At 60.7% G+C, this 213,702-nt stretch carries 218 protein-coding genes, 1 tRNA gene and 1 pseudogene (1 of these 220 cut by a window edge); 94 read left to right on the forward strand and 126 right to left on the reverse strand.

What is annotated here, in order from left to right:
* Both yidD and ACROHD_RS01785 read left to right on the forward strand, forming a co-directional pair.
* A protein-coding gene (yidD, locus tag ACROHD_RS01780; protein WP_432675565.1) for a membrane protein insertion efficiency factor YidD crosses the window boundary here: on the forward strand, positions 1 to 36 show its final stretch. 234 nt of this gene lie to the left of the window's left edge; only the last 36 of its 270 coding nucleotides appear in the window; the start codon falls outside the window, past its left edge; it ends in the stop codon at positions 34 to 36.
* A 310-nt stretch (positions 37 to 346) separates the two neighbouring features.
* Positions 347 to 574 (forward strand): hypothetical protein, encoded by a 228-nt coding sequence (locus ACROHD_RS01785; RefSeq protein WP_432675566.1) that lies wholly within the window; start codon positions 347 to 349, stop codon positions 572 to 574.
* Between the two features lie 34 nt (positions 575 to 608).
* Here the strand turns inward: ACROHD_RS01785 and ACROHD_RS01790 are convergent, their stop codons facing one another.
* On the reverse strand, positions 609 to 1,505 hold the full coding sequence (locus ACROHD_RS01790; RefSeq protein WP_432675567.1) for an alpha/beta hydrolase: 897 nt from the start codon (positions 1,503 to 1,505) through the stop codon (positions 609 to 611).
* Positions 1,506 to 1,640: 135 nt separating this feature from the next.
* On the opposite strand from ACROHD_RS01790, the gene ttcA reads away from it, so the two are divergent.
* The 8 genes from ttcA to ACROHD_RS01830 all read left to right on the forward strand — a co-directional run bounded on the left by ttcA (position 1,641) and on the right by ACROHD_RS01830 (position 9,563).
* Positions 1,641 to 2,492 (forward strand): tRNA 2-thiocytidine(32) synthetase TtcA, encoded by an 852-nt coding sequence (gene ttcA / locus ACROHD_RS01795; protein WP_432675568.1) that lies wholly within the window; start codon positions 1,641 to 1,643, stop codon positions 2,490 to 2,492.
* A gap of 141 nt (positions 2,493 to 2,633) precedes the next feature.
* Positions 2,634 to 4,127, forward strand: a complete 1,494-nt coding sequence (locus ACROHD_RS01800; protein ID WP_432675569.1) for a putative bifunctional diguanylate cyclase/phosphodiesterase — start codon at positions 2,634 to 2,636, stop codon at positions 4,125 to 4,127.
* A gap of 120 nt (positions 4,128 to 4,247) precedes the next feature.
* Complete coding sequence (gene yidC / locus ACROHD_RS01805) at positions 4,248 to 6,074, forward strand: membrane protein insertase YidC (RefSeq protein ID WP_432675570.1); 1,827 nt, start codon at positions 4,248 to 4,250, stop codon at positions 6,072 to 6,074.
* The gene (locus ACROHD_RS01810; protein WP_432675571.1) at positions 6,074 to 6,811 is read left to right on the forward strand and encodes an MOSC domain-containing protein; all 738 of its coding nucleotides are present in this window, start codon (positions 6,074 to 6,076) and stop codon (positions 6,809 to 6,811) included. Before yidC ends, ACROHD_RS01810 begins: the two co-directional genes overlap by 1 nt.
* Before the next feature lie 2 nt (positions 6,812 to 6,813).
* Complete coding sequence (yihA, locus tag ACROHD_RS01815; protein ID WP_432675572.1) at positions 6,814 to 7,464, forward strand: ribosome biogenesis GTP-binding protein YihA/YsxC; 651 nt, start codon at positions 6,814 to 6,816, stop codon at positions 7,462 to 7,464.
* 57 nt (positions 7,465 to 7,521) lie between these two features.
* Entirely contained in the window at positions 7,522 to 8,388 is an 867-nt protein-coding gene (gene argB / locus ACROHD_RS01820; RefSeq protein WP_432675573.1) for an acetylglutamate kinase, read from the forward strand.
* A gap of 39 nt (positions 8,389 to 8,427) precedes the next feature.
* On the forward strand, positions 8,428 to 9,066 hold the full coding sequence (locus ACROHD_RS01825; RefSeq protein ID WP_432675574.1) for a ferredoxin: 639 nt from the start codon (positions 8,428 to 8,430) through the stop codon (positions 9,064 to 9,066).
* A complete protein-coding gene (locus tag ACROHD_RS01830; protein WP_432675575.1) occupies positions 9,063 to 9,563 on the forward strand; it encodes a SixA phosphatase family protein in 501 nt (166 codons plus the stop codon). Before ACROHD_RS01825 ends, ACROHD_RS01830 begins: the two co-directional genes overlap by 4 nt.
* Before the next feature lie 57 nt (positions 9,564 to 9,620).
* On the opposite strand, the gene ACROHD_RS01835 is transcribed toward ACROHD_RS01830, so the two are convergent.
* The 20 genes from ACROHD_RS01835 to ACROHD_RS01930 form a co-directional block, all read right to left on the reverse strand.
* Positions 9,621 to 10,424 carry an amino acid ABC transporter ATP-binding protein gene (locus ACROHD_RS01835; protein ID WP_432675576.1) on the reverse strand — a complete coding sequence of 268 codons (804 nt, stop codon included), beginning with the start codon at positions 10,422 to 10,424 and terminating at the stop codon, positions 9,621 to 9,623.
* A 12-nt stretch (positions 10,425 to 10,436) separates the two neighbouring features.
* Complete coding sequence (locus ACROHD_RS01840) at positions 10,437 to 11,738, reverse strand: amino acid ABC transporter permease (protein WP_432675577.1); 1,302 nt, start codon at positions 11,736 to 11,738, stop codon at positions 10,437 to 10,439.
* 1 nt (position 11,739) lies between these two features.
* Positions 11,740 to 12,984, reverse strand: a complete 1,245-nt coding sequence (locus tag ACROHD_RS01845) for an amino acid ABC transporter permease (protein WP_432675578.1) — start codon at positions 12,982 to 12,984, stop codon at positions 11,740 to 11,742.
* 149 nt (positions 12,985 to 13,133) lie between these two features.
* Entirely contained in the window at positions 13,134 to 14,150 is a 1,017-nt protein-coding gene (locus ACROHD_RS01850) for an amino acid ABC transporter substrate-binding protein (RefSeq protein ID WP_432675579.1), read from the reverse strand.
* Positions 14,151 to 14,386: 236 nt separating this feature from the next.
* The gene (locus ACROHD_RS01855; protein ID WP_432675580.1) at positions 14,387 to 15,100 is read right to left on the reverse strand and encodes an ATP12 family chaperone protein; all 714 of its coding nucleotides are present in this window, start codon (positions 15,098 to 15,100) and stop codon (positions 14,387 to 14,389) included.
* A 3-nt stretch (positions 15,101 to 15,103) separates the two neighbouring features.
* A complete protein-coding gene (locus ACROHD_RS01860; protein ID WP_432675581.1) occupies positions 15,104 to 15,775 on the reverse strand; it encodes an HAD-IA family hydrolase in 672 nt (223 codons plus the stop codon).
* Positions 15,772 to 16,818 (reverse strand): RluA family pseudouridine synthase, encoded by a 1,047-nt coding sequence (locus ACROHD_RS01865; RefSeq protein ID WP_432675582.1) that lies wholly within the window; start codon positions 16,816 to 16,818, stop codon positions 15,772 to 15,774. The genes ACROHD_RS01860 and ACROHD_RS01865 overlap by 4 nt, the downstream gene beginning before the upstream one ends.
* Entirely contained in the window at positions 16,815 to 17,195 is a 381-nt protein-coding gene (gene crcB, locus ACROHD_RS01870; RefSeq protein WP_432675583.1) for a fluoride efflux transporter CrcB, read from the reverse strand. Before crcB ends, ACROHD_RS01865 begins: the two co-directional genes overlap by 4 nt.
* A 31-nt stretch (positions 17,196 to 17,226) precedes the next feature.
* Positions 17,227 to 18,543 carry a replication-associated recombination protein A gene (locus tag ACROHD_RS01875; RefSeq protein ID WP_432675584.1) on the reverse strand — a complete coding sequence of 439 codons (1,317 nt, stop codon included), beginning with the start codon at positions 18,541 to 18,543 and terminating at the stop codon, positions 17,227 to 17,229.
* Between the two features lie 59 nt (positions 18,544 to 18,602).
* Complete coding sequence (locus ACROHD_RS01880) at positions 18,603 to 19,190, reverse strand: acyl-homoserine-lactone synthase (protein WP_432675585.1); 588 nt, start codon at positions 19,188 to 19,190, stop codon at positions 18,603 to 18,605.
* A 60-nt stretch (positions 19,191 to 19,250) separates the two neighbouring features.
* A complete protein-coding gene (locus ACROHD_RS01885; protein WP_432675586.1) occupies positions 19,251 to 19,862 on the reverse strand; it encodes an autoinducer binding domain-containing protein in 612 nt (203 codons plus the stop codon).
* Between the two features lie 335 nt (positions 19,863 to 20,197).
* Positions 20,198 to 20,617, reverse strand: coding sequence for a 50S ribosomal protein L17 (rplQ, locus tag ACROHD_RS01890; RefSeq protein WP_432675587.1), 420 nt, complete (start codon positions 20,615 to 20,617; stop codon positions 20,198 to 20,200).
* A gap of 138 nt (positions 20,618 to 20,755) precedes the next feature.
* The gene (locus ACROHD_RS01895) at positions 20,756 to 21,772 is read right to left on the reverse strand and encodes a DNA-directed RNA polymerase subunit alpha (protein ID WP_432675588.1); all 1,017 of its coding nucleotides are present in this window, start codon (positions 21,770 to 21,772) and stop codon (positions 20,756 to 20,758) included.
* Between the two features lie 115 nt (positions 21,773 to 21,887).
* Positions 21,888 to 22,277 (reverse strand): 30S ribosomal protein S11, encoded by a 390-nt coding sequence (gene rpsK / locus ACROHD_RS01900; protein WP_284481501.1) that lies wholly within the window; start codon positions 22,275 to 22,277, stop codon positions 21,888 to 21,890.
* A 15-nt stretch (positions 22,278 to 22,292) separates the two neighbouring features.
* On the reverse strand, positions 22,293 to 22,661 hold the full coding sequence (gene rpsM, locus ACROHD_RS01905; RefSeq protein WP_127562021.1) for a 30S ribosomal protein S13: 369 nt from the start codon (positions 22,659 to 22,661) through the stop codon (positions 22,293 to 22,295).
* A gap of 236 nt (positions 22,662 to 22,897) precedes the next feature.
* Positions 22,898 to 23,245 (reverse strand): hypothetical protein, encoded by a 348-nt coding sequence (locus ACROHD_RS01910; protein ID WP_432675589.1) that lies wholly within the window; start codon positions 23,243 to 23,245, stop codon positions 22,898 to 22,900.
* An 11-nt stretch (positions 23,246 to 23,256) separates the two neighbouring features.
* Entirely contained in the window at positions 23,257 to 23,895 is a 639-nt protein-coding gene (locus tag ACROHD_RS01915; protein ID WP_432675591.1) for an adenylate kinase, read from the reverse strand.
* Positions 23,892 to 25,262 (reverse strand): preprotein translocase subunit SecY, encoded by a 1,371-nt coding sequence (secY, locus tag ACROHD_RS01920; RefSeq protein ID WP_432675592.1) that lies wholly within the window; start codon positions 25,260 to 25,262, stop codon positions 23,892 to 23,894. The genes ACROHD_RS01915 and secY overlap by 4 nt, the downstream gene beginning before the upstream one ends.
* A 128-nt stretch (positions 25,263 to 25,390) precedes the next feature.
* Positions 25,391 to 25,864: a 50S ribosomal protein L15 gene (gene rplO / locus ACROHD_RS01925; protein WP_432675594.1), complete on the reverse strand. Its 474-nt coding sequence runs from the start codon at positions 25,862 to 25,864 to the stop codon at positions 25,391 to 25,393.
* A 412-nt stretch (positions 25,865 to 26,276) separates the two neighbouring features.
* Entirely contained in the window at positions 26,277 to 27,668 is a 1,392-nt protein-coding gene (locus ACROHD_RS01930; RefSeq protein ID WP_432675595.1) for an MATE family efflux transporter, read from the reverse strand.
* A gap of 159 nt (positions 27,669 to 27,827) precedes the next feature.
* On the opposite strand from ACROHD_RS01930, the gene ACROHD_RS01935 reads away from it, so the two are divergent.
* From ACROHD_RS01935 to ACROHD_RS01945, 3 genes are all read left to right on the forward strand, one after another.
* Entirely contained in the window at positions 27,828 to 28,193 is a 366-nt protein-coding gene (locus tag ACROHD_RS01935; protein ID WP_432675596.1) for a mannan-binding lectin, read from the forward strand.
* A gap of 168 nt (positions 28,194 to 28,361) precedes the next feature.
* Positions 28,362 to 28,742, forward strand: a complete 381-nt coding sequence (locus ACROHD_RS01940) for a hypothetical protein (RefSeq protein WP_432675597.1) — start codon at positions 28,362 to 28,364, stop codon at positions 28,740 to 28,742.
* A gap of 111 nt (positions 28,743 to 28,853) precedes the next feature.
* A complete protein-coding gene (locus ACROHD_RS01945) occupies positions 28,854 to 29,339 on the forward strand; it encodes a GFA family protein (RefSeq protein ID WP_432675598.1) in 486 nt (161 codons plus the stop codon).
* 2 nt (positions 29,340 to 29,341) lie between these two features.
* On the opposite strand, the gene gltX is transcribed toward ACROHD_RS01945, so the two are convergent.
* Both gltX and ACROHD_RS01955 read right to left on the reverse strand, forming a co-directional pair.
* Positions 29,342 to 30,664, reverse strand: a complete 1,323-nt coding sequence (gene gltX, locus ACROHD_RS01950) for a glutamate--tRNA ligase (RefSeq protein WP_432675599.1) — start codon at positions 30,662 to 30,664, stop codon at positions 29,342 to 29,344.
* A 74-nt stretch (positions 30,665 to 30,738) separates the two neighbouring features.
* Positions 30,739 to 32,001, reverse strand: coding sequence for a SulP family inorganic anion transporter (locus tag ACROHD_RS01955; protein WP_432675600.1), 1,263 nt, complete (start codon positions 31,999 to 32,001; stop codon positions 30,739 to 30,741).
* Between the two features lie 143 nt (positions 32,002 to 32,144).
* Here ACROHD_RS01955 and ACROHD_RS01960 point away from each other — a divergent pair, with 143 nt between their 5' ends.
* Positions 32,145 to 33,062, forward strand: coding sequence for an MBL fold metallo-hydrolase (locus ACROHD_RS01960; RefSeq protein WP_432675602.1), 918 nt, complete (start codon positions 32,145 to 32,147; stop codon positions 33,060 to 33,062).
* On the opposite strand, the gene ACROHD_RS01965 is transcribed toward ACROHD_RS01960, so the two are convergent.
* Complete coding sequence (locus ACROHD_RS01965) at positions 33,059 to 33,604, reverse strand: amino acid synthesis family protein (protein ID WP_432675603.1); 546 nt, start codon at positions 33,602 to 33,604, stop codon at positions 33,059 to 33,061. The two genes, ACROHD_RS01960 and ACROHD_RS01965, sit on opposite strands and share 4 nt — an antisense overlap.
* 101 nt (positions 33,605 to 33,705) lie before the next feature.
* On the opposite strand from ACROHD_RS01965, the gene ACROHD_RS01970 reads away from it, so the two are divergent.
* Together ACROHD_RS01970 and ACROHD_RS01975 are read left to right on the forward strand one after the other, a co-directional pair.
* Positions 33,706 to 34,113, forward strand: coding sequence for a metallopeptidase family protein (locus tag ACROHD_RS01970; RefSeq protein WP_432675604.1), 408 nt, complete (start codon positions 33,706 to 33,708; stop codon positions 34,111 to 34,113).
* A gap of 37 nt (positions 34,114 to 34,150) precedes the next feature.
* On the forward strand, positions 34,151 to 34,756 hold the full coding sequence (locus tag ACROHD_RS01975) for a hypothetical protein (protein WP_432675605.1): 606 nt from the start codon (positions 34,151 to 34,153) through the stop codon (positions 34,754 to 34,756).
* On the opposite strand, the gene ACROHD_RS01980 is transcribed toward ACROHD_RS01975, so the two are convergent.
* Together ACROHD_RS01980 and ACROHD_RS01985 are read right to left on the reverse strand one after the other, a co-directional pair.
* Positions 34,753 to 35,187 carry a DUF1801 domain-containing protein gene (locus ACROHD_RS01980; protein ID WP_432675606.1) on the reverse strand — a complete coding sequence of 145 codons (435 nt, stop codon included), beginning with the start codon at positions 35,185 to 35,187 and terminating at the stop codon, positions 34,753 to 34,755. The genes ACROHD_RS01975 and ACROHD_RS01980 overlap by 4 nt on opposite strands.
* A 53-nt stretch (positions 35,188 to 35,240) precedes the next feature.
* On the reverse strand, positions 35,241 to 35,621 hold the full coding sequence (locus ACROHD_RS01985) for a VOC family protein (RefSeq protein ID WP_432675607.1): 381 nt from the start codon (positions 35,619 to 35,621) through the stop codon (positions 35,241 to 35,243).
* Positions 35,622 to 35,702: 81 nt separating this feature from the next.
* On the opposite strand from ACROHD_RS01985, the gene soxR reads away from it, so the two are divergent.
* Complete coding sequence (gene soxR / locus ACROHD_RS01990) at positions 35,703 to 36,149, forward strand: redox-sensitive transcriptional activator SoxR (protein WP_432675608.1); 447 nt, start codon at positions 35,703 to 35,705, stop codon at positions 36,147 to 36,149.
* Here soxR and ACROHD_RS01995 read toward each other — a convergent pair.
* Together ACROHD_RS01995 and ACROHD_RS02000 are read right to left on the reverse strand one after the other, a co-directional pair.
* Positions 36,146 to 36,697 carry a 2OG-Fe(II) oxygenase gene (locus ACROHD_RS01995; RefSeq protein ID WP_432675609.1) on the reverse strand — a complete coding sequence of 184 codons (552 nt, stop codon included), beginning with the start codon at positions 36,695 to 36,697 and terminating at the stop codon, positions 36,146 to 36,148. The genes soxR and ACROHD_RS01995 overlap by 4 nt on opposite strands.
* 164 nt (positions 36,698 to 36,861) lie before the next feature.
* Complete coding sequence (locus ACROHD_RS02000) at positions 36,862 to 38,520, reverse strand: NAD+ synthase (protein WP_432675610.1); 1,659 nt, start codon at positions 38,518 to 38,520, stop codon at positions 36,862 to 36,864.
* A 189-nt stretch (positions 38,521 to 38,709) separates the two neighbouring features.
* Here ACROHD_RS02000 and ACROHD_RS02005 point away from each other — a divergent pair, with 189 nt between their 5' ends.
* Both ACROHD_RS02005 and ACROHD_RS02010 read left to right on the forward strand, forming a co-directional pair.
* Positions 38,710 to 40,200, forward strand: a complete 1,491-nt coding sequence (locus ACROHD_RS02005) for an MORN repeat-containing protein (RefSeq protein WP_432675820.1) — start codon at positions 38,710 to 38,712, stop codon at positions 40,198 to 40,200.
* Between the two features lie 116 nt (positions 40,201 to 40,316).
* On the forward strand, positions 40,317 to 40,778 hold the full coding sequence (locus tag ACROHD_RS02010) for a GFA family protein (protein ID WP_432675611.1): 462 nt from the start codon (positions 40,317 to 40,319) through the stop codon (positions 40,776 to 40,778).
* A gap of 32 nt (positions 40,779 to 40,810) precedes the next feature.
* Here ACROHD_RS02010 and ACROHD_RS02015 read toward each other — a convergent pair whose 3' ends face one another.
* Positions 40,811 to 42,340, reverse strand: coding sequence for a cryptochrome/photolyase family protein (locus ACROHD_RS02015; protein ID WP_432675612.1), 1,530 nt, complete (start codon positions 42,338 to 42,340; stop codon positions 40,811 to 40,813).
* Positions 42,337 to 43,005: an SDR family NAD(P)-dependent oxidoreductase gene (locus ACROHD_RS02020; RefSeq protein ID WP_432675613.1), complete on the reverse strand. Its 669-nt coding sequence runs from the start codon at positions 43,003 to 43,005 to the stop codon at positions 42,337 to 42,339. Before ACROHD_RS02020 ends, ACROHD_RS02015 begins: the two co-directional genes overlap by 4 nt.
* 82 nt (positions 43,006 to 43,087) lie before the next feature.
* Between ACROHD_RS02020 and ACROHD_RS02025 the strand changes: the two genes are divergently transcribed.
* Entirely contained in the window at positions 43,088 to 43,882 is a 795-nt protein-coding gene (locus ACROHD_RS02025; protein ID WP_432675614.1) for a glutathione S-transferase family protein, read from the forward strand.
* Positions 43,883 to 44,002: 120 nt separating this feature from the next.
* Here ACROHD_RS02025 and ACROHD_RS02030 read toward each other — a convergent pair whose 3' ends face one another.
* The gene (locus ACROHD_RS02030; RefSeq protein ID WP_432675615.1) at positions 44,003 to 45,952 is read right to left on the reverse strand and encodes a BTAD domain-containing putative transcriptional regulator; all 1,950 of its coding nucleotides are present in this window, start codon (positions 45,950 to 45,952) and stop codon (positions 44,003 to 44,005) included.
* A gap of 167 nt (positions 45,953 to 46,119) precedes the next feature.
* Between ACROHD_RS02030 and ACROHD_RS02035 the strand changes: the two genes are divergently transcribed.
* From ACROHD_RS02035 to ACROHD_RS02045, 3 genes are all read left to right on the forward strand, one after another.
* A complete protein-coding gene (locus tag ACROHD_RS02035) occupies positions 46,120 to 46,953 on the forward strand; it encodes a class I SAM-dependent methyltransferase (RefSeq protein WP_432675616.1) in 834 nt (277 codons plus the stop codon).
* A 68-nt stretch (positions 46,954 to 47,021) separates the two neighbouring features.
* Positions 47,022 to 47,942 (forward strand): SDR family NAD(P)-dependent oxidoreductase, encoded by a 921-nt coding sequence (locus ACROHD_RS02040; RefSeq protein ID WP_432675617.1) that lies wholly within the window; start codon positions 47,022 to 47,024, stop codon positions 47,940 to 47,942.
* Between the two features lie 367 nt (positions 47,943 to 48,309).
* Positions 48,310 to 49,881 carry a 2-isopropylmalate synthase gene (locus tag ACROHD_RS02045; RefSeq protein ID WP_432675618.1) on the forward strand — a complete coding sequence of 524 codons (1,572 nt, stop codon included), beginning with the start codon at positions 48,310 to 48,312 and terminating at the stop codon, positions 49,879 to 49,881.
* Between the two features lie 37 nt (positions 49,882 to 49,918).
* Here ACROHD_RS02045 and ACROHD_RS02050 read toward each other — a convergent pair whose 3' ends face one another.
* Positions 49,919 to 50,980: an Ldh family oxidoreductase gene (locus ACROHD_RS02050; protein ID WP_432675619.1), complete on the reverse strand. Its 1,062-nt coding sequence runs from the start codon at positions 50,978 to 50,980 to the stop codon at positions 49,919 to 49,921.
* A gap of 76 nt (positions 50,981 to 51,056) precedes the next feature.
* Complete coding sequence (locus ACROHD_RS02055) at positions 51,057 to 52,067, reverse strand: acyltransferase family protein (protein ID WP_432675620.1); 1,011 nt, start codon at positions 52,065 to 52,067, stop codon at positions 51,057 to 51,059.
* A 291-nt stretch (positions 52,068 to 52,358) separates the two neighbouring features.
* On the opposite strand from ACROHD_RS02055, the gene ACROHD_RS02060 reads away from it, so the two are divergent.
* Genes ACROHD_RS02060 through ACROHD_RS02085 form a run of 6 tightly spaced genes read left to right on the forward strand, consistent with a single transcriptional unit; the run spans position 52,359 to position 58,908 of the window.
* On the forward strand, positions 52,359 to 53,399 hold the full coding sequence (locus tag ACROHD_RS02060; RefSeq protein WP_432675621.1) for a rod shape-determining protein: 1,041 nt from the start codon (positions 52,359 to 52,361) through the stop codon (positions 53,397 to 53,399).
* 37 nt (positions 53,400 to 53,436) lie between these two features.
* Positions 53,437 to 54,360, forward strand: a complete 924-nt coding sequence (gene mreC, locus ACROHD_RS02065; protein WP_432675623.1) for a rod shape-determining protein MreC — start codon at positions 53,437 to 53,439, stop codon at positions 54,358 to 54,360.
* Positions 54,353 to 54,886 (forward strand): rod shape-determining protein MreD, encoded by a 534-nt coding sequence (locus ACROHD_RS02070; RefSeq protein ID WP_432675624.1) that lies wholly within the window; start codon positions 54,353 to 54,355, stop codon positions 54,884 to 54,886. Before mreC ends, ACROHD_RS02070 begins: the two co-directional genes overlap by 8 nt.
* The gene (gene mrdA, locus ACROHD_RS02075) at positions 54,883 to 56,829 is read left to right on the forward strand and encodes a penicillin-binding protein 2 (RefSeq protein WP_432675625.1); all 1,947 of its coding nucleotides are present in this window, start codon (positions 54,883 to 54,885) and stop codon (positions 56,827 to 56,829) included. Before ACROHD_RS02070 ends, mrdA begins: the two co-directional genes overlap by 4 nt.
* Complete coding sequence (rodA, locus tag ACROHD_RS02080; protein WP_432675626.1) at positions 56,826 to 57,965, forward strand: rod shape-determining protein RodA; 1,140 nt, start codon at positions 56,826 to 56,828, stop codon at positions 57,963 to 57,965. The genes mrdA and rodA overlap by 4 nt, the downstream gene beginning before the upstream one ends.
* A 10-nt stretch (positions 57,966 to 57,975) precedes the next feature.
* Positions 57,976 to 58,908 carry a 2-hydroxyacid dehydrogenase gene (locus ACROHD_RS02085; protein ID WP_432675627.1) on the forward strand — a complete coding sequence of 311 codons (933 nt, stop codon included), beginning with the start codon at positions 57,976 to 57,978 and terminating at the stop codon, positions 58,906 to 58,908.
* 18 nt (positions 58,909 to 58,926) lie between these two features.
* On the opposite strand, the gene ACROHD_RS02090 is transcribed toward ACROHD_RS02085, so the two are convergent.
* On the reverse strand, positions 58,927 to 59,715 hold the full coding sequence (locus ACROHD_RS02090) for an SseB family protein (RefSeq protein WP_432675628.1): 789 nt from the start codon (positions 59,713 to 59,715) through the stop codon (positions 58,927 to 58,929).
* Positions 59,712 to 60,305: a uracil-DNA glycosylase family protein gene (locus ACROHD_RS02095; RefSeq protein ID WP_432675629.1), complete on the reverse strand. Its 594-nt coding sequence runs from the start codon at positions 60,303 to 60,305 to the stop codon at positions 59,712 to 59,714. The genes ACROHD_RS02090 and ACROHD_RS02095 overlap by 4 nt, the downstream gene beginning before the upstream one ends.
* Positions 60,306 to 60,540: 235 nt before the next feature.
* Between ACROHD_RS02095 and ACROHD_RS02100 the strand changes: the two genes are divergently transcribed.
* The 9 genes from ACROHD_RS02100 (at position 60,541) to ACROHD_RS02140 (ending at position 69,702) form a co-directional block, all read left to right on the forward strand.
* Positions 60,541 to 60,879: an ArsR/SmtB family transcription factor gene (locus ACROHD_RS02100; RefSeq protein WP_432675630.1), complete on the forward strand. Its 339-nt coding sequence runs from the start codon at positions 60,541 to 60,543 to the stop codon at positions 60,877 to 60,879.
* The gene (locus tag ACROHD_RS02105; RefSeq protein ID WP_432675631.1) at positions 60,872 to 61,903 is read left to right on the forward strand and encodes a permease; all 1,032 of its coding nucleotides are present in this window, start codon (positions 60,872 to 60,874) and stop codon (positions 61,901 to 61,903) included. Before ACROHD_RS02100 ends, ACROHD_RS02105 begins: the two co-directional genes overlap by 8 nt.
* Before the next feature lie 61 nt (positions 61,904 to 61,964).
* Positions 61,965 to 63,227, forward strand: coding sequence for a Na+/H+ antiporter NhaA (locus ACROHD_RS02110; RefSeq protein ID WP_432675632.1), 1,263 nt, complete (start codon positions 61,965 to 61,967; stop codon positions 63,225 to 63,227).
* A 219-nt stretch (positions 63,228 to 63,446) separates the two neighbouring features.
* Positions 63,447 to 64,106, forward strand: coding sequence for an ABC transporter ATP-binding protein (locus tag ACROHD_RS02115; protein WP_432675633.1), 660 nt, complete (start codon positions 63,447 to 63,449; stop codon positions 64,104 to 64,106).
* Positions 64,084 to 65,751 carry a KpsE/RkpR family capsule polysaccharide export protein gene (locus ACROHD_RS02120; RefSeq protein WP_432675634.1) on the forward strand — a complete coding sequence of 556 codons (1,668 nt, stop codon included), beginning with the start codon at positions 64,084 to 64,086 and terminating at the stop codon, positions 65,749 to 65,751. Before ACROHD_RS02115 ends, ACROHD_RS02120 begins: the two co-directional genes overlap by 23 nt.
* Positions 65,752 to 65,754: 3 nt before the next feature.
* A complete protein-coding gene (gene kdsA, locus ACROHD_RS02125; protein WP_432675635.1) occupies positions 65,755 to 66,588 on the forward strand; it encodes a 3-deoxy-8-phosphooctulonate synthase in 834 nt (277 codons plus the stop codon).
* A 16-nt stretch (positions 66,589 to 66,604) separates the two neighbouring features.
* The gene (locus ACROHD_RS02130; RefSeq protein ID WP_432675637.1) at positions 66,605 to 68,101 is read left to right on the forward strand and encodes a phosphomannomutase/phosphoglucomutase; all 1,497 of its coding nucleotides are present in this window, start codon (positions 66,605 to 66,607) and stop codon (positions 68,099 to 68,101) included.
* Positions 68,102 to 68,230: 129 nt separating this feature from the next.
* Positions 68,231 to 69,553 (forward strand): mechanosensitive ion channel domain-containing protein, encoded by a 1,323-nt coding sequence (locus ACROHD_RS02135; protein ID WP_432675639.1) that lies wholly within the window; start codon positions 68,231 to 68,233, stop codon positions 69,551 to 69,553.
* Positions 69,554 to 69,627: 74 nt separating this feature from the next.
* Positions 69,628 to 69,702 (forward strand) — tRNA-Gln (locus ACROHD_RS02140).
* Positions 69,703 to 69,884: 182 nt separating this feature from the next.
* Here ACROHD_RS02140 and ACROHD_RS02145 read toward each other — a convergent pair.
* From ACROHD_RS02145 to ACROHD_RS02210, 14 genes are all read right to left on the reverse strand, one after another.
* On the reverse strand, positions 69,885 to 71,513 hold the full coding sequence (locus ACROHD_RS02145) for a recombinase family protein (protein ID WP_432675640.1): 1,629 nt from the start codon (positions 71,511 to 71,513) through the stop codon (positions 69,885 to 69,887).
* Positions 71,513 to 71,890, reverse strand: a complete 378-nt coding sequence (locus ACROHD_RS02150) for a DUF2924 domain-containing protein (protein WP_432675642.1) — start codon at positions 71,888 to 71,890, stop codon at positions 71,513 to 71,515. Before ACROHD_RS02150 ends, ACROHD_RS02145 begins: the two co-directional genes overlap by 1 nt.
* A gap of 32 nt (positions 71,891 to 71,922) precedes the next feature.
* Positions 71,923 to 72,186 carry a DUF3489 domain-containing protein gene (locus ACROHD_RS02155; protein ID WP_432675644.1) on the reverse strand — a complete coding sequence of 88 codons (264 nt, stop codon included), beginning with the start codon at positions 72,184 to 72,186 and terminating at the stop codon, positions 71,923 to 71,925.
* Positions 72,187 to 72,770: 584 nt separating this feature from the next.
* Positions 72,771 to 73,952 (reverse strand): OsmC family protein, encoded by a 1,182-nt coding sequence (locus ACROHD_RS02160; RefSeq protein WP_432675646.1) that lies wholly within the window; start codon positions 73,950 to 73,952, stop codon positions 72,771 to 72,773.
* An 88-nt stretch (positions 73,953 to 74,040) separates the two neighbouring features.
* A complete protein-coding gene (locus ACROHD_RS02165; protein ID WP_432675647.1) occupies positions 74,041 to 75,021 on the reverse strand; it encodes a TAXI family TRAP transporter solute-binding subunit in 981 nt (326 codons plus the stop codon).
* A gap of 17 nt (positions 75,022 to 75,038) precedes the next feature.
* On the reverse strand, positions 75,039 to 77,132 hold the full coding sequence (locus tag ACROHD_RS02170) for a TRAP transporter permease (RefSeq protein ID WP_432675648.1): 2,094 nt from the start codon (positions 77,130 to 77,132) through the stop codon (positions 75,039 to 75,041).
* Positions 77,129 to 78,796, reverse strand: coding sequence for a sulfatase-like hydrolase/transferase (locus tag ACROHD_RS02175; RefSeq protein WP_432675649.1), 1,668 nt, complete (start codon positions 78,794 to 78,796; stop codon positions 77,129 to 77,131). The genes ACROHD_RS02170 and ACROHD_RS02175 overlap by 4 nt, the downstream gene beginning before the upstream one ends.
* Before the next feature lie 4 nt (positions 78,797 to 78,800).
* Positions 78,801 to 79,280 carry a cupin domain-containing protein gene (locus tag ACROHD_RS02180; RefSeq protein WP_432675651.1) on the reverse strand — a complete coding sequence of 160 codons (480 nt, stop codon included), beginning with the start codon at positions 79,278 to 79,280 and terminating at the stop codon, positions 78,801 to 78,803.
* 3 nt (positions 79,281 to 79,283) lie between these two features.
* Positions 79,284 to 80,039 (reverse strand): SDR family NAD(P)-dependent oxidoreductase, encoded by a 756-nt coding sequence (locus ACROHD_RS02185; protein ID WP_432675653.1) that lies wholly within the window; start codon positions 80,037 to 80,039, stop codon positions 79,284 to 79,286.
* A 15-nt stretch (positions 80,040 to 80,054) separates the two neighbouring features.
* Complete coding sequence (locus ACROHD_RS02190) at positions 80,055 to 80,876, reverse strand: glutathione S-transferase family protein (RefSeq protein WP_432675655.1); 822 nt, start codon at positions 80,874 to 80,876, stop codon at positions 80,055 to 80,057.
* The gene (locus ACROHD_RS02195; protein ID WP_432675657.1) at positions 80,873 to 82,312 is read right to left on the reverse strand and encodes an aldehyde dehydrogenase family protein; all 1,440 of its coding nucleotides are present in this window, start codon (positions 82,310 to 82,312) and stop codon (positions 80,873 to 80,875) included. The genes ACROHD_RS02190 and ACROHD_RS02195 overlap by 4 nt, the downstream gene beginning before the upstream one ends.
* Positions 82,313 to 82,332: 20 nt before the next feature.
* The gene (locus ACROHD_RS02200) at positions 82,333 to 83,694 is read right to left on the reverse strand and encodes a TRAP transporter large permease (protein ID WP_432675658.1); all 1,362 of its coding nucleotides are present in this window, start codon (positions 83,692 to 83,694) and stop codon (positions 82,333 to 82,335) included.
* The gene (locus tag ACROHD_RS02205) at positions 83,694 to 84,221 is read right to left on the reverse strand and encodes a TRAP transporter small permease (protein WP_432675660.1); all 528 of its coding nucleotides are present in this window, start codon (positions 84,219 to 84,221) and stop codon (positions 83,694 to 83,696) included. Before ACROHD_RS02205 ends, ACROHD_RS02200 begins: the two co-directional genes overlap by 1 nt.
* 48 nt (positions 84,222 to 84,269) lie before the next feature.
* A complete protein-coding gene (locus ACROHD_RS02210) occupies positions 84,270 to 85,280 on the reverse strand; it encodes a TRAP transporter substrate-binding protein (protein WP_432675662.1) in 1,011 nt (336 codons plus the stop codon).
* 205 nt (positions 85,281 to 85,485) lie between these two features.
* On the opposite strand from ACROHD_RS02210, the gene ACROHD_RS02215 reads away from it, so the two are divergent.
* The 3 genes from ACROHD_RS02215 to ACROHD_RS02225 are packed head-to-tail and all read left to right on the forward strand — an operon-like array spanning position 85,486 to position 88,077.
* Positions 85,486 to 86,262, forward strand: a complete 777-nt coding sequence (locus ACROHD_RS02215) for a GntR family transcriptional regulator (protein ID WP_432675664.1) — start codon at positions 85,486 to 85,488, stop codon at positions 86,260 to 86,262.
* 7 nt (positions 86,263 to 86,269) lie between these two features.
* Positions 86,270 to 86,782 (forward strand): redoxin domain-containing protein, encoded by a 513-nt coding sequence (locus tag ACROHD_RS02220; RefSeq protein WP_432675666.1) that lies wholly within the window; start codon positions 86,270 to 86,272, stop codon positions 86,780 to 86,782.
* A gap of 26 nt (positions 86,783 to 86,808) precedes the next feature.
* On the forward strand, positions 86,809 to 88,077 hold the full coding sequence (locus tag ACROHD_RS02225; RefSeq protein ID WP_432675668.1) for an alkyl sulfatase dimerization domain-containing protein: 1,269 nt from the start codon (positions 86,809 to 86,811) through the stop codon (positions 88,075 to 88,077).
* A 583-nt stretch (positions 88,078 to 88,660) separates the two neighbouring features.
* On the opposite strand, the gene ACROHD_RS02230 is transcribed toward ACROHD_RS02225, so the two are convergent.
* Entirely contained in the window at positions 88,661 to 89,200 is a 540-nt protein-coding gene (locus ACROHD_RS02230) for a YecA/YgfB family protein (protein WP_432675670.1), read from the reverse strand.
* Between the two features lie 139 nt (positions 89,201 to 89,339).
* On the opposite strand from ACROHD_RS02230, the gene ACROHD_RS02235 reads away from it, so the two are divergent.
* Positions 89,340 to 90,020: a DUF6639 family protein gene (locus ACROHD_RS02235; RefSeq protein ID WP_432675671.1), complete on the forward strand. Its 681-nt coding sequence runs from the start codon at positions 89,340 to 89,342 to the stop codon at positions 90,018 to 90,020.
* Positions 90,021 to 90,575: 555 nt separating this feature from the next.
* On the opposite strand, the gene ACROHD_RS02240 is transcribed toward ACROHD_RS02235, so the two are convergent.
* Positions 90,576 to 91,847: a ribulose-bisphosphate carboxylase large subunit family protein gene (locus ACROHD_RS02240; RefSeq protein ID WP_432675672.1), complete on the reverse strand. Its 1,272-nt coding sequence runs from the start codon at positions 91,845 to 91,847 to the stop codon at positions 90,576 to 90,578.
* Complete coding sequence (locus ACROHD_RS02245; protein ID WP_432675674.1) at positions 91,844 to 93,223, reverse strand: four-carbon acid sugar kinase family protein; 1,380 nt, start codon at positions 93,221 to 93,223, stop codon at positions 91,844 to 91,846. Before ACROHD_RS02245 ends, ACROHD_RS02240 begins: the two co-directional genes overlap by 4 nt.
* 116 nt (positions 93,224 to 93,339) lie before the next feature.
* On the opposite strand from ACROHD_RS02245, the gene ACROHD_RS02250 reads away from it, so the two are divergent.
* The 7 genes from ACROHD_RS02250 to ACROHD_RS02280 all read left to right on the forward strand — a co-directional run bounded on the left by ACROHD_RS02250 (position 93,340) and on the right by ACROHD_RS02280 (position 101,192).
* On the forward strand, positions 93,340 to 94,170 hold the full coding sequence (locus ACROHD_RS02250) for a phosphogluconate dehydrogenase C-terminal domain-containing protein (RefSeq protein WP_432675675.1): 831 nt from the start codon (positions 93,340 to 93,342) through the stop codon (positions 94,168 to 94,170).
* Positions 94,171 to 94,224: 54 nt separating this feature from the next.
* Entirely contained in the window at positions 94,225 to 95,202 is a 978-nt protein-coding gene (locus tag ACROHD_RS02255) for a TRAP transporter substrate-binding protein (RefSeq protein WP_432675676.1), read from the forward strand.
* A 79-nt stretch (positions 95,203 to 95,281) separates the two neighbouring features.
* Positions 95,282 to 95,779 carry a TRAP transporter small permease gene (locus tag ACROHD_RS02260; protein WP_432675678.1) on the forward strand — a complete coding sequence of 166 codons (498 nt, stop codon included), beginning with the start codon at positions 95,282 to 95,284 and terminating at the stop codon, positions 95,777 to 95,779.
* Complete coding sequence (locus ACROHD_RS02265) at positions 95,776 to 97,050, forward strand: TRAP transporter large permease (protein ID WP_432675681.1); 1,275 nt, start codon at positions 95,776 to 95,778, stop codon at positions 97,048 to 97,050. The genes ACROHD_RS02260 and ACROHD_RS02265 overlap by 4 nt, the downstream gene beginning before the upstream one ends.
* A gap of 77 nt (positions 97,051 to 97,127) precedes the next feature.
* Positions 97,128 to 97,853, forward strand: coding sequence for a transcriptional regulator NanR (gene nanR, locus ACROHD_RS02270; RefSeq protein WP_432675683.1), 726 nt, complete (start codon positions 97,128 to 97,130; stop codon positions 97,851 to 97,853).
* 925 nt (positions 97,854 to 98,778) lie between these two features.
* The gene (locus tag ACROHD_RS02275) at positions 98,779 to 99,936 is read left to right on the forward strand and encodes an alpha/beta hydrolase (protein WP_432675685.1); all 1,158 of its coding nucleotides are present in this window, start codon (positions 98,779 to 98,781) and stop codon (positions 99,934 to 99,936) included.
* Between the two features lie 380 nt (positions 99,937 to 100,316).
* Positions 100,317 to 101,192 (forward strand): lysophospholipid acyltransferase family protein, encoded by an 876-nt coding sequence (locus ACROHD_RS02280; RefSeq protein WP_432675687.1) that lies wholly within the window; start codon positions 100,317 to 100,319, stop codon positions 101,190 to 101,192.
* Positions 101,193 to 101,891: 699 nt separating this feature from the next.
* On the opposite strand, the gene ACROHD_RS02285 is transcribed toward ACROHD_RS02280, so the two are convergent.
* A complete protein-coding gene (locus ACROHD_RS02285; RefSeq protein WP_432675688.1) occupies positions 101,892 to 102,620 on the reverse strand; it encodes a Crp/Fnr family transcriptional regulator in 729 nt (242 codons plus the stop codon).
* A 141-nt stretch (positions 102,621 to 102,761) separates the two neighbouring features.
* Between ACROHD_RS02285 and ACROHD_RS02290 the strand changes: the two genes are divergently transcribed.
* Both ACROHD_RS02290 and ACROHD_RS02295 read left to right on the forward strand, forming a co-directional pair.
* A complete protein-coding gene (locus ACROHD_RS02290; RefSeq protein ID WP_432675690.1) occupies positions 102,762 to 103,271 on the forward strand; it encodes a FecR domain-containing protein in 510 nt (169 codons plus the stop codon).
* Positions 103,268 to 105,076 (forward strand): CHASE2 domain-containing protein, encoded by a 1,809-nt coding sequence (locus ACROHD_RS02295; RefSeq protein ID WP_432675692.1) that lies wholly within the window; start codon positions 103,268 to 103,270, stop codon positions 105,074 to 105,076. Before ACROHD_RS02290 ends, ACROHD_RS02295 begins: the two co-directional genes overlap by 4 nt.
* Positions 105,077 to 105,134: 58 nt before the next feature.
* On the opposite strand, the gene ACROHD_RS02300 is transcribed toward ACROHD_RS02295, so the two are convergent.
* Positions 105,135 to 105,650 (reverse strand): hypothetical protein, encoded by a 516-nt coding sequence (locus ACROHD_RS02300; RefSeq protein ID WP_432675694.1) that lies wholly within the window; start codon positions 105,648 to 105,650, stop codon positions 105,135 to 105,137.
* Between the two features lie 217 nt (positions 105,651 to 105,867).
* Here ACROHD_RS02300 and ACROHD_RS02305 point away from each other — a divergent pair, with 217 nt between their 5' ends.
* Positions 105,868 to 107,106: an NAD(P)/FAD-dependent oxidoreductase gene (locus ACROHD_RS02305; RefSeq protein ID WP_432675696.1), complete on the forward strand. Its 1,239-nt coding sequence runs from the start codon at positions 105,868 to 105,870 to the stop codon at positions 107,104 to 107,106.
* On the opposite strand, the gene ACROHD_RS02310 is transcribed toward ACROHD_RS02305, so the two are convergent.
* Complete coding sequence (locus tag ACROHD_RS02310; RefSeq protein WP_432675698.1) at positions 107,103 to 107,969, reverse strand: hypothetical protein; 867 nt, start codon at positions 107,967 to 107,969, stop codon at positions 107,103 to 107,105. The genes ACROHD_RS02305 and ACROHD_RS02310 overlap by 4 nt on opposite strands.
* Before the next feature lie 115 nt (positions 107,970 to 108,084).
* Here ACROHD_RS02310 and ACROHD_RS02315 point away from each other — a divergent pair, with 115 nt between their 5' ends.
* Positions 108,085 to 108,642, forward strand: coding sequence for a hypothetical protein (locus tag ACROHD_RS02315; RefSeq protein WP_432675699.1), 558 nt, complete (start codon positions 108,085 to 108,087; stop codon positions 108,640 to 108,642).
* 92 nt (positions 108,643 to 108,734) lie between these two features.
* Here ACROHD_RS02315 and ACROHD_RS02320 read toward each other — a convergent pair whose 3' ends face one another.
* The 9 genes from ACROHD_RS02320 to ACROHD_RS02360 form a co-directional block, all read right to left on the reverse strand.
* Complete coding sequence (locus tag ACROHD_RS02320; RefSeq protein ID WP_432675700.1) at positions 108,735 to 109,148, reverse strand: enoyl-CoA hydratase-related protein; 414 nt, start codon at positions 109,146 to 109,148, stop codon at positions 108,735 to 108,737.
* Between the two features lie 91 nt (positions 109,149 to 109,239).
* Positions 109,240 to 110,427 (reverse strand): mannonate dehydratase, encoded by a 1,188-nt coding sequence (gene uxuA, locus ACROHD_RS02325; protein ID WP_432675702.1) that lies wholly within the window; start codon positions 110,425 to 110,427, stop codon positions 109,240 to 109,242.
* A gap of 7 nt (positions 110,428 to 110,434) precedes the next feature.
* Positions 110,435 to 111,514, reverse strand: coding sequence for an ABC transporter ATP-binding protein (locus ACROHD_RS02330; protein WP_432675703.1), 1,080 nt, complete (start codon positions 111,512 to 111,514; stop codon positions 110,435 to 110,437).
* 32 nt (positions 111,515 to 111,546) lie between these two features.
* Positions 111,547 to 112,599 (reverse strand): carbohydrate ABC transporter permease, encoded by a 1,053-nt coding sequence (locus ACROHD_RS02335; RefSeq protein WP_432675704.1) that lies wholly within the window; start codon positions 112,597 to 112,599, stop codon positions 111,547 to 111,549.
* Entirely contained in the window at positions 112,592 to 113,560 is a 969-nt protein-coding gene (locus ACROHD_RS02340) for a carbohydrate ABC transporter permease (protein WP_432675705.1), read from the reverse strand. Before ACROHD_RS02340 ends, ACROHD_RS02335 begins: the two co-directional genes overlap by 8 nt.
* A gap of 58 nt (positions 113,561 to 113,618) precedes the next feature.
* Positions 113,619 to 114,890, reverse strand: coding sequence for an ABC transporter substrate-binding protein (locus ACROHD_RS02345; protein ID WP_432675706.1), 1,272 nt, complete (start codon positions 114,888 to 114,890; stop codon positions 113,619 to 113,621).
* Between the two features lie 35 nt (positions 114,891 to 114,925).
* Positions 114,926 to 115,993, reverse strand: a complete 1,068-nt coding sequence (locus tag ACROHD_RS02350) for a Gfo/Idh/MocA family protein (protein ID WP_432675707.1) — start codon at positions 115,991 to 115,993, stop codon at positions 114,926 to 114,928.
* Positions 115,990 to 117,000: a Gfo/Idh/MocA family protein gene (locus tag ACROHD_RS02355; protein WP_432675708.1), complete on the reverse strand. Its 1,011-nt coding sequence runs from the start codon at positions 116,998 to 117,000 to the stop codon at positions 115,990 to 115,992. The genes ACROHD_RS02350 and ACROHD_RS02355 overlap by 4 nt, the downstream gene beginning before the upstream one ends.
* Positions 116,997 to 118,058, reverse strand: a complete 1,062-nt coding sequence (locus ACROHD_RS02360) for a Gfo/Idh/MocA family protein (RefSeq protein ID WP_432675709.1) — start codon at positions 118,056 to 118,058, stop codon at positions 116,997 to 116,999. Before ACROHD_RS02360 ends, ACROHD_RS02355 begins: the two co-directional genes overlap by 4 nt.
* Before the next feature lie 93 nt (positions 118,059 to 118,151).
* On the opposite strand from ACROHD_RS02360, the gene ACROHD_RS02365 reads away from it, so the two are divergent.
* Complete coding sequence (locus ACROHD_RS02365; RefSeq protein WP_432675710.1) at positions 118,152 to 118,880, forward strand: GntR family transcriptional regulator; 729 nt, start codon at positions 118,152 to 118,154, stop codon at positions 118,878 to 118,880.
* A 5-nt stretch (positions 118,881 to 118,885) separates the two neighbouring features.
* Here the strand turns inward: ACROHD_RS02365 and ACROHD_RS02370 are convergent, their stop codons facing one another.
* Genes ACROHD_RS02370 through ACROHD_RS02385 form a run of 4 tightly spaced genes read right to left on the reverse strand, consistent with a single transcriptional unit; the run spans position 118,886 to position 122,350 of the window.
* Positions 118,886 to 119,797, reverse strand: coding sequence for a dienelactone hydrolase family protein (locus ACROHD_RS02370; protein WP_432675711.1), 912 nt, complete (start codon positions 119,795 to 119,797; stop codon positions 118,886 to 118,888).
* Complete coding sequence (locus ACROHD_RS02375; RefSeq protein WP_432675712.1) at positions 119,794 to 120,306, reverse strand: flavin reductase family protein; 513 nt, start codon at positions 120,304 to 120,306, stop codon at positions 119,794 to 119,796. Before ACROHD_RS02375 ends, ACROHD_RS02370 begins: the two co-directional genes overlap by 4 nt.
* Positions 120,303 to 121,199 carry an aldo/keto reductase gene (locus ACROHD_RS02380; RefSeq protein WP_432675713.1) on the reverse strand — a complete coding sequence of 299 codons (897 nt, stop codon included), beginning with the start codon at positions 121,197 to 121,199 and terminating at the stop codon, positions 120,303 to 120,305. Before ACROHD_RS02380 ends, ACROHD_RS02375 begins: the two co-directional genes overlap by 4 nt.
* Positions 121,196 to 122,350 carry an LLM class flavin-dependent oxidoreductase gene (locus tag ACROHD_RS02385; RefSeq protein WP_432675714.1) on the reverse strand — a complete coding sequence of 385 codons (1,155 nt, stop codon included), beginning with the start codon at positions 122,348 to 122,350 and terminating at the stop codon, positions 121,196 to 121,198. The genes ACROHD_RS02380 and ACROHD_RS02385 overlap by 4 nt, the downstream gene beginning before the upstream one ends.
* A gap of 94 nt (positions 122,351 to 122,444) precedes the next feature.
* Between ACROHD_RS02385 and ACROHD_RS02390 the strand changes: the two genes are divergently transcribed.
* Positions 122,445 to 123,155 carry a GntR family transcriptional regulator gene (locus ACROHD_RS02390; protein WP_432675716.1) on the forward strand — a complete coding sequence of 237 codons (711 nt, stop codon included), beginning with the start codon at positions 122,445 to 122,447 and terminating at the stop codon, positions 123,153 to 123,155.
* 7 nt (positions 123,156 to 123,162) lie between these two features.
* The gene (locus ACROHD_RS02395; RefSeq protein WP_432675717.1) at positions 123,163 to 124,254 is read left to right on the forward strand and encodes a Gfo/Idh/MocA family protein; all 1,092 of its coding nucleotides are present in this window, start codon (positions 123,163 to 123,165) and stop codon (positions 124,252 to 124,254) included.
* Between the two features lie 2 nt (positions 124,255 to 124,256).
* Here ACROHD_RS02395 and ACROHD_RS02400 read toward each other — a convergent pair whose 3' ends face one another.
* Genes ACROHD_RS02400 through ACROHD_RS02410 form a run of 3 tightly spaced genes read right to left on the reverse strand, consistent with a single transcriptional unit; the run spans position 124,257 to position 126,552 of the window.
* Positions 124,257 to 124,979: a lysophospholipid acyltransferase family protein gene (locus tag ACROHD_RS02400; RefSeq protein WP_432675718.1), complete on the reverse strand. Its 723-nt coding sequence runs from the start codon at positions 124,977 to 124,979 to the stop codon at positions 124,257 to 124,259.
* A complete protein-coding gene (locus tag ACROHD_RS02405; protein WP_432675719.1) occupies positions 124,976 to 125,878 on the reverse strand; it encodes a cell division protein FtsX in 903 nt (300 codons plus the stop codon). The genes ACROHD_RS02400 and ACROHD_RS02405 overlap by 4 nt, the downstream gene beginning before the upstream one ends.
* On the reverse strand, positions 125,875 to 126,552 hold the full coding sequence (locus ACROHD_RS02410) for a cell division ATP-binding protein FtsE (RefSeq protein WP_432675720.1): 678 nt from the start codon (positions 126,550 to 126,552) through the stop codon (positions 125,875 to 125,877). The genes ACROHD_RS02405 and ACROHD_RS02410 overlap by 4 nt, the downstream gene beginning before the upstream one ends.
* Positions 126,553 to 126,700: 148 nt before the next feature.
* Here ACROHD_RS02410 and ACROHD_RS02415 point away from each other — a divergent pair, with 148 nt between their 5' ends.
* Complete coding sequence (locus ACROHD_RS02415) at positions 126,701 to 127,444, forward strand: zinc-ribbon domain-containing protein (protein WP_432675722.1); 744 nt, start codon at positions 126,701 to 126,703, stop codon at positions 127,442 to 127,444.
* A gap of 6 nt (positions 127,445 to 127,450) precedes the next feature.
* On the opposite strand, the gene ACROHD_RS02420 is transcribed toward ACROHD_RS02415, so the two are convergent.
* Together ACROHD_RS02420 and lysA are read right to left on the reverse strand one after the other, a co-directional pair.
* Positions 127,451 to 129,982 (reverse strand): DUF4175 domain-containing protein, encoded by a 2,532-nt coding sequence (locus ACROHD_RS02420; RefSeq protein WP_432675723.1) that lies wholly within the window; start codon positions 129,980 to 129,982, stop codon positions 127,451 to 127,453.
* Between the two features lie 43 nt (positions 129,983 to 130,025).
* Positions 130,026 to 131,291, reverse strand: a complete 1,266-nt coding sequence (gene lysA / locus ACROHD_RS02425; protein WP_432675724.1) for a diaminopimelate decarboxylase — start codon at positions 131,289 to 131,291, stop codon at positions 130,026 to 130,028.
* Between the two features lie 134 nt (positions 131,292 to 131,425).
* Between lysA and ACROHD_RS02430 the strand changes: the two genes are divergently transcribed.
* On the forward strand, positions 131,426 to 132,403 hold the full coding sequence (locus ACROHD_RS02430; protein WP_432675725.1) for a quinone oxidoreductase family protein: 978 nt from the start codon (positions 131,426 to 131,428) through the stop codon (positions 132,401 to 132,403).
* A gap of 133 nt (positions 132,404 to 132,536) precedes the next feature.
* Here ACROHD_RS02430 and ACROHD_RS02435 read toward each other — a convergent pair whose 3' ends face one another.
* Positions 132,537 to 132,842: a DUF2834 domain-containing protein gene (locus ACROHD_RS02435; protein WP_432675726.1), complete on the reverse strand. Its 306-nt coding sequence runs from the start codon at positions 132,840 to 132,842 to the stop codon at positions 132,537 to 132,539.
* A gap of 179 nt (positions 132,843 to 133,021) precedes the next feature.
* On the opposite strand from ACROHD_RS02435, the gene ACROHD_RS02440 reads away from it, so the two are divergent.
* Complete coding sequence (locus tag ACROHD_RS02440) at positions 133,022 to 134,671, forward strand: electron transfer flavoprotein-ubiquinone oxidoreductase (protein ID WP_432675727.1); 1,650 nt, start codon at positions 133,022 to 133,024, stop codon at positions 134,669 to 134,671.
* A gap of 55 nt (positions 134,672 to 134,726) precedes the next feature.
* The gene (locus ACROHD_RS02445; protein WP_432675728.1) at positions 134,727 to 135,749 is read left to right on the forward strand and encodes a helix-turn-helix domain-containing protein; all 1,023 of its coding nucleotides are present in this window, start codon (positions 134,727 to 134,729) and stop codon (positions 135,747 to 135,749) included.
* On the opposite strand, the gene ACROHD_RS02450 is transcribed toward ACROHD_RS02445, so the two are convergent.
* Positions 135,725 to 136,267 carry a hypothetical protein gene (locus ACROHD_RS02450; protein WP_432675729.1) on the reverse strand — a complete coding sequence of 181 codons (543 nt, stop codon included), beginning with the start codon at positions 136,265 to 136,267 and terminating at the stop codon, positions 135,725 to 135,727. The two genes, ACROHD_RS02445 and ACROHD_RS02450, sit on opposite strands and share 25 nt — an antisense overlap.
* A gap of 255 nt (positions 136,268 to 136,522) precedes the next feature.
* Here ACROHD_RS02450 and ACROHD_RS02455 point away from each other — a divergent pair, with 255 nt between their 5' ends.
* A complete protein-coding gene (locus tag ACROHD_RS02455; protein ID WP_432675730.1) occupies positions 136,523 to 138,217 on the forward strand; it encodes a tetratricopeptide repeat protein in 1,695 nt (564 codons plus the stop codon).
* The gene (locus ACROHD_RS02460) at positions 138,214 to 139,044 is read left to right on the forward strand and encodes a 4-(cytidine 5'-diphospho)-2-C-methyl-D-erythritol kinase (protein ID WP_432675731.1); all 831 of its coding nucleotides are present in this window, start codon (positions 138,214 to 138,216) and stop codon (positions 139,042 to 139,044) included. The genes ACROHD_RS02455 and ACROHD_RS02460 overlap by 4 nt, the downstream gene beginning before the upstream one ends.
* A gap of 7 nt (positions 139,045 to 139,051) precedes the next feature.
* On the opposite strand, the gene ACROHD_RS02465 is transcribed toward ACROHD_RS02460, so the two are convergent.
* Positions 139,052 to 140,053 carry a polyprenyl synthetase family protein gene (locus ACROHD_RS02465; RefSeq protein ID WP_432675732.1) on the reverse strand — a complete coding sequence of 334 codons (1,002 nt, stop codon included), beginning with the start codon at positions 140,051 to 140,053 and terminating at the stop codon, positions 139,052 to 139,054.
* Positions 140,054 to 140,107: 54 nt separating this feature from the next.
* Here ACROHD_RS02465 and ACROHD_RS02470 point away from each other — a divergent pair, with 54 nt between their 5' ends.
* The 3 genes from ACROHD_RS02470 to ACROHD_RS02480 all read left to right on the forward strand — a co-directional run bounded on the left by ACROHD_RS02470 (position 140,108) and on the right by ACROHD_RS02480 (position 141,357).
* Entirely contained in the window at positions 140,108 to 140,326 is a 219-nt protein-coding gene (locus ACROHD_RS02470; RefSeq protein ID WP_432675733.1) for a putative signal transducing protein, read from the forward strand.
* Complete coding sequence (locus ACROHD_RS02475) at positions 140,327 to 141,079, forward strand: tRNA1(Val) (adenine(37)-N6)-methyltransferase (protein WP_432675734.1); 753 nt, start codon at positions 140,327 to 140,329, stop codon at positions 141,077 to 141,079. It begins immediately after the preceding gene.
* Positions 141,080 to 141,192: 113 nt separating this feature from the next.
* Positions 141,193 to 141,357, forward strand: a complete 165-nt coding sequence (locus ACROHD_RS02480; protein WP_432675735.1) for a YdcH family protein — start codon at positions 141,193 to 141,195, stop codon at positions 141,355 to 141,357.
* A 25-nt stretch (positions 141,358 to 141,382) separates the two neighbouring features.
* On the opposite strand, the gene ACROHD_RS02485 is transcribed toward ACROHD_RS02480, so the two are convergent.
* The 4 genes from ACROHD_RS02485 to ACROHD_RS02500 all read right to left on the reverse strand — a co-directional run bounded on the left by ACROHD_RS02485 (position 141,383) and on the right by ACROHD_RS02500 (position 145,673).
* Complete coding sequence (locus tag ACROHD_RS02485; protein ID WP_432675736.1) at positions 141,383 to 142,327, reverse strand: transcriptional regulator GcvA; 945 nt, start codon at positions 142,325 to 142,327, stop codon at positions 141,383 to 141,385.
* Between the two features lie 270 nt (positions 142,328 to 142,597).
* Complete coding sequence (gene phbB / locus ACROHD_RS02490) at positions 142,598 to 143,323, reverse strand: acetoacetyl-CoA reductase (protein ID WP_420396046.1); 726 nt, start codon at positions 143,321 to 143,323, stop codon at positions 142,598 to 142,600.
* 163 nt (positions 143,324 to 143,486) lie between these two features.
* Positions 143,487 to 144,662: an acetyl-CoA C-acetyltransferase gene (locus ACROHD_RS02495; RefSeq protein ID WP_432675737.1), complete on the reverse strand. Its 1,176-nt coding sequence runs from the start codon at positions 144,660 to 144,662 to the stop codon at positions 143,487 to 143,489.
* A 168-nt stretch (positions 144,663 to 144,830) separates the two neighbouring features.
* Entirely contained in the window at positions 144,831 to 145,673 is an 843-nt protein-coding gene (locus ACROHD_RS02500) for an EAL domain-containing protein (RefSeq protein ID WP_432675739.1), read from the reverse strand.
* A gap of 93 nt (positions 145,674 to 145,766) precedes the next feature.
* On the opposite strand from ACROHD_RS02500, the gene ACROHD_RS02505 reads away from it, so the two are divergent.
* Positions 145,767 to 146,387, forward strand: coding sequence for a DNA-3-methyladenine glycosylase I (locus tag ACROHD_RS02505; RefSeq protein ID WP_432675740.1), 621 nt, complete (start codon positions 145,767 to 145,769; stop codon positions 146,385 to 146,387).
* Between the two features lie 84 nt (positions 146,388 to 146,471).
* Here ACROHD_RS02505 and ACROHD_RS02510 read toward each other — a convergent pair whose 3' ends face one another.
* Positions 146,472 to 147,032: a TlpA family protein disulfide reductase gene (locus ACROHD_RS02510; RefSeq protein ID WP_432675741.1), complete on the reverse strand. Its 561-nt coding sequence runs from the start codon at positions 147,030 to 147,032 to the stop codon at positions 146,472 to 146,474.
* Between the two features lie 28 nt (positions 147,033 to 147,060).
* Between ACROHD_RS02510 and argH the strand changes: the two genes are divergently transcribed.
* Together argH and ACROHD_RS02520 are read left to right on the forward strand one after the other, a co-directional pair.
* A complete protein-coding gene (argH, locus tag ACROHD_RS02515) occupies positions 147,061 to 148,452 on the forward strand; it encodes an argininosuccinate lyase (protein ID WP_432675742.1) in 1,392 nt (463 codons plus the stop codon).
* Positions 148,449 to 148,598, forward strand: coding sequence for an argininosuccinate lyase (locus ACROHD_RS02520; RefSeq protein WP_432675743.1), 150 nt, complete (start codon positions 148,449 to 148,451; stop codon positions 148,596 to 148,598). The genes argH and ACROHD_RS02520 overlap by 4 nt, the downstream gene beginning before the upstream one ends.
* A 3-nt stretch (positions 148,599 to 148,601) precedes the next feature.
* On the opposite strand, the gene ACROHD_RS02525 is transcribed toward ACROHD_RS02520, so the two are convergent.
* Positions 148,602 to 149,408, reverse strand: coding sequence for an META domain-containing protein (locus ACROHD_RS02525; protein ID WP_432675744.1), 807 nt, complete (start codon positions 149,406 to 149,408; stop codon positions 148,602 to 148,604).
* A 220-nt stretch (positions 149,409 to 149,628) separates the two neighbouring features.
* On the opposite strand from ACROHD_RS02525, the gene greA reads away from it, so the two are divergent.
* Together greA and ACROHD_RS02535 are read left to right on the forward strand one after the other, a co-directional pair.
* A complete protein-coding gene (gene greA, locus ACROHD_RS02530; protein ID WP_432675745.1) occupies positions 149,629 to 150,099 on the forward strand; it encodes a transcription elongation factor GreA in 471 nt (156 codons plus the stop codon).
* A 36-nt stretch (positions 150,100 to 150,135) separates the two neighbouring features.
* Positions 150,136 to 151,164, forward strand: coding sequence for a hypothetical protein (locus ACROHD_RS02535; protein WP_432675746.1), 1,029 nt, complete (start codon positions 150,136 to 150,138; stop codon positions 151,162 to 151,164).
* On the opposite strand, the gene ACROHD_RS02540 is transcribed toward ACROHD_RS02535, so the two are convergent.
* Complete coding sequence (locus tag ACROHD_RS02540; protein WP_432675747.1) at positions 151,161 to 152,009, reverse strand: molybdopterin guanine dinucleotide synthesis; 849 nt, start codon at positions 152,007 to 152,009, stop codon at positions 151,161 to 151,163. The genes ACROHD_RS02535 and ACROHD_RS02540 overlap by 4 nt on opposite strands.
* Positions 152,006 to 152,608 (reverse strand): molybdenum cofactor guanylyltransferase MobA, encoded by a 603-nt coding sequence (gene mobA / locus ACROHD_RS02545; protein ID WP_432675748.1) that lies wholly within the window; start codon positions 152,606 to 152,608, stop codon positions 152,006 to 152,008. Before mobA ends, ACROHD_RS02540 begins: the two co-directional genes overlap by 4 nt.
* A gap of 112 nt (positions 152,609 to 152,720) precedes the next feature.
* On the opposite strand from mobA, the gene ACROHD_RS02550 reads away from it, so the two are divergent.
* Both ACROHD_RS02550 and ACROHD_RS02555 read left to right on the forward strand, forming a co-directional pair.
* Complete coding sequence (locus ACROHD_RS02550) at positions 152,721 to 153,416, forward strand: AzlC family ABC transporter permease (protein WP_432675749.1); 696 nt, start codon at positions 152,721 to 152,723, stop codon at positions 153,414 to 153,416.
* Positions 153,413 to 153,745, forward strand: a complete 333-nt coding sequence (locus ACROHD_RS02555) for an AzlD domain-containing protein (RefSeq protein ID WP_432675750.1) — start codon at positions 153,413 to 153,415, stop codon at positions 153,743 to 153,745. The genes ACROHD_RS02550 and ACROHD_RS02555 overlap by 4 nt, the downstream gene beginning before the upstream one ends.
* Here the strand turns inward: ACROHD_RS02555 and mscL are convergent.
* Complete coding sequence (gene mscL, locus ACROHD_RS02560; protein ID WP_432675751.1) at positions 153,742 to 154,182, reverse strand: large conductance mechanosensitive channel protein MscL; 441 nt, start codon at positions 154,180 to 154,182, stop codon at positions 153,742 to 153,744. The genes ACROHD_RS02555 and mscL overlap by 4 nt on opposite strands.
* Before the next feature lie 119 nt (positions 154,183 to 154,301).
* On the opposite strand from mscL, the pseudogene ACROHD_RS02565 reads away from it, so the two are divergent.
* Positions 154,302 to 155,000: pseudogene (locus tag ACROHD_RS02565) on the forward strand (glutathione S-transferase family protein).
* Here ACROHD_RS02565 and ACROHD_RS02570 read toward each other — a convergent pair.
* The gene (locus ACROHD_RS02570; protein WP_432675752.1) at positions 155,001 to 155,648 is read right to left on the reverse strand and encodes a pyridoxamine 5'-phosphate oxidase family protein; all 648 of its coding nucleotides are present in this window, start codon (positions 155,646 to 155,648) and stop codon (positions 155,001 to 155,003) included. It abuts the pseudogene before it with no gap.
* An 86-nt stretch (positions 155,649 to 155,734) separates the two neighbouring features.
* Between ACROHD_RS02570 and pdxR the strand changes: the two genes are divergently transcribed.
* Positions 155,735 to 157,162, forward strand: a complete 1,428-nt coding sequence (gene pdxR, locus ACROHD_RS02575; RefSeq protein ID WP_432675753.1) for a MocR-like pyridoxine biosynthesis transcription factor PdxR — start codon at positions 155,735 to 155,737, stop codon at positions 157,160 to 157,162.
* Here the strand turns inward: pdxR and ACROHD_RS02580 are convergent.
* Positions 157,132 to 157,584 (reverse strand): YtoQ family protein, encoded by a 453-nt coding sequence (locus tag ACROHD_RS02580; RefSeq protein WP_432675754.1) that lies wholly within the window; start codon positions 157,582 to 157,584, stop codon positions 157,132 to 157,134. The two genes, pdxR and ACROHD_RS02580, sit on opposite strands and share 31 nt — an antisense overlap.
* Positions 157,585 to 157,701: 117 nt before the next feature.
* Positions 157,702 to 160,122, reverse strand: coding sequence for a phenylalanine--tRNA ligase subunit beta (gene pheT, locus ACROHD_RS02585; protein ID WP_432675755.1), 2,421 nt, complete (start codon positions 160,120 to 160,122; stop codon positions 157,702 to 157,704).
* A 148-nt stretch (positions 160,123 to 160,270) separates the two neighbouring features.
* Here pheT and ACROHD_RS02590 point away from each other — a divergent pair, with 148 nt between their 5' ends.
* Positions 160,271 to 160,906, forward strand: coding sequence for an META domain-containing protein (locus ACROHD_RS02590; protein WP_432675756.1), 636 nt, complete (start codon positions 160,271 to 160,273; stop codon positions 160,904 to 160,906).
* Here the strand turns inward: ACROHD_RS02590 and ACROHD_RS02595 are convergent.
* The 4 genes from ACROHD_RS02595 to ACROHD_RS02610 all read right to left on the reverse strand — a co-directional run bounded on the left by ACROHD_RS02595 (position 160,903) and on the right by ACROHD_RS02610 (position 164,937).
* Complete coding sequence (locus tag ACROHD_RS02595) at positions 160,903 to 161,655, reverse strand: type 1 glutamine amidotransferase (RefSeq protein ID WP_432675758.1); 753 nt, start codon at positions 161,653 to 161,655, stop codon at positions 160,903 to 160,905. The two genes, ACROHD_RS02590 and ACROHD_RS02595, sit on opposite strands and share 4 nt — an antisense overlap.
* A 6-nt stretch (positions 161,656 to 161,661) precedes the next feature.
* Positions 161,662 to 162,063, reverse strand: coding sequence for a hypothetical protein (locus ACROHD_RS02600; protein WP_432675759.1), 402 nt, complete (start codon positions 162,061 to 162,063; stop codon positions 161,662 to 161,664).
* 451 nt (positions 162,064 to 162,514) lie between these two features.
* Entirely contained in the window at positions 162,515 to 163,579 is a 1,065-nt protein-coding gene (gene pheS, locus ACROHD_RS02605; protein ID WP_432675760.1) for a phenylalanine--tRNA ligase subunit alpha, read from the reverse strand.
* 71 nt (positions 163,580 to 163,650) lie between these two features.
* Positions 163,651 to 164,937 carry an MFS transporter gene (locus tag ACROHD_RS02610; protein WP_432675761.1) on the reverse strand — a complete coding sequence of 429 codons (1,287 nt, stop codon included), beginning with the start codon at positions 164,935 to 164,937 and terminating at the stop codon, positions 163,651 to 163,653.
* A 201-nt stretch (positions 164,938 to 165,138) separates the two neighbouring features.
* Between ACROHD_RS02610 and ACROHD_RS02615 the strand changes: the two genes are divergently transcribed.
* The 3 genes from ACROHD_RS02615 to ACROHD_RS02625 all read left to right on the forward strand — a co-directional run bounded on the left by ACROHD_RS02615 (position 165,139) and on the right by ACROHD_RS02625 (position 166,896).
* Positions 165,139 to 165,777 carry a hypothetical protein gene (locus ACROHD_RS02615; RefSeq protein ID WP_432675762.1) on the forward strand — a complete coding sequence of 213 codons (639 nt, stop codon included), beginning with the start codon at positions 165,139 to 165,141 and terminating at the stop codon, positions 165,775 to 165,777.
* Positions 165,774 to 166,094, forward strand: a complete 321-nt coding sequence (locus tag ACROHD_RS02620; RefSeq protein WP_432675763.1) for a DnaJ family domain-containing protein — start codon at positions 165,774 to 165,776, stop codon at positions 166,092 to 166,094. The genes ACROHD_RS02615 and ACROHD_RS02620 overlap by 4 nt, the downstream gene beginning before the upstream one ends.
* 382 nt (positions 166,095 to 166,476) lie before the next feature.
* On the forward strand, positions 166,477 to 166,896 hold the full coding sequence (locus tag ACROHD_RS02625; RefSeq protein WP_432675764.1) for a hypothetical protein: 420 nt from the start codon (positions 166,477 to 166,479) through the stop codon (positions 166,894 to 166,896).
* A 146-nt stretch (positions 166,897 to 167,042) separates the two neighbouring features.
* On the opposite strand, the gene ACROHD_RS02630 is transcribed toward ACROHD_RS02625, so the two are convergent.
* Positions 167,043 to 167,180 (reverse strand): hypothetical protein, encoded by a 138-nt coding sequence (locus ACROHD_RS02630; RefSeq protein WP_432675765.1) that lies wholly within the window; start codon positions 167,178 to 167,180, stop codon positions 167,043 to 167,045.
* Between the two features lie 182 nt (positions 167,181 to 167,362).
* On the reverse strand, positions 167,363 to 168,070 hold the full coding sequence (locus ACROHD_RS02635) for a hypothetical protein (protein WP_432675766.1): 708 nt from the start codon (positions 168,068 to 168,070) through the stop codon (positions 167,363 to 167,365).
* 172 nt (positions 168,071 to 168,242) lie between these two features.
* Here ACROHD_RS02635 and ACROHD_RS02640 point away from each other — a divergent pair, with 172 nt between their 5' ends.
* Positions 168,243 to 168,782: a GNAT family N-acetyltransferase gene (locus tag ACROHD_RS02640; RefSeq protein WP_432675767.1), complete on the forward strand. Its 540-nt coding sequence runs from the start codon at positions 168,243 to 168,245 to the stop codon at positions 168,780 to 168,782.
* 6 nt (positions 168,783 to 168,788) lie between these two features.
* Here the strand turns inward: ACROHD_RS02640 and ACROHD_RS02645 are convergent, their stop codons facing one another.
* The 6 genes from ACROHD_RS02645 to pyk all read right to left on the reverse strand — a co-directional run bounded on the left by ACROHD_RS02645 (position 168,789) and on the right by pyk (position 173,037).
* On the reverse strand, positions 168,789 to 169,808 hold the full coding sequence (locus tag ACROHD_RS02645; RefSeq protein ID WP_432675768.1) for an NAD-dependent epimerase/dehydratase family protein: 1,020 nt from the start codon (positions 169,806 to 169,808) through the stop codon (positions 168,789 to 168,791).
* A 126-nt stretch (positions 169,809 to 169,934) separates the two neighbouring features.
* Positions 169,935 to 170,297 (reverse strand): 50S ribosomal protein L20, encoded by a 363-nt coding sequence (rplT, locus tag ACROHD_RS02650; RefSeq protein WP_432675769.1) that lies wholly within the window; start codon positions 170,295 to 170,297, stop codon positions 169,935 to 169,937.
* A 13-nt stretch (positions 170,298 to 170,310) separates the two neighbouring features.
* A complete protein-coding gene (gene rpmI, locus ACROHD_RS02655) occupies positions 170,311 to 170,511 on the reverse strand; it encodes a 50S ribosomal protein L35 (protein ID WP_071689548.1) in 201 nt (66 codons plus the stop codon).
* A 120-nt stretch (positions 170,512 to 170,631) separates the two neighbouring features.
* Complete coding sequence (locus ACROHD_RS02660) at positions 170,632 to 171,246, reverse strand: hypothetical protein (RefSeq protein ID WP_432675770.1); 615 nt, start codon at positions 171,244 to 171,246, stop codon at positions 170,632 to 170,634.
* Between the two features lie 118 nt (positions 171,247 to 171,364).
* Positions 171,365 to 171,595, reverse strand: coding sequence for a hypothetical protein (locus ACROHD_RS02665; protein WP_432675772.1), 231 nt, complete (start codon positions 171,593 to 171,595; stop codon positions 171,365 to 171,367).
* Positions 171,592 to 173,037 carry a pyruvate kinase gene (gene pyk / locus ACROHD_RS02670; protein ID WP_432675773.1) on the reverse strand — a complete coding sequence of 482 codons (1,446 nt, stop codon included), beginning with the start codon at positions 173,035 to 173,037 and terminating at the stop codon, positions 171,592 to 171,594. Before pyk ends, ACROHD_RS02665 begins: the two co-directional genes overlap by 4 nt.
* Before the next feature lie 144 nt (positions 173,038 to 173,181).
* On the opposite strand from pyk, the gene ACROHD_RS02675 reads away from it, so the two are divergent.
* The 3 genes from ACROHD_RS02675 to ACROHD_RS02685 are packed head-to-tail and all read left to right on the forward strand — an operon-like array spanning position 173,182 to position 174,593.
* The gene (locus ACROHD_RS02675; protein WP_432675774.1) at positions 173,182 to 173,919 is read left to right on the forward strand and encodes an N-formylglutamate amidohydrolase; all 738 of its coding nucleotides are present in this window, start codon (positions 173,182 to 173,184) and stop codon (positions 173,917 to 173,919) included.
* A gap of 12 nt (positions 173,920 to 173,931) precedes the next feature.
* Positions 173,932 to 174,264, forward strand: coding sequence for a 5-carboxymethyl-2-hydroxymuconate Delta-isomerase (locus ACROHD_RS02680; RefSeq protein ID WP_432675775.1), 333 nt, complete (start codon positions 173,932 to 173,934; stop codon positions 174,262 to 174,264).
* 14 nt (positions 174,265 to 174,278) lie between these two features.
* The gene (locus ACROHD_RS02685; RefSeq protein ID WP_432675777.1) at positions 174,279 to 174,593 is read left to right on the forward strand and encodes a DUF1244 domain-containing protein; all 315 of its coding nucleotides are present in this window, start codon (positions 174,279 to 174,281) and stop codon (positions 174,591 to 174,593) included.
* A gap of 3 nt (positions 174,594 to 174,596) precedes the next feature.
* Here the strand turns inward: ACROHD_RS02685 and ACROHD_RS02690 are convergent, their stop codons facing one another.
* Positions 174,597 to 175,286, reverse strand: a complete 690-nt coding sequence (locus ACROHD_RS02690) for a DUF4336 domain-containing protein (RefSeq protein WP_432675778.1) — start codon at positions 175,284 to 175,286, stop codon at positions 174,597 to 174,599.
* A 139-nt stretch (positions 175,287 to 175,425) separates the two neighbouring features.
* Between ACROHD_RS02690 and ACROHD_RS02695 the strand changes: the two genes are divergently transcribed.
* Positions 175,426 to 175,872 (forward strand): rhodanese-like domain-containing protein, encoded by a 447-nt coding sequence (locus ACROHD_RS02695; protein ID WP_432675779.1) that lies wholly within the window; start codon positions 175,426 to 175,428, stop codon positions 175,870 to 175,872.
* A gap of 78 nt (positions 175,873 to 175,950) precedes the next feature.
* Here the strand turns inward: ACROHD_RS02695 and yaaA are convergent, their stop codons facing one another.
* The 6 genes from yaaA to ACROHD_RS02725 form a co-directional block, all read right to left on the reverse strand.
* Positions 175,951 to 176,718, reverse strand: a complete 768-nt coding sequence (gene yaaA / locus ACROHD_RS02700; RefSeq protein ID WP_432675780.1) for a peroxide stress protein YaaA — start codon at positions 176,716 to 176,718, stop codon at positions 175,951 to 175,953.
* On the reverse strand, positions 176,712 to 178,766 hold the full coding sequence (recQ, locus tag ACROHD_RS02705) for a DNA helicase RecQ (RefSeq protein ID WP_432675781.1): 2,055 nt from the start codon (positions 178,764 to 178,766) through the stop codon (positions 176,712 to 176,714). The genes yaaA and recQ overlap by 7 nt, the downstream gene beginning before the upstream one ends.
* Positions 178,767 to 178,849: 83 nt before the next feature.
* The gene (locus ACROHD_RS02710; protein WP_432675782.1) at positions 178,850 to 179,095 is read right to left on the reverse strand and encodes a hypothetical protein; all 246 of its coding nucleotides are present in this window, start codon (positions 179,093 to 179,095) and stop codon (positions 178,850 to 178,852) included.
* Positions 179,096 to 179,184: 89 nt separating this feature from the next.
* Positions 179,185 to 179,847, reverse strand: a complete 663-nt coding sequence (locus ACROHD_RS02715) for an HAD family hydrolase (protein WP_432675783.1) — start codon at positions 179,845 to 179,847, stop codon at positions 179,185 to 179,187.
* Positions 179,844 to 180,416: a 16S rRNA (guanine(966)-N(2))-methyltransferase RsmD gene (gene rsmD, locus ACROHD_RS02720; RefSeq protein ID WP_432675784.1), complete on the reverse strand. Its 573-nt coding sequence runs from the start codon at positions 180,414 to 180,416 to the stop codon at positions 179,844 to 179,846. Before rsmD ends, ACROHD_RS02715 begins: the two co-directional genes overlap by 4 nt.
* Positions 180,413 to 181,618: an NAD(P)/FAD-dependent oxidoreductase gene (locus ACROHD_RS02725; protein WP_432675785.1), complete on the reverse strand. Its 1,206-nt coding sequence runs from the start codon at positions 181,616 to 181,618 to the stop codon at positions 180,413 to 180,415. The genes rsmD and ACROHD_RS02725 overlap by 4 nt, the downstream gene beginning before the upstream one ends.
* Positions 181,619 to 181,698: 80 nt before the next feature.
* On the opposite strand from ACROHD_RS02725, the gene ACROHD_RS02730 reads away from it, so the two are divergent.
* Positions 181,699 to 182,187 (forward strand): peroxiredoxin, encoded by a 489-nt coding sequence (locus tag ACROHD_RS02730; protein WP_432675786.1) that lies wholly within the window; start codon positions 181,699 to 181,701, stop codon positions 182,185 to 182,187.
* Positions 182,188 to 182,275: 88 nt separating this feature from the next.
* On the opposite strand, the gene ACROHD_RS02735 is transcribed toward ACROHD_RS02730, so the two are convergent.
* From ACROHD_RS02735 to ACROHD_RS02765, 7 genes are all read right to left on the reverse strand, one after another.
* The gene (locus ACROHD_RS02735; RefSeq protein ID WP_432675787.1) at positions 182,276 to 182,680 is read right to left on the reverse strand and encodes a c-type cytochrome; all 405 of its coding nucleotides are present in this window, start codon (positions 182,678 to 182,680) and stop codon (positions 182,276 to 182,278) included.
* 227 nt (positions 182,681 to 182,907) lie between these two features.
* Positions 182,908 to 183,204, reverse strand: coding sequence for a 4a-hydroxytetrahydrobiopterin dehydratase (locus tag ACROHD_RS02740; RefSeq protein WP_432675788.1), 297 nt, complete (start codon positions 183,202 to 183,204; stop codon positions 182,908 to 182,910).
* Positions 183,201 to 184,391, reverse strand: a complete 1,191-nt coding sequence (locus tag ACROHD_RS02745) for a GNAT family N-acetyltransferase (RefSeq protein WP_432675789.1) — start codon at positions 184,389 to 184,391, stop codon at positions 183,201 to 183,203. Before ACROHD_RS02745 ends, ACROHD_RS02740 begins: the two co-directional genes overlap by 4 nt.
* Before the next feature lie 148 nt (positions 184,392 to 184,539).
* Entirely contained in the window at positions 184,540 to 185,292 is a 753-nt protein-coding gene (locus ACROHD_RS02750) for a glycerophosphodiester phosphodiesterase family protein (protein ID WP_432675790.1), read from the reverse strand.
* Positions 185,289 to 185,750, reverse strand: coding sequence for a RidA family protein (locus ACROHD_RS02755; RefSeq protein ID WP_432675791.1), 462 nt, complete (start codon positions 185,748 to 185,750; stop codon positions 185,289 to 185,291). The genes ACROHD_RS02750 and ACROHD_RS02755 overlap by 4 nt, the downstream gene beginning before the upstream one ends.
* 286 nt (positions 185,751 to 186,036) lie before the next feature.
* On the reverse strand, positions 186,037 to 187,347 hold the full coding sequence (locus tag ACROHD_RS02760; protein ID WP_432675793.1) for an HlyD family type I secretion periplasmic adaptor subunit: 1,311 nt from the start codon (positions 187,345 to 187,347) through the stop codon (positions 186,037 to 186,039).
* Complete coding sequence (locus tag ACROHD_RS02765; protein WP_432675794.1) at positions 187,347 to 189,008, reverse strand: type I secretion system permease/ATPase; 1,662 nt, start codon at positions 189,006 to 189,008, stop codon at positions 187,347 to 187,349. Before ACROHD_RS02765 ends, ACROHD_RS02760 begins: the two co-directional genes overlap by 1 nt.
* A 330-nt stretch (positions 189,009 to 189,338) precedes the next feature.
* On the opposite strand from ACROHD_RS02765, the gene ACROHD_RS02770 reads away from it, so the two are divergent.
* Together ACROHD_RS02770 and ACROHD_RS02775 are read left to right on the forward strand one after the other, a co-directional pair.
* Entirely contained in the window at positions 189,339 to 190,079 is a 741-nt protein-coding gene (locus tag ACROHD_RS02770) for an MlaA family lipoprotein (protein WP_432675795.1), read from the forward strand.
* A 61-nt stretch (positions 190,080 to 190,140) separates the two neighbouring features.
* Positions 190,141 to 190,680: an MlaC/ttg2D family ABC transporter substrate-binding protein gene (locus ACROHD_RS02775; RefSeq protein WP_432675796.1), complete on the forward strand. Its 540-nt coding sequence runs from the start codon at positions 190,141 to 190,143 to the stop codon at positions 190,678 to 190,680.
* Positions 190,681 to 190,722: 42 nt separating this feature from the next.
* Here the strand turns inward: ACROHD_RS02775 and ACROHD_RS02780 are convergent, their stop codons facing one another.
* Entirely contained in the window at positions 190,723 to 192,903 is a 2,181-nt protein-coding gene (locus tag ACROHD_RS02780) for a transglycosylase domain-containing protein (protein ID WP_432675798.1), read from the reverse strand.
* A 246-nt stretch (positions 192,904 to 193,149) separates the two neighbouring features.
* On the opposite strand from ACROHD_RS02780, the gene ACROHD_RS02785 reads away from it, so the two are divergent.
* Both ACROHD_RS02785 and ACROHD_RS02790 read left to right on the forward strand, forming a co-directional pair.
* Positions 193,150 to 193,488, forward strand: coding sequence for a P-II family nitrogen regulator (locus ACROHD_RS02785; protein WP_432675799.1), 339 nt, complete (start codon positions 193,150 to 193,152; stop codon positions 193,486 to 193,488).
* Positions 193,489 to 193,516: 28 nt separating this feature from the next.
* Complete coding sequence (locus ACROHD_RS02790; RefSeq protein WP_432675800.1) at positions 193,517 to 194,842, forward strand: ammonium transporter; 1,326 nt, start codon at positions 193,517 to 193,519, stop codon at positions 194,840 to 194,842.
* 163 nt (positions 194,843 to 195,005) lie between these two features.
* On the opposite strand, the gene trxA is transcribed toward ACROHD_RS02790, so the two are convergent.
* The 8 genes from trxA to regB all read right to left on the reverse strand — a co-directional run bounded on the left by trxA (position 195,006) and on the right by regB (position 207,258).
* On the reverse strand, positions 195,006 to 195,326 hold the full coding sequence (trxA, locus tag ACROHD_RS02795) for a thioredoxin (protein WP_071689443.1): 321 nt from the start codon (positions 195,324 to 195,326) through the stop codon (positions 195,006 to 195,008).
* A 389-nt stretch (positions 195,327 to 195,715) separates the two neighbouring features.
* On the reverse strand, positions 195,716 to 199,102 hold the full coding sequence (addA, locus tag ACROHD_RS02800; protein WP_432675801.1) for a double-strand break repair helicase AddA: 3,387 nt from the start codon (positions 199,100 to 199,102) through the stop codon (positions 195,716 to 195,718).
* A complete protein-coding gene (addB, locus tag ACROHD_RS02805) occupies positions 199,099 to 202,053 on the reverse strand; it encodes a double-strand break repair protein AddB (RefSeq protein WP_432675802.1) in 2,955 nt (984 codons plus the stop codon). The genes addA and addB overlap by 4 nt, the downstream gene beginning before the upstream one ends.
* The gene (locus tag ACROHD_RS02810; protein WP_432675803.1) at positions 202,046 to 202,732 is read right to left on the reverse strand and encodes a nucleotidyltransferase family protein; all 687 of its coding nucleotides are present in this window, start codon (positions 202,730 to 202,732) and stop codon (positions 202,046 to 202,048) included. The genes addB and ACROHD_RS02810 overlap by 8 nt, the downstream gene beginning before the upstream one ends.
* Positions 202,729 to 203,652 (reverse strand): aminoglycoside phosphotransferase family protein, encoded by a 924-nt coding sequence (locus tag ACROHD_RS02815; RefSeq protein ID WP_432675804.1) that lies wholly within the window; start codon positions 203,650 to 203,652, stop codon positions 202,729 to 202,731. The genes ACROHD_RS02810 and ACROHD_RS02815 overlap by 4 nt, the downstream gene beginning before the upstream one ends.
* Positions 203,649 to 204,152: a tRNA (adenosine(37)-N6)-threonylcarbamoyltransferase complex ATPase subunit type 1 TsaE gene (gene tsaE, locus ACROHD_RS02820; protein WP_432675805.1), complete on the reverse strand. Its 504-nt coding sequence runs from the start codon at positions 204,150 to 204,152 to the stop codon at positions 203,649 to 203,651. The genes ACROHD_RS02815 and tsaE overlap by 4 nt, the downstream gene beginning before the upstream one ends.
* Positions 204,153 to 204,201: 49 nt before the next feature.
* On the reverse strand, positions 204,202 to 205,785 hold the full coding sequence (locus tag ACROHD_RS02825; RefSeq protein WP_432675806.1) for a PAS-domain containing protein: 1,584 nt from the start codon (positions 205,783 to 205,785) through the stop codon (positions 204,202 to 204,204).
* 57 nt (positions 205,786 to 205,842) lie between these two features.
* The gene (gene regB, locus ACROHD_RS02830; protein WP_432675807.1) at positions 205,843 to 207,258 is read right to left on the reverse strand and encodes a sensor histidine kinase RegB; all 1,416 of its coding nucleotides are present in this window, start codon (positions 207,256 to 207,258) and stop codon (positions 205,843 to 205,845) included.
* 100 nt (positions 207,259 to 207,358) lie between these two features.
* On the opposite strand from regB, the gene ACROHD_RS02835 reads away from it, so the two are divergent.
* The 3 genes from ACROHD_RS02835 to ACROHD_RS02845 all read left to right on the forward strand — a co-directional run bounded on the left by ACROHD_RS02835 (position 207,359) and on the right by ACROHD_RS02845 (position 209,113).
* Positions 207,359 to 207,994: an SCO family protein gene (locus tag ACROHD_RS02835; protein WP_432675808.1), complete on the forward strand. Its 636-nt coding sequence runs from the start codon at positions 207,359 to 207,361 to the stop codon at positions 207,992 to 207,994.
* Positions 207,995 to 208,062: 68 nt separating this feature from the next.
* Positions 208,063 to 208,620 (forward strand): ActR/PrrA/RegA family redox response regulator transcription factor, encoded by a 558-nt coding sequence (locus tag ACROHD_RS02840; protein WP_432675809.1) that lies wholly within the window; start codon positions 208,063 to 208,065, stop codon positions 208,618 to 208,620.
* Between the two features lie 4 nt (positions 208,621 to 208,624).
* Complete coding sequence (locus ACROHD_RS02845; RefSeq protein WP_432675810.1) at positions 208,625 to 209,113, forward strand: hypothetical protein; 489 nt, start codon at positions 208,625 to 208,627, stop codon at positions 209,111 to 209,113.
* Here the strand turns inward: ACROHD_RS02845 and ACROHD_RS02850 are convergent.
* Positions 209,110 to 210,000, reverse strand: a complete 891-nt coding sequence (locus tag ACROHD_RS02850) for a LysR family transcriptional regulator (RefSeq protein ID WP_432675811.1) — start codon at positions 209,998 to 210,000, stop codon at positions 209,110 to 209,112. The genes ACROHD_RS02845 and ACROHD_RS02850 overlap by 4 nt on opposite strands.
* A 121-nt stretch (positions 210,001 to 210,121) precedes the next feature.
* Here ACROHD_RS02850 and ACROHD_RS02855 point away from each other — a divergent pair, with 121 nt between their 5' ends.
* Positions 210,122 to 210,265 (forward strand): hypothetical protein, encoded by a 144-nt coding sequence (locus ACROHD_RS02855; RefSeq protein ID WP_432675812.1) that lies wholly within the window; start codon positions 210,122 to 210,124, stop codon positions 210,263 to 210,265.
* Positions 210,266 to 210,320: 55 nt separating this feature from the next.
* Here ACROHD_RS02855 and ACROHD_RS02860 read toward each other — a convergent pair whose 3' ends face one another.
* Entirely contained in the window at positions 210,321 to 210,812 is a 492-nt protein-coding gene (locus tag ACROHD_RS02860; protein ID WP_432675813.1) for a GNAT family N-acetyltransferase, read from the reverse strand.
* On the reverse strand, positions 210,809 to 211,405 hold the full coding sequence (locus ACROHD_RS02865) for an HD domain-containing protein (RefSeq protein WP_432675814.1): 597 nt from the start codon (positions 211,403 to 211,405) through the stop codon (positions 210,809 to 210,811). The genes ACROHD_RS02860 and ACROHD_RS02865 overlap by 4 nt, the downstream gene beginning before the upstream one ends.
* 190 nt (positions 211,406 to 211,595) lie before the next feature.
* Here ACROHD_RS02865 and ACROHD_RS02870 point away from each other — a divergent pair, with 190 nt between their 5' ends.
* Together ACROHD_RS02870 and ahcY are read left to right on the forward strand one after the other, a co-directional pair.
* Complete coding sequence (locus ACROHD_RS02870) at positions 211,596 to 211,748, forward strand: hypothetical protein (protein WP_306044686.1); 153 nt, start codon at positions 211,596 to 211,598, stop codon at positions 211,746 to 211,748.
* A 138-nt stretch (positions 211,749 to 211,886) separates the two neighbouring features.
* Entirely contained in the window at positions 211,887 to 213,278 is a 1,392-nt protein-coding gene (ahcY, locus tag ACROHD_RS02875) for an adenosylhomocysteinase (RefSeq protein WP_432675815.1), read from the forward strand.
* The last annotated feature ends 424 nt before the right edge of the window (positions 213,279 to 213,702 follow it).

The following is a 213,702-nucleotide window of genomic DNA, read 5'->3' on the forward strand; positions in this document are numbered from 1 at the left end:
GACCGTGACGAGTCACAAGACGTGGCCAATCGGTAACAACCGTAGATTGTCTGCTTTTCCGCTATAGCGTGATGCACGCTACTAGTGCTACTCGCCCGATATCGGGTTCCACCGTCCAACATGGGAGGGCGTCATATGATTTGTCTATCTGCACGGCGCCGTGGCGAACCCGATTCCCGGTCTGGCACCGGCGTAGCAGGGGCATAGGCCGCAAGGCCGCACCCTTCGGTCCCTAGGGACCAGCTTTCCAACATGACCTGACCGATTTGTCTCGGGCGGCATTCCGCCTTTCCGTGGCCCATTTCCAACCCAATCAGAGGCCCCTGTTCCATCAGGGGGACATATCATGACCAGACTCGAAAACCGTCTTTTGGCGGCTGAAATCCAGGCCCTTTTGGCTGAAATGATTGCCGATGCGGGGGCGTGGCGCGTGCTGAAGGCCGCAGCCAAGCAGGCGCTGAGGTCCAAGGCGCGGCCCGCGAACGGGCTCATCTCGCTCAACAATCACATGCGGCGTGACATAGGGATGGCACCTTACCACCCTCCCCCATCCGCGACACAGCTCAGGTGGTGAGCTTTCGGGGTCCGGTCCATCCGGGCCCCAACCCTCAGCCGATCAGCGCCTGATTGCCCGCGTTCGTTGGGGCACGCGTTGGCATGGTCGCCGCAGGGTGGCCTGCCAGAACCAGCGCCGCATCGCGGTAGAACTGCGCATCCAGAAAATACCAGTTGTGCGAGATCGAGGCCGTGTTCGGCCAGTCCTGCTTATGCGCGATATAATAGTGCTGCGCGTATACGTCCGCATGGCCTGATGGCACACCGTCCGGCATCCCCTCGAACCCCAGCCTTTGCGCCTGAAACAGCCTGTACCATTGGGAAAGGCTCAGCACTTCATCGGCACGACTGTAGTAGTTGGTGATCCGGCCCGCATGAGCATAGAGCGCAGCAGATTTCTTGGCACCGACCTTCATAGACTTCGCCGCAATGTCGGCAGCAACCAGCAAAACCTGCCCGACCGAGATATCGACCGTCCCGGCCTTGCCCAGCTCCACCACCCGGTGAAAGGCATGGCGCGTCACCAATGAACCCATGGAATGAGCCATGATGTCGATTGTGATCCCCGGCATCGCCTTGCGCAGTACGGCTATGCCATCCAGCACCAGTTGCGGCGCGACTAAATGTGCGTCTGCCCGATCCTTGCGATAGTCAAAGACCGCGCCATTGGTCGGCCAATCAAAGCTGACCGCAACGCCATTGAACCCGTGCTGCGCCAGCCCGTCCGCGATCAGTTCATGGCGGGCAAAGGTCTCATGCTGTTCCAGGTTGAAGCCATGGACGTGCATCAGCACACCGTTCCCGCCCGCCGCCGCCAGCACCTCGGCCAGCCATGTGTCCACCGGCAGGATCTGCACCGCATAGCCCGCACCGGCCTTCTCAACCCTCAGATACCGCGTTACACCGGGGTTCTTGGTGAAGGCTCCGTCCACGAAACTGCGTGTGGTCATGGCGTAAATCATAGCGCGTCCTCGAATGGCAAACTGGTCAATCCGGTCATCATGCGCCCGAATCGCCGGAATCCCAAAATCATTGCCTGTGCCGGGCATTCCGCGTAGATGCGGACCCGCAACCGGAGGCCCCCGATGCTAGACGAATCCGACGATATCCATCCGCTGTTTAACGGCGCCCCGAACACGACCGAGTTCAAGAAGCTGCGAAAGCGGATCATCCGTGAAACCCGCGACGCCATTGACCGCTATGGCATGATCGAACGCGGCACCCGCTGGCTGGTGTGCCTGTCGGGCGGCAAAGACAGCTATACGCTGCTCGCCGCTCTGACCGAGCTGAAATGGCGCGGGCTGCTTCCGGTCGACATTCTGGCCTGCAATCTGGATCAGGGTCAGCCGGGCTTTCCCGCGACGGTGCTGCCAGAGTTCCTGTCGAAGATGGGGGTAGAGCACCGGATCGAGTACCAGGACACCTATTCCATCGTCATGAACAAGGTGCCCGCAGGACGCACCTATTGCGCGCTGTGTTCCCGTTTGCGGCGCGGCAACCTGTATCGAATCGCCCGCGAAGAGGGCTGCTCCGCCGTGGTTCTGGGCCATCACCGCGACGATATTCTGGAAACATTTTTCCTAAACCTGTTCCATGGCGGCAAACTGGCGACGATGCCGCCAAAACTGCTGAATGACGAGGGCGACCTGTTTGTTTACCGCCCCCTTGCCCATGTGGCCGAAGCCGATTGTGAGAAATTCGCGACCGCGATGAACTATCCCATTATTCCCTGTGATCTATGCGGATCGCAGGACGGGCTGCAAAGGCAGCAGATCAAGAAACTGTTGGATGAATGGGAAAGCCGCAGCCCCGGACGGCGCGGCAAGATGTTTTCGGCCCTGATGAATGCGCGGCCCTCGCATCTGCTGGACCCTGCGCTCTTTGACTTCGCGGGGCTGATGCGTTCGGAACAAGTCGACACAAATCCGAAGGACTGAGACGGAGACATTAACAGCCTGTCAGGCAGTTTGGCTTAGCGGTTCCAGGACCGTTGCCCGATTTGCCAGGATTAAGAGGCTGCCATGCATGTCCCGATGTTTCCCAGGTTGGATTCCCTTGCCCAAAACATACGAAGGGGCTTGTCGAGGATCGAGGTGCTGGCCGTTTTCCCCGCGCTGGCGCTGCTGGCCTTCTGGATGGGCGCGCCAGAGGTCATCTTTGCCACCTCCTTTCTTCTGCCCGGCCTTCTGGCATTGCAGGCCATGCGACCGCAGGGAAAAGGCGTGGGGGACGGGGCCCCGCTGGATGGAAAAACTGGCCTGCCAATGCGCCAGAGCTTTCTGGCCGTCTTGGACACAACGCTGTCAGAGGCCGGGCTGAAAGGCCACTCCACCGCCTGCCTGGTGGCCGAGATCGACGATTTCCCAGATATGGCGGCCCGATGGGGCGGCGAAGCCAGTGACCATATCCTGCGCCGGACTGCTAATCGGGTGCTGACCACAGTGCGCAGGGGCGACGTGGTTGCCTGCATCGGCGAAGGGCGGTTCGCGATCACCCTGCATCCGGTCGCGTCCGTGAAACTGGATATCGTGATGTCGCTGGTGGATCGGCTGCAAAGGGCGCTTTCAGAACCCATCGCCATTGCAGCGGCGTCTGCCCATCCTACCGTGTCCGTCGGCTTCGCGACCCCGGCCCAGACCGATTTTGCAGGCGCTGAACATCTTCTCGACGCAGCCCTTACCGCCCTGATCGAGGCGCGACGGCACGGGCCCGGCGGTGTCAGGGGTTATTCCGACCGAATCAAATCCTGCTCACAACTGCGCCACGGACTGGCGGAGGAAGTGGAAGAAGCGCTAACCAATGGCGACATCCGGCCCTGGTTCCAGCCACAAGTCTGCGCCGATACCGGCGCGGTCACAGGGTTCGAGGCGCTCGCCCGCTGGCACCATCCCGAGGCAGGCATTTTGACACCGGCCGACTTTCTGCCCGCGGTTGCAGACGCTGGCTGCATGGGGCGGCTTGGTGAATCCATCCTGGCGCAGTCCCTTCGTGCAATCCAGGAATGGGACATGGCAGGCTGTTCGGTGCCGTCGGTTGCCGTGAATTTCTCTGCCGAGGAACTGCGCGACCCAACCCTTGCCGACCGCCTGAAATGGGAAGTGGACCGGTTCGACCTGCGCCCAAAGCGGCTGATGGTTGAGATCCTCGAAACCGTGGCCGCCCAGTCGGAAGATGACGTGATCTTGCGCAATATCGAGCAGATGGGCGCACATGGGTTCAATCTGGACCTCGATGATTTCGGCACTGGTCAAAGCTCCATCGCCAATATCCGCCGCTTCCGCGTCAACCGCATCAAGATCGACCGCAGTTTCGTGACCAAGCTGGACCAGGACTCGACCCAGCGCGCTGTCGTGGCCGGCATTCTGGCGCTGGCGGAACGGCTGAACGTGTCAACCGTGGCCGAGGGTGTTGAAACACCGGGCGAACGCAGCGTTGTGGCGCAATTGGGATGCGATCATCTGCAAGGATATATTATCGCCCGCCCGATGCCGTTCTCGGACACGGTGAGCTGGATGCATACCTACACCGCCGGGCTGGCCAAAACGCCCAGAATTGGCCGCCGCGCCGGGTAATCCACCCAAATGGCGGGGCCAAACCGCGCGGCAGGCCAATAGAACCGGGAAAACCGCTTGACCTTTCCAGCCTCAGTCTGTTGAACCTCCGTGACTTCAACCAAGGCTGGACACGCGGGTATGGACGACCAAAACCAGAACAAGAACCTTATTCTTGCCATGGCGCTCAGCATGGGCGTCATCCTGATTTGGTCGATCATGTTCCCGCCAGAGGAACCTGCTGTCGATCCGGCAGCGAATGATCCGGCAGTTGTGACTGTCGTCGACGAAAACGGCAACGAGGTCGCCCTTGCACCGCCCGCGGCGGGGACAACCGACGCGGCAGGCATCGACGCCGCCCCGCAAGAACTTGTTGAAACGCCGCGGATCGAGATCGACACGCCCTCGCTTTATGGCAGCATTGCCCTGACCGGCGGCCGTCTCGATGACCTGCTGCTGCGCAACTATCGCGAGACGCTGGACGAAACATCTGACAACGTTCGCCTGCTATCCCCTGTGGGTGAAGCCGGTGCCTACTACGCCCTCTACGGCTGGACCCCGGGCGGATCGCTCGACTACGATCAGGTGCCCGGGTCGAACACGCCGTGGGAACTGGAAGAAGGCCAGTCGCTCACCGTTGAAACCCCTGTGACACTGCGGTGGGACAATGGAAGCGGCCTGATCTTCCGCCGCACGATCTCGGTTGATGAGGATTATCTGTTCACCGTGACGCAAACGGTGGAGAACACCGGCGATAGCGATGTGCGCCTTGCCCCTTACGGCATTGTCGCCCGCCACGGCCTGCCCGAGGATCTGCAAAACTTCTTCATCCTTCATGAAGGCGTCGTGCAGAATTCCGATGGCACCCTGAATGAGCTGGACTATGACGGCATGGCCGACATGGAATTCGTCCAGCGCGAAGGTGCCCAAGCCGAAGTAACGGAAGTGACCGAGTCCGGCTGGATCGGTTTTACAGACAAATACTGGATGACCACCCTGGTTCCTGGGTCGGGCCAGCCCTTCACGGCTGTGTCGCGCTACGTTCCCGGCTCCGAGATCTACCAGACCGAGGCGCGCCTGCCCGCCGTAACTGTTGCCCCCGGCGAAACCGCGGAGTCCACCACGCGGCTGTTCGCGGGCGCCAAGGAATGGGAAACCATCCGCCGCTATGAAAATGAGGAAGGCATCGACGGGTTCCTCGACTCGATCGACTGGGGCTGGTTCTATTTCCTGACCAAGCCGATCTTCTGGCTGCTGCACAACCTGCATGTGCTGATTGGAAATATGGGCCTCGCAATCATCGCGCTGACCATCCTGATCAAAGCGATCCTCTTCCCGCTGGCCTACCGGTCCTATGTGTCGATGGCGAAGATGAAAGAGCTTCAGCCGGAGATGGAGAAGCTCAAAGAACGCGCTGGTGATGATCGCGAAGCGCTTCAGAAAGGGATGATGGAGCTCTATAAGAAGAATAAGGTGAACCCCGCCTCGGGCTGTTTGCCAATCCTTCTGCAAATCCCCATCTTCTTCTCGCTCTACAAGGTGATCTTCGTCACGCTGGAACTGCGCCACGCGCCGTTCTTCGGGTGGCTGAATGACCTGTCCGCGCCTGACAGCTCTACGATTTACAACCTTTTCGGTTTGTTCCCCTGGGCCGGGCCGGAACCGGGCAGCATCCTGGCGCTGATCTTCATCGGCATCCTACCGATCCTTCTTGGTATCTCGATGTGGCTGCAGCAAAAGCTAAACCCGGCGCCCACCGATCCAACACAGCAAATGATCTTTGCCTGGATGCCCTGGGTCTTCATGTTCATGCTTGGCAGCTTCGCGAGCGGGCTGATCGTTTACTGGATCACCAACAATACGATCACGTTCACCCAGCAATACATCATCATGCGCAGCCACGGGCATCGGCCTGACGTCTTCGGCAATATTCGCAACAGCTTCAATCGCAAAAAGAAATCAGAATAATGACCGCAAAGGTTGAGGCGCTCTGGCGTCATCCGATCAAAAGCCATGGGCGCGAAGCCCTGACCCATGCCCGCCTGACCGCGGGCATGTGTTTTCCGTGGGACAGGGTCTGGGCCGTCGCCCATGACGCCGCGAAGACCGACGGGACGGCCTGGGCATCCTGCGTGAATTTCTCGATCGGTGCGAAGCTGCCCGGACTGATGGCCATTGAGGCGCAGCTGGACGAGACGACCGAGACCGTCACCCTCACGCATCCAGACCTGCCGGACCTAACGTTCCGCCCCGATGACGAACCAGAGGCGCTGATCACCTGGACCAAGCCACTGATGGACCCCAAGCGCGCTCAGTCGCAGCGGATCATCCGGGTGCCGGGGCGTGGTATGACCGACACGGATTTCCCTTCGGTTAGCATCGGCAACATGTCCTCTCACCGGGTAGTGGAACAGAAGCTGGGTCAAAGCCTCTCACCACGCCGCTGGCGCGCGAATATCTGGGTGGATGGTTGGGCGCCGTGGGAAGAGTTTGATCTGATCGGCAAAACCCTCCGCATTGGCAGCACCGAGATTGCGATCCGCGAACCCGTGGTGCGCTGCATGGCCACCACCACGAATCCCGATACCGGCAAGCGCGACGCCGATACACTGAGCGTGCTGAACGAGGACCGCGAATTCTGCGTCTACGGAGAGGTTGTGACCTCAGGCGATATCGCACTTGGTGACATGGCAGAGGTAGTCTGACAATGGAAATCCGCTTCCCACTTGCCCCAAAACCCGAAACGGATGAGGCCGAAAAAGGCCGCCTTCTGTTCGCTACCGGCTCAGAATTCCTTAAAGGTGTCGTTGCCATGGACGGGATGCCGCCCGGTGACAAGGTCGAAGTGTGCTTCGCGGGTCGTTCCAACGTGGGCAAGTCGACGCTGATCAACGCTGTTACGGGCCGCAAAGCGCTGGCGCGCGCGTCCAACACGCCGGGGCGCACGCAGGAAATTAACTTCTTCACCATTGCAGACAGCCACTATCTGGTGGACCTGCCGGGCTATGGATTCGCCAATGCGCCGGTGAAAGTGGTCGAGAAATGGCAGCGGCTGCTTAAGGCCTATCTGTCCGGCCGTGCCAATCTGCGCCGCGCTTTCGTGCTTATTGACAGCCGCCACGGGGTGAAGGTGGTCGATGAAGAGATCATGGATCTGCTCGACAAATCCGCCGTGCCTTTCCAGGTGGTGCTGACCAAGGTTGATAAGATCAAGCAGACGGATATGCCGGGCTTGCTGGATCAGGTGCGGGGCGCGCTGGCCAAACATCCTGCCGCCTACCCCGAGATCGTTGCGACCTCGTCCGAGAAGGGCGTTGGCATTCCCACCTTACGCGCCATTATCGCCGGCATCATCTGAAGCCCTTGAGCGCCGCGCGCCCGGGGGCTAACAAGATGTGACCAGAGGGCCAGAGCAATGAAGAAACAAGTGACCATGACCACCCGCGACTACGCCGCCACCGCCCGCACCCTTTCCGAGGCGCTGCCCTATATGCAGCGCTACAATGATGCGGTCGTGGTCATCAAATTCGGCGGCCATGCCATGGGCGACGAAGAGGCGATGGCCAGCTTTGCACGCGACATGGTCCTGCTGCGCCAGGTCGGCATGAACCCGGTGATCGTCCATGGCGGCGGCCCGATGATCAACGAGATGCTGGCCAAGCTTGGCGTGAAGTCCGAGTTCGTCAAAGGCAAGCGTGTGACCGATGCGGCCACGGTGGACGTGGTCGAAATGGTGCTGTCGGGCATGGTCAACAAGCGCATCGTGCAGGCGATCAACGCACAGGGCGGCCGCGCCGTGGGCCTTTCGGGCAAAGATGCAAACCTGATGATCTGCGATCCGTCCGACCCGGAACTGGGCTTTGTCGGTGACCCGGCTGAGGTTGACCCGGCGGTTCTGCTGAACCTGTTCGAGGATGACATGATCCCGGTCGTGGCCCCCCTTGGCGCGGGCCGCGCGGGTGAGACCTACAATATCAATGGTGACACGGCCGCAGGCGCGATTGCGGCGGCGCTGAAGGCTGACCGACTGCTGCTGCTGACTGATGTGGCCGGGGTCAAGAACGCAGCGGGCGAAGTGCTGACCCAGCTTTCCGCGACCGAGGTCGAACAGATGACCGCCGATGGCGTCATCGCGGGCGGCATGATCCCCAAGACCGAGACCGCCGTGAACGCAGTGCGGGGCGGCGTGCGGGCCTGCACCATCGTCGATGGCCGCGTCAACAATGCGGTGCTGCTGGAGCTGTTCACCGCGCACGGCGCGGGCAGCATGATCCGCGCCTGACGCTTGCCAAGTCACGCGCGGTTCAGCACAGTCTCGGGCATGGACCTCGCCGCGATTCAGGCGCTTGCCGCCCCGCATTTCCTAGACATTTTCGGCGCGTTCCACGCGACGCCAGAGGATGGCTGCGCCCCCGGCACCATGGTGTTGCTATCGCCTTTGGAACCTGGCTTCTGGGCCCATTTTCAGAACCAGCCCGAATTCCATGACCCAGACCCGATTGACCGTTGGTCTACCCGCGTCATCGGCGCGCTCGCAGACAATCTCGGTGGCACCGCATATTTCCCGTTCGGTGGCCCGCCCTACGCCCCGTTCATCCGGTGGGCGGAACGCACAGGCCGGGCCTGGCGCTCGCCCGTTGGTATGCTGGTGCATGACACCGCCGGCATGATGATCTCGATCCGGGGCGCGATACTGCTGCCTGAGTTGCTGAACCTGCCCCCTACGGCGTCGGAAGGCCCGTGCTCCGGCTGCGAACAACCCTGCCTGACAGCCTGCCCGGTCGGAGCGCTTGGCGAACGCCCCTATGACGTTCCCGCTTGTCATGACCATCTGAACAGCGTCCAGGGTTCAGATTGCTTGACTGGCGGCTGTCTGGTTCGGCGCGTATGCCCCGTTAGCCAGGGTTTTGGCCGCGATCCGGATCAAACTGCCCACCACATGAGACATTTTCACAAATGAGCCTGACCCTGATTGTCACCCGCCATGCGAAATCCGATTGGAACGATCCTCTGCTGGATGACCATGACCGCCCGCTCAATAATCGCGGCAAACGCGATGCGCCTCGCATTGGCGCCTGGTTGAAGCAGCGGGGATATGTACCCGACAAGGTCACGACCTCGACAGCACGACGGGCCCAAGAGACCTGGGAAGCCATAGCCCCTGCCATTGGCGGCAAACCCAAATTCAGCACGGCAGAGAAGCTTTACCATGCGTCTCCGGAAACGCTGTTGGCCTATACGCGCGGCTCATATGCGTTCACTCATATGATCATCGGGCATAATCCAGGAATTGCCGAGTTCGCCGAACGGCTGCTGTTCAGCAAACCCAACCATCCCCGCTTCGCCGATTTCCCGACCTGCGCCACTTTGGTGATCGATTGCGATGAATCCGATTGGCGGGATGTACAATGGGGCACAGGCCGGGTGCTGGACTTCGTCACGCCTCACGACCTCTGACACAAAAAGAAAAGGCCCCCGAATGGGGGCCTCTCCAATTCTGAGAAATGTGCTGGCTCAGTGGCCAAGGATCTGGCTGAGGAACAGCTTGGTCCGGTCTGACTTCGGATTGGTGAAGAACTCTTCCGGTTCGTTCTGTTCCACGATCTGACCCGCATCCATAAAGATCACCCGGTTGGCGACCTGACGCGCAAAGCCCATCTCGTGGGTCACGCAAAGCATGGTCATGCCTTCCTCGGCCAGCTCGATCATGGTGTCGAGCACTTCCTTGATCATCTCAGGGTCAAGTGCCGAAGTGGGTTCGTCAAACAGCATGATGCGCGGGCGCATGCACAGCGAACGCGCGATGGCCACACGCTGCTGCTGACCGCCGGACAACTGGCCGGGATACTTGTCGGCCTGTTCGGGGATCTTCACCTTTTCCAGGAAATGCATCGCCGTTTCTTCGGCTTCCTTCTTGGGCGTCTTGCGCACCCAGATCGGGGCCAGCGTGCAGTTTTCCAGAATGGTCAGGTGCGGGAACAGGTTGAAGTGCTGGAAGCACATGCCAACCTCGGACCGGATCTTGTCGATGTTCTTCAGGTCGTTCGACAGTTCCGTTCCGTCCACCACGATCTTGCCCTGCTGGTGTTCTTCCAGCGCGTTGATGCAGCGGATCAGGGTGGATTTACCGGACCCCGAGGGGCCACAGATCACGATCCGCTCACCACGATACACCGTCAGGTCGATGTCACGCAGCACGTGGAAGGTGCCGTACCATTTGTTCATGCCCTCGATCGAGATCGCAACCTCGTCCGAGACCTTCATATGAGACCGGTCGATTTCGCGGTCCTGGATGGAAGCAGTTTGAGCGTCAGTCATTTGGACGTCTCCTTAGCGATGCCCGGTGTTGAGCTTGCGCTCAAGCCACATGGAGTAGCGGGACATGGAAAAACAGAAGATGAAGAAGCACAGGCCGATGAAGATGAACAGTTCCCAGTAGATACCGTTCCAGGCCGAGTCCGCGCGAATTGCGTTGGACAGGCCAATCGGGTCCAGAAGGCCGATGAACACCACCAGCGTGGTATCCTTGAAGAGGCCAATGAACGTGGACACGATCCCGGGGATGGAAATCTTCAGGGCTTGCGGCAGGATGATCAGCTGCATGGATTGCCAATAGTCCAACCCAAGGCTGTCTGCCCCTTCGTACTGGCCGCGTGGCAGGGCCGCGAGACCCCCACGAACCACCTCAGCAATATAGGCCGAGGAGAAGAGCGTCACCATGATGATCACCCTCAACATCAGGTCGAAGTTGGTTCCCGGCGGCAGGAAGTAGTTCAGCAGCAGCGATGCCGTGAACAGCCACACGATCAGGGGAACGCCCCGGATGACCTCGATGAAGAAGACCGAGCACTTGTTGATGATGAACAGGTCAGACTGCCGGCCAAGCGCCAGCAGGATACCAAGCGGCAGCGACATGACGATCCCTGCAACCCCGATCACGATGGCCAGCATGAAGCCACCAAACCGGTCAGAGGCAACCTGCTCGATTCCGATTGGCAGGGCAGAACTGAGCGCCCCACTGATCGTTCCAGCAAAAAGCAGCCAGTAGAGAAGCGGTACGACAATAGCGCCGATGGTTGCGCCAAGGGCACCCAGAGAAGCCGCCCCATAGGTCAGCACGGCCCAGCCAATGACGAAGCCTGCGGCCGTAACAAGCGGGCCCCAAATCGTCCCACCCCACAGAAGCCAGTAGGCCGCGAAGGGCATGATAGCCGTCACGATCAGCAGCTTGCGCGGTGCCTTGTCGAACAGGATGGGTGCAATCGCCACTCCGAACAGGATCAACGCCAGGATCGGCCGCCAGTACAGTTCGGACGGGTAGAAGCCGAATAGCAGCTGGTGCCAGCGGTCTGTGATCACCGCCCAACAGGCGACATCATAGCCGATACCACTGGCATCCCGGATTTCCCGGCACTCAGACAGCGAGTCCGCTTGCCAGATACCGCCCAAGGCCCATGGCATGGTGTGGGCCAGAACCCAATAGACGACATAAAGCGACACGAGCGTCAGGATCGAGTTCAACCAGCCCGAAAACAGGTTCTCCCGTATCCACTTCACCGCGCCTTTTTCGCCTAGTGGCGGATCTTTGGGGTCCAGCATCTGGGTGCGGACAAATGAAGGTGTCTTTGTCATATCACCGCTCCTTCAGCTTGACGGAGTTGTTGTAGATGTTCATCGCGCCTGAGATGACCAGCGAGGTCACCAGGTAGAACAGACCCAAAAGCAACATGCCCTCCAGCTCTCGGCCGGTCTGGTTGATCGTGATCCCCCCGAGGGTGGAGCGAACATCCATGTAGCCCACGGCGATGGCGAGCGAGCTGTTCTTGGTCAAGTTCAGATATTGCGAGATGAGCGGCGGAATGATCACCCGCATGGCCTGCGGAAGGATCACCAAGTTCATCGTCCGGTTCGGACGCAGGCCCAGGGCAAACGCTGCCTCGGTCTGGCCCTTGCTGACGGCCATGATGCCCGCCCGCACAATCTCGGCGATGAAGGCACCGGTATAAAGCGACAGCGCGAACCACAAAGCAATCAGCGAATTGCGCAGATGCGTACCGCCCGCAAAGTTAAAGCCGCGCAGTTCAGGATAGTTCAGATGCGCGCCCATCAGGATCAAAGCCGCAATCAGGGGCACGAAGAAGACCCCTAGATTGATATACCAGGTGGTTGGGCGAACCCCTGTCGCCTCCTGCTTGGCGGTGGCCGAGGCGTTGATCTTGCGGATGGCGACGATGCTGCCAATGACAAGTGCAATGATCACCAGCCAGTTCATCAGGCTGCCGGATTCCGCGCCGCCGATGACGTTGTTGAACTGAACCGAGGGGATGTAGATCCCGCGGTTCGTCACAGCGACACTGTCAAACACAATCATGGACGCTTCGGGTTCATCGCCGCGGAAATCACGCGGCTGAGGCGTGGCCTCGGTCATGACCGCGAAGATCAGGATGATCCAAAGCAGCAGCGGGATGTTGCGGAAGCCTTCCACGTAAACCGTCATCAGGCGTCCGACGATCCAGTTTTTGGACAGGCGCAGAACACCGGCGATGACGCCGAGGATCGTGGCCAGGATGCAGCCCAGGAAGGCGACAAGAAGCGTATTCAGAATGCCAACCAAAGCAGCCCGGCCATGGGTGGAGTCATTCGAGTATTCAATCAGGCGCTGGTTGATATCGTATCCGGCGCGAGAGCTGAGGAAGCTGAAGTTGAAGTCTTTCCCAAGCTCGCTCAGGTTCCGAACGATGTTCGTTCCAAGGAAGAACAGGCCGGCGATGATAAGGGCAAAGGCGACGACCTGAATGGTGATAGACCGATATCTGGTGTCGTAGATGAGTTGGCTAAGTCGGAAGGACTCGGCCGGTGGGTTTGTTGCTGTTGACATGTGTGGCAACCCCGACTGTCGCTGGAGGAGCGACCCACGACCCCCCAATCATCTGGCAAGCAGATGGTCCGGTCGCATGGTCAGTACTTGATGAGGCGCAATTGGAAGAAGGGCGCGGCAATGCCGCGCCCCCCAATTCCAGCTATTCCTTAGCGGAACGGCGGCGAGTAGAGCAGACCACCGTCGGTCCACTGCGCGTTCAGACCACGCGCCAGGCCGATCGGGGTGTTCTCACCGATGTTGCCTTCGAACAGTTCGCCGTAGTTACCGACGGAGGAAATCGCGTTTGCCGCCCAGTCAGAGGACAGGCCGAGCATACCGCCCAGGTCGCCTTCGGAGCCGAGCAGACGGTTGATTTCCGGGTTCTCGGTGCCGGCAGCCAGTTCAGCCACGTTTGCCGAGGTCACGCCAAGTTCTTCAGCTGCGATCAGAGCGTTCAGCGTCCAGCGGACGATATCGCCCCATTCGTTGTCGCCATGGCGAACGAGCGGGCCGAGCGGCTCTTTCGAGATGATTTCCGGCAGAACCACGTGTGCCGACGGATCTTCGAAGGTGGCGCGGGTAGCGGCCAGGCCGGATGCGTCGGTGGTGTACACGTCACAGGCGCCAGCAAGGTACTGCTGCTGTGCTTCTGCGTTGGTTTCGATCGGAACCGGCTCGTAGCTCATGTTGTTCGAGGCGAAGAAGTCCGCCAGGTTAAGCTCGGTGGTGGTGCCGGTCTGGATGCAGACGGTTGCGCCGTCCAGTTCCATGGCCGAGGAGACACCCAGTTCACGGGGAACCATGAAGCCCTGACCGTCATAGTAGTTGATGCCCACGAATTCGAAACGCAGGTCAACGTCACGGCTGAAGGTCCAGGTGGTGTTCCGAGCCAGCATGTCGATTTCGCCAGAGGCCAGCGCGGTGAAGCGGGTCTGACCGGTGGTGGGCACGAAGTTCACAGCAGTGGAGTCGCCGAGAACTGCCGCGGCGACAGCGCGGCAAACGCCAACGTCGAAGCCTTCCCATTCACCGTTTGCATCGGGCGCCGCAAAGCCAACGAGGCCAGTGGTCACGCCGCAGTTCAGTGCACCGCGTGCGCGGACTTCGTCCAGCGTCTGCGCGGACACAGCACCAGCTGCGAGACCTGCCACGGCAAGCGTGCCGAGAAGAACGGATTTATTCATGTTTACCTCTTCCTGATGGTTCACCCTTTTGGGCGACTTGTTCGGCCGTTACGACCTTTGAATTGGGAGGGGCAAACACCTATGGTACGTGCCCCCGCCCTTTAATTGGGCAAATCTGGGTGATGAGGTCAAGGGTGCGGTTCGGTGAAACACACTGTTCCAAGGCTTACCTAGGGTAAATTTCTTTGGCTGCACACATGCTGCGCAACAGCATTATAACTATGCCCAGTGAAACATCACGATCCTTGCGCAAGACGCAGAAAATTGGCGGCATGTCGAAAGGCGGCGCGCTTGGTTTCGGCCATTTCGGTGGCCTCCTCATCTTCGCCCCATTGCGAAATCTGCCAATCCTCGTCGATTCGACTCAGATGCCAGGCGTCATCGGGATCCATTTTCCCATTCGCGACATACAAACCCAGCACAAGCGACCCCGATAGCGAAATCAGGTCGTGTAATGCGGTCAGGGAAAAGGGCCTGTACCCGGCCACGGTGCGGGCATAGATGCCCAGACTTTCGGCAGGCTGATCGGCTGGCAGGATGCCCGTCACGACGATCAAGGGCGCGTTATAGGTCTTTTCGGCCCAGTCCAGAACCGGGTTCCACCCCTTGTTTTGTTGCTCTGCCAGCTCTCTCGGCGCTTCGGCGCGGTGGCACAGCAAATCGGTTTCCGCATAGGCCGACAGCATTGCTGCGACTTCTGAATGCTGAACCGATACCTTGTCGATCGCCGCATTCGCAGACCGCGTCACCGGCATTGACAACGGATCAATGACGCCCTCTTGCGCATCCCATTCGATGGCGACGGCCTCTGCCATCTCGCGGGTCGGCAGGATCATCGGAGCTTTCAGCGGCGTGCGCACCGGGCGACCATCCAGCAGAACCTGCCAACCGTCTTGGGCCTCTGCCACGCTTGTTTCTTTCCAGAACCGTTTCGCCTTCCACTCGCTCATCGTTTAGTCCCAAATGTCGTCCAAAACAGATTCCAACTGCGCGAATTGCGTCAGCACCGTTACCGCCCCGGCTTGCATCAGGTTTTCTGCCGGGTGATAGCCCCAGTTCACCCCAATTGCTGGAATTCTGGCATTTCGGCCCATCTCCATGTCGAAAACCGTGTCCCCGAGAATCACCGCATGTATAGTATCTACCCCGGTTTCGGACAGGCAACTCAGGATCATCGAGGGGTTTGGTTTCGACGGATGGTCGTCAGCCACCTGCACAGTCTGAAACAGCGGTCGAACACCATGCAGGTCCATCAGGTGATCCATGCCGCGCCGCGACTTGCCGGTCGCGATGCCAAGCAGCAGATCGTCGCGCGCCGCCAGCATCCCCAACATGTCGCGCGCGCCGGGATAAAAGGGTGACAGGGCCGCACCATTTTCAATGCGCAGTCGCATGAACCCATCCTTGTAGCCTTCGACCACAGCCGCCTGCGTCGCGGCATCGGCATCCGGCATCAATCGATCGATTGCAACCGGCAAAGACAGGCCAACGATGGATAGCGTCTTCTCGCGGGTCGGCGGGGTCAGGCCAAGCCCTTCGAACGCGCCGTTCATGGCCGCCACTATATGGGCCTGGCTGTCGATCAGCGTGCCGTCGACATCGAAGATGACCAGTTTCAGGGTCATTTCACCCTTTCGAACGGGTCTTCGGCAGCAAGGCTTTCATCCCATCCAAAGGTTTCCCAGCTTTGCGCCATATGCTCGGGCAAAGGGGCCGTGATGGTGATCTCTTTGCGGGTCACCGGGTGCTCGAACCGCATCATCCGCGCGTGCAGGTGCAGCTTCTTCGAGATGATGCCACCCAATTGAGCGCCCCAGCCATCCCCCAGGTTTTCCTGCCCAGAGCCGCCGTATTTACCATCCCCGATGATCGGGTGCCCGATCTCGGCCATATGTGCGCGCAGCTGATGGGTGCGGCCCGTAATCGGTTCCATCGCAACCCAGGCCGCGCGCGACGCAACGCGGTAAAGCGTGGCATAGAGTGTATGGGCGCGTTTGGCGTCGGGATTCTGGTCCATGTCACGCGGATGGATGGCGATCATCTTTTCGCCCTCCCCCTTACGTCCATGGCCGGGCGCTTTCATCAGGCCAAAGCGGATCTCGCCCAGATACGGCGTTGGCACACCGGCCACCAGCGCCCAATAGATCTTGCGCGTCTCACGGTGACGGATCGCGGTGGTCAAGGCCTTCGCGGCCTCTCGCGTGCGGGCCAGCAGCAGAACGCCCGAGGTATCCTTGTCCAGCCGGTGCACCAGCCGCGGCTTGTCCTCGAATCCGAATTTCAACGCCTCGGCCAACCCGTCCACATGGCGGGTCTGTTTGCTACCGCCTTGAGTGGGCAGACCCGGCGGCTTGTTCAGCGCGATGATATGGTCGTCGCGGTAGATCACCGCGCCCTGAATCATCTTCGCATCCCCATCGGACACATGTTCGCGCCTGGTGAACGGTTGCGGCGCTGCCTCATCGGGCAGCGGCGGGATGCGCACGGTTTGCCCAACTTCCAGACGAGTTGCCGGTTTCACGCGGCCACCGTTGACGCGGATTTCGCCCTTGCGGCACAGCTTCTCGATCTGCACTTGCCCGATATGGGGAAACTGCCGCCGGAACCAGCGATCCAGCCGCTGGTCGCCCTCATCGGGCCCAACATTTAAGGTTTGAACGCCACTCATAGGAATATCCCCCGCGCCAGCCACAGGCCCAGAAGCAGCCCGAAAATTGAACACACAACTGAGGCGACGACATACAAAACTGCCCCGCTCATGTCGCCGCGTTCATAAAGCGTCACCGCCTCTAGCGAGAAGGCCGAGAACGTTGTGAACCCACCCAGAACGCCCGTCATCACGAAGGGCGACAGATGCGTCAGCCCACGATGTGCCGCGGCCACTACGAAGACCCCCATCAGGAATGACCCCACGATATTCACCGTGATCACGCCGAGAGGGAAGGACCCGTGCCCAATCAGGCGGACGATTCCGATCCCGGTCGCATAGCGCGCCGAGGCCCCGATGGCGCCGCCGAGAGCGACCTGAAGAAGCGTTGTAAACATGGGCGGGGTTTGTGGCTTTGCGCGGGTCTTGTCAACCGCCCTGCCGCTTGGCGCGCAGCTTTGCAAAATAGGCCACACGCTTGGCCAGATCGCGTTCGAACCCGCGTTCGACCGGTTTGTAGAATTCCGTCCGCGCCATGGTGTCCGGGAAGTAATCCTGCCCCGAAAACCCGTCCTCGGCATCGTGATCATAGGCATATCCGTCGCCATAGCCCTGATCTTTCATCAACCCGGTTGGCGCGTTCAGGATATGCTTGGGCGGCGGAGCAGAGCCGGTTTTCGCCGCCGATTTCCGCGCAGCCTTGTAGGCCACGTAGATCGCATTCGATTTCGGTGCCAAAGCCAGATAGGCCACCGCCTGCGCCAGAGCCAATTCGCCCTCGGGGCTGCCAAGCCGCTCATAGGTCTGCCACGCATCGAGGCACAAACGCTGCGCCTGCGGGTCGGCAAGGCCAATGTCTTCCACGGCCATCCGGGTGATGCGCCGCGCCAGAAAACGCGGGTCTTCGCCGCCCTCCAGCATCCGCGCAAACCAGTATAGCGCCGCATCCGGGTCGGACCCGCGGACCGATTTGTGCAAGGCCGAGATCAGGTTGTAATGGGCGTCGCCCGACTTGTCGTACTGCGCGGCGCGGCGGCTGAGCCTCTGTCCAAGCGCCTTGGGATCCAGGGGTGCGTCCACTTTCCATGCCGCCACCTGTTCCACCAGGTTCAGCATCGCGCGCCCGTCACCATCCGCCATGTCTCGCAAAGATGCGCGGGCCTCGTCCGTCAGAGGCAAGGTTTTTCCCAGTTCCGCTTCTGCACGGGCAATGAGCTGATCCAGATCTTCCTCGGTCAGACGCTCCAGCACCAACACCTGGGACCGGCTGAGAACAGCGGCATTCAGTTCAAATGAGGGGTTTTCCGTGGTCGCACCAACCAGCAGAATCGTGCCATCCTCCATGTGTGGCAGAAAGCCATCCTGTTGGGCTTTGTTGAAGCGGTGGATCTCATCCACAAACAGCAGCGTTCCGCCGCCATTGGCACGGCGCAGCTTGGCAGCCTCGAACACCTTTCGCAGATCCGGTACGCCCGTAAAAATCGCGCTGATCTGCACAAAGCTCAAATCGGTTTCCTGCGCCAGAAGGCGCGCAATGGTTGTCTTGCCCACACCGGGCGGCCCCCAGAAAATGAGTGACCCGAGCGACCCTGCATCCAGCATCACCCGAAGGCTGCCATCGGGGCCAAGCAAGTGGCCCTGCCCGATCACCTCGGACAAGGCACGGGGGCGCAGCCGGTCGGCCAGGGGCCTTGGTCCGGCTGCGTTGGTGTCGGAGGATGGGGCACGTTCGAATAAATCGGCCATGCCCGCACCCTATGTCTGGATACGGTTGGGGAAAAGCCATTCCGGCATACGTCATCCGATCAATGCATCTTCGTGGCCATGCTGATCGAAACAGCGACGCTTTTCTCTCCGTCAAAATCCAGTTCACGGCCAGCCGGAACACAGTCGAGCCCGACACGGCGCGCAAGACGGGGGGAATTCGCGGGGATGATTCCGATCAGCTCGGATGCCCCCAGATCCCGCGCCGAACTGACCATTTCAGCGATCAGCTGCATCTGAACCCGAAAACGCAGTTTCGCCGGAACTTCGCGACTGACAAAAACGCGGCTCGATTCCCAGATATGGCTGGCAACGGGGGCTTTGCGATCAAGCAGGTCCGCCGGTATGGAATCCAAAAGCCCGCGCTGCGCATCACGAATCATGTAGGTGTAGATCCCGCAGCGATGCGTTGTTGGTGTCAGCCGAACGCCGGCCATGACATGGCCGTCTTCATGGACCGTGACCCAACGGCTGGCCGGAGTGTCGTATTGGTCGAACTCCATGCCATTTGCTTTTGGCAGATCCCAGCGGTTCTGGACAATGAACGTCTGGTGACGCGCACGGAGCATGTTCGCGAACAGCTCACCATGGTTGTGCATGTTCTCGAAAGACAGTGTAGTGACTTGCATTGAGGTGCCTCCTGGTTGGCGGTTGGTAAAACCTGAACCGCGAGGCAACTGCCTTTGCTGTCATAGTAATCGGAATTCCCGCGCTTTCTTGAGTGCTTCGGCCGTGGTTCGCGCACCCAAGCGAACGCGGGCGGACGACAGGCGCGCCTTCAGCGCGCTCTCGGAAATACCCAGCTTGGCAGCCGCTGCGGTATGTCTGTCTCCATCGGCGATCAGGCGAAGCGCCTCGATCTGCGCCTTGGTAAGTTCGGTGGGTGGGTCAGCGGCCTCGTGAAGCGCGCGGGATACCACTGCAATCGCGTCAAGCTCGTCATCCGTGAATTCACGGTCCGAACGCGCGCACCCGATAATGGACCGCGAGGTTATCGGCCCGCATGACACCACGGCACCATAAAGCAGGCCATGGCGTTTGGCCTTCTGCATGATGCTAAATGGGTCCGGCAGACGGATCTCGCTCCATCTTGTCTGTCCGCTGATACCGATCCCCCAAAACACCAGCGGGTCCCGTAAAGCATAGGCATTGTCCTGATACTCCTGCTGCCAGTCCGGCGGGTAGGTGCTTTTCATGATCAATGGCGACGCAAAACGGATATGCAGCCCCACGGTATACCCCATTGGGGCAAGGGCTTTCAGCTGATCCAGCAAGGATATGAGTACTCTACTATTGGACATGTCTTTTTCGACAGGTTGTCGGAATTCGGGTGCTCCGTAAAGTCATAATATGTCGATTGGTGTTGTGTGTCGAATGGCTGAAAAGATAAATCCGCATATTTTTGCGCGGATCATGGGTCTTCCGGGGTCTGTTCGTCGCGATATTCTTGAATTCATGGGTCAAACCCCTGTTTGTGAACGCGAATTGGAACGCCTTGTCGCTGTCGCTGCGGATTCTAATAGAATCGAAATATCGAAAGCGTCTTAACGGATCTTAAAATTGCAGCAGGCCATACGAAAAAACCCCGCCAGGATCGGCGGGGTTTCGTAATTTCGATCAGGCCAGTTAGCCAGAATCAATCTGCGGCGGATTCTTCGGCCTCGACGCGGGCGCGATCGCCTGCGCCTTTGGCGTCAACATCGCGGTCCACAAACTCGATGATTGCCATCGGGGCCATGTCCCCGTAGCGGAAGCCGGCTTTCAGAACGCGGACATAGCCGCCCTGGCGTTCTGCGTAGCGGGGGCCGAGCACTTCGAACAGCTTCGCGACATAGGCGTCCTGCTTCAGCTGAGCAGCGGCCTGACGGCGGGCGTGCAGATCACCGCGCTTACCAAGCGTGATCAGCTTTTCGATGATCGGGCGCAGTTCCTTGGCCTTGGGCAGAGTGGTCTTGATCTGCTCATGCTCAATGAGCGAGCCAGCCATGTTGGCGAACATCGCCTTGCGGTGTTCGTGGGTGCGGTTGAGGCGGCGGTAGCCACGTGCGTGACGCATGATTAGGTCTCCTAGACTTTGTGCTTTGTCCGGGGCCGGTGCGTGCCGGTCCCTCCTTGGTGGGGCAGGATTGCCCAGATGTTCCCCGCCAGCGCGGGCATTGCCGGGGGCGCGGGTTTCACGCCCCCGAAGAAGACATCAGAAGTTGTCTTCGAATTTCTTGGCCAGGTCTTCGATATTGTCGGGCGGCCAGTCGATGATATCCATTCCCAGGTGCAGGCCCATTCCGGACAGCACTTCCTTGATCTCGTTCAAGGACTTGCGGCCGAAGTTCGGGGTGCGCAGCATCTCGGCTTCGGTCTTCTGGATCAGGTCGCCGATATAGACGATGTTGTCGTTCTTCAGGCAGTTTGCCGACCGGACCGAGAGCTCCAGCTCGTCGACCTTCTTCAGCAGCAGCGGGTTGAACTCCAGATCGTCCTCGTCGTCCTGGCGGCCAGCGGCCTCGGGCTCATCGAAGTTGACGAAGATCGACAGCTGGTCCTGCAGGATGCGGGCGGCATAGGCCACGGCGTCATCCGGGGTCACGGACCCGTCGGTTTCTAGCTTCAGCGTCAGCTTGTCGTAGTCGAGAACCTGACCTTCGCGGGTCGGCTGCACGTCATAGGACACTTTCTTGACCGGCGAATAGATCGCGTCGATCGAGATCAGACCGATGGGTGCGTCCTCGGGGCGGTTCTTCTCCGCCGCGACATAGCCCTTACCGGTATTCACGGTCAGTTCCATGAACAGGTCGGCGCCTTCGTCGAGGTGGCAGATCACGTGATCGCGGTTCAGGATCTCGATACCAGCGGATTCCGAGATATCACCAGCGGTGACAACCTTGGGGCCCTTGGCCGAGATGGACACGCGCTTGGGGCCTTCCACATCCATACGGATGGAAACGCCCTTCAGGTTCAGCACCACGTCGGTCACGTCTTCACGAACGCCCGCGATCGAGGAGAACTCGTGCAGAACGTTGTCGATCTGGACAGACGTAATCGCCGCGCCTTGCAGCGACGACATCAGAACGCGCCGCAGCGCGTTTCCAAGCGTCAGACCAAAACCACGTTCCAGCGGCTCGGCGATGACCGTGGCCTGACGGGCCGGGTCGTTGCCGGGATTGACCACCAGTTGCGTGGGCTTGATCAGCTCTTGCCAATTCTTGTGGATCATGTGTCGCCTCCATTCCTGTTCGCGGGCGGATCCCTTGCCCGGAACGCTCGAGGATCAAAATGACAAACCTGCGGGCCGTGTGGATATCACACGGCCCGCAGGCATGTAGACATAGTCAGACGCGGCGGCGCTTCGGCGGACGGCAGCCGTTATGCGCGATCGGGGTCACATCACGAATAGAGGTGATGTTGAAACCGACGGCAGCCAGAGCGCGAAGCGCGCTCTCACGGCCGGAACCGGGGCCCTGGACTTCCACTTCCAGCGTCTTGACGCCGTGTTCCTGTGCCTTACGGCCCGCATCTTCTGCGGCCATCTGCGCGGCATAGGGGGTGGATTTACGGGAACCCTTGAAGCCCATTGTGCCAGCAGACGACCACGAAATGGCGTTGCCCTGCACGTCAGAGATCAGGATCTTGGTGTTGTTGAAGGAGCTGTTCACATGCGCCACACCTGCGGCGATGTTCTTGCGTTCCTTACGCTTCATGCGGGTCTTGTCACGAGCCATTGTACGAACCTCCCCTTACTTCTTCTTACCGGCGATGGCCTTTGCGGGGCCTTTGCGGGTACGGGCGTTGGTGTGGGTACGCTGGCCGCGAACGGGCAGGTTACGGCGATGACGCAGACCGCGATAGCAGCCCAGGTCCATCAGACGCTTGATGTTCATCTGCGTTTCACGGCGCAGGTCGCCTTCAACGGTGAAGTTGGCGTCGATATGCTCGCGTATGGCCAGAACTTCTGCATCCGACAGCTCGTTTACGCGACGGGTTTCGTCGATGTTCACAGCTTCACAGATGGATTTCGCAGAGGAGGGACCAATTCCGGTGATGTAGGTCAGCGCGATCGGAACGCGCTTGGCGGTGGGGATGTTTACCCCGGCAATACGTGCCACGTAGTCTTCCTTCTTCGTCGCGGTTCCGTAGCTCCAGAACCTTTTTTCACAACCGAAAGCCCGAGGCGGTCAGCCTGCGGGCCATCGAACAATCCAGTGCGCGTGCGATGCCGGAGTGATTCCGGCAAATCTCGCGATTCCCTTGTAGGAAGCCTGCTGTTAGGCGGAATTCCCCACGGGGTCAAGGGCGTTCAGATTTTGTCAAGAACTTTCTGGAAATCCAGATCGGCAGGCCGCTACGCGTCGCACAGATCAAGTACAGAAAGCGCTTCTCCGCCACGCATCACAGCCACCTGATCCGGCTGCTCGGGGTCAAGGTGAAACTCCGTTTCCTCATCAACACCCTGCCAGCGGCAATATCCCATTTCGGCCCCAGTGTCCGGCACGTCCATTTCCGGCAGATCCAGGTGGAATACACAGTGGCTGGACCGGGCGTTGTCGGGCTGTTCCAGGGCCTCGAACGCTTCGATCAGCATGTCCTCAAGGTCCCACTGGGAATAGCTGGCTCGGCAATCGTCCTGCGCCAGCGCCGTTCCCGGCACGGTCAACAGCGCCACGGTCAGGATCTGCACCATGGCCCGCACGCGCATCGCCCTTACAGAATCGCGCGGATCGCGCCTGCGACCTCGTCGATCTCACCCAGGCCATCCACCACGGACAGATCACCTTTGGCATAGTAGTAGCCAATCAGCGGCGAGGTCTTCTTGTAATATTCCATCAGGCGCTGCTTGAGGCTGTCCTCATTGTCATCTGCCCGGCGCTTGAACTCGGTGCCGCCACAGTTGACGCATTTGCCATCGGCCGGGATCGGCTTGGTGATGTCGTTGTAGACCTCACCGCAATCACCACAGGTGGAACGCGCCGTGATCCGCGACACAAGCGCATCGTCATCAACACGCATCTCGATGACCGCATCAAGGCCCTGCCCGGTTTTCGCCAGCAGCTCACCCAAGGCATCCGCCTGCGCCAATGTGCGCGGGAACCCGTCGAAGATGAACCCATCAGCTTCGACCGTGTTCAACTGCTCTTCGATCAGCCCAATCACGATTTCATCGGTGACCAGCTCTCCTCGGGCCATCACTTCCGCAACCCGCTTGCCCATCTCGGTTCCCGAGCTTTGGGCGGCGCGCAGCATGTCACCGGTAGACAGCTGGACCATGTTGCGCTCATCCACCAGGATCCGCGCTTGTGTGCCTTTGCCGGCCCCCGGGGGCCCGAGTAGAATAAGGTTCATCGCCGAGCCGGTCCTTTCCGTTTCGCGCGGCCACCTCCGGACTTGCGTCCACGCAGCTGCGATTTCTCGATCAGCCCTTCATACTGATGCGCCAGCAGATGCGACTGCACTTGTTGCACCGTATCCATGCCCACCGACACGATAATCAGGATCGAGGTGCCGCCGAAATAGGCCGTGATCGACAGCTGAGTACGGACGACCTCGGGCAGCAACACCACCAGTGCCAGATAGCCAGAGCCCAGAACCAGAATGCGGTTGACCACATATTCCAGATACTCGGCCGTTTTCGGGCCAGGGCGGATGCCGGGGACAAAGCCGTTCTGGTTCTTGAGATTGTCAGCAACGTCATCCACCTTGAACGACACGTTCAGCGTGTAGAAATAGGTGAAGAAGACGATCATCGCCGCGAAGAACAACAGGTAAAGCGGCTGGCCGGGGCCGAACATCGCCATGATCCAGGTCATCACCGGCCCAGCGTTCTGGCCCGAGAATGTGGAAATCGTGGTCGGCAGCAGCAGCAGCGACGACGCGAAGATCGCCGGGATCACGCCTGCCGGGTTTACCTTGATTGGCAGGTGAGACGAGCCGCCATCATACACCTTCATCCCCACCTGACGGCGCGGATACTGGATATGGATCTTGCGCAAAGATCGCTCCATGAACACGACAAAGGTCAGCGTGCCCAAAAGCATTGCGATAACGCCCAGAATGGTCAGAGTCTGCAAGTCGCCCGACCGGCCAAGGGTAAAGAACTGCGCCAGCGCGCCGGGGATTTCAGCGATGATGCCAACGAAAATGATCAGCGAGATACCGTTGCCGATGCCGCGCTGCGTGATCTGCTCACCCAGCCACATCAGGAACATGGTGCCGCCAACAAGGGTGATCACGCAGGACGCGCGGAAGAACCAACCCGGATCAGTCACCAGTTCGCCGGCTTCCAGGCTGACAGCAAGCCCATAGGCCTGCACAGTTGCCAGCAAGACTGTACCATAGCGCGTATACTGGTTGATCTTCTTGCGACCTTGCTCGCCTTCCTTCTTCAGCTGCTCCAGCGCCGGAACCATGGCGGTCATCAGCTGCACGATGATCGAGGCCGAGATGTAGGGCATAATGCCCAGCGTAAAGACGCCCATCCTTCCAAGAGCACCGCCGGTGAACAGGTCAATCATGTCGCCGACACCGCCAGCCGCCTGCTCGAAGAAATCGCGCAATGCGCTGCCGTCGATTCCAGGAACCGGAATATAGGTGCCGATCCGGTAGATGATCAGAAGGCCGATCGTGAACAGGATACGCTGGCGCAGCTCGGTGGCTTTGCCAAAGGTACGCCAGCTCAGGTTCGCGGCCATTTGCTCTGCAGCAGATGCCATAGGGTCTCTCTCATGCACAGCGCCGCGGGATCGGGGTCGACCACGCGGCGCGGGAAGAACTTGCCAAAGATGTAAGCGGTTAGGTTACCGCTCACAAGCGTTGATCGGGCTTTTGCCCGAAGGCCGAGTTATTCCGCCGCAGCCGCAGCCGCCACGGTCAGGCTGCCACCAGCCTTTTCGACGGCCTCGATGGCGGATTTCGACGCGCCGGTCACAGCGAGGTTCAGCGCGGCGGTCACGTCGCCCTTGGCCAGAACCCGGATACCGTCCAGCTTGCGGCGCACCAGGCCGGATGCAACCAGCGTATCCTCGGTGATCGCAGCCGATGCGTCGATCTTGCCTTCGTCAACGAATTTCTGGATCAGGCCCAGGTTAACAACAGCATATGCCTTGCGGTTCGGCTTGTTGAAGCCGCGCTTGGGCAGACGCTGATACAGCGGCATCTGGCCGCCTTCGTAGCCATTGATGGCCACACCCGAACGGGATTTCTGACCCTTGATACCACGGCCAGCGGTCTTGCCTTTGCCCGAACCGGGGCCACGGCCAATGCGCTTGGCTTTCTTGGTTGCGCCGGGATTGTCGCGCAGTTCATGCAGTTTCATGTCGCTTCTCCTTCGCCGGAACTGACCCCCGAAGCGATCACGGGGCCAAACACGGCATTTCTTGATTTTGAGACTCGGACCCGCACGGGGCCACCGGGGGCGTATAGACTCGCACACAGTCGCTGGCAAGCCCCCGCCGGTCCCCTGGCTGACCCCCCGGCCATCCCCTGCTGCCATGGGCCTCCCTCCCCGTTCATCCTGGTCGAAATGCCGTCGCCAGAGGCATCAAGCCATCTCAGCCACTGCAAAGCTCAGATCGGGTGCGCCACCCCTCTCCGGCGTACCGTGGCAACGCGGACCGACGAGGCCTCCGGCGCAAGCCGGGGGTTGAGAAGGGCCGCCCACGGGTCGACGACGCAGTCGGCGAAACCACCGTTTCATATGCTCGGAGGGTTCGGGGGTGTTTTTGCCCCTACCGGCGAAAGTTGAACAGCTGAGTGAGCCGGGTCTGACGCTGAAACGGGTGTGGCTCCGACGGTGGATCACGGCGCGCAATGACCCGCATTGCCAACCATCCCGACCACAGCCCGAAGATCACGCCGCCAACCGCCTGCCCGATCAGAACCCCTGCTGCGCCGAACCAGGCGGCAAACAGCATAACGAAGGGAATCGTGCCCAATGTATGACGGCCCCAATTGGTCCAGGTCGAATAGTAGGGATGACCGAGGTTGTTGAAGCTGGCATTCGAGACGAAGATCATCCCATTGAAAAACCATGCCAAAGCCAGCGGCCCACAGAACAGGTAGACAAGGTCTCTGGACGTGCCTTGCAGTTCGAACAGGGCTCCGATCGGTTCGCGCAGCAGGTACAGCAGCACCGAAACCACAATCACCACCAGCGCCGTGAACAAAAGCCCATCCAGATAGGCCCGTTTCACACGATCATGGTTCCGGGCTCCGAAATTCTGACCGATAATCGGCCCGACCGCGCCGGACAGGGCAAAGATGGTGCCAAAGGCAACCGGGATCAGGCGACCGACAATGGCCATGCCTGCCACTGCCTCCTCGCCAAACTCTGCCATCGCCCGCGTCACATAAGCTTGCCCGACAGGCGTCGCCAATTGGGTCAGGATCGCCGGCAGGGCAAGCGCGAATATCGGGTTGAAGTCATTCAGGAATTCGTCTCGCGTCGGGCGTGCGAAGCCACCATAATGGCGTAAGATCGGATAGAGCGCGGCAGCCGCAATCGACACACGCGCAGCGACGCTGGCAAGCGCGGCCCCGGTCAGTTCAAGGTCCAGACCAAAGATCAGGATCGGATCCAGAACCGCATTCACCAGCCCGCCGATGATCGTCGCATACATCGCCCGCCGCGCCGCGCCATGGGCCCGCAAAATCGCGCCACCCACCATGCCGATCAACAGCAGGGGAAGGCTTGGGATAATGATTTGCAGATAACCAACGGCGAGATCGTGGGTTTCTCCACTCGCTCCGATCATCGTCACGAGAAACCCGAGATTGAACCACACAATCGCAGCGAAAACGGCCCCGAAAGCGAACCCGTAGCTCAGGGCCGTCGTCGCTTTCATCCGCGCACCGGTTTCATCACCGCCGCCAAGCGCCCGCGCCACAAGCGCGCCCGCCGCGATGGACATGCCGATGCCGAAGGACGATGTGAAAAACAGGATCGCGCCCGCGTAGCCCACGGCTGCGGCCAGCTCTGCCTTACCCAACATCGAGATGAAAATCATGTCGACGAAATCGACAAGGAAGACTGCCATCAACCCAAGCGAGGCCGTCAGAGACATCACCGAAATATGTCGGAAGAGGTTTCCTTCCAGAAAGACCGCGTTTGATTGTGCCATTTGTTCTCCCTGCCACAGCCGCCTCGCTGCGACCACTCCTTATTTCTGCACATAGCTGACTCAAAACCGATCGATTGGGGGATTCACCCTAGAGGTTTGATGGGCGCCGTGTGGCAAAACGATGTCAGACAAACACACCAACACAACGGAGACAAAACAATGACCATCCTTCGCACTGCCGCCATCGCCCTGACCCTCGTCGCCACCTCTGCCGCCCTGCCCGCCTTTGCCGAAAATATCGAGGCTGGCCCGATCTGGAACCAGGGCCACGCCAACCAGGTCTGCCCCGCCGTCGCCCAGGCCCATGGGGGTGAATGGACCGGTCACTGGTGGACCACCGTCCCAAATGAAATGTCGGTCTGCCAGATCCAAATGCCCGCCCGCACCGTCGAAGCTGGCCCGATCTGGAACCAGGATCATGCCGAGCAGGTCTGCCCCGCCATCGCCCATTCTCACGGTGCTGAATGGACCGGCCACTGGTGGACCACCGTCTGGAACGAAATGTCCGTCTGCCAGATCCGCTAATCCCCTTATTCACACCAAAGCATTTTTATGACGCACGCGCCCCGGTCACCCTGCCGGGGCGTTATTCTTTTGCGATTTCGATGACAGATGGGGGATCGACCCCAGGGTTATTCCGCAGTTTGGTGGGCAAAGTGATTTCAGCAAAACACATAAGCCAGGAGAAACCCAATGTTCCGCACCACCCTGACCACCGCCTTTGTCGCCTTAACCTTGACCGCAACCGCAGCCACCGCCGAAACGCGTCGTGAGAACATCGAGGCATTGAATGAAGTCGAGGCGCTCCTCATCTGCAACATGGTGGCCGATCAGGAAGGCGCCACGGGACGTGGCAGCGTGCGTATCGTGGACTATTTCACCTATGAATGCAGCTATACCGTGCCCGCGCAGCGGGTCATCACCGTCGAGGTCATGCCATTGCTGCACGTGGCCCAGGCCCGCCCCGTCTGCCGCGATGCCGCCCGTGACCGCAACGGCACATGGACCGGCGACTGGAACGGCAACGGAGCGTTTGCCCCCGGCACCTGCACCATCCGCGTGCCTGCAAACTAATCCCCGCGCAAGCAGGCCGATACGATAACGCCAAACGCCGCGCCCCTTGCATCACGGTTTTTCGACGCGCACAATTCGTGCGAGCCTTAACCTTTTGCAGCGGGGGATATCATGAGTATTTCCAAAGGCGGCTGTTTGTGCGGGAACGTCAGATACGAAGTGAACGGCCCACCCGATTGGGTAACTGTTTGCTTTTGCAAGTTTTGCCAACGCGCCACCGGCGGCCCGCAAATGACCGAGCCGATCCACCATATCAGCGCGTTTGAGGTGACACGAGGCACACCCAAGGTCTACACGCATATTTCGGGCGGAAGCGGAAAAGAGGTTTACATCCATTTCTGCGCAGATTGCGGAACAAAAACGCATCTGACCTTTGAACGCTGGCCCGATCGGCTTGGCGTTTATGCGGGCACGTTTGACGATCCAGGCTGGTTCGATATGACGCCGGAAAACACCAAGTTCATCTTTGTTGGCGAAGCCGCAAGGGGAACAATGGTTCCAGCCGGGTTCAAAACCTTCTCCGAACATGCAGCCACAGCGGATGGCATCCCGATGGATCCCGAGATTCTATCCGAGGTGCTGCATATCCGAAGATAGGATCAGAGCGCGGGCTTTTTCTGCAGAAGCTGCATCACGTCGGCCATTTCCGGCCCCCGCTCCAGCCCTGTCACCGCCTTGCGAAGCGGCATGAAGAGGCCCTTGCCCTTACGGCCCGTGGCCTCTTTGACTGCGTCGGTCCAGCTTTTCCACGTTTCCGCGGAATAAGGCGGTTCCGGCAGCATGGCGAAAGCGTCGGCCACGAAGTCCCGGTCTTCATCTGCCACCAGTGGCGTCGCACCGTCACGGAACAGGTGCCACCAGCCCGCGATATCGTGGCGAGTGGTGATATTGGCGCGGGCGACGTTCCAGAAGGTTTCTGCCAGATCATCAGGCACACCGATCTCGGCCACCTGTTCAGCTACTGCGGACAGGGGCTGAGTATGCAGGAAGCGGGCAGTCAGCGGGTAGAGGTCTTCGACATCAAACTTGGTGGGGGCGGACCCGAAATGGGACAGGTCAAAGCCGTCGGCCAGCTGGTCCAGCGTTTCGCACAGCTCAATCGGCTGCGACGATCCAAGCCGCGCCATGTGGGACAGAAGCGCCATCGCTTCCACCCCGTTTTCGCGCAGATCCTTCAGCGCCAGCGTGCCAAGACGTTTCGACAGCGCCTCGCCCTGCGGGCCGGTCAGCAACGAATGGTGGGCAAAGGACGGCGCGGAAAACCCTAGGGCTTCCATGATCTGGATCTGCGTCGCGGTGTTGGTCACATGGTCAGAGCCGCGCACCACATGGGTTACGCCCATATCTGTATCGTCCACCACTGAGGCGATGGTATAGAGCACCTGCCCGTCCTGCCGGATCAGCACCGGGTCAGAGACAGATGCCGCATCTATCGAGAGATCACCGAGAATACCGTCAGCCCACTCAATCCGTTCCTGATTGAGCTTGAAGCGCCAGACGCCCTGTCCTCGTTCCGCCCGCAATGCGGCTTTCTCGTCATCCGACAGCTTCAGCGCAGCACGGTCATAGACCGGTGGCTGGCCCATGTTGAGCTGCTTCTTGCGCTTGAGGTCAAGCTCCGTGGGCGTTTCCCACGCCTCATAGAACCGCCCTTTCTCGCGCAGCTCATCGGCAGCGGCGGCGTAGCGGTCCAGCCGGTCGGATTGTCTTTCGATCCGGTCCCAGGTCAGCCCCAGCCATTCCAGGTCGCGTTGGATCTGGTCCGCATATTCCTGCTTGGACCGCTCCGGGTCGGTATCGTCGAGGCGCAGGATGAACTGCCCCCCGGCCTTCTTGGCAATCAGGAAGTTGAACAGCGCGGTGCGCAGGTTCCCGACATGCAAGTATCCGGTGGGGGACGGGGCGAAACGGGTAACGGTCATGGATCTCGGACTCCTTCGGATCGGCTCGATCCTGTTTCACAGACGCGCCCATTTGTCCATGGGGCGGCGGGGGATCAGTGTTTTGGTGGGTTCCAATCGGCAGGGGGCACGTTGCGTCGGCGCAGGCGCAGAGCCAGCCCCACGGCGACGCCAACCCCGATGGCCACCGCAACATCGGCCAAAACCGTCAGGACCAGCGTCAGCAGCAGCAACAGCAGATCCGCCCGGGGCAATGCCAGATGCGCGCGCCAGTGCTGTGGCTCGCTCATGTTCCAGGCGGTTAGCAACAACAGCCCGGCAAGGGCGGGCATGGCAAGATACCCTGCCAGAGGTGCCGCAACGAGCATCACCAGAAGGATGGTCAGCGCATGGACCAACCCCGCCACAGGGGTCTTGCCCCCGGCCCGAACATTTGTCGCCGTGCGCGCGATGGCCCCTGTCGCGGGAAGTCCGCCAAACAGCGCCGATCCGATATTGGCCGCGCCTTGTGCCAGCACCTCGGCGTTGGATCTGTGGCGGCCGCCGATCATACGATCGGCCACCATGGCGGACAAAAGCGACTCCACCCCGGCAAGGAACGCGATGATGATGGCTGAGGGCAGCAATTCCACGATCCGGGCATAGGTGATCTCCGGCAAGCGCGGCGCGGGCAGGGTTGAGGGCAGATCCCCAAAGCGGGACCGAATGGTATCGACAGGCAGATCAAACAGCACCACAAGGCCGGACGTGAACGCCACCGCCACGATCAGGCCGGGCAGGCGCGGGAACATCCGGCGCAGTGCCCAGATCAGCAGCATGGTCAGCGCGCCGATACCTAGCGAGGCGGCGTTGAAGCTGCCGCGCGCGTCCCACAACACGCCCAGTTTCTCAAAGAACTCTGCCGGAACATCGGCGATGGACAGGCCCAGAAAGTCCTTTAGCTGGCTTGTTGCGATGATCACTGCAATGCCAATGGTGAACCCGTTGATCACCGGCTCGGGTATGTAGGAGATCAGACTGCCCGCCCGCAGCGCCCCGGCCACCAGCAAGATCACCCCCGCCATAAGCGTCGCCAGCACCAGCCCGTCATGGCCATGCGCGGCGATCACCCCATAGACCACGACGATAAACGCCCCTGTCGGCCCCCCGATCTGCACCCGGCTGCCACCAAGCAGCGATATCAGAAAGCCGCCGACAATCGCAGTGATCAGCCCGGTTGCCGGATCGGCGCCCGACGCGATGGCGATGGCAAGGCTAAGGGGCAATGCCACCATCGCCACGGTTATGCCCGCCGCCAGATCGCCGAGAAACAGCGGCCTGCTATAGCTCTTCATCGTGGTGATCAGCTTTGGCGTCATGGCGCAAGTATTCAGTGCCTTGGCCCGGTGACAAGCGGACAAATTCCCGCCCGCACCACGCCTATCAACTTTGTGTGACGATGCGGCCAGGGGCGGAAAGAACGCTATCCTTTCTTCCACATCGCCAATCTGCGGAGGATCCTATGTCGACCTTGCAACGCCGCTCTTTGCTGCAACTTTCGCTTGCCGCGCCGTTCATCAGCCTGTCAGCCGGGGCGGTTCGGGCCGAGGCCCCCGCAATGGGTGCGTCCTTTGCCCGTCACCGCCGGTTCACGCTTGGCAGGTTTGAGGTGACGACCCTGCTGGCAGGCACCACCCCGCGGGACGACCCGCATGGGCTCTTCGGCACCAATGTCAGCGCCGAGGAATTTGCCGAGGTCAGCGCCGCGAATTTCCTATCGGCCGAGGTGGCCCAGTTTTTCTTTACCCCAGTCGTGGTCAATACCGGAAGGGAGCTGATCCTGTTCGACACCGGTCTGAACCCCGACGCGATCACCAATGCCCTGGCAGCCGCAGGTTACACCCCGGACCAGGTGGATATCGTAGTGATCACCCACATGCATGGCGATCATATCGGCGGATTGTCGGATGCCGGAACACCAACGTTCCCTAACGCGCGCTATGTGACGGGTCAGACAGAGTTCGACCATTGGGACATGTCCGGCAATGATGGGTTTGAAAACAAGGTGCGCCCGCTGGCCGACAACATGACCTTCCTCGAGTCAGGTCAGGATGTCGTCAGCGGCATCACCTCTGTCGCCGCGTATGGCCATACGCCGGGCCACATGGTGTACCATATCGAAAGCGACGGCGCGCGGCTTATGCTGTTCGCGGATCTGGCCAATCACCCGGTCTGGTCACTGGCCAACCCCGATTGGGAGTTCCGCTTTGACATGGACAAGGCCGCTGCTGCCGCAAGCCGCCGCCGGGTGTTGGACATGATCGCCGCTGACCGTATCCCAGCCGTGGGCTATCATATGCCCTTCCCGGCGCTTGGCTTCGTCGAGGCCAACGGCGACGGGTTCCGGTGGGTGCCCGAACAGGGTCAGTTCATGGGCTAATCGGTGATCGGGCCGTCGCCGACCCGCGGGTGTACGCGCGGCCCGTCCGATACACCCATGACCAGCACGATCTCATCGGGGCGCGGGGCATCTGCCATGCCTACCGTCATTGTGTCGAAATGGGCGAAGGACCACGCTTCGTCCTTGTGGCCTAGCGGCAAGTCAATCTGCGCGCCAAGCGCGGCCACCTTGGCATTCGACGGGATCAACGCGTTGCCGCCCCCCACGGCGGCGCGCATAGGTTTGCCGAGCTTGGGATGGATCATCGCGGCGCCGTGCTCCATCTCTCCAGCCACACCGACAATCGCGGCCTTGCCATAGCTGATCGGATCACCCGGCAATTGCGCCACGGCTTCTGCCAACAAGGTCTCGCCAAGCGTGCCGCCGAGGTCAAAAAGTTCCGACAGATCGGCCCCATGCTGGCCCGTGTAGGGGTTGCTGACCACCGCAAGAACCGCCACCCGTGTGATCGGCTCGCAGGGTTTGCCCGAGGCGTCGGACCGAATGACCTCTCGGATAAAAACCGTCTTTCTGAATGGCATGATCGCGCCTCGCTCTGAATCTGCCATGAGTCTAGACAGAAACCGGCCAATCCGTCACCAATTCCCTTCTCAAACCGCCGCTGCCAACACATCTGGAGCATATGACCGATTGGACCGACCTGACCCCGCCCGATCTGGCTACGTTCGAGCAACTCGCCGAACGCGCTCTGCTGGCCTTGCCGGAACCCTATCAGCAAGCGGCGAAGCAGGTTGTGCTGCGGATCGAGGATTTCGCCAGCGACGACATGCTGGACACATTGGAGATTGAAAGCCCGTTCGAGCTGACAGGGCTTTATGAAGGTATTCCGCTGACCGAGAAATCAGTGATGGATCAGCCGATGGGGCCGGATGTGATCTGGCTCTTTCGTCGCGCGATCCTGGAGGAATGGGCGGATCGGGGGGATATCCCGCTTGGCCATCTGATCGGACATGTCTTGGTGCATGAACTGGCCCATCACTTTGGCTGGTCCGACGCGGATATCGCCGAAATCGACCCGTGGTGGGAATGACGCTTGACCCGCATGGCGCGACACGCAAGCTGGCCTCATGCGATTTTTGTTAATGTATCTTTTCCTGATGAGCGGCGCGGCTTTTGCCGATGCTTGCACAAACTCCCCCAGGCCGTTCTGGTCCACCGCCTGCGGCGATCCCCTAAGCCGCGCCGTAACGTTGGAAATGGAGGCGTTGATAAGTGCTGTAAGGGACAACCCTTTGCAGCATCCGGGCACATGGGCAGCCCACGGAATGCGCGCCGAGATGGTCTATCAGCAATTGAACGCCTGCCAGGCCGAGGCTGACCCGCACGCCTGCCTTCTGTCCGTCGCGGCCGGATTTATCGCCGAACTGCGTAGCAGCCCGCAACTGCCTGCTGACTATTCTGGCCTGTCCCGCGCGCCGGTTGATCTGCTGTGCCCCGCCTACGCCCGGCCCTTTCAATTGACACGGTTGGATACGGACCCAGCCCTGATCTGGGCCGTTCCAGGAAACACCCTGCTGACTCACGATCCAGCGGTGCGTGACGTGTTCTACGGGGGGAACGGTGCGGATGGCCCGATCGAGCTGGGAATCACACCGTCGGGGCAAGTGATGCTGACCGGCCTGACAGGCCACCCGATGCCATGCATGATCAGGGATGAGGACATTTTGCGCTAGGTGGGTTGAACCGGCCAATGCGTTGCCAGATCCTTTAACCCGGCGCGGATCAACTCCTCCAACACACCCATGTCGATATCGGCCAGCTTGTTCACATAGAGGCAGGATTTCCCGATCTTATACTTGCCAAGCTGTGACAGGATTGGCCCGAAATCCGCGTATCCCGGCATGATGTAGATCGACAGGTTGGCCTTGCGCGGGCTGAAGCCGGTTGCAAGGAAATCCCCCTCTCGCCCGCTGGCATATCGATAGTGATACTGCCCGTAGCCAATGATTGTCGGCCCCCACATCTTCGGCTGAAACCCGGTCACGCGGCGAAACAGATGATCCAGGGCCTCAGCATCGGCACGGCGAATGGGGTGTTCGACCGCAGCAATAAAACCCGCAGGATCGACGGGCGTCATACAGGTCTTGTTCTGCGCGGTTGTCATGGGCGGGCCTCCTGCCGAGGGAGAGTAACAGCAATCGGCCCGCCAGCGAAGGGTCAGGCGTAGCTGACCACCTCGATCTCGATATCGTCGGGACCATCGAAATAGAACCGCCGGCCCGGTTCGTAATCGGCGTGATTGTGCGGATGGAACCCTGCCTCTTTGACCTTCGCCTCGATCGCATCGAGATCTTCGACCACAACGCCGATATGGTTCAGCCCGCCGGGGGTGCGATAGCGATCGGGCGCTTTCATCTGCCCACCCTGCGAATAGGCCACTACATAGCTGTCATCGTTGCCCACATGGATGGAATGCCCACCCCCCTTCGCGTCGCCCTGCCAGCGGATGCGCCAACCGAAGAGCTCAATCAAAAGGTCCGCCATCTTCTGCGGGTCACTGACGGTCACGTTCACATGTTCCAGAAAAGCTGCGGTCATTGTTCATCTCCTTCACGCTTGATTCGCTTTCTGGTTCTATGGTGTAATTCCTAAAGCTTACTTTAGCTCAAGAGGTTTTTCATGCGCCGCCCCGGGGATATGCTTCCTATTGGTCGAATTGCCGAAAGAACCGGCATGGCCGTGTCCGCCATCCGTTATTACGAAACTGAAGGGCTGGTGCATCCGATCCGCACTGCGGCAGGGCAACGCCAGTTCCGACGATCGGATATCCGGCGGCTCAGCTTCGTGAAGATCGCGCAGGAGCTGGGGTTTTCGTTAAACGAGATCCGCGAAGAAATGGCGAAGCTGCCAGAAGGGCGCACGCCGACCAAAGCCGATTGGGAAAAAATCAGCCGCCGGTTTCGCGAGGTGCTGGACGAACGCATCGACCGGCTACAACGCACGCGTGACAAATTGGATGGCTGTATCGGCTGTGGGTGCCTGAGCTTGAAAAGCTGTGCGCTGTACAATCCCGATGACGAAAAGGGCGCGCGCGGGGCCGGCCCGCGCAATATTATCGACGCTTAGCGGAAGGCCGGACCATGGCACCAGATGGTGAGCGAACGGCGCTCTCCATCGGTCACTGGCGTGACCCGGTGCAACACGAAAGAGGGAAAGATCGTTGCGGCCCCTTGCGCGGTATCTGCGGTAACGGTGCCTGCGCCTGGCATCAGTTCAAGCTGTCCACCGGAGTAGGCTGAAGGCACTGAAAGCTGCACAACCATGGTCAGCTTGCGGCGAGACGCCAGCCGCCCGTCCCCGATATCGGAATGCCAGTCGAAATGCCCCTGCCGGTCGGCGCCATAGCGGGCGACCTGTGCGGATTCGGAGAAATCGGTCAGGTCATAGCCATAGACCTGCCGATTGGCTTCGCGCACCAGCGCAATGATCTTGTCCATTACCCAATTGCTCCCCTCGACCTCATCCAGCCAGACCAGATCGGCCCGGCGCAGGTTGTGGTCGGTGGCGTTGCGCGTCAGGCCTGCATCTGTGGCGGGTGCAGTCTCCGCGAGGGTGGTGATATGGGCACATTCTTCAGACGAGAAGGCTGCCGCTACGGTGTGGATCTGGATCATGGGAAGGGGGCGTCCGACATGTGATCCCCGCAGGTGCCCGATTACACGTGACCCGTCGCGCCGGAATGCGACCGGAGGGACGGATTGCGACGGGTTTTCGTCACCCGTTCGGCACGTCGACCCGCGCGCAGCGGCGCCCAATGAGTTTTGTCAGATGACAGGGCTTAACTCGGGTCCCGCCACCGGTTCACGATCGGATAGCGGCGGTCGAGCCAGAAGGCGCGTTCGGTCAGCCGTGCGCCGGGGGCGGACTGGAAGCGCTTGTATTCCGAGATGTAGATCAGGCTTTCCACCTTCTTCACGGTCTCGCGGTCATAGCCCATGGCGACCACATCGGCGACGGAAGCCTCCTTGTCGATCAGCATTTCGAGGATCACATCCAGCACCTCATAGGGCGGCAGGCTATCCTCGTCCTTCTGATCCTCGCGCAACTCGGCAGTGGGTGGCTTGTCGATGACGCGGGGCGGGATGACCTCTCCCGCGGGGGCCATCATCCAGGGGCGGTGGTTCAGGTTCCGCCAGCGGCAGGTTTCGAACACGCGGGTTTTGTACATGTCCTTGATCGGGTTATAGCCACCCGCCATGTCGCCATAGATCGTGGCATAGCCCACGGCGACCTCGGACTTGTTGCCAGTGGTCAGCAGCATTTCCCCAAACTTGTTGGACAGCGCCATCAGGATCACACCGCGCAGGCGGGACTGGATGTTTTCCTCAGTGAGGTCCGGGTCTTTTCCCGCGAAGAGCGGCGCCAGGGCCTCTGTCATCGCGGCGCGGGGACCAGAGATGGGGACCGTGTCGAGCCGCGTGCCAAGCGCCTTGGCCACGGCGGCGGCATCATCGAGCGATTCCTGCGACGTGTATTCAGAGGGCATCATTACGCAACGGACATTGTCAGGCCCCAAAGCATCGGCGGCAATCGTCGCGACAATGGCGGAATCGATGCCGCCGGACAGCCCAAGCAGAACCTTCTTGAACCCGGTCTTGCCCAGATAATCGCGCACCGATTCGACCATGCAGCGGTAATCGGCCTCCCATTCATCGGGGAGATGCGCCTTCTCACCCTCAACCGCGCGCCAGCCATCAGCGGTGCGTTCAAAGTCCACATGGGTGAGCGTTTCATCCATGAAAGGCATCTGCATCGCCAGCGCCCCGCCGGGGTTCAGCACAAAGCTTGCCCCGTCAAAAATCTGGTCATCCTGTGCCCCGGTGAGGTTCAGATAGGCCAGCGGTAAGCCGGTTTCGATCACGCGGGCCACGGTCACGGCCTGACGGATGTTCATCTTGCCGCGATGATAGGGCGAGCCATTTGGCGAAATCAGGATCTCGGCGCCGGTTTCCTCCAATGTCTCACAGACATCCTCGAACCAGCAGTCCTCACAAATGGGGAAGCCGATGCGCACCGGACCCACCTGGACCGGGCCCTGCATCCCGCCCGCATGATAATAGCGTTTTTCATCGAAAACATTGTAGTTTGGCAGGTGATGTTTCAGCACCGTCGCCTGCACCTTGCCGCCCTGAAGGATGAAATAGGCGTTGAAGGGTTTGTCACCGCCGGGCCACGGCCCCCCGATTCCGATAGCCGGGCCATCGGCGCAATCGGCCGCCAGTTTTTCCACCACTCGCGCCACATCAGCGGCGAAGGCGGGTTTGCGCACTAGATCCTGCAACTGGTAGCCGGTCACGAACATCTCCGGGAAGGCAACCAGATCCGCGCCTGCAGCTTTCGCCTCGGCCCAGGCTTCGCGGGCCCTTGTCGCATTGGCCTCCAGCGCGCCGACTGTGGCGTTCAACTGCGCAAGCGTTACTCGGAAAGTGTCGGACATGGGGCCTCGCCTCGGGTCGTTACCAGACCGCCTTTTAGCAGATCACCGCGCGCCGCCAAGCCACCCGGGTCAAAAGACATTGCGAGGTTAATCCCCCTCCACTAGGTTTACCTGCGACACGGGCAACGAAAACCTCAAAGGGGGCATCTGGTGAGCCAAGCAGGTAAAGGCTTCCTACACCGCGTTTTCATGGCAGGCAGCACCGCGCTGTTGCTGTCCGGTGCCGCTTGGGCGCAGGACAGCGGTGAGGTCGAGATCCACATGTACGAAGGTGGCGGGATCTACGAAGGGACGTTCCGCAATGGGGTCCAGCACGGGACCGGCACCTATCGTTTGCCCAATGGCTACGAATATACCGGAGAATGGGTCGATGGCGAGATTCGCGGTCAGGGCCGTGCGGTCTTCCCCGATGGCTCGATCTACGAAGGCGCTTTTGCCGAGGGGCGGCCGCAGGGTTTCGGCTCGATCACCTTCGCCGATGGATCAACCTATGAAGGCGAATGGTCCGAGGGCCGCATCAACGGTCAGGGCGTCGCGCTCTATGCCAATGGCGTGCGCTATGAGGGCGGCTTCCGCAATGCGCTACACCACGGCACCGGTACGATGGATAGCCCCAATGGCTATCGCTATGAAGGCCAGTGGGTGAACGGTCTGAAACAGGGCGCAGGTCGCATCACCTACCCTGACGGCGCCGTCTATGAAGGCAATTTTGAGAATGGCCAGCGTCAGGGACAGGGCCGCTTGGAGATGCCCGATGGCGTGATCTACGAAGGCCAGTGGCAAGCCGGACAGATCAACGGCACCGGTACGCTGACCCAACCCAATGGCGACGTCTACGAAGGCCAGCTTGTGAATGGTCAGCGGCAAGGACAAGGCGTGGTGCGCTACGCCAATGGCGACCGCTACGAAGGCGCGTTCGCCAATGATCGCCGCCATGGGCAGGGCGAGTTCCGGGGCGCTGATGGCTATCTCTATGTCGGTCAGTGGATCGACGGGCGGATCGAAGGCATCGGCACGGTCACTTATCCCGATGGCTCCGTCTATCAGGGGGCCTTCCGCAATGATCTGGCGCATGGGCGCGGGGTAATCACCTATGCGGACGAATCAACCTATGACGGCGAATGGGTCGAAGGCGTGATTCAAGGCTTCGGCATTGCGCGCTATGCCAATGGGCTGGTGTATGAGGGCCAGTTCCTGAACGCCCGTCAGCACGGCCAGGGCGTCATGACCTATACCGATGGCTACCGCTACGAAGGCGCTTGGCAGGACGGGCTGCGCCACGGGCAGGGCATTGCCACCTATGCCGACGGCACAGTCTACGAGGGCGGCTTTGTCGCTGGCCAGCGCGAAGGCGAAGGCACCCTGACAATGCCTGATGGATTTACCTATGTCGGTGAATGGCAGGGCGGAGAGATCAACGGAACCGGCCGTGCCACCTATGCCAATGGCGATGTCTATCAGGGCCGCTTCGTAAACGGCACACGGCAGGGTGCGGGCACCATGACTTACGCCGCCACCGAAGATCAGGAAGCGCGCGTTGTTCAGGGCATGTGGGAAGAAGGTCGGCTCGTGGTCGACGCGGATACGGATGCAGACGGGACAGATGAGGAAGCATCGGCTTCCGATGACGCAACCCCAGTGCCCCCGACCGAGGCAACCGGCGATGGTGACAGTCAATAAGAGTGACACCACAAAAGCCGTGCGCATTCTAAGAAGGGCGCATCGGCAAGCCTGCCCCCAGTGAATCGGGGATTTGGAGGATCTGTGCTATGGTTCCCTAAACGGGAGGAAAACCAATGCACGAAGGCAAATGTGCTTGTGGTGCTGTGACCTACAGCATGAAAACCGATCCGATGTTCGTCCATTGCTGCCATTGCAGTGAATGCCAGAAGCAAACGGGATCTGCGTTCGTCTTGAACGCAATCATTGAAACGGATCGTGTTGAATACAGTGGCCCGATAAAGGAAATGACTTTGCCGACCCCAAGCGGAAAGGGTCAGGTCATCAGCCGATGCGAGAATTGCGGTGTCGCCGTTTTCAGTAGCTACCTGATCCGCCAAGGCAAGCTGCTCTACATCCGCGTCGGGACATTGAACCACCCGGAGAATTGCCCGCCGGATGTCCACATATTCACGTCGAGCAAACTGCCGTGGCTAAAGATTGAAACGGACATCCCGGTATTTGAGGAGTTCTACGTATTCAAGGATGTCTGGCCTGCCAAGGCGTATGCACGCCTACAAGCCCTGTTCGGAGACTGACCGCGACCCGGCCTGATCTGTCTTGCCCCGGCCTAAACCGGGTCCCCTGCATTCAGCCGGGCTAGTACGTGATCGGCATCGTCCAGCACCACCGTGCGGCGATCTTCGGGCATCTTGTCCCAGGTCCGGTACATCTGGGCCATGCGCGGATTGCTGGCAAAGCGGTCCCTGTGGCGAACCAGAAAGTGCCAGTAGAGCAGGTTGAACGGACAGGCATCCGGACCGGTCTTTACTTTTACGCCATAGGCGCAGGTTTTGCAGTAGTCCGACATCTTCGAGATGTAATTCCCGGAGGACACATAAGGCTTGGACCCCACTACGCCGCCATCGGCAAACTGGCTCATTCCGAGGGTATTCGGGGCCTCGACCCATTCATAGGCATCGGCATAGACGGCCAGATACCACTCGTGGACCTGGGCGGGATCAACCCCTGCCAGCAAAGCGAAATTGCCTGTCACCATCAATCGCTGGATGTGGTGAGCATAGGCCTCTCGCCTGGTGACGCCGACCGCCTCCTTCATGCAGCGCATCTGCGTTTCGCCACCCCAGTAGACCGGCGGCAACTTGCGGCTGTGGCCAAGCACGTTGCGTGCGCAATAGTCAGGCCCTTCACGGAAATAGACCCCACGCACAAATTCGCGCCAACCGATGATCTGGCGGATGAACCCCTCAACCGCATTGAGCGGCGCGCGCCCCGCGCGATAGGCCGCCTCGGCGCGGCGACAGACCTCCAGCGGATCCAGAAGCCCGGCATTGATGTAGACCGACAGCACCGAGTGAAACAGGAAGTCCTGCCCCGACACCATCGCATCCTGATAATCGCCAAAGCGCGGCAGAGCCTGGTCAATAAAGTCATCAAGCGCATGGTTGGCCTGATCTGGGTCGGTGGCAAACCAGAACGGGCGCAGATCTCCGAAGTTCTGGCCGAAACGCTGTTCGACCAGGGCCAGCACCTCCTCCGTCACTGGGTCAGGGTCGAACCGCGACGGCATCGGCCCCGCCAGCCCCTTGGGCGGCCCCTTGCGGTTGTCATGATCGAAATTCCACTGCCCGCCTTCGGGCTGGTCCCCGTCCATCAGAAGGCCCGTCTTGCGACGCATCTCTCGATAGAAGAACTCCATCCGCAACGCCTTGCGGCCCTTGGCCCATGTCTCGAATTCCGAATGTGCGCAAAGGAACCGGTCATCTTCCAGCAGGTGCACGGTCAGAGGATGATCCCGCAGCGCCTCAATCAGCCGCCATTCGCCGGGTTCCGTGGCGATCACCTCGGACGCCCCGAACTCCTCCGCCCGCCGCAGCAGCTCCCCCCCGATGGAGCCGGCATTTTCCGGATCATCCAGCCGTGTATAGGCCACGCGCCAGCCCTCATCCTGCAACCGTCCGGCGAATTTGCGCATCGCCGCAAACAGGAACGCGATTTTCTTGGGGTGGTGCGGGACATATCCCGCCTCATCGGCCACTTCAGCCATCACCACCACATCGCGTGTTTTGTCAGCCTTGCGCAGCGCCGCCACGGTCGGTGTCAACTGATCTCCAAGGACAAGCACAAGACGCGGGGTCACCACGGCACCGCCTTGCCTGCCCAATCGAAGAACTGGCCCGTATCCTCCGGCGACAGGCTGTCCATTACGCCGACAAGGTTCTGCGCTGCCTCGTCGGGTGACACCGATCCATGTCGGGCAAGGTAAGGCCCGGTCAGTCCGGTCTGCACCGTGCCGGGATGCAACGACACCAGAATGGCTTGTTTCCGAAGCCGCCCGTACTCGATGGCCGAAGTTCGCAGAATCTGGTTCACCGCCGCTTTGGCCGCGCGGTAGCTGATCCAGCCGCCAAGCCGGTTGTCACCGATGGACCCCACCCGTGCCGACAGAACAGCCACCACGGACCGGCGGTCGCGCGGCACCAGCGGCAGGACGTGCTTCAACACAAGCGCCGGGCCAATGGCATTCAGAGCGAACTGCGCGGCCATGGCGTCAGGGTCCAGCGCGCGGATGGTCTTTTCAGGCGCGGCATCTCCGATCTGAAGTGCGCCCGTTGCCACCACGATCCGATCGAACGTGCCGTCCAGCCCGCCAAGGACCCGCGCAACGCTGTCCTCATCGGTCAGATCCAGCCCGTTTGCACTCCGCGACAGGCGCACAACGTCACCCCGTGCCGCCAGCGCGTCGGCTAGTGCCGCGCCAATCCCGCCCGACGCCCCAATAATGAGTGTTCTGTGCTGTGTCATGATCATGCAACTAATGCGCTCACGGCTCTGGTCAAACACGCATCAGTTTCGCATTCTGGCCTGGACGCAACAGGACCGAGACATGACGAAACCCATTATTTACCATATTCCCGTCTGCCCCTTTTCGCAGCGCATCGAGATCTTGCTGGAATTGAAGGGTCTGCGCGACGCGGTGGAGTTCCGCGTTGTCGACATCACCAAGCCCCGTGACCCAGAGCTTCTGGCCAAGACCCGCGGCACCACCGCGCTGCCAGTTCTGGAAACCGAGGATGGCAGGATTCTGAAGGAAAGCCTCGTCATCATGCGCTATGTAGAGGAACGGTTCTCGGGCACGCCCGTGGCGCGCACCGATCCCTATGAGCGCGCCATCGAACGGATGATGATCACCCGCGAAGGCCCCTTCACGATGACCGGCTACATGATGGTCATGAACCGCGACCGGGCGAAAAGCGGGGAGTTCCGGGAAAAGATGCTGGACCACTACGCCTGGTTGTCGGATTTCCTCGACCATCACAATCCCGGCGGCCTATGGCTGTTCGACGATTTCGGTCTGGCCGAACTGGTCTTCACCCCGATGATGATGCGCTTCTGGTTCCTCGACTATTACGAGGGCTTCGAGATCCCCGACGAGCCCCGCTTCGCCCGCGTCCGCCGCTGGCGCGAAGCCTGCCTTGCCCACCCCTCCGCACAGCAGGTGTGCTACGACGAGATCGTGAAGCTTTACTACGACTACGCCATCGGGGCCGGAAACGGCGCGCTGCCCGAGGGGCGGCAAGTGTCGAGCTTTACCTTCACACCCGACTGGCCGGACCGCCCGATGCCACCGAAAGACAAGTACGACCGCATCGCCGGCGATGCGGAGCTTGGGTTGGTCTGAGGGGGGTGGCTTTCATAGGGCGTAACCCTTCGCGTCATCACCTTTCGTGGGAGAACGAGTTTGCACCGGCGGAGAATGTCAGCTCTGAGCCCGAAGTGGTCATTCAGAATAGGTAAATTGTCAGGTGATGACACCCAAGTCCGACAGAGGCTCCAGGACCATCTGGAGGTCCGTTTCGCGCCGAAGGCGGAATACGTTACGAACCTGGTCAATCGATTGATGCCCGTGCTGGCGGATCAGCGTTACGCTTTGATCATACGCCTCGGCCATTTGACCTGTGCGGTGAAGGCCGGCGCATGTCACTAATTCCGACATAAGCCAAACCGGGTGATCCGCCAGGGAAATACGGCCGTTTTCCACGCAGGCGTCATAGTTTCCCAACAAGTAGTGGGCGACGGCGCGCACGCAGCCGTAAAAACCGCGCAGCGGGTCATTCGGGCTGATGTCTTGCAGCCGGGAGGCCCATTGCAGCGCCTCGGCCGGGCGCCCATCAAGACTCAGACACATGGTCAGTTGATTGTAGGACACCGGGAATGACGGGTTGGTATCAATGGCGCGACGGAGATTGGGCGCTGCCCGGTCAAGTTCTCTGCGGCCATTCTGGAAAACCCCCAGTCCAAAGTGTCCAAGATAGAAATTGGGGTCTATTCCGATGGCCCGTTCAGCTGCTGCCATACCCTGTTCGATGCTCGCCTGCGGCTTGGCCGAAAAGACGTGGTCCAGCCAGGTCGCATAAGCGAAAGTTCCCTGTGCCAAGGCGCTTTCCGGCATGTCCTTCAAGACATCTGCGACCAGGCCAACCGCATTGGACACAAGAGGCGCCCGGCAGGTGTCGGCGAGTTGTCGGGCACGCATCAATTGCAGCCAGGCATCAAAATTCCGTTCAGGAGCGCGCGTTCTAAGGCCGGCCTCGGCCTTGACGAGTTCAGGTTCGATCCGGGCCGCGGCCCCGGCTGCAAACTCGTCCAGCGCAATCAGTGTTTCGTCGAGGTAGGTCTCGAACCTATCAGCCCAGAGATGCTCACTCGTGTGGGCCGAGGCGAGTTCGAGTTTCACGCAAAGCTTTCTGCCCCGTTGCTGAACTGAGCCGGTCAAAACGTAATCGACGCCAAGTTCCTCGCGCAGCCTCTTGGGGGAGACCGGGGTTCTGCCATAGATCGATGCCTGCAGGCAGGACATGACCGAAAACCAGCGGTAGCCTGCCAGCGTTGCAATCAGCTCTTCGGAAAGTCCCGCAGACAAAGAGGACGATTGTTCGGCCTCGCCTTCAACGCGGAAGGGCAGAACGATCAATGCTGGGCGCGGTGTCGAGGGCCGCTCGGCGATCAGTCCGGTGGCCGACTTTTCGCGCGGTGCCGCCGGGGCCGCGCTGCGCAGGCTGCGATAAAGGGCTGCCGTGATTTGATCCGGGCTGACGTCGAGTTCGTTTCGCAGCAAGCCGCTAAAGCTGTGAAACTCCTGTAATGCCTGTGCCCGTTCACCCGCTCCGTCGAGCGCCCGCATCAAAAGCCGCCGTCCCTCCTCGTGATAGGGCGACAGTTCGGTGATCCGGCGCGCAGCGGCAATCGCTTCGGTCCATTCGGTCTGGTCCAGCAGAGCCAGACAATGCTGCGTCAGCCGGTTTACGGCCAGATCGCTCAGCCGTCGCCGCTCCAGTGCAAGCCAGTCGTCATATTCCGGCGTCAGCCCATCATATCCGTCAAGCAGGGTTTGCGACAGGCGCTCCGGCACGTTCCCGGCGCCTGACAGGGCCGCCTCGGTGAACTGGACGACGTCTATGTCCAGCTGCGACGCATCCAGCGATATATCGCCTGCGCCGCGGGTCAGGATCAACTGCCTGTCTCCGAAGAGACGCCTCAGAACCACCAGAGACTGGCGCAGGCTTTTGCGCGCCTGCGCCTCGGGCCGGTCCGGCCAAAGCAGTCCCCCCAGCTTTTCGCGCTGCGCGGGACGGCGTTGCAGCGCCAGGTAGGCCAGCAGCGCCATATCCTTGCGCGATGCCGGTTTGACGATTTGCCCGGTTGGGTCCCTCAACTCCGGGCCGCCGAAAAGCGCCAGTGAAAATTTCATGGTCAAATTCTCGCCAATTCGCGTTTTAGGTCAAGAATTTCACCGTAATTGGCCCGGCAGGATGCATTTTTGCCGTTTCTTTGCCGCCGGCCGGACGTTGGCGAGGACGCCCTTCCTCAAGGATCGACGGCAGTTCCGATGGGTGACCAGCAGCAGGGAGATAGACCATGCAAGAGCTTCAAGAACATCCGGTACTGGAAAAGAATGAAAAGGCCGCAGCCATGTGGAGCGGTGGCGGCGCCGATTACGACCGTATCAGCCTTGGGATTTCCTCCGCGCTCGATCACGCCGTCGCCCGGCTTGCGCCTGCCGAGGGGATGAAGGTTCTCGACATCGCGACCGGCACAGGCTTTACGGCCAGGCTCGCGGCGCGGCGCGGCGCCCGTGTGACCGGTGTCGATATTGCCGAAGGGCTGCTCGAGGCGGCGCGTGGCAAGGCCAAAGCTGAGGGCCTACAGATCGACTGGCAGCTTGGCGATGCAGAGCGGCTGCCCTTTGACGACAACAGCTTTGACGGGGCGATTTCTACCTTCGGGATCATGTTCGCCACCGATCAGGAGGCAGCCCTGTCCGAACTTGTCCGCGTGGTGCGCCCCGGCGGGCGGATCGTCGTGGCGGCCTGGACGCCCGACAGCAACGCTGTTGCCCTGCGCAAGGCGGTGGCTCCTTTCATGTCCGCGCCGCCTGCCGGCGCGCCTACCCCTCCTTCACCCTTCAACTGGGGCGATCCCGACTGGCTGCGCACCAGCCTCGGGCAACATGTTTCTCTCGGGATCGAAGATGCAGATACCGTGCACCGTCTTCCGGATGCTCAAACGGTTTGGGAGGAATACTCCCGCGGTTTCGGACCAGTGCGTGCGGTGGCGCAGAGCCTGGATGAAACCCGGCTGGCAGAGATGCGCAGTGCTTTCCTGGAGTGGGTCGAACAATTCCGAACCGATCTGGGGATCGCGATGCCGTTTCGGTACGTCGTCAGCGCCGGCATCAAAACCTCCTCCTGACTTCTGATGGGATGAAAACGGTTCCGGGCTAATCGTGGGCCCGGAACGTTATGCAAATGGAGAGAACGATGGGACTTCTAGACGGAAAAACAGCTCTCGTAACGGGTGCCAGCCGGGGCATAGGACGAGGTATAGCGATCGAACTGGCGCGGGAAGGCGCCGCGGTTGCCGTTGCGGCGCGAACGGTATCGCCGGATAGTCCGGCCCGCGTGGATGGGGACGGCGCGCGCGTTGGCGGTTCGCTCGACGGCCTCGTGGTGCAGATCACGAATGAAGGCGGACAGGCCGTCGCATTCCCTTGCGACCTGAGCCATGCAGACCAGATCACCGCGCTGGCCAATGCTGTCAGGGATCGCTTCGGGCGCATCGACATCCTGGTCAATAACGGCATGCCCCAGCACACGATGACAGGCCGTTTCTGGGAACTGCCCGCGGAGGTTTACGAAGGCCAGATGACGATTGGCCCGCGCTCGTATTTTCTGGCAGCGCGCGCATGTGTACCGATGATGATCGAGCAGCGCGGTGGCGTCGTCGTCAACATCTCTTCGCCAGGCTCCTGCATAGACTTCTATGGCGCGGCCTACAGCGTGGCGCGCGCCGCATCAGACCGCATGGTGCAGGCCTTTGCCACCGACTTGGACGGGACAGGGGTTCGCGCCTACTCGCTCTGGCCCTCCTATATCCGGACCGAACGCCTGGTCATGGCGGCTGAAGGCCAGCCCGCCGGCTTTGACGTGCCCGAAGGGTTCGACCCCGCGACGGGGGCAAATTCGCCCGAAATGGTGGGGCGCGGCATCGCCCGATTGGCCGCCGACGAAAAGGACGAAATGGAGCGCAATGGCAAAGTGGTGACGTTGGCTGAACTGTCCGACTACTACGGCTTTTCCGATACGGACGGACGCCCGGCAATTCGCCATATGTTCATTGACCCGATGATCGAAAACTTTGGTCGCGTGTTTCCGCTAGCTTTCGAAAAAATCGCCAAATGAGACTCGCGAAGGGCGCACGCAGCGAACGGCGGCTTCGTCCGCAAAGCCGACTTCGGGTCGGGGTCCGCCGTCTCGGATCTAGATCACTAGAACCGCTGGCCTCACCCGTCTCGGAATATCTCCGCAGCCCCCTCACCGCTCGCCCCCGAAAAAAGGGGGTTTCCATCCGGTTTCCGGCACGTAATATGCGCCCCATGACGACGCACACTCATATCCGGACCCTGACCGCCCCCACGGGCGGCCTAGACCTGTGCGCTCTTCTTCTCCTTAGCCGCCTCTGAGCGTGCCTTTCGGCGCGACCGCTCAGGGGGGAACCAGCGCCGAAACGACACCAAAAGACAATCTGGCTAAGACCAAGGATACCCCCATGACCATCGACAAAGATCGCGTGTTGATCTTCGACACCACCCTGCGTGACGGCGAACAGTCGCCCGGCGCCACCATGAGCCATGACGAGAAGCTGGAAATTGCAGCCCTTCTGGACGAGATGGGCGTCGACATAATCGAGGCCGGCTTCCCCATTGCCTCGGAAGGTGATTTCGCCGCCGTGTCCGAGATCGCGAAACTGGCGAAATCCGCCACGATCTGCGGCCTTGCGCGGGCCAACTACAAGGATATCGACCGCTGTTGGGAGGCCGTGAAACACGCGAAATCCCCGCGCATCCATACCTTCATCGGCACCTCACCGCAGCACCGCGCCATTCCGAACCTGACCATGGACGAGATGGCAGACCGTATCCATGAAACCGTGACCCATGCCCGCAACCTCTGCGACAACGTGCAGTGGTCGCCGATGGATGCGACCCGGACGGAATGGGATTACCTCGCACGTGTGGTCGAGATTGCCATCAAGGCGGGCGCCACCACGATCAATATCCCCGATACCGTCGGCTACACCGCCCCGGTGGAATCGGCTGACCTGATCCGCCGCCTGATCGCGGAGGTGCCCGGCGCCGACGACGTGATCTTTGCAACCCATTGTCACAATGACCTCGGCATGGCGACGGCCAACGCGCTTGGGGCTGTTGCGGGTGGCGCGCGGCAGATCGAATGCACCATTAACGGTCTGGGCGAACGGGCCGGCAACACCGCGCTGGAAGAAGTCGTGATGGCCCTGAAAGTGCGCAACGACATCATGCCCTACACGACCGGCATCGACACGACCAAGATCATGCATATCTCGCGCCGGGTTTCGACCGTGTCAGGTTTCGCCGTGCAACCCAACAAGGCCATCGTCGGCAAGAACGCCTTCGCCCATGAAAGCGGCATCCATCAGGACGGGATGCTGAAATCGGCCGACACGTTCGAGATCATGCGACCGGAGGATGTGGGCCTTGCCGGGACCTCGCTGCCTCTGGGCAAGCATTCGGGCCGGGCGGCGCTGCGCGCGAAGCTGAAGGATTTGGGCTTCGATATGGTGGACAACCAATTAAATGACCTGTTCGTGCGCTTCAAGGCGCTGGCCGACCGCAAGAAAGAGGTCTTCGACGACGACCTGATCGCGCTGGTGACGGATGCCGCCGCGGCGGGCACCGAGGATCATCTGGAGCTGAAATTTCTGCGCGTGATCTGCGGCACCGAGGCGCCCCAGTCTGCCGACATCACGCTGCGCGTGGGCGACAAGGACAAGCAGGCTACCGCACAAGGCGACGGCCCGGTCGATGCGGCCTTCAACGCTGTGAAGGCGCTTTATCCGAACGAAGCGGCGCTGCAGCTCTATCAGGTCAGCGCCGTGACCGAAGGCATGGACGCGCAGGCCACCGTGACCGTCCGCATCGAGGAAGACGGGCGCATCGCCACGGGCCAATCGGCGGATACAGACACAGTGGTCGCCAGCGTCAAGGCGTACGTCAACGCGCTCAACCGTTTGATCGTCCGGCGCGAGAAGCTGGGTGAAGGCAGCGACAAGCGCGAGGTGTCCTATAAGGACGTGAACTGATCAATGCAGCGGCCGCCCCACAAAGGCGGCCGCTCTGTCATTCAGGCACTGCGTTCAGATCACGGGCCATCTCCTCTATCGCGGCCCAGATCTTTCCCGGCACCCATAGCGGTTTTCCCTGCGCCGCCGCGCATTGTTCTCGCTCCCGCTCTCCAGGCACTTCCACCCGCTCGCGCCCGTCTGCGGGGGCAGAGGCGCGGATCTCGGCCAGGATCTCTTCTGCCACTGCGTGCATCGCTGGGGCTTCTTGGTAGCGTCGGCAGTCAAGCGCCAGCACCAGCCAGTTTATCTCGCCCTTGAGGACCGGCCCCAGCATCGCCTCGCCCACCAGTTCAGCAATCAGCGCCAGCCCGTAGCCAAGCGGCCCGCCCTTGGGCAGGATCGCACCGCCGTTGAAGTAATCCTCCGGGTTGCAGGACGGCGCGCCATTGCGATCCACGATCAACCCTTCGGGCAGGTCCACCCCCGCCGCGCGCGCTGCGTAGATCCATCCTCCTGCTGCCTGCGACGTCGCAATATCTATGACCACCGGCCCCCGGTCGCCCCCCGGCATGGCGATGCAGAACGGGTTGGTTGGCAGCAACGCCTCGCGCCCGCCATAGGGCGCCACCATGCGCCAGCGCTTGCGATTACCACCACCAAGCGCAATGGACAGACAGCCGCGCCTTGCGGCGATTTCACCAAACGCCCCTAGCCGCCCGGTATGACCGGCCCCCAGCACACCGACGGCGGACAGACCATTTTCCAATGCCGCCTCGGCGGCAATCTCATGTGCGATTCGCATCGCCGGAATGCCGATCCCACCACGGGCCTGCACGCTACGCCTGCCACCCTCATGGCGCATGACCTCTGGCCTTGCCGACGCATCCAATGTGCCGTCCATGAATTCACGGGTGTATTGCAGGGTTCGAACAATGCCGTGGGATTCGACCCCACATTGGTCAGCTTCAACCAGATGCTCAGCGATTTCATTCGCCACATCGGCGGGCGCCCCCGCACGCTGGAACAGCGCCTTTGCCATCATCACTGCGTGTTCCGGGGCAACGGGAACACGGTCATAGACGCTCAGCTTGCCCTGCGGACCGATGCTCTGCTTCATGTCATTCCTTGCCTGACGGGCTCTTGCGGCAAGCAAATGATGGGAACGGCCACTGGGTAAAGGGAAACCTGACGGATCAGGCCAAAATCGGCACCCGCCGCGCGATCTTCAGCCACACCGGCGCAAGACCGAGTGTCAGGACAAGCGTAACCGCCGTCAGTTGCACCGTTTCCAGTCCCGTGAAGATACGCAATGGCACCAGATAGAGCATGTGGGTCAGGTAGATCACCATCGACAGGTGGCGCGGGTCAAACGGCAAATTGCCGATTTTCAGGTCACGCGCCCAGACAAACAGGATCGGGGTCAGCAGGAAGGCTGCAAAATTCAGATCGAAAAAGCCCTCTGGACTGAAGGCCAGATAGGCAAGCCAGGTCTCTGCCAGCAACAGCAACCCCGCCCCCGCGACCATCCACTGCCGTGTTTCCGGGCGAGAGTTCGCCAGCAATCGACCACGATGGAGCAATGTTCCAAGCGCCAGATAGGGGAAGCCGTAGAACAGGAAATTTCGGGTGATCACCAATAGATCGTAGTGGTTTGAAAGCGTTGAAAAATCCAGCAGCGCATTCTCTGCATACTGGATCACGCCACCCACAATGAACAGCCCCGCCGCAAGCGCCATCAGCGCCCAATCCGACAGATTTCGCGCCAGGTAGAGCACCACCATACCGCCGATCAGGGCAGGTAAGTACCACAGATGGAAATACCCGAAGAGAGCCGTCAGTATCAGCCGCATCGGCGTCACCTCCTGTAAGAACAGGATGTAAGGCAGGAAAATCAAGGTCCAGATCACGTAAACCCGGCCCACCCTCCACAGCCACGGACCCAGACCCTTCGCCATCTGCCGGTCAAAGAAATAGCCGGTGGTCAGCAGGAAGAAGGGGACGATGATCCGCGCGAGCCCGTTGTTGAACAGGAAATGTGCAGCCGGGCTAACCGCCTGGAAGGTCGCGCAATGCGCCAGAACCACAAGCAACGCCAACGCAAGCCGGGCCACGTCGATTCCGCCGTAGCGATTGGTGCTCTTTTCTTTTTGATGATCGGCTACGCGAGACGAGCCACTTGGCAAGGTATGGTATGCCATAGTCATTCAACCAGATATCTTATGCTAATTAACAATTGCTAATGACAGCGTCGCCTGCGGTATAACGGCTCAAAATGCAAATTTCATCCCAAAAGATGGGCAAAGTCGTGGCTGGATTGATCAACGCCGCAGGGCCATCGCAGGCGAAATTGCGCTGATTTGTTTTGCTCCGAGGCTTTACCTAACCCCCTGCCCCTGCATATATGCGATGCGTTCCTCGGGGCTGACGGGCATGAGTCCCTCCCCGTAGTCGCCAATGAACCCGAAACACGCGCCACAAGCAGGACTTCCCCTAATATGTTCGGAATTTTCGGCAGCCTCTTCTCCGCTGACATGGCCATCGACCTCGGCACCGCCAACACGCTGGTTTACGTCAAGGGCAAAGGCGTGGTCCTGAATGAACCCTCGGTTGTGGCCTATCAGATCAAGGACGGCGTCAAGAAGGCGCTGGCCTTTGGCGAGGACGCAAAGCTGATGCTTGGCCGGACACCGGGCAGCATTCAGGCCATTCGCCCGATGCGCGAAGGGGTGATTGCCGACTTTGACGTGGCCGAAGAGATGATCAAGCACTTCATCCGCAAGGTCCACAAGCGCACCACCTTCACCAAGCCCAAGATCATCGTCTGTGTGCCCCACGGTGCAACGCCCGTGGAAAAGCGTGCCATTCGTCAGTCGGTGCTTTCGGCAGGGGCGCGCAAGGCGGGCCTGATCGCAGAGCCCATTGCAGCTGCCATCGGTGCCGGGATGCCGATCACCGATCCGACCGGCTCTATGGTTGTCGATATCGGCGGCGGGACGACCGAGGTTGCGGTTCTGTCACTGGCCGACATTGTTTACGCCCGCTCCGTCCGCGTCGGCGGTGACCGTATGGACGAAGCGATTATCAGCTACCTGCGCCGCCAGCAGAACCTTTTGATTGGTGAGGCCACCGCAGAGCGGATTAAAACCTCTATCGGTACCGCCCGTATGCCCGATGACGGGCGCGGCGCCTCGATGCAGATCCGCGGCCGAGACCTTCTGAACGGCGTACCCAAGGAAACCGAGATCAGCCAGGCCCAGGTGGCAGAGGCGCTGGCAGAACCGGTGCAGCAGATCTGCGAAGCCGTGATGGGCGCGCTGGAAGCAACCCCGCCCGACCTTGCCGCCGACATCGTGGATCGCGGCGTGATGCTTACGGGCGGTGGCGCATTGCTTGGTGAGCTTGACCTCGCCCTGCGCGAACAGACGGGGCTGGCTATTTCCGTGGCCGACGAAAGCCTCAACTGCGTGGCGCTCGGCACTGGCAAAGCTCTGGAATACGAGAACCTTTTGCGCCACGCTATCGATTACGACAGCTGATCCGCCGCCCGTCGCGCGGCCCCGATAAAAGGACCACATGGCCCGAGAGCGCACCGACAGCAGCCATATCAGACCCGTCCGGCGCCTTTTGCTGGCGGTCCTGTTGCTGTGTCTTGCGGTCCTGGTGCTGATCTGGCGGATCGACAATCCCCGCGTCGAGCGATTGCGCAGTGCCATCACCGACCGGATCGTCCCAAACCTGGAATGGGTCATGGCCCCGGTGACAGCCTTCGGCCGCATGATCGACGACTTCCAGTCCTACACGCGCCTTTACGAACAGAACGAAGAACTGCGCCGCGAGTTGCAACAGATGCGATCCTGGCGCGAGGCCGCCTTGCAGTTGGAACAGGAAAACGCCCGTCTGCTCGACCTCAATCGCGTGCAGCTGGACCCGGAACTGACCTATGTCACCGGCCTTGTGCTGACCGACAGCGGCAGCCCGTTCCGCCGGTCTGTTCTTCTGAATGTGGGCGCGCGCGATGGCATTCTTGACGGGTGGGCCACGATGGACGGGCTTGGCGTCGTGGGGCGTATTTCCGGGGTTGCGGAAAACACCGCTCGCGTCGTGTTGCTGACCGATGCCGCAAGCCGCGTGCCGGTCACGGTCATGCCCTCCAGCCAGCAGGCGCTGTTGATGGGCGACAATACCGGCCTGCCGCTGCTGGAATTTCTGGAGGATATCGAAGACGTGTCCCCCGGCGACCGGATCGTGACCTCGGGCGATGGCGGCGTGTTTCCCGCCGGCCTGCTGGTGGGTCATGTGGTGGTTGACCGTGACGGCCGGTTGCGCGCCCGCCCCTCTGCCGATTTCTCTCGGCTGAACTTCCTGCGGGTCATGCGCAGCCACCCTGGCACCTCGCTATCGGACCCCGGCGGGCTGATCGGGCCGCCCTGGCCGCTGACACCGGAGCCAGAAGCCGAAGCAGCACCTGAAGCCGGGAACGAGACCGCCGATGGCTGAGGGTGCGCAAAGCCGGATCTGGAGCTATCGGTCGATCTACCTTCTCTTTGGTCTGTCGGTGATCTTCTACAGGTTGTTGCCGCTTGAAACCGGCACCCCCGGCCTGCCCGGGCCGGACTTCATTCTCTGCGTCACCCTGGTCTGGGTGCTGCGCCAACCGACTGCTGTTCCGGTCGGTGCGATCCTGCTTCTGATGCTGCTCAGCGATTTTCTGCTGCAACGCCCGCCGGGGCTATGGACGGCCCTGACAATCGCCGCTGCCGAATACCTGCGCAACCGACGTGCAGGCATCGCAGAAACCCCGTTTCTGTTTGAATGGGGCATGGTTGCGGGCGTGATCCTGGCCATGGTTCTGTCGCAGCGGCTGATTCTCTGGGTGTTGCTGGCCGATCAGCCAAGCCTTGGGCTGTCCTTGATGGAAGGGCTTGCCACGATCGTGATCTACCCGGTTGTCGTCATGGTCTCGAAATTCGCCCTGGGAATGGATAAGTTGCCCGTGGTGGAATCAGAGCCCGGTCGACCATGAAACGGTCCCAGAAAGAATCAGAAGACAGCGCCCGCAAGATCACGCGGCGGTCCATGATCATGGGCGGTTTCATGCTGTTGACGGGTGGAATTCTGGCCGCTCGGATGCGCTATCTTCAGGTGGAACGCGCCGATGACTTCCGCCTGCTGGCAGAGGAAAACCGCATTCGCATCGACTTGCTGCCGCCCGCGCGCGGACTGATCTATGATCGCAATGGGCGGCTTCTGGCGGATAACGAACAGAACTACACCGTCGTCATGGTGCGCGAGAATGTCGAGGATGTGGACGCAGTGCTGGAGCGTCTCTCGCATATCATCAACATCGACATGGCCTCGCTGGCTCGTGCCCGTGAAGACATGATGGCTCGCGCACCCCATGTTCGGGTGACGATCGCTGACCGGCTCAGTTGGGAAGAATTCGCCTCGGTCGCTGTCAATGCACCCGCGCTGCCCGGCATCACACCAGAGGTTGGCCTGTCACGGCTCTATCCGCTCGGGTCCGATTTTGCGCATGTGGTGGGCTATGTCGGTCCCGTCTCGGATTATTATCTGGAAAGCACCGGCGACACCGACCCGATTCTGCAAACCCCGGATTTCCAGGTAGGCCGCTATGCGGTCGAGGCGCGGATGGAGCAGGATCTGAGGGGCGAGGCGGGTAATCTCTGGGTCGAGGTGAACTCTGTCGGGCGCGTCATGCGCGAACTGGATCGCGAAGAACCGGTTCCCGGCGATGACCTGCAATTGACCATCGACACCGGAATTCAGAACTATGCCCAGGCCCGGCTTGGCAACGAAAGCGCGTCGGCCGTGGTGATGGAGGTCGAAACCGGCGAGGTTCTGGCTCTGGCCTCCTCGCCCTCCTATGACCCAAACCTGTTCGTGCGCGGCATCTCGGTTGCCGAATACAGCAACCTGACCGAAAATCCCTATCGCCCTCTGGCCAGCAAGACCGTGCAGGGCCTCTATCCGCCGGGATCGACCTTCAAGATGGTGACTGCTCTGGCCGGGCTAGAGGCAGGTGTGATCGAGCCGGACGAGACCATAACCTGCAACGGGTTCGTAGAGCTTGGCACCCGCCGGTTTCACTGCTGGCGCAGGGGCGGTCATGGGCGCATGAACATGGAAGACAGCCTCAGCCAATCCTGTGACGTCTACTACTACGATCTGGCCCAGAGGGTCGGGATCGAGGCCATTGCTGCAATGGCACGCCGTCTCGGCCTTGGTATGCGCTACGACCTGCCGCTTTCCGGAGTCGCATCCGGGCTGATCCCCACGCGGGAATGGAAGCTGGCTAACCGGGGCAGCGAATGGGTTGTGGGCGACACGCTGAACGCATCAATCGGTCAGGGGCTTGTGCTCAGCTCGCCCTTGGAACTTGCCGTGATGACCAGCCGCCTGGCCACAGGCCGGCAGATCGTGCCGCAACTGATCCGCACCATGAACGGTGTCGATCAGCGCTCTGATAACTTTGGCGAAATCGACATTCCCGCCGATCATCTCGACATCATCCGCCAGGGCATGTGGTCAGTCACAAATTTCCGCCGCGGCACCGCCTTCAATGCCCGCGTCACGGAAGAGGGCTACGAGATCGCCGGCAAGACCGGCACCAGTCAGGTCCGCAACATCACGGCCGCCGAGCGCGAGGCCGGGGTGACGCGCAACGAAGACCTGCCTTGGGAACGGCGCGACCACGCTCTGTTCGTAGGCTACGCCCCTGCCGACAACCCGCGCTACGCGGTCAGCGTTGTGGTAGAACATGGCGGCGGCGGGTCAGCCGTGGCCGCCCCTATTGCCCGTGACCTTCTGCTGCGCGCCATGTATGGCGAACTTCCGCCCCTTTCTGCCTACCCCGTCGGCCTGCGTCGCGAGATCGAAGAGATGCACGACAACATGGAGCTTCTGCCGCTGGAAATGCTGCAAAACACGGGACGGGTCCGGGCATGAGCTATCTTGAATATACCCAGAAGGCCGCCCCGACCGGGCTGCGCAAGGTGCTGCACCTGAACTGGGCACTGATCATCCTGCTGATAGCCGTGGCCTGCGTGGGCTTCCTGATGCTCTACTCTGTGGCGGGGGGCTCCATGCGCCCATGGGCCGGACCGCAGATGCAGCGTTTCACGCTTGGCATGGTGGCGATGATGATCGTCGCTTTCATACCAATTTGGTTTTGGCGCAATGTTTCGGCCCTGGCCTACGGGCTGTCGCTGATCCTGCTGCTTGTGGTGGAGTTTTTCGGCACCGTCGGCATGGGCGCACAGCGCTGGATCGACCTTGGCTTCATGCGCCTGCAACCCTCGGAGCTGACCAAGATCACGGTGGTGATGTTGCTTGCCGCCTATTACGACTGGCTTGATATCCGCAAGGTCTCGCGCCCGCTCTATGTGCTGATCCCGGTATTGATCATCCTCGTGCCCACCTTTCTGACCTTCATCCAGCCTGACCTCGGCACCGCCGTCCTGATCCTTGTCGGCGGCGCAGCGGTGATGTTCTGCGCGGGTGTCCACTGGGCGTATTTTGCTGCCGTAATAGCCGCGGCGGGCGGCATCGTGACGGCGGTCTTCGCCTCGCGCGGTACGGCCTGGCAGTTCCTGCAAGACTACCAGTACCGCCGCATCGACACGTTCCTGGATCCGTCCTCGGATCCGCTCGGCGCGGGCTATCACATCACCCAAAGCCAGATTGCCCTAGGCTCTGGCGGCTGGACCGGGCGCGGTTTCATGCAAGGCACCCAGATCCGGGGCGACTTCCTGCCCGAGGCGCAAACCGATTTCATATTCCCGACGCTGGCCGAAGAGTTCGGTTTCGTCGGCGCGTCGTCGCTTCTGGGGCTATACCTGCTCATCCTGCTCTTTTGCATCGTCACCGCGATCCAGACAAAAGACCGTTTCGCTTCGCTTGTGACGCTCGGCGTGGCGGTAACCTTCTTCCTCTACTTTGCCATCAACATGGCAATGGTGATGGGGCTGGTTCCTGTCGTGGGGGTGCCCCTGCCGCTGGTCAGCTATGGCGGCTCGGCAATGCTTGTGCTCATGGCCGCTTTCGGGTTGGTTCAGTCAGCGCATGTGCACCGCCCCCGCTGAAGGACCCAAGATGCTGACCATCCTCTTCGCCGCCCGCCCCGATCGATGGGGCGACTACGAGGCCCCGCTTAACCGTGCCATTTCCGATGCCGGGTTCACCGATTTCCGCGTGGTGACAGAGGCCGCGCCGGAAGAGGTGGATTACATCGTCTACGCGCCCAACAGCGACCTCAAGGATTTCTCGGTCTTTCCACGGCTGAAAGCGATACTAAGCCTCTGGGCAGGTGTGGAAACCATCGTAGGCAACCCGACGATCACCGCGCCGCTCTGCCGGATGGTCGACACGGGCCTGCGCGAGGGTATGCGCGAATGGGTCACGGGCCATGTGCTACGCTATCATCTGGGAATGGACGCCCATATCAATGCTGAGCCGGGCCTATGGGCACCAAACGTGCCGCCGCTTGCCCGCAACCGCACCGTGGCGATCCTGGGCCTGGGAGAGCTTGGCACAGCCTGCGCCGAGGCCCTCCTGACCTTTGGCTTCAACGTGACAGGGTGGAGCCGCAGCCCAAAGTCGATACCCGGTGTGAACAGCTTTCACGGGGATGACGGATTGTTGGCCTGCCTCAGCGGCGCCGAAATCGTAGTGCTCCTGCTGCCTGACACGCCTGCAACACAAAATACGCTCAATGCCCAGACATTGGCAGTGATGCCGCGTGGCTCTTTCGTGATCAACCCTGGCCGTGGCCCGCTGATCGACGACGAGGCCCTGCTTGCGGCGCTGGATAACGGCCAGATCGCCCACGCCACGCTCGACGTCTTCCGTGTGGAACCGCTGCCGGCAGAGCACCCCTATTGGAACCACCCCAAGGTCACAGTGACACCGCATATCGCGTCAGAGACGCGACCGGAAACCGCCGCGGACATTGTCGCTGAGAACATCAAACGCTCTGAGCAGGGAGTCGAACTGCTCCATCTGGTGGACCGGAACGCGGGCTATTAGGCGCTGCTTTCAGCAATGCTAGCGCAGCCTCGGCGGGGTGTCCGGGTCCATCCCTGGAGACGAGCCTGGCACGTGATCTGGTTTTGCCGGTTCAGGCAGATCGAAACGCAGCCCCGTCTTCGCAAGCGATACGCAGATAGGATCGGAGGCGCGAAAGAAACCCACATCCATGACGCCTGCCTCAATGCCCGAAAAGGTCAGTGCCTCCCCCGCCGCGCGCGCCAGCGCCGGTTCCGCCCCGGGCACCGGATCGACAAAAGCCAGCATGTGCGAACGCCGCCCGCCTACGTAGATGACGCCGCAGAGATAGGCGAGTTTCGCTAGACCCGCAGCGGTTGCAAGCTTGGTGTCCAATGCCGTGATCAACGCCTCTGGCAAACCGATCGGAGCGTGAACTTCTTCCGGCATTTCAACGATTTCATCGGGGGCCTCTGAGAGTATGTTGGCAAGCCAGTCCACCGCGCCGGGAGGAATCAAGATCGATGCTTCGGCGCCGGGATTCACGGCCAGCCCGATCCCCTGCCCTGCCAACATCGCGGCCAATCCGCGGCCAGAGAGAACCGCATAAGGGGCCGGGCCTTCAGCGAATTCCGCAAGTCTTTCTTCCCGGTCGAAGACCAGCACGTAGTTTGCGTCATCGACCGGAAAAACCTGCGGGCTGATCTCGTCACCACCTGGCTCGCTGGCCAGCGCGAGGAACAGTTCGCTATCGGCAAGCCGCTCATAAAAGCGCAAACGCAGCGCATCGTCCTCTGGAGCCGCGTCCATCGCGGTCAGGGCGGCGTCGATCGGGGTCGTCTCGGTCATCGGTTCAGCACCTCCTGGACACGGGCGCGCAGCACAGGCAACAGCTCAGCCTCGAACCACGGATTCCGCTTCATCCATGCGGTATTGCGCCACGACGGATGGGGCAAGGGCAGTACGCGGGGCGCATGGTCGCGCCAGGCTGCGACGCGGGCGGTGACGGTGGATTTACCCGGCAGGTGCCAGCTTTGGGCGTGACCACCGACCAGCAGCGTTAGCTCAATAGCAGGCAGCTGTTCGAGCAGGCGCCTGCGCCAGGTCCACGCACATATCGGCGGAGGGGGACGGTCGGCCCCCTTCGCATCATAGCCAGGGAAACAAAACGCCATGGGCACAATCGCGATCTGGTCCCGGTCGTAGAAAACCTCTTCCTCGACCCCCATCCATTGCCGTAGCCGATCCCCGGACGGGTCAGTGAAAGGCTTGCCCGAGCGATGAACCCGCAGCCCCGGTGCCTGCCCCGCAATCAGCAAACGAGCGCCGGATGTTGCCCACAGAACCGGGCGTGGTGCATGGGCCGTTTCCGTCGCTGCAAAGCGGTCGGCACAGAGTCGGCAGGTTGCGATGTCTTGTACCAGCTCATCAAAATGCATGGGCGAAGAAAAGCGCGGATGGCAGGCAAAGGAAAGGGCTCGTCGTCTTTTGACGCCGAACCGGGCGCGCGCACGCTCAAGCCCCCCTTGGCAGGGGAGCCTTCGCGCACACGCATTTCCATGGACGTTCTGCACGATCACCGCGTTTCATGACCCTGCTTGAGCGTTGCGTCCAAGGCTGGCGTCAGAATCTGGGGGCTGGACATCATTTCGTTATTTCTATAATTATAGAATCATGAAACAGAACATCGACATCCCCGCCCTCACTTTCGCCGCTTCTGCCTTTGCGGCCCTTGGCTCTGAACAGCGGCTATCCATCTTGCGCCGACTGGTCCGCGCCGGACCGGAAGGTTTGCCGATCGGAGAGCTGGGTGAGGCAGTGGGGATCACCGGCTCCGTCCTGACCCATCACCTCAAACAGATGGTTTCTGCCGGTTTGCTGCAACAGCACCGCGACGGGCGACGCATCATCTGCGCGGTGGACTATGACGAGATCCGCCGACTGTCTGACTATCTATTGACCGAATGCTGCGCTGATCGGGGCGGGCATCATCAAGGAGGCCATCATGGCTGATCTCACCCAATCCCCTGCCCCGTTGCGCACCCTGTGGGGACGTTTCGACAAAGTCCTGCTGACCTGCGCCGCAATTGCCCTGGCCATCTTTCTGCTGGATCGCGCGGCCTTTGCGCCGTCCATCACCGAAGCCTTCACGAGCCTTGCCCATACCGGGCCCTTCATTCTGTTTGCGGTTGCCGCCATCGGGGTCATGCGCGCGACCGGATCCGAACGACTGCTGGAAGGCGCGTTCGAAGGGCGGGAGGTCCGGATGATCATACTCGGGGCGCTTGCAGGCGGCCTGTCGCCGTTCTGTTCCTGCGAGGTCATCCCCTTCGTGGCCGCCTTGCTGGCTGCCGGCGCACCATTATCCGCAGTCATGGCCTTCTGGCTGGCCTCCCCCCTTATGGACCCGGCCATGTTCGCGATCACGGCAGGTGCGATCAGTTTCGACTTTGCCATGGCCAAGACCGTGGCGGCCATCGCCATCGGACTATTCGGCGGCTTCAGCCTAATGGCGTTGACTGGCACCGCCTTGCTTGCGGATCCTCTTAAGGCACAGACCCCCACGGGCTGCGGTTCTTGCTGCGGCACCAGAAAGCTGAGCCTCAACTGGCGCTTCTGGCAAGAGACCGAGCGCCGCAGCTTGTTCGCTCGCGCTGCCTGGGACAACCTGCTGTTCCTGGGAAAATGGCTGCTGCTGGCCTATCTCTTGCAGGCATTGCTGATCCGCTACGTCCCCGCCGAATGGATCGGCACCGCGCTTGGCGGAGATGGAATCGGTCCGATCCTTCTTGGCGCCATCCTGGGCGCACCGGCCTATCTCAACGGCTATGCCGCCGTACCGCTGATTGCTGGCCTGCTGGAACAAGGGATGAGCCCCGGTGCCGCAATGGCCTTTGTGATCGCGGGTGGGGTCAGCTGCATTCCCGCCGCTGTTGCTGTCTGGGCGCTGGTGAAGCCGAAAATTTTTGCAGCATATCTGGCTTTTGCTATCGTCGGCGCTATTTTCTCCGGGTTGGCCTGGGGTTTCATCGCCTGAGCTATTGTTCCAACGGGTCCCTTCCGCTATTTGACCGCAACCGGAAAAGCGGAGGGGACAGATGTATCGCGTCTGGAATTTTATCACCAGTTACTCGCTGTTTCTGATCGGGGGCGCGATCCTGGCCCTGATCTGGGCCAACACAAATGCCGAGAGCTACCACCATTTCGTCGAATTCGTTCTGATTGACGACTTCTTCATCGGCCATCTGCATGATGACGGACATGGTCATGTCGTGCGCACGCTGACGCTGCATTACCTGGTGAATGACGTTTTGATGGCGCTGTTCTTCGCCATCGCCGCGAAAGAGGTGTGGGAGGCCGTGATCCTCGAAAACGGCTCGCTGCGCGGCAAAAAAGCGGCAACGCCTCTGGTTGCCACCCTTGGCGGTATGGTCGGGCCGATTTCCGTCTATCTGGGCCTTGCACTGGTCTTCGGGTCGGAAACCTACAGTGCCGTGGCAAACGGGTGGGCAATCCCGACCGCTACCGACATCGCATTTTCCTACCTGGTTGGTCGTATGGTGTTCGGCGCGGGGCACCCGGCGGTGCGTTTCCTGCTGCTGCTGGCCATTGCAGATGACGCGGCGGGCCTGCTGATCCTGGCAATTTTCTACCCCTCTGGCGATCTGGCCCCGGTCTGGCTGCTGCTAAGCCTGGGCGCCGCCATCAGCGTATACTTCCTGTTCAACTGGCTGCCGCGCTATCTGGATCGCGGCGATCAGCTGCGTACGCGGTCCACCTGGGTGCGCAAGAAACTGTCGTTCTGGCCCTATCTGCTTGCCGGATGTCTGAGCTGGTACGGTTTTCAGGAAAGCGGCCTGCACCCGGCGCTTGGGTTGCTACCCATTGTGCCGACCATTCCCCATGCGGATCGCGCCTTCGGCATTTTCGCCGATGCGGAACGGCATCTGCATGACCTGCTGAACGAGATCGAACACGCGCTGAAAGTACCGGTCGAAATCATCCTTGGCCTGTTTGGCCTCCTGAACGCAGGCGTAGAGTTCTCCTCTATGGGGCCGGCGACCTGGTTGGTTCTGGCGGGCCTTCTGATCGGTAAGCCGGTTGGGATCTTCCTGTTCGGCTGGCTAGCAGCAAAGCCGCTTGGACTTGGCATACCAGAGGGCATGAGGATCATCGACCTTGTGGTCATCGGCTGCGTGGCCGCCATCGGCTTTACCGTATCGCTCTTCGTGGCCTCGGTCGCATTCGATGCCGGGCCGGTGCAGGACGCTGCCAAAATGGGCGCACTGTTCAGCTTCTTTGCGGCGGTCGTGTCAATCATCGTTGGCAAAATGCTGCGGGTTGAAAAGAAAGAGGTCTGACCCGTCAGACAGCGAAATCGTTAACCGAAAGCCCCCTTGGCGATGGCCTTGGGGGCTTTTTCTTAAGGGAAATGCCGCAATAGTGTCACATTCCCCGCGAAGAGCTTTGAAATCGTTGCTTAAGGGGACATAATAGCGCCCAAATGAATGGATAAGTTATCCAATAGAAGCTCTGAGCACAGCAATCAGAGCCGAGGTCGGCAGCAGTACAGGGTATTCATGCTCGAGTTTTCGAATGTCTCCAAGTCCTTCTGGACGGGCACACAGCGCAAGGTCATTCTTGACCGGGCCTCTTTTCGTGTCGAACTGGGACAGTCACTCGGGATCCTTGCACCAAATGGAACCGGCAAGACGACCTTGATCAACATGATGGCCGGTCTGGAAAAACCTGACGAGGGCGAGATCACCCGCGCTTGCCGCATCTCGTTCCCGCTTGGGTTCATGGGAGGCGTCATTCCCAGCCTTTCTGCCACAGAAAACAGCCGCTACATCGCCCAACTTTATGGGCTGGACCCAGACTATGTGGAAGCGTTCTGCCGGTGGGTTTGTGACCTGGAAGAATATTTTGACCGCCCGCTCGGGACGTATTCAGCGGGCATGAAGGCCCGGTTCCAGTTTTCTCTGCTACTGGCGCTGGAATTCGATATATACCTGATCGACGAAGGCATGCCGCGAACGACCGACGCCAATTTCAATCGCAAGGCAGGCACGATCCTTGCGGAAAGGCTGAAATCAGCAACCGTGATTATCGTGTCCCACCAAGCGGAAACGCTGGAGAAGTTCGCAAGACGCGCCGCCGTATTGAAGGACGGTCAGTTTTATCAGTTCGACTCTCTCGAAGAGGCTAAGAGACTTTATGACTATGAAACCCAGGGGTAAGAAATTCCGCATTCGGCGCACCGGCCCGACCGCCCCGGTTGGGGAAACGCGCCGTGTCGCAGAAGAATCGCTTGGCGGACCCGTCGAAGATGGGTTCGGCGACATGCGGTTCCCGACTGCCGATGCACCTGCGGCTCAACCTGGTTCGCCCCAACAGCCTGCGCAACGCCAGACCCAGGGCATGACGATCGAGGAAGAACTGGCCGCGATCCGGTCCGAAGGGTTGACTGGGCGCCAGTTGCGCATGGCACGCAGGACCGCGCAGAAACACGGGCTGCAACCCGCTTCCGATTTCGATGCCGTCCGGCTTCTGCGCCGTCAGGGGATCGACCCGTTCGAACGGTCGAACATGCTGGAACTTGTGGTCAATGAAGGCCAACAGCGGGCCGAGGCACAACCGCGCCTGCCCGCGACCGTGCGTCAGCCCGGTGTTCCAGCCGCCGCCCCGCAAATGGCGCCGGCCATGGCCGCCCCGCCAACGCTGGATGATGCCGCCCGCGCGCAGGAAATTCTGCGCATGCAACGCGATATCGCTGCACGCCGTCGCAAGCGGCTGGTGCTGCTGTTCGCGCGTCTCATGGCCTTCGTGATGCTGCCGACGATGCTGGTAGGGTATTACTACTACAATATCGCGACCCCGATGTACGCGACCACCACCCTGTTCCAAATTCAGAAAGCAGAAAGCTCCAGCCCTGCGGGGGGACTTGGCGGCCTGCTTGGCGGCACAACTTTCGCCACTGTGCAGGATTCCATCGCCGTGCAGAGCTTTCTTGAAAGCCGCGAAGCGATGCTGCTTCTGGACGAGGAACTGGGCCTGCGGGAACACTTCTCAGCCCCGGATATCGACCCTTTGAACCGGTTGGCCCCCGACGCTTCGACCGAAGATCTTTACGCACTTTATTCGCGCCACCTGACCATTGGGTATGACCCGACCGAGGGTATGGTCCGGATGGAAGTTCTTGCAGCCGATCCGCAGCTGTCAGCCGCTTTCTCTCAGGCGCTGCTGCGCTATGCAGAGGAACGCGTCGATCAGATGTCGCATCGCTTGCGTGATGACCAGATGTCCGGTGCCCGCGAAAGCTATGCTTCTGCCGAAGACGCGCTTGCCGCCGCTCAATTGCGGGTGGTGAACCTGCAAGAGCAGACCGGTATCCTCAGTTCCGAAGCTGAAGTCGGCGCGCTGTTCAACCAGATCTCCACCTTCGAGATCCAGTTGCAGAACGAACGCCTGCGGCTGGATGAACTGCAATCAGTAGACCGCCCGAACCAGACCCGCGTGGAAGTGGCAGAACGCAATATCGCCCGGCTGGAAGCCCTGATCGCCGAGCTTCGGTCCTCGATGACCGAGGATGCAAACAGTCAGGTTTCGCTTGCACGCATCAGCTCGGAGCTTGCCGTGGCACAGGCCGATCTGCAAACCCGCCAACTGATGCTGAGCCAGGCGCTTCAGGCGCTCGAGAGTGCCCGGCTGGAGGCCGAGCGGCAATCGCTCTACCTCACCATCAGCGTGAACCCGGTGGCCCCGGACGAAGCGGCATTCCCGCGCAAACTGGAAAACACTCTACTTGCCTTCCTGATCTTTTCTGGCATTTACCTGATGCTGTCGATGACGGCCTCAATTCTCAGAGAACAGGTATCCGCCTAACCCATGAAACATGTTTCGATCGGAAAGATCACCTCCGGCAATGACCTTCCGCTGACGGTCATTGCCGGTCCCTGCCAATTGGAAACCCTTGACCATGCCCGGATGATTGCCGAGCAGATGGCTGCAGCCTGCGAGAAAGCGGGCGCGCAATATGTGTTCAAGGCAAGCTATGACAAGGCCAACCGCACCAGCCTCGGCGGAAAGCGCGGTGTTGGCATGGACGAGGGTCTGACAATCCTTTCCAAAATTGGCGCAGAGTTCGGTTGCCCCGTGCTGACGGACATCCATTCCGAAGCACAATGCGCCCCCGCGGCCCAGGCTGTAGACATCCTGCAAATTCCCGCGTTCCTGTGCCGTCAGACTGATCTGCTGCTGGCCGCTGGCGAAACCGGGGCCGCGATCAACGTCAAGAAGGGGCAGTTTCTGGCCCCCTGGGACATGGCCAATGTGGTCAGCAAGCTGGAAAGCACGGGCAATGAACGGCTGCTTTTGACCGAGCGTGGCACCAGTTTCGGCTACAACACTCTGGTCGCGGATATGCGCGGCCTGCCGATCATGGCGCAGTCCGGCTATCCGGTGGTGATGGACGCCACACATTCAGTGCAGCAGCCCGGCGGCCAAGGCGGATCATCTGGCGGTCAGCGAGAATTTGCCCCGGTTATGGCACGCGCTGCAGTGTCGCTTGGCATCGCGGCGGTTTTCATCGAAACCCATGAGGATCCGGACAACGCCCCCTCCGACGGGCCCAACATGATCCCGCTAACCCAGATGCCGCAGCTTGTGGCCAGCTTGATGAAATTTGATGCCTTGGCAAAAGCGGACCCGATTCGCCTCTGACTTTTAGGAGTTTTCCATGACCAAACCCCATTCCGACGTCACCCAGAACACCTGGGCCTTTCTGCGAGACCCGATGATCGCACCCACGGGTTTTCGCGAATACGATGCCCGCTGGAAATTCCCTGATGAGATCAACCTGCCGGGCATCACCGCGCTTGGGCTTGGTCTTGGCACCCAGATGCACGAAGCAGGGATCGAGCCGGTCATCGCCGTTGGCAATGACTACCGCGACTATTCGCTGTCGGTGAAGAATGCGCTGATCCTCGGGCTGATGCAGGCGGGTGTTCAGGTCAAGGATATTGGCCCCGCCCTTTCGCCCATGGCTTATTTCGCCCAGTTCCATCTGGATGCGCCCGCCGTGGCGATGGTGACGGCCAGCCACAACCCCAATGGCTGGACCGGGGTCAAGATGGGCTTTCAGCGCCCGCTGACACATGGCCCGGTGGAAATGGCCCGCCTGCGCGATATCGTATTGGGCGGTGAAGGCGTGGCGCGGCCCGGTGGCGGCTATGAATTCGTTGAAGGCGTGCGTGAGGCATATCTCGATGACCTCGTGGGCGACTTCAAGATGACCCGCAAACTGCGCGTTGTCTGTGCAACGGGGAACGGCACCGCTTCGGCCTTTGCGCCCGAGTTGTTCGAGCGGTTGGGGGTCGAAGTTGTCCCCTCCCACAACGCGCTCGATTACACCTTCCCGCATTACAACCCCAACCCCGAGGCGATGGAGATGCTGCACGACATGTCCGCCACGGTGAAGGACAGCGGCGCCGATCTGGCGCTTGGTTTTGACGGGGACGGCGACCGCTGTGGCGTTGTCGATAACGAAGGTGAGGAGATCTTTGCCGACAAGGTGGGCGTGATCATGGCCCGTGATCTGGCCAAGCTATACCCGGGATCGACCTTCGTGGCGGATGTAAAATCCACCGGCCTCTATGCCTCTGACCCGGAGCTGAAGGCACATGGCGTCAAAGCCGACTACTGGAAGACAGGGCACAGCCACATGAAACGCCGGGTACATGAACTGGGCGCGCTGGCAGGGTTCGAGAAATCTGGGCACTACTTCCTGGCGGAACCCATTGGACGTGGATACGACTGCGGCATGCGCGTTGCTGTGGAGATCTGCAAACTGCTGGATCGCAACCCCGACATGTCGATGGCCGATCTGCGCCGGGCACTGCCAGTGACCTATTCCTCGCCCACCATGTCACCCTGGTGCGCGGATACCGAGAAATACGGTGTCCTGGAGCGGTTGGTGGAGAAGCTGGTCGCACGCCACGCTGAAGGCGGATCGCTCGGCGGGCAAAAGATCGTCGATGTGGTCACGGTGAACGGCGCACGGGTGATGCTTGAAAACGGTGGCTGGGGCCTCGTCCGCGCCTCGTCCAACACGCCCAACCTGGTGGTTGTCTGCGAAAGCCCCGAGAGCGAGGCGGAACTGCGCGCGATTTTCCACGATCTTGATGCCGTGATCCGCACCGAACCCGGCGTCGGTGACTACGACCAGACGATCTGACAGGGGCGCGGGGAAGGATCTTGCAAGATCCTTGCAAGGATTTTCGCCCGCCCCGCCGCAATGTCACGCTTTATTGGGCTGCCGAAGCACATTACGCTTTCGGCAGCCTTTATTTCTTCGAGACATGCCATGCGCCTATTTTTGATCCTGCTTTGCTTCGCCTTGCCTCTGGCGGTCCATGCGCAGGAGGCAACCCAGCCTGATACCACAATATCAGTCGAAAATTCCGTTCAGCAGGATGCCGCCATCGCCGTGCGTATCCGCGAGATCATTCACCAGCTCGACGGGTATGAAAACGTCGCCGTCTATGTCTCGGATGGCATCGTCACCCTGCGCGGAACCACGCTGGATGCCGCCACAGCTGAGGCGCTGACCGGGCTTGTCGCACGCGTGGAAGGCGTCGTGGCAATTGAGAACGAAGTCACGGAGACGACCGACGTCGTGGAACGCCTGACCCCTGCTGTTGAGCGGCTCTGGAATAGGCTGGAGCAGACCATTGCCTTCCTGCCCCTGCTGATGGTGGCGTTTTTGGCCGGGCTGCTAGTGGCCTGGGCCGGCTACATGATTGCCCGCATGAAGAACCCATGGGACCGGATCGCGCCCAATGCCTTCATCGCAGATATCTACCGCCAGATTGTGCGGTTGTTCTTCGTCGTTCTTGGCATTGTTCTGGCCCTTGATTTGTTGAACCTCACGGCGCTTTTGTCCACCATTCTGGGGGCAGCCGGGATCGTCGGCCTTGCCATAGGCTTCGCGGTTCGCGACACGGTGGAGAACTTCATCGCCTCCATCATGCTGTCCATGCGTCAACCGTTCCGACCCAAGGATCTGGTGGAAATCGAGGGAGACACTGGCCATGTCATCCGGCTGACCAGCCGCGCCACGATCCTGCTGTCACCAGATGGTAACCATATCCGCATACCGAACTCCAAGGTCTTCAGTTCCCGGATCGTGAACTACACCCGCAACGATGAACGTCGCTTCACCTTCACGCTCGGCGTGGACGCAAACGCCGATATCGCCGAGGCGCAGGAGATCATTCTGGGGGCGTTGAGCGAACTGCCCTATCTTCTGAAAACCCCTGGCCCGTCGACTTGGGTCGAAGAAGTTGGTGACAGCAATATCACCATCACCGCCGCCGGATGGGTCAAGCAGCATGAAACCGGCCTGTTCATGGCGCGGGGTGAGGCGATCCGGCTGGCCAAGGCGCGGCTGGAAGAGGCCGGAATCACCCTGCCCGAACCCACCTATCGTCTGATCACCGATTCCACGATTCGGCCCGCCCCGGCTCGAAGCGCCAAAGCCCCCGGCGATGCTCTGGACGAGGTCGCGCCCGTTGTTGCCATGCCGGTCCACGCGGAGGATATGCAGGAATTGCAACGCATTGTGGACGCCGAACGAGCGGAAACGGCGCATGATGATCTTCTGACCCGAGAGGCCCCGCAGGAATAGTCGAAACGGGACTGTTTTTTTGCCCTAAGGGTCTTGATCCCGCGCGGCGGGCGGCGTAACTAGCGCGTCACGGTTGGGGTGTAGCCAAGCGGTAAGGCAGCGGTTTTTGGTACCGTGTACCGTAGGTTCGAATCCTACCACCCCAGCCAAGTACTTACCCATATTCAGACTAGTCTTGATTCGGTGCAGATAGTGCCGTGCTTTCCGTGGCTTGGCACGACGGGTTTCTTGGAGAGACTCGAGTACGCGCGCAGGTCTAGCCGATTTCTGGCCGCAGTCTCTGTTTGCGATTCCGACGGTACGAGTTTGAGGAGTTGTGGGGCGTTTCGGTTTACAGGTTCGCGAACTGCTCACGCTGTTCTGCCCATGAAGCCGGTATGCCCGACTTGATGAGATAGTCGGACGTCAGGCCATCGGGCTGCTGTCCGATAGAGATGGCGTCGAGAACGTCTGGCGCGAGCAGCGCGAGATCAACAACATCCTGCACCCGACGTTTTGACGTGCCCTCAGCCTGAGCGATCTCCGAGAAGGGTACTCCTTCGATGATCATCGCCATCCACCGCTGCGCCTTGACGATGTTTTGGACGAGCGTCCGGTCGATCTCAGGTGGGGAATCCCCCAGATGCAGCTTCAGCTCGACCCCGCGTCGGCGCATCCGGAACGGCGACGTGAGGACCAGTTCATCTGTGTTGATCCGGCCTGCATCACAGTCTAGGGCGCGGGCGAGTTCGCCTTGGTTCAAACGGACTGTCAGCGTTCCGGGGATCAGGTCGGCCCGTTCAACCAAACCCAGACAGTGCTTTGGTTGCCCGATGGCATGCAATCTCTCTGATTTTGCAGAAACCTCTGATGCGGACAGATCCCGGATCAGCCGCGCTGTACAATCGTGGCGCTGCAGATGGTCTCTGAGCAGATCGGCAATCAGTCCCTCCAGTTGCTCCGCGGGCAGCCGCCAGGCGTCCGGGTGCTTTTTGCTCCGATCTTTCACAAGCCTGTGGGAGATGTAGTAGCGAAGGCGCTTGCCGTTCTTCCGGCTGTGACTGGGTGTCAACCGGTCGCCGGTTTCGTCAAAGAGCTTGCCAGCCAGCAATGATTGTTTGGCTTTTCGCGATGTGCCGCGAGCCTTCTGAGCTTCCTCCGCCAGTATTTGCTGAACTTGCTCCCAGAGGGCCGGTTCGATGATCGCCGGGTGCTGCCCCTCGAATACCTGTCCCTTGTGGCGGATGCGCCCCGCGTAGATCGGATTGCTCAGGATGTGATGGATGTGCCCGCGATCAAATGGCTTGCCGCCGGATACACGCCCCGCCCCACGCACCCGCCGGCGTGACCTGAGGCCAAGATCCTCAGCACGCTCCTTCACCTCTCGAATGATGCCAAGGTCGAGATACAGATCGTATAGCGTCGTGATCGTTGCCGCCTCGTCCTCGTGAAATTTCAGTGTCCGCCCATCTGCCTGGTATCCAAGCGGGACATTTCCGCCCATCCACAGGCCTTTGCGTTTCGAGGCCGCGATCTTGTCCCGGATGCGTTCTGCCGTCACCTCCCGTTCAAATTGCGCAAAGCTGAGAAGCACATTGAGCGTGAGCCGCCCCATACTGGTCGCAGTATTGAACGACTGGGTGACCGATACAAAAGACGCTTCGGCCTGATCCAGTCGCTCCACCAGCTTGGCAAAATCAGCAAGGGATCGGGTGAGCCGGTCGATCTTGTAGACGACGATCTGATCAACGCGTTTCTCGTCCACCGCCTGCATCAGCCGCTGCAAGGATGGTCTATCGAGGTGCCCGCCCGAGATCCCGCCATCATCATAGCGGTCCGGAAGCAGCTCCCAGCCCTCGTGTTTCTGACTGGCGACATAGGCCTCACAGGCCTCGCGCTGCGCATCGAGCGAGTTGAAGTCCTGCTCCAGCCCGTCTTCGGAGCTTTTCCGGGTATAGATGGCACATCGGATCCGGCGCATCACTGAACCCCGAAGAAGCGCGGACCAGACCAGTGCGCACCCGTGATGTGTTTGGCGATGGCCGACAGTGAGCGCCAGGATTTGCCATCCATGACGTAGCCGCCGTCGATCACTTCAACCTGATAGGTACGCCCATTCCATTCCCGAACCAGATGCGATCCCGGTGTGGCGCTGGCCGGTACTGATTTTCCGGCTGCGATCTGCTTCAGGCGGCGGGTGGTTTTGGCCGAGACACCGCCCAGCGCTTTGTTCTGCATCTCCCAGATCAGCACACGCCTCATAAACTGCGGCGAGAGATATTTGGGCGGTGGCCGACCGAAGGCCGCTCTCCAGCGATCAAGACATTCAGCTCGATCGAGCGCCGCGATCTCCGCCATCTGGTTTGCCAGCTTATCTGAGCTACCGGGGTTCATGGATCACAACCTTCGTCGACAATCCGATACACCGATCCGGTGTCGGTATCACTGCGGGCGATCACGCAGCCTGCTTTACGCTGCGAGGATATCGCGGCCCGCACTGTGTGGGGCTGCCAGCCAAAGGCCTTCTGGATCTGCGCGATTGTTGCGCCGGACTTGCGGCTCAACAGCTGGCGCAACTGCGCCTGGCGTGTCGGTTTCCTGGTAACCGGTTTTGATCTGTTGGTCTGCTGCGGTGTTGGGCTTGATACAGTCATCGGTCTCTCCACTCTGCGGGCAAAGGCCAGTCCTTCGCCCTGTACTGAGTGGAGCCCGGACCGCCCGGGCGACATACTTCATATCACGTGGTCAGTACCGCTCCGCCACGCACAGAAGTCCAGTGGTTATTGCGGTTTGGGGCCGGAAGCTACGCCCAACACCTCGGGCGGATAGTGTGAATTCGCCGCGCGAGCGAGCTGATCAGGCGCCCACGCCGAGAACTGACATTCAGGTGGCCCCCAAAAGTGTGTGGTTCTCTGCACCACCGCATGGCGGCTCCGAGTCCATACAGAAAGTGATCAAGTCGTAGCTTTCGTAGCTGCAGCAAGGTTACCAAACGGAGCCATCGGCTACGCTGCGACGCGAAAAGCAGTCGTTCGTTCAAGGTGAAGCGAGCTTTCGGGCCTCGATATCCGAGTTGGGGACTTCTCGATCTTTAAGCGATCGAGAAGAGCAGAGGTACCGGCCCGAAACAGACACCCAATCAGGGGATCGGTTGTGCGCCGAAGAAATCTTCCAAACCAAGCTCACGGACGATATTGAGAATGGTGAATGACCGTTCCATACAACAACCCATCCTGGCTCACACCCTCACTACCTTTAGCCTGGTTTTCAGGTCGGTCCGGCAGAAAGCATGCAAGAAACAGGTCTGTTCGCTGATATCGAGCATCTCCTGCGCGGTTTCATCGCTCTCGCCGGTTTCCAGATAGACATGGGTCTCGATCGGGTCGGCCTCGCCGGCCTTGCCGGTACCGCCCGACGCGCCGCCGAGCGAGAAATGCGTATCCTGCACGATGCGATAGTCGGGCAGATCCAGTTTCAGCATCGACACGAAGCGCCCGAACTGGGTCATGAAGCAGAAGCCGATGCCCGCAGAGATCAGCGTATTGGCATCGGGCGCGCGGCCGTCTTCCGACGACAGGAAGCGGAAGGACGTGCCATAGGGCGAATACTGCATCTGCTGGATCTCCTTGATCCCGTCCTCTCGCAGAACCGCCACCGCCCCGATATTGAGCCGCCGGTCCTGTTCCTCCGACAGCGACGAGCCCGCGGTTGCGGTGCCCTTGGCAACCTCTTTCTTCGGGGTCAGCCCAACAGGCTCCATCAGGGTCAGGCCACCCGCTTCCGGCGTGGACCTGGCGAAGTGATCGCCGGGATCGGGGAAGAGTGGCGCGTCCAGCTCGGCCACCTTCGCGGTCGGCAGTTCCGTGCCGTTCTTTCCCAGCTTGAACAGGCTTTCAAGCTGGCCACGCATCAGCCCGTTCAGGGGCGAAGCATAGGTGGCATTGATGAGGAATTCGTTAAGCGCCGCGTCATCCAGGTCGCAGTCGATCTCGACGGTCAGTTCAATGTTCTCGGCCCCGCCCACCATGGTGCGCTTCGGCATCGAGCCCTTCATGGTGTAGTAGTTGTCCTGGATGAGCTTGAGTTTGCGGATCTCGACGCCCTGCCGGTCGGCCAGCGCCAGGATCTCGTTCATGAAGCTCGCCACCATGCCGGTGGACAGGAACGCCAGCGGACAGGGCGCGGCGTCATGGCCGTTGAGATAGGGCCCCTCGTCCGAGACCAGCCGCCACGTGTCGCCGGTTTTGGCTGACCTGACCAGCGCCTCTTTCTGGAACCCGCTCAGGGCCCGGACCCAGGTGCGCAAGGCATCGCCCTTGCGGTTTTCCGGCGCGTCGATGGAAACCTCATCGGCATTCGCCAGCTTGAAGAAGGGCGGCAGGCCACTGCTACCAATAATGTTGTCGCCGATCCTGGCCATAGCGTGTTCAGTCCGTTCGTTTTCTTAGCCGATAACCGGCCAAATCCAATTGTGGGAAAGGCGCCGGGCGAACCCGGCGCCGGTCCGGTTAGTCCAGCACACCGACTTCGCGGTAGTAGCGTGCTGCGCCGGGGTGCAGGGTCATGCGCCCGATGTTGGCTGGCGCGAAGGCCACATCCAATGCATCCACCCAGGGAGCGTCCGAGGTGATCTGATCAACGTTGTCCCAGAATGCCCGTGTGATCTGGTATACGATCTCTTCGTCGAGATCCGCGCGGATGCCGATGCCGACCACGGCATTGAATGACATCACCGCAGTTTCGTTGCGCTGTCCGTCATAGAGACCGGCAGCAATTTCTTCGCGGAAGCGGAACGGCCCGAGCGCCTCGGTAACTGCTTCACCTTCATGGCTTTCCGGGCCGATGAAGCGAATTTCCTCGGTTTCGGTAAACTGAATGAACTGCCCACAGGGATCGAGACAACCGTTTACGTAGACGTCGATCATGCCATCCAGAAAGGCCTGGAAACCTGTCTGCCAGTTCGCGGTGATGGCCTCGTAATCTTCGCCGGCGACAAGGCCGGTGGTGGCCTCGACCCAGGCGTTTGCCGCGCTGAACGCTCCGCCGCCTTGGGGGCCCAGGAAGACCGACGCACCTTCCAGATCGTCAAGAACCTGGATGTCGCTGTCTGCGCGGACGGCAAAGTGATACTGGCCGTAGGGATAGAGCATCAGAAGCTGAAGGTTTTCCGAAAGCGCCGGGGCGTCGGGTTCGCCGGAATACATCGCCCGACCATTTGCCATCAGGTTCCAAACAACGGGATTGGTCATCGACATGTCCAGGTTGCCGCGTGCGACCTCCATCATATGAAGGGTCGCGGCACCGCCGCCCGAGACCTCGATCGAGACGCCATCAAGATTATCGGTGACGACATTGGCGAATGTAGCCATGGTGATGGCCGCACTCAGGCTCGGAGCGATCGTCGCCATTCGGAGTGTCGTTTCCTCCTGGGCCTGGACCGCTCCGGCCAGAACGATGGCCGAACAAGCGGCCGTTGCTAGTTTGCGCATGATTATTCCTCCCAGTGTCATGACGCTTCGGGGGATGCCGCCTGATCTATCGGCGAAGGTTCACCCCCCAGGAACCGGTGCAGGACGACAAGTCCAACACCAGCGAAGAAGGCCGGAATGGCGAGAGCCATGTTCGGCACGAGAACGGTTAGTCCAACGATGACGCGCATCAGGCGTTCAAACAGATGCAGCCTGTTTTTCTCGAAGCCCGTCAGAGCCGAGGCGAGCAGCCACATCGCCAGCGTGAAAGCAGCAAGGATCCAGAAGAACTCTCCCCAGCCGACCGTCGTGATATCGACCATGGCGCGTGAATCTGGCAGATCTCCGCCGAACCATTCGAACAAGACCTGCAACTTGTAGAGGACTGCCGGGTGATAAACGAAGACGAAGGGGATCAGGAACCCCGCCAGCGAAAGCCTGGCTGCCTGCAATCCCGTCTGCATCGGATTGGCCCCCGCGATGGGAGCCGCCGCAAAGGCCGCCAGCGCCACGGGTGGCGTGACGGTGGAGATCACGGCGAAGAACACGACGAAGAGATGCAGCGTCAGCGGCGCAATCCCCACGGCGTCGATGCCCGAGGACAACGCGATGACGATGATGAAATAGGTCGCCCCGGGCGGCAGCCCCATGCCAAGCACAATGGCACCGAAGGCCACGATCAGCAGCGTGGTGAAAAGTGGCCCGGCCGCCAGTTGGGCCAACATCAGCGACAGCCGGCCAGAGAAGCCCGAAACCTGGATGAGCCCGACGATCAGACCAATCGCAGCGACGATGACAACGATGGAGGCGGACATGCGCCCGGCGTCCGCCAGTGCGCGATAGATCTTGTCCCAGGAGCGGAATCCCCGAAACAGGACCAGGGCACAGATGCCGGCGGTCACGAAGCCATAGAACCCGGCCTTCTGCACCGAGGGCTGCTCGAACAGGAAGTAGCTCAACACCCCCAGTGGCAGAATGAAGACGAGGGTCTGCACCCGTTCCTGCCGTGTCAGGCGCGGACACTCCTCGGCGGGTAGCGGACCTACGCCCTGACGGCGCGCCTCGAAATAGACGGTCAGGAATGTGCCTAGATAGTAGAAGATCGCGGGAACGATGGCCGCGATCACGATGTAGCGGTATTCCAGCCCGATCTGACCGGCGACAAAGAAGGCCACGACGCCCATGACGGGCGGCATGACCTGCCCGCCGGTCGAGGCCGCCGCCTCAACCGCGCCGGCAAAGGCAGGCTTGAAGCCCGAGCGCTTGATCACCGGGATCGTCATGACGCCGGTCGAGACCACGTTGGAAATCGCCGCACCGCTGAGCGTCCCGAAAAGGGCGGAGGACGCAACTGCGGCATGGGCTGCACCGCCGGTGAACCGCCCCGTCATCCGGTTTGCGATCTTCATCAGCAAGTCCCCAGCCCCGGATGCCATCAGAACCGCGCCAAAGACGATGAAGATCAGCACATTGCCTGAAACCACCTGCAGCGGCTGGCCGAACATACCCCCGGTCTGGGACCAGAAATTCAGCACCATGGATCGCATCGACTGGCTGAATGACGACTCGGATCCGGCAAAGATGCCCGTCCATTCGGGCAGAACGCCGCGTGTGAAGAAATAGATGATCCAGAACAGGCAGAAGCCGACGATGAATCCGCCGAACTGCCGCCATGTCAGGTACAGGACAATAGCCGTGGCCAGCGGGAACAGCCCGAAATCCACACCGCGCGCAGAGGGCAAGGCGCCTGTATCGACGGCCAGAAGCTTGGTAACCCAGATCAGCAAAACGATGGTCGACAGAGCCGTCAGCGCCCAGTTCAGCCAGCGCCATCTCAGGGGCAATGTCAGCAGCGAAATGGAGAAGGCAAAGAGCAATGGTAGGCCGAGGATCAACCCGGTCGGCAGCAGAAAGCTCCGCTCGAACGCCTTGAACGCGGCCCCCAGCCAATGCTCCCGCATCAGGATGCGCTGATCTCGGCGCGAGAGTTCCTCGAAACCGGGCGTGGTGGTTTCGATAATCCACCGCACCAGTTCCGATACCGGGCCCGAGGCCGCATAGATGATGATCACCATCGTGAAGGCGAAGGCCACGAAATTTGCGACCCGTCTTTCGAGAGCTTTCTCTGTCATGGCATCCCCGATCCCTGCTTCGGCTCGATGTCAGGTTGCTGATCGGGATCGGGCGCATTTTGCGGATCGATCATGTCCGCCTCGTCCCAATAGCCGATCAGCACACCCGCCTTTTCCTCAAACGCGGTAAAGCGCGCGGCGGCGGCGGCATCGTAGGTCTCGCGCTGACGGTAGGTCAGTGACCAATCGGCCAGATACCGGTGCATGGTTTCTCGGATATCTGCATGATCCGGTGACGGTCCCAGATCGTGTAGTTCCTCGACGTCGTTCTTCAGATCGAACAGAACCGGATCAAAACCGGGGGCGTGGATGTACTTCCACTCTTTCGTGGCCACCATGTAGATCCGGCAATCGCGCGGGCCTCGCCCGATCGCGGGGGCGAAGACCTGCTGGTGATAGTCCAGTTCGCTGAAGACGGCGCCATTCACGTCCTGCGCCTCGCCGGTCAGCAGCGGCCTCAGCGACACGCCGTCCAGCAGATGCTCGGGCGGGGTGCCGCCGAAATGATCGATGAAGGTCGGCAACAGGTCGATCCCCTGCACCAGCGCGTCCGACACGGTTCCGCGCGTGGCATCCATGGCCGGATCCGGATCGGCAATGATCAACGGGATCTTGACCGACGCGTCGTGGAAATACTCCTTGTCGCCCATCCAGTGATCGCCGAGATAATCACCGTGATCCGAGGTGAAGACGATGGTCGTGTTTTCCAGCAGACCCCGTTCTTCCATAAAGGCAAAGAGAATCCCAAGCTGATCGTCGATCTGCTTGATCAGCCCCATGTAGGTCGGTACGACCTTGCGGATCGCCTCCTCCCGGCTGAAGGTCTGCCCAGCGATCCGGTCGATGAAATGTTTCATCAACGGGTTGGTATCAATCAGTTCAGCTTCGGCGCGCACCGGGTCCTGCACGTCGTCGGGGCCATACATGTCGTGATAGGGCGCAGGCGCGATATAGGGCCAGTGCGGCTTGATATAGGAAAGGTGCAGCAGCCAGGGTGCCTTCCCGTCATCTTCGGCCATGAACTCCATCGCCCGCCGGGTCATATAGGGGGTCTCGGAATCCTCCTCCGACACGCGCGCTGGCCTGTCGGCGATGTCGTTGAAGAACCCTGAACGCACCCCTTCGGGCGTATCCACGGCATTTGCAGCCCAGTGCCAGGGATTGCCGCCTTCATGTCCCTTCGCACGCAGGTAGTCGTTATAGCGTGGCTGGCCCTTCATCATCTTCATCATGCGGTCAGGATAGATACCGTCGTCCCTCTCGAACGGTTCAAACCCGGCTTCGCGGTGATGCAGGCCGATCTCACTTTTCGGGTCGATCCCGAGACGCGCCATCCCGTCGCGATCCGGCATCATATGAGTCTTGCCCACAAGGACAGGGCGAACCCCAAGCGGTTTCAGATGATCACCGATATTGCGTTCGCCAATACGGAGCGGCACGAAATTGGCGGTGGCCCCATGGGTGGAGACGTAGCGCCCGGTGTAGAAGCTCATCCTGCTCGGCCCACAGATCGGGGAGTTGCAATAGGCGTTCGAGAACCGGACACCCCGCGCTGCAAGGGCATCCAGGTTCGATGTGTGCAGGGTTTTGTGGCCGGCGCAGGACAGATAGTCCCACCGCAGTTGATCACACATGATGAAGAGGATGTTGCGGTGTCCGGCCATTCGATCAGCCCTCCGCCGGGGCGCGGTCCGGGACCGGGCCGATATTGACGATGTCGTATTTGTCGTTGAGCGCGGCCATTCTTCCTTCGTCTTCGAAGTCCGCTTCGCTCATCGTGGCCAGTTCCGCCAGAAACTGATCGAAGCCCGATGGCTGGTAGATCATCAGCATCCGCCCTGCCTCGCAGCCATCAGCCAGCACGCAGGCGTGGGGAACACCGGGGGGGATGTGCAGGCAGGTGCCGGGCGTGGCGGTCATCCAGTCACCGTCGACGTGGAAGTCGACGGATCCCTCCAGGATGTAGAAGGTCTCCGCATGGTGGCGATGCAGGTGGAGGCCCAACCTGAAATTGGCTTTCAGGTTGTCCTCCATCAGCGTGTACTGCCCACCTGTGTCCGCGGCTGAAACCTTCACGAAGGTATGATCCGCAGACCAGTCGTAGTTGGGGCCACCTTGCGGGGGCACGTAGGAATACCGCTTTGACATCGCTCAGAGATTCACCTTGCCACCATCGACGTTCAGCGTCTGGCCGGTGACGAAGTCGCTGTCGGGCGTTATCAGGTACATCAGCGATCCCAGCAGATCCTCGGGCAGCATGTCGCGCTTGATCGAGCGGGAGGCGACCGTCGGCGCACGCGCCGGGTCGAATCCGGTATGGCCCTGCAGCGCCTCGCTCTCAGTCAGGCCGGGGGCGATGGCGTTCACCTGGATGTTCTTGTCGCCCAGTTCGCGCCCGTGGCAGCGGGTCAGCGCGATCACGGCGCCCTTGGAGGCGGTGTAGTGGCTGAGGCCCGGAGGACCATAGTAGAACGTGCCCGATGCGATGTTGACGATCTTTCCGCCACCGGCCCGCATCATCGCGGGAACCACGGCCTTGGTGGCCTGATGCACACCACGGGCGTTGACGGTCATGACCTTGTCGAACTCGTCATTGTCGATCATGAGGAAGGGCTTAGGTTCCAGCGCGGCAAAGATCGACGCGTTGTTGACCAGGATATCCAGGCTGCCAAATTCCGTCTCGGTGGCTTCGACCATGGCGGCGAGGTCATCATCCGAGGTGATGTTGACGCTCAGCCCCATGGCCTTGCCGCCATCCGCCTTGATCGCGTCAACCGTTGCGGCCGTATCCAGCACATCCGTCACGACGACATTGGCGCCTTCCTCGGCCATGCGCTTGGCCATAACGGCGCCAATCCCGCGCGCGGCCCCGGTGATTACTGCGGTCTTTCCATCCAAACGGCCCATGGGCTCTTCCTCCACTCAGATTTCGATTTCGAGAATATTCGCAACTTCGGGCCAACTCATCGCCCCGTTGTTGCGCAGATCGTTGGTCAGATCTTCCGGCACCCAGTCCAGCAGACAGCCCTTGAAATTGGGCAACGCCTCGATCCGGGCGAACCACGCCTCCAGATGCGGGAAACGCCCGCCCTCCCACATGCCGCGCATGGACATCATCGCCAGCCGGTTGACGTAAGGCGTCATGGCCACGTCGGCGATGGTCATCGCATCACCAACCAGCCAGTCGCGTCCATCGGACAGGGCTTCATTCATCTTCTTCAGATAGCTGTCGTAGAGACGGATCTTGATCGGCGCCTCGGGCGCATCGAACCCGTCACGGACGAAGATCTGCTTCTTAGTATTCCAATCCGCTGTCACCGAGAATTCCGGCGTGGATTCCAGGAACTTCTTCACGCCCTCCGGCCCAAGGTTGCGCGCAACGGTATGGCGATGCGAACAGACGAAGGTGACTGCGCCGCAGGCCGGATGCAGATCTTCGTCCACCGCCTTGGTCCAGTAGCGGACCTGCGCATAGAGATAGGGATCATCCGGGTGAAGGCTGGTCTCGGGTGCAATCCGGTCCACGTACTCGCAGATCACGGTCGAGTCCGTGATCACCTTGTCATCATGTACCAGCGTCGGAACCACCGATTTCGGATTCAGTTTCTGGTATTCGGGATCGAACTGTTCGCCCTTGAGGATGTCGATATAGACACCCTCCCAATCCAAGCCCTTTTCGGCCATGGCAAAGCGAACCTTGGCGGCACAGACGGAAGACCCGTGGTGATAGAGAGTGAAAGTCATAGCTGCACCGTAACCCATTTCAATTCTGTCATTGCTTCCATGTCCGCATCGGTGCCTTCGCGGCCGACGCCGGATTCCCCGTTGCCACCAAAGGGCACATGCGCCTCGTCATGGATGGTGGGACCGTTGATGTGGCACATGCCCGCGCCAATATGCTTGGCGAAGTGAAACGCCTTGTCGATATCCCTGGTGAAGATCGCGGAACTGAGGCCGTACTCGGTGTCGTTGGCCTTCTTCAGCCCCTCTTCATAGCTGTCGATCGGGTAGATCGAGGTGACGGGGCCGAAGGTCTCGGATCTGCAGACCGTCATCTCTTCACTGACCCCGGTCAGCAGCGTGGGCTGGCAGCGGTTGCCCTCCCATTCGCCGCCGGCAACGACGGTCGCGCCCTTGGCGACGGCATCGGCGATGTGGTCGCGCACACGGGCGCGCTGGCGGTCCGAGATGATCGGCGCGATCACCGTGTTCGGATCGCGCAGATCGCCCATGCCTACCTTGCCCGCAATCATGGCGAAGCGTTTGACGAACTCATCATAGAGCGGGCGTTCAACGTAAAACCGGCTCGACCCGATACAGGCCTGTCCCGCGAACATGAAGATCGAGCGCGCGGCAAGCGGCATAACCTTGTCCAGGTCCGCATCCGCCAGAACGATCGTCGGGCTCTTTCCCCCCAGCTCCAGCGTGTTGGGGGTCTTGTTCCTCGCGCAGATTTCGTTGATGTGCTGCCCCACGACCGAAGATCCGGTGAAGGTGACGAAGCTGACATCCTCGTGGCCGGTCAGGTCATCCCCGATCTCGGCGCCCATGCCGGTGACCACGTTGTAGGCGCCCGCCGGAAAGCCGGCCTCTGCCACGATCTCGGCGAAGATCACGCTCAGATGCGGGGCCATCTCCGAGGGCAGATGCACGACAGTGTTCCCGACAGCCAGCGCATTGGCGACAAGCCGGGTGGTCTTGATCAGCGGCACGTTAAAGGGCGTGATGACAGCCACGACACCAAGGGGTTCCCGGATCGACATCGAAAAGGTGCCGGGCCGGTCCGAGGGGATCGTTTCGCCACGTACATTGCGGCACATGCCGGCAGCGGCGCGCACCATGGTCAGGCCCTTCGTGAACTCGAACATGGCTTTCTGCAGGGGCGAGCCAATCTCGTCGATCAGGCAATCGACCAGCTCTTTCTGCCGCTGTTCCATGATCTCGGCGACCCTGAGCAGCCAGCGTTCCCGCTCTGCCGGCGTGGTGTCCCGATAGGTCGAAAAGGCAGACTTCGCGGCGGCCACCGCCTTGCGCATGTCTCCACCAGTCCCCTTGGCTGCGTGCGCATATAGACTGTCGTCAAGCGGATTGAGAACCTTGAAAGTCTCTCCACTCTCGGCATCGACCCAGTCACCCCCGATGAAATGCTGAATCGTTCTAGTGTTGGTTTCCGTATCCATGAAACAGCTCCTGTTGCTCGCTATGCGCCGACAATGGTCTGGGGCAGATAAAGCGCGATCTGCGGGAAAAGGATGAGAAGGACGATCATGATCACCATGGCAAACCAGAAGGGCCAGATGCCGCGGAAGATCTGCCCCATCGGCACCTCGGGTGCGATGGATTTCACGATGAAGACATTGATGCCGACGGGTGGGCTGATCATGCCCATTTCCAGAACGATCACCACGATGATGCCGAACCAGATCAGATCCCAGTCGAGCCCGATGGCAATGGGGATCACCACCGGAATGGTCAGGACCAGCATCGCCATGCTTTCCAGGAACATGCCCAGGAACATGTAGGCGAGGATGATGACCAGCAGCACCCCGACGTCGCCAATGGGAAGGGACGTAAGGATCGTAACCAGCTGGCCCGGCAGCTCCGTCAGCGACATGAACGGGATGAAGACGAAGGCACCGATGATGATCAGGAAGACGGTGGAGGTTGCGCTCATCGTCTGCAGGACCACCTCGCGGATGGCCTGTAGGTTCAGGGACCGGCGCCAGGCGGCCACGACGAAAGTGAAGAATGCGCCGACGGACGATGCCTCAACCGGGGTGAAGAAGCCGGTATACATGCCGCCGATGGTGATCAGCACCACGCCGACAATGGGGGTAGCGCGCAGCAGGGCGGCCATCCTCTCAGCCTTGCCCGACCGCGGACCGGGAGGACCAGCTTCGGGCTTTCGCCCCACGACAAAGTAGATCGCGCCGATGAAGAGAAGCGTCAGGATGATGCCGGGGAAGACACCCGCCATGAAGAGCCGTCCGATGCTTTGTTCGGTCAGCACCGCGTAGATGATCATGCCGCCCGATGGCGGGATCAGGAAGCCAAGCGTGCCGCCCGCCGCGACCGACCCCGTGGCCAGACTGTCCGAGTACTTGTAGCGCTTCATTTCCGGCAGCGCGACGCGCCCCATCGTGACGGCAGAGGCCAGCGAAGATCCCGACAGCGCTGCGAAGCCCGCGCAGGCTGCGATGGTGGCCGAGGCCAGCCCGCCGCGCAGATGCCCCATCCAGCGATAGGCAGCTGCGAACAGATCGTTCGACATGCCCGACACGCCGGCCAGATTGCCCATCAGAACGAACATCGGAATGACCAGGAGGTTGTAATTCGATGCGGCCTCGAAGGTTTCGCCCGAGAGATTGGAGAAAGCCACGCGCCAGCCGCGCGCCCAGGCCTGTTCAGAGGGCATCCCGAGCAGCAGGAACTTGTTGGCGTTGGCCAGGATCGTGCCGACGAAGCCCACGGATAGCATGGCAATCGCCACCGGCATCCGCAGGAACAGGAGGGTGAACAGAGCAATCAGCCCCAGCACCCCGAGAAGCGTCATGCTGATCATCAGACATCGCCTCCGAGGCTGTGGTGCCCGAGATCCCGCCCGGTCAGAAGAAGACCGATCTCAATCAGCAGAACGATGGCGTAGAGACCAATCGAAACCGCGAGCACGTAGTAAAACGGTTCATAGGAAATCAGCAGTTGCTGCGTGGTTTCCCCGAAACGCTCCGCCGCAGTCCCGGATTCCCAAAGCCGCCATGCCATCACGACCAACAACGCGAAGCCAAGCATCTTCATCAGGACTAGCGAAACCCGCGCGATCATCGGGGACATAACGGGTTCGAGCATCTCGATCTCGATATGCGCCCCAGCCCGCGCCCCGAAGGGGATCGAGATGGCCACAACGACAACAAGCATAAGAATGAGAATATCCTCGGCCCCCTGGATCGGCGCGTTCAGCCCCTTGCGCATGATCAGGACGTTGAACACGCTGAGCCCGGTCATCGCGGTAAGAGTAACGCCACCGGCGATCAGGGTGATTGCTCTGAGCGTGCGGTCAAAGCGGCGCAGGAATGCAGGCCGTGTCGGCATGTCGAAATCCTCGGAAAATGGGCCGGGGGATCCCCGGCCCGCTTCAGTTCACTGGTTCAGCGCTTCGTAGATTTCACGCGCATCGGTGATCCCGCGCGCTTCGTAGTCGGCGAAGATCGCCTCCAGGCCTTCGGCAACAGCGGCATCCATCAGGGCGCGCTCTTCCTCGGACACCCGCACAAGCTGGAAGTTGCCTTCCGTATTCGCATGAATGAGTTCCAGAGAGCGTGCATCGGCGCCGTCGAAGCTGGCGGCGAGCTGCATGGAGATCATCTCTCCTGAAAGTTCATCAATGATGGCACGGTGGTCGGCACTCAGGCCCTCATAGCGTTCACGGTTCATCGCCACGTAGATCACAGCGTGCTGAACGGGGACGTTCTCGACGAAGTAGTCGGCCACATCCCAGAAATTCCACGGTGGTGTCATGTTGTTGTAGGTGGCGTAGGCCCCGTCGATGGTTCCAGTCGAAAGCCCGGTATACATCTCGGTCACAGGCATCTGTACCGGAACCGCACCCATGGCCTCGATTACAGGCGTGGTGAGCGCGGCATAGGGCACGATCTTGGCGCCTTCGAACCCGGCCAGGGTGGACAGATCTACGGTCGAGGCAATGCCGATCCCGGCGGCGGTCGAAATCCCCAGCATCACCACGTCTTCGAATTCCTCGGCCAGGTAGTCGTCATAGACGGCCAGGATCCGCTGAGATGCTTCGGCGGACGTTTCGGCCTCGCCGGGCAGAATGGCGAGCATGGTGCGCGGGAAGATCGTTGGCGTGTAGGCCGCAACACCCAGGACGATGTCGCCCACACCCTCCACTACGCGGCGGTACTGCTGGACGGGACCGGCACCAAGCTGGCCTGCGGGGTAGACACGCAGACTGAGGTCACCGCCGGAGCGGGTTTCCAGTTCTTCGTTCAGCCAGGTGAACAGCATTGTGTTCGTATGGTGCTGCGGAGGCACAAAGGTTGCGACGGACAACTCCTCTGCCGCAGCGGTTTGCGCGGAAATGCCAAGCGATGCCGCCAGTGCGGCTGCCATGGTGAGACGAGTGAAAGCCATGAAGTCCTCCCTAAGGTTGGCTCTGTTCGCCACGAGAATTTTGGGATCCCAAATTTCCCGATCGCGGCAATAGCGGGGCGAATCCCCGCGGACTGACGTCAGAAAACACCTAAACGGGATCCTAAATCAAGCAAATTCTCGAAAATCACGTCAAAATGGGATGGTAATGCTTGACTTTGGGATCCCAAATGCCGTGTATGGCAACATGGACTCAATCGACACAGAACTCGCCGATCGCATCCGCGATGACATCATTCACGGCGTGTATGGCCAGGGTGAGCGCCTTTCGGAGGCGCAGCTCTGCAAGACACATAATGTCTCTCGAACTCCCGTCCGGCTGGCTCTGCGTTTGCTAGAGCGCGAGGGTGTCATCCGGCGCGGTGAAGGCCGAGGGTATCTGGTTCGAACCCCGACAGTGGCCGACATCCTGCAGGCCGTTCAGGTGCGCGGCCATCTCGAGAGCCTCGCGGCAAGGCTGATGGCGCAATCGCCGGGGCGGGACAATGTACTCCCCAACCTTGAAGCCGCGATTGATGAAATCGACCGGCTGATCAAACTCGGGAAAATGGACGATGCCTCGCTTCGCTTGCTGCAACGTCAGAATGCGATTTTTCACAAGACGATACTTGAAGGCTGCGGCAATGATTTCGTCGGGTTTACCTGCAAACAGATCAGCCACCTACCGATGCTGGAGGCCGGATCCATGGTGTTCGACCGGCAGGTTCTGGCAACCGATGAAGGCGTTGAACGCAGCCTCTTCCGACTGCAACTCGGCAACTCGCAGCACAAGGTCATCTTCGAAGCCATCCAGCGCGGCGATGCCGTGCGCGCCGAGGGCATGATGCGCGAGCACTCTAACACGATGGTCGAGTATATTGAGGTGTTCGAGAAGCGGAACGAGGAACTGACCGTCACCGACCTGATCAGCTATTCCGGCATCGACGTCACGACGTGGGCCGCGAATGACAACAAGCCCGAGTAGTTACAGGATGCGGCGAACCGGCGATATCATCCCTGATTTCAAGTTCAACACGCTGGACGGCGAAGGCTGGCATAGCCGGGGTCGAATCTCGGGTTACTTTGCCCTGCTGACGATCTATCGCGGCAAGTGGTGCCCCTATTGTAAGGCACAGTTGCAAGCGCTTGATGCATTGCATGCGAGTTTCCTGGATGTCGGTGTCAGCCCCGTTGCTGTTAGCGCCGATACAAGGGCGCGGGCAGAAACAAGCCAGCGGGATTATGGGTTGGAGAACCTGCAACTCGGCTACGAAATGCCGATTGAACCCGCCAGGCAACTTGGCGTCTTCATCTCTGCCGGGATCAACGACCGCGAGATGCCGCTCTTCTGCGAGCCGGCCAGTTTTCTGATCGCGCCGGGTAACCGCATTCAGGCCGCCTGGATCGCCTCCAACGCTTTTGCTCGCACCCGCATGGATGAAGTGCGCGCCTATATCGACTTTCTGAACGACCACCCGGATCGCGCCCCGCGTGGGGGCGATTGATTGATACCCTTGGATCGGAGAGACCTATGGCAGCCCATCCCAATCTGATCGCGCAAAACGCCCAATTCACCAAACGAATCCACGAGTTGGCGCCGGGGGTCTATACGGCGGTCGGCTATGCCGCATCCAACGTGCATCTGTTGGTCGGAAACGAAGGCATTGTCGTCATTGATACGACCGAAACGACACAAGCAGCCGAAAACATCCTTTCCGATTTCCGCGAGATCTCTGCGCTTCCGGTGACCACGATCATCTACACACATTCCCACCGGGATCACATCTCTGGCGCGACCGTCTTTGCAGAAGGGCGCGATGTAGAGATTATTGCCGCCGATAATTTCGCCTCTGATCTCGTGGATGTAGATACATCGCGCCCTGTGCCAAATGTCGCCCTGATGGCCCGAACAAAACGCCAGTTCGGCATTTCGCTTTCACCCGAAGAGCGGGTCAGCCTTGGTGTCGGCCCCGGCGACCGGCCGATGAAGGGAATGGGCGCCGGTTATTTGGAGCCGACGCTGCGTATTGGCGAAACCACCGTGATCACACGCGAGGGCTATGACCTGAAGCTTGCCAAAGCGCCTGGCGAGACACCCGATCACCTCATCGTGTGGTACAGCCAAGACCGTATCCTGTTCAGCGGTGACAATTTCTACCACGCGTTCCCCAACCTCTATGCCATTCGCGGCACTCCCTATCGGGACTTCGAATCCTGGGCGGACACCATGGATCAGCTACTGGCCTACAAGCCTGAGATCCTCGCCCCAGGTCACACAAATCCGATACGCGGAGCGGCAGCAATTGCGACGGCACTGACCGACTATCGTGACGCGATCCGCCATGTCGTCGCCGAGACGGTGAAGGGCATCAACGCGGGCCTTGACCCTGTTACAATTGCCGCCGGACTGAAACTTCCCGAGGAACTCGCCGCGAAACCCTATCTACAGGAGTTTTACGGCACCGTCGCCTATGCCTCGCGGGCGTATTTCGCGGGAAAGCTCGGGTGGTTCGACGGCAATCCCACCAGCCTGGGCCAATTGCCACCGAGCGTGGAGGCGGGCAAGTTCTTGTCTCTGGCGGGCGGGGCCAAGCATGTGCTCTCTGCTGCCGAGGATGCCGTCGAAGGCGGGGATTTCCAATGGGCAATGGAACTGGCAGACCGTTTGATTGCCGCGGATGAATGCTCCGCTGCGGCGCGACAGATCAAGGCAACCGCGTTGCGTGGTTTGGCGGATCAGACGATCAATGCCCCGACGCGAAACTACTACCTTCTATCCGCGCGCGAATTGACGGAGTAGGCAGGCCCCGCGTCCTGTGTCGACGATGTTGAGCCGCAGGATCCGCGTCGCCGGATTGAGTTTCGACCAACACAGGGCGCGTCTTTCGATGTGAAAGCGACACGTCCCGATGGATCTCTCTCTGGCTAGCTTCGCGCCCGTTTCCCGCATCGACAACACAAACTCGAAACACCCAATCCAGAAACAGTAGAGCTATCCAACGCTCCCGACAGGTCACCAATTGCACAGAAAACCTCGCCTATTGGGGCCAGTTGGATAGCGGAGTATGTGCGCAGTTTTATGGTGTCCCAGAGGCTGTCTGTCCTTCGGCTGTCATTGTTTTCTGTTGGCCGCAGCGTGCGGCGGCTTTGTCCCGCGCCTTGGTCGTCCGTCATGCACGCGGCGAATTCGACGCGGCGCCAGCGAAGGGATGCTGCATTGGCGAAGTTGAAAAATCCAAGGTCGGAAATGTCCGCACTGGTGACCTCCACCCCTCGAAAATGCTGCACGATGCACCAAAGGCCGGTCTGGTGAAGCCGCACCGCAGCGCACAGCCATGAAGCGGAAGGCGGCTTTGGGCCGAAAACTTCAAGACTCGGCTTGGTTACTCTGTCTTCGTGTTCTGCCCCCAGAACTGATGAATGCCCACGATTGCCGACGGTATGTCCTGCGCAGCTAGAGCAAGGCTTTCATCCAGCTTCTCTTGAGGAATACCCAACACAGAATTGCCGTTCTCGTCGATCAGGTGGCACAGGATAGGGGTCATCAGAAAGCCATGTGTTCCGCTCTCTGTGAGCCTCAACCACTCTTTGGGGCGTAGGGCCACGGCATCCATAAACCCTTCACACCAGTCCATAGCGATCACATGGCCTTCCTTTGCTTCCCAGAAGATAGGTTCCACTTCAGGCGGGTCACTGCATAGGCCTTCCACGATATCGACGTAGAGCATGGTGATCATCTTAAGCACCCAAGCGGGCACGTCGTTGGGATCACCTCCTAGGGCAACAGACACCCATTCTTCTGCCGAGATCAGGACAGGTGAACAGGCAATCCCATGCATGAACCCATCAAGGTCAGAGAGCATCATACAGTTCTCAGGGCTTTCATCTGAGGACAGGTAGGTGTCTAGGTCTTCAAGGGTCATGGAGGTGGAAATCCAGTGTTCTGTGCGGCACGGTGCCAACATGACCCAGCAAATGACCAGTGACCAGCTTGAAGACTAAATCCTGAACCGGATGCGTATGTCCAATCTACCATGGCAACCGAAGAAGCGTAGGATACTTATGAAGAACACTGGTCGCATTCTTATAGCATCGATAGGCATTGTTGGCGCTTCTGCAGCGCAAGGGGACCAATGCGCCGACCTTGGCCTTGTTGTCTCAGCGCCGACAGACGCCTTAGAAACATTGATTTGCGAGAGCGCGTCGGAGGCAGTGGAGCTTTTTGAGCGCTGCAATGTTCCCGCCTTTAGACCTCCGTTGCATATCGAAGTGGTCGATGAACTGCCTGAAGGGTGCCTCGGTGTCTTCCACTGTGGAGAGAGTAGGATCGATGTCCTGAGCCCGGAGCATCTTGAAACCCATCGCAACCCAGAGAGCGCTTTTGCGTTTCTCACGGCAGAAGACTACTTTCGTAGTATCGTTGTACATGAGCTTGCCCATGCCGGTTTCGATACGCTCAATTGCCCAATTGAAAGCTGCATAGCCTCTGATGAATACGTAGCTTACAACATGCAGGTGATGTTCCTGTCGCCCGACCAGCAAGCTCAGTTCGCAGCGCAGGGTGAAACAGGAGAAACCGTATCGCGTGATCAAATCTCAGCAGCAATTTTGTTCATGGCACCGGACTTGTTCGTACAGAGAGCCTGGGCACACTTACAGCAGCGGGAAGACCCATGCGGCTACATCGGCCTAATAACCGATGGGGACATTATACTGGACCGCGAACGATATACTGGACCGTGAACGTCTCTAGCTACAGATCAGCTTAGAGATTTAGGGCTTCTCTGTTTAGTGGCCCTTCAGCCGAGACCTCCCTATCCTGACAGCACGCTCGTAGAAATTTCCACAACTCGTTTTGTGATAAGTGATTCATCTCGCCGTGGCGAAATCCGCGCCAAACATACAATGGGCATGGAAGCCGGGCTGTTTTAGCAGTCCGGTTCCATCCCTCTGAGCAATCACAGAAGCCACCCTTCGCACCATCAAAACTGATGCGAAAGCTGTGAATACAGATCAAAGCAGCCTTGGGGGCATGTTTGGCAGGGCGGAGAGCGGTCATTCGCTGCGGGCGCGATACGTTCACGAGCACTTCAGCATAACAGACATTGCAGGCTGCAAGTTCAGGTTGGTCTGTTGATCGCAGAAGAGATGTCTTGCCGGTGCATCGTGGCTCTTTGCGTCGAGTTGCCGCGCGGGTCGGCAACCCACTGCGGTAACTTGGCCATTCCACGTGCATTTCCTATTCTGCAATGCTCGGCAGCGCCCACGACGTACTGAGAGTAACGTTCAGAAGTGGTATCAAGCTCTCCCCACAGAGATGACTGGCCGCTTGAAAGTTTCGAGGGCAGCCTTCAGTTCGGAATGCTGGGCAGCGAAGTCTTGAATAGCGACCCCACTGCGCGCGGCCTCTGCCGCTTGGCGCAGGGCTATGACGCCTGCGCCTGCGCCTGCCGGGTGACTCATGATCCCGCCACCTGCACAGAAAATGAAGTCATCGTTCCCGAGCAAACCACGTGCGGGCTCAATCTGCCAAATGGTTTGGCCAGATGAATAGACTGGCATCGCAAGGTGAGCGGGTCCCTCGTCACAGACGGGCGTCTGAACCGAGGTTGCGGATTGAGCGATGACGCTGTCCTCTTCGGTGAACTTGTTTGCCAGGCCATTCACATGAAGATGGTCTGCGCCCGCAAGGCGCCATAGCTTTTGCATCACAGGAAAGCTGATCCCGATGTCGGGCGACCGTGAATAGAGGCCCCAGCCCGCTCGGTGGCCGTGGATTGTCATGGATGAGCGGTCTCGCACAGCGCGCAATCCGGTCAAACCGGCGGAACTCATGCAGACCATGGCACATGTGCCGCCATGCTTCTCCAGGATGTCCAGATTGCGCCACATCTGCTCGACCTCGTCGGTCATGTTGAAAGCATACATCACCCGCTTCCCGGTTTTATCGGCATGGGCGTCGAGAACACGGCTGACGGCTGCGACGCGTTCTTCGAAGGGGCAATGCGGCCCGTTAGCCTGCAATTCGTCATCCTTGATGAAGTCGATCCCAGCCTCCACAAGTGTGTGCACGAGCGCGGCCGTCTCTGAAGGGTTCATCCCGACACTGGGTTTGATGATGGTTCCGATTACTGGCCCTGTGTGCCCCTCCATAAAGTCACGGGTGCCTTGAGACCCGAACTGCGGACCGGGATGGTCCATCGCAAAGGCACTTGGAAGGTGCATATCCACAAGGCGGATTGCTGAAAGCTCTGCCAACTCGAACAGGTTGCCGGCCAGCGTCGACAAAAGCGTCGGTAAGGATGTCCCAAAATTGTTCAGCGACCAGCTGATTTTCACGGTTCCGCGCTCGTAGCTTGTGCCGGTTTTGCGGCACGGCAAAGATGGCGTTGCAGAGGAGCCGGTGATCTGGATGTCTTCGATTCGTGCGGCCGAGCGTTCTCGCAACTCATCTGTTTCCGCCGCCAGTCGCGTAAATGTCCCGGTCGATTGCTCACCGGCCAACACCTCGGCCGCGCGAGCAACGCCTACAGGCGACTCAATGTCATATGTTGCTGTAATCCGGTTCATCGTGTTCCTCCTCCGCTTCGGATCCAACCGAAGTAATCGTGGCTGCCCATCTGGCCGCCCTTAAGTGCCAATTCCAATCCGTCCATCGGGCCGTCCGCATGTGCGCGGAACAACGCGGCACCAGGGATCGTGGGGGCCAGCGCAGACAAGGCGAAAATCCCAAGCTGTCGAGTCGCGTGTCCGGACGTATCACCGCCCGAAACGACGGCCCGTCTTATGCCGCTTCGGGCCAGACTTTGCTGCAGGATGCGGCCTAGCGCCTCTCCAATGCGTTGGTTGGCCTCAACCATGGATAGAGGGCTTTGCGTGACAGTTTGCCTGAAAGCCGCGACTGCCGGATCATCAGGACCCTCGGCTGTATGCACCAGCGGATCGCGGCCCTGCGACAGCGCATCAAGGCAGGCCGCGATACATCTATCTACCTCGTGATCCAAATCCATTGCGGTTCCGCATGAGAAAGTTGCATCGAACGCTATGCTTTCGAAGCCATTGTCTTTGGCCCAATCGATCTGATCGGCAGTCGTTGGCGAAACTGATCCAGAGACGACAACCATCCCCTCAGCTTCCCCGATCCCTCCGGGTGCGGGGCGATCCGCGATTGCACCGGTCTCACGCCAGTGACGGACAAGCGCGTATTCCACTCCTTGAGAACCTACAACAAACGGGTTGGCATCGCGTGCGTCCCAGATCAGACGGCCAGCGCTTGATTCTGTCTTTGCATCGACCGAATCAAGCGTGATCGCCGCTATCCGGTCGGGCGTGGGTTGTCGGGAGGGCAGGGTTGCGCCTTGGGACATGTCCTCGATTGACAGGCACCAAGCGTCCAGTTTGTCCGACTGTAGGGCGATGTGTTTGGCTACGTCGGATTCACTCATCGGGGTGACCGGATGGCGGGACATCACAGGATGGCGGTCCAACCGATAGACCGCTTTTTCAAAGCCTGCGAACAAATGGCCGAAAGATTGGTAGCGGCGCATTTGAGGTGCGGCGACGAGGACAGGCACGGCAGCGGGCGCAAACTGTGCTGCGGCGATTTCAATCGCACGACCTATGGAGCCCACACTCGGTGAAGAATCCAAGGTAGAGCAGACTTTGTAGTGCAGGAGAGCCGGATTCAGCGCTGCGAGGCGGGCAAAGATGTCGGGCAGTTCACCGTCCATCCACTCCGGCGATTGCGCCCGCGCGGTTGAGGCAACACCGATCCCTTTCAAATCAGGATAGCGGGCCAATTGCGCATCGCTAGGCGGCTCCAGAAACAGCATCGCCTCAAGACCTGCGAAGGTCAGAACCTCCATCACCGCAGCAGCGCCTGTGAAGTCATCCGCATACCACGCCACCAGCGGCCCTGCAGGCAGTGCATTGTTTTGTTGCGTCATCGGGCGGTGACCTCTGATCAGAAGAAATAAGTTGACATGCTCACATACTTAGTTACTGATCATACCAGTTGTCAAATCAAACTCGCACTCGACGCGAGACCTTGGGAGGGGAAGACATGACGAAGCTGGCCTTGTTCGGCGCAGGTGGGAAAATGGGGATGCGTCTTGGCGCAAACCTTGCCAAGACCGATGAGTTCCAATCCATGCATGTCGAAGTCTCTGAGGCTGGCCGGGCAGCTGTTCGTGAAGTCTATGGCGTTGACTGCGTGGACGCGGATGCGGCGTTGGAGGGTGCGGACATCATCGTGCTTGCGGTGCCCGATACGGTGATCGGGAAGGTTTCGCACGGCATCATTGACAAGGTAAAACCCGGTGCGATGATCTTTGTGCTGGATGGGGCGGCGCCATTTGCGGGGCATCTGCCGGACCGGCAAGATGTCACCTACTTCATGTCTCACCCCTGTCATCCGCCCATCTGGAACGACGAAAAGACACCAGAAGGCCGACGCGACTATTTTGGCGGCATCGCGGCCGAGCAGGGAATCGTCAACGTCCTCGTACAGGGTCCAGAGACCGACTATGCGCTAGGAGAGCGGGTTGGTAAGGCGATCTACGCCCCGGTCGCGCGGTCGCATCGCGTCACGCTCAAGCAATTTGCACTGCTGGAGCCGGGATTGTCCGAAACCGTCAACGGCTCACTCATGAAGGTGTTGCGGATGGCGATGGACGAGGTCGTCAAGAAGGGCGTGCCCTACGACTGCGCCCGCGACTTTCTGCTTGGTCACATGAATATCATGGGTGCGGTCATGTTCGACCAGCATCAGGGCGTGTTCTCGGATGCGGCCAACAAGGCAATCGAATTCGGGATTCCGGTCCTGATGAAAGACGACTGGCTGCGCTGTTTCGATGATGACGAAATCGCAGCAAGCGTCGAGCGGATCACCTGATCCACAGCTTTCGGGCGACTGCTCGATTAGAAAACGCGAAAGGGAGGAAACCAAATGCGTATGATCAACAAAGCCCTGACAGGGGCAGCCATGGTTGCAAGCCTTACCGCAGGCACGACGATGGCGCAGGAATTCAATCTGGCCTTTACCCCGCCTCTCGAGTCTCATTACGGAGATGGTGGCAGGGCTTTCGCCGAAGCCATGGCTGAACTCTCAGGCGGCACGATAACCATCAATCTGCGCCCGGCAGGTGCCTTGGGAGGCGAGCGCGACGTGATTGAGGGCCTGCAAATCGGTACTGTCGATCTGGCAATCTCTTCAACCGGGCCGATCGGCAACTTCGTTCCTCATATCTATGCGCTGGACTTCCCGTTCCTGTTCAACAGCTACGAGTCTGCCCATGAAGTGTTGGATGGCCCCATCGGTCAGGGTTTGTTGGATGAGTTCCGGGAACACGACCTTGTTGGATTGGCTTGGGGTGAGAACGGCTTTCGCAACATCACAAACAGCCTCCGCCCGATCAATGGGCCTGAGGACCTTGAAGGTCTGAAGCTGCGCACAATGGAGAACGCGGTGCATATTGCCGCCTTTGAGGCGGCTGGTGCAAATCCCACACCAATGAGCTGGACAGAGGTTCTGACCTCACTGGCTCAGGGAACAATCGACGGACAGGAGAACCCTATTCCGGTGTTGGTGGCAAATAATATGTGGGAGATCCAGGACTACGTGACCCTGACCCAGCACGTTTATTCGCCCGCCGTCGTCGTGATGTCGGAAGTTCGCTGGGATGGTCTGAACGAAGAACAGCAGGGCTGGTTCGTAGAAGCTGCACAAGCTGCCGCTGCCGCAACCCGCGCCACCGTGGCCGAGAACGAAGCAAACGGTGTGGCACTTCTTCGTGAAAATAGCATGGAAGTTATTGAGGAGGTCGACACAGCCGCTTTTGCAGCAGCTGTTCAGCCTGCCTATGAGCAGTTCGCCGAACAAATGGGTGTTGCTGACCTGATCGCACAAATCCAGGCTGCACAGTAAACGTCCTCAGACAACCTAGAACACGTGTGGGCGCTGTCCGACGTATCGGATGGCGCCCGTTTTCCTGAGGGAGGGGAGCATGGCCTATTTGGTCCGCATTTCGGAAGCAATCATCCGCACCACACACGGACTCGCAGCAGCGCTGTTGGCTGTCGCTGCCGCTTTGGTCTTTTATCAGGTGCTAACACGCTTTGTGCTGAACGATGCGGCGGTTTGGTCAGAGGTTCTGGCGCGTGCCGTCATCGTATGGGGTGTTTTCCTTATCATGGGCCCCGCAATTCGGACCGGCAAAATGATCCCAATCGATGTGCTGCGCAGCTTGCTGCCCGAGAACACACAGATCTGGATCATCCGGGTCGTCACCGCCGCGACGGCTGTGTTCCTCTTTATTCTCATCTGGTACGGCTACAAGATGACCCAGCGAGTCATGAACCAGCAGGTCGCGATGCTTAATGTGTCGGTCGCATGGTTCTATGCGTCGATCCCGATGGGCGCGCTCTTGGCACTGCCTGGCCTGTTTCTTGCCCATCTCGATGCTGAACACGGCCACCTAAAATCTGGCGAGGTGACAGAATGAACGGCGCGCTTGCCCTTTCCCTGATCTTCTTTTTTGCCATCACAATTCCTGTGGCGATCTCCATCGCGCTGGCCTCGATCTTTGGCATCGTATTCTTTTCGAATCTGCCGCTTTTGGTTGTGCCGCAAAAGATGTTCACCGGTCTCGACAGTTTTCCATTGATGGCGGTGCCGTTCTTCATCCTCGCGGGTAACCTGATGACCAAAGGCGGCGTATCGCATCGCCTCGTAGATTTTGCGAAGTCCATTGTGGGTGGCACGCAAGGTGGATTGGCAAGCACATGCGTGGTCGCCTGTATGGTTTTCGCCGCGATTTCTGGATCGTCAGTCGCCACGACGTTTGCGATAGGCTCCATCCTGATCCCTGCCATGATCAGGCACGGCTATCCAGTCAACATGGCAGCTTCAATTCAGGCGTCATCTTCCGAGCTTGGAGTGATCATCCCACCCTCTGTACCGCTCATCCTCTATGCGGTCTCCACCCAGACCTCGATCACTCAACTGTTCATCGCCGGCATCGGTCCCGGTCTTCTTGTTGCGACGGCTCTAATCGTTATGGTGCAAATCTGGTGCCGGGCAAAAGGCTACGGAAAACAAGACGGCGACGACAAGAAGCCAATCATTGGGTCCTTCTTCAGCGCCTTCTGGGCCCTGATGATGCCTGTGATTATCCTTGGTGGCATCTACGGAGGCATCTTTACGCCGACAGAAGCCGCTGCGGTTGCAGTCGTGTATGCGCTGTTTTTGGGTCTGGTGGTCTACAAGGAGATGAAGCTAAGCGACCTGCCCGAGCTTTTCAAAAGCGCAGCGGTTTCATCAGGAGCGGTCATGCTGATTATCGCGGCGGCTTCGCTTTTTAGCTTTTTGATAAGCCTGTCCGGGATGCCAAGCGCGGTCGGCTCATGGGCGCAGGATACCTTCAACCACGCATGGACCTTTCTGCTTGCGATCAACGCATTGTTGTTCTTCATCGGAATGTTCATCGAGACATCGGCAGCGATCTTGGTGCTGGCGCCGATCCTGACCCCGGTAGCAATTGCCTTTGGGATCGACCCGGTCCACTTTGGGATTGTCATCGTTGTGAACCTGGCCTTGGGCATGTTTACCCCGCCTTTGGGGGTGAACCTGTTCGCCGCAGCTCAAGTAGCTGACATTCCGGTGCAACGGATGTTCAAGACGCTTGTCATCCCGGTGCTGACGATGATCACCGCATTGATGATCATCACTTACGTGCCACAAATATCTCTGTTTCTGAGGGATGCCATGCAGTAATCGATGAGCTTGCTCACTGGTCAACATATCATACATGTGCAATGATGGGTTCGAACTAAATCGAAAGTTGCTAAGACATGACCGCAGAAACAAAGTTTCCCGGCACGGACGCCCCGATTGTACGAAAGAAACTGTCCGATCAGGTCTTTGAAAGGCTTTGGACGATGATCCAGACAGGAGAATTGTCGCCTGGTGATACAATGCCGTCCGAGCGCGCCTTGATGGAGCGGTTTGGCGTTGGCCGTCCAGCCGTGCGCGAAGCTCTGCAATCCATGGCCAACAAAGGATTGATCTCGATTTCCCACGGGGAACGCAGCAAGGTTAACAAACTGACCCCTGGGATTGCTTTCGATCAGGTGAATGACATCGCGAAACTGTTGCTGTCGACAGAGCCCTCGAACATCGAAAATCTCAAGCAACTGCGAAAGATCCTTGAAGCAGGCTCCGTCCAGATCACCGCCCAGTCCTGTACGGCCGAGGAGATTGTCGAACTGCGCGAGTTGGTTGAGGCACAGCGCAGCAAGTTGGGTCAGGAACGGGCCTTCATCGAGGCGGACATTGCGTTTCATGTGGCGATTGCCCGGATGACAGGAAACCCCCTGATCCAGGCCGTAACACAAGCGATGCTGTCGTGGCTGTCAGAGTACTACAAACCTGTCTTGCACTGGTCTGGCCGCGAAAACACGACCCTGCTTGAGCATAGCAAAATTGTGGATTTGCTCGAATCCCATGATGTTTCAGCCGCAGTAACCATGATGGGCGATCACCTCGGACGATCTGATCCGCTTTACGAAGCCAGTTGAGCGAACCTCTCTTTTTCCGCCTACCACACCGGTACACAGCAAATTTGAGGGTAGCCGAAGGGCTCTTTTGTCCATTCTATATCCGTCGGGCCCAATCTGGCTCTCGCCTCGGGCGACGTCCTCGAACTGGCAGTCATCCGCAATTACGGCCACCCCTCGTTCGGGATCGCACATGTCCCAAGACTCGTGGAATTGCCGGACGACCTTCTCAGTAGGGTGCATGGCCAGTGTCCTTCTACAGGCTTGTGTGTTGACAGTAACAACCCGTGTTGGCCAGTCCATTGGAAAATCTGCCAAGGGTCTCAGAGCAGTCGATCGCAGTGACGAACTTTAAGGTCGGCTAAGGGCCGTTCGTTTCTGCGCGGGCGTAACCCATCCGAGGCGGTGTGCTGCGCCGCCGCAAGTCGGCTTGGAGCCCAACTTACCATGATGCTGCAACGCCGCGAAAGTCGGCTATCATTCTCTTGACGATGAGTTTTAGTCAAATTCTCCGGGGCTATGGTCGATTTGAAAATAGAGCACTGGTCAGATTCTTAGATCAACGTCCTGTGAGAAAGGTCAATTCAGGTTTCCAATGCCCTGATGAACCAAGACTGCAATGAGAATTTCCTGCGCTTTGGCGCTGCCATCTTGGCCAATGTGCGGGCCTGATCCGCACGTTCCTGACGTCCGATTTTCATGTAGTGCGCAGTATCGATTGACCCATCTGGGCGGCGCTTGATCTCTGGTGTTTCATACGGTTGCACGGTGAGAACTCCTCTTTGTTTCTACAACCAATGGACCAGAATGACCGCGCTATAACTTGAAGACGCTCTTTAGAATTCCTTGTCATTTCAGTATTTCTACCCTGCTTGGGCCAAAAGTCCTTGAGTATCGCCGCCCAATAGCCGTTCAATGTGCCATGGCATATAGATTTGCAAATTGCTTGATCGACCCTGACAAGCACCTGTTTCTGCGTGATGAGTTGTCAATTCACCTCGAACCGCAGGTGTTTGACTTGATATTGGCCCTAGTCGAAAAGATGGGCCGGTTGGCGACCAAAGACGACCTTGTTGAAATCGTTTGGCACGGGTTGAGCGTGTCCGACGCGACGATCAGCGCACGGATCAACGCCGCTCGAAAGGCGGTTGGCGACACAGGTCGGGCGCAGGCGATTATCAAGACAGTTCACGGCAGGGGTTTTCAGCTGAATGTCGAAGTGAAGAAAACCGAAGCGACCGCGCAAACACCAGAACCCATTCGTTCCGATACGCAAAACATCCAATTCACCCGATCCTCCCACGGTGCAAGGATCGCGTTCTCTAAGAGCGGTGATGGCCCGCCACTGGTTAGGGTCGCCCATTGGCTTTCGCACTTGGAACTCGATTGGCACAGTCTCGTATGGAGGCCATTGATCGAAACCCTCGATAGTAGAAACACACTTTACCGTTATGATCAGAGAGGCACTGGTCTGTCTTCTCGCGAGCTTGAGGGTGCGGACCTGGACGCTTTTGCCGATGATCTAAGGGCCGTTGCCGACGCGAACAATTTGGATAGTTTCCCTATCTTTGCGGCGTCGCAGGCTGTCCCAGTGGCCATCCGTTTCGCTCAAAGATATCCCGAGCGGGTCACTGGCTTGGTTTTGTATGGCGGGTATGCAAAGGGACGTGCAGTGCGCGAAGCGGCGCAGGGCGACATCGATGAAGAAACGATTTTGGGCCTAATCCGGGCGGGCTGGGGCAAGGCGGACAGTCCGTTTGTTAATGCGTTCTCAACACTGTTCATGCCGGATGCTACACCTGCGCAGTTGGCCAGCTTTGTAAAGATGCAAACCGAAACAGTATCGCCGGAAAATGCTGCTCTGCTCAGAAAAATAATCGACCGGTTTGATGTCTCAGAGTCATTGAAATCAGTGAGGACACCCACACTGGTCATTCATGCGATCTCTGACGCGGTGCAGCCCGTCGAACAGGGGCGCATCCTCGCAAGTGAAATCCCAGGCGCAAGATACGTTTCGCTGGAAAGCAGGAATCATGTTCCTCTTCCTCAAGAGGAAACCTGGGCCCAGATGATGCATGAAGTTGGATTGTTCTTGGACGGATAGCTGTCCTAATCAAGTCAGCCCCAAGTCATCAGGATACTATCGGAAAACTGCAAGCTGACCTTCGAACCTGTGCGGCTAACGGCAGCAAAGTCCCGCATAGTTGCCGCTGGACGATAGCGCAGCGATGGTCCGCTACCCGCCCGCAAACCGCAATAACCACTGGACTTCTGCGCGCGGCAGAGCGGTACTGACCACATAATTTGGCGTATGTCGCTCGGTATTGCCGGGCTCCACTCAGTATACCCGAGAGCGCCCTAATGGAGGCTCAATCCACGGGCGGCTCCGCGGTTCGGCAAAGCCGCCGCGCGCCCCGCCGCCACACTTCATCCCATGAATCGATGCCCCTTGGGTTTGGTGGTGAGACCGACCATATAGAGCTCATGCTCACTCGTTCCGTCAAATCGGCATGGCATCATGTCAGGTATATCCCATTGTGGTCCGCCCTGCTTTCTTCGCGCTGGCGGTCCTTTGAGCGGCGTTCTCACGCGTTGGGCACGGCTGTCGGCGGGATCGTTCGGTGGTTTCCCATCGTCCGGCGCCGGGTCGACCGGGAGGTTTTGCGTGTCTACCCCGATATGGCTCGCCGTGAACGGGCGTTGCTGCGGCGCGAAATGGGCCGCAACATGGGTCAGACCCTGTTCGAGATCTATCACGACGCCGAGTTTCAGACCCGGTTGGACCGGTTCGCCGTCTCTGGTCCGGGCCTCGACGCACTCGAAAAGGCCCGCGCCGCCGGCAGAGGCGCGATCATCGTCTCGGGTCACTTCGGCCAATGGGAGGCGATCCGAGCCGTGCTCAAGGCCCGTGGCATGGAAAGCGGGGCGGTCTACAAGCCGCAGACAAATCGCCATTACCAGCGCCGGCTGCTTGCTGGGATTGAAGCAGGCGGCAAGCCGATCCTGGCCACCGGCCGGGTGGGCACCAAGGCACTGGTGCGGCATCTGCGCGATGGCGGCATCATCTCGATCCTCCTGGACGAGAAATACGCCGAGGGGGTGCGGATTCCGTTTGTGGGCATGCCAGCGATGACATCGCTCTCCGCCGCGCAGCTCGCGCTGAAATACGACCTGCCGATGGTTCCGGCCTACGGCACGCGCGTCGGCGACGGCAGCCGCTTCGAGGTCGCGTTCGAGGCGGCGATCCCGCATACCGACGCTCACACGATGACCCAGGCCTTCAATGATAGCCTCTCGGCGCGCATCCACGCCGATCCAGCCCAATGGTACTGGTTGTTGCGCCGCTGGGACGGCGCGTAGAGAGTTCACCTTTCAGGAATGTTGCACTGCGCACGAATGGCCGATCTGGGGAAGCTGCGGTGCGGCGTTGGTTCGATCGGCTAAGGGCCGCAATGGGCCGTGAACAGCCCAATGGCCTAAGGGCAAAGGACGACTACTTATCGACTTATGAACACAGGCCCAACTTGGAGCAGGTTTCCAAACGTGCCACTACTAGAAGCGCCCGGTACAGGAGCCACCACTCCGCCGCCCGCGGCCATTTGACGAAGGCGGGTTCGTATATCACTCCGATCGCCGGAGATTACCTCATAGGTTGCGCAACGGCGTCCGTCTGGGCTGCATCCAACGCAGGTGGTGCTGCCATTGGCGTTGTCATTGCAGCAAGCCACCACACTGGGTGTTCGGACGATGTAGCCCCCGGTCGATCGGCACAACAGGATGTTGTCACTGGCTTGATCGCGTGGAATCGGCGTTCGCACATCTGCCTGTGCTACCGTCCCAACAATCATGGTCAGGCAGACGATTGAGGCAGCAATCCCTCGGCTGACTGCGAATGATATTGCCGTGAGATCGGAAGCGTTTGAGGTCTTGGATGTCGAGCGTTTCATTTTTTGAGTCCTTGATCACTTTAATTTTCATAGGCTCAAGATTGGCATTGCCACGCGCCCGACGCTGTGACGCACGACACAGTGCAGAAAAACTGCTGAATTATCCGCTCGGCTACGACCCCTCCCGTTCCAAGGCAGCCCTGTCCAGGACGATGATCCAACCATCCTTGATGTTTACGAAGCCTTCGCCCTGCCATCGTTTCAAACAACGGTTCAAATTCTCGCGCGAACTCCCTACCATATCGGCAAGCTCACTCTGCGAGTAAGACAGTTTCTGAGATGCCGAAGATGTGGGTCCGGTCGCTGCGAGTAGCACCTTGGATAAGCGCGCGGGAAGTGACAGGAACCCCATGTCCATCATGCGTTCATCAGCACGGCGCACGCGCGCGCAGAGCAGTCCCAGAACATGTTCTGCTATCTCTGGATGCCGACGCATTGCGTCAAGAAACTTGCGCCGCTCCAGCACTATCAACACGGTGTTGGACAGGGCCAAGGCGGCTGCTGAGCGTGTCCCGCCATCAAGAAGTGCTATCTCTCCGAGAACGTCTCCCTTAGAAAGGTCAGCGAGAACGACATCCCGCATCGACGGTGTAAAGGCGCTGATCCGAACGGCTCCCTCCGCGATGGCCATCATGCTGTGTCCAGGGTCACCTTCAGAGAATATCGTGTCTCCTCCCGAGACATGTTTTGTTATACTGAGAGACGCCAAATCCGAAAGCACCTGAGGGCTAAGACCAGAGAAGAGCTGGCTGCGCCCAAGCAATCTCTCCTTGTCAATCCGTCGAGGGCTGACCATCATGTCTCCTTCATATGCACCCGGTCGGCTGACTGCGTGGATCATCCGGGACTCAAACCGGAAGTCACCAGATAACAATTATAATGCAGTGCCACGCATTCTAAGGATAGAGTACAAAGGGGCCCAGAGGAGGCACTTGGCAAGTCGCCGAACTGGCGCACAAAAGCGATTCAGGATCAAAACTAAATGCAAGCAGTCAAATGGGCGTTCGTGATAGTGATCGGCACATTGGGACCTTCGGTAGGTCACACCGAAGAGCAATCGACATGCTCGGTCGAGGCTGCCGAGGATCCTGCGAGGGTTGTTTATCACTGCCCCAATGGGCTTTTTATCGAAGCCGAGACGCTAGAGGAGCTAAGCGGGATTGTTCCCCATGAACTCCTGGAAATTCAGTCAATTGATGTAGAGGGTCGCGCGGTGCTCATCGAAGTACCGCCGGAGGACGGGCCTTTTCAAGTACGAACACCTTTTGCCATCGCCTCCGTGAGAGGCACCACCTATGTGGTCGACGCGCATTTAAATCAAACCGACGTATTTGTCATTGAGGGGCGGGTTCACGTCGCAAATCCAGACGGATCGCAAGAAGTTGAGGTGCTGGATGGCCAGGGAGTTACATTCGGAACTTCCGTGGCGCCTGAGGTGCGTAGCTGGCCAGATGACCGTGTAGAGGCGCTACTGGAGCGTTTTGGCAGATGAAAACCGCGCGGCCGTTTTCGGTGATCGCGATCATTTTTGTCGCTGCCGTTCTTTGGACAGCTTTTCTGGGGCACCGCCATGTTCTTGGTCTCGCGAGTCCGCTAGATCGTCTCGAGGCCGTGTTCGTTGATTTGCGGATTCAGCTGTTCGGAAATCGCCCTCCTCCGGAAGAAGTGGTCATTGTTGCAATAGACGACGCAACGTTGACGGCTGAGGGCGGTTACCCCATTTCTCGCGACAGGCTAGCTCACATCGTACGCCGGATCGACGCCAGCGGTGCAAGGGCCATAGGGGTGGATCTGTTACTGCTTAGTACGTCTACACACGACGCAGCTTTGGCTCAGGCACTTGGGATTATCCCAACCGTATTGGCCGGCGCAGCGCAGTTCGAAGTTAGCTCGTCACGGGCTATTCCGATACCTCACCCCGATAGCTTGTTACTCCCATTGCCCATCTTCTTGGCTGAGGCTGACTTCGGGTTGGTGAACATCGCGAGTGATCCTGGCGGTACTCCCCGGCACATTCCCATGGTCTTTCGTTCATCGCAGGGGTTGCTTCCTTCTTTCACCCTGCAGGCCGTTCGCCTTTTCGAAGAGCAACCCATTCCGATAGGACCTTCTGGAGCCAACGTCGGGGGAGAGCTGCATGCGCTAGATTTGGGGTTGCACCTTGCGCTCCGCTACTACGGCCCAAGCTCGACATTTGATACCATATCCGCAGAGACCCTTTTTGATGAAGGAGCGACCGATCCAAGACTTGAGGGAAGATTTGTTCTGATTGGAGCAACCGCTACTGGTATTGGAGATCGTTTTCACACTCCCTTTGACCCAGTTTTGCCCGGGGTCGAGGTGTTGGCAACCGGTATTGGAAACTTACTGGACGGTTCCGGGCTCGTTCGCAATACAGAGGTGCGTTGGATGGATGTCGCCGCCGCCGGAGTACTTTCAGCTATTGCGATTACAACTCTTTCAGCGCTCACCCTCTCAGCAGGCTCTGCGGTTTTCATCCTCAGCGTGCTTGGTTGGATAGCCGTCGCAACTGGTTTCTTCGGACAAGGATACTGGATGAGCATTTCTCTGCCGCTTGCTGCAAGTTTGCCGGTCTTCGTTGCATACCTATTGATTGGCCAAACGCTTGATCGCCGCCAAGCGCATAGGCTCGCCATGGCTGGCGATGAGCTTGGCCGGTTCCAGTCCCCAAAGCTGGCGGGGCACATCGCAAGCGATCCGGATTTCCTGGCGCATCCAGTTGAACAGAATGCGGTTATCCTTTTTGTCGACCTCTCTGGGTATTCTGGCGTCAGTGAACGCATTGGCCCCGGTTCCACGCGTGAACTTCTAAAAGAGTTTCACGTGATCCTCACCGAACAGGTCGACCGGCACCACGGCTTGATACTCGACTTCATGGGCGATGGAGCGATGGTTGGGTTCGGTATTCCAGATGAGGAAGACTCTGCTCCTCAACACGCCCTTCTTGCGGCGATCGCACTTGTTGATGAGGTTGGTGAGTGGCTGTCCTCGCCGCGATGGCAAAACGAAAACCTAGGAGTACGTGTAGGAGTCCATTTTGGGCCGATTGTGCTTTCCAGACTAGGGCATGACATGCACCAGCAAATCGCGGCGAGCGGGGATTGTGTAAACGTTGCGAGCCGTCTTCTAGAAGTCGCAAAATCTCTTTCGGGTCAGGTTGCGGCCTCCTCTCAGGTTGTCGCACTTGCGGACCGAGAGTTACTACCGAATCCAAGCGGCGTTGAACGCGTGCAGATCCGGGGACGTGAGGCTGCGATGGATGTTGTTTACTGGTGAAGTGCAGTGGGCGCCCTGAGAGGATGGTCGCAGGATGCCCGGTGCTCGCTGTTTGACATCAGTTGATCAATCCACGGAACTCGACTCGGATCTCGCCGCTGTGCGAACTCATGGCCGCATGGAAGAACGACGAACCGTCGACAGCGGTGTAGTGGTAGACTGCACCGACGCAATCGGTCGGGTTGATTGAATTCAAACCCATCCGTGTTAGGGCGATTACGCCATGGACGCAGCTGTACCCACCCTGATCAACGACGATGACTTCGGTTTCGGGCGGTGTTCGATGATCGCGAACCTCGGCGCCCGGCGGCCACGGGTGGTTCCAATGGAAAATGGTGCCACGCCCTTCTGGCATAGTGACACTACCAGATTCATCTGCGAAGGCGGGCAAGGCGGCTGCAGAACACAAAAATGACAGAAGAAGCGCGGAGATCGTGAATTTGCGGGGCATGTATTCATTCCTTTTGAGTTGATTGAATGTAATTGTCTCTCGACCTTGCACCGTTCCGCTGCTCCGTGCTGTGACAGGCATCACAGCGCAGCCTGCCTGATCAAGACTGTTTTCGTCTGCCATGCTCAGCTGGGTCTAAATGTCAGACCCTTGTATTTTGCAGCCCGCAGGTCCGCTCTGGGCCAAGATCAACTTCGGCAACGTGACCTTGCCTATGGGGTGTTGTGCAGCCTCCAAGATCATCAAAGAGTTCTTAGTTGCTGTTCAAGCGTTCCGTAGCGCGGCTCAGAGAGTAGGAAAGCGGGTTTAGTTCCGCACTCCGGTTTTGGAAAATATTGCAATGTGGCTATCATGGGAGTCCGTCCGATTACTCAAGCCAGAAAAGGTCAAACAGGACTTGGTATCTGGGAAACACGAATTGATCATTGTGGGGGCAGGCCCAGCCGGGGCGATGGCTGCCTACTGGGCAGCATCCAGGGGGGTGGATGTCACCATCTTGGACCGAGCTCCAGTAAAACGGGCCAAGCCTTGTGCAGGAGGACTATCAACAAAGGCTTTGGCGCTTTTACCTTTCTCGGTCGCGGACATTGTCGAAAGGTCGACAAGTCACATTATCGTCGGACTTGGCAACAACACTGGAGTTGCCCTCACTGCAGAAGGAATCATCTGCGGATTTGTCGTTCGCGAAGACTTCGACCGCCATCTATTGAATCACGCGCTGAAAGCGGGCGCGCGGCTTCGAAGAATTGAGGAACTCCGCGGCCTCACCCTCGATCCCGAGCAAGTTCAACTCGAGATCAATGGGGGCGAAGTTCTTTCCACGCAATACGTAATTGCCGCTGACGGTGCGAATAGTCGGATGCGCCGCTTGGCCGTTCCCCACGGTGCATTCTCGCGTGGTTTTGCGCTCGAGGGGACTATCTCTCGGAGCAAGCTGTCTTTTGCACCGGGAATGGAGCTGAACTTTGGTTGCCCACGGCTCGGGTATGGCTGGGTCTTCCCGAAGGCCGATCACGTCAACGTAGGCCTGTATACCAGCCAAGAGACGGTCCGGCTGAGCAAAGACATGTTGCGTGACTTTGCCAGTTCGAAACTGGGAACTGATCAGGTGGAAAGTATCGTCGGGTTCCCACTGGGTTTTGGCGGCGCGTCATACAGACAAACCGAGGAAAGGCTTTTGTTCGCGGGCGACGCAGCGGGGATGGTCGAGCCCCTTTTGGGTGAGGGTATCTACAACGCGATCAGATCGGGCGAGTTGGCGGGACTTGCAGTAGCCAACGCGCTCCGGCAACAGCGTCCTGCTCGCGAGTCGTACAATGCGTCGATGCGGCCCCTTCGACGCGATCTGAGGCGTGGCGAATGGGTATCCAAGTTGTTCTACAGGTACTTGGAAGAAATTGGATTCAAAGTCCTGCAAAACCGGGTGATCAGTGCAGGCTTGATAAGGGGATACGCCGCCGGAAGGACTTTTCACCAGATAATAGACCGATTTGCATTGATGCCGTGGCAGAAGCCGCTGCAGTCAGATCGCATCAAAGAGCTCGACTCCAGGGACGATAGTGGCTGTCTTCCGGATTAGGGTTGCGCGCCGGAACGACGTGCTCGCAACCACCCATGACCGGTCGCGGCCAACATCACAAGGACGAATGCGAGATATGCCCAGAGGGCCGGATTAGCCCAGTCGATGATCCGTTCGCCGCTCGCAGCGAGGTCGCCAGCCAGTCTCGCAAAGGCGACGGTCAGGAGAATCCCGTAGACAAACAGCGCAAGCAGAGCGTTTTCGACGCGCCAGAAATCTCTCTCATAGGCGATATGCATAAACAAAAGACCATTCCCAAGACACCATGCACCGATTGCCCGCGCAGTCAGCGCGCTGAGAGGCCAGGGCCAGACCAGATCTTTGGTTTGGGCGGGGTAAAAGAATAGCGCGAAACCAACGGCTAACAGGATGACACCCATTATCATGAACGAAGCGAGGCTCCAAAGAGGCATCAATGCCAGCTCTGTTTGATCCGGCCGGCTCACTCGAACCTGAAGAAACAGAAGAACAGCCATGACAACGGGGACCGCAGCATACACCACCAGCCAAACATATGTCACGAAGCGCGTGATCAGAGGGAACTCCGGTCCAAAGTGAAAATTGCCCATATGCAACAGGGTCGCAATCAAGGTCATGGTGGTAAACATCAGCACCGCCGGTACAGCGATGCGAGCCCGTGACCAACTATCCTCTCGGGCCGAGGTCATTTCGATTACGCAGGCCGCGAGGTATCCACTCCCAAGAAACGCTGCGGTCATGGGAGGATTGACAGTCCACGAAAAAAGCAGATCCGTACGTGTCGGTGCCAAATAGAGAGGCAATCCAATGATCAAAACGAGAATGGCCGCGACGGTCAAAAGCAACCGCATCGCCGGCGTTGTCGGGTTGGAGTAGTCGGACATCCGCGCCTCTAGCTAACTTGGTTCCGAAAGTGGAACCACGATCTATTAGAGCACAGATCACCAATTGCCCGGAGCACTAAATTTTCAGCGCGCCAATTCAAGAGGACGAGATGAAATGCGGCACCAGACAACGAAACAGGTGGTTCGACAGAGGTTACGCATCCACCTCGTCGGATGGTCTGATCGCGATATGCTTGAAGGCTGGCTGGCCGATGGGCTCATTGCCCTGACCCTGCAGACACCGCGCTGTGCCGTCGTTGCGTTCGTTCAGGACCCTCTGTCGCCCGGGTCCGATTTCTACGGATCACTTTTGATGCAGCGGCCATCTGAATGGCTTGCGAACCCGCAGGATGATCCGCGATCGGACCTTCAGATCGCACAGGACGATCCCTTGCCGATGTCCGTCATCCGGCTGGAAAGCCAGCTCGCCCTGCAGACGGGGATCCAGACGATCACCTCCGTGACCGTGTCTCTCACAAAGCGCGCCGCCGCCATGGTGGTCGCCGCGCAGCGCGATGCGCTCGGCCGGCTGACTGCAGCCGGACTAGCCGATGGCATCGGCCTAGCAAGTCTCGAAATGACGATGTGCCTGAGTGGAACCGAAGCAACCGTCCGGAATGTCTCCCATAACGGAGAAACACTCTATCAGGAAACTCGCTCAAGATGCCCGTGAACGGGTATCACAATGACCTGCAGAAGCTCAGTTATGTCCACACGCCCCGCATTGGCAATGAATTACCTGGGCGGGCGGCTACCAGGATGCGCCTACCGCTTGTACCGGCTGATATGCCTCAGCTGGAGGGGCCGTTTATCCGCCCACATCGCAAGTTCCATGCCCCCTGCCACAGCGGGACCGGCAACCGCTGCAATCACAGGCTTGGAAAGGTTCAGACGGCTCGGCCCCATCGGGGCCATGGGTGGCTCGCCAGTATCGGGGATGTCATAAGGGGCCATCGCCCCGACACCGGCCAACCGGGCTGCGTGTTTCAAGTCCCACCCGGCACAGAATGCCCCGCCCTCGCCCCAAAAGACGGCCACAGAGGCGCTGTCATCGCGTTCGAAGGTCAGGAAGGCGTCAAAAAGGGCCGCCGCGCTATCGGGATCCATCGCATTGCGCGCTTCTGGTCGGGAATGGATCACGGTCCAGACCGCGCCATTTGTTTCGATACGCACCGTCATGGGAAGTCCTCGTCATGGCTATCATTGCCGAGTGTCCCATATCTGGCCCGGATTGCCAGCCATCCGCGCCCTCACCGAACGCGTCGTAAGATCACTCAAGCGCCGCCATGATCCCGCGAAGCTCCGCCAGCCCGCGCATACGACCGACCAGCGGATAGCCCGGCATCATCGGACGGTCCAGATCAGACAAAAGGGACTGCCCGTGATCCGGCCGCATCGGAATCTGCCAATCAGCACGCCCTGCTGCCTGTCTGCGGGTCTCTTCAGCCAGAAGGGCGCGGATGGTCGCGACCATGTTTGTATCCCCGGCCAGATGCTCGGATTCATGGAAGCTCACGCGGGGGGCGTCTGCGGGGCCTTGTCTTAGGGTGTTGCGCAAATGGACAAAGTGGATGCGCGGGCCAAGTCGGTTAACGAAATCCACAGGGTCAAAGCCCTCAGCCACGCCCAGAGATCCGGTGCAAAGGGTCGCGCCACTGGCAGGGCTGTCGACCGCCGACAACACCCGTTCATAGTCATGAGTTGAGGACATGACTCGTGGCAGACCAAGCAGGGGAAAGGGCGGGTCATCGGGATGACAGCACAGCCTGATCCCAAGCGCCTCGGCGGTTGGGACAACTTCGGACAGGAAATCGATCAGGTTCAGACGCAGCCGGTCGGGCGTGATACCGTCATAATTGGCCAGTTGCCTGCGCACGTCATCCAAGGTCCAGCGTTCATTCGCGCCCGGCAGGCCCGCAACGATGTTCGAGCACAGCTCGGCCCTAGCGCTGTCGTCCATCTGCATCAGACGTTCGGAAGCGGCCAGCCGGATCTTCTCGCCATAGTCCTGCTTTGCCCCGTCCCGCGCCAAGAGGTGCAGGTCAAAGACCGCGAAATCCACAAGATCGAAATCCATCGTGGTTCCACCGTTCGACAGCGGTTTGCGCAGTTCCGTGCGGGTCCAGTCCAGCACCGGCATGAAATTGTAGCAGACTGTCTCGATCCCACAGGAAGCGAGGTTCTTCAGGCTTTGCCGGTACGTTTCGTAGTGCTCTCTGACCGGTCCGGTCTGGGTTTTGATCGCCTCCGAGACCGGCAGGCTTTCCACCACGTCCCATGTCAGCCCCGATCCGCCACCCTCGATCTGAGCCTTGCGGGTCTCGATGTCATCGATCGTCCAGACACCGCCAGAGGCGACATGGTGCAGAGCCGAGACAATGCCACAAGCCCCGGTCTGCCGGATCTCCGGGATCGTGATCTCGTCTGCGGGTCCAAACCAGCGCCAGGTCTCTTTCATTGCGGTTTCAGCCCATCCGCAGCGTCAAACCGCTATCGGTATCAAACAGATGGATCTCACTGCTGGTCGGCGACAGAGTCAGGCTCTCACCGATGCTCGCCCCGATCTGGCCGGGAAGGTGCAGCGTGATCGGCTGGCTGTTCTTCAGCGCGCCATAGACATAGGCCTCTCCCCCCAGTTGCTCGACGCTTTTGACCTCCATGGTCACGGGCCCGCCTTCGACAATTGCCAGGTGGTTTGGCCGGATCCCAAGCGTCACGGCCTGCCCTGGGCGTTGCGCGAAACCCGTGGCCGGCAGGGGCAGGGTTTCTCCCGTCTCAAACTCCAACACTTCGCGATTGTCAGCAGCGACACGCCCCTTGAGGAAGTTCATCTTGGGGCTACCGATAAAGCCCGCAACGAAGATGTTTGCCGGGTTGTTGTAAAGGTCGAGCGGTCGCCCGAACTGTTCCAACTCTCCCAGCCTAAGCACCGCGATCTTGTCGGCCATGGTCATGGCCTCGACCTGATCGTGGGTGACATAGATCATCGTGTTTTCAAGCCGCCGATGCAGCGAAGTGATTTCACCCCGCATATCGACGCGCAGTTCGGCGTCAAGGTTCGACAGCGGCTCGTCAAACAGGAACACACGCGGTTCGCGCACCACGGCGCGGCCAATTGCAACACGCTGTCTCTGACCGCCGGACAGATCTTTGGGTCGGCGATCCAGCAGCATCTCGATCTGAAGCATCTTCGACACTTCGTCGACCTTGCGCGTGATCTCGGCCTTGGGGGTGTTGATGTTTTCCAACCCGAAAGACAGATTCTGGCGCACCGTCATATGCGGGTAGAGCGCATAGGATTGAAACACCATCGCCAGTCCGCGATCGGCGGCAGGAATATCGTTAACCACCTCGCCCCCGATCACGATGTCGCCACCGCTGATCGGTTCCAATCCCGAGATCATGCGCAGCAGGGTAGACTTGCCGCAGCCCGAGGGGCCCACGAAAACGCAGAACTCTCCGTGGGCGATATCAAGGTCGATCCCCTTGATCACATCTGCCGCGCCATACGATTTGCGCACGTCCTTCAATTCAATTCTGGCCATCTGTCAGCCCTTTCTTGTCCTTGCGCGCCAGGTTATTTGCCGCCTGTCGAGGCGATGCCGGTCGCGATATATTTTTGCAGGAACATGAACACCGTCGCGATTGGCAGCAGCGTCAGAACGGTCATGGCCAGCAAGCTTGGCCAATCTGTCTGAAGCTCGCCCTGGAAGGAGTTCAGCGCCAATTGAAGGGTGAAATTTTCCGACTGTGTCAGCACGATCAGCGGCCACAGGAAATCATTCCACCGCCACATGATTGCAAGGATGGCCAGCACCGCGATGGCCGGGGCTGAAAGCGGAATGATGATCCGCCAGAAAATCTTCCATTCGCTGGCCTTGTCCATGCGGGCGGCGTCCAGGATCTCGTCGGGGATGGTGATCATGTATTGGCGCAGCAGAAACACCCCCGTCGGTGTCGCCGCCCCCGGTATGATCACACCCCAGAGCGAGTTGAACATCCCCAGTTCCGTGACGATCAAGAACAACGGCACCAGAACCACCGTCTGCGGGATCATCAGCGTGCCCACAACCAGCAGCAGCACCGATGTGCGCCCCCTGAATTCATATTTCGACAAGGCGAAGGCCGCCATGGAATTGACCAGCAGCATCAGCAGCGTCGCAGTGACGGTAATGAAGGTCGAGTTCCAGAAGAAGCGCAGGAAGTTGAACCTTTCGAACAGGCTGGTGAAGTTCTCAGTCGCGAAGGCGATGTGTTCAATCGGTTCAAGCTGGTTGGCCTGCAGACGAATGCGGTTTTCCGGGTCAACCGGCAGCACCACTTCTGCACGGCCAGCGGCACGACGGGTCTGGGCCACAACCTCGCCCGCATATTCGCCTTCGGTCACCGTGAACAGCAGCAGCGGTTCGTCGAAGCCGGGAACCTCTGCCGTTTCCTGCGCATAAGGAAGGAAACGGGGCGGGAAACGGTCCAGCTCATTTGGGGTCTTGAAGCTGGACAGAACCAGCCAGATCACAGGGCCAAACATCAGGAAGACACCCATGATCAGGTAGGTGTAGGACACCCAGTCCGTCCAATGCAGCCGCCCCTTGCCGCGCGTGGCGGTCAGGAAAGAGATCGCTCTACCCATTGACGTTCCTCCTGTTGACCCAAAGTTGCACCAGCGTCAGAACGACCAGCACAAGCGCCACCAAAAGCGATGCGGCGGCGGCAAGACCAAACAGGCGCGGCGCACCGGCAAAGCCCTCTTCATAGATGTATTGAATGATGAAGGTTGTTGCCGTGCCCGGGCCACCCCCAGTGAAGGCGTAGATCTCATCGAAGGTCTGCACGCCCTTGATCAGGGCCAGCACAAGAACCACCAGCATTGTCGGTGACAGAAGCGGCAAGGTAATGCGGCGGAAGGTTCGCCACGGGCTGGCGCGGTCCATCGTGGCTGCCTCATAGACGTCGCGGGGGATCGCCTGAAGCCCGGCCAGAAGGATCAACGTGTAGAACCCCATATGGGCCCAGACTGAGATAAAGACTGACCACGCAAAGGCCCATTGCGCATCGACAAGCCAGTTATAGCCCCCGATCCCGGTCCAATCGAGAAACGCGTTCATCACGCCTTCGCGTTGCAGGATCCACTTCCAGATCAACGCCACCACAACGGGCGATAGCAACACGGGAAAGAAAAAGACCGAGCGGAAAAAGCCGCGCGCCCGGATATCGCGGTTCAGAATAATCGCGGTCAGCAACGAGAAGCCGACCATGAACCCAACCTGCAAGGTCACGAACCACGTCGTGTTCCAGACCGCGCGCCAGAACTTGTCTTCGCGGCAACTGTTGGGATCAAGGTAGTTGCTGCAATCCAGCAGCGTTCCAAAGTTTTGCGCCCCGACAAAGGGCCGGTCTGCCAATAGCACATTGTCGCTGCCGGTCAGGGCATAGACCATGTTCAGGATAACCGGCAAAAACGCGAAAAGGCCGAAGAGAATCAGGTTCGGCAGCAGGAAAGCCCATGCCAGCCGGTTGATACCTAGAAGGCGCTGAAGCGCCAGCATCGGAATCTCCACCAGCCGCATGATGGGCGTGATGATGCTTAACATGACCCCTCCTCCCTGGGTGGCCCCCCGCACCGGCACGGAGCGAGGGGCGATGGTCAGATCAGTTGGCTTCCGCCATTGCAGCTTCCAGATCGGCAGCAGCACGTTCCATGGCTTCGGCCACGGTCAGTTCACCAACGATGGCCTGGCTCAGGCGTTCCACGGTGATGCCATACATCGCGCGGTTGCCTGCATAACCCTGGTAGGCGAACGCAATCGGGGAAACGTCACCCAGATCGGCCGCGAAGGCCGACAGGGCTGCGGCGGCTGCCGGGGATGCACCCTCGAACTCGACGCCGGCGTTCGCCACGCCCAGATGGGCCGGCAGGTTACGGGTGCGTGCGGTCACTTCTGCATACACATCCGCCTGTGCGAGATAGTCGATCACAGCGGCCACGGCCTCGGGGTGTTCGGTCTGGCTGAAGCCAACGATACCCGCGCCACCCGGCATACCGGAACAGGCGCCAGCGGGGCCACAGGGGCTGCCGACAACCTGCCAGTCGAAGAAGTCACCAACCTGTTCGTCCATACGGCCGACCTGCCAGGAGCCGGAGTAGTAGAACACCAGCTCGCCATTGATGAATTCCTGTGCCGCGTCGCGATAGGTGGCACCACCCTGTCCGGCCCACACGTCGCGCGCGATGGTGCCGTCGTTGTGCCAATCCACGAACTGCTGAGCGAAGGCAGTAAAGCCGTCGTCGACAAGGCGGCCATTGCCATCTTCGTCAAACAGCTGTGCGCCATAGGAAATCGCGGGGCCTGCCACACGGTGGCCGGACCGGTCGATCGCCATCGGGAAGTCGGCATCGGTTGCCTCTGCAACGGCCCGCGCAGCTGCGGCCCATTCATCCCAGGTCGCGTCATTTGCGGGCATCTCAATGCCTGCCTGCTCAAAGAGCGAGGCGTTGACGAATGCACCGGTGATCGTCAGCTGGCTGTGCATACCATAGATGCCGTCGCCGCCTGCCGTACCGCGATACCAGCCGAGCGTGCCGCCAAAGTTGGATTCCCAGTAATCACGATCCACATAGGGCGCGAGGTCGAGATAGTATTCGTTCAGACCACCAAGGTCGGTGACCTTCGCGATGTCAGGCCCGGTGCCTGCTGCCAGCTGCACCGGCAGGTTTTCCAGGATGGCCTGATAGGGCACCACGTCAACAACGACGTCGATGCCGGGGTTTGCGGCCTCAAAGCGGCTCAGCACGTCTTCGTAGACTTCGCATTCATTGCCGTCCGAATAGCACATAAAGCGGACTTCCTGCGCCGCAGCGGCACCTGCCGCCACACCCAGGACTGCCGCCATGGCAGTGGTCATCAAAACGTTCTTCTTCATTTCAGGTTCCTCCCTTTGGTCCTGTTTGGTCTTGGTTAGGTCTGGGCAGATGGCATCCACCCTTGGTAAAGCGCGTCCTCGGCGGTCAGTGGCAGACTCACCGGGGTTCCAGCTTTTGCAGATTGATAGATCGCCGTCACCAGTTCGATGGACCGACGACCATCCATCAACGTCACTTCTTGCCCGCCCTCCCCAGCAAGCGCATCCGCTATGGCATCCAGATAGCCCGCAAAGCCCGCATGTCCGGAGGGCACCTGCGCCAGAACGGTGTCGATTTGATCTTGAGTAACCGGCGCGCGGGCGATGAATTTCCAGGTGTCCTGTGCAGGCGTGTAGGGCGCATCGCCGCTTTCGGCGGTGAACCCCTCGAAACAGAACCGCAGCCGCGTGGTGTCATTCCCAGCCCCGAGCGTGACCGAGCTGGTCGCCAGCGCGCCCGTCGCCATGCGGAAGGACAGGGCCGCGCAATCCTCGGTCTCGATTTCATTTACGCGGGTGTCAGTCATTGCAAAGACTTGCGAAACAGGGCCCATCACATGGCATAGCAAATCATGGGCATGAATGGCGTGACCAAGCAAAGAGCCGCCGGATTCCCCCACCCAAGTGCCGCGCCACGGCACCGCGTAATAGGCGGCGTTCCGGTTCCAGTGCGTTTCCAGAGCTGCGGCATAGGCCCTGCCCGCAAGCCCCGCATGTTCAAGCGCAATCAGTTGTGCGATGGCCTTGCCGAACCGATATTGGAACACCGGGAAGACCAGCTTGCCGGTTCGCTCCGCCACCTCTTGCAGCGCGTCAGCCTCAACCATCGACCGGGCAATCGGCTTTTCGCAGATTGCGTGCTTGCCGGCCTCCAGCACCTTCACCGTCACGGGGAAATGCAGATGCGGTGGCAGGCATATGTCGATCAGGTCGATATGCGGATCGTCAAGAACCGCGTCCAGATCGTCAGAAATCGCGATGTGGGGATCGTTATCGGTGGCCTTTGCCGCCCGCGCCTTGTCCAGATCACACATAACCGCCACGCGGAACCGGTCCGGCAAAGCGCGATAGCCCGCCAAATGCTCGGCCCCGATCCCGGCCCCTATGATCGCGACCCGGATCATCCGCGCGCCTCGGCCATCGCTTGTGCGGTAAGGGACAGTTCGCACACCTTGAAGACATGCGCCTGTGTCATCGCGGTTTCCGTGCGGTTTCGAATGTCCTCGATCAGACGGGCAAAGAACGGCATCCCGGCCCCTGATGCATCAATCTTTTCGCAGCGGTCGCCATTGACCAGAACAAGGTGATCGGTCCCGTCACTGCCAACATCCACGTATTTGCGCAGCTCGATATAGCCCTCTGTCCCCAGGATGGTCAGCCGCCCGTCGCCCCATGTGGGCAGCGCATCGGGCGTGTACCAATCGAGCCGGATGTAGCCATGCCCCTGCGCGCTGCGAAGCGCGATTTCACCGAAATCCTGAAGACCAGGGTCGTCGGGATTGGCGTAATTGGCAACGTTGGCCAAAGTCACTTCGGCTTCTTCCGAGCCGGTGAAGAACAGGAACTGGTCGATCTGGTGACTGCCGATATCGGTGATGATCCCGCCATAGGCGTCGCGATCAAAGAACCAGTCGGGACGCGTATCACGGTTCAGCCGATGCGGGCCGATGCCAAGCGTCTGCACCACTTTGCCAATCGCGCCTTCGGCCACCAGTTCCGCCGCTCGGGTCACGGCGGGCACCTCGAAACGTTCCGAAAAGTCGATAGACCAGATGCGGCCCGTGTCTGCGACACAGGTTTTCAGTGCATCAAGCTGTTCAACCGTTGTGCAGCCCGGCTTGTCGGACAACACGTCCTTACCCGCCTGCATCGCCTTCACGGCCCACCCCGCGCGGTCGCGCGGAATGCCGGACAAAAGGATCAGGTCGATCGTCGGATCGGCCAGCAATTCCTCGCCACTGGCCGCGCGCGGCACATCGGGGAAGCGTTTGACGAAACCCGCTTCGGTATTCGGATGGCCCTCGGTCCACCAACCGACAAAGTCAGCGCCTGCATCGACCATGTTCGCGGCCATGCCATACACATGGCGGTGGTCGATGCCGATGGCGGCCATGCGCAGCGGGCGGGTCATGCAGTGATCTCCTGCGGGCGACCGCTTCGGGCAGAAAGGATGATGGCGTCGATCAGGTCATGGGCTGCCAGCGCGGCCTGTCCCGTCACCGCCGGGTCGCGACCTTCGGTCAGCGCGGCGGCGAAATCCTCGATAATGCCTTGATGCCATTCATGGGTGAAGGCCATGGGATCAGCGCCACCACCGGTGCCGGCCGCTTCGCCAAAGACCTGCTCTTGCCCGTCGCGCCACCGGACGGTCAGTTGACCGGATCCAAGATGCAGGCTGGCCTTTTCGAAATGCAGGGTGATGGTTTCGGCCCCGCCGGGGAAGCTGGCAGTGCTGGCCACCAGAGACCCCGCCGCACCGTTCGCGAATTCCAGTCCGGCGACCACGAAATCCTCGGCCTCCATCTCGTGGAACCGGGTCGTTTTGGCCATTGCACGCACCTGACCCACCGGCCCCGCCAGGCTGAGAGCTAGGTCAATCGTATGGATCGCCTGTGAGATCAGAACACCGCCACCGTCGCGCGCATAGGTGCCGCGGCCCGGTTCGTCGTAATAAGCCTGATCCCGCCACCAAGGCACCGCGATTTCCACCAGCCCAAGCGCACCAAGTCCGCCGCCCGCGACCAGTTCCGCCGCCTTTATGGACGCAGCACGCATCCGATGCTGAAAGACGACCCCAAGCCGAACGCCTGCCTCCTGGCAGATTGCCACGACCTGCCGCGCCTCATTCGCATCACGGCCCATGGGTTTTTCCAGCAAAATGTGCTTGCCCGCCTGCGCGAGCGGCCGAATGATTTCGGCCCGCGCATTGGGCGGGGTCAGGACGATGGCAAAATCAACCTCTGTATCAGAGGCAACACTTTGCAGGTCTGTATAGAGCCGAATGGGGTGTCCGGACGCAGCAGCCAGGGCCTCGGCGCGATCGGCGCTGCGCGACTGCACACCATGCAATGCCACACCAGACGCTGCAAGACATGCCGCGACATGGGTGCGGGCCACCATGCCCGCGCCAATCAGAACCGCCTTTTGTGGCAGCGCATCCGCCATCGCGAAAGATCCTTCAACACTCACCGCGCCACTCAGACATACTGGTATACCGGTTGTCAACTTTTTTGCATACCGGTATACAGGCAAAATCGAAGAGACGGATTCCGGAGGCCGAGCGTGAACAAAAAGTCGCCCGTCATTGATGTTTCGGCCCTGCCGGTGACGTCGCTGGACCTGTCGCGCCCTGCGGCAGAACAGATTGCCTCTGCGCTGAAAACCGCCATCCTGAGCACCAGCATAGCGCCCGGTACACTGATCTCTGAAAACGAGGTCGGACAGATTTTCGGCGCCAGTCGCACCCCGGTAAGAGAGGCATTTGCCCAGTTGCGCGACGACGGGTTGATCGTGACTTGGCCAAGCAGGGGCACCTATGTGTCCAAGCTGTCGGAGCACCAGATCCGCAGTGCGCAATTTCTGCGAGAGGCACTGGAGGTCGCGGTCGTTGAGCGGCTGTCCACGCAGGGGATTAGCGATCCGGCTCTTGCCGCGCTGGACGACAACCTTGCGCAGCAGCGCACCGCCGTTGCGAGGGGCGACAAAGCCGCGTTCCAGATGCTCGACGATCGGTTTCATGCGATGCTTGCAGATGCCACCGGGTTCAATCGCATCAGCGGCCTGCTGATCCGGGAAAAGGCCGCGCTGGATCGGCTGCGGGTTTTGTCCCTGAACAACGCCGACCACATGACCCGGCTGCTGACTGAGCATGAGGGCATTCTTGACGCCCTGCGAAACGGTTATTCCGGTCAAGCGCTGGACCGGATGCGACGCCATCTGCGCAATGTGTTGAAAACCCTGTCCGGCCTGATCGAGGCCAACCGGGACTTCTTCGACATATCGGACGGCTAAGCGCATCACACCTGCCCTCTGACAAGCTGTTCCGACAGGAATTGCAGCACCGCCGCGCGCATGTATTGTGTTTCTGCATGGGCGGTTTCCGGCTCTACATGGAACGCCAGGCCCGGCTGACCATCATAGGCCGCTTCCAGATCACTGCGCCCTCGGCTGAACGCCTTCTCTGGCGTCGACCAGTCCCTTAGCCCGACACAGATCTGCAACGCGCGGGGCGCAGACAGCCCGGCAATCTGGCCACTACGCGCAATCGGCAACAGGCCCGGCACGCTCATGTAGATGCCATGCCCGTCATGTGCACCCAGATCCACAAGCGTTTCCAGATCAGCGAAAGAACACAGGGCCGAGGCCGCTCTGACCCGGTCATCCATCGCCGCCAGCCACCACGCAAGCGTACTGCCCATGGAAAAACCAAGCGCCCCAAGCCGGTCGCCCTGCACCGACGGATGATCCGCCAGAAAGCTCAGCCCAGCCATTTGTTCAGCCAGCATCTGACCGAACAGGGTTTCACCTCGCCACAAGGCCGCCTTGGCCCGCTCGGACTCTGACGGCAGCTGTCGCCCGCCGAAACAGGGCATGTCCAGACACAGTGCCGCTACCCCAAGATCGACCAGATCGCCCGCATAAGCCCCTTGCAACGAGGGCCGTCCCTCAACCAACTCTTCCCGACCCATTGTGTAACGATTGCCATGGGCATGGCAGTAGACAAGCGCGGGCACGGGGGCGTGTCCGTCAGGCGGGCGCAGGAAGAAAGCGGGAATGCTTTCCCCCGCCGCTGTTTCAAACAGAAGATCCTCCAGGATCCAGCCGTGACAATCGCGTGTGCCCTGCGATGTCGTCAGACGAAAGCTGGCGCCGGGAAACCCCGCCCCCAGGGCCTTCGTAAGACGGTCGCGCAGGGCGGCCCCTGTCATGCGCTGGCCGCGAACTGGCCGAACTGGCCACCAAAAAACAACAGCGGCATCCCTTGCCGGACCGAAGCTTTCAGCACCCGGCCCACGATGATTGCATGATCGCCGCCATCGTATTCCGCGTAGCGTTCGCATTCGAATCGCGCGAGGCAGCCCTCGAGCAAAGGCACGCCATTTTCGCTGCTCTGCCAATCGGCCTGATCAAACGCATGGGCCGAGGCCGAGAACGCCCGGCACAGATCCATCTGGCTTTCCCCCAGAACATGGATCGCCATATGTTCGGCTTCCTGAAAAAACGGATACCGGCGCGACCCGCGCGATGCTGACCACAACACCAAGGGCGGATCCAGCGACACGGAGGAAAAGCTGTTTGCGGTGATCCCGACGGGGCCTGCATCACTGTTCGTGGTGACAATGGTCACACCGGTGCCGAACCGCGCCAGCGCGCCGCGCAATTCGCGGCCCATGTCGGGACCGGGCCTGAAATGGCTCATGCTGTCTTGCATTGTCATGGAACCTCGCTCCCCATTGCTGCGGTCAGGATCTCGAACCAGGTCTGACGGTCGAGCTCGACCTTTTCCGCGTCCGAGATAGCCCGGATACGCGAAAGATTGTTGGTGCCCATGACCGGGGCCAGCTTGGCCGGATGCGCCAACAGCCACGCCACCGCAACCGCCGTCGCCTCGACGCCCTGTTCAGCGGCCAAGCGGTCCAGCACCACGCGCACGGCCGCGCCCTCATCCGAGAACAGACGCCCGCCGCCAAGCGGTGACCATGCCATCGGGCGGATTGCACGTTCCTGCATCCAAGCGATGTCGCCATCGATGAAGGGGGCGAAGTTCAGAACGCTCGCCTCAATCTGATTGGTGCAAAGCGGTGTCTCCATCGCCGATTGCAGCAGCGTCCAGTCATTCAGTTTGAAGTTTGACACGCCTACGGCGCGCACTTTGCCGGATGCCACCAAAGCATCCAATGCCGCGCCGGTTTCATGGTGGTCCATCAGCGGATCGGGCCGGTGGATCAGCAACAGGTCGATCCGGTCAGTGGCCATGTTGGTCAGCGAGGCCTCCACCGATGCGGTGATATGTGCGGCGGACGTGTCGTAGTATTTTACCCGCTTGTCCGAGTACTTCCCGATCGGCGCGATAATATCGCACTTCGTGACAATCTCGATCCGATCGCGCAAAGCGGGTGCTGCCCGAAGCGCCGCCCCCATCACCGCTTCCGCACCGTAGTCACCATAGATATCGGCCTGATCCATCGTGGTGATGCCCTGATCCAGGCAGGCTTCGATCTTGGCCTGAACATGGGCGGGCGAAGTATCGGCATCATCTGCAACACGCCACATTCCGTAGACGAGGCGGCTGATCTCCAGCTGGTCGGACAGGTTCAGACGATCGGTCATTTGCGCTCTCCCGCGCCAAGGGGTGTCATTGGGGTGTCTGCGGGTACGCGGCCATATTCCTGTGGCAAAGAACATGTCGTCAGATGCGGCATGACCTTCTCACCGAAGATCTTGCATTCTTCCTGGTGTGGGTAGCCGGAGAAGATGAAGGCACGCATACCCATCTTCTTGTAGTCTTCGATCTTGGTCAGAACCTGATCCACCGAGCCTACCAGGGCCGCCCCGCAGCCCGAGCGCGCCCGGCCAACGCCAGTCCACAGGTTGGGCTCGGCAAAGCCGAACTTGTCCGCCAGTTCCCGCGCCTTGGCCTGATGCGCCACACCGAGCGAGATGGAATCATGTGCCCTGTCGCGGATCAGTTTGCCGTATTCGTCATCCAGCTTGCTGACGATGTAGTCAGCATATTCGCGCGCCTCCGCCTCGGTATCACGCACGATCATGTGGACCCGCAGACCATAGTCCAGGGTCCGTCCATAGCGTTCCGCCACCGCGTTCACGGCCTTCATGCGCTCGACCAGGTTTTCCCTGGGCTCGGGCCACATCAGGTAGACGTCGCAATGCTGACCGCACAGTTCCAGCGCGTCGGGGGAATAGCCCCCGAAATACAGAAGCGGGCCGCCTGTCTGATAGGGTTTGGCGGGGTCGGTCGTCACGCCGCTGAAGTTGTAGACCTCACCTTGGTGGTTGATCTCATCCTGCGTCCACGCCTGTTTCAGGATCTCCACCACTTCACGGCTGCGCTGATAGCGCAGTTTGCTGTCAGCCACTTCACCGGGGAAGTCCGAGCTGATGATGTTGACCGTCAGCCGTCCCTTCAGCATGTGGTCCAGCGTGGCAATGGTGCGCGCCAGCATGATCGGCTGCATCTCACCGCAGCGCACGGCGGCCAGCATGTTGATCCGGTCGGTGATCGGCGCGCAGCCCGCCACAAAGGACAGGGTATCTTGACCCACCTGGTAGGAGGACGGGCAGAGGATGTTGCGAAAGCCCTGGCGCTCTGCCTCTTGCAGGATACCGGAACAATGGTCCCAGCTCGACCGCAGGTCGCCATCAGGCACACCCAGGAACTGGTAATCATCGGAACAGAGAGCCGCGAACCACGAGACCTCTGCCGCGTCGAGATCGGCTGACGTGATGGGAACCACGGTCATGAAAACATTCCTCCCAGATGTGTCATTTTCCACTTGCGTAGCACTCGCCAATGAGTAGATCAATACTGTATCAATTTGCCCTTCGGTGATCCAGATGCCACCAAACCAACCCGGCGGCGCCCTGCCAATCTACCTGCAAATCAGCGAGATGCTGATCCGTGACATCGCAGCGGGGCGATTGTTGGATGGCAGCCGACTGCCCCCTGAAAGGGAAATGGCAAAGTCGCTGGACACCTCGGTCGGAACCCTCAGAAAAGCTTTATCAGAGCTTGAATACCGGGGGCTTTTGGACCGGCGGCAGGGGTCTGGAAATTATATAAGATCAAAGGCAACGCCTGAGGGAATCTACGCACTTTTCCGGCTGGAACTGATCGGCGGCGGTGGCCTGCCTACGGCGTCGGTCCTGGATGTAGCCCGGATGGAAAAGCCCGCCGACCTGCCACCATTCGGTGCATCAATCGAGGCGCACAGGATTCGGCGGATGCGATTCCTTGGGGGAACACCAGCCGCAGTCGAGGAAATCTGGCTTGATTCCAGCTATGCCGAACAGCTGGAACCCGATGATCTGCTGCACTCTCTCTATATGTTCTACCGCGATACGCTCGATCTCTGGATCACCGGCTACGAAGATCAGGTGGGCGTCTCCCCCTGCCCTGATTGGGCCCCTGCGGAATTCGGCCAGCGCCCCGGCATGGCCTGCGGTTTGGTTGAACGCCGAAGCCGTGCTCGCGATGGCAGCGTCGCGGAAGTTTCCCGTAACTGGTTTGACAGCAACGTGGCGCGCTATGTCGCCCGCATGAGGTAACACACACATGACCACCCCCTTGCGATATGGCATCATCGGCTGCGGCATGATGGGCCAGGAACATATCCGCAATATTGCCCTGATCGACGGGGCCGACGTTTTTGCGGTCTATGAACCTGACCGTGCAATGCAGGCTGAATCAGCAAAGCTGGTGCCCGGACTACGGTTTGCAAACAGCATCGCGGAACTATTGGCGATGGAAGAGGTGAACGTTGTTCTCATCGCCTCGCCCAATTTCCGTCATGTGGAGCAGTTGGAGGAGATCGCCAAACTCCGCGCCTTGCCGATACTTGTGGAAAAGCCGCTTTATACCGACCCCGCCGATGCTGTCCGTATCGCGCGATTGCAGGCGGTCTATCCGCATCTCGTGTGGGTGGCGATGGAGTACCGCTACATGCCCCCCATTGCGGCGCTTCTGGAACAGGCCGATGCGGCCACAGGCGGCATTCGTATGCTGACAATCCGCGAACACCGGTTCCCATTCCTGGAAAAGGTCGGCGACTGGAACCGGTTCAACCACAAAACCGGCGGTACTCTGGTAGAGAAGTGCTGTCATTTCTTCGATCTTATGCGGCTGGTGCTGAAATCGGACCCGGTGCGCGTGATGGCATCTGGTGGGCAATCGGTGAACCATCTGGACGAGCGCTACGGCGGCCAAACGCCCGATATCTGGGACAACGCTTATGTGATCGTCGATTTTGCGAATGGCGCGCGGGCAATGCTGGAGCTGTGCATGTTCGCGGAAGGCAGCCGCTATCAGGAAGAGATCAGCGCCGTCGGCCCCACCGGCAAGATCGAGGCGCTTGTGCCTGGCCCTGGCCGGTTCTGGCCCGACCACCTCGGCGCGCCGCCGGTGCCCAAGCTGATCGTCAGCCCGCGTGACCCGAAAGGCCCACGGGAACTGGACATCCCCGTCGACCCGGAATTGCTGGAGGCTGGCGATCACAATGGATCGACCTACTACCAACATAAGTATTTTGCGGATGCCGCCCGAACCGGCGGCCAGCCTCACGTGTCGCTGGCTGATGGAGCTTGGGCCGTGCGCATGGGCCTTGCCGCGCAGCAATCTGCGGCAACAGGTCAGGCAGTTCTGCTTTAGGATCAGGGGGCCTGGAAACCAGCTTCGGCCATCAAGCGGTCGGAATTGGTTTCCACGACCTCTTTTAGTTCAGCCATGAAGGCATCCTTGTCCATTCCCGGCTCAATCACAGGCAGGAACTCAACCACCGCGAGGCCTGGCTTGCGCAGGATGCCATGACGGGGCCAGAAGACGCCGACATTTGTGGCGGCCGGTACGCAGGGCTGGCCAGTCTGGTCATAAAGGATGCCAGTCCCGATCTTGTAGGGCCGGTCCGCGCCAGGCGCGACACGGGTGCCCTGCGGATAGATGATCAGCTGGCCGGGTTCCTGCGCCCCCGATTTCACGCCCTCGATCATTTGCTGAATGGCCTGCGCGCGCTTGCCCCGGTCGACAGGGACACAACCGATACGCTTGGCATACCAGCCAAGGATCGGTGCAAATCGCAGCACGGATTTCATGATGAACTTGGGGCGCGGCACGGCGGACACGATCAGGATGATGTCGAAAAAGCTCTGATGCTTGGCAGCGATCAGCACTTCATCCGTCGGTGGCTTTCCGCGGATTTCCGATTTAAGCCCGACCATCCAGCTCGCCGTCCAGCGCACCCACCGGCAATAGCTGTGCACCGCCGTAAAGGCCGCACTGCGCTGCACGATGGCCCAAGGGGTGAAGAAGATCGCCATGATGAGCATCATCAGGTACATCTGGCCGATGAAAATCAGCGAGCGAATCCACTGGATCATGGCAGGCTCCTTAGGGTTTTGAAGGCGGCGGCGCGGGTGGCCCAAAAGGCGGTCACGGCCGATAGGAATGGAACGGTCAGCGGCCAGAGCCAGTGCAACCCGGCAAAGCCGAGCCCGGTCAAGAAGCCGCCCTCTTCCTGCGCACTTGGCAGCAGGGCGATAGCAATCATGCCAAGCGCGGTGCCAACGGCAGCCCCGGACAGGGCCCTCAGGGTAAACCGACGCACGAAGGCCCGTGCGATATAATGGTCACGTGCCCCCACCAACCGCAGCACCCGGATCACCTTGACGTTTGCGGCAAGGGCGGACTGCGCCGCCAATGTCACCATGGCAGCAACCGATCCAAGGATCAGCGCCAGCGAAATCCAACCAAGCGAGCGCAACCGTTCCGCAGCGCGCACCAACGGTCTGCGCCAGCGGGTATGGTCATCCAGCACCGCGCCGGGGGCCTCGGCGGCCAACCGAAGGCGCAATCCGTCGGGGTCATAGCCCTGTGCGGTTTCGATCACTTCAACCAGGCGCGGGACCGGCAGGTCCTCCAAAGGCAGGTCGGGGCCAAACCAGGGTTCCAGCAGGTCGCGCTGTTCGTCTTCCGTAAGGGCGCGGGCCGAAGCAACGCCGGGGGTTTGTTCCAGCACTTCCAGCACCGCCCAGATCTGCGCCTCCATCTGTGATGCGGGGGCAGAGATACGAATGGTGGAACTACGCGCCAATGCCTCCGACCAGCGATCGGCCAATCGGCCAGATGCCAGCGACAATGCCAAAGCGAACACCGCCAGAAACGCCATCGCGCCCGAGGTGAACAACGTAAGCCGCACCGAGTGGCCGCGCCGGGGCACCACACGATCGGCTTGCCCATCGCCCTTCAGGATATCGAGAAGACCGGAAAGAACGCTCATAAATCCGCCCCCGCCAGTTGCAAACCACCGCCTGCGATCCGCAGAACCCGCGCCGACACCTGCGCCTTGGCGGCACGGATCAGAGCCAGGTCATGCGTGGCGATAAGAACCGTCTTACCCATGCGATTCAGCTCCACCAGCAGTTGCAGCAAACGCAAGGACATTTCCCAGTCGATATTGCCAGTGGGTTCATCTGCCAGGATCACGTCGGGGTCAGTAATGACGGCGCGGGCCAGCGCCGCGCGCTGCCGTTCCCCGCCGGACAATTCCGGCGGCAGCGCATCCGCCCGCGCCGACAGGCCGACCCATCCCATAAGCTCGGACAGGTTTGCATCCTGCGCCTCGCCGCCTCGGCCGGTAACGGTCAGCGGCAGGGCGATATTTTCCGACAACGACAGGTGATCGAGAAATTCGCAATCCTGGTGCACGACCCCCATGCGCTGACGGGCCTGGGCCACTTCGTCCCGGCTCATGTCTTTGGTATCTTGCCCAAACAGGGTGACACGACCAGAGGTTGCCAACAGGTCCGCATAGCAAAGCTTGAGGAACGTCGTCTTGCCCGCCCCCGAAGGGCCGGTCAAAAAATGGAAAGACCCCGGCGCAAGCCGAAGGCTGATATCCGACAAAAGCGGCCCACCCCCATAGCCATAGGCGGCCTCTTGCAACTCGATCACAGGTCTGCTCCGTCCCTCAGTGCTGAGACCGTCATGCCTCACCCGAGGCTTTCATGCAATCGTAACCCCATGCAATGGCTTGGAATGGCGGATGCCCGTTGCTAGAGTCCGCCCATCCCGCCTGCCGGGCGACGGAACGAGGAACACAATGCGTCTCACATGCCCCAATTGCAGCGCCCGATATGAGGTGGACGACTCTCTGGTGCCTCCAGAGGGCCGGGATGTGCAATGTTCCAACTGCGCGACCACCTGGTTTCAACCCGGTCATCGCGCCCGTGTCGAAGAGCCCGAAGGCGCGCAGACTGCGTCGGCTGCGCCCCGTCGCGACCTGGACCCGGCCTTGCGTGACATCCTGAGGGAAGAACGCGAACGCGAAGAACAATTGCGCCGTGCCGCTGCCCCGGTGCAGGAAGAGCAGGAGGAAATGGCGCTCGACAGCGCACCACCGCCCACCACCCGCACGACCGACGCGAACTTGCCGGAAGAAGAGGATGATGAGGACATCGCCGCCATCCGCGAAATGGTTGCGGCAGATACTGGCCGGCCGGACCGCCGCGGCGCCCGTGATATGTTCCCGGATATCGAGGAAATCAACTCCACCCTTCGCGCCACGACCGACCGCAGCAGCGGCGATCGCGCCACATCGGATATCGACTCCATGGATGTGCGCCCGCGCCGCCGCAGGGGGTTTCGGATTGGATTCATGCTGATGGTGCTGGTGGCCGGTGCCGCAATCGGCGCCTATGCGTTCCAGTCGGAACTCGTGGCGGCGCTGCCGCAGTCTGAACCGTTCCTCACGCCATTTGTGGAACAGATCGATCAGTTGCGTCTTCAGCTGGATGACCTGGTGCAATCGCTGGCCAGCCAACTCGCCAGCAGCGCCGAGAACTGACTTGCATTACTGGGCGGCGAAGCGGTCCAGCAGGCGGCGCAGGTAATCCAGCTCCACATCAGGACGATCCTGTTCCGCCGACCGGCGGCGGATTTCATCAAGCAGTTCGCGCGCCCGGCGGAACGCCTCTTCGCGCTGCTCAAAGCTTTCATCAGAGGCGAATGCACCCGAATTTCCGGCCTGTCGGCCAAGCGGGTCTTCCAGTGGGCGGTTGGCCTGCATATTGCCATCGGCCTGCCCCTGACCGGGATCTTCGCCTTCATCTCCGGCCAAGGCCTCGCTCAGCGCTTCCATGCCTTCACGAAGGGCCTCCATCGCCTCCGACTGGCTGTCCAGCGCTTCCGCCAGGTCGCCGCTTTCCAGCTCTTCGATCGCATCGCGCATCGCGCGGCCCGCATCCTCCAGCTGCTGAAGCGTCTCCTCACCCTCTTCCGTTCCCCGCCCCGGCATGTTCTGAGCCTGCTCACGCAGCTGTTCCAGCAACTGGCGCTGGCGTTCGGCCAGGCTGCCCTCGTCGTTTTCGCCGCCTTGCTGCCCGCCCTGCTGATTGCCGTCCTGCCCCTCTTCCCCCGGCTCGGGGCGCGGGCTGTTGGGGTTGAACCGCTCCTGCAGATCGCGGAACGCTTCATCCGCCAACCCCTGCTGATCACGCAACGTGTCCTGCAAGCCCTCCATCGCCTGCTGGCCGGGGCTGCGCGGTCCGTTGGGATCGTCACCCCCTTGCGTCATCTGCATGTTTTCCATCATCTGACGCAGCGCATCCAGCATCTCTTGCGCTTCGGCCATTCGGCCCTGCTGCATCAATTCCTCGATCCGGCGCATCATCTCTTCCAGATCGTTCATGGACATTTCCATGCCCTCGCCGGACTGATCCGGCTGGTCGGTGCCGTCGCTCGGCTCCATGTTGTCAGCGAGTTCCTGCATATAGTCCTGCATCGCCTCGCGCAGTTCTTGCATGAGCTGCGAAATCTCTTCGTCACTGGCCCCTTGCCGCATCGCTTCGGCCAATCGGTCCTGGGCCCGGCGCAACTGCTCCAGCGCGTCAGAAAGATCACCCTCTTCCAGCGCAATCGCTGCGTCCCAGAGAATTTGCGCAACTTCGTCACGAGTGTCGGCAGAGATCCCATCCACCCCCGCTTCCAGCCGCTGGATGACGGACCTCACCTGCCGATAAACCTCTTCATCCTCGAAAAACTCTTCAGGCCGATGTGTGATCGCACGCAGCAGCTGTGCCACCCGCGGCGCATTTTCCCGCGACCACAGCAGATCGCGTCGCATCTCGATCAGAGCGTTGGCAATCGGATCAAAAAACCGCCGTCCGGGCAGCCGGTCCAGTTCCACGATGCTTTGCCCGGTCTGGCCTGCGTCATCCTCGACATTCAGCTCCAGCCGCACGGGCAGATTGGCGAACGGGTGCTGCGAGAGGTCTTCGATCAGCGCCTCGGAAAACTCCTGCCGCCCGCCACGGAAGGGCAAGGGCAGATCCAGCACAAGCGCCTCTCGCGGCTCTGGATCCACAGTCAGGCCATAGCGGCGGTCGGCGGCCTCGGGCCAAAGCGTCAGGATCGCCTGCCCCCCACGCACGCCATAGTCATCCTCCGCCGAATAGGTCATCTGAAACGCGCCAGGTGGCACGCCTTCCACAGGTTCGGCCAAACTGACAGTAGGCGCGCGGTCGGCCAGCATCACAATTCGCCAGCTGCGCGGGTTGGCACCGCTAATGGACAAATCGCCAGTCTGTTCGACAATGATCTGACGTGACAGGCTGGCGGGATCTGTGGGGGAAATCTCGGCCTGCAAGCTCTGCTCGATCCCGATCTGTTCCGCCTCACCATACAGCCGCAGCGTGATCCGCGACCCGGCGGGCGCTTCGAATTCCTCCACCACGATGTCATTGAGGTAAAGCGATGGCAGCCCGGTATAGAGCGGCGGCTCAACCCAGCCTTCCCAGCTTGGGCCACCCGTTGCGGGCAATTGCGGCGCGCCAGCCATGGCATCACCCACATCGGCAACCCGCCAGATCGTGCCGAACAGCAGCGCCATCGCAAAGGCGGTCGCGGCCATAAAGCGCAAACCGTAAGGGTCGCGGTCATGCAGGTACAGGTTCGGTTCCGGTGCGCGGGCGCGGGCCGCGCGGTCCGCCATGCGACGCTGATGCGCCTGCCAGACGGCCATCGACTGCACATCGCCCGCCCCAATCGCTGCGTGATCCACCAGGGCCGTCAGAGGTCGCCCCGGCATGGTTTGATCCAGACGGTCCATCGCCTCGGCTCGGGACGGCAGGTGGAACTGCCGAAGCCCACGCAACACGGTCCAGATCAGCGCCACAGCAGCAAGCGACAAGCCGCCGATCAGCCAGACAGGCGGCACCGCATCAGCCAAGCCAAAGGCAAGCGCAGCCACGACGGTCAGCAGAATCGTCCATACTGGCCAGAACGCCCGAACAAACCGTTCTGCCCCGATACCAAGGCGGGTCAGCCGAAGCGGCCAGGCCAAGCGATCCAGCGTCGCCTGCGTGATAGGGGTCTTTTCGGTCATGCGACCTTTCGCGTGTTACGCCCCGAAGCGGGGCCAGAGCAGCCTAGAGCCACTCTGGAACGATATCGCGATTTATCATCTCGTCAAACGTCGGACGCGCCCGGATGACAGCGAATTGATCGTCCTTCACCAGAACCTCGGGGATCAACGGCCTTGTGTTGTATTCCGACGACATGACCGCGCCATAGGCGCCTGCCGACCGGAAGGCCACCAGATCGCCCGCGTCAAGCGGTGTCATCTCGCGCCCTTTGGCGAAGGTATCGCCGCTTTCGCAGACCGGGCCGACAATATCGAAGGGCTCGCGCGCGGTTCCCGGTGCGGGTTCCATGACCGGGTCGATATCGTGATAGGCCGAATACATCGACGGTCGGATCAGGTCATTCATCGCCGCATCGAGAATCAGGAAGTTCCGGCCCTCGCCCTCCTTGAGGTAGATCACCGAAGACACCAGAAGCCCGGCATTTCCCGCGATCAGGCGGCCCGGTTCAATCTCGACCTCCACGTCCAGCCCCGCAACAGAACGCTTGATCAGCGCGCCGTAGTCCAGGGGCAAGGGCGGCGCTTCGTTGGAACGGGTGTAGGGAATGCCCAGACCGCCACCAAGATCCAACCGCCGGATATCGTGGCCATCTGCGCGCAGCACGCGCGTCAGTTCCGCCACTTTTTGATAGGCTTGTTCGAACGGTTCCAGTTCCACCAATTGGCTGCCGATATGAACGTCGATCCCGATCACCTCCAACCCAGGCAAGCTAGCGGCCAGCGCATAGACTTCCCGGGCACGGGCAATGGGAATGCCGAACTTGTTCTCAGATTTGCCGGTCGCAATTTTTTCATGGGTCCGCGCGTCGACATCGGGGTTCACACGGATGGTCACCGGGGCCGTTGCGCCCATAGAAGAGGCGACTTCCGACAGAACCGCCATTTCCGGCTCGCTCTCGATGTTGAACTGGCGAATACCGCCCTCCAACGCCAGGCGCATTTCGTCTCGCGTTTTGCCAACACCGGAAAAGACGATGCGCTCACCCGGCACACCGGCCGCTTTGGCCCGTGCGTATTCACCGCCCGACACAACGTCCATCCCCGCCCCAAGCCCGGCCAGAACCTTCAGCACCGCCTGGTTGGAATTGGCCTTCATCGCGTAGCAGACCATGTTCGGCACGCCATCCAGCGCGTCCTTGAACAGCTGGTAGTGCCGGGTCAGCGTGGCCGTTGAATAGACATAGAAGGGTGTACCGACGGCCGCCGCGATCTCTGGCAAGGGCACATCTTCGGCATGTAGGATGCCATCGCGATACAGGAAGTGATCCATCTGGGTCGACCTTTCGGGGAAACGCGGGGCGCAGGTAGCACCTGACGAGGAAAATTCAAAGAGATACTCGACTTGTTCTGACGTCGCGCCTAGCTCTTGTCGCAACGATGTCTCATCCGCAGGAGGGAAGTGCGATGACCGTGAAGGCAATGGTGATCGAGGAGCATGGCGGTCCAGAGAAGTTTAAGCTGGTCGATCTGGATCTCGGGCAGCCGGGACCGGGGCAAGTGCTGATCCGGCACAAGGCCGTGGGACTGAACTTCATCGACGTCTATCAGCGCACCGGGCTTTACCCGATGCAACTTCCCCATGCGCTTGGCATGGAAGCGGCAGGGGTGATCGAAGCCGTGGGCGACGGCGTGACGCATCTGAAAGCGGGCGACCGGGCCGCCTATGCCGCGCAGCCCCCCGGCGCCTATACCGAGGCGCGTGTGATGCCCGCCGCGCAGGTCTGCCCCCTGCCTGACGCGATTTCGTTTGAAGAGGGCGCGGCGATGATGCTGAAGGGGCTGACCGTCCAGTACCTCTTCCGCCGCACCACTCCGATCCTGCCGGGCGACACGGTTCTGTTTCACGCCGCTGCCGGGGGTGTGGGGCTGATCGCCTGCCAATGGGCGCGGTCCGAAGGCATTCGCCTGATCGGCACCGCCGGAACCGATGAGAAGTGTCAGCTGGCGCTGGATCATGGCGCATCGGAGTGCATCAATTACCGCACCGAGGATTGGGTCACCCGGGTGAAGGAACTGACCGGTGGCGCGGGCGTCGATGTGGTTATGGACGCCGTAGGGGCCGACACGTTCGAGGGCTCGCTCGACAGCCTCAGGCCGCTCGGGATGATGATCTCGTTCGGCAATGCGTCTGGTCCGGTGCCGCCGTTTTCCGTGGGCATTCTCGGTCAAAAGGGATCGCTCAAGATCACACGGCCGACCCTGTTTACGCATATCGCGGATGGCGCCACCTGCCAGGAAATGGCCCGTGACCTGTTTGAAAAGGTGGTTGCCGGCGATGTGAAGATCCGCATTGCTCAACGGTTTCCACTGGAAGAAGTGGGCGAAGCGCACCGCACTCTGGAGGCGCGCAAGACCACCGGATCAACAATCCTGACGCTTTGAATACCGCGCGGGGAAGGCGCTTCGAAGCGCCTTTTCCCGGCCCGCGCGTGACTGGCCGGACGCGCAATCCGATCGGGGTGGCTGGAGTTTTTCCAAGACGAAGCCGGCAGCGCGCTGCAACCTTGATCCGGGGCTAACGACGCAACGCCAGGTAGAGCGGTAAGCCGCAACTGACCCCGATGCAGAACGTGGCCGGGATTGCGGCAAGACCCCACCAGTTTCGGTCGCGCACCGTTTCAATCAGCACCCAGATCGTCAGTGCCAGTGCGGCAATGGTCAGATCCCAAACCAACCCTGAGGTGGCGGAATTCGCGTGCCAGACATCTACCATGCCCATGATGGAAAAGCCGTTCTCGCGAAACCATGCCAGGAAATAGCGCATCGGCAGCACGGTCCCGAGAATCGCAAGTGCGAGGAACATTAGGCGTGTGGGGGTCATAGCGTCTTCCTTCGTTTGGTGGGCGGCGACCAATGGGCGACGAAACATAGTTAGTCTGCGTCGCCAAAAGGCAAAGTGATGTTGCGTCGCAATTGACGCGGCAGGCAGGCCGCGTTACCCCGTCTCGAACCGAAATTCTTGGCGCTCTTGGGGGGCGCCGAACCAGAGGGAATTCAGGAATGTCCGAGATCGAACGCGAGTCGATGGAATATGACGTCGTGATCGTAGGGGCGGGGCCTGCCGGTCTGTCTGCTGCGATTCGTCTGAAGCAGCTTGATGCCGACCTGAGCGTGGTTGTGCTTGAAAAGGGATCCGAGGTTGGGGCGCATATTCTGTCCGGGGCAGTTCTGGACCCCTGTGGGCTCGATGCGCTGATCCCCGACTGGAAGGAAAAAGGCGCGCCGCTGAACACGCCCGTCAAGGAAGACAACTTCTATGTCCTCGGTCCGGCGGGTCAGCTGCGGGTTCCGAACTTCCCGATGCCGCCCTTGATGAACAACCACGGCAATTACATCGTCTCCATGGGCAATGTCTGCCGCTGGATGGCCGGGCAAGCCGAGGAAATGGGCGTCGAGATTTTCCCGGGGATGGCCTGTTCCGAGCTGGTTTATGGCGACAATGGCGAGGTGAAGGGCGTTGTTGCCGGCGTCTTCGGGCTGGAGCCCGATTGCAGCATTGGTGAGAACACCGAGCCGGGGATGGAGCTGCACGGTAAGTACGTGTTCCTGTCTGAAGGCGTGCGCGGCTCGCTGGCAAAGGAAGTTATCGAAAAATACGACCTCTCGCACGGGCACGAGCCGCAGAAATTCGGCCTGGGCATGAAAGAGATCTGGGAAATCGACCCCGCAAAGCATCGCGAGGGCACAGTCACCCACACCATGGGCTGGCCACTGGGTTCGAACGCGGGCGGTGGCTCGTTCATCTACCACCTCGAAAACAACCAGGTCTATGTGGGCTTCGTGGTGCACCTGAACTACAAGAACCCGCACCTGTTCCCCTACATGGAATTCCAGCGCTTCAAGCATCACCCGATGGTGGCCGAGCTGCTGGAAGGCGGCAAGCGCATCGCCTATGGCGCCCGGGCGATTTCCGAAGGTGGCTATCAGTCGATGCCGAAGATGGTCTTCCCCGGCGGTGCGCTTCTTGGCTGTTCCGTCGGCATGGTCAACGTGCCGCGCATCAAGGGCAACCACAACGCCATGCTGTCGGGTAAGGCTGCCGCAGAAGCAGCCTACGAGGCGATCAGCGCGGGTCGGTCCTCGGATGAGCTGACCAGCTACGATACCGAGGTGCGCAATGGCGCCATCGGCAAGGATCTTAAGCGCGTGCGCAATGTCAAACCGATGTGGTCGAAATGGGGTCTCACTGCCTCGCTCGCCTTTGGCGGGCTGGATATGTGGACGAACAACCTCTTTGGCTTTTCGTTCTTCGGCACACTCAAGCACGGCAAGACAGATGCTGCGGCGACCGAGGAAGCCAGCAAGCACAAGCCGATCGACTACCCCAAGCCCGACGGCAAGATCAGCTTTGATCGGCTGACCAATGTCAGCTTCTCGATGACCAACCACGAAGAAAGCCAGCCCGCACACCTGCACTTGAAAGACGCAAGCGTGCCGATCTCGGTCAACCTGCCCAAATTCGCAGAACCGGCGCAGCGCTATTGCCCGGCGGGCGTGTACGAGGTGGTTGAGAAGGACGGCAAGCCGGACTTCGTGATCAACTTCCAGAACTGCGTGCACTGCAAAACCTGCGACATCAAAGACCCCAGCCAGAACATCAACTGGGTCACGCCGCAGGGCGGGGATGGTCCGAACTACCCCAATATGTGATACCTCGACAGCGGCCCTTCGGGGCCGCCGTTCTTTTTAGCGGGGCGCGCGCGGAATGCTTTCTATTCCGATCAGCTGGTTGATATCCATTCTGGCGCTTATCGCGGCCGCAATGCTTGTGCAGGCAAGCGCGCTGCCGAAACAGGCCCGCGCGGGGTTTCTCGGATTTCTGAGCGCCCTGGCGATGGTCGGGCTGTTGATCGGACTGCGACTGCAATTTGGCTGGAGCGGCGCGGCGCGGGTTCAGCCCTTTGTGGCCATTCTGCTTGGACCAACCGCCTATCTCGGCTTTCGCGCACTTGTTCAGGACGATGAAGGCCTGCTCGTGCTGAGGCGGCACGCTGCAGCAATGCTGGTGGCGATGGCATTTATGCTGCTGCCGGTGCCCTATGCACCAGACGTTATCATCCTGGTCTACGCCTGCACCTACCTGTTCCTGCTGACACGGTTTTTGCGGTATGACAGCGACCGGTTCGCACATGTGCCAGACCCGTCAATGTTACTTGTGCGGGCTGCACTGATTGCGGTCGTCATGTTGCTTGGGCTGGTGATCCTGGCTGACGGATTGATCACGATAGCGGCTTTGACCATGGGCGATGCGCGGGTGGCACAGGTGCTGTCAGGGGCATCAGGGGCCTTGGCAGCGTTCATCTTTCTGGCGCTTCTGGTTGCAATCCCCCTGGTGTTGAACAGCACCCGACCCATCGTGGCAGAGCAAACAGACACACCGCCCGCCACCGAAGAGGATCGGGCGCTGGTGTCCCGGCTTGATTCCATGTTGACCGAAAGCGGCCTCTACCGTGACAGCAACCTGACCCTTGCGCGGATAGCCCGCCGGCTTGGGCAACCGGCCCGCGATGTGTCGGGCGCGGTCAACCGGGTGACGGGGCAAAACGTGTCGCGTCATATCAACGGTTTTCGGGTTCGGCACGCCCAACATCTTTTGGAAACGGGCGATCTGCCGGTGACCGAGGTCATGCTGGATTGCGGTTTCATCAGCAAATCCAGCTTCAATGCGGAATTCCGCAGGATCACCGGCGCGACACCCACGGCTTACAGGGCGTCCACGAGGGGCTGATCTGCCAGCTGATCCAACGGCTCGCAACTTGACGGCACCGATCTGGGACCAAAGATCTCAGCCCATATGTTCAGGCCGGGGTTCAGCACGAAACCGAAGCTTTCTTCGATCCCGGACAAGATCCGAATGTCGGAGTTGCTGGTGGACTCTGTGCCGACTGCAAACATGTCGCTGACGATGTCCTGGCCGTTGACCATCGCACGCACCAGCGCCGGCTCCAGCAGAGCCAGCCGCACCAGACCGGTCGGATGGCGCGTCGGTGCGCGCCCGCCGAAATCCCCTGCGACGAAGCGCAGCGGGATAGTGATGCACCTGTCACGCTCTGACAGTCGCAAGGTGGCTTGCCCCCGCCCTGCCATGCCGCGCAGTTGCAGCAATGTGCCGGTGTGGACCTGTTCAATCTCGACCAGTCCAATGACCGGACGGTCCGTGAATTCTTGCGCGACAACCGGATGTGGCACCGCAAGCCCCACCAGGATTGCAAACGCCGTCAGTATAGATTTTGGATCGTATCTCATTTTGGGGCCCCTCTCTTGGGTCTGGTGCCGCACCACGGCGGGCGGCCTGACCCCCAGGTGCCCCCAAGGTCTCCGGCTTTGCGCCCGAGATCATGTTTCGCTACGTGCTAAATCGCGATTTGATACGTGATGCGGGTCGGGGCAGGATCACTTCTTCTTCAACGAGGCGGAAAACGACTGTGTCTTTCCTCGCCCCGCATTGCGTCTGGAAGATCGCGCACCTACTCTCTGACCTGGATTGAGCAGGAGATTTCGATGCAAACCTTTCCACGCCTGGCGCTGATCCTTAGCCTTGGCCTGTCTGCCCCCGTGATGGCCCAGAATACCTTCGCGTTGGAGCCAGGGCTTGCAGGGGCATATTTGGCAGCCCGCAGCGCGGCGATGTCCGGTGACCATCGGGAAGCTGCCATTCAGTTTCAGCGCGTCTTACGCGCAGATCCCGATAATCAGGCGATCCTGGCCGATGCTATGCTGGCACTTGCAGCAATCGGCGATTGGGACCAGGCGGCGGTCTATGCAGTCCAGATCCCCGAAAGCTCGCTCGACCGGGACTTTGCCAATCTGATCGAGCAAGTTGCACGCATCCGCGCAGGCGATATGGCGGGTGCCACAGCCGCCGCGATTGCTCAGACCGGGGCAGGTCCATTGATCGACCCGCTGCTTGAGGGATGGCTGTACCTTGCCGAAGGCGATATGAGCCGCGCAAGCACCACCTTTGAAACCATGATCGACACAAACAGCCCGCTGGCGGGGCTGGTGCCTTATCAATATGCCTTGGCACGTGCGTCTGTCGGTGATTTCGAAGGGGCCGAGGCCATCTTTTCAGGCGAAGTCTATGGTCCCATTCAGGTTAGCAGCCGTGGCGTTCAGGCCCATGCACAGATCCTCGTGCAGCTTGACCGGACCGAGGATGCGCTGGATCTGCTGGCCCTGGCGCTTAGCCAAAATGCCGATGAGACACTGTTCACCCTGCGCGATGAAATCGAGGCTGATCCGACAAGGCCCTATGACTTCATCATCACGCCAGAAGAAGGCATGGCCGAGGTCTTCTTTTCGCTCGCCCGCGCTTTGGGCACAGATGCTGGCACGACCCTGCCGCTGGTGTACGCCCGTGCTGCCCATGCGGTAGACCCCGGCCACATTCATTCCGTGCTTTTGGCAGCCGACATCCTGTCAGATGCCGAACAATATGGAATGGCAGAAGACACCTATGAGCTGGTCCCGCGCGAAAGCCCGCTTTTCGTTCAGGCCGAGATGGGCCGGTCAGAGGCGCTGTTCCAGCAAGGTCGTGAAGATGCTGCCATCGAGGTTCTAAGCGCCCTTGCCCGCGACTATGACAATCTGGCAGCGGTTCACACCGCGCTTGGCGATGCCCTGCGGCGAGAAGAGCGGTTCGTGGAGGCCATCGACGCCTACAGCAACGCCGTCGATCTGGTTGAGCTTGACCAGCGGCGCTACTGGTTCCTGCTCTACGCCCGCGCCATAAGCTATGAACGATCCGACATGTGGGAAGAAGCAGAGGCCGATTTCCGCGCTGCATTGGAGCTGTCGCCAGAGCAACCGAATGTTCTGAACTACCTTGGCTATTCGCTGGTTGAGCAGAACCGCAATCTGGATGAAGCGCTCGACATGATCCAGCGGGCCGTCGCAGGGCAGCCTGAAAGTGGCTATATCGTCGACTCGCTCGGTTGGGTTCTCTACCGGCTTGGCCGATTTGAAGAGGCTGTGGCCCCCATGGAACGCGCCGTAGAGCTGCTGCCGAACGATTCCATCGTCAATGATCACCTTGGCGATGTCTATTGGATGGTGGGCCGCTTCCGCGAGGCGGAATTCCAATGGAGCCGCGCCTTGTCCTTCGACCCGGAACCGGAAGAAGCCGAGCGCATCCGGATGAAGCTGGAACTTGGGCTAGACGCCGTTTTGGCAAGAGAGGCCGAGACCAGCCAGTGATCCGCGTAAGCGCACCTGCGAAACTCAACCTCGCGCTGCATGTCACAGGCCAGCGGGCAGACGGGTATCACCTGCTGGACTCGCTCGTGGTCTTTGCAGTGCTTGGTGACGGTCTGTCCATTGCCCCGGCACCAAAGCTGTCATTGGCGGTTACCGGGCCAATGGCCGATGGCGTGCCGACCGGGCCGGACAACCTAATTCTGCGCGCTGCCGCGCTTTTGTCCCCCGATCTCACCGCAGCGATAACGCTGGACAAGCACCTTCCACACGCGGCCGGGCTTGGTGGTGGATCGGCGGATGCGGCGGCCGCTTTGCGCGGGTTGGCGCGGCTTTTGGGATGCGCCCTGCCGGACATGCCTTCGGTGCTGACATTGGGGGCGGATGTGCCGGTCTGCCTGTCATCGAGCCCGCAGCGGATGCAAGGCATAGGAGAGGTCCTGTCGCCCCTTCCCCCATTGCCCCCGCTTTGGGCCGTTCTGGTAAATCCGCGCGTTGCGGTGCCCACGGGGGCGGTGTTCAACGGGTTGGCCAGCAAGCGTAACCCAGCCATGACCGCCCCGCACTGGACCGGGTTTGATGACTTCATCCGTTGGCTTTCGGAACAGCGAAACGATCTGGAGCCTCCGGCCCTGACGCTCGCACCGGAAATCGGGCAGACGCTGGCTGCATTGCAGGACAGTGGGGCAGCCTTGTCCAGAATGAGCGGATCGGGCGCCACCTGTTTCGGCTTGTACCAATCCGCCGCTCAGGCAGCAGACGCAGCACGAAGGATCGCCGATACGCAGCCCGGCTGGTGGGTTCAGGACACGGAAATTCAGACGGGCTGACCCCGCTTCAGTTGACCCGTTCCACGACGAAATCGGCCAGATCAGCCAGCATGTCGCGCAGGGGATGCGCGGGCATTTCTTCGATCGCTGCCTTCGCCTGATCACGGTATCTCAGCGCTTCGATCCGTGTCTCTTCGAGCGTGCCATGCTTGCGCAGCAACGCCAGGGCAGTATCCAGGTCGCTCTCTTCCTGACGGCCTTTTTCGATGGTCCGCTTCCAAAAGGCGCGTTCTTCGTCGCTTGCCTTGGCAATCGCCTTGATCATCGGCAGGGTCAATTTCCGTTCGCGGAAATCGTCACCGATGTTCTTGCCAAGCGCGCCCGAGGTGCCGCCGAAATCAAGCAGGTCGTCGACGATCTGAAAGCTCATGCCAAGCGCATCGCCATAGCGCGCCAGTGCTGACACATGTGCGTCAGATGCTCCTGCTACAACACCACCCACTTCGGTCGCGGCCTCGAACAGCGCCGCCGTTTTACCTCGAATGACAAGGCGATAGGTGTCCTCATCCGTCGCCAGGTTCTGTGCGGCGGTCATTTGCAGCACTTCGCCCTCTGCAATCGTGGCGGATGCGTTTGCCAGAATATCCAGCACCCTCAGAGACCCGCATTCCACCATCAGCTGGAAGGAGCGCGAGAACAGATAGTCCCCCACCAGAACCGAGGATTTGTTGTCCCACAGCAGGTTCGCAGTGGGCCGCCCGCGCCGCTGTTCACTTTCGTCGACCACGTCGTCATGCAGCAGGGTCGCTGTGTGGATGAACTCCACCGTTGCCGCCAGTTTCTGGTGATCGGTGCCGCCATAGCCACATAGACGTGCCGCCGCGAGCGTCATAAGAGGCCGGATGCGCTTGCCGCCTGCCTCAACCAGATGCTGGGTCACTTCGGGAATGCGGGGGGCATGGTCAGAGGCCATCCGCGTTCGGATCAGCGTATTCACCGCCGCCATATCCTCGGCCAGATAATCGCGCAAACGGTCATGCGGCTTTGTGGCAGCTTCTGCGAGGGTCATCCGGCGGTCTTCCTTCTCTCGACATTTGGGCGTCGTGGGCTTATCTGCCCTACCATGAAAGAACTTCTGCGCAGCACCGATCCGACCGTTATCGCCTTCGCCTCGGCACTTCTATCGGGCGAGGATATAGAGGTGTTCGTTATGGACGTCCATATGAGCGTGCTGGAAGGGTCTATCGGCGTATTGCCGCGCCGGATGATGGTACGCGACGATGACCACGCTGCGGCCGAACGCGTTATCCGCGACAATGGCATCTCGACCGGACGCGACTGAATGGGGTTCGCCGAGGCGGAACTGACCCGCGACGCCTTTCTGGGCGGTCGCGTCCACGCCTGGCAACCGCGCCACGGTTATCGCGCCGCAACCGATCCCGTATTACTGGCAGCAGCGGTTGAAGCCAGCGCCGGGCATAGCGTGCTTGAATTGGGATGCGGGGCGGGTGTTGCATCGCTTTGCCTGTCCGCCCGCGTTCCCGACCTGCGGCTGACCGGGATCGAGCGGCAGGCAGCCTATGCGGATCTGGCCCGCCGCAACCTTGGCCCCGATGCACGCATTGTAACTGCTGATCTGGCAGACCTTCCCGCCGATCTTAAGCAGGACAGGTTCGACCACGTCATCGCCAACCCACCCTATTATCCGGCGGGCGGTGGCACCTCGGCCCGCAATGCCGGACGGGAAGCTGCGCTGCGCGAGAACACCCCTCTTGAGATGTGGGTCGACATCGCCGCCCGCAGGCTGGCCCCTAAGGGCTGGCTGACGATCATCCAGTCAGCGGACAGGGTGCCCGATCTGATGGCCGCGATTGCTACGCGTCTTGGCTCTGTCACCTTACGTCCGCTTGCTGCACGCGAGGGGCGCAACGCGGGCCGGGTGCTGCTGAAAGCCCGTAAAGGCGGTCGCGCGCCCTTTACTCTGTTGCCGCCGTTGATCCTGCATACTGGCCCGGACCACCGCGCCGATGGGGATGATTTCAGCCCTGTGGCCCGCGCGATCCTGCGCGAGGCGGCCCCGCTCCCTTGGATCTGATCGGCGGATCATCGCGGATTTCCGACAATTTCAAGTAAGCTTTGCGTGACACGACTCGCGACCTGTGCTTGGCTTGTCATGCTAGTGTTACACATCAGAGAGGAGAACATTGAATGTCGGTTGGCGCTCATCTTCAGGAACTCAGGAAGAAACACGAAACCCTCTCGCGCAAAGTCGAAGAATACCAACGAAGCCCCGGCACCAGTGATATCGACATCCAGGCACTGAAAAAGCAAAAGCTTCGCATCAAGGAAGAGATCTCTCGGCTCGACGGCTGAAGCAGCGACCGGCGGATGAGATCACTCAAGCGGTTACGTCCGCCGCACTGACAAGAATTCGACCTTCGTTCAGAACGTCCATATCCTTCGCCTGTTCGAGAACCCAGGCAAGGAACGCCTTGATTTGGGGTTTTTCTTCGGAGCCCTTTGGACAAACGAACCGGAAATGAGAGCCGGTGGTCAGCGCAATGGGGAACGGCGCTATCAGCCGTCCCTCTCTCAGGTCTCGTTCTGAAAGGCAAATTCGCCCCAGCACGACACCTGCGCCGGTTGCCGCCGCGTCTATCGCGTGATCTGGGTGGCTGAACCGAAGCCCGCCCCTAGGTGGCGGCCCCAATCCGGCAGCCTTGAACCAGACCGGCCAGTTTGCCTCGGCCGATATATCTGTCACGTCATCCATGTGCAGCAAGGTGGCACTTGCCAGATCGGCAGGTTTCCGAATCCGTTCAGCCAGCTTCGGGGACATCATCGGCGTCACCCAGTCCCGCAGAACCGTTCTTGAGAACAGCCCCTCGTCACTGCCCTTGCCAAAGCGGATTGCGACATCAACCTCGTCCCTGTCGAAGTCCATAAGCTTAAGCGAGGCAGAGAAGCGCAGTTCGATTTCCGGATGGGCGGCAGCGAACTTGAACATGCGTGGCGCAAGCCACTTGGCGGTAATCGCGGGCCCCGCCGTGATGGTGAGCGCCGAGCTGTCCGCGAGCCGCCGTGTCGCCCGCCAAGCGGCCCGAAGCGTTGCAAAACCCTCCTCTGCGCCGGGCGCCAGCGTCTTCCCCGCCTCGGTCAGGTTCACTGAACGGTTCAGCCGGTGAAACAGTGCAGTGCCCAAATGATCTTCAAGCGATTTGATCTGGAAGCTCAGCGCGGCGGGGGTCACGTTTAACTCTTCCGCCGCCTTGGCAAAACTTAAGTGGCGGGCTGCGGCATCAAAGGCGCGCAAGGCGGTGAGCGGGGGAAGACGGTCGATCATAACAGTTAAATAAATCTTATCTGAAGCTCCGTAAAGTCTCGTTTGTGCAAATACTTTTGAGGGGGCATTTTTCTATCAGATCAGATTCTTTGAAAGGAACCTCAAGATGTTTGAAGCAACCACCCAACCCGATATTCGCAACGCATTCGAAGCTGCCCATGACGCAAGGGGCGCTGCGCTCCGCAACATTCTTTCTGCCCTGTTTGGCCGTCAGAACGAAAAAAGCCCCCGCCCCGAAGGGCAAGGGCCTGTTTTCCAGGGGTGCAGTGCTTAGACGAAGAACTGCGCGCCGTTGGCCGAAATGGTCGAGCCGTTGATGAAGCCCGCGTCGTCGGATGCCAGGAACACCACGCAACGCGCGATTTCCTCGGGCTCACCGAGGCGGCCAGCCGGAATTTGCGGGATGATGCGTTCATTCAGCACCTTTTCCGGGATCGCGCGAACCATTTCGGTGCCGATATAGCCGGGGCAGATCGCATTCGCGGTGATGCCCTTGGCGGCGCCTTCCTGAGCCAGCGACTTCACGATACCAAGATCGCCCGCTTTGGTCGCGGCGTAGTTGACCTGACCGGCCTGGCCCTTTTGGCCATTGATCGACGAAATCACGATGACACGGCCAAAGCCCCGGTCACGCATGCCGGGCCAAACCGGACGAACGGTGTTGAACACACCGGTCAGGTTGGTGGCGACAACCTTGTTCCACTGCTCGGGCGTCATCTTGTGAAAGAAACCGTCCCAGGTGATGCCCGCATTGGCGACGACCACATCCACCGGGCCAAGATCAGCCTCGACCTGCGCGATGCCTGCGGCGGACGAGTCGTAATCGGCGACGTCCCATTTATAGGTCTTGATTCCGGTTTCGGCGGTGAAGGCGGCGGCCTTCTCATCGTTGCCGGCATAGGTGGCGGCGACCTCGTAGCCTTCGGCCTTGAGCGCCTTGGAAATAGCTTCTCCGATACCGCGGGTACCGCCGGTGACGAGTGCAACTTTTGCCATGGTCTTCTCCAATCTGGTGTGTTCGGTTGGTAACTCTGTTATTCATTTGCTGCGGGATGCGCAATATTGTTTCGCAATTGTTTTGCCGCAGCTGCGAAGATCCCTGAAAAAAAGGGGCGCCTCCTTGGGCGCCCTCTTATGGATTGTCGCTGATCCGGGGCGCTTACGGACGCTCGACGCAGAGCGCCACGCCCATGCCGCCGCCGATGCAAAGGGTTGCGAGACCCTTCTTGGCATTGCGACGCTGCATTTCGAACAGCAGGGTGTTCAGAACGCGCGCACCAGAGGCGCCGATCGGGTGGCCAATGGCAATGGCGCCGCCGTTCACATTAACGATGGCCGGATCCCAGCCCATGTCCTTGTTGACGGCACAGGCTTGCGCCGCGAAGGCTTCGTTGGCTTCCACGAGGTCGAGATCCTCAACCTTCCAGCCCGCCTTATCCAGCGCCTTGCGGGACGCGTAGATCGGCCCTACGCCCATGATCCGCGGGTCGAGCCCGGCGGTTGCGTAGGAGGCAATGCGCGCCAGGGGTTCGATGCCGCGTTTCTCGGCTTCGTCTGCCGACATCAGCAGGGCACCGGCTGCCCCATCATTCAGGCCAGACGCGTTTGCCGCAGTAACCGAGCCGTCCTTGGTGAAAGCCGGGCGCAGCTTCTGCATTGCCTCCATGGTGGCGCCGTGGCGGATGTATTCGTCGCTGTCCACGGTGATATCGCCCTTGCGGGTCTTGATGGTCACGGGGGTAATCTCATCCGCGAACTTGCCAGCTTTCTGGGCGGCTTCGGCTTTGTTTTGCGAGGCGACGGCAAACTCGTCCTGCATGTCGCGGCTGATCTGCCACTGCTCCGCCACGTTTTCCGCGGTCTGGCCCATGTGATAGCCATTGAAGGCGTCCCACAGACCGTCGCGGATCATGGTGTCGATATATTTCATGTCGCCCATCTTCTGGCCCTGCCGCAGTGCAGCGCAATGGGGCGAAAGAGACATGTTTTCCTGGCCGCCAGCAGCCACAATGGATGCATCGCCAAGCATGATATGTTGCGCAGCCAAAGCCACGGCGCGCAGGCCGGAACCGCAAACCTGGTTGATACCCCAAGCGGCCGCTTCCTGTGGGAAGCCCGCATTGATATGGGCCTGACGGGCGGGATTCTGACCCTGACCGGCGGTCAGGACCTGACCGAGGATCGTTTCAGAAATCTCGGACTTGTCCACGCCCGCACGCTCAACCAAAGCGTTGAGAACAACGACGCCAAGGTCATGGGCAGGGGTGTTGGCGTAAGATCCGAGGAAGCTGCCGACAGCAGTACGAGCGGCAGAGGCGATGACAACATTGGTCATGTCAGGTCCCTTTTCGAGTTCTTCGAGTCATCCGAACGGGCGGGCCCGCATCGGCGCGACGGAAAGGTTGCGGTTACGCAGGGTCATAGTGTCCCTTTGTATACGCCACAACTGACACGGTGTCTCATGCTGCGGTGCAGTTCAACCTTGGATTGACAGGACGCAGGGTCAGGTGCCCGCGACTTCCTTGCCGGTCTTCTCTGACAACCAGGGTGGGGTCAGACTCGGCGCGCCGAAGAAATAGCCCTGGAGACAGTCGATACCCGATTGCGCCAACCATCCGGCTTCCGCCCCGTTTTCGACCGTTTCCGCAACGGTGAACATGTCAAAATGGGTGGCAATGGAAATAAGCGCCTCCATCAGAACCTGATTGTTTGGGTCGCTGTGCACATTGCGCACAAACTGCCCGTCGATCTTGACGATGTCGAAATAGAATTCGCGCAGATAGCGAAAGGCGGTGTAGCCCGCGCCGAAGTCGTCCAGCGCAAAAGCGATGCCTTTGTCCTGAAGGTCAGACATGAAGGTAGTCACCAACTCTGGCATCTGCATGGCAGAGCTTTCCGTGATCTCAAGAATCAATCGTTCAGCGATCTTTGGGTCCGATGACAGGCCCCGAGTGAGAATCTGTTTCCACTTCGGATAACCGATGGACCGCGCAGACATATTGATGGACAGTCGCAAAGCCGGGGTCTGACGCAATGCCCTGAGCCCGGCACGCAAGGCGGCGCAATCAATCTCCCGCCCCAGTTCCTGAGTTTCAACAGCGCCCATGAAATCCTTGGCAGGGATGACCCGCCCGGTTTCGTCCAGGATGCGAATGAGCCCCTCATAGAACGCCACATTCTGCGGATTGGCGGATTGCACGACCGGCTGATAGGCCAGCACCGCATCGCCTCTGTCCAATGCCTCGCGCACCATGGTTATGGTGTTTCGATCACGGTTCTGCACCGCAAAGTCCAATGGGCTTTCCTGCCCGGCATCAACCAGCTTTCGACGTTTGCGGCCCCGCATGGCAGCCTCCTTCAACAGACAGCGCCACCTTGCAGCCGCAACAGTTAAGCCATGGTGAATTTTCGCATTTTGTTCTAATTTGGGGAAAAGCTGATGGACCGCGATTTTCGCAGGGAGGACAAGAAGATGGCTGATGGCCGCTGCACCTGGCCGGGAACGGACCCGCAATATATCGCCTACCATGACGAGGAATGGGGCGTTCCGGAATGGGACAGCCGGGCACTGTTCGAGAAACTGATTCTAGACGGGTTTCAGGCCGGGCTGGCCTGGATCACCATCCTGCGAAAACGCGAGAATTTTCGCGAGGCTTTCGCCGGATTCGACCCGAACGTGATCGCAACATGGGGCGAGCCTGAGGTTCAGGGTTTGCTTCAGAACACTGGGATTATCCGCCACCGCGGCAAGATCGAGGCGACCATCGGCAACGCCCGGGCCTGGCAGCGGATTGAGGCGGAGCAGGGGTTCTCGGATTTCCTGTGGAGCTATGTTGGTGGTTCGCCCATTCAGAACCGCTGGACGGCAATGAACCAGGTCCCGGCCTCAACGCCAACCTCGGAGCGATTGTCGAAGGATCTGAAGAAAGCCGGGTTCAAGTTCTGCGGCCCGACCATCGTGTATGCCTTCATGCAGGCGGTCGGGATGGTGAATGACCATATCGTCAGCTGCCCTTGCCACGCGCGCGTTGCGGACCTGGCGCACAACAGCGACCTCTAGCGCGACAATGGCGCTTCGAAGCGCCATGCCAAGCGCCTTCAAAGGCGCTTACAAGGGCTTTGGAAAGCCCTTCCCCGCGCGGGCTTAGCCGTTTTCGCCAGACATGAGGGCAGTGAGCAGCGCCACGGCTTCTTCACTCGCCCAATGCGCATCGCCCCGAAGGCGCCCGATTTCCTGTCCCTCGGGGTTCAGCAACACGGTGATCGGCAGTCCGAGCACGCCCATCTGGCGCGACATGGTCTGGCGCGGGTCGAGATAGACGGGCAGGTCTGTCACGCCTTCTTCTTCAAAGAAGCGGTTAATCGCCGGGATCGGGTTGCGGCCAGAGGCGACGGTCACGACCACGAAATCCTCCCCCCCCAATTGCTGCTGAAGCGCATTCAGCGACGGCATCTCCTCGCGACAGGGCGCACACCACGTGGCCCAGAAGTTCAGCAGCACGAAGCGGCCTTCGAACGCGGCCAGCGTAAATTCGGTTCCTTCTACATCCGTGAAGCTGACCTCCGGCACATCCTGTGGTTCGTCATGCAGGACCATGGCGCGCATATCGCCTGCCAGCAGGTCTTCCACCCCGTCGGCAGCAACGGCATTTGCACCCAGGCACAAGGCCATGTAGAGCGGGGCAAGTCGGAAAAGACGGAACATTCACTTTCCTCCGGGGTTATACGGATCCATGTCGAACAAAAGCTCGAACGCAATGTGGGGCGGCCGCTTTGCCGCTGGACCGGACGCGATCATGGAGGCGATCAACGCCTCGATCGGGTTCGACAAGCGATTGGCAAAACAGGACATCGATGGGTCTCGCGCTCATGCGGCCATGTTGGCGGCTCAGGGTATCCTCACTGATAGTGATGCAAACGCCATCCGGGAAGGGCTGCTCACGGTCTTGTCAGAGATCGAGGGCGGAACATTCCAGTTTTCCACCGCGCTGGAAGACATCCACATGAACGTGGAATCGCGGCTGAAAGAGATCGTGGGTGAACCCGCTGGCCGGTTGCACACCGCGCGCAGCCGGAATGACCAGGTGGCAACTGATTTCAAACTTTGGGTGCGCGAGCAGATGGATGCTGCCATCGCCGGCTTGACCGCACTGATGCAGGCCCTGATCGGTCAGGCCGAGGCCGGGGCAGATTGGGTCATGCCCGGCTTTACCCATCTGCAAACGGCGCAGCCCGTCACCTGGGGCCACCACATGATGGCCTATGTAGAGATGTTCGCGCGCGATCGCTCTCGTTTTGAAGATGCCCGCAAGCGGATGAACGAATGCCCCCTTGGCGCTGCGGCGCTGGCGGGCACGTCCTTCCCCATTGACCGGCACGCAACGGCGACGGCGCTTGGCTTTGATCGGCCCGCAGCGAACAGTCTCGACGCCGTATCCGACCGTGATTTCGCTCTGGAATTCCTGTCCTCCGCCACGATCTGCGCCGTGCATCTTTCCCGCTTCGCGGAAGAGCTGGTGATCTGGTCTTCGGCCCAGTTCCGGTTTGTGACCCTCTCTGACCGGTTCTCCACCGGCTCCTCGATCATGCCGCAGAAGAAAAACCCAGATGCAGCGGAACTGATCCGTGCCAAGATCGGGCGCATCCTCGGGGCCAATGTGGCGCTGCTGACCGTGATGAAGGGCCTGCCGCTGGCCTATTCGAAAGATATGCAGGAAGACAAGGAACAGGTCTTTGACGCCGCCGACAACCTGGCGCTGGCCCTTGCGGCGATGGAGGGCATGGTGCGCGACATGACCGCCAATGTGGCCAATCTGGAAGCTGCTGCCGGATCGGGCTTCTCGACCGCGACCGACCTTGCCGACTGGCTTGTCCGCGTGCTCGACATGCCGTTCCGCGATGCTCACCACGTGACGGGCGCACTTGTGAAGATGGCCGAGGACAAAGGGTGCGATCTGCCGGACCTGAGCCTCGAGGAGATGCAGTCCGTCAATGGGCAGATCACCGTCGATGTCTATCAAGTTCTGGGGGTGCACAATTCCGTTGCGTCCAGAATGTCCTATGGTGGAACGGCGCCCACACAGGTGCGCGCGCAGATTGCCCGCTGGAAGGAAGCCCTCGCATGACCCGTCTGATCCCCGTGCTGATGATCGCGGCCCTATTGGCCGCCTGTGGTGTCGATGGCCGCCCCACACACCCGGAACCGCGCCCGGCGCCGGGTGTGTCCATTAGCGGGACCGTGGAGATCGGCGTCACTGGCGGCAGCAACTAAGGGTCATCGACGCCCGAAGACGGCAATCGGCTGGCCTCTGGCATTAAACAGGTTAAGCTGGCCGACCGCATCGATGTGATAGCTGCGGACGTCATAGATCGCGTCAAAGGCCGCGTTACCCAGATCGGCACCGTTTCCTGAACAGGCATGGTCACGTCCGGTCAGACCCTGCACGGACAGGCCGCTGCCCGACACCGTGTAGCGCAGCATCCGCAGGGCACATCCATCCGAAAAGACAAGCTCGCCATGCCCGGTCAGGTTCAACTCGATCCGGACCGGTGCACCGGCTTTAGGGGACAGCCACTGGCCCTGCGCATTGCGCGCGGCATGTAGGTCCCAGTTTCCAACGTGGTCGTCGCGCGGCGCCGTGGCCTGCAGCCGCCAGACGCTGTGGGCGTCGGCCTGATCGAACGCTGCACGTAGCCGACCGCTCTGCGCATTGAACCCAACATAGAGGCCGTTGAAGGCGGACCGTAGCAGCACATCCTGCCCGGTCTCGGTGATCTCGAACAAGGCGCGCTGATCAACGCCGCCGGAATGCAGGTCGAGATAGTTCCATTCCGTGTACCCTGCACGCAGATAGGCCCCGCTTGCGGTATGCCGGAGGGCCGCCAGCCCGTTGCCGAACTCAACCACCTCCAGCACCAGCGGACCCGAACCATTATTCAGCGCCGCCAGATAGCCGCTTGGGCCCTCGACAACCGGCACCATGGTCATTCGTGGATGCAGGGTATAGGTCTGGGCCGAGCTTGCGACAGCGGCGAACAGGGTTCCCATCACGGCGAGGGCGGGCAACAGAAAACGTCTCATGGTAATTTCCTTTCAGCGCCCCCGCTTCCATTTGTCGTTGTACCGTCCTGACCGGTTCAATCCGACGCGCAACGAATGGGTGCCACCGGTGCTTCTCTGTCATGAAAATGGGCCCTGCCCACGTGGAATTCCCTCAGAAAGCCGTTGAACTACCCGCTAAGGCCCCATATCGTCCTGACCTTGAGACGCCGCACAAAACAGGGACAGTAGCGTACATCCTATGGACAAATTTCCGATGACCCCTAGGGGCTATGCAGCCCTAGACGCCGAACTGAAGACGCTCAAGACTGTTGAACGTCCGGCCATTATTGCCGCCATCGCCGAGGCACGCGAGCATGGGGACCTATCGGAAAACGCGGAATACCATTCTGCTCGGGAAAAGCAGTCCTTTATCGAAGGCCGCATCAAAGAGCTTGAGGGGCTGATCAGCCTTGCTCAGGTCATTGACCCCAAGACGCTGTCGGGCTCGATCAAGTTCGGCGCGACCGTGGAATTGGTCGACGAAGACACCGAGGAAGAGAAAACCTACCAGATCGTAGGCGAAGCCGAGGCGAATATCGAAAAAGGTCTTCTCAACATCAATTCCCCCCTCGCCCGTGCCTTGATCGGGAAAGAGGAAGGTGACAGTGTTGACGTGAAAACTCCGGGTGGCAGCAAGGATTATGAGATCGTCAAGATCTCCTATATCTAGTATCATCTCGCTGCCTCTACGCGGAACTTGGTGGTTATGGCAGACGACAAGCACCCGACTTCATTGGAACTGGGCATCTACTCGCAGGAACGTGTGACGCCACGGATCACGGCCGTAGAGGTCATGGCTCTGGTCTTGTCGGCGGTGTGGCTGGCGGGGGTGGCTTGGTTCTTCTACGGCACTGACCTGTCGGCCTTTGCGGGGCTTGGCGGCACACCGCTGGAAATCACCATGCTGATGATGGCGATCTTCATGCCGATCGCGCTGATCTGGGTCGCGGCATCCGCTGCCAAGACCGCCAAGATCATGCGCGAGGAATCGGCGCGTATGCAAAGTGCGATCGACGCCATGCGCGCGGCCTATGTGGCGCAGCAGCAGCGTCATTCGGTCGAGATAAAACCGGCGCTCGTTGCCAAACTGACCGAGATCGTTGAGGCACAGCGTGGTGCGGAACCCGCCCAGGCAACTTTCACCAGCCTGCGCAAGCCCACGGAACCCGCAGAAGACCGCGCCGCCGTGGCGCATCCCGCCCCGCAGCCAGAAACGCCGCAACCGAGCTTTGGCTTCGGCACCCCCGCGGAGGCTCTCGACGATCCGATTTCGATAGCCGATTTCATCAAGGCGCTGAATTTCCCCGAGAACGAGCACGACAAGGAAGGCTTCCGCACCCTGCGCCGGGCGCTTCAGGATCCCTCCACCAAAAAGCTCATCCGCGCCAGCCAGGACGCGCTGACACTTCTGTCACAGGACGGCATCTACATGGATGACCTCCGCCCCGACCGCGCCAAGCCCGAGATGTGGCGGCGCTTTGCCAAGGGCGATCGCGGCAAGGCGGTGGCGGCACTTGGCGGCATCCGGGACCGGTCCTCGCTGGCGCTGTCGGCGGGCCGGATGAAACAGGATCCGGTCTTCCGCGACGCGGTCCACCATTTCCTGCGCCAGTTCGACCGCACGCTGGTGGATTTCGAACAGAACGCCACGGACGAAGAGATTGCCCAGATGTCCGAAACCCGCACCGCCCGCGCCTTCATGCTGCTCGGCCGGGTGACGGGGACGTTTGACTAAAGCACCGCGCGCAAGCGGTCTTCGAACCCCAATCCCAATATCCAGCCTTCCTCGGCAGATCGGACCGATAGCATTTCCGTCAAATCAGGCTCGCTCAGCCCTGAAAACGCCCGCGCCATAAGATCCACCTGAACCGCATCTCGAATCTCGCCGGTTTTGGCACAACGAGATTTGACCTCCGTATTCAGCAACGAGGGCCAGATTTCAGCCAGCACAAGCCCGGCTTCCGGGCGCTCATACGGCCAGACGGAAGCCTCGAACCGGCGCCTTAGCCGTGCAAGCACTGGTAGCCCCATCAGAACCTGCGATCCAACGGCACCCGCCCCGGACAGCTGCCAGACGCTGAAGGCTCCCTTCGCAGCCTGCTCCACCTGCCGCAGTTCCTGTGCACCGTGACTATGCCGGTTTCGCCCCTTGCGCGGCAGATCGGGAACATCGGTTTTACTTCCATTGCCCCAGAACGGCCCCACCCCCGGAAACAGGCGGTTCCACACGCCCGCCACCTGCCAGCGGTTGTTGTGCTTCGGCGCGTCCTCGATGCGATCTTCCAACCAGTGCCAGAGCGCGAAAGGATCAGTGCGACCGGTCACATGTGCAGCGATGCCAGCGGGATAGCCGAATGGAAAATCGAACCCAGCCAGCACCCGGCGGCCAGCCGCCTGTTCTGCCTCGAAAACATCCGTCAGCCACGCCTCCGCCGCCGTCCGATTGCGCAGGTAGACGGGGGGCTCCGCCATTCCGTCCCTCGCCAAGCCCACCCATATCGCGTCCTTCTTGGGTTTCGGGCCGCGGTCATTGCCGCCTGACCAGTCAACCATGACAACCGTATCAAATCGCGTCGTCACAACAGCGCCTCAGCACGAGCCAAATCCTCCGGCGTGTTGATGTTGAAGAACGGGTCAACGGAGCCGGGCGGGAACTGCGCCAGCGCGGCCCCGTGTTGTTCTGCCCATAATCCAACCTTTCGCTCTTCGCGTGCCAATGCCGCCCGAAGATCATTTCGCAAACTGACGGACCACAGGCCGAAGGTGGGGTGGCGCACCTCTCGCCCTTCGACAACGCTGCTGGCCAATGCAATCGGCGCACCGCCTTCAGCCGCCAGCAACAAGTGCGGGACGAGGTCTTCGGGAAGGAAAGGCGTGTCGGCGGCGACTGTGACGACGTGATCGGCGCCCCGCGCGGCGGCCCAGTCCATCCCCGCCAACACACCGGCGAGGGGGCCGGGGAAGCCTGCGATCGGATCGGGCAGTACCGACAGGCCGAGATCGGCAAAACGGTCCGGGTCCTCATTCGCGTTCAGCGCAAGGGCCGCAACCTGAGGCTCGATCCGCTCGATCACGCGCGACAGGAGCGAGCGCCCGCCAAGCAGCAAGCGCCCTTTGTCACCGCCGCCCATACGGGTCGCCCGCCCGCCTGCCAGGATCACGCCAACGGGCTGTTTCATTGCCGCCCCACGAATATCACGCTATGGAATAGGTCAGGATCACAGACCATCATTTGCTTCTTCGCTCCGTCCCCGGTAATGGCGGTATCAGGCTCTATCCTAAGGCGCTCTCATGGCAAGCTCCACCTCTGCGTATCTTCGCGGCATCCGCGCCGCCCTGCCCTTCCTTTTGGTCGTGGCCCCCTTCGGGATGCTCTTCGGCGTGGTCGGGACCGAGGCCGGGCTGAACCTTGCCCAGGTCATGGGGTTTTCCGTGGTCATCATCGCGGGCGCGGCCCAGTTCACCGCTGTGCAACTGATGCAGGAACAGGCGCCCACAGTGATCGTTCTGGCCTCGGCCCTGGCCGTGAACCTGCGCATGGCGATGTATGCCGCCAGTCTTGCCCCGCATTTGGGCCCTGCCCCTGGCTGGCAGCGCATTCTGATCGCCTATTTCAACGTCGATGGCACCTATGCGCTGTCCCACATGGAATATGAGGCGAAACCTGCGATGACCCTTTCTGAAAAGGTCGGGTTCTACATGGGTACGGCTTCCGTGATCTGCTTTCCGTGGTACATGGCCACTTGGATCGGCGCTGTTCTTGGCGCTTCGATCCCTGCCGGGCTGTCCATCGACTTTGCCGTGCCGGTGGCCTTCATGTCCTTTTTCGCCCCCGCGCTTCGCACACTGCCGCATGTGGCCGCCGCCATCACCGCGATCATCCTTGCGATCCTTCTTCAAGGGGTGCCCTACAGCCTGTGGATTCTGCTGGCCGGAGCAGGCGGCATGGTCGTCGGGGCAGAGCTGGAACGGAGAATGACGAAATGACCGGCTGGAGCGACGCCACCATCTGGACGATCATCGTGGCCCTCGGCGTGGGCACCTTCACGATCCGGTTTTCCTTCCTGGGCCTTCTGGGCGACCGGGACTTGCCGGACTGGCTGCTGCGCCACCTGCGTTATACCGCTGTGGCGATCCTGCCCGCTTTGGTCACGCCCATGGTGCTGTGGCCAAACGCAACCGGCGGCCAGACGGATCCTGCCCGCCTGACCGCCGCCATTCTTGCCCTGGCTGTGGGCTACTGGACCAAGAACGCCATCGCCACGATTGCCACGGGGCTGACCGCACTCTTTGCCCTTCAAGCGCTTGGGGTTTAGCCCGAGCGAGCCTTCAGCGAGTCGCGGATCTCGATCAGAATATCCAGCTCGCTCGGGCCGGGATCGGCCTCGGGCTCCGGCGCGGCTTCGGCTTCCTTGGCCATCGCCGCCTCTTTGACCTTGTTCAGCGTGCGCACCAGCATGAAGACCACGAAGGCGATGATCAGGAAGTTGATGATCGCCATAATGAAAGCGCCATAGGCGAAGGTTGCGGCCCCCGCCTCTCGTGCGGCTTCCAACGTGGCGTAGTCACCGCCGCCCATTGTGTAGAACAGATTGGAAAAGTCGATCCCGCCGGTGAACAGCCCGATAAACGGCTGGATTAGGTCGTCGACCAACGATTTGACAATCGCGGTAAAGGCCGCGCCAACGATGATCCCGACGGCCATGTCCATGACATTACCGCGGGCAATGAAATCCTTGAACTCCTTGAGCATTTTCCTGCTTCCCTTTGTGCAGTTGCGGAACCTGTGCCCGCCGGTGGAGTATTGTTGACACAATCCTCAGTTCTTTGTCTTGAAAAATCTGGCACGTCCAACTGCCCAATAGGATGCCCATGACGGACCTAACCCAATTCCCGATCACCGCCCGCTGGCCTGCCGCGAGGCCCGACGAGATTCAGCTTTATGCTTTTCCAACACCAAATGGCGTCAAGATTTCCATCGCTTTGGAAGAATTGGCCCTGCCCTACGAGGCGCATAAGGTGACGCTTGCGCCGACGGATGTGAAAAGCCCTGAATTCCTGTCGCTCAATCCCAACGGCAAGATTCCCGCAATCATCGACCCGGACGGCCCGGACGGGCAGCCCATTGGCATTTTCGAAAGCGGAGCGATCTTGATGTATCTGGCTGAAAAGACGGGCAAGCTGATTGGGTCCTCGCCCTTGGAACGGTTGGAGATCCTTCAATGGTTGATGATCCAGATGGGCGGTATCGGCCCGATGTTCGGGCAGCTAGGATTTTTCTATCGCGGCGATGGCAAAGCGGTTGAGGACCGCCGCCCAAAGGATCGCTACATAGCCGAGGTGCGACGGCTTTTGACCGTGGTGGACCAGCGGCTGGAGGGGCGAGCGTGGCTCTGTGGGGACTATTCCATCGCCGACATCGCCACCGGCCCTTGGCTGCGAATTCTCGACATGTATGGTGCGCGAGAGGCCGTAGGTTAGTGGGATTTCCCCAATTGTATTGCCTACCTGGACCGGTTCCTTGCCCGACACGCGGTTCAGGTCGGGCTGGTCACTCCGCCGCGCGACTGATCACGCCTTCCAGCGATAGCCCGTCAGATGTGCGGGTGGCGCCACGCCTGGCAGGTTCCGCGGATCAGCCATGAGTGGCCCGACCCGCGTTTCTACCGGAATGACCCCTGCCCAGATCGGCAACGCATAGTCTTCCTCATCATCCTTGGGCATCCCGGTCCGGATCTTGGCGCTTCCTTCCATGATCTCCATCCCCAGAACGGTCGTCGCCTTCAGCTCCTGCTTGGAATTCGGACGCAAGTCAGCCGAACGTCCCGGCCATAGCCCGTCGATAAAGGCAGACAGCTTCGCTTCTTTCTGATCATCCGGCACTATGAAGGCCGTTCCAAACAGCATGACCGAACGGGTATTGGCAGAATGGTGCATTCCCGACCGCGCCATCACGAACCCGTCCAGGATCGAGACCGTCAGGCACACCTCGGCCCCCTTGCTGGCACGGATCGCCCGGCTGGCGCTGGACCCGTGCCAGTAAACGTGATTGCCCTCTCGCCACTGGAATGTGGGGGTCACATAGGGCAGCCCGTCGATCACATACCCCACGCTGCACATCGGTTGCGCATCGAGAATGGCATTTATGGTCTCGCGGTCGAAATGCCCCCGCTCATGCATGCGACGCAAACGCGTGCGGGGGGTGATGTCCAGTGTCATGGCGCTTCCTTAGGCAATGTCATGCTTGTCAGACGCGGGTTTGCCATGCGATTGGTCTGCTATGAATATCCAATTTGAATAAAGATATGCAGACCAATTTGAACGCGGCCCTGCTGGCCATCAGCCTTGACCGATCCGCGCCCGAGCCGTTGCACCTGCAACTGACCGAGGCGCTGCGCCACCTGATCCTTTCAGGCCAGGCCTTGCCCGGCGCGCGTCTTCCTGCCAGCCGTCAATTGGCAAAGGATCTCTCCGTGTCCCGCCAGACCGCGCTGACCGCCCTGGATCAGCTTGTGGCCGAGGGCTATCTGGACACCCGCCAAGGCGCCGGATGCTTCGTGGCCAGCGACCTGCCACACCTTGCCCCGCCAGCGCCAAGCCTTACCCCACCCCCAGAGCCACCAGTGGCTTATAGGCCGTTCCAGCCCGGCATACCCGACATGACACTGCTGCCCCACGCAACATGGGCTCGTCACCTCGATCGGGCGTGGCGGCATCCGAATCCAGACCTCCTGGCAATGCCCAATCCGCTCGGCTGGCCTGCGCTGCGTGCCGCAATTGCCGCCCATCTCATGGCTTGGCGGGGTATAGATTGCGCGCCCGGCCAGGTGGTGATCACCTCGGGCGCAACAGAAACCTTCGAGTTGCTGGCTCAGGCTTTGCTGCAAACGGGTGACAAGGTACTCGTTGAGCAGCCCGGGTTCGCACCGATGCGCGCCGCCTTGTTACGGGCCGGACTGGTGCCCGTTTCCATGGATCTCGATGAAGACGGTGCTCAACTTGCTGTCGAGTCCAATGCCCGGGCGGTCGTCCTAACGCCCTCCCGCCATTATCCGCTCGGGATGACCATGCCCCTGCCCCGCCGCCTTGCCTTTCTGGAGTGGGCCGCCCGGACCAGCGCCTGGATCATCGAAGACGACTATGACAGCGAGTTCCGATATACAGGCACCCCCCTGCCCGCGCTCATGTCGCTTGGGACGGGCCAGACGATCTATGTTGGCAGCTTCTCCAAGCTGATCTCACCGGCCCTGCGGCTGGCCTATATGGTGCTGCCGCCGTCGCTGGTCGAACCCATCCGCCAGGCGCTTGCGGAAACCGGTCCGCGCGCGTCCCTCGTGCCCCAACCGGCGCTTGCTGCCTTCATGGACAGCGGCGCTTTCGCCACCCATCTCCGACGGATGCGCCGGGTTTATGCGGACCGCCAGAAGGCTTTGCTCCGGTCGCTGTCCCGACATCTGCCAGAGGATGCCCTTATCGCAGAACCGGATCCCTCGGGAATGCATCTTGTCTGCCGCCTTGGGCCTGCCCTTGCCACCATCCGCGACACGGATATCTCGGAAAGGGCCGCCAAGGCAGGGCTGACCGTCCGCGCCCTTTCAGCCTATTGGCCGGATGGCGTTGGACCCACGGGGCTGGTTCTGGGTTACGCGGCCTTTTCCGCAGAGCAGCTGGACGGTGCCGTCCAACGCCTTGCCGCTGTGCTTCACGAAGGCAGCGCCCCGGTCAGTACGTAGCGCAGGATTTCAACCACCTGACGCGGCTCCGAGGTCACGGCCAGTGCCGCTGCATGAACCTCTTTCAGCGCGTGCTGATGTTCAGGCATCGACAGCACGATCACCGACTTGCCAAGCGCCGCCGCATAGCCCGCGTCAAACGCCGCGTTCCACTGCTTGTATTTCTCACCAAAGCGCACGACGACAACATCCGCCTGCTCGATCCCACGCCGTGTGCGGATCGCATTCAGCTTCGCACCCTTGTGGTCATGCCAGAACTTGTCGTTCTCCGCCCCCATGATTGCCACGCCGCAATCATCGCTCGCGTCATGGTCTGTGACCGGAGAAGAGAACACCACATCCAGCCCTTCGGCCCCCGCAACAATCTGCTCGCGCCAATCGGTGTGGATCTCTCCCGACAGGTAAACCTTCAGCATGTCCATTCCCTTCTTCTTGGCTCAATAACTTGAGGTGGGAGCGTTCGCAGGCGCGCTCGAACCAATCGCGCTGCACCTGCACACCCCCCGCGGGTTGACGCGCGGATCGCGCGGCGAAACCGATCAGCCCCGCAGAACCCCGCCAGTGGCTTTCGCAACCTTCTCAACGATCTTGGCCCCAACGGCCTCAATCTCTTCCTCGGTCAGCGTCTTTTCGCGCGGCTGCAACCGGACGCTCAGCGCCACCGATTTCTTGCCCGCACCCATCTGCGCCTCGGCCTTTTCGCCGGCAAACTCGTCGAAGATGCGCACATCCTCGATCAGTTTCTTGTCCGCGCCAGCCGCCGCATTGGCAAGGTTCACCGCCTCGACGCCCGCATCCACCACGAAGGCGAAGTCGCGTTCCACCGCCTGTAGGTCGGCCATATCAAGCGCCCCGCGGCTTGCGCCAGCACTGCGCGGCATCGGAATTTCCTCGGGGAAGAGGGTGAAGGCCATCGCCGGTCCCTTCACATCCATCTCCGACAGGATCTTCGGATGCAGTTCCCCGAACACCCCAAGGGTCTTCTTGGGGCCAAGGCAAATGCGTCCATGACGCCCCGGATGCCACCACGCCTCGCCATCACGCAGGATCTGTACCTTGGCGGGCGCACCCATGGCGGCCAGCACCGCCTCCACATCCGCTTTTACGTCGAACACATCGACGGGGCGGCGGGCCCCATGCGGGTCGCGCGGGCCGCTTTGGCCGATCAGAAGTCCGGCGACCTGCAAATGCTGCTCCGTGGGTTCCCCACCATGGAACGCGGCGCCGACCTCGAACAGGGCCAAATCCATGAATCCTCGTGCCTGATTGCGGGCAGCGGCTTGCAGCAGGCCGGGCAACAGGCCCGGGCGCATATGGCTCATCTCGCTGGAAATGGGATTCTCCAGCATCACGTCATCCGTGCCCCCGCCGAACAAAGCCGCCGAAGCCTTGTCGATGAAGCTGTAGGTCACACATTCGTTGTAGCCGAGCGCGGCAACCGTGCGCCGCGCCGCGCGTTCACGCTGCTGCATCGGCGTCAGAACCGCCTTCGGCACGCCCGGCTTCGGGCGGCGCAGCGGTTGCGGTTCTAGCTTGGTGAGCGATGCAATCCGCGCAACCTCCTCAACCAGATCCGCCTCGCCTTGCACGTCACGCCGCCAGGATGGCACCCAGACCTCCAGCACGTCACCGGACCCGGTGGCCGAGAAGCCAAGTGCCGTCAGGATACGCGCCTGTTCCTCTTTCGGAATCTCCATGCCCACAAGGCTGATCACCCGCGCAGTATCCAGCTTGTAGCTGCGCGCGGTGGTCAGCGCGGCACCGGCTTCGACAACCTCCGATGCCTCGCCGCCGCAGAGATCGAGGATCATCTTCGTCGCCGCTTCCAGCCCCGGCAGGGTGTATTCCGGGTCTACGCCGCGCTCGAACCGGTAGCGCGCGTCGGAATGGATCTTCAGATCGCGGCCCGTATAGGCGGTGCGGATCGGATCCCAATATGCGCTTTCGAGGAAGACGTTCACCGTCTCCTCGGTGCAGCCGGTCGGATCGCCGCCCATGATGCCCGCGATGCTTTCCACCGCCTCGTCATCGGAAATCGCAATCTGACCTGCCGCGAAGGTGTATTCCTTGTCGTCCAGCGCGACCAGCGTCTCGCCACCTTGCGCCTTGTGCACTCGCAGGTTGCCCTTGACCTTGTCGGCGTCGAAGACGTGCAACGGGCGGTTCTGGTCATAGGTGAAGAAGTTGGTCACATCGACCAGCGCCGAAATGGGCCGCAACCCGATGGCGCGCAGGCGGTCCTGAAGCCACTGTGGCGAGGGACCGTTCTTCACACCCTTGATCAAGCGGCCGGTGAAATGCGGGCAATCGTCCAGCGTGTCGGCGTCGATGCCGACCCCGATCGGGCTGGGGAACTGGCCCGGCACGGTCACCTCATCCAGCGGCTTCAGCGTGCCAAGGCCGCGCGCGGCCAGGTCGCGCGCCACGCCGCGCACACCAAGCGCATCCTGACGGTTGGGGGTAATGGCGATCTCGATCACCGGGTCGACCTTCGCCGGGTCGTTCGCGGCCAGCCAATCAACGAAGCGCTCGCCCACCTCGCCCGAAGGCAGTTCGATGATGCCGTCATGCTCGTCGCTGAGCTCCAGCTCGCGTTCCGACGCCATCATGCCATAGCTCTCGATGCCCCGGATCTTGCCGACGCCAATCGTGATATCGAGACCGGGGATATAGCTGCCGGGCTTGGCCAGAACCACGGTGATCCCGGCCCGCGCATTGGGCGCGCCGCAGATGATCTGCATCTCACCTTCGTCGGTCTCCACCTTGCACACGCGCAGCCGGTCGGCCTCCGGGTGCTTCTCGGCATGCATGACCTTTGCCAGGGTAAATTCCTTCAGACGCGAGGCGCGATCCTCGACCCCCTCGACCTCTAGCCCGATGTCGTTCAGCACCTCGCAGATCTCATCCAGCGAGGCATTGGTGTCCAGGTGGTCCTTCAACCAGGAGAGGGTGAATTTCATCGCGTTCGTCCCTTGCGTCTATCCCGCCCGCGCTTAGCGCAGTTGCGGACGGAATGGAAGCGGCGGGCGAAGATTGAACCCTTCGCCGCGCCCGGACGACACATGAGTGATGATGCGGGGGTCGCACCCCAAACTGAAAGGAGCTCTCATGCGCCCCCTTACGTTCCGTGCCGCCGCTTTGGCGGCCCTTCTCGCCGCGCCCGCAGCCCATGCGGACATGGTGATTATCCAGCAGGGCCATTTCCCCGGCCCGTCCGCCTTTGCGCATCCGATGCCGCAAGGGCCAGCCTTCGGCATGGCTGAAGCGTTTATCCGCGACATGGCGGCCAATCGTTTCCCGCAAACGGCCCTTCTTGGCCACCCCCTGCCGGATCACCCGCTGGAACCGCCGGTTCTGGTGGAAGCAACCGAAGCCGATCCGATCCCGTTCGCCGGGGGCTGGACCCTGACCGAAATCATGGATGATGAAGGCGCGCGGCTGTCCTTCGATCCAGAGCTTTTGGCATCGACCGAGTTCAATGTCGATCAGGACGGATCGTTTACCGCCTATGCCGGCTGCAATCGTATGTTCGGTGAACTGACCATGTATGATGGACTGATTGCATCGGCCGAGTATGGCATGACCTTCATGGCCTGCTTCGGCCCCACCGGCGATCTGGAAAACGCCTTCATGCGGGTTCTGGACAGCGCCTCTCTCGTGGCCATTGGTCCGGAGATGTTGCTGCTGCTGGATGGCGAAGGCGACAAGCTGGCCGAGTTCGCTCTGCGCGTAGAAGCGCCCTAAGCGGACAGGCTGTTGAACCAGTTCCGGATTTCGGTGACCCGCTGATCCGGCTGCAAGTCACCGGGCGCGACCCCCAATCGGCGGGCCGCGCCCGCATCCGTTCCGGCCAATCGCAGATCATCGCACAGGGATTGAGGATAGCCACCGATTGCCTCAAGGACGTTCGCCATCGCATGGGGCGTAACCTCTGGGTGATACTGAACACCCCAAAAGCGGGTTGCCCCATCGTCATAGGCGAAAGCCTGCACCGGCGAATGGGCATTCCCAGCCAGCAAAACCGCACGGTCAGGCAATCGCGTCACCTCGTGCAGGTGGATGCAGGGCACCGCATAGACGCTTCGCCGCCCGGTCAGGAAAGGATGTGTCTGACCGGCTTCTGTCAATCGGATGTCGCGCGCGAGTCCATCTTCACGGCCATTGGGGGAAGGCTGCGATGCGCCGCCCAGAACATAGGCGGCCATCTGCATCCCATTGCACGATCCGTAGGAGGGAATATGCGCGGCAAAGACCCGTTCCATCACGGCCCGAAGCGGAGCAGCCTCAGGCGCATCAACGCCCCAAACCACCGCCGATCCCGTGAAAATCGCCCCGTCTGTGCCTTGAAGATCGGCGTCGGTGAACGGGGCGTCATAGGGCGCCACAATCCTGATATCCACAGAACGGTCAATATCTTGCAGCACCGAAGTGAAGTCCGGCGCTGCCGGCTGAAAGCCAATCGGGTTCGATTCGACGATCAGGATTGTGGTCATATCTGCTTATTGCACTTCAGCGCGGATTGAGTAGCTGAGAGGGTAGTCGCAATCGCTCATGGTCACGGTGAATCCGGTCGGAAAATTCGGTCTGTCAAAGCTGACAACAGCGCGACCCCAGTCGAGGCTGGCGAGGCCGCCAGGGCGGGCAAGGGCGGCGTCGCATTCCAGCGGGCCCTGGCCGATGAAATAGCCATGGTGAACACCGCGATCGGTGAAGTTTCCGGCCAGTCCGGGGATCACCAGTTCTGCGGCAGAGCCATCGACATTGGTGAAGCTTAGAATCGCGGAGCCGAAGGCGTCTTCCTGATAAATGATTGGGCCCGTTGGCGAACTCCAGACCTCATCAGCGAAGGCCGGGGCTGCGAGGGCGAGGGCGATACAGGCGGGGGCTATGGCTTTGAACATGGGATGGCTCCAAATATGAGATGGACGAGCCTAGCGCGCGAATGGGATTTCGCAAAGCGCGTATTGACGAAAACACCCCGGTGCCAGGCGCGGCGCAAGAGTTTTCGAAAACTCTTTGCAAGGGCCTTCGAAGGCCCTTCCCCGCGCGGGATTGAGACGGATCGCGAGGGATCGGGAGGCGCAACGACGGGCCGCGGTGCGGCGATCCCAGGGTCGTGCGGGGCGCTTTATCGTGCCGTATCCGTGGGAGGGGTGAGGGAGGCGCAAGTGGCAGCGAAATCGCCGTGCCGGGGGGCGGCCCGGCGATGCGCGGCGGTCTTAAGGCCTTGGTTCCGCGTGTAAGAACCCAAGCCCTTGGCAGAACGACAGAACCCCAGCACCAGGGCTCCGCACGTTCGCGCCTCAATCGCTCCACTGGAGCGATTGTCGGGCTTGTTGCCCGAACCGGCGCTCACACCCCCGAATGCACCGCCGGCACATCGAGCGCGGCAAAGCCGTAATGCCGCAGCCACCGCAGGTCTGAATCGAAGAACGCCCGCAGATCCGGGATGCCGTATTTCAGCATGGCGATCCGGTCGATGCCCATCCCAAACGCAAAGCCCTGCCACTGGTCCGGATCGACCCCGGCGGAGCGCAGCACATGGGGGTGGACCATGCCCGACCCAAGAACCTCCAGCCAGTCGTCGCCCTCGCCCACTTTCACGGTGCCGCCTTCCCAGGAACACTGGATATCGACCTCGGCAGACGGTTCGGTGAACGGGAAGTGGGATGCGCGGAAGCGGGTTTTGACCTTGGCCCCGAAATAGGCGGAGAAGAATTCCTCCAGCACCCATTTCAGGTTTGCCATGGAAATATCCTTGTCGATGGCCAGCCCCTCGACCTGATGGAACATCGGCGTATGGGTCTGGTCGTAGTCGGCGCGATAGACGCGGCCCGGCGCGATCACGCGGCAGGGGGTGCCGTGGGCCTCCATGTAGCGGATCTGCACGGGGCTGGTATGGGTGCGCAGCACATGGGGCGGGCGATTGTCGCCCTCTTTGCGATGCGTATAGAACGTGTCCATCTCGGCCCGGGCGGGGTGGTGGCCGGGGATATTCAGCGCGTCGAAATTGTACCAGTCGGTTTCGATTTGCGGGCCTTCGGCAACGGCGAAGCCCATATCAGCGAAAATCGCGGTGACCTCTTCCGTCACCTGGCTGACCGGGTGGATCGTGCCCTGGCGGCGGTGACGGGCGGGCAGCGTCACGTCCAGCCATTCGGCGCGCAGGCGTTCGTTCAGCGCCGCATCCCCAAGCGCAGCCTTGCGGGCGGCAATGGCGGAATTGACCTCGTTCTTCAGCGCATTCAGCGCCGGGCCCGCGACCTGGCGTTCCTCGGGTGTCATCTTGCCAAGCTCTCGCATCTGCAAGCTGATCTCGCCCTTTTTGCCAAGGGCCTGCACACGCAGATCCTCCAGACCGGCTTCATCCGCCACGTCGGCAATGGCTTTGAGGTATTTTTCGCGCAGATCATCCATCGTCATGCCCCTTGTCGCATCGGCCTGACTGCTAGCCAGAGGGGGCGCGGAATGCAAGCGGGGAACGCCGTTCAGGGGGAGTCTGGGGGTGTTTCACGCTGGTCTGATGCCACAAGGGGCTCGGCCTCATCCTCACCTTCCTGAAGCGCGGCTGTTTCTGGCGTAGCGATGCGGGCGGGCATACTGGCCTGGAAATCGCCTTTGTCGGCCTCGGCCACGGCGGCGCGGCGGCTGATCCGCCACAGCGTGAAGACGATCATCACCACATGCGCGGCAATGGTGGTCATGAACAGGCCGCGCGGGCCGAACGGATCCATGATGCGACCAGCAATCAGCGGACCGACGATGGCACCGATGCCGTAGACCATCAGCAAACCGCCCGATACCTGAATGGAGGTGCCCGGCGGTGCGTGGTCATTGGCATGGGCCACGATGATCGGATACATCGCGAAGATCGCCGCGCCGAAGATGCTGGCCAGCACAAGGTTCAGGACCTGGCCTTCGGGTTGCAACACCGCAAAGGTGATATCGGCGGCAAGGGCCAGCATCGCTGTCACCACCAGCACTTTGCGCCGGTCCATGCGGTCCGAGAAGATCCCGAACGGGATCTGCGCCACCGCCCCCGCCAGGATGGGCAGGCTGGCAAAGAGCGCGATGGATGACAGGCCCAAGCCCACCCGGTCGGCATAGACGGCAGACAGTGTTCCGAATGCGCTGTTGGAGATCCCCACAAGGAACACCGCCACGACCGCAACGGGCGAGTTGTTCCACAGCACCCTCAGATCCAGCCGGACCGTGGTCAGCGGCACCGGGCTTTGCGAGGTGGAGATCGCCGTGGGGATCAGCGCAAGGCAATAGACCATCGCGCCAAGCGCAAAGAACAGGAAGCCGGTGGCGTCGCCAAGCGCGATGACCATCTGGCCTGCGGTGCTGGCGGCAAGGTTGACCATGGAATAGATGGCGAAGATGCGGCCACGGGTCGTCGGTTCGGCCCTGTCGTTCAGCCAGCTTTCCACGATCATCGCGGCCCCGGCAAAGCTGAAGCCCGATACCGCGCGGGTCGGAATCCAGGCCCAGGCCTCGACCACCAGAGCCTGGCTGAGGATCGCGACGGAGGCGCAGGCGCACATGACGCCGAAGGTTCGGATGTGGCCGACCGACGCCACCAGCCTCGGGATATAGAGACAGCCAAGCACATATCCGATGGCCCAACCGGTGCCCAGAAAACCAAGCGCCGTGGCCGAGAAACCTTCCTCGGAGCCGCGCACTGGCAGGATGAGGCTATTGATGCCCCCGGCAAAAAGCAGAAGCGCAGAGCCAAGCAGAAGCGCGCTTATGGGGAGGAGCTGACGATACATGAGACCAAGACTACGGAGAAAGCAGTGCGATGCAAAGCCGATGCGGCGCCGCTACACCCGCGCAGCCTACAGGGCAAGTCCCGCTGTCGCGGCCCGATAGGGGCAGATGCGCGCATTTCGTCAGCGGCATACGCTATCCGGTTGCGGGATAAACGGGATTGCCGCAAGATTCGGTCTGAGCAATTTCAGCCGGGAACGGGCATGGACCCAAAGATCATCATTTGCGGCACGGGGCGGGCGGGGACGACACTTTTGGTGCGCATCCTGACCTCGGCAGGGATGGACACCGGGTTCAAGCCGCACCGCTTTAAGGGGGTTGAGGAAAACCTCGGGAAAGCGGGGTTGGAGAAGGTTGTGAAGCGGCACAAGGTGGATCAGCTTCCGCAGGTGGTCAAGGCGCCGCTGATTGTGGATGTGTTGCCGCAATTGCTGAAAGAAAACTGGTTCGAGATCGGTCTCGCAATCATTCCAATACGCGACCTTGCTGCCGCGGCGGCCAGCCGAAAACAGGTCCACAGGCGCGCTATAGAAGCGGGGGAAGACCCCGCCATGGTGCCGGGGGGATTGTGGAAAACCGATGCCCCTGACAACCAGCATTGGGTACTGGCGGAACAATTCTATCGCACTTTGGAACCGCTGGTCGCCGCAGAGGTGCCGGTGGTGACGATGTCCTTCCCGCGCTTTGCCGAGGATGTGGACTATTTCGATCGGACGCTCGGCCCGGTACTGGAAACGCGCTTTGGTGTGGACCGCGAGCGGCTGCGCGCTGCCCACGCCAAGGAATGCAACCCGGCGCTGATCACGGGTGAGGCGGCCGTAACAGCGGAGGGCGGATCATGAGATGGGACAAGCTGGCCGAGCAGCAGATCAAGAAGGCCGAGATGGAGGGCCAGTTCGACCGGCTCAAGGGTGCGGGCAAGCCGTTGAAGGCGGAGAGCGGGAACAGCGCCGATGCGGCGGGGTTTCGGATCATGCACGAGGCGGGCGTAGTTCCGCGAGAGATCGAGCTGCGCAAAGCGGTCGAGGCGTTGCGGGCGAAACTTCGAGACACACCAGAAGGGGCAGACCGGACGGCAATCATCAAGGAGCTTGCCGACGTTCAATTGCGGCTTGATATCGAGCAGGAAGCACGGCGCAAATACATGAATCTGGACTAGTGTTCGGCACCGGACAAAAGATCCCCACTCTGCCCTCGGTGCCCCCCCGGTTGCTTTGACCAAAGCCAAGGAGGCAGTCATGCGGGACGAAGCTGCCAGCCGAACTAGTCATTTCATTACAGACCCTTGCTGAGTTGTCCGATCTGACTTTCGCTATCATTGCGGCGACAAGATGAACTCTCTTTCCTCTGTGGGCTAGTATAACTAGGATTGGAAATGCCAGACCATGTTGGTCACGCCCATTGGGAGCTTCAAACTCGTGGACAGACGCGCACCCTTGAAGCCAGTGCAAAGAGCGATCCTATTGTCTGTCGCAATCGGCCTACCCGTCTGGTTTGTCTACGTTTTCTATTGGATGCCACGGCTTAGCAGTCTTCCAAGAATGTTCTTCGTTCCTGGGCCTTTTAGCGCGGCACTCCTTTCACTGATTTTCGGGCTGGCGGTTTCGGCGATCCTAGTCCTTTTCATGGCGAACCGCCACCGAATGGGATCGGTTTTGAAACCCAACAGGGGCCGGCTGATTGTTGCAGCATTTCTGGGTCTTACCATGCACATATGGAATGCAGAGTTTATACCGATTGTTCCCATCCGCCTCGCGATTGCAGTGCTGCCGGAGTCTTTTTTGTTTTTTGTACTTTTTGTCGTTATCGGGGCGCTTCTCTCGATCCTTTGGTACATACCTTCTTGCCTGATTGTTTCAGGTGTCAGATCGAAACTATGGCGGGTAGCCTTGGTTGCCTTATTTTGGCTTGGAACCGCAAGTGGTTGCATTTTGATCTTTGGAGTAACTGACCTCATTTAGTATTGTTGCGTCAATCTGCCGAAATCTTGGCCGAAAACACCAAACGATCAAAGTTTGTATTGGGCTCAAACCTGACGCTCGCAAAAAGACAAAATCCCCGCATCAGTGGGGCCTTTTCTTCGTAAGTACACCACGGCGCCATCCGGCTAGGGCCGGTTCGATGCTGAAACCCAATCGCCCACGATCAGCCCGTCGTCCCCGGCGCTGACATTCACCGTGTCGCCGTCCTTCACCTCTCCAACGAGCATCATTCCAGCCAATTGGTTCACATCAGTTCCGGCCATCCCCAGATCGGCCCCCCGGACCAGACGCCGCCCGAGGTACCCACAAGTCCAGTCGCTCGATCAGAGAATGATCGCCATGCGGGACGAAGCGGGCATCCCATTGATCGCAATGTGAGTGAGCGCCTTTTCGAAGATCAGGGTCTCTACTTGGTGATAGTCTTCAGAGACGGCGTTTGCTCGAGCTACTGTTGCTCGAGCCCGACTTCGTGCACGAGCCATTGGGTTGTGCCGTCTTCAAGTGCAAAGCCGACGACGAATTCCTCCTCAGAAATCCTGAAGACCTCCGCATAACCGCTCGGATGGTTCTCGCACCACAAAGCGGAAATCACTGGCTCATCTGGTGAACTTCCCAGTATCTGATGATTGACGCTAAGTGGCTCCGACCAACAGAAGAGCTCAGACGAAGCATCAATCACGATTATCTGGGCAGACCGGTTTTCGCCGAAAACATCAACGACCAGAGTCGATTGTGCATCTGTCGTCCAGCTGAAGAATTGTTTAGTCGTGTCGGCGTTCTCGGGATAAAACTCCACGTTGGGAAGGTCAGGTACCCACGTTGGAAAGATCTCCGCGAGGCAGATTCGCCGCGAAACATCGGCCAGGGCTAGCCGCTCAATTTCTCGCAGCTGGTGGATTGTCTCGATGGAAAGACGGTCAGCATATGCGTTCGCAACACAACTGCAGTATTGATCGAGCTCGTCAGATGCCCCGCCGAGCGTTGTTACCAGCCTCTCAGACCCAGTGTTCAACTGACATGCATCACCGAAATTTCGAACGAATGACGCACGATCGCCCCCATGCAGTTGTGCGAAAACTGAGTACGGCTCACCAACCGCAATGGCGAACACTGATAGTGTAAGCGCTGATCTTCGGAGCAATTTCCAGCCCATCACACTTCACCTATCTGAATTTCACGGACTGTTTTTACTAGACATAAATCCCGATTGGTTGGCACACATTGACTTGCGTGAATAAGAGAAGACTGCCCAGGGATACTGGACCCGTGTTGGATGCGCTGCTTCCATCGGGGAACCATGTGTCAGGTGGAGAACACTAGGCACCATGCAATTCACGACCGAATACCGTTCCCGGCAAGCGGCATTAGTGACGCTGTTCAGAGACACATTCGCAGTGTCCGAAGGGGCCGAGGAAGGGGCGGTGATCGGCGCTTTTGTGGAGCGGCTTCTAGGCGAGACATCGGCAGAGGATCTGAGGGTCTTTGCGGTACTGGATGGTGACACTCCAATCGGCTGCATCTGTTTTTCACGGCTGGACTACGCAGAAGATCCGCGCCGGGTCATGCTGCTGTCACCGGTCGCTGTGGCGACTGTTGCGCAAGGTAGTGGGCTCGGACAGGCACTGATCCGCCATGGGCTGAATGTGCTGCGCGGAGAGGGAATAGATATAGCGATCACCTATGGAGACTCGGCCTACTATGGCAAAGTCGGGTTTCGGCCACTCACCGAAGAGATAGCGCGCGCTCCCTTGCCGCTAAGCCATCCGGAGGGTTGGATCGGCCAATCGCTGAAAAGCTCGGATGTCGGACCGCTGAAGGGCCCGTCACGCCCAGTGCCTGCCCTCGATGACCCTGCACTGTGGTAAGGCCAGTTAGAGCCGCCCGATCCGCCTGAGTTCCGCGACCGTATCGCGAATGCTGTCCTCTGTGCTGATTGTGGGCTGCCAGCCAAGAACATCCTTCGCACGCTGGTTCGATGAGGCAAAGTAGCGGCCCTTGTTCATCGCCACGAATTCGGGCGTGATCAGCGGCGGCGCCCCGATCATGCGGCTGATCATGCGGTTCATGGCGGGGGCCATGGGATACATGAACTGTGGCACAGTCATCAACGGGCGGCCGAGCTTGAGACCTTGGCCCCGCAGGATATCGATGATCTCGTCGAAACTGGGGAAGCGGTCGTTACACAGGATAAAGCGGCCAGACACATCCTGCTCGGCGGCGCGGATATGGCCATCCACCACATCGCGCACATCGACAAAGGGCATGACCCCTTCGAAAGAGCCCATGCGCAGGGCGCCCTTGGCTATGGCCTCGACAAAATCGGTGGACTGGGTTGGCTTGTGAAAGGTGCCGCCGAAGATACCGGCGGGCAGGACGGCGACCATGTTGACGCCAAGCTCTTCCGCCAGGTCCCATGCGCGTTTTTCGGCAAGGGTTTTGGCGCGGATATACGCTACGCTCAGATCTTCGGTCCAGTCGATCTCGGTTTTCTTGTCTTCGGGAGAGGTGCCGAGCGGCAAAGTGACCGTCGAGGAGGTCATCACGACCTTGCGAACATTGCTGGCAGCGGCTGCCCGGATCGCGGCTATTGCCCCTTCCACCGCGTCGCGGACCATCTGTTCATCGGCACCGGGGCCGGAGGTCACATAGCGATAGGTCGCGGCAACATGGTAGAGCAGGTCAATCCCCTCGGTCGCAGCACGGAATGCGTCGGCATCCTGCACGTCGAGCGTCACGATATCCTTCACCCCAAGCGCCCGGAGCGGGCCGGTCTTGGCCGGATCCTTCGCATCACGCACCGAAACCCGCAGATCCGCCCCGCGCCTGACAAGCTCCTCCACCAGGTTGAACCCGACATGGCCATTGGCCCCTGTGACAAGAACCTTGCCCATGATGCGCCCTTTCCCTTGCAGTCGTAAGTGGCCAGTTTAGTGTCAGAAATCGGTGTCCTGCAAAGAAAAACCCCCGGCGGGATCGCACCTGCCGGGGGTTCCTGTTGTTGAGCTGCGGTCCGGCTCTTAGGCCAGCGCGCCTTTCGCCTGTGCAACGATCGCACCGAAGGCTTCGGGCTCGTGCACGGCCAGATCGGCCAGAACCTTGCGGTCCACTTCGATGCCGGCCAGCGACAGGCCGTTAATGAAGCGCGAATAGGTCAGCGACTCGTCATGGCTGCGGACGGCGGCGTTGATGCGCTGGATCCACAGGGCGCGGAACTGACGCTTGCGGGCCTTACGGTCGCGGGTCGCGTACTGGTTCGCCTTGTCGACGGCCTGCGTCGCGGTGCGGAAGTTGCGGCTGCGGGAACCGTAGTACCCTTTGGCGGCCTTGATGACTTTCTTGTGACGGGCGTGAGTGGTCACGCCACCTTTGACTCGGGACATGGGTCAGGCCTCCTTAGCGTGCGTAGGGCATGTAACCCTTGACGATCTTCTCGTCAGGGGCGGACAGGATGGTGGTTCCCCGCGCGGTGCGGATGAACTTGGTGGTCCGTTTGATCATGCCGTGGCGCTTGCCAGCCTGGCCTGCTTTGACACGGCCGGAAGCCGTGACCTTGAAGCGCTTCTTGGCGCTCGACTTGGTCTTCATCTTGGGCATTTTCGTCTCCAGTTTATTGGCTACGTTCTGGCGCGACTCGGCATGCCTCTCGGCCGGCCGCACCGGTTGGAGCGCGCCGTATAGGATGGAATCACCCCCCTGTCCAGCTTGATTGCAAGATCAGTTGCGGTGCCGCGCGCCCCTGACGGCCAGATACACCGCCGTGCCCAACAAGACTATAGGCGCAAAGAACGTCCCAAAGACAAACGCCGCCGCCGCAAGCGGCAGAACTGCCAGCCAATCCCGGTCGGGCGTGAGCGTTCGGATCGAGGCCACAAGGATCAGGCAGGATCCCAGAAACCCTAACAAAAAGAACTGACCATAAAAGTTCAGCCCGGCCCCCAGCACAATCAGCCAAGCCAGAAGCTGCACCAGTTCGAACGCGATCAACGCCAGCCCATAGGGCACCGTCATCCACAGTACCTCAGCCACCGTGACCTGCGCCCGCAGGAAGTGCCGTGTTCCGATCAGAATGATCGAGGCCACGCCGAAGATCCTTGCTGTTTCCACGAAGGCCACGAAGTACACCGTCGCATCACGCTTGCCGCCAGGTTCGAGAGTGTGCGGGAACGCGTATGGGCCATAGGCGAAGTCGATCACCACCATCACAAACGTCGCGGCACAGAGCGCCAGGACACCGGCCTGAACACCCGGTGCCGTTTCCCGCATCCGCTCCAGCGCAGCCATCGGGCTTTGAAGGAATTGCGCGATCCCGCTGAGAGTGAGTGTGATCATGACGCCCTGCCTTTCAAATCCGCTACCGATGACACGCAACAAAGTTTCCATGATGGAATGGCGGTCAATCTTGGAAGGAGGCAGGCCGTAAAATGACCAATCCAAGGCAGGTGTCGTACTAGTTCAACATCCGCGGCAGGACAGAGATGAAGGCATCTGGCACTTCGCGCCAGCCTTGCGGGTCTTCGAGTGCCCAATAAGCATAGACGAAGACCCCCACACCGGCGGCCAGCGCGCCAAGGGCGACGGTCGGAAACTCTCCGTCCGACCAGACCGACAGAGCCGAGGCGATCGAGAAGAGGATCACCAGAGTGGACAGGGCCAGAAGGATATCAGGGCTCAGGTTCATTCCATATCAGTCGACATGATCAACCGCTCGTCACAGGGGGCGACGCGGATGATGTTTGTTGTACCCTGCACGTTAAACGGCACGCCTGCGGTGACGACAATGAAATCGGTCTCGGTGGCAAAGCCTGCATCCCGCGCAGCGCGGGCCGCCGATGTCACCGCCATCTTGAAGCGGGTCAGTTCGCCCGTCAGGTAGCAGTTCATACCCCAGGTCAGGCACATTCTACGGGCAACTTCGACGATGGGGGTCATTGCGATGATCGGCACGCGCGGGCGTTCGCGGGCCACCAGCGCGGCGGTGCCGCCGGACTGCGTGAAGCAGCAGATTGCCTTGATATCGGTTGTTTCCGCAATTTCACGGGCCGAGGAGACGATGCCATCGGCTACCGTGGACCGTGCCACCTTGCGGCTTGACTCGATGATATCGCGATAGGTCGGGTCGGCCTCGACCTCTACGGCAACGTTGGTCATGGTTGTGACCGCTTCGATGGGGAACCCCCCGGCGGCGCTTTCAGCCGACAGCATCACCGCGTCCGCGCCTTCATAGATGGCGTTGGCCACGTCGGTGACCTCGGCGCGGGTGGGAACCGGGCTCTCGATCATCGACTCGAGCATCTGGGTGGCGACGATCACCGGCTTTGCGGCTGCCCGGCATTTGCGCACCAGACGTTTCTGGATCGGCGGCACCGCTTGAACAGGCAGTTCTACGCCCAGATCGCCGCGCGCCACCATGATCCCGTCCGATGCCTCGAGGATTTCGTCAAAGGCCTTCACCGCCGCTGGTTTCTCGATCTTGGAGAGGATCGCTGCACGGCCCTTGGCAAGCCCGCGCGCTTCCTGCACGTCCTCGGCCCGCTGAACAAAGCTGAGCGCCAGCCAGTCCACCCCAAGCTGACAGACGAACTCCAGATCCTTGCGGTCCTTGTCTGACAGCGCGGCCAGCGGCAGCACCACGTCGGGCACGTTCACGCCCTTGCGGTTGGAAATAGAGCCGCCTGCAATCACCTTGCAATTGGCAAAATCCGGGCCACACTCTTCAACCTGAAGTTTGATCTTGCCGTCATTGACCAGCAGCGTCGCGCCAGGTTCCAGCGCTGCAAAGATCTCGGGGTGGGGCAGTTGTACGCGGGTGTGGTCGCCTTCGGCGTCATCCAGATCGAAGCGGAACGCGGCCCCGTCTTCCAGTTCATAAGGACCGTTGGCAAAGACGCCGCAGCGCAGTTTCGGGCCCTGAAGATCAGCCAGAATGGCAATCGGGCGGCCGGTATCTTTTTCGATCTGACGAATAATCGTGTGACGTGCGCGAATTTCGGAATGATCCCCATGGCTCATGTTCAGACGGAACACGTTGGCACCGGCCTCAAACAAGGCTCGGATCATTTCATAGTCGTTGGAGGCAGGCCCGAGGGTCGCCACGATCTTGACGTTTCGCTGGCTTTTCATACTCGGTCCCTCGTTTCGAATCTGGCGGATGTTAGCGCTAGCATTTCAGTTGCTGCCCTTATGTCTCAATTCGAGGAACATGACAACTGGCACTCGCGTCTAACCTATCATATGTCCCTTTTGTCTATGAAGGATAACACGGAAATGACAGCCCCTTTCCACATCGAAGGGCAAGACCGCGCCTCTCTCTGGTTGATTACCTGCGATCATGCGTCGAACCGGGTGCCAGACTGTGTCAATGGCGGTGATCTTGGCTTGCCTGATGAGGATATGAACCGCCACATCGCCTATGACATCGGCGCAGCCGGGCTCGCCCGTGTGCTGGCGCGGGAAATGGGTGCTCCGGTGATCCTGTCGGATTTCTCGCGCCTCGTGATTGACCCGAACCGGGGCGAGCATGACCCAACGGTGCTGATGAAGCTTTATGACGGCTCGATCATCCCCGCGAACCGGGGGGCCGACGCGGCAGAGCAGGAACGGCGCCTGAACGCCTTTCACCGGCCCTATCACAACGCGCTGACCGAACTGGCCGCAGCGCGCGACGACACGGTTCTGCTGGCCGTTCACAGCTTTACCCCGCAATTCAAGGGACGCGAGATGCGGCCATGGCATGTGGGTGTGCTTTATGCGGAAGATGACCGGCTGGCCGTGCCTCTGCTGGACCGCCTGCGGGCCGAGGCCGATATCTACGTGGGCGACAACGAGCCCTATTCGGGCCACCTGCCCGGCGACAGCATGGACCGGCATGGAATAGAACCGAGACGCCCGCATGTGCTGATTGAGCTGCGCAACGACCTGATCGCAACAGCCGAGCAACAGGAGCACTGGGGACAGCGCCTGGCCCCCATCCTGGATGGCGCGCTGACCGATGCCGGCTGCTGAAAGGACCCAGAGATGCCCCATCTGACAATTCAACACTCTGCCAATGTCGCCGCGGACGACGCGCTTTGCGGGGCTCTGTTTGATGCGCTGGCCGCCCATGCTGCCATTCTGCACCCCGAAAGCCTGAAGATCCGCACCCTGCCCTGCCCGCATTGGCGCATCGGAACCGAACCGCAAAGCTTTGCCCATGCGGATCTGTTGTTGCTTCCGGGGCGGGATGAGCCGACCAAGGCAGACCTTGCACAGACAGTGATGGCCGTGTTGCGGTCACATCTGCCGGGGGTCGGATCGCTATCCGTCGACATCGGAGACCTGAGCGTCGCCTACACCAAGCGCGTTTTGTGAGAAGGAGACCAGAAATGGATGACCAGACCCGTATCGAGATAGAAGCCGCCGCCTTCCGTCGCCTGCGTCAGCATCTGATGGAAGACCGCCCGGACGTGCAGAACATAGATCTGATGAACTTGGCCGGCTTCTGTCGCAACTGCCTGTCACGCTGGTACCAGGAAGCCGCGAATGAGCGGGGCGTTGAGATGACGAAGGACGAGGGCCGAGAGGTTTATTACGGGATGCCCTATGATGTCTGGAGGGACCAGAACCAGACCGAAGCAGGCCCCGAAAAGCAGGCCGCTTTCCAGAAAGCCTTTGCCGAAAACGTGGGCAAGAAGGACTGACCTCTAGCCAAGCCACGCAAAGGCGCGGGTCAGGAATGCATCTGCGTCTTCCGTGACCGGCGTTCCGTGGGCCATGACCACCTGTTTCGGCTGCCATGTCTTGACTGTCGAGTAAGCCGCGCGGGCTGCGGGCTTGTCCCGGGTCGCCATGCGGAACTTGCGCGGCACCTGGGGGTCACGACCGGTCATCAGGTCGAGCCACGCCACCAGCCGCCGCCAGCCGCGATACCAGCCCCGTGGCATCTGCTGCAACAGATCGGTGAACAGGACCGTGCCGCTATCCCTGTGGAAGAACACGACTTCATCGGCGATGGCATTGGGGAAGATCACCTGATCAATCTGCCCCGCCCAATCCGCCGACGGATCCTCCCCCATGTCGCTGGCAAAGACGATATCCGCGCGTTTGGCGCGCAGCCCCGGAGCCGCGTGAATATGCGCCTCAGGGCAGAAATGCGCCCAATCGGCCAGCGCCATATGGTGCAGCTTGTTTGGCGCAACGATGTGATGAACGGGCCCTAGCGCATCGAGAGCTTCCAGGATTGCGGGGGTCAGGCGCACGGGCGACCATAGCCACAGCCCGCCATCTGCCAGCCGCGCAACAGCCATGCGGGTAGGATAGTGAAACCCGGCAGCGGCCCGTATGTCGGGACCATCGGCCAGCCAGAAACCCGGACCGAACGGGGTAAGGACCATCACGCTTCTCCTACACGCATCACCTTTGGGCAGAAGATCATGAAGCCTGCGACAACGCCACCGAAACTGCACGGTTGAAGCATAGTGCTCGCAGGCCTACATGCGCCGCAATCGAGATCTGCACACCGAATGACCCGCCATGAACAGACGCATTTTTCTTTCCTTCGGTTCCGCCGCCGCACTTGCCATAGCGGCTGCCGGCTTTCTGTTCGGGCGTGGGGGCCGGCCGGAGAACCTGACGTTGGCCTCCCTCTCGGGCGAAAGCTTGGCCAGTGACCCATCGGTTCTTCTGGTCGATATCCGGCGGCCCGAGGAATGGCAGGATACCGGTGTTGTAGAAGGCGCCCTGCTGATCACATATGCCGATCGCGATAGCTTTCTGTCCGAAGTGCGCCCGCATCTGCAAGAGGGGCAGAGCCTTGCTTTGATCTGCCGGACCGGGAACCGCACCTCTCGCGCATCGCGCCAGATTGCGGGGCTTGTGGACGTTCCGGTGATCGATGTTGCGGGCGGCATGGTACGGGTGCTGGCAGAGGGCTACCGCCCAGTGACCCCGACCCGTGATATGGGATGTACGGTCTGTTGAGAGCGCGCCAACGCGCTTGAAGCGCGTTAAAGGGCCTTGCAAGGCCCTTGCAAGCGGTTTGCAAACCGCTTGGCCGCCCTATGCCTCGGCCATCGCGGGGCGATAAAAGGCCGGACGCCCAGGTGCGCTGAGATCGGGGGCATACCGATACCCGCCCATTTCGAAATCGAGGATGCTGTCAGGGTCCTTCAGCCGGTTCTGGATGATGAACCGCGCCATCGCTCCGCGTGCTTTCTTGGCGAAAAAGCTGACCACCTTGGGACCGCCCGGCTTTTCCTCAAGAAACTGGGGCGTGATGACGTTGAGACGTATCGCCTCGGGTTTCACGGCAGTGAAATACTCCACCGAGGCGCAGTTGATCAGCGTATTGGTCCCCAGCCTGTCTGCCTCGGCGTTCAGCGCTTCGGCAATCTGGTCACCCCAGTAGTCATAGAGAGACCGCCCCCGCTCCGTTTTCAGGCGGCTGCCCATCTCCAACCGGTATTCCTGCATCGCATCCAGCGGGCGCAAAAGGCCATAAAGCCCCGACAGAATCCGCAAGTGATCCTGCGCAAACACCATTTCATCTGCATCGAGGCTGGCGGCCTCCAGCCCTGTATAGGTGTCACCCGCGAAGGCCAGCACGGCGGGCCGCTTGTCGGCATTGTCATGAAAGCGGGCAAAGCGATCGTGGTTCAGTTTGCCGAGGCTTTCGCTGATATGCATGAGCTTCTGCAACTCGGCCACGGACAGGCCCTGCGCGACCTCTGCCAGATGATCGGCGTCCTCTTGGAACATCGGCGTGGTCATTTCCACCTCGCGCAGTGTCCAGTCGAGTTTCTTGGCCGGTGAGACGACGATCAGCATTCGCTTTCCCTTATCACATCGAGAAACGCTGGTCCGAAGCGTTCCACTTTCAGTTCCCCCATTCCCTGAATCCGCGCAAGGTCTTCCAGCGAACCCGGGCGGCGTTCGGCGATCTGGCGGATCGTGGAATGGGTGCAGGAGAGATATTTCTCCGTCCCCATCTCGCCACGCGCCAACCCTGCCTGCGCCTGCATCAATTGATCGTATATAGCCCCCGCCTCTCGCCCGGCCAGTTTCCGGCGCTGCGGATGGGTGGATTCGGCAGCTTCGCCGGTGATGACCTCAAGGAAGGTCGCGCCATAGCGGTCCAGCTTGGTGGCCCCAACACCGCCGACACGCGCCATCTGGTCGAGCGTTTCGGGCCGGGTTTCAGCCATTTCGATCAGCGTCTTGTCGGTGAAGATCACATAGGCAGGCACGCCCGCCTCTTCCGCCAATGCCCGACGCTTGGCTTTCAGGGCAGACAGCAGCGGCGCGTCTTCTTCACTGACCAGCATTTTCACTGCCGGGCGGCGGGCAGCCTTGCGGATCGTGTCACGGCGTAGGGTGATACCCTCCTCGCCGCGCAAGATGGGCCGCGCCTTGTCGGTCATGAAAAGTGCGCCGTGACGGTCGGGATCGGGGCGCACGAGATCATGCGCCGCCATCTGCCTGAACACCGCTTGCCAGCCGCGCCGGTCGAATTCCGTGCCAACGCCAAAGGTGGGCAGCGCGTCGTGGCCGCGCTGGCGCACCTTGTCGGTATCGGCCCCGATCAGAATGTCGATCAGATGCCCCGCGCCGAAGCTTTCACCGGTGCGCAGCATGGCCGACAGTGCTTTTTGAACCGCGACCCCGCCGTCGAAAAGGTCAGGCGGTTCGTTGCACATATCGCAGTTGCCGCAAGGCCCCGGGTCTTCGCCGAAGTAGCCAAGCAGCACCTGACGACGGCACCCAGTGGCCTCGGCCAACCCGAGCAGCGCATTCAGCCGGGCGTGATCGGCGGATTTGCGGTCAGGCGGAGCGAGGCCCTCGTCGATCTGCTGGCGGCGAAAGCGGATGTCATCGGGACCAAACAGGGTCAGCGTATCGGCAGGCGCGCCATCGCGACCCGCGCGGCCGATTTCTTGGTAATAGGCCTCGATGGATTTCGGCAGGTCCGCATGGGCCACCCACCGGATATCTGGCTTGTCCACACCCATGCCGAAGGCAATCGTGGCCACTACGACCAGCCCATCCTCCTGCGCGAAGCGGCGTTCGACGATGCGGCGATCCTCGGCCTCCATCCCGCCGTGGTAGTGGCAGGCATTGTGCCCCGCCTCGCGCAGCGCCTGCGCCAGTGTTTCGGTCTTGGCCCGTGTGCCGCAATAAACGATGCCAGACTGGCCCTTGCGGGCAGCGGCAAAGGCCAGGATCTGATTGCGCGGCTGGTTCTTCACATCGAAGGCCAGTGTCAGGTTGGGCCGGTCGAAGCCCCGCAGGAAGGTTTCCGGCGGGTTGGCTTCGCTGAACAGACGCGAGATGATCTCGGCCCGCGTTTCGGCATCCGCCGTGGCGGTGAACGCGGCCAAAGGCACGTCGAGTGATCTGCGCAATTCACCGATACGCAGGTAATCGGGGCGAAAATCATGGCCCCATTGGCTGACGCAATGCGCCTCATCCACAGCGATGAGACTGACACCTGCGCACGACAGCATTCGCTCCGTACCGCCTGAGGCGAGCCGTTCGGGCGCGATATAAAGCAGCTTGAGCGTGCCCTCTTCCAGCCCGCGCCAGACAGAATCGGTTTCGTCCTCTGTATTGCCAGAGGTCAGAGCCCCGGCCTCTACCCCTGCCTCTTTCAGGCCCCGCACCTGGTCACGCATCAGCGCGATGAGCGGAGAGATGACCACCGTCAGCCCCTCGCGGCAAAGCGCCGGCAGCTGAAAACACAGCGACTTGCCCCCGCCCGTCGGCATAATCGCCAGCACATCGCGGCCTGCGGTCACGGCCTCCACGATCTCCTCCTGTCCCGGACGGAACGCGGAAAAGCCGAAGACGGAAGATAGCAAATCGGAAGGGGCCGGCATGAGGGTCGGTCAGGCTGCTCTGTTATGTTCTGATTGGCCGCGACGGTCGCATATTGTGGCCCGGGGGACAAGGACCGCTAGGACTAGATTGCGCAGGCTTTTCGCAGATCAATCAGCCCGTGCAGACGGCCTAGCGGCAGTTCCGGCACCGGTTCGGCCACCACACCGCCAAACCGTGCCTCATGCACCAGAACGGGGCGGTCATGGATCAGGCACAGAACATAGGTTGCCTCCAGCCAGTCCTGCTCCCCTTTGATGCGCCAGACCAGCCCGCCGCTGAGTGATGCGTTGGCGAACTCAACGGCTTGTCCCCTGCCATCGCGGGCCAAGTGCAAGCAATCATTGCAGAGGTGCCAAGGATATCGGGGAAAGGCCCTTTGCGCCGCACCGCAGCCGGGACAGTGATGTTCGGGCAGGATCATTCCGCCGCGGCTTTCAAGCCGATCAGACCCGGCACCGCGAACATGCTGTCAAAAACCTCTGCCCCCGTCGCCATGAGCGCCGCGCCATCGCCATGGGGTGCGTAGCCAAGACATCGCATACCTGCGCGGGCGGCCGCCGTCGCCCCGGTGGCACTGTCCTCCACCACCACAGCGCGGGACGAGTCCACATTGAAATGCGCGGCAGCAGCGAGGTAAAGGCCCGGATCGGGTTTTGCGGTCTTGAGCGTATGGGCCGAGAATATCGCGTCACCGAACCGGTCCAGCAGGCCATTCTGGCCAAGGGTGATCTCCATCTTCGCTTCGCTGCCGTTCGATCCGACCGCATAAGGAATGCCTATGGCATCAAGCTGGTCCAGCAGCTCTGGTATGCCTGCGATCACGTCGACGCCTGCACGCAGCGCCGAATAGATTTCATCATAGATTTCGTCGATCCAAGCGTCTGGCAGATCGGCCCCCATCAGACGTGCCTGTTCCCCAACACCCCGCATCGTCCCCCCGACAAACAACTCCATGCTGCGGTCCGTTGTCATGGGCAGACCGTGGCGGCTGAGGTTCCGGGCCAGCACCTCGTTCGAGACGGTCTCTGAATCAACCAGCACACCGTCGCAGTCGAAAATCACCAGATCAGGGCGGGTCATTCGGGGGCTCCTTCATAGCGCAGGATCGTGATCAGCGTGTCGCCATAACGGCGCTGGTCAAGCTGCTCGCAGCTGGCAGGCGGGGTGGGCACTGTGTTCTCTTCCCATACGATCAGCGCATCGGGCGCCAGCCAGCCACCCGCTATTGCCGCCGCCAATGCCTTTTCCCCCAAGCCCTTGCCGTAGGGCGGATCGAGGAAGACCAGGTCGAACGGAGGCTGCTGCGCCTCGCCAAGCTTGGTGGCGTCGCGGCGGAAGACCTTGGACGTCCCTTGCGCGGAACAAAGCCCTATGTTTTCGCGTAACAATGCCCGTGCCGCGGTGCCGTCATCGACGAAACAGGCGAAAGCCGCACCGCGCGACAGCGCCTCCAACCCAAGCGCGCCGGTGCCTGCGAAAAGATCCAGCACACGGGCATCAGTGATCGGATCACCATAACCGCCATTCACCAGCAGGTTGAACAGGCTCTCCCGCACCCGGTCGGACGTGGGGCGCAAATGCGCGCCCGCATCGCCCTTGCCGACAGAGGCGAGCCGCTTGCCCTTGTGGTTGCCTGCGATGATCCTCACGCCTTCAACAGCGCCTTCAGCTCGGTCTCTGGGTCGGCCACGGCGGCCTTGTCTGGCGATTTGCCCATGGACAGAAGCCGTTTGCCAACCATGTAGCCGCGCGGATCGTTGATAGCATCGACGGCAAGAAACTGATCGCCCTTGTAGTACCAGAAGGACAGGGTGCCATCGGCCTTGCGAGTCACGATATCATCGTAGCCGGTGTTCAGCCCCGCGATTTGCAGCTTGGTGTCATACTGATCGGACCAAAACCACGGCTCTGGCACATAGTCCTTGCCTTCGCCCATGATATTCGCTGCCACGCATTCTGCCTGATCAATGGCATTCTGCACGCTTTCCAGCCGGATGCGCGCGCCCTTGTAGGGAAAGGACGCACAGTCGCCCGCCGCCCAGATCGACGGATCGGAGGTGCGGCCATGGGCATCTGTCCTGATGCCGTTTTCCAGCTCGACCCCGGCCATTTCGGCGGGGCCGGTGGCGGGCACGATGCCCACACCCACGATCACCATGTCGAGCGCCAATTCAGACCCGTCGGACAGCACTGCGCCGGATACGCGCCCTTCGCCCGTCAGCCGGGTCAGGCCAACGCCCTCACGGATATCAACGCCATGGGATTTGTGGAGGTCGCGGAAGTAGTCTGACGTCTGGGGCGAGGCTACACGTTGCAGGATGCGGTCGGCCATTTCGACCAGCGTTACCTGCATCCCCTTCTTTGCGCAGACCGCCGCAGCCTCCAACCCGATATAGCCGCCGCCGACGATCAGCACGCGGCGACCCTCGGTCACTTCTGGCGCCATGGCATCCACGTCATTCAGGTCTCGTACGGTGAACACGCCATCAAGTTCACCCCCGATGCTGGCGGGCAGACGGCGGGGAATGGACCCGGTGGTCAGCGCAAGCTGATCGTATGACAGCGTTTCACCGCCGACAGTCACGGTCTTTGCGGCCGCGTCTATCGCCGTTACCGGCTGGCCAAGTTTCAAGGTGATTCCATTTTCGGCGTAGTAACTCTCGGGGCGCAGGAACAGACGTTCCTTTTCCATATCGCCCAACAGATATGCCTTGGACAGCGGCGGGCGCTGATAGGGTGGGGCGTTTTCTTCACCGATCAGGGTGATTTCCCCCTCGAATCCCGAGGACCGCAGCTTCGCCACAAGCGATGATCCGGCCTGCCCGGCCCCGATCACGACCACATGAGACATGAAATTCCTCCTGCGCTCTGGCACCTGCCAGCCATTGATCTATATCGACTGCGTAACCCAATCAGCCCACGAGGAAAACCATGGCGATTACAGTTGGTGACAAGTTGCCGGAAACCACTTTTTTGATCTTTAGCGAGAACGGCCCAGAAGAGGTGCCGCTGGCACCAAAACTGAACGGTCGCAAAGTGGTGATCTTCGGCCTGCCGGGCGCCTTTACTCGGGGCTGTTCTGCCACTCATCTACCCAGCTTCATGCGCACCCGCGAGGCATTTGCCGAGAAGGGCGTGGACGAGGTGATTTGCATCGCCGTCAACGACCCCTTCGCAATGACCGCCTGGGGCCAGCACACCGGCGCGACCGAGGCAGGCATCACCATGTTGGCAGACGCGGCAGGCGATTTCACGCGCGCCATCGGGCTGGAGTTCTCCGCGCCTGTCGTGGGCCTCTACAACCGCTGCCAGCGCTTCGCATTGATGGCTGAGGACGGGGTTGTAAAGGCCCTGAACCTCGAAGAGGAAGCAGGTGCCTGCAAGCTGACCGTAGGCGAAGAACTGCTGGAAAAGATCTGAGATTGGGGGCGCCTTCGGGCGCCCTTTTTGACTGGCCAGGGGATCGGGGTCCAGGCGACCCTTGTGCCAGGTCGCCCGGCCAACCACTCTACTCCTGGATCGATTCCAGATAGTAGACCAGCGACAGGATGCGTCCTCTGACGATCATGTCGTCGCTCTCTCCCCGCTCGCTTGTGGAAGACGCTTGATAGCGATCACCCCAGACCGGCATTTCACTGCCATGCGCCCTGATGATCCGGCGACCATCTATCATCCACAGCGTGTATTCGAAGGGAAACTCGCCATTCCCAACGTTTTCCGAGAGCATCGTAAGATTGGGGGTGTGGATATTCAAAAGACTGGCCAGCGGGCCGTCCCCCCTCGCAGACTCACCATGGCACCCGGCGCAAGCGATCATGTATTCCTGGCGACCGGATTCCTCTTGGGCGACGACACTTGTCGCGGCCAAAAACAACGCTGCAATGGCAGCACCTGAAAAGACTAGCCGTTCCATCGCTGTCTCCTCCTTTCAGCGATTGTCGAAGGTTCCAGAAGATCAGGATTGCCAAATGATGCATTGATCTGTGTCAATTATTCAATTCGAAAACCAATTGACGAGGCGCGAAAGGCGTGGCCCGGACCCTGCATATGCACGCGCCCAATCGCACTTCCAAATAGTGTCGACAGCTCACCGGGAGGCTTGAGATCACAAAAGATCAGGCATGGCTGGACGGCCCAAACCTACCCCGCCAGCGCTTCCATCTTCGCCGCCAGCTTCACATCCCGCGCGCTCAGGCCGCCTACGTCGTGGCTGATCAACGTGACCTCAACCGTTTTGTAGACATTGGACCATTCCGGGTGGTGGTTCCATTTCTCGGCCCACAATGCAGCGCGGGTAATGAAGCCGAAGGCCTCGATGAAATTGCGAAAGACATAGGTTTTGGCGATGGCATCGCGACCCTCAACCATCTGCCACCCCGCCGCCAGCAGCGGTGCCAGCGCCGCATCCCGGTCCTGCCCGGTCAACCTGTCGCTCATTCCTGTTCCTCCACCTGCGCCTTGCGGAACGGCCCAAAGGCGGTGAGGATCTCGATATCCTGCTCAACCGCGGCGCGTTCGGCCTCCAGATAATTCTCCACCGCTTCGGAAAATCCGGGATCGGCGATCCAGTGCAGGGAGTGTGTCTGCACCGGCAGATAGCCGCGCGCCAGTTTATGTTCCCCTTGCGCGCCCGCCTCCACCCGGCTCAGCCCCCGCGCAATCGCAGCGTCAATGGCCTGATAATAGCACAGCTCGAAATGCAGGCAGGGATGGTGTTCCGTGCAGCCCCAATAACGCCCGAACAGCACGTCTCGCCCGATGAAGTTGAGCGCTCCGGCCACTGGCACCCCGTCCCGCATTGCCAGCACCAACAGCGCGTCATCTCGCATCCTCTCCTGGACGATATCGAAGAAGCTGCGCGTCAGGTAGGGGCTGCCCCACTTACGGGCGCCAGTGTCCTGATAAAAGCGCCAGAAGGCATCCCAGTGCTCGGGGAGCAGTTGATCGCCGGTCAGTGAGACGATCTCGCCGCCAAAGCCCTGCGCCTGTGCGCGCTCCTTGCGGATTGTCTTGCGTTTGCGTGAAGAGAGCGATCCCAGAAAATCGTCGAAACGGCCATAGCCCGCGTTTTCCCAGTGAAATTGCTGCGTGGTGCGGCGCAACAGACCTATTCGCGCACCTTCTTCGGCCTCCTCGCCCGTGCAAAAGGTAATGTGAAGCGAGGACAGCCCGTTATCCTCAGCCACTTGAACCGCCCCCTGTACCAGGGCTGCGCGGCCAATCTCTTCCCAGCCCGGTCGGGTCAGGAACCGCTTGCCGGTGGCGGGGGTGAAGGGCACCGCCATTTGCAGCTTGGGGTAGTACCGCCCGCCCGCCCGTTCATAGGCATGGGCCCAGTTGTGATCGAAGATATACTCGCCCTGACTGTGCCCCTTGGCATAAAGCGGCGCGGCGGCAATCACCTGCCCTGCCGCGCGCGCCAGCAGATAACGCGGCTGCCATCCGGTGCCGGGGCCGACCGATCCGCTGTCTTCCAGCGCGCTTAGAAACCGGTGTGTGGTGAATGGGTCATTCGGAGCGCCGCCATCAGCAGCTTCCGGGCAAGCGCAGGCATCCCAGTCCTCTGCCGGTATATCCGACAGGCTGGCATAGGCCGTGATCTCAATAGCGGTGTCGCCGTCCATCTGCGCCCCGTATTTCTCTTCTTACAAGATGGGTCATGAGGCGCGAAGATCAATCGCCAGTTCGCGTGTGGCAGTCGTCGAACCCAGAACCATGAGCAGCGCATTCAAGGTCTGCATGGCAAGAAGGCTGCAGGCCCGCGCAGCAGGGTCACGGAAGATACCCTTCAAACGTCACATTATCCGCAATCCGGCGTGCTGCGGCCTCCGCCTCGGGCGAGCGGATTGTCCAGCACAGTACCGGAACGCCCCGCGCCTTCAGCTCTGCCACCGCCGGATCGGACAGGTCCTTGTGATCGTGGCTGATGAAACAGCACCCCATCTCGTCAAACCCGTCCAGCGCGCGGAATTTGTCCAGGGCTGCCTGCCCCAGTGAGGCCCATTCCGGGTCGTCGTAGCTGCCACTGGTCAATCCGCGCGGCAGATCCGGCGCAGCCTGTGCCATCGCTGCGACCGATGCCGGGTTGAAGCTCATGACCGCGACCGGCCCGTCATACCCCTGCAGCTCCGCCGCCACGGCGCGTTCCAGTTCCCCGTTGACAGGGCCCATGACGCGGGATTGCTCCTTGATCTCCAAGAGCACAGGCACACGCCCCGCCACCATTGCCAGAACCTCTGACAGGCGTGGTATGCAATCCTCGCTGCCGGTCAGCTTGATCTGCCCCAGATCCTCTGCGCTGCGTCGTTTGATCTGCCCCGTCTCGCCGGTCACCCGGTCCAGCTCATAGTCGTGAAAGACCATGGGAACCCCGTCAGACGACATCTGAAGATCAAGCTCCAGCCCATATCCCGCATCGACCGCCGCCTGCACAGAAGAAAGCCCGTTTTCCGGACGCCCCTGGGTCAGGTCATGCAGCCCCCGATGCGCGATTGGCGCAGCCAGGAAGGCAGGGTGCAGGCTCATGCGATCTGGAAGATCCCCTCAATCTCCACCGCTACACCAAGCGGCAGAGACGCAGCCGAAACAGCGGATCTGCTGTGGCGGCCAGCCTCACCCAATGCTTCCACGAGGAAATCGGACGCACCGTTCACCACCTTGGGCTGATCGGTATAGTCGGCGGTCGAATTGACGAATCCGGTCAGCTTGATCACCCGAACCAGCCGGTCCAGATCACCGCCACAGGCGGCCTTGACCTGTGCCAGCAGGCTGATCGCGCACCGCCTGGCAGCGGCAGCCCCGTCTTCCGTCGACATATCGTCGCCGACTTTGCCAATGATCAGGCCGGTCTCATCGCTAGAGATCTGCCCGGACACATAAACCGTGTCCCCCACCACCACGAATGGCACGTAATTCGCCGCCGGGGCCGGGGCATCGGGCAGGCTAATTCCCATCTCGGCCAGTCGGGCCTCATAGTTGCTCATCTCGAACCTCTTTGCGCTGATGTTCTGTCGCGGCGCACCCTAGGGGCGTGACGAGACCCCGGCAAGCACCCGAACACGCCAAGACCGCGCCGAAAACGACCTTCCCCCACTTCTTTTTCTGCAATAGTCACGTCTGAGGCCTCCTACCGCTTCCACCAACACTGTCCAATGGCTGTCACACCGGCCTCTCCCCCTGTGTCCGCGGCAGCACGGGTCGAGGAGGGCCCCAATGGGGCCTGACGAGGCGCGTTCCCCGGTCGACGCGCCAAAGGCGCGGCGACATCTCCTAGCTTTCGCGGAATGCCCGGTTGAAATAGTCCGCCAGCGGGCGCAAGAGATAAGCCATCGGTGTGCGGTCCTCAGTCCGAATGAAGGCTTCCACCGGCATGCCCGGCAATAGCGTCTCACCCTCAAGCCGGGCGATTTCTCCTTCGTTCAAAACGATCTCGGCCTCGTAGAAACTGACGCCGGAAGCCTCGTCCACAAATGCATCCGCAGACACCTGCCGCACCTGTCCGAACAATTCCGGCGTGGTGCGGGAATCAAAGGCCGGGAAGCGCAGCACTACGTCCTGTCCGACAAAAACCTCATCCACATTCGTTGGCGCGATCCGGGTCGAGATCACCAGCGGCCGGTCCTGTGGCACTAGGTAAAGCACTGGCTGCGCCGCCTGAACAACCGACCGCGCCCCAAAGACGCTCAGCCCGTAAACAACCCCGTCCACAGGTGCTCGGATTTCGGTTTCGCTCATCTGTCGGCTCAGGGCGCGGGCGCGCTCGGACAATTCCGCCTGTTCCACGCGCACCTCACGCAGTTGCGCTATGGCCTCTTCCCGGCGTTCCGTCTCAATTTGAAGGATCTGCAACTCAATCTCAGTGATCCGCCCCGCGGCCTCCGCGGCGCTTGCCTCCAGCTCTCCGATGGTGCCCAAGAGCCGGGCGCTTTCACGACGCAGGGCCAGCCCGCGCGACGCTTCCGCAAGGCCCCTGTCGATCAGATCCTGCACGTTGACCAGTTCCAGTTCCACCAGGTCGCGCTGATCGGTCAAGGCAGCGCTTTGGGCCGCGATCCCCTCCAGCTGTGCGCGGATCTGATCGGCGCGGCGGTTCAGCTGGTCGGTGGCCTGGATCAGGCTGGTTGCACGCGCCGCGAACAGATTGCGCTGACCTTCCAGAAGTTCGGCCAGATCGGCATCATCAGAGGCCGCTTCCAGCAAATCCGCGGGGAAGGAGATTTCGGTGGCAAGGTCACGCTCCGCCTCCAGTCGGGCCTGGCGAGCGCGCCATTCGTTCAGCTGCGCATTGGCAACCGACAGGCCAGAGCGAAGGTCCGACGGGTCGAGCCGCATCAGCACGTCCCCCTCGGCCACGCGCTGTCCCTCGATCACATCAAGCGACAGAACCACCCCGCCTTCAGGGTGCTGCACGGCCTGGCGGTTGCGATCGACCTCGATCTGGCCAGACGCCACCACCGCACCTGCGATATTCGACAAGGTCGCCCAGGCCCCGAAGCCGCCGACAAGGGCCACCAAAGCCAGAACCCCCAACGTCATCGGTCCGCGCACGGACCACGCGTTTTGAGACGCATCACCGGACATCAGCTGATCCCCCCTGTCACTGACGGCGCGCGCGACGCGGCTGTCACCTGATCGGCGTTTTGCAGAACCTTGGCCAAGACCTCATCGCGCGGCCCAAACATGCGCGAACCGCCATTGTCCAGAACCAGCAGCATGTCGCATTCGCGGATGGCTGCCGGGCGGTGCGCCATGATCAGCACCGCATTGCCCGCCGCTTTCATGCCCCGGATCGCCCTGTTCAAGGCTTCTGCCCCATCGTTGTCGAGGTTCGAATTCGGTTCATCCAGAACCAACAGAACCGGGTCGCCATAAAGTGCCCGCGCCAAGCCGATCCGTTGAATCTGGCCACCTGAAAGCCGGCTTCCACCCGCGCTCATCCGTGTGTCATAGCCTTCGCTCTGGCGTCGTATCAGGGCATCCGCATCGGCGCGCTGCGCGGCCTGCACCACCTTGGCGGGATCTGGCTGCGCTTCGAGTCTTGCGATATTTTCGGCCAGCGTCCCGTCAAACAGCGTCACGGCCTGCGGCAGGTAGCCGATCAATTGGCCAAGCGTATCGGGGTCATATTGATCCAGCGTCGCGCCATCCAGCCGGATCTGACCGCCAGCCGGCTTCCACACGCCCGTAATGGCCTTGGCCAGCGTTGACTTTCCCGCACCGGAGGGCCCGATTATTCCAACCGCCTGCCCGGGCTGAACCCTGAAGGTGACACCGCGAAGGGTGGCCTGCGAATGGCCGGGCGGCACCACGGACAGTTGGTTAACCTCCAGCATCGCCTTGGGTCGCGGCAACGGCAGGCGGGCGGGATCCTGGCGTTCTTCTTTCAGCAGCTCCCGCAGCTTAAGGCGACCCTCGCGGGCGCGGGCGATGACTTGCCACTGGCCAATCACCATTTCGATCGGGGCAAGCGCCCGGCCCATCAGGATCGACCCGGCGATCATCGCCCCGGCTGTCAGTTCTTCCTGCAACACCAGGTAGGCACCAAGCCCCAGCATCGCCGATTGCAGGAAAAGCCGCAGGGTCTTGGTCAACGTGGTATAGCCGCCAACCCGGTCGGTCGCGGCAATCCCCTGCCCCAGGGCTTTGCCCCGCAGGACTTTCCATCGCGCCAGCGCCCGGCTTTGCATTCCTAGACTGCGCACCAATTCGGATTCGGTCTGCAGCTGCCCGGCCATGCGGTCCGCCATCAACGACGCGCCCCCGGCCTCGGACAAGGGCCCCGTGGATCGCGCCTGATTGAGCAGCGTGATCACAACCAGCAATGCCCCGCCGCTAAGCGCCAGAATGCCGAGCCAGGGGTGAAACACAAAGATCGCCATCAGGAAAAACGGCGTCCACGGCATATCGAAAACCGCCAGAAACACCGGTGAAGACAGAAGTCGCTGGATCGCCTCAAGATCCGACAGGCCGGTATGGGGTTGCCCGGTACGCCCGGCCCTTGCCAGCGTGGCGCGGAAAACGCGCTCATCCAGACGGTCCTGCAACCGCGCCCCGACGCGGGCCGCCACCCGGCCACGCACGTAATCGAGGATGCCCATGATCAGGAACAGGAACGTGACCAACAGGGACAAAGCAAGCAGCGTTTCCTCGGATCGGCTGCCAAGCACCCGGTCATAGACCTGAAGCATGTAAAGCGGACCTGTCAGCATCAGAGCATTGGTGAACATGCTGAACAGGAACACCGCCCAGATGAGTCGCCCATTTCCGCCACCGGCAAGGCTTAGCTCATCTGCCGGCGCGTTTCGGCTGGAATGTGCCTGTCTGCTGATCTCAAAATTCGCCTTGCTGGTGAATCCGTGTGTTCGGTTTCACATATTGTTGACTGCCCTGCCACATTATCCATCAAAAGCGGGAAATCTGCCATTGCCCTATGGCGTACACCTTTGAATTGAGGTCAGAGACCCTATTATCGAATATAGACTACGAAAGCCTTGACGAGAATCCAATTGACTGCTGCCGCTGCCAAATCCCGTTTTCGCGTTGCCCTGTCTGCGCTACCGCTGCTTGCCCTGATGGCTTGCGGCCCCGCCGTGCTGCCCGGGGCATCCGAGATCAATGACCCGACCGAGGATTCCAACCGTGCGATGTTTGGTCTGAACGTTGCGGTTGACCGTGCGCTCGTGCGGCCCGTGGCAATTGGCTACGGCACCGTCGTGCCGGAACCCGTGCGTGACGGGATCAGCAACGCCTCGTCCAACCTGAATCAGCCGCTTTATGTGGTGAACAACATCCTGCAACTGCGGCTGGACGATGCCCTTCGCAACACCTTCCGCTTCCTGATGAACAGCACCTTCGGCCTTGGCGGCCTGCTGGACCCGGCGGCAGAGGCGGGGCTTTATGCTGAGGAAACAGATTTCGGTGAAACCCTGCATATCTGGGGCGCGTCCGAAGGGGCTTATGTGGTGCTGCCACTGCTTGGCCCCTCGACCAGCCGCGATACGGCCGGGTTCATTGTCGATACGGTCATGAACCCCACCCGGCTGGCCTTTGCTGCGCCTGAAAGCGACTATATCTCCGGGGCCAATGCGGCCAACACGCTGAACACCCGGTATGAACTGCGGGATGAGATTGACCGGCTCTACTTCGAAAGCGCCGATGGCTACGCACAGGCGCGTTTGATCTATCTGCAAAACCGCCGGTATGAGCTGCGCGGCGACCAGCCGACGGATTACGCTGATCCCTATGCAGACCCGTATTCCGACCCCTATGCCGATTCCTACCTTGACCCTTATGAGGATCCCTATGCCCAGTAAGTTCAGCCTTTCCCGGCGGGCCTTTCTCGGAATTAGCAGCGCAAGTCTCGCCGCTCTTTCCGTGCCACACCGCCTTTGGGCGCTGACCGTTGGCGCGGCACAATCATTGGTACAGGGGCTGGTGGCGGATCTCTATGACCTTATCAACTCGGGCCACTCCGAAACCCGGATGTATTCAGAGTTCGGCAACCTGCTGGACCGCTATGCCGATATGCCGATCATCGCGCAGTCGGTGCTTGGTGTGGACTGGCGGCGGGCGTCTTCGGCACAGCGCAGTGCCTTCGTCGATGCGTTCAGCGGGTACATTTCACGAAAATACGGCAGCCGCTTCCGTGAACTGATCGGCGGCCAGATCGAAGTGACCGGCGCCCGTGCGATCCGCAATTTCTTCGAAGTAACATCAGTTGCACAGCTTCGCGGCGAGGCGCCGTTTGATGTGATCTGGCTGGTGTCGGACGGTTCTGGACAGGCGCGAGTCTTCAACCTGATCATTGAAGGCATCAACCTGCGGACAACCGAAGCGGAAGAGGTCGGCGCGATACTGGACCGCAACCGCGGCGACCTTGACGCGATGATCGCCGATCTGCGCAACGCAAGCTAATAAAAGGCATCGGGGCACAAGTCGCTGCCCCGGTGCCCCTGATCAGTTCCGGTTCGCCCCGAGCAGCCCAAGCACCTCCATCAGGATCTGTTCCGCAATATCCGGCCTGCGGCCCGGCGTGTCCTCGATCGGTTCGGGGCGCGCTTCTTCGGCCGGGTCGATCATCGGCAAGGGACGCGGCGGCAGGCCGTCGTGGATCGTCTCCATCGTCTGGCGCCAAATCTCGGCTGGCAGGCCGCCACCGGTGACGCCGGACATCGGCGAGTTGTCGTCATAGCCCATCCACACCCCGGCCACATAATCCGCTGTGAAGCCGATGAACCACGCATCGCGGGCCGATGTTGTGGTACCGGTTTTACCTGCCACGGGCCGGTCAGGCAGCTGCGCCCGCTGACCCGTGCCATTGGCCACGACCTGGGCCATCATATAGGTCAGCTGCCGCGCTGCGAATTCCGAGATCACCCGTTCGCGTATACCGCCGCCCTGGCCCATCATCGGCTCCGTGTCCCCCACAAGCCGCAGGTCGATCAACCCATAGGGCGTCACTGCAGAGCCGCCGTTCAGGATGCCCGCATATGCGCCCGTCATCTCGATCAAGGTGCTTTCAGACGCGCCGAGCGCCAGCGCCGGGCCAAGCGCGAGGTCACTCTCGATGCCGAATTCTGACGCCACTGTGCGCACCAGGTCACGACCCACTTCCTCTGACAAACGCACTGCGGGCGTATTCAACGAGGCCCTCAGCGCTTCTGTCAGTGTCACTGTGCCATAGAATTCGCCGGTGTAGTTTCGCGGGCTGTAGGGGCCAGACCCCGGCACATTGATCGTTAGCGGCGCATCCTCGACCGTGTCGTCAAAGCGCCATCCAAGATCGAGCGCCGTGGCATAAACGAACGGCTTGAACGCCGATCCGGTCTGCCGCATCGCCATCGTCGCGCGGTTGAACAGCCCGGTGCCTTCCTGCCTGCCGCCCACCATAGCGCGCACCGCGCCGTCTGCCGACATCACGATAATCGCGGCTTCAGCCTCTGATCCTTCACGCACCTGATTCTCGAACACGTCCACCAAAGCGGCCTCTGCGGCCTCCTGCATACGCGGATCGAAAGTGGTGCGGATTATGACGTCCTCGGTGGTCTCCCGCAGCAGGAAGTCGGGGCCTTGCGTCATCACCCAGTCTGCGAAATAGCCACCCGCGCGGGCCTCGGCAGCTTCAGACAAAATGGCTGGGTTGGCGCGGGCTTCGGCAGCTTCAGCAGCGGTCAGATAGCCCTGCTCCTCCATCAGCCCCAATACAACGGCCGCTCGATCCTGAGATCGCTGCAAGTTCGAAGTCGGCGCGAAACGCGACGGAGCAGTCAGAAGCCCGGCCAGCATTGCGCCCTCCTGCGGGGTGATCTCGGCGGCGGAATGACCGAAATAGCGCTGCGACGCCGCTTCGACCCCATAGGCCCCGGCCCCCATATAGGCGCGGTTGAGATAGATCGTCAGGATCTCCTGCTTGGTGTAGCGCAGCTCCATTGCCACAGAAAACGGCAGTTCCTGGATCTTGCGCCACAGGCTGCCACGGCGGCAATCGGCCTCATAATCGGCCTCGCTTTCCCATTCCTCAGGATCAAAGGCCACGCCAAGACACAAGAGCTTGGCCACCTGCTGCGTGATCGTCGAGCCGCCATGCCCTTCTAGCGGGCCGCGCCCTTCTCGCAGGTTGATACGAATGGCCGAGGCAATGCCGCGCGGGGAAATGCCCCAATGGCGGAAAAAACGCCGGTCCTCGGTGGCGACAATCGCGTTGACCACATGTTCCGAAACCGTTTCCGTGTCGATCAGCCCACCATATTGCTCGCCCCGCCAGGCAAAGACGTTGCCATCCCTGTCAAGCATGGTCACCGACCCGCGCGCGCGACCGTCCACAAGCTCGGTCATCGGGGGCAGTGTGGAATAGATATAGGCCGTCGCGCCCGCAAGGATCAGGACAAGGGCCAGTGTGGCGCGCCAGATGATGCCGAAGATGATCCGCCAGATCATTCGGAAGAACGCTCCAATGGCCCCGCGGATGTCACCCCGCCGCCGTTGCGGGGAACGCCGTCGCGATCTGCCGGATTTTCGGGCAGAGCCACCAGACCCGGAAGAGCGCGACGATTTCGCAGGCGCAGCATTTCTGCGCTCCGCGACAAGCCTGCGGCCCGAACGGGGGCTTCGCCCACCTCTATTACCTGATGCACTCATACCTGATCCTGCTCTCTTTTGATCGCAACATAGGGGATTCCGAGTCGTTTGTGGAGGGTTCTCGCCGCACTGCCGAAATTCCATTTCGCCCAATAATTAGTCGTTTGCCCGATTTCGTGCAAAAATTTTGCAAACCGCCCCAAAACTGCCACCCGATTCCTCCTCCCTTCGTTGCTCTTAGGCTCGTCACGTCCTGCATTGAGCGCGTCTGGGTCGCAGAGCCCAAAACTACGGAAGGGTAAAACCGTGAAACTCATCATTGCAGCAATCAAGCCGTTCAAGCTGGAGGAGGTCCGTGAAGCTCTGACCTCTATCGGCGTGCGGGGCATGATGGTGACCGAGATCAAGGGCTTCGGCTCTCAGTCCGGGCACACCGAAATCTACCGTGGCGCAGAATATGCCGTGAACTTCGTTCCCAAGGTGAAGCTGGAAATCGTCGTCGCGGATTCCATGGCCGACCAGGTTGTGGAAACCATTCAGACCACTGCCAAGACCGACAAGATCGGTGACGGCAAAATCTTCGTCCTCGACGTTTCCGCTGCTGTGCGTGTCCGCACCGGCGAGACCAATGACGACGCCCTTTAAGCAACTGTCAGAACCAGGGATAAAAACCATGCAAGTCAGAAAGTTTCTTCCGGCAGTTGCCCTAGCGGCCGTACTGCTGCCCACCATGGGCCTCGCACAAGAGGCCGAAGCCGTACCGACCTTTGACGAGATCGGCCCCTATATCATGACCACCCTGCTTTTCTGCATGGCAGGGTTCCTGGTCTTCTTTATGGCCGCCGGATTTGCCATGCTGGAAGGCGGGCTTGTTCGTTCCAAGAACGTCACGATGCAGATGACCAAGAACATCGCGCTCTTCTCGATCGCGGCCATCATGTATTGGTTGATGGGCTTCAACCTGATGTACCCGGGCGACTTCAACGGCTATGTCGGCAGCTTCTTCCAGCAGACCGTTCTGGATCCAGTTGGCGTTTCCGCCGCCGATGCGGCGCTTGACTATGCGTCGGTCGGGTCTGACTTCTTCTTCCAGCTCGTGTTCGTTGCAGCAACGGCATCCATAGTGTCCGGTGCGCTTGCAGAGCGCATCAAGCTGTGGCCCTTCCTGATCTTCGTCGTTGTCCTGACCGGCGTCATGTACCCGATCTCCGGCTCCTGGCAGTGGGGCGGCGGCTGGCTGTCTGAAGCAGGCTTCTCCGACTTCGCTGGCTCGACCATCGTGCACTCCGTGGGTGGCTGGGCCGCTCTGGCCGGTGCCCTGATCCTCGGTCCGCGTATCGGCAAGTATGGCAAGGATGGCAAGGTCAACCCGATCCCGGGTTCGAACCTGGCGCTCGCAACGCTCGGCACCTTCATCCTGTGGCTGGGTTGGTTCGGCTTCAACGGCGGCTCGCAGCTGGCCATGGGCACCGTCGGTGACGTGTCTGACGTCAGCCGTATCTTCGCCAACACCAACATGGCTGCTGCAGCTGGTGCTCTTGCTGCGATGATCCTGACGCAGGTTATGTTCGGCAAGGTCGACCTGACCATGGTGCTGAACGGCGCGCTGGCCGGCCTCGTGTCGATCACCGCAGAACCGCTGGCCCCGACGCTCTTCGGTGCGCTCTGGATCGGTGCAGTCGGCGGTGTGATCGTGGTCTTCGCGGTTCCCTTCCTCGACAAGCTCAAGATCGACGACGTTGTCGGTGCTATCCCGGTCCACCTGTTCGCCGGTATCTGGGGCACCATTGCCGTGGTCTTCTACAATGACGGCGCCAACATTGCGACGCAGCTGATGGGCATTGCCGCCTATGGCGTGTTCACCTTCGTCGGCAGCCTGATCGTCTGGTTCATCCTCAAGGCAGTTATGGGCATCCGCGTCAGCGAAGAAGACGAGATCAAAGGTCTCGACATGTCTGAGCTGGGTATGGAAGCCTATCCGGAGTTCTCCAAAGGCTGATTACACAAAGCATCTGGCTCCGGGCTCTCCCTTTTACCGGAGCCAGACTGAGCGGAAAGCGGCGTCCCATCGGGGCGCCGCTTTTCTATTAAAGGGATCACAACCCACAAAAAAACCCGCCACGCAAGGGCGTGGCGGGGATCTTCAGGGAAGCAGAAAACGATTAGATTTCGCCTTCGATCCAGCTTTGCAGGGCCGCTTTCGGGGCGGCGCCGATTTTGTTCGAAACGACCTCACCACCCTTGAAGAGAAACAGGGCGGGAATCCCTCTTACACCAAGCTGCATTGGGGAATTCGGATTCTCGTCTACGTTGATTTTGACGATTTTCACCTTGCCGGCCATCTCTTCCGAGATTTCTTCCAGCGCGGGGCCGATTTGGCGGCACGGGCCGCACCATTCGGCCCAGAAATCCACCACGACGGGGATATCGGATTGTTTGACTTCAGCGTCAAATGTTGCGTCAGTGACGGCGGTGGTGGCCATATCTAGCCCTCCTGGAGAGAATTTTCACGAGTCAGGGGCGAAACCTATGGGCGGCTATGGGCAAGGTCAAGCGACTGAAACACCCAAGCGCAATCATGTGATCGGCGCGGCACAGACAAAAATCAGGGGGGGGCCACCTATACACCCCCTGTACCCCCCCATACACCGGGTGTGCAGACGTTTTGCGGTTTCGCCGACTGCGTCGTCGATCCAAGAGCGGCCCTCCTCAACCCCCGGCTGGCGTCGGAGGCCTCGTCAGGCCGCGTTGCCACGAAAGACTGGGCGGGTCTGTGTGTCCGTTCATATGGCAGCTTAGCTGGCGAGTTTGGGATGCCTCCGGCGGGGGTATTTCAGGCAAAGAAGAAAGCCGGTGGCTGAATGACGGCAGGTCATCTCGGCTCTGTCCTTGCCCGGATCAGGGCCGGGGTGGTGAGCTCGGCCGGCAGCGGCATCAGCCAGGCGGGGCGGGTCCAGAGGATGGCGGTGTCGATCCGTATGTCGGGGTAAATGGCGGCGAGCATTTCAGCATAGGCGCCCATCTGGCGGAGGATGCCTTCGGGAGTGTCCTCGGCCCGGTCGGGCGCGGTGGCGTTTGATTTGAAATCCACGGCGAGGATGTGATCGGCGGCGATGATCAGCCGGTCGATCTGACCCAGAAGGGTGCGGCCAAGGGTTGGGCTCGGGGCGGTCAGCGTGACCTCGGCCAGCGCGTCATCGATAAAGAGTGCAGCGAGGGCGGGGGTGGTGAGGCAGGTAGTGGCCTCCTCAAAGAGCTCTGCCAGGTCGACGTCGGAGAGATCTCCTTCCACCGCGAGGATGCCGGGAGCGGCGGCGCGCCAACCCGATTGCGGCAGGTCGGGCAGATGTTCCAACAGCAGGTGCAGGCGACGGCCACGCAGTTTGGCGGCGTCTTCATCGAGGCCCGAGCCGTCGCCAGGCAGCGCCTTGGCACCGCCGAGGTCTGACGGCGACAGCGTCGTTGCATCACGCGGGCGGGTTTTGGGGCGGTTGTGCAGCCAATCCGGCAAAGCTGTGGCCTGCGGAGCGGGTTGAGCACTGTGGTCCATAACCGTCCAGTCGCCGGTTTCCAGACGCCAGCCCTGCCCCGTGGGCATCGGGTGGGGCGTCGCGTTGCAAGCCTGGGCCGCGGCGAGGATATGGGGATACCACCCTTCGTTCTCGCCCTTGGCAATGTCACCGGCTGCCGCCACGATCAGCCAACTTTCCGCGCGCGTCATGGCAACATAAAGCAGGCGGTTGCGTTCCTCGACCTCGCGCGCGGCGGCTTCATCGAACAAGTCACGCATCGCGGCAGGGCTGTCATCCTTTCGACCGGCCCAACAGACGGGGCCACCCTCTGTCGTGAACAGTTTGGGCGCGGTGTGGTTGCTTTGCCGATAGGCGGTGTCGGGCAGGATGACGACGGGGGCCTCAAGCCCCTTGGCTCCATGAACGGACATGACGCGGATCTGATCGCCAGCGCTGCCCGGATCACGCTTGATCTGCACATCGTCGGCCTGAAGCCAGCCGGTAAAACCGGTGAGGCTGGGCACCTCCATCCGCTCATAGGCCAGCGCCTGCGCCAACATCGCGTCGATGCCGTCCTCGGCTTCGTTGCCCATCCGGGCCAGCAGGTTACGGCGCCCATTATGGCGGATCAGGATGCGTTCCAGCAAATCATATGGGCGCAGGAAATCGGCGTGGTTGCGCAGATCTTCCAGCATTGCGACGGTGGCTTCGTCCATATCGCGGCGCTGTTGCAGGACGCGCCACAGATAGCCGCGATCGCGGCCATAGGCGAGGTCGTGCAGTGCCTTTTCGGACCAGCCGCAAAGAGGCGAGCGCAGGACAGCGGCGAGCGACAGATCATCCTCGGGCGTCGCAAGGAAGGACAGAAGCGCCGTCAGATCCTTGACCGCCAGTTCCGCAGCCAGCCGCATCCGGTCGGCCCCGGCAATCGGCAGGCCCTGTTCCTTGATTGCGGCGATCAGTTCGTGAAACAGGTCTGACCGGCGCTGAACGAGGATCAGGATATCGCCCGCCGTGACCGGGCGGCGTGTACCTTCGACGGTGATCGGCGTGCCATCCCTGATCATGCGCTTGATGTCAGCCGCAATGGCGCGGGACAGGCGCACGGTGTGATGATCGTCAGCCAGTTGATCAACGGGATCGTCCCAGTCAGGCTTTTCCGCGCTGTCCGACTTTTCGACGACCGGCCAGATATCAACGCGCCCCGGAAGATCCTGCTTGAAGGCGATGTGAGTGACGTCCTGCCCCACGCCCGCGCTGGCCGGGCCTTCGAACACCTTGTCGACCAGATGCAGGATCGGCGGGGCAGACCGGAAGGAATGGGCCAGAGCACAGGATTGAAACGCGGCCTCTGCATTCTGCAGGCGGGCGGCGAAATGGTCTCGCATCCGGTCGAACCCGTCGGGGTCGGCGCCCTGAAAGGAATAGATTGACTGCTTCTTGTCGCCGACGACGAAGATGGTGCGCTCAACCTCGGACCGCGCGCCCGACCCGGCGGCGAATTCCTCGGCCAGTTGGGCGACGATATCCCATTGGGCAGGCGAGGTATCTTGCGCTTCGTCCACCAGAATGTGGTCGATGCCGCCATCGAGCCGGAAGAGCACCCATTGTGCCACGCCGCTATTGGCAAGCAGGCGGCGTGTGGCGAGGATCAGGTCGTCGAAATCGAGCCAGCCACGGGCGGACTTGGCGGCGTCATAGGCGGGCAGGAAGCCACGGGCAAATCGGTGGAGGGCGAGGGTCTTTTCAGCCGCGAGGAGGGCGCGGCGTATCGGGCGGGCCTCTGCCAGGCGGTGTCCGAACTCCGTAAGCTGGTCCAGATCCTCGCCCATGGCAGCGATGACGGCCTTGTTGCCGAACAACATCGGGCGGGGCTGATCAGGGTCCTTTTTGGCGTCGGAAGCAGAGAGCAGCGCCTTTTCGATCTTTTCCAGATCAGACAAACGGGGGGCATCCCAAGGGAAATCCGGGATCGCGGACACCGCGGCCTTGTGGTGGCTGTAGCTCGGATTCAGCCCAGGCATCAGCTTGTGGCACAGATCACGCTCGTCGCCGGTGAATACTTGTGCCAGCAGGGTTGCTTGATCCAATCCTTTCGGCAGGTCGAACCAGGCCATGATATCCGCGTCCGGCCAGTCGGTTTCAAAGGCCAGCCGTTTGCCCAGTAGCGCACGGATCAGTGGCATGGGATCGTCACCCGACACATGTGCAGCCAGCGCATCGACCGCATCTTGCCCGTCGCCATCGGCCAGCCCGTCCAGCACATCGGCGCACAGCATCGCCTGCGCGCGTTCATCCATTTCGGTGAAGTTCGGGGCCACCCCCGCCTCTAACGGAAAGCGGCGCAGGACGGCGGAACAGAACGAGTGAATCGTCTGGATCTTCAGACCGCCCGGCGTCTCGATCGCGCGGGCGAAGAGTGTGCGAGCATGGGATAGAAGCGCAGAGGTCAGCGCGCCCGCGTCCATCCCCAAATGCAACAGGTCGCTGCGCAGGTCGGCATCTGGCTTCATCGCCCATTCGCCAAGCCGCTTGAACAGGCGGTTCTGCATCTCGGATGCGGCGGCCTTTGTGTAGGTCAAACAAAGGATGCGTTCGGGCGGAACATCTTGTAGAAGAAGCCGCGCAACGCGATCAGTTAGAACCCGCGTCTTGCCGCTGCCTGCATTGGCGGACAGCCATGTGGAGGCCGCAGGGTTGGCGGCGGTGATCTGGGCGGTTGTGGCCTCGTCGAACTTCAGGGTCATCGGCCCACCTTTTCGGTTTCCGCCGCCATCGTTTCATCCCATTCCCCGAACCGGGCGAGGTGATCATAGTCGCCCTCGAACAACACCTTTTCCATCGCGCGACGCGAGGTGAAGCCATTGTTTTCGTTTCCATAATGGTCCAGAAGCTTGCCAAAACCCTCGATGATCTCAGCCAGCTCGCCCGGGCTGACGGGATGGTCGCGCACATCACCCCCCGACCCAAGCGCGACATAGGCAATAAGAGCGGTATCCATAGGCTCTCCGAACGCGCCTTTCGCGGCCATTGCGGCCTCTAGCCATAGCTGTTTGTTGAACGCTTTTTCCTGATCCTTGGAGGGCGCGCTTCCGGTCTTGTAATCATATATAAGAATACGCCCATCCGGGGCCTTGTCGATCCGGTCGGCGGTACCGGTCAGGGTAAAGCCCGGCGCGCCCAGCTCCGCCTGGCCTTTTTCTTCCAGCTTCCACGGGGCACCCAGCTCGCGGCGGTCCCGTTCGGTCGCAATGAACCAGGGCGCGATTTTCTCGATCCGGGCACGCCAAAGGCGGCGGGCGGCAGGCCAGGGGGCGGTGCCGTCCAGCACCTCCTCAGCGATTTGCAACAGCAGCGCCTCTGGCTGATTGGGCAGGCCATCCCATGTGGCTTTGATGAATCGGCGCAGCACGTCATGCAGGATCGTGCCGCGCAACGGCGCATCGGGCGACTGGCGCAGGGGATCGAGCGGCTTGAGGTCCAGCACCTTGCGCGCATAGACCCAGTAGGGATCGCGGATCAGCTTTTCGACCTGCGTCACGGACAGGCTGTTGGGGCGTTGATCTGCGGGCGGCGCAGGCGCGGGGCGTCTGGCGGGTGCAATGCGGGCTGCCGGTTCATCCAGCCGCTCGGCCATGGTCAGCCAGTCGCGGCCCCGCGCAACCATCGCCTCCAGCGCCGCTGCGCTTTCCTCGCTTGCGCCCTTCATCAGGTTCACGATCCGGTTCAGCCAGCGCGACGGCACGGTTTCTGTTTCCGCATCACGCTTGGCACGGCACAGCCAGACCTCGGCCCCAGTCACCGATTGCTGGAAATCATGTGCAGACAGGCCAATTACACGATCGGGCAAGCGCAGCCCCGCCTTGGAGCGCATCCAGCGATTGAGCCACGGGTCAGCCCCCGGCGCAGAGGGCCAGGAGCCTTCGTTCAACCCCGCCAGAATAACCAGGTCGGCGCCCATGACGCGCGCCTCCAACGTGCCCCAGATCATGATGTCGGGATGCGGGGCCAGCGGATCGCGCGCCTCTTCTTCGCGCAGCACTGCCCCCACGAAATCGCGGTATTCCGCAGCGGTCATCGTGCCGCCTGCGTCGGCCTCTCGTTCCAACGCCTGCATCTGAGCACAGGCTTTCTCTCCCTCCTCCTTTTGCCACAGCATACCTGCATCCACGCCCCCAGGACCGGCGGCCAGCAGACAGGTGGCGGCCAAATGCTTTGTGACGTGATCGGCCAGAGCTTGCGTCCCCGGCGCGTGCAGGGACAGGGCGGCCTCGGCAACCCAAACGGCCCAGTCCATGGCGCCCGGATCGGTTGCGCGCTTGGCGGCCCAGTCCACCAGATCGGCGCGGGTTGGAAAGGGCAGTTTGCCCCGCAGCAATTGAAGTTCCAGATCACGCGTGCGGCGCAGATGGTCGCCGCGCGCCTCGTTTCCAGAATGGGTCAGCGGGTGCTTGAGCAAAACCAGCAGATCCTCTGCGGTCATCCGGTCCGACAACCCGCCCGCCACATGCAAGAGCAGACGCCCTGGCGCGGTCTGTGAGAGCGGCTCGCCAGCGGAATCGTCGGGCTCGATCCGCCAGCGGTCCAGCGCCGCCGTGACCTGCCGTGTCAACGCCCGATCCGGGCTGATCAGCGCAGCGCGTTTGCCCTCGTCGATGGCGCGGCGCAGGCGTAGGGCGATGACGGCAGCCTCCAATTGCGGGCTGGACGCTTCGATCAGGGTGAGGGCCTCGGTGGCCTCCGAGACCTGGGTAAACTTCGGGCCTTCCTCCAACCACTGATCCGTCACGGGGGCGGGGCGCAATGCCAGCGAAATCAGCCGGTTGCGGGCGGGGTTGGCGGGCGCACCACTGCCCCAGACCCGCACGTCGCCGGGGTGAATCCCCACCCGTGCGGCGAAGCTGGCAAAGCGGAATTGAGGGTGATCCTCGCCGCCGCTCAGGCTGTCCTCCATCTGGTCCGTCAGCCGGTCCCAGACCGCGCGGGGCTGGTCGAAATCGAAGCCCGGCAGGATCACCGCACCTTGCGGCAGCCGTGCCACCGCCTCCATAAAACGGGCCGTGGGGCCACGCGACCCGGTGGAACCTGCGACGATGATCGGATGATCGGGCGGGGCCACGGACCACAGCGACACCAGCCGGTCCACCACGGCGGCTTGCCGCGCCTCGACCGACATGTGATCGTCGCTGCCCGCGAAATAGGGCGCGACGATGCCAAGGAATTTCTGCGACCGCTGCCAATGGGCGGAATGGTTGCCAACATCAAGCCCTGCCACGGCCTCTGGCGTCACGGCTTCTTCCTGCATTTCGCCCATCAGATCGGCGAGGCTGTCAGACAGGCCATAGAGCGAAGATCGCGGCGCGAGATCCGGTTCCCGATCAAGTAGCGCCGAAACGGTTTGCGACAGTTGCAGCCGCAGCCGGAGGGGTGAGATCGCGGGCGGAAGCCCCGACATATCCGGGCGGCGTGCAAGGTCCGTCACAAGTTTGATCTGCGGCAGGAAACCAGCACCCTTTTCGGCGTAGATCGCGCGCAGGCGACGCTGAGTGCGGGAGGTGTTAACGTAGATCTCCACCCGAGCCAGCGCGTGCGGTGGCTGGCCCGTCAGGCGCTCGGCCACGCCTTTGACCAGCGCGGCGGTGAAATCGACGCCCAAGGGCGTGGCGAAGACACGGGGGGTGGGGGTGGCTTCAAACATGTATCACCATTTCCTCGGCCAGTCCGATCCCTTCGGGGTGGCCCACATCGGCCCAATGCCCCTGATAGGGCGTGCCGAACATCCTGCCCCTGGCCATCGCCGCGCACCAGACCTCATGCAGGGAAAATGGCCCCTCGGGATAGCCCTGCAAGAGATGCGTTTTGAGGATCTGCGCGCCGGAATAGACTTCTCCCGTCTTGTCCCAGCTTAGCCTGCCTTGCGCGTCACGGGTGAAATCGCCCCCTTCTTGCCGCCCCACGGCGCGGGATTGCGGGACCATCAGGGTCAGGACGTCCATCTGTTCCGGATCCCATGCGGCGGCCAGCGTTGCCAGCGCATTGGGGCCGGACCAGACCGCATCGGCATTGAGGGTAAAGATCGTCCGGGCATCAAGCAGCGGCAGCGCATGGCGTATACCGCCTGCACTATCTAGGATCAGCGGTTGTTCTTCGGAAAACGCGACATCCGCCATTCCCGCAAGATGGGCGCGCATCTGGTCCGCATGATAGTGGCCGTTGACCACGATCCGCCTCACACCCGCACCCCGCGCCTGTTCCAGGGCGTGGTCAATCAGGGCGCGTCCCGCGACCGGGATCAGCGGCTTGGGCCGGGTTTGCGTCAGCGCCCCCATGCGGGTTCCGAACCCGGCGGCTAGGATCATGCAGGCGGTCGGGGTCATGGCCCGAGACCTGGCAGCAACGGGCGCATTGCGGCGGCAAGATCCGTCAACGCAGGGTGGTCCAGCGCCTCGGTCACATGGGCGTAGACGCGTGGCAGATGGGCCAGGTAGGCGGGCTTGTTCCGGTCCCGCGCCAGACGGCGGAAGACGCCGATGATCCGCAGGTTGCGCTGAAAGCTGAGCAATGCGCATTGGGTGGCAAACGGGGCCTTGTCCAGATCCAGCGCCTGCGCATAGCGGGCAGTCATCGCAGCGGCGATATCGTCAGCAACATCGCGGCGGGCATCCTTGATGAAGGACAAGAGGTCATAGCCCGGAGGGGCCAGCACAGCGTCCTGAAAATCCAGCAGACCAACGCGGGTCAGGCCAAGCCTGTCCGGCAACCATAGCAGGTTTTCCGCATGAACATCGCGCAGGGCGGGGACAAGCGGTTCGGTGAAGACGCTGGCAAACTGCGCCTGCATTTGTGTCAGTGCGGCTTCGGTCTTGGGGCCGTCCGGCAGCGCGATGCGGGTCATTTCCGCCATCACATGCGGGGTCAGGGCAGGCAACGTCCACCCGTCGCGATTGCGGGCCAGATGGATCAGAACATCGTTTGCGGCAAGGCAGGCTTCGGGCAGGTCGGTGCCCAGCGCAGTGAAATCACGATCGCCCAGATCCTCCAACAGTATCAAACCCTTGTCCTTGTCGGACCCGATAATCTGCGGCGCAGAGAGCCCCAGCCCACGCAGTTTGGCGGCGATGCTGAGGAAGGCGTCGAAAGCCGCGCGATCCTCGGGTGGGGCCAGCATCAGAACCGCGCTGGTTCCGTCCAGTGTGAGGCGGTCATAGCGCCGTGCAGAGGCATCGCCAGCCAATGCCACGCGGTCCGCCATGCCCCAGCCAATCCCTTCCAGAAACGCGTGCGCTGTATCGCTCATGCAGGCACCAGTGCGCTTAGCCGGTCGGCCCAAAGCTCTGGTCTATCGCTCGAAAAGGTCACGGACCGCGCATCGTCCTGCCCCGGCACCATCCGCAGCGACAGCCACAGGGCGCGGGCGGGCATTTCATCGCCCAATCGGTCGGGCCATTCCACAAGGCAGATCGCCGTGTCAAAGGCGTCGGTCAGGCCCAGTTCATCGACCTCTTGCGGATCGCTGAGGCGATAAAGGTCGGCATGCCAGATCTCCTGCCCCGCAGCCTCGTAGGTCTGGACCAAGGTGAATGTCGGGGAGGGCACGTCCTCCACCCGACCCTCTGCCGCCTGCAGATGCTGGATCAAAGACCTGGCGAAATGGGTTTTCCCGGCACCCAGATCGCCATCGAGGCAGAGGATATCGCCCGGTTCCAACTGTTCCGACAGATGGGCAGCCAATCGCGCCGTGGCCTCTGGCGAGGGCAGCGTAATCTTGGACAGGATGGGTCTGGCGGTGTTCGGCATGTGCGCGAGTTTACCAAGGCCCCACCAAGCCGCAACCACGCCCGAACATTCAGGACGAGGAAATCAGCGCCGCCTGCGGTTCTTCTGCCTCTTCCATATCGGCAACAGGCACCGGCAGGGTACCCGAGGCCGTTTCCCGCACAAAGCCCACAAGGCTTGCCCCGCCTTTCAGTGGCGCAATGCGGCAGATGAGATAACCGCCTTCCGGCAGCGCAACTCTGTCAGTCCAGGCGGTTCGATCCGCATAGCCGCCGACGAAATCCCGGATCTCGCCCCACAGTGGGGTTGGCGCACAGGCCGATTGCCAGTGGCCTGTGGCCTCTGACACCGTGGCCACCGGGTCAGGCCATAGTTCCGCATAGGCGCGGTTGCCCATGACAAAACGGCCATCGCGGGAAAACACCGCCAGCGCCTCGGCATTGTCGTCTAGCACCGATTGGTACAGGTCCAGATCACCCCGGAACTTGCGGGTCAGGGTCACTTCCTGGCTGATATCTTCGAAGAGAAACGCCACCGCCCCATCCGCATGGGGCCTGCCAATCACGCGGAACGTCTGGCCATTGGGCAGGTTCCACATCTCCTGATAGGTGCCGTCACGGGCGGCCTGCTCCAACTCACCCAGCCCGGCGCGCCAGGCCTGGTAATCCTTGGGTTCCGGCATCCGCTGTTTTTCCCGCAGCTTGTCGAGGAAGGCAAAAAGATCGGGCCGCGCCGAGAGCCACTCGGCAGACAAGGTCGACAGGGACATGAGCGCGGGGTTGAAAAGGACCAGTTGGCGGTTCTTGTCAAAGATGGCCAGCCCGATCGGCAGATGGGCAAAAGTCCGCGACAGGGTTTGCACGAAATCGCGCAACGACGTTTCGGCGGCAACCACCCGGTTGATCGGTTGCGCGGCATATAGCGTGCCTGACCGGTAGGTGCGGGCCGTTACGTCGAACCACAGGGTGATCCTGCCCTCCAACGGCATCCGCCGTCCCTGCCCTTCGGTCAAAGGCTCGTCCGGCGAAAACAGTTTCTGGATGGGCCAGACCAGCGCCCCGGCAGCATCCTCGCGATCCTGCAAGATGTCGAAATAGGCGCGGTTGGCCCAGATGATCTGGCCTTCGGAATCCTCCTGCCATAGCAGGGTATCGCTCGCATCAAGCCCATGGCGCAGCAAGTCAAGCTCTGCCTCCAGCGCATTCAGCCCGGCCTGGTCGATCATTTTGCGGTCGCGCCCCGGATCAAGCGAGGCGACGGTGATCAGGCAGCGGCCCTCGGACCGGCGACCGCTGATCGACAGTTCATCCCCGCCGATCCGACCAATCAGCACGAAGCCATCCCCACGATCGCGCAGGGCCTCCATCTTTTTGGCGACATCGGGGTTCAGCGCCGACAGGCTTTCGCTCAACTCCGTCCAGGCGCCAACCCGGTCAGCCGGATCAGTCAGCATCGCGTCGGTGCCATCAAAGTCGGACAGCAGATAGCCGTCACGGAACACATAGCTGCGCGGCAGATCCAGCCCACGCAGCATCACATGGCGAAACCCACCGCTTCCGCGGGACAGTGACATGCCCAGAACGGCGGAAAATCCGCCTGCGGCAAGGCTGATGCCGACGAGAAACAGAATGATAGTTGGATCGGTCAGTGTCATGTCGTCCCCAGCACCGAATGGCCTGTGGATAACAACAGATGAATGGTTAAGACGAGGTTAAGCTCGGATCTGTCGATTCTGCCCCAGTGGCGCGTTCTCCTCGCCCTCGGCCAGCTTGATGGCTGCTGACGGCCAGGTCACTTCAACCATGGCCCCGCGCCGCTCACCGCTTTCCTCGGCCAACAGGAACGGGTCGGTCGCATTGCGGAAACCAACCGTGGCGCCTGACCGCTCCAACAGGGTCTTGGCAATGAACAGCCCCAGCCCCATGCCTTCATACCCTGGCCGTTTCTCAGCCTCTCGCGCTGATTTGCGCCGCCGCAGAAACGGGTCGCCCAAACGACCGATCAGGTCCGGCGGAAAGCCCGCCCCGTCATCGGTCAGCCGCAAATAGATATTCTGGCCGTCCCACTGTCCATCAACCCACACATCCGCAACGGCAAAATCCACCGCGTTTTGAACAAGATTGCGGATCCCGTGGATGATTTCAGGGCGACGGTAGATCACCGGCTGATTGCCGGCAAAGCCGGGCATTGGGGCAAAGTCGAAATGCACCCGCACGCCCCGGTCTACATGCGGCTCTGCCGCTTCACGCACCACCGCGCCAAACGGAGCGGAATGCATATGCAGGTCATCCTTCCCGGCCCGCCCCATATCGCGCAGGATATCGCGGCAGCGATCGGCTTGCTGGCGGATCAGCCGGGCATCCTCGGCCAGTTCGGGGGTATCCTCCAACTCCTCCGCAAGTTCCGTCGACACCAGCTTGATCGTCGCCAGCGGCGTGCCCAGTTCATGCGCGGCGGCGGCCACCACGCCACCCAGGTCGGTCAGCTTCTGTTCGCGCGCCAAAGCCTCTTGTGTGGCCAATAGCGCCTGGCTCATCGTGTGAATCTCCAACGTCACGCGCCGGGCATAGCCAGACAGGAATACAATCCCGATGACGATAGCCGCCCAAAACCCGACCACGAACAAGGTCGGTAGCTCTATCGTGGTGCCATCGGCCAGCTGAAGGGGAATGTTGAAAAATGCCAGCAGGGTGATCAGCAAGATCGCCGCAAGGCCGAGGATCACCGTAGATCGCATGGTCAGTGCAGTGGCCGAAATTGTCACCGGTGCCAGAATAAGCAGCGCGAAAGGGTTGCTCAGCCCACCAGTCAGGAACAGCAGGAATGACAGCTGCGTCAGGTCAAACAGCAAAGTCAGCATCGCGTCCCAGTCCGCCAACCGCTGGTTCGGCGGGAAGACCGTCATCGCGATCATGTTGGACAGGACCGAGGTGCCAATCGCCAGAAAGCACAGGCCCAGTTCTACCCGCAGCCCCAGAAACAGGCTTGCCACCACCACAGCCGTGGTCTGGCCAAGGATCGCCAGCCAGCGCAGCACCAGCAGGGTCCGCAGCCGCACCCAATCGCTGCGCAGGTCGCGGGTCAGCAGGTTTCTGCTCGGGTCGGTGGTCTGGGGCATGCGGGGCATCCTCGTCCGGCGGGGGCGTTCTGTCACAGTTGCGCAGACGTGAATTGATAGACAGGTCATTTTCAACGATCAACGCTGCATCGCTTTCGAGGACCTTGCCATGAACCGCATCTATGCCGCCAGCGCCCTTGCCCTGACCGCCGCTTTGATTGGCGGGATCGGCCTGTCAATCCTTTTGGGTCGCGCCAATCAGGACGAAGATATCTTCGCCCAGTGCCGTGCCACGCGGGTGGCTGGTGGTCCCGGCGACATTGGCGGGCCGTTCGAACTTGTGTCCGAAACCGGCGCGACCGTGAGCGAGACAGATGTCATCACTGGCCCGACACTGATCTATTTCGGCTATACCTTCTGTCCCGATGTCTGTCCGCTGGACAATGCGAGAAATGCCATCGCCGTTGAGATCCTGGAAGAAGAAGGCCGCATGGTGACGCCGGTCTTCATCTCGATCGACCCGGAACGCGATACGCCCGAGGTTCTGGCCGATTTCACCGACAATATGCACCCGCGCATGATCGGGCTGACCGGCTCTCTGGCCCAGACCACCGCCGCGTCCGAGGCGTATCGAACCTATTTCAACCACCAGGAACCGGGCGAGGACGGCTACTACCTCGTCGATCATTCGACCTTCACCTATTTGGTCTTCCCCGAACATGGCTTCGTGGAATTCTTCCGGCGTGATGACACCCCCGAGGAAATGGCCACCCGCGTCTCCTGCTTCATGGACGCGGCATCCTGACCCGATCTGTTTGACCATTGCGCGACTTTGCCCATATATGAAAGAAAATTGCGAAGAGGATTGCTTGCATGGCCACGGAACGCACGTTGCGCGATATCGGACCGGATAAATCCCTGCTGCTCGTCGATGACGACGAACCGTTCCTGCGGCGCCTGCAACGGGCCATGGAAAAACGCGGGTTCGAGGTGGAGGCCGCCGATTCCGTCGCCGGCGGCAAGGCCATCGCCACCGCGCGCCCGCCCGCTTATGCCGTGGTCGATCTGCGGCTGGAGGATGGCAACGGGCTAGATGTTGTGGAACTCCTGCGCGAAAAACGCCCCGATGCCCGTATCGTGGTGCTGACCGGCTATGGCGCGATTGCGACAGCCGTCGCCGCCGTCAAGATCGGCGCCACCGATTATCTGTCGAAACCAGCTGATGCCAATGACATCACCGCTGCCCTGCTGGCGGAAGAGGACGACATGCCGCCGCCGCCGGAAAACCCGATGAGCGCCGATCGCGTTCGGTGGGAACATATCCAGCGCGTCTATGAACTCTGCGACCGAAACGTCAGCGAAACCGCCCGGCGGCTGAACATGCACCGCCGCACGCTGCAACGCATCCTCGCCAAGCGCAGCCCGCGCTAAGGCCATGCGTCACGCCCTGTTGCTGGTGGCCGCCCTTTCGGCCTGCACCCCGCTGCCTCTGCCGACCTCTGCCCCGGGCGGCAGCGGCGTCACCCCCGATGCCTCCGGCCTGCAACCGGGCGGGACCGATTTGCGCATTGATTTTGGCCGCGCCGAGGCAGGCGTGATCGAAACTGTGTCCCGCCTTGTTGGATCGCAACCCGCTGACGTGACGTTGATCGAGGAATGCGGGGCGGGGCCAGTCACAGCAGCCTATTGGCGGAACGGGCTGACCACGAACTTCCTTGACGGAGATTTCGTAGGCTGGACCGTAACAGAACCCGGCCTGCCCGTCGCGGGCGGGTTGTCGGTTGGCATGTCACCTCCACCGGTGCAGATGACCGAAACCACCCTGGGGCAAGAGTTCGAGTCAAACGGCATTTGGGCACTGATCGGGGAAGACAGCACCGACATCACGGTTCTCTGGTCCGGGATCAGCTGTTTCTTCCGCTAGGTCGCGCTGTGCAACCATTTCAGGAACACCCGCGCCTGCGGACTGATCGTTTCCGGGTTGTGGACGGTGTAGTAGCCCAGATCCGACTCCGGCTCTTCCAGCAGCGCCACCAACCGCCCGTCATCCAGATCACGCTGCACCACCGCCAAGGGCTGGCGGGTGATCCCCGCACCCGACCGCACCGCGGCAAGCGCCAGCCCATTGGTCTGCATCCTTGTCACCTGCATCTTGTCAGGGTCGGCCCCCAGCGCCCGAAGCCAGGTGAACATTTCCATATCCGTGGGTTCAGGAAGCCAAGCAAAGCCGGTCAGCGCGTGAATCGCGTTGGGGGATGTCGCTGAATATTCCACCGGCAGGCGCGCTGCCACGTCCGGATGCGCCACCACGACTCGGTGCGCCCGAGTCAGCAGCCGCGCTTCCAGCCCCGGCCATTTGCCTTGCCCGAAACGGATTGCCAGATCGAACCCGTCCCGACGCAGATCGACCACAGCGTTGTCAGGCGCGATCGTCACCGGCAAGTCGGGATGCGCCTTCCAAAACCCGGCTAGACGGGGAACCAGCCAATTTTCCGCAAAGTTTTGCGTTGTCGAGAGTGCAATGGGCCGATCCGCCCGCGCTTGCGACAGTGCTCTGACACCAGCGGCAATCACCCCGAACCCCTCGCCCAGATCCTGCGCCAACCGCCCCCCCGCCGCCGTCACCGCCATGCTCCGACCCGAGCGTTCCATCAGAGGCTGTCCGAAATGATCCTCCAACGCCCGCACATGCTGCGCAATCGCGGCATGGGTCACGTTCAGTTCCCGCGCGGCGGCTGAGAAGTTTTTCAAACGGGCGGCAGCTTCAAACGCCTTCAATGCCGCCAGCGAGGGGATGTTGCGCCAATCCATATCTGTAAGCTCAACTTACATATGGAAGATATTGCTGATTCGAGATCGCAAGGCAAGACCGCTATGTCTGAGACATCACAAAACAGGAGCTTTCCCGATGATCTCTCTCCTCTCCCGAGCCATGAAAACCGCTACACGCTTTGATACATGGGATGCGCCTGACCATTGGCGTGCCCAGCATGAAGATTATCGCACCCGCCGACAGCGCGCGGATGCCGATCGCGCGCGGATGCGTCGCGATGTGAAAGACACCGGCTTGACGTAAGTCAGGGTTACAATGAACTCAACTCTGCCTGGACGCCTGCCATAGGGCGTCCGGGTCAGGCATCGCTGCGCAGATCCAACAGCTTCGTCACCCGATCCACCGGCGTCCCATCGCTTAGCGGAACGCCCGGCGTCACATGATGATCGACGAACCCCATCCGACCATAATAGCGCAACCCGCCACTGTTATCTGCCCGGATCCTCGCGTCGATTTCGCGATAGCCAAAGCCGATCGCCGCCGCTTTCGTCGCCCCGAACAGGGCCCCACCAATGCCCCGCTGCGTGCTGCCCAGCCTGGCAAAGGTCGCAATCGTGGCACGGTCCTCCGGCCCGCCTTCCAGCGGAAAGATATACTGGAACCCCAGAAGCTCGCCGTCATGTTCCGCAATATGGCAAATGCCGCGCGGCACGGTTCCGGCAAGCACCGGGGCCAGGAAATCCGCCGGAACCTTGCCCTGAAAGGCGGTCGTGCCGCCCTTGTCCACGATGGCCTGCAACAGCGATATGATGCCTTGTGCGTCCTGCGGGGTGGCCTGCCTGACTTTCATAGCTTCTCTAACAATGCATTATGCCGGGCAGTGAAGTCCGCCCGCACCTCAGCGGGGGGGCGCAAATGCAGATGCAGCCCCTCAGTCAGCGTCGAGGTTGGGCGGCCAAAGAACCGGTCCGCCTCGGCCTCTGAGAACCCGGCCAGCTGCGTCGCCTCCAACCAGGCCGAGACCTTGTCGGCCCGCTTGATCCGCGCCTTCACCGTCTTGGGGATCGCCGCAGGCAGCCCGAACCGCAGATGGATCGCCGCCGCCAGCCGGTCGTCCAGCGCACCATAGCCCGGCCCAACCGCCGCTTTCACGGGGCTGATCATATCTCCAATCACATATTCAGGCGCATCATGCAGCAGCGCCGCCAGCCGCCATTTCACCGGGGCCTTGGGGTCTATCCGGGCGAATATCTGTTCCACCAACAGCGAATGTTCGGCCACCGAATAGGCAAAATCCCCGCGCGTCTGCCCGTTCCAGCGCGCCACGAAGGCCAGCCCATGGGCGATGTCCTCGATCTCGATATCCACCGGAGTCGGATCCAACAGATCCAGCCTGCGCCCCGACAGCATCCTCTGCCATGCTCTTGCAGTCGATTTAGCCATGTTGCCCTGCCATTGCGCGCCGAATTTGGTGCAGACCCCATAGAAACCAAGGCACGGGCCTAATTTCAACGTCTCTCCAACACGAAACCCGACATTTCCCGCTGAGATCCGGCTGAATTCAGAATTCTCTTGGTGATTGACCCATCCGGCGCATAGGCTGGGTCCGTTAACCCATTTGGAGGAGCCCATTATGAGCAAAGAAGACACCCCCGAGAACGCCCCCGCCCGCAAGGACCAGAGCGCCAAAGGACCCGCAGCCCAGCAAGGCAGCATGTCCGACAAGGGCGGTAGCGCGTCTGGCTCGTCTCAGAGCGGCGTGGCGCCAAAGGGCGGCAGCAAGTAAACGCTGGCGTTTCAGTACGAATAGCTCGGGGCTGCACTGTGGTGCGGCCCCGTTTTTGTTGCGCGCCCAGCCATTGTCCCTGAATGCCGGTCCTGCTATGTCGCGCCAAACGCAAATGGTGCCCGTCAGGAGGCAGGAATGACCGATTACATCGTCAAGGATATCGCGCTGGCCGATTTTGGCCGCAAAGAACTCGACATTGCTGAAACCGAGATGCCCGGCCTGATGGCCCTCCGCGAAGAATATGGCGACAGCAAACCGCTGAAAGGCGCACGTATCGCCGGCTCGCTACACATGACAATCCAGACCGCCGTGCTGATCGAAACCCTTGTGCATCTGGGGGCAGAGGTCCGGTGGGCATCCTGCAATATCTTCTCTACCCAGGATCACGCTGCCGCAGCCATCGCCGCCGCGGGCATCCCCGTCTTCGCCATCAAAGGCGAAACGCTGGAGGAATACTGGGACTACGCCGACCGCATCTTCATGTTCGAAGAGGGCGGCTGCAACATGATCCTCGACGATGGCGGCGACGCAACGCTTTATATCTTGCTCGGCGCACGGGTTGAGGAAGGCGAAACCGACCTGATCGAGATGCCCACCTCTGAGGAAGAGGTTGCCCTCTTCGCCCAGATCAAGAAGCGCCTGGCGCAATCCCCCGGCTGGTTTGTGAAACAGCGCCACATGATCCAGGGCGTGACCGAGGAAACCACCACCGGCGTTCACCGCCTCTACCAGATGATGGAGAAAGGCCACCTGCCCTTCCCCGCCATCAACGTGAACGACTCCGTCACTAAGTCGAAATTCGACAACAAGTACGGCTGCAAGGAATCGCTGGTCGACGGCATCCGCCGTGCCACCGACACCATGATGGCCGGCAAGGTCGCCGTGGTCTGCGGTTATGGCGACGTTGGCAAGGGATCGGCCGCCAGCCTCCGCGGCGCCGGCGCCCGCGTGAAAGTGACGGAAGTGGACCCGATCTGCGCGCTGCAAGCCGCGATGGACGGGTTCGAAGTGACTACGCTGGAAGACGAGGTCGCCAGCGCAGACATCTTCATCACCACCACCGGCAACAAGGACGTGATCCGCATCGAGCATATGCGCGAGATGAAGGACATGGCCATCGTCGGCAATATCGGCCATTTCGACAATGAAATTCAGGTCGCGGCGCTCAAGAACCACAAATGGACCAACATCAAGGACCAGGTGGACATGATCGAAATGCCCTCGGGCAGCCGCCTGATCCTGCTGTCGGAAGGCCGCCTGCTGAACCTCGGCAACGCCACCGGCCACCCCTCCTTCGTGATGTCCGCGTCCTTCACCAACCAGACGCTGGCCCAGATCGAGCTCTGGACCAAAGGCGACCAGTACGAGAACAAGGTCTACGTGCTGCCCAAAGTGCTGGACGAAAAGGTCGCCCGCCTGCACCTGGCCAAGATCGGCGCCAAGCTGACGACGCTCGCCAAGGACCAGGCCGACTATATCGGCGTGGCGCAGGACGGCCCGTTCAAGCCGGAACATTACCGCTACTGAGGGCGGTTCGGCTTAGGGATTTGGAGCACCGGCCAGCGGGAGTTGGCCGGTGTTTTTTTGTCCTGACTGACGAGCAGGGCGAGCGTCGGCCCGTGGGATGGCGCAACACCGCCCGAGGTCTGCCTTTTATCTCCGCCACGCCCGGACGACCTCAATCCCCCACGCAAGGATGACAAAGCGCCAGCCCGCCGGGACGGGCCGACGCTCGCCCGGCACCTTCGGTGCTATTCGGGCGGGGTGGCGCGGGGATTTGGGTTGTGGGCTGAGCTGATTAGTGAGCGATGCGCAGAAAGCGCCCTTTGCAAAATCAGTGCCGCAGAGCGTGATGTAGCGCCGGGACCGGCCCAATGTATGTACCGGCTGCTGTCCGCAAATGATTTCTAGCATGTTCTCGGAAGTCGCTCATATGTATCCGGCCTGTTGA

The sequence above is a fragment of the Nioella aestuarii genome, from assembly GCF_050896395.1.
Classification (GTDB): Bacteria; Pseudomonadota; Alphaproteobacteria; order Rhodobacterales; family Rhodobacteraceae; genus Nioella; species Nioella aestuarii.

Excerpts from the sequence above, each read along its gene's own strand:
- ACROHD_RS01785 (WP_432675566.1), top strand. The coding sequence starts at position 347 with ATGACCAGACTCGAAAACCGTCTTTTGGCGGCTGAAATCCAGGCCCTT.
- ACROHD_RS01790 (WP_432675567.1), bottom strand. The coding sequence starts at position 1,505 with ATGACCACACGCAGTTTCGTGGACGGAGCCTTCACCAAGAACCCCGGT.
- ttcA (WP_432675568.1), top strand. The coding sequence starts at position 1,641 with ATGCTAGACGAATCCGACGATATCCATCCGCTGTTTAACGGCGCCCCG.
- yidC (WP_432675570.1), top strand. The coding sequence starts at position 4,248 with ATGGACGACCAAAACCAGAACAAGAACCTTATTCTTGCCATGGCGCTC.
- ACROHD_RS01810 (WP_432675571.1), top strand. The coding sequence starts at position 6,074 with ATGACCGCAAAGGTTGAGGCGCTCTGGCGTCATCCGATCAAAAGCCAT.
- yihA (WP_432675572.1), top strand. The coding sequence starts at position 6,814 with ATGGAAATCCGCTTCCCACTTGCCCCAAAACCCGAAACGGATGAGGCC.
- argB (WP_432675573.1), top strand. The coding sequence starts at position 7,522 with ATGAAGAAACAAGTGACCATGACCACCCGCGACTACGCCGCCACCGCC.
- ACROHD_RS01825 (WP_432675574.1), top strand. The coding sequence starts at position 8,428 with ATGGACCTCGCCGCGATTCAGGCGCTTGCCGCCCCGCATTTCCTAGAC.
- ACROHD_RS01830 (WP_432675575.1), top strand. The coding sequence starts at position 9,063 with ATGAGCCTGACCCTGATTGTCACCCGCCATGCGAAATCCGATTGGAAC.
- ACROHD_RS01835 (WP_432675576.1), bottom strand. The coding sequence starts at position 10,424 with ATGACTGACGCTCAAACTGCTTCCATCCAGGACCGCGAAATCGACCGG.
- ACROHD_RS01840 (WP_432675577.1), bottom strand. The coding sequence starts at position 11,738 with ATGACAAAGACACCTTCATTTGTCCGCACCCAGATGCTGGACCCCAAA.
- ACROHD_RS01845 (WP_432675578.1), bottom strand. The coding sequence starts at position 12,984 with ATGTCAACAGCAACAAACCCACCGGCCGAGTCCTTCCGACTTAGCCAA.
- ACROHD_RS01850 (WP_432675579.1), bottom strand. The coding sequence starts at position 14,150 with ATGAATAAATCCGTTCTTCTCGGCACGCTTGCCGTGGCAGGTCTCGCA.
- ACROHD_RS01855 (WP_432675580.1), bottom strand. The coding sequence starts at position 15,100 with ATGAGCGAGTGGAAGGCGAAACGGTTCTGGAAAGAAACAAGCGTGGCA.
- ACROHD_RS01860 (WP_432675581.1), bottom strand. The coding sequence starts at position 15,775 with ATGACCCTGAAACTGGTCATCTTCGATGTCGACGGCACGCTGATCGAC.
- ACROHD_RS01865 (WP_432675582.1), bottom strand. The coding sequence starts at position 16,818 with ATGAGTGGCGTTCAAACCTTAAATGTTGGGCCCGATGAGGGCGACCAG.
- crcB (WP_432675583.1), bottom strand. The coding sequence starts at position 17,195 with ATGTTTACAACGCTTCTTCAGGTCGCTCTCGGCGGCGCCATCGGGGCC.
- ACROHD_RS01875 (WP_432675584.1), bottom strand. The coding sequence starts at position 18,543 with ATGGCCGATTTATTCGAACGTGCCCCATCCTCCGACACCAACGCAGCC.
- ACROHD_RS01880 (WP_432675585.1), bottom strand. The coding sequence starts at position 19,190 with ATGCAAGTCACTACACTGTCTTTCGAGAACATGCACAACCATGGTGAG.
- ACROHD_RS01885 (WP_432675586.1), bottom strand. The coding sequence starts at position 19,862 with ATGTCCAATAGTAGAGTACTCATATCCTTGCTGGATCAGCTGAAAGCC.
- rplQ (WP_432675587.1), bottom strand. The coding sequence starts at position 20,617 with ATGCGTCACGCACGTGGCTACCGCCGCCTCAACCGCACCCACGAACAC.
- ACROHD_RS01895 (WP_432675588.1), bottom strand. The coding sequence starts at position 21,772 with ATGATCCACAAGAATTGGCAAGAGCTGATCAAGCCCACGCAACTGGTG.
- rpsK (WP_284481501.1), bottom strand. The coding sequence starts at position 22,277 with ATGGCTCGTGACAAGACCCGCATGAAGCGTAAGGAACGCAAGAACATC.
- ACROHD_RS01915 (WP_432675591.1), bottom strand. The coding sequence starts at position 23,895 with ATGAACCTTATTCTACTCGGGCCCCCGGGGGCCGGCAAAGGCACACAA.
- secY (WP_432675592.1), bottom strand. The coding sequence starts at position 25,262 with ATGGCATCTGCTGCAGAGCAAATGGCCGCGAACCTGAGCTGGCGTACC.
- rplO (WP_432675594.1), bottom strand. The coding sequence starts at position 25,864 with ATGAAACTGCATGAACTGCGCGACAATCCCGGCGCAACCAAGAAAGCC.
- ACROHD_RS01930 (WP_432675595.1), bottom strand. The coding sequence starts at position 27,668 with ATGGCACAATCAAACGCGGTCTTTCTGGAAGGAAACCTCTTCCGACAT.
- ACROHD_RS01935 (WP_432675596.1), top strand. The coding sequence starts at position 27,828 with ATGACCATCCTTCGCACTGCCGCCATCGCCCTGACCCTCGTCGCCACC.
- ACROHD_RS01940 (WP_432675597.1), top strand. The coding sequence starts at position 28,362 with ATGTTCCGCACCACCCTGACCACCGCCTTTGTCGCCTTAACCTTGACC.
- ACROHD_RS01945 (WP_432675598.1), top strand. The coding sequence starts at position 28,854 with ATGAGTATTTCCAAAGGCGGCTGTTTGTGCGGGAACGTCAGATACGAA.
- gltX (WP_432675599.1), bottom strand. The coding sequence starts at position 30,664 with ATGACCGTTACCCGTTTCGCCCCGTCCCCCACCGGATACTTGCATGTC.
- ACROHD_RS01955 (WP_432675600.1), bottom strand. The coding sequence starts at position 32,001 with ATGACGCCAAAGCTGATCACCACGATGAAGAGCTATAGCAGGCCGCTG.
- ACROHD_RS01960 (WP_432675602.1), top strand. The coding sequence starts at position 32,145 with ATGTCGACCTTGCAACGCCGCTCTTTGCTGCAACTTTCGCTTGCCGCG.
- ACROHD_RS01965 (WP_432675603.1), bottom strand. The coding sequence starts at position 33,604 with ATGCCATTCAGAAAGACGGTTTTTATCCGAGAGGTCATTCGGTCCGAC.
- ACROHD_RS01970 (WP_432675604.1), top strand. The coding sequence starts at position 33,706 with ATGACCGATTGGACCGACCTGACCCCGCCCGATCTGGCTACGTTCGAG.
- ACROHD_RS01975 (WP_432675605.1), top strand. The coding sequence starts at position 34,151 with ATGCGATTTTTGTTAATGTATCTTTTCCTGATGAGCGGCGCGGCTTTT.
- ACROHD_RS01980 (WP_432675606.1), bottom strand. The coding sequence starts at position 35,187 with ATGACAACCGCGCAGAACAAGACCTGTATGACGCCCGTCGATCCTGCG.
- ACROHD_RS01985 (WP_432675607.1), bottom strand. The coding sequence starts at position 35,621 with ATGACCGCAGCTTTTCTGGAACATGTGAACGTGACCGTCAGTGACCCG.
- soxR (WP_432675608.1), top strand. The coding sequence starts at position 35,703 with ATGCGCCGCCCCGGGGATATGCTTCCTATTGGTCGAATTGCCGAAAGA.
- ACROHD_RS01995 (WP_432675609.1), bottom strand. The coding sequence starts at position 36,697 with ATGATCCAGATCCACACCGTAGCGGCAGCCTTCTCGTCTGAAGAATGT.
- ACROHD_RS02000 (WP_432675610.1), bottom strand. The coding sequence starts at position 38,520 with ATGTCCGACACTTTCCGAGTAACGCTTGCGCAGTTGAACGCCACAGTC.
- ACROHD_RS02005 (WP_432675820.1), top strand. The coding sequence starts at position 38,710 with ATGGCAGGCAGCACCGCGCTGTTGCTGTCCGGTGCCGCTTGGGCGCAG.
- ACROHD_RS02010 (WP_432675611.1), top strand. The coding sequence starts at position 40,317 with ATGCACGAAGGCAAATGTGCTTGTGGTGCTGTGACCTACAGCATGAAA.
- ACROHD_RS02020 (WP_432675613.1), bottom strand. The coding sequence starts at position 43,005 with ATGACACAGCACAGAACACTCATTATTGGGGCGTCGGGCGGGATTGGC.
- ACROHD_RS02025 (WP_432675614.1), top strand. The coding sequence starts at position 43,088 with ATGACGAAACCCATTATTTACCATATTCCCGTCTGCCCCTTTTCGCAG.
- ACROHD_RS02030 (WP_432675615.1), bottom strand. The coding sequence starts at position 45,952 with ATGAAATTTTCACTGGCGCTTTTCGGCGGCCCGGAGTTGAGGGACCCA.
- ACROHD_RS02035 (WP_432675616.1), top strand. The coding sequence starts at position 46,120 with ATGCAAGAGCTTCAAGAACATCCGGTACTGGAAAAGAATGAAAAGGCC.
- ACROHD_RS02040 (WP_432675617.1), top strand. The coding sequence starts at position 47,022 with ATGGGACTTCTAGACGGAAAAACAGCTCTCGTAACGGGTGCCAGCCGG.
- ACROHD_RS02045 (WP_432675618.1), top strand. The coding sequence starts at position 48,310 with ATGACCATCGACAAAGATCGCGTGTTGATCTTCGACACCACCCTGCGT.
- ACROHD_RS02050 (WP_432675619.1), bottom strand. The coding sequence starts at position 50,980 with ATGAAGCAGAGCATCGGTCCGCAGGGCAAGCTGAGCGTCTATGACCGT.
- ACROHD_RS02055 (WP_432675620.1), bottom strand. The coding sequence starts at position 52,067 with ATGACTATGGCATACCATACCTTGCCAAGTGGCTCGTCTCGCGTAGCC.
- ACROHD_RS02060 (WP_432675621.1), top strand. The coding sequence starts at position 52,359 with ATGTTCGGAATTTTCGGCAGCCTCTTCTCCGCTGACATGGCCATCGAC.
- mreC (WP_432675623.1), top strand. The coding sequence starts at position 53,437 with ATGGCCCGAGAGCGCACCGACAGCAGCCATATCAGACCCGTCCGGCGC.
- ACROHD_RS02070 (WP_432675624.1), top strand. The coding sequence starts at position 54,353 with ATGGCTGAGGGTGCGCAAAGCCGGATCTGGAGCTATCGGTCGATCTAC.
- mrdA (WP_432675625.1), top strand. The coding sequence starts at position 54,883 with ATGAAACGGTCCCAGAAAGAATCAGAAGACAGCGCCCGCAAGATCACG.
- rodA (WP_432675626.1), top strand. The coding sequence starts at position 56,826 with ATGAGCTATCTTGAATATACCCAGAAGGCCGCCCCGACCGGGCTGCGC.
- ACROHD_RS02085 (WP_432675627.1), top strand. The coding sequence starts at position 57,976 with ATGCTGACCATCCTCTTCGCCGCCCGCCCCGATCGATGGGGCGACTAC.
- ACROHD_RS02090 (WP_432675628.1), bottom strand. The coding sequence starts at position 59,715 with ATGACCGAGACGACCCCGATCGACGCCGCCCTGACCGCGATGGACGCG.
- ACROHD_RS02095 (WP_432675629.1), bottom strand. The coding sequence starts at position 60,305 with ATGCATTTTGATGAGCTGGTACAAGACATCGCAACCTGCCGACTCTGT.
- ACROHD_RS02100 (WP_432675630.1), top strand. The coding sequence starts at position 60,541 with ATGAAACAGAACATCGACATCCCCGCCCTCACTTTCGCCGCTTCTGCC.
- ACROHD_RS02105 (WP_432675631.1), top strand. The coding sequence starts at position 60,872 with ATGGCTGATCTCACCCAATCCCCTGCCCCGTTGCGCACCCTGTGGGGA.
- ACROHD_RS02110 (WP_432675632.1), top strand. The coding sequence starts at position 61,965 with ATGTATCGCGTCTGGAATTTTATCACCAGTTACTCGCTGTTTCTGATC.
- ACROHD_RS02115 (WP_432675633.1), top strand. The coding sequence starts at position 63,447 with ATGCTCGAGTTTTCGAATGTCTCCAAGTCCTTCTGGACGGGCACACAG.
- ACROHD_RS02120 (WP_432675634.1), top strand. The coding sequence starts at position 64,084 with ATGACTATGAAACCCAGGGGTAAGAAATTCCGCATTCGGCGCACCGGC.
- kdsA (WP_432675635.1), top strand. The coding sequence starts at position 65,755 with ATGAAACATGTTTCGATCGGAAAGATCACCTCCGGCAATGACCTTCCG.
- ACROHD_RS02130 (WP_432675637.1), top strand. The coding sequence starts at position 66,605 with ATGACCAAACCCCATTCCGACGTCACCCAGAACACCTGGGCCTTTCTG.
- ACROHD_RS02135 (WP_432675639.1), top strand. The coding sequence starts at position 68,231 with ATGCGCCTATTTTTGATCCTGCTTTGCTTCGCCTTGCCTCTGGCGGTC.
- ACROHD_RS02145 (WP_432675640.1), bottom strand. The coding sequence starts at position 71,513 with ATGCGCCGGATCCGATGTGCCATCTATACCCGGAAAAGCTCCGAAGAC.
- ACROHD_RS02150 (WP_432675642.1), bottom strand. The coding sequence starts at position 71,890 with ATGGCGGAGATCGCGGCGCTCGATCGAGCTGAATGTCTTGATCGCTGG.
- ACROHD_RS02155 (WP_432675644.1), bottom strand. The coding sequence starts at position 72,186 with ATGACTGTATCAAGCCCAACACCGCAGCAGACCAACAGATCAAAACCG.
- ACROHD_RS02160 (WP_432675646.1), bottom strand. The coding sequence starts at position 73,952 with ATGGCCAGGATCGGCGACAACATTATTGGTAGCAGTGGCCTGCCGCCC.
- ACROHD_RS02165 (WP_432675647.1), bottom strand. The coding sequence starts at position 75,021 with ATGCGCAAACTAGCAACGGCCGCTTGTTCGGCCATCGTTCTGGCCGGA.
- ACROHD_RS02170 (WP_432675648.1), bottom strand. The coding sequence starts at position 77,132 with ATGACAGAGAAAGCTCTCGAAAGACGGGTCGCAAATTTCGTGGCCTTC.
- ACROHD_RS02175 (WP_432675649.1), bottom strand. The coding sequence starts at position 78,796 with ATGGCCGGACACCGCAACATCCTCTTCATCATGTGTGATCAACTGCGG.
- ACROHD_RS02180 (WP_432675651.1), bottom strand. The coding sequence starts at position 79,280 with ATGTCAAAGCGGTATTCCTACGTGCCCCCGCAAGGTGGCCCCAACTAC.
- ACROHD_RS02185 (WP_432675653.1), bottom strand. The coding sequence starts at position 80,039 with ATGGGCCGTTTGGATGGAAAGACCGCAGTAATCACCGGGGCCGCGCGC.
- ACROHD_RS02190 (WP_432675655.1), bottom strand. The coding sequence starts at position 80,876 with ATGACTTTCACTCTCTATCACCACGGGTCTTCCGTCTGTGCCGCCAAG.
- ACROHD_RS02195 (WP_432675657.1), bottom strand. The coding sequence starts at position 82,312 with ATGGATACGGAAACCAACACTAGAACGATTCAGCATTTCATCGGGGGT.
- ACROHD_RS02200 (WP_432675658.1), bottom strand. The coding sequence starts at position 83,694 with ATGATCAGCATGACGCTTCTCGGGGTGCTGGGGCTGATTGCTCTGTTC.
- ACROHD_RS02205 (WP_432675660.1), bottom strand. The coding sequence starts at position 84,221 with ATGCCGACACGGCCTGCATTCCTGCGCCGCTTTGACCGCACGCTCAGA.
- ACROHD_RS02210 (WP_432675662.1), bottom strand. The coding sequence starts at position 85,280 with ATGGCTTTCACTCGTCTCACCATGGCAGCCGCACTGGCGGCATCGCTT.
- ACROHD_RS02215 (WP_432675664.1), top strand. The coding sequence starts at position 85,486 with ATGGACTCAATCGACACAGAACTCGCCGATCGCATCCGCGATGACATC.
- ACROHD_RS02220 (WP_432675666.1), top strand. The coding sequence starts at position 86,270 with ATGCGGCGAACCGGCGATATCATCCCTGATTTCAAGTTCAACACGCTG.
- ACROHD_RS02225 (WP_432675668.1), top strand. The coding sequence starts at position 86,809 with ATGGCAGCCCATCCCAATCTGATCGCGCAAAACGCCCAATTCACCAAA.
- ACROHD_RS02230 (WP_432675670.1), bottom strand. The coding sequence starts at position 89,200 with ATGACCCTTGAAGACCTAGACACCTACCTGTCCTCAGATGAAAGCCCT.
- ACROHD_RS02235 (WP_432675671.1), top strand. The coding sequence starts at position 89,340 with ATGAAGAACACTGGTCGCATTCTTATAGCATCGATAGGCATTGTTGGC.
- ACROHD_RS02240 (WP_432675672.1), bottom strand. The coding sequence starts at position 91,847 with ATGAACCGGATTACAGCAACATATGACATTGAGTCGCCTGTAGGCGTT.
- ACROHD_RS02245 (WP_432675674.1), bottom strand. The coding sequence starts at position 93,223 with ATGACGCAACAAAACAATGCACTGCCTGCAGGGCCGCTGGTGGCGTGG.
- ACROHD_RS02250 (WP_432675675.1), top strand. The coding sequence starts at position 93,340 with ATGACGAAGCTGGCCTTGTTCGGCGCAGGTGGGAAAATGGGGATGCGT.
- ACROHD_RS02255 (WP_432675676.1), top strand. The coding sequence starts at position 94,225 with ATGCGTATGATCAACAAAGCCCTGACAGGGGCAGCCATGGTTGCAAGC.
- ACROHD_RS02260 (WP_432675678.1), top strand. The coding sequence starts at position 95,282 with ATGGCCTATTTGGTCCGCATTTCGGAAGCAATCATCCGCACCACACAC.
- ACROHD_RS02265 (WP_432675681.1), top strand. The coding sequence starts at position 95,776 with ATGAACGGCGCGCTTGCCCTTTCCCTGATCTTCTTTTTTGCCATCACA.
- nanR (WP_432675683.1), top strand. The coding sequence starts at position 97,128 with ATGACCGCAGAAACAAAGTTTCCCGGCACGGACGCCCCGATTGTACGA.
- ACROHD_RS02280 (WP_432675687.1), top strand. The coding sequence starts at position 100,317 with ATGCTCACTCGTTCCGTCAAATCGGCATGGCATCATGTCAGGTATATC.
- ACROHD_RS02285 (WP_432675688.1), bottom strand. The coding sequence starts at position 102,620 with ATGATCCACGCAGTCAGCCGACCGGGTGCATATGAAGGAGACATGATG.
- ACROHD_RS02290 (WP_432675690.1), top strand. The coding sequence starts at position 102,762 with ATGCAAGCAGTCAAATGGGCGTTCGTGATAGTGATCGGCACATTGGGA.
- ACROHD_RS02295 (WP_432675692.1), top strand. The coding sequence starts at position 103,268 with ATGAAAACCGCGCGGCCGTTTTCGGTGATCGCGATCATTTTTGTCGCT.
- ACROHD_RS02300 (WP_432675694.1), bottom strand. The coding sequence starts at position 105,650 with ATGGCAGACGAAAACAGTCTTGATCAGGCAGGCTGCGCTGTGATGCCT.
- ACROHD_RS02305 (WP_432675696.1), top strand. The coding sequence starts at position 105,868 with ATGTGGCTATCATGGGAGTCCGTCCGATTACTCAAGCCAGAAAAGGTC.
- ACROHD_RS02310 (WP_432675698.1), bottom strand. The coding sequence starts at position 107,969 with ATGTCCGACTACTCCAACCCGACAACGCCGGCGATGCGGTTGCTTTTG.
- ACROHD_RS02315 (WP_432675699.1), top strand. The coding sequence starts at position 108,085 with ATGCGGCACCAGACAACGAAACAGGTGGTTCGACAGAGGTTACGCATC.
- ACROHD_RS02320 (WP_432675700.1), bottom strand. The coding sequence starts at position 109,148 with ATGACGGTGCGTATCGAAACAAATGGCGCGGTCTGGACCGTGATCCAT.
- uxuA (WP_432675702.1), bottom strand. The coding sequence starts at position 110,427 with ATGAAAGAGACCTGGCGCTGGTTTGGACCCGCAGACGAGATCACGATC.
- ACROHD_RS02330 (WP_432675703.1), bottom strand. The coding sequence starts at position 111,514 with ATGGCCAGAATTGAATTGAAGGACGTGCGCAAATCGTATGGCGCGGCA.
- ACROHD_RS02335 (WP_432675704.1), bottom strand. The coding sequence starts at position 112,599 with ATGGGTAGAGCGATCTCTTTCCTGACCGCCACGCGCGGCAAGGGGCGG.
- ACROHD_RS02340 (WP_432675705.1), bottom strand. The coding sequence starts at position 113,560 with ATGTTAAGCATCATCACGCCCATCATGCGGCTGGTGGAGATTCCGATG.
- ACROHD_RS02345 (WP_432675706.1), bottom strand. The coding sequence starts at position 114,890 with ATGAAGAAGAACGTTTTGATGACCACTGCCATGGCGGCAGTCCTGGGT.
- ACROHD_RS02350 (WP_432675707.1), bottom strand. The coding sequence starts at position 115,993 with ATGATCCGGGTCGCGATCATAGGGGCCGGGATCGGGGCCGAGCATTTG.
- ACROHD_RS02355 (WP_432675708.1), bottom strand. The coding sequence starts at position 117,000 with ATGACCCGCCCGCTGCGCATGGCCGCCATCGGCATCGACCACCGCCAT.
- ACROHD_RS02370 (WP_432675711.1), bottom strand. The coding sequence starts at position 119,797 with ATGACAGGGGCCGCCCTGCGCGACCGTCTTACGAAGGCCCTGGGGGCG.
- ACROHD_RS02375 (WP_432675712.1), bottom strand. The coding sequence starts at position 120,306 with ATGACAATGCAAGACAGCATGAGCCATTTCAGGCCCGGTCCCGACATG.
- ACROHD_RS02380 (WP_432675713.1), bottom strand. The coding sequence starts at position 121,199 with ATGACCGATCGTCTGAACCTGTCCGACCAGCTGGAGATCAGCCGCCTC.
- ACROHD_RS02385 (WP_432675714.1), bottom strand. The coding sequence starts at position 122,350 with ATGACCGTGGTTCCCATCACGTCAGCCGATCTCGACGCGGCAGAGGTC.
- ACROHD_RS02390 (WP_432675716.1), top strand. The coding sequence starts at position 122,445 with ATGCCACCAAACCAACCCGGCGGCGCCCTGCCAATCTACCTGCAAATC.
- ACROHD_RS02395 (WP_432675717.1), top strand. The coding sequence starts at position 123,163 with ATGACCACCCCCTTGCGATATGGCATCATCGGCTGCGGCATGATGGGC.
- ACROHD_RS02400 (WP_432675718.1), bottom strand. The coding sequence starts at position 124,979 with ATGATCCAGTGGATTCGCTCGCTGATTTTCATCGGCCAGATGTACCTG.
- ACROHD_RS02405 (WP_432675719.1), bottom strand. The coding sequence starts at position 125,878 with ATGAGCGTTCTTTCCGGTCTTCTCGATATCCTGAAGGGCGATGGGCAA.
- ACROHD_RS02415 (WP_432675722.1), top strand. The coding sequence starts at position 126,701 with ATGCGTCTCACATGCCCCAATTGCAGCGCCCGATATGAGGTGGACGAC.
- ACROHD_RS02420 (WP_432675723.1), bottom strand. The coding sequence starts at position 129,982 with ATGACCGAAAAGACCCCTATCACGCAGGCGACGCTGGATCGCTTGGCC.
- lysA (WP_432675724.1), bottom strand. The coding sequence starts at position 131,291 with ATGGATCACTTCCTGTATCGCGATGGCATCCTACATGCCGAAGATGTG.
- ACROHD_RS02430 (WP_432675725.1), top strand. The coding sequence starts at position 131,426 with ATGACCGTGAAGGCAATGGTGATCGAGGAGCATGGCGGTCCAGAGAAG.
- ACROHD_RS02435 (WP_432675726.1), bottom strand. The coding sequence starts at position 132,842 with ATGACCCCCACACGCCTAATGTTCCTCGCACTTGCGATTCTCGGGACC.
- ACROHD_RS02440 (WP_432675727.1), top strand. The coding sequence starts at position 133,022 with ATGTCCGAGATCGAACGCGAGTCGATGGAATATGACGTCGTGATCGTA.
- ACROHD_RS02445 (WP_432675728.1), top strand. The coding sequence starts at position 134,727 with ATGCTTTCTATTCCGATCAGCTGGTTGATATCCATTCTGGCGCTTATC.
- ACROHD_RS02450 (WP_432675729.1), bottom strand. The coding sequence starts at position 136,267 with ATGAGATACGATCCAAAATCTATACTGACGGCGTTTGCAATCCTGGTG.
- ACROHD_RS02455 (WP_432675730.1), top strand. The coding sequence starts at position 136,523 with ATGCAAACCTTTCCACGCCTGGCGCTGATCCTTAGCCTTGGCCTGTCT.
- ACROHD_RS02465 (WP_432675732.1), bottom strand. The coding sequence starts at position 140,053 with ATGACCCTCGCAGAAGCTGCCACAAAGCCGCATGACCGTTTGCGCGAT.
- ACROHD_RS02470 (WP_432675733.1), top strand. The coding sequence starts at position 140,108 with ATGAAAGAACTTCTGCGCAGCACCGATCCGACCGTTATCGCCTTCGCC.
- ACROHD_RS02475 (WP_432675734.1), top strand. The coding sequence starts at position 140,327 with ATGGGGTTCGCCGAGGCGGAACTGACCCGCGACGCCTTTCTGGGCGGT.
- ACROHD_RS02480 (WP_432675735.1), top strand. The coding sequence starts at position 141,193 with ATGTCGGTTGGCGCTCATCTTCAGGAACTCAGGAAGAAACACGAAACC.
- ACROHD_RS02485 (WP_432675736.1), bottom strand. The coding sequence starts at position 142,327 with ATGATCGACCGTCTTCCCCCGCTCACCGCCTTGCGCGCCTTTGATGCC.
- phbB (WP_420396046.1), bottom strand. The coding sequence starts at position 143,323 with ATGGCAAAAGTTGCACTCGTCACCGGCGGTACCCGCGGTATCGGAGAA.
- ACROHD_RS02495 (WP_432675737.1), bottom strand. The coding sequence starts at position 144,662 with ATGACCAATGTTGTCATCGCCTCTGCCGCTCGTACTGCTGTCGGCAGC.
- ACROHD_RS02500 (WP_432675739.1), bottom strand. The coding sequence starts at position 145,673 with ATGCGGGGCCGCAAACGTCGAAAGCTGGTTGATGCCGGGCAGGAAAGC.
- ACROHD_RS02505 (WP_432675740.1), top strand. The coding sequence starts at position 145,767 with ATGGACCGCGATTTTCGCAGGGAGGACAAGAAGATGGCTGATGGCCGC.
- ACROHD_RS02510 (WP_432675741.1), bottom strand. The coding sequence starts at position 147,032 with ATGTTCCGTCTTTTCCGACTTGCCCCGCTCTACATGGCCTTGTGCCTG.
- argH (WP_432675742.1), top strand. The coding sequence starts at position 147,061 with ATGTCGAACAAAAGCTCGAACGCAATGTGGGGCGGCCGCTTTGCCGCT.
- ACROHD_RS02520 (WP_432675743.1), top strand. The coding sequence starts at position 148,449 with ATGACCCGTCTGATCCCCGTGCTGATGATCGCGGCCCTATTGGCCGCC.
- ACROHD_RS02525 (WP_432675744.1), bottom strand. The coding sequence starts at position 149,408 with ATGAGACGTTTTCTGTTGCCCGCCCTCGCCGTGATGGGAACCCTGTTC.
- greA (WP_432675745.1), top strand. The coding sequence starts at position 149,629 with ATGGACAAATTTCCGATGACCCCTAGGGGCTATGCAGCCCTAGACGCC.
- ACROHD_RS02535 (WP_432675746.1), top strand. The coding sequence starts at position 150,136 with ATGGCAGACGACAAGCACCCGACTTCATTGGAACTGGGCATCTACTCG.
- mobA (WP_432675748.1), bottom strand. The coding sequence starts at position 152,608 with ATGAAACAGCCCGTTGGCGTGATCCTGGCAGGCGGGCGGGCGACCCGT.
- ACROHD_RS02550 (WP_432675749.1), top strand. The coding sequence starts at position 152,721 with ATGGCAAGCTCCACCTCTGCGTATCTTCGCGGCATCCGCGCCGCCCTG.
- ACROHD_RS02555 (WP_432675750.1), top strand. The coding sequence starts at position 153,413 with ATGACCGGCTGGAGCGACGCCACCATCTGGACGATCATCGTGGCCCTC.
- mscL (WP_432675751.1), bottom strand. The coding sequence starts at position 154,182 with ATGCTCAAGGAGTTCAAGGATTTCATTGCCCGCGGTAATGTCATGGAC.
- ACROHD_RS02570 (WP_432675752.1), bottom strand. The coding sequence starts at position 155,648 with ATGACACTGGACATCACCCCCCGCACGCGTTTGCGTCGCATGCATGAG.
- pdxR (WP_432675753.1), top strand. The coding sequence starts at position 155,735 with ATGCAGACCAATTTGAACGCGGCCCTGCTGGCCATCAGCCTTGACCGA.
- ACROHD_RS02580 (WP_432675754.1), bottom strand. The coding sequence starts at position 157,584 with ATGGACATGCTGAAGGTTTACCTGTCGGGAGAGATCCACACCGATTGG.
- pheT (WP_432675755.1), bottom strand. The coding sequence starts at position 160,122 with ATGAAATTCACCCTCTCCTGGTTGAAGGACCACCTGGACACCAATGCC.
- ACROHD_RS02590 (WP_432675756.1), top strand. The coding sequence starts at position 160,271 with ATGCGCCCCCTTACGTTCCGTGCCGCCGCTTTGGCGGCCCTTCTCGCC.
- ACROHD_RS02595 (WP_432675758.1), bottom strand. The coding sequence starts at position 161,655 with ATGACCACAATCCTGATCGTCGAATCGAACCCGATTGGCTTTCAGCCG.
- ACROHD_RS02600 (WP_432675759.1), bottom strand. The coding sequence starts at position 162,063 with ATGTTCAAAGCCATAGCCCCCGCCTGTATCGCCCTCGCCCTCGCAGCC.
- pheS (WP_432675760.1), bottom strand. The coding sequence starts at position 163,579 with ATGGATGATCTGCGCGAAAAATACCTCAAAGCCATTGCCGACGTGGCG.
- ACROHD_RS02610 (WP_432675761.1), bottom strand. The coding sequence starts at position 164,937 with ATGTATCGTCAGCTCCTCCCCATAAGCGCGCTTCTGCTTGGCTCTGCG.
- ACROHD_RS02615 (WP_432675762.1), top strand. The coding sequence starts at position 165,139 with ATGGACCCAAAGATCATCATTTGCGGCACGGGGCGGGCGGGGACGACA.
- ACROHD_RS02620 (WP_432675763.1), top strand. The coding sequence starts at position 165,774 with ATGAGATGGGACAAGCTGGCCGAGCAGCAGATCAAGAAGGCCGAGATG.
- ACROHD_RS02625 (WP_432675764.1), top strand. The coding sequence starts at position 166,477 with ATGTTCTTCGTTCCTGGGCCTTTTAGCGCGGCACTCCTTTCACTGATT.
- ACROHD_RS02630 (WP_432675765.1), bottom strand. The coding sequence starts at position 167,180 with ATGGCCGGAACTGATGTGAACCAATTGGCTGGAATGATGCTCGTTGGA.
- ACROHD_RS02635 (WP_432675766.1), bottom strand. The coding sequence starts at position 168,070 with ATGGGCTGGAAATTGCTCCGAAGATCAGCGCTTACACTATCAGTGTTC.
- ACROHD_RS02640 (WP_432675767.1), top strand. The coding sequence starts at position 168,243 with ATGCAATTCACGACCGAATACCGTTCCCGGCAAGCGGCATTAGTGACG.
- ACROHD_RS02645 (WP_432675768.1), bottom strand. The coding sequence starts at position 169,808 with ATGGGCAAGGTTCTTGTCACAGGGGCCAATGGCCATGTCGGGTTCAAC.
- rplT (WP_432675769.1), bottom strand. The coding sequence starts at position 170,297 with ATGTCCCGAGTCAAAGGTGGCGTGACCACTCACGCCCGTCACAAGAAA.
- rpmI (WP_071689548.1), bottom strand. The coding sequence starts at position 170,511 with ATGCCCAAGATGAAGACCAAGTCGAGCGCCAAGAAGCGCTTCAAGGTC.
- ACROHD_RS02660 (WP_432675770.1), bottom strand. The coding sequence starts at position 171,246 with ATGATCACACTCACTCTCAGCGGGATCGCGCAATTCCTTCAAAGCCCG.
- ACROHD_RS02665 (WP_432675772.1), bottom strand. The coding sequence starts at position 171,595 with ATGAACCTGAGCCCTGATATCCTTCTGGCCCTGTCCACTCTGGTGATC.
- pyk (WP_432675773.1), bottom strand. The coding sequence starts at position 173,037 with ATGAAAAGCCAGCGAAACGTCAAGATCGTGGCGACCCTCGGGCCTGCC.
- ACROHD_RS02675 (WP_432675774.1), top strand. The coding sequence starts at position 173,182 with ATGACAGCCCCTTTCCACATCGAAGGGCAAGACCGCGCCTCTCTCTGG.
- ACROHD_RS02680 (WP_432675775.1), top strand. The coding sequence starts at position 173,932 with ATGCCCCATCTGACAATTCAACACTCTGCCAATGTCGCCGCGGACGAC.
- ACROHD_RS02685 (WP_432675777.1), top strand. The coding sequence starts at position 174,279 with ATGGATGACCAGACCCGTATCGAGATAGAAGCCGCCGCCTTCCGTCGC.
- ACROHD_RS02690 (WP_432675778.1), bottom strand. The coding sequence starts at position 175,286 with ATGGTCCTTACCCCGTTCGGTCCGGGTTTCTGGCTGGCCGATGGTCCC.
- ACROHD_RS02695 (WP_432675779.1), top strand. The coding sequence starts at position 175,426 with ATGAACAGACGCATTTTTCTTTCCTTCGGTTCCGCCGCCGCACTTGCC.
- yaaA (WP_432675780.1), bottom strand. The coding sequence starts at position 176,718 with ATGCTGATCGTCGTCTCACCGGCCAAGAAACTCGACTGGACACTGCGC.
- recQ (WP_432675781.1), bottom strand. The coding sequence starts at position 178,766 with ATGCCGGCCCCTTCCGATTTGCTATCTTCCGTCTTCGGCTTTTCCGCG.
- ACROHD_RS02715 (WP_432675783.1), bottom strand. The coding sequence starts at position 179,847 with ATGACCCGCCCTGATCTGGTGATTTTCGACTGCGACGGTGTGCTGGTT.
- ACROHD_RS02725 (WP_432675785.1), bottom strand. The coding sequence starts at position 181,618 with ATGTCTCATGTGGTCGTGATCGGGGCCGGGCAGGCCGGATCATCGCTT.
- ACROHD_RS02730 (WP_432675786.1), top strand. The coding sequence starts at position 181,699 with ATGGCGATTACAGTTGGTGACAAGTTGCCGGAAACCACTTTTTTGATC.
- ACROHD_RS02735 (WP_432675787.1), bottom strand. The coding sequence starts at position 182,680 with ATGGAACGGCTAGTCTTTTCAGGTGCTGCCATTGCAGCGTTGTTTTTG.
- ACROHD_RS02740 (WP_432675788.1), bottom strand. The coding sequence starts at position 183,204 with ATGAGCGACAGGTTGACCGGGCAGGACCGGGATGCGGCGCTGGCACCG.
- ACROHD_RS02745 (WP_432675789.1), bottom strand. The coding sequence starts at position 184,391 with ATGGACGGCGACACCGCTATTGAGATCACGGCCTATGCCAGCCTGTCG.
- ACROHD_RS02750 (WP_432675790.1), bottom strand. The coding sequence starts at position 185,292 with ATGAGCCTGCACCCTGCCTTCCTGGCTGCGCCAATCGCGCATCGGGGG.
- ACROHD_RS02755 (WP_432675791.1), bottom strand. The coding sequence starts at position 185,750 with ATGAGCAACTATGAGGCCCGACTGGCCGAGATGGGAATTAGCCTGCCC.
- ACROHD_RS02760 (WP_432675793.1), bottom strand. The coding sequence starts at position 187,347 with ATGTCCGGTGATGCGTCTCAAAACGCGTGGTCCGTGCGCGGACCGATG.
- ACROHD_RS02770 (WP_432675795.1), top strand. The coding sequence starts at position 189,339 with ATGGCTTGCGGCCCCGCCGTGCTGCCCGGGGCATCCGAGATCAATGAC.
- ACROHD_RS02780 (WP_432675798.1), bottom strand. The coding sequence starts at position 192,903 with ATGAGTGCATCAGGTAATAGAGGTGGGCGAAGCCCCCGTTCGGGCCGC.
- ACROHD_RS02790 (WP_432675800.1), top strand. The coding sequence starts at position 193,517 with ATGCAAGTCAGAAAGTTTCTTCCGGCAGTTGCCCTAGCGGCCGTACTG.
- trxA (WP_071689443.1), bottom strand. The coding sequence starts at position 195,326 with ATGGCCACCACCGCCGTCACTGACGCAACATTTGACGCTGAAGTCAAA.
- addA (WP_432675801.1), bottom strand. The coding sequence starts at position 199,102 with ATGACCCTGAAGTTCGACGAGGCCACAACCGCCCAGATCACCGCCGCC.
- addB (WP_432675802.1), bottom strand. The coding sequence starts at position 202,053 with ATGTTTGAAGCCACCCCCACCCCCCGTGTCTTCGCCACGCCCTTGGGC.
- ACROHD_RS02810 (WP_432675803.1), bottom strand. The coding sequence starts at position 202,732 with ATGACCCCGACCGCCTGCATGATCCTAGCCGCCGGGTTCGGAACCCGC.
- ACROHD_RS02815 (WP_432675804.1), bottom strand. The coding sequence starts at position 203,652 with ATGAGCGATACAGCGCACGCGTTTCTGGAAGGGATTGGCTGGGGCATG.
- tsaE (WP_432675805.1), bottom strand. The coding sequence starts at position 204,152 with ATGCCGAACACCGCCAGACCCATCCTGTCCAAGATTACGCTGCCCTCG.
- ACROHD_RS02825 (WP_432675806.1), bottom strand. The coding sequence starts at position 205,785 with ATGACACTGACCGATCCAACTATCATTCTGTTTCTCGTCGGCATCAGC.
- regB (WP_432675807.1), bottom strand. The coding sequence starts at position 207,258 with ATGCCCCGCATGCCCCAGACCACCGACCCGAGCAGAAACCTGCTGACC.
- ACROHD_RS02835 (WP_432675808.1), top strand. The coding sequence starts at position 207,359 with ATGAACCGCATCTATGCCGCCAGCGCCCTTGCCCTGACCGCCGCTTTG.
- ACROHD_RS02840 (WP_432675809.1), top strand. The coding sequence starts at position 208,063 with ATGGCCACGGAACGCACGTTGCGCGATATCGGACCGGATAAATCCCTG.
- ACROHD_RS02845 (WP_432675810.1), top strand. The coding sequence starts at position 208,625 with ATGCGTCACGCCCTGTTGCTGGTGGCCGCCCTTTCGGCCTGCACCCCG.
- ACROHD_RS02850 (WP_432675811.1), bottom strand. The coding sequence starts at position 210,000 with ATGGATTGGCGCAACATCCCCTCGCTGGCGGCATTGAAGGCGTTTGAA.
- ACROHD_RS02855 (WP_432675812.1), top strand. The coding sequence starts at position 210,122 with ATGAAAACCGCTACACGCTTTGATACATGGGATGCGCCTGACCATTGG.
- ACROHD_RS02860 (WP_432675813.1), bottom strand. The coding sequence starts at position 210,812 with ATGAAAGTCAGGCAGGCCACCCCGCAGGACGCACAAGGCATCATATCG.
- ACROHD_RS02865 (WP_432675814.1), bottom strand. The coding sequence starts at position 211,405 with ATGGCTAAATCGACTGCAAGAGCATGGCAGAGGATGCTGTCGGGGCGC.
- ACROHD_RS02870 (WP_306044686.1), top strand. The coding sequence starts at position 211,596 with ATGAGCAAAGAAGACACCCCCGAGAACGCCCCCGCCCGCAAGGACCAG.
- ahcY (WP_432675815.1), top strand. The coding sequence starts at position 211,887 with ATGACCGATTACATCGTCAAGGATATCGCGCTGGCCGATTTTGGCCGC.